The following is a 230,686-nucleotide window of genomic DNA, read 5'->3' on the forward strand; positions in this document are numbered from 1 at the left end:
AGTGATAGAAAAGACTCTAGTAATATGGCAGGAATGGACCATGGAAATATGAAGATGGAAGGTCATGATATGAGTATGTATGATTTATTCACAATCAATGGAAAAAGCGGTGATTTAGTAGCGCCATTAAAAGTGAATAAGGGAGATAAAGTTCGTCTTAGACTCGTCAATGCTGGTTATCTATCACATGATATACATGTTCATGGTCATGATATAAAAGTAATTGCGACAGATGGTCAGCCAATAAACGATCCAAAAGTTATAAAGGATAAAGTAATTTCAATCGCACCGGGTGAACGTTATGATATTGAATTTACTGCTAATAATCCTGGGAAGTGGTATGTTGAAAACCATTCAAAAAATAAAGGTGCAAAAGGAATGAAAGCTGTTATTGAGTATGATGGCAGCAAAGAGATGAAAGATAAAGCAGACGAAAAAGAAAAATTACCGAAAGTAGATATAATGAAATATGGTACTAAAAAATTAGGTAGTTTCACGTTAAATCAAGAGTATACTGCCACATATAATATGGACTTAAATACGCAAATGAATGGAAATGAAATGGTATATACAATTAACGGAAAGGTATTTCCAGATATTGACCCAATTCAAGTGAAAAAGGGTGATTTAGTAAAAGTGAAGTTGGTAAATCGTTCTAAAATGGATGATCACCCAATGCATTTACACGGGCACTTCTTCCAGGTGTTGAGTAAAGATGGAAAACCGATAAAAGGTTCTCCAATTGTAAAAGATACATTGAACTTAAAACCGGGTGAAGAATATGAAGTAGCCTTTGTAGCAGACAATCCGGGTGAGTGGATGTTCCACTGTCACGACCTACATCATGCTTCAGCAGGGATGGTAACGGAAGTGAACTATACAGATTATAAATCTGACTATGTTCCAAACCAAAACATTCCTAATAAGCCAGAATAATAGGAAGCAGTTATCCTATGGATAGCTGCTTATTCATTTTTGTTGCAAGTACTAATGTATATGTTGATTATGCCGAGGTGAAGGTGAGGGAGTATGATCTGGGAATGTCGCGAATACGGCAACGATAATTACTACACTAATTGAAAGTAATAACAAAAAACGCCGTCGGATAAAAGTAGAAAAGTTCTCTGATAACAATTGAATTATACATGACATAGTAATCGTTATAGTAAGTAAGAGACTAATGAACAGTATACTATGAGCTTGTTGAGCATTTAACATTTCTGTAATCATTGCTCCCATCATACTTGCCATTAATCCAGAGAACATTCCTTCTAAAGCAGTATATAGGTGAAAACGTAGACCGATTAAAAAACCGATAAAACCACTAATTAAAATAGCAAGCAAAGTAGAATATAGTAATTCTCCCTTAAAGAGAACGCCTAAATAAAAACCAATACTTAAACCGATACTCATACTAAAAGACATAATAAATACCATATACTCCATTAGGGTACTCTTACGTTTAGAGATATTGGATGCAATAAGAATTGAGGTACAGCAAAGTGTTAAGGTAGTTAACGTATAAGCAAACATTATGATACCTCCTTGTCCTATCGTTCATTTCATCATATGTTTATATGGAGAGTACTTATGCTTATTAATATCTGCATATTATCTGCACAATTTCATAGATGTAAGCAAAGGAACGCTTGATTTTTTAGGGCGTCTTTTTTAATTGTAAGCATGTGAAAGAAATTGTTATATTATGAGTTTCTATTGTGAAGCCATAAAGAATAAGCGTATAATATTATAGGTCTCACATTTGCGAGACAAACCGCGAATGATAAATAAGATTGTTGTTTTATCATCGCTTCTAAACATATATACAATGAAAGTAACACTGGAATACAGATAGGGAGTTATAAAATGAAATTAATTATTGCCGAGAAACCAGATCAAGGTTTGGCTCTTGTTTCACAATTTAAATATCGCCGGAAAGATGGGTATTTAGAAGTAGAAGCGAATGAGTTATTTCCAAATGGAGCGTACTGTACATGGGCAATTGGTCATTTGACGCAGTTATGTAATCCAGAGCATTATCACGCAGAGTGGAAAAAATGGTCACTTAATACGTTACCGATGATTCCAGAGCGTTTTCAATTTGAAGTAACAAAGTCAAAGTATAAGCAATTTAACGTTGTGAAACAGCTGTTACATAATCCACAGGTAACAGAAATTATTCACGCAGGCGATGCTGGGCGTGAAGGGGAACTGATCGTACGAAATATTATTAATCTTTGTAACGTGCAAAAGCCGATGAAGCGTCTATGGATTTCGTCTTTAACGAAGCAAGCTATTTACCAAGGATTTAAAAATCTACTTGATGAATCAGATACAATTAATACGTATTACGAAGCATATACAAGATCTTGCGCTGACTGGGTTGTTGGTATGAATGCATCACGTGTCTTTAGTATTTTGCTAAAGAAAAAAGGAATGAATGATGTATTTTCTGCTGGTCGTGTCCAGACACCAACGTTAGCATTGATTGTAAAGCGAGAGAAAGAAATTGAAAACTTTAAGTCAGAGCCGTTTTGGGAAGTGTTCGCAACCTTTAATATAGAAGGAAAGAAATATGACGGGAAATGGGAAAAGGATAATGAATCCCGCTTAAAAGACCCTGATATGGCGAATAAAATTGCGGCATTTTGCCAAGGGAAACCGGCTGTTGTGAAGGAAATGAAAACGGAGCGTAAAGAGTTTCAGCCGCCGCTTTTATTTAACTTATCAGCACTGCAAGCGACAGCGAATAAAGCCTTTAAATTTTCACCGAAAAAAACGCTTGATATAACGCAAGCACTATATCAAAAAGGGATTGTTTCTTATCCACGTTCAGATTCTAACTATGTTACTCAAGGAGAAGCAGCGACGTTCCCTGATATTTTACAGAAGTTAAGTCAGTTTGATGAATATAAAGGTTTATTACCGGCTCCGGTTGAATCCATTATGAACAATAAGCGTTATGTGAATGAAAAGAAAGTTACAGATCACTACGCGATCATACCGACAGAGCAAGTTACAAATCCAAGCAAACTATCAGGTGATGAAAAGAAAATTTACGATATGATCGTAAGAAGACTAATTGCGGCGCATTATGAAGTAGCGATTTTTGACTATACAACGATTACAACTCTTGTAGATGAACGTGCTGAATTCATTTCAAAAGGAAAACAGCAAATTCAAGAAGGTTGGCGTAAAGTTATTTTCCAAGATGATAAAGATGACGAAACCATTCTTCCAATTGTTGCTGAAGGCGAAGAAGGAAAAGTTGTAAAGGTGAAAGTGAAAGAAGGAAAAACACAGCCGCCGAAGCGTTATACAGAAGGACAACTTATTACGTTAATGAAAACAGCTGGTAAGTATTTAGAGAATGAAGAGCTTGAGAAAGTATTAAAGAAAACAGAAGGTTTAGGTACTGAGGCAACTCGTGCAGGTATTATTACGATGCTGAAAGACCGTAAATATATAGATGTGCAGAAAAACCAAGTGTATGCGACTGATAAAGGAAAAGTATTAATTACAGCAATCGGTGATAAAATACTCGCTTCACCAGAAATGACTGCAAAATGGGAGCAACGCCTTGCGGAAATCGGGGAAGGTACAGCTTCACCAGCTACATTTATGGAACAGACGAAAAAGCTATCAGCCAAAATTATTGAAGACGCAGTTGAAATGTCTGAGAAATGGGATTTCACTGGATTACATGTTGAATCGATTGAACGAAAAGGATCGAAATTTACAACAGGTAAAAAGGTTGGTAACTGTAAAAAATGTGATGGCGATGTAATTGATAAGTCAACGTTTTATGGTTGTTCTAACTATAATACAACGCAATGTGATTTCACCATTTCAAAGAAGATATTAAGTAAAACAATTTCGCAAAAGAATATGACAAAGCTCTTAAAAGATGAAAAGACTGATTTAATTAAAGGCTTTAAAAAGGGCGAGAAAACGTTTGATGCGAAATTAGAGTGGAAAGATAATAAGATTAATTTTGTATTTGAGAATTAATTTGTTAAAAGAGCATGACATAAAACTGTCATGCTCTTTTGTTTTTCTTTTATATAAGATTTAACGATAAAAAAAATCCTTTAAAAAATAATTTTTTATTGTAAAACGATAAATTTTGTATTAAAATCAAAATCATAATAAATGAGTGAGGTGCTTTTGTTAAAAGGTAACAACCTTATTTTTAAAATTAGAGGAGGTATAACTATGAACATTAACAATTTGATTGTTAAAAATATGGATAACTCCCATGAGTTGGAGAAGATGTATAGAAAAGATCCGAAAGCTTTTAAAAAAGCATTCTCACAAGCATGGGACCAAAACCCTGATTCTCAAGTTCTAGGTGCTTGGTATGAAAGGTTGCATTTCAAGGAGAAAGTAAATAAAGAAAAAACATCTTTGTTTCAAAAAGGTTTCTTATTCATGGGCCTTTTAGCTATTCTGGCCGGCATAAGCACCAGGATCATTTTCCACTTTGTTGAGCAGGAAGCAATTGCTCCAATTAATTTGGCTTTTGGTGTAATTCCCTTTATTGCTGCTTATTTTGTTTACAATAATACTCCGAAAAAAAGTATTATTTATTCCCTTGCAGCGTTGTTCCTAATTTCCGGGATGTATCTTAATACGTTGCCATTAAATTATAAAGACAGTACCATTCTTGCTTATTTGCATCTTCCTATATTTTTATGGGTCTTAGTAGGGCTTGCGTTTACAGGAAATGAATATTCAAAAGGCAGTACAAGATTAGCCTATATAAAATTTAATTTAGAATATTGTCTTCTCTACGCCAGCATGGCAGTGAGCGGAATGATACTAGCAGTATTCACCATGCGTTTATTTAGCTTTGTTGACTTAGATATAGGAGAATTCTATTTTAGTAATGTTGTTTTATTTGGAGCAGCGGCTCTCGCTATTGTGGCTGCATACTTAGTATCAATGAATCTTAAGCTTGCTAAAAATATTACACCATACATATCTAAAATTTTTAGTCCTCTCGTCCTGATCACGTTGCTTATCTATCTTATAACGGTAATTTGGGTCGGGAAAAATCCGTTCTTGGATCGCAATTTCCTAATGGCTTTCAACGGAATACTCCTTGGTGTATTGGCTGTTACCATATTTTCTATCGTTGAAAGTGACTCGGACGAGAAAAAGAACATTTCAGATTATATAAATTTTTCCTTAATTGTTCTGGCGCTTATTATTGACACTGTCGCATTGTCAGCCATAGTATTTAGACTTTCTTCTTACGGGATTACGCCTAATAGACTTGCTGTTTTAGGAGTAAACGTACTGATTTGGGCAAATCTCATTTGGATTATGTTTTCCTATATGCATTTCTTGCAAAACAAATCAGGACCGACAGCTATCCAAGATGCCGTTACGAAGTATTTGCCAATATACGGACTTTGGGCAGCTTTCGTTATATTTACGTTCCCTATCATTTTTAATTAGAAAGGATTTGTTAATGTAACGAAAAGTAAATTTTCTATAGCATATAAAATTTTTAGTGCCGATCGATTTATAATTGGTATTATTACGTTTGTAGTTTCGGTAATTTCATTTGTATCGATAAATAAGAAATAAGTGTTGTATGTAATCTTTCCATAATAAAAAACGTCCCAAAATGGGACGTTTTTTATTATGCGTATTGCCGTTTTCTCTTAATAAGCAACAAAACTTGTGACACACAAGCTAGTACCGGTAACTCAATCAACGGTCCAATAACGAGTGCAAGTGCGATAAGAGGCTCGTCTGGAAAAGCTGTTACAGCGATAGCGAGTGCAACAGGTGAGTTTCTTGCTAACGTTGTTAAGCTTAGACTTACTGTATCTTTGTAAGATAAATGCATGATGCGTCCGATAAATTGTCCTAGTAAAAAATTAATGATGAAGAACAATAGAACAGGAACGAGTAATAATAAAACGACATTCATATTTTGCAGCAAATATTTACCTTGTGATGCAAACATCGCTACTATTGCTAAACTTAAAAATACAATTTGAGCAGAGCTGAAAAACGGAATGAGTTTATTCTCGAGAGTTTCAGCTTTTTTCATTTTATTCATAATGAATTTTGTAGCGTGTGCAAGTATAAATGGTAAGACGATTACGATAACAATACTTTCTACTAAAACAGAAACCGCTACAGTTTTCATGACACCAGCAAATAAAAATAAATAAATTGGAAGGAGTAGTACTTGCAAAATTAAATTTACCGGTAAAATTGCAGTAGAAAGTGCTACATTTCCTTTCGCTATTTCAGTAAAGATTAAGTACCAATCTGTGCATGGAGTAACCATTAACATTATAAATCCAACCCAAAGTGCTGGATGATCTGAAAGAAATAGTGCTCCTAATCCCCAAGCGAGTAAAGGTGTCCATAAGAAGTTAATAGTAAGACTTGTTCCAGCAAATTTTAAATTGCGAAATCCGTTTTTTATTTCTTTTAATGGGATGCTGAGGAATAATCCATATAGCATGAAAAATAAGAAGGGGACAATAAACTTGTCTGAATACGTATGTATCATATTTAATTGTCCGAGTACGATGCCGCATGTAACAGCAAAAAGAATAATAAAAGTTTGAATCTTTTCTATAGTGCTCATGAATAAATCCTTTCTATATATGAATTTTCCTCTCTAAGTTTATTATACAAGTAATAAAGATGTATTTGGTGCTCAATTGTATTTTAGTTAATATTTTTAAATTGAGATTTTGTTTTTTATTAAAAGTTACTTGACTAAAGTAAGTGACTATATTACAATCACTTACATAAGGTAATTAAATAACAAAAAGTTTCGGAGGCTTAACTTAAGGTATCTATTGGAACTTTTTCTTAGAATAAGAATTTTTATGATGATGAATAATGAATATGAAAAGAAAGATTAGGTGAAGAAAATGGGACTATTTAGTTCATTATTTGGTAAAAAAGAAGAAAATACGAATGTAGAGGGGAATAAAAAAATGTCAAAAGTATTATTTGTAAAAGCAAACGATCGTCCAGCGGAGCAAGCAGTTAGTTCAAAAATGTATGAAACATTTGTAAGTACTTATAAAGAAGCAAATCCAAATACAAAAATTACGGAATTAGATTTATTTGCATTAGATCTTCCTTATTACGGAAATATCGCGATTTCAGGTGGATATAAACGTAGCCAAGGCATGGAGTTAACAGCTGAAGAAGAGAAGGCGGTTGCTACAGTAGATCAATATTTAAATCAGTTTTTAGAAGCTGATAAGGTTGTATTTGCATTCCCATTATGGAACTTTACAGTACCAGCACCATTAATCACATATATTTCATACTTATCTCAAGCTGGAAAAACGTTTAAATATACAGCAAATGGTCCAGAAGGTTTAGTTGGTGGTAAGAAAGTAGTTGTGTTAGGTGCTCGTGGTTCAGATTACTCTTCAGAGCAAATGGCTCCTATGGAAATGGCAGTTAATTACGTAACAACTGTACTTGGATTCTGGGGAATTACAAATCCAGAGACAGTTGTAATTGAAGGACACAATCAATATCCAGATCGTTCACAACAAATTGTTGAAGAAGGTCTAGAAAACGTTAAAAAAGTAGCAGCGAAATTTTAATTTATGATAGTAAATGGAAAAACCAACATGGATGACCGTGTTGGTTTTTTAGTCTATTTTTCATGTTAAAAAATGTATATTTATAAAATAAAAGAAAAGTTCGAAAATAGTATTGCAAAATATTATATAGCAAACTATAATGAGTTCAAGAATAGTTGATACTTAAATTAAATATTCAGAAAATTCAATTAGTTAAAATTGGAAAATGAGATAAGGAAATTTGAATGGGGGTTATATTATGGCGAATAAAGTACCGTTTTCGTTCATAGTAGTTATTGGATTAATGTTATTTGCACTATTTTTTGGAGCAGGAAATTTAATTTTCCCAGCGATGCTTGGTCAATCAGCAGGAGAGAATGTATGGATTGCTAACGCTGGATTTTTAGTAACTGGTGTTGGATTACCATTACTAGGTGTACTAGCATTTGGTTTTTCAGGTAAAGATGATTTACAGTCATTAGCAAGTCGTGCTCACCCAGTGTTCGGGATTGTATTTACAACAGTCTTATACTTAGCGATCGGTCCGTTATTTGCAATACCGAGAACAGGAAATGTATCTTATGAAATTGGTCTTAAGCCGTTTATGCCAGAGGGAGTAGGTTCTACACCTTTAATTCTTTTCACAATTATATTCTTTAGCATCACTTGTTTTTTTTCGCTAAATCCCGCGAAAATTGTCGATATTGTTGGAAAAATTTTAACGCCAATTAAGTTGACTTTCATCGGTATTTTAGTAATCGTTGCTTTTATACATCCGATTGGAGATATGCAAGCACCAGTGGAAGCTTATACATCACATGCATTCTTTAAAGGATTCCAAGAAGGATACTTAACGATGGATACGCTTGCATCATTTGTATTCGGGATTATCATCATCAATGCTATTAAAGAAAAAGGTGCGAAAACGAAAACACAAATTATGGTCGTTTGTGCAAAAGCGACAATAATTGCAGCATCTATTTTAGCAATTATCTATACAGCTCTTTCTTATATGGGTGCTTCAAGTGTTGCAAAGCTTGGACATTTAGAGAACGGCGGAGAAGTATTAGCGAAAGTTTCTAACTACTATTTCGGATCATATGGCGGAGTATTATTAGGATTAATGATTACAGTAGCTTGTTTAACAACTAGTGTGGGACTTGTATCAGCATGTTCTTCATTCTTCCATAAGTTATTCCCAAATGTTCCTTACAAAGCAATTGCAATCACACTATGTGTATTTAGTGCAATTGTTGCAAACGTAGGATTAACACAGTTAATCGCAGTTTCTGTTCCAGTATTAACAGCAATTTATCCACTAGCAATCGTATTGATTTTCTTAACATTCTTCCATTCATTATTCAAAGGAAGAGCTGAAGTTTATCAAGTGAGCTTAATCGTAACATTTATCATCAGCTTATTCGATGGATTAAGTGCAGCTGGAGTTAACATTGAAGTAGTAAGCCAAGTGTTCACTAAATTCCTTCCGATGCAGGAAGTAGGATTAGGCTGGATCTTCCCAGCGATTATCGGTGGATTTATCGGATATGGCATTAGCGTTGTAAAAATGAAAAATCAAGTTCAACCAGCAACTAGAGCGGATAAGAAAATAGGTTAAATAAAAAAGTTATAGAACTTGTTTCTATAACTTTTTTTGTTACTATTAATAATGAGAAAAAATAAAGTAGTAGGGGAAATAAAATGAAAAAAACAATTGATCATATCGGAATCGCAGTTCGTGATATAGATAGTACTATACGTTTTTATGAACAGGTTCTATCAGGAGAATTAATAGATCGTTACGTAAGTGAGGCACCAGGTGTAGAAAGCGAAGTAGCCATTCTTGAAGTGGATGGAGATAGAATTGAATTACTTGCGCCGACAAATAACACCACTTCACCAATTGCCCGATTTATAAAACAAAAAGGTAAAGGTGTACATCACGTTGCGTATCGAGTAGATGATTTAGATGTAGCTTTAGAGGAATTGAAAGAACAAGGAATTCGAACGTTAGAGCATACACTGCGCATTAATAAGCACGGTAGAAGGTTAATTTATCTTAACCCAGCGGATACAGAAGGAACGATTATCGAGTATTGTGATTATCCGGAAGAGAAATAGAAGAAGGGTATTTTTAAAAAGGTGTTACGTAATAACGTAACACCTTTTTATTTATGTATTTCACATTTTCTTCACAAATGATTCACGATAACTTTTCTTCTTTAATAACTTACATAAATATATTTTATGATATAATAACAATCGGCTTTAAAAATGTAAGTTGTATCTATCATAATAGTTACTATTATATTGGAAGTTTAGAGGTGGAAGAGAAATAAAGAGTTATACTTTATAGAAATTTATATTTAATCAGGTTAATATTTCTACGGAGAATCAAACTTTGGAAGTTAAAGTAATGAAAATAGAGCAATGAGGAAGAGAGAAGTGAAATGAGTGTGAAAGTAATGAGAAGATTAGGGATATGGCTATTACTTGTGTGTGTGCTTATCATATTGATACCGCAAAGTGCATTTGCTCATGCGTACGTTGTGAAATCAAACCCTACTGAAAATGAAACATTGAAGAAAGCACCATCTGTTGTAAAAATCGAATTCGATGAGGACATACAAGTTTCAAGTTTTAATACATTGTACGTGAGAGATACATCAGGTAAAAGAGTCGATTTAAAAGATGCTCATATTGATAAAAAAAATAAAAAGCTATTAGAAGCTGGATTAAAAGACAATCTCAAAAAGGGTCTTTACTCCATTCAGTGGAAAGCTATTTCAGCTGATGGACATCCAATTCAAGGGGTTATTCCATTCCGTATTGGATTAGCGGAAGCGGGAGCAGACGATGTACAAGTGGAAGAGATGGGGTATGTCCCGCAAATCGATATGATTATGGAACGGGGGATTCTATATACGAGTTTCTCGCTATTTTTAGGAGTTCTCTTCTTTAATCTTATTATGTATAAAGGGAATGCAACCTCGGTTCGATCAAGGAGTAAGAACATAATATGGATCTCCTTATTTGGGATATTTATTAGCTTGTTATTCAACCTACCATTGCAAGCAAAAATAAATGCTGATGTTTTGTGGCTAGAAGCATTCAACCCTTTACTATTAAAAGAAACATTACAGCTTTCTGTTTTTGGTTATATATGGATCACTCAAATGGTTCTCATTAGTACGCTTATAATTGTTACGTATTTTGCGGTGAAGTATGAGAAGTTTTCGTCGTTTAAAGTATGGAGTATTCCAATACTATTATTTATAGGGTTACTTGTTATGAAAGCATTTAATAGTCACGCATATGGTTTAAAGTTTAAAGAGATTGCTGTCGTTATGGATTTTCTACATTTATTCGCAGCTTCATTATGGGTTGGTGGTTTATCATCTATTATTCTTCTTTTACGTAAAGAGGATAACAAGTGGCATATGTATTGGGATATGATTAAGCGTTTTTCACCGTGGGCAACAGGTGCTGTCATCGTGATTTTAATAACAGGCCTTTTTAACAGTACATTTTTTATTCCAACAATCCACTCGTTATTTGATACGAAGTATGGATTGGCTTTATTAACAAAGATACTTTTATTCATTTTCATGGGGATATTGGGAATTATTCATTATGTGAAAGGGAGAATGCGAGCGCAGCAAGGATTAGGAGCTACGGTGAAAGTAGAGTTTGTCATTGGAAGTATCATTTTCGTAATCGTAGCTTTTATGACAAACGTACAAACACCACCGATGCCTCCTACTGGACCTTTTACAGAGAGTAAGCAATTAGATAATGGATATGAACTTACGCTAAATGTAAGTCCGAATAAGGTAGGACAAAATAAATTCCATATTACACTAAAGGATGAAAAGGGACAGCCTATTACTGATATGGAACAAATGATATTGACGACTCAATCATTAGATATGAACATGGGAAAAGGTTCATTTAAAGTTTCGGTAGTTTCACCGGGAGAATATGAAGCAGAAGGTATGTATATTAACATGACAGGAAACTGGAATATACATGTTCATGGATTAACAAAATCTCTTGATAGTTTCGATACAGATTTTAAATTTATTGTCGGTGGCAGATAAAAAGAAGCTATGTATGAAAAGGAGCTAATAGAAAATGAAACGTATAAAAAAATTAGGAACAACAATGATCGCAACAATTATTGCAATGGGAATTTTTTCGTTACCTGTTAGTGCGCACGTCACTGTAAAACCAGCAACTTCTGACATTGGTTCTTGGGAGACTTATACGATAAAAGTACCAGTTGAAAAAAATGTAGCAACGACAAAAGTTACACTGAAAATACCGTCTGGAGTAGAGTTCCAGCAGTATGAACCAGTGCCAGGATGGAAAATTGAGGAGCAAAAAGATACAGCCGGAAAAGTTAAAACTGTAGTATGGGAAGCGACAGGAGAAGGGATTTTAACTGGCCAGTTCCAGCGATTTACTTTCGTCGCTAAAAATCCGGATAAAGAGCAAAAAATAGCTTGGGACGCATATCAACAATATAAAGACGGAGAAATTGTTGAATGGACAGGTGATGAAAAAGCTGAAAAACCGCATTCACTTACTACAATTGCAAAAGGTACGTCATTAACAGGAGAACATGGTGAAGTGTCTAGTGTAGAAAAGAATGAAGGTGCTAGTAATATGCAATTGATAGCAATTATTTTATCTATTTTGGCGATTGTATCGTCGGTAAGTGCGTATGTTTTTGTAGTACGTCGTAAAAAGTAAGACGTAAGAAAGAGCCTACAAACAGTAGGCTCTTTCTTACGTTTATTTCACTTCAACCCGCTGCCTTACAGCAAATGCTTTCGGTTTTATATTTACAAAACAAATGCTCACAACAATAAATAATAGCCCAATAAATAAGCTCATTGTAATGGCCTCATGTAAGAAAATTGAACTTACAATAATAGCAATTAGTGGAATGAGGAATGTATAAGCCCCAACTTTACTTGCTTCACCAGCTCCAACAAGTGTGAAGTATGCAAGCCACCCCATTGCAATAACAAAGAATGAAATAAAGAGAAGTACGCTAACAAATGGTATACTCCAAGCGATACTAGACCAGCTTTCAAACTCTGAACCAAATCCGATTAAGCAAAGGCCACCAATAATAAGCTGAAGTGTTACCATCCAAATGGCATTAACACGGTGACCAGTCTTCTTAATAAATACTGTGCCAAGTGCCCAGCCAATAGCGCATCCTAACGCGAGAAGGGTTCCAATAATAGAAATATGTCCTGTTAAACTGCTAGAGCTAATAACACCTACACCAATAAATCCGAGAACAAGCCCGAAAATTTTCAAGCCGTACATTGATTCTTCAAGCCATATCCACGAGAAAATACCGAGTAAAACTGGTTGTAGAAATACAATGGCGGAAAATAACCCAGCAGGCATATATTGAAGGCCGACAGTTTGTAACCCGTAAAATATAATGATGTTAAGTAAAGAAGAAATAACGTATAAATGCCACGTTTCTTTTAAATGTAACTCTTTGTATTTCGGTAATGCGAACAGGAGTAAAATGAATCCTCCAATTAAAGTTCGAACGCCTGCAAATAAAACAGGTGGTGTATAATGCAGGGCAAACTTTGATAAAGGCCAATTGATTCCCCACATGAAAACGAGAAAGGTAAGGATTATGGCCGTCTTAGTTCGAGAAAGCTGTGTCACTGAAAGACCTCCTTGTTGTTATTCATTTCACTATGATATGATATCGACTGTAATAAATAAAATGAATCTTTTTTATAAGGAGTATAAGTGATTAGTTATGACCATTACACAACTGCAAGTATTAATAAAAACTGTTGAGTTAGGTAGTTTTACGAAGGCCGCCAGGGTATTAAATATGACGCAGCCAGCTGTTAGTCATGCGATTTCAAGTATTGAGTCAGAGTTAGGCGTTACTATTCTTATACGTGATAAACGAAAAGGGCTCCTCATTACGGATGTAGGAAACAGGATTCTTGTACATATTAGAGAGATTTTGAACGGTGTAGAGAAGATTGAACAAGAAGTTGCGATGGAGAAAGGACACGAAGTTGGGACGATTCGAATTGGTAGTTTTCCGAGTGCCTCTGCACATTTCTTACCCAAAATGATAAACCTTTTTAAGGAGAAGTATCCGAACTTAGAAGTAGTTCTTTGTGAAGGAACGATTAAAGAAGTTGAAGATTGGTTAGTATCGAGGGTTATTGATATAGGAATTGTTATTTTGCCTAATAAAGATATGGAGATTGTTCCATTAACGAAGGGGAAAATGGTTGCTATCTTAAGAGAGGATCATCCTCTCTGTAAGAAGGACTCTATTACCATTAGTGATTTAGAGAATGAACCAATCATATTATGTAAGGGCGGATACGAACCACCTATTATTGACATGTTTAAACAAGCAAACGTACCACTTCGGGCTGAGTATGTAATTTCGACAGTTACTACAGCTTTAAATATGATTCAAGAAGGATTAGGCATTGCAATATTAGCTGAATTATCTTTAACAAATTTACCAAAAAATGTGCAAACGAGAGAATTGGAACCACAAGTATGGAGAGAAATTGCTTTAGCTGTTCCTTCATTAAAGGATTCTTCAATCGCTGTGCAGCTATTTATTGAAGAATTTCAAGCGCTATTTGCAGAATAAAAAGGGGTGTCTCATATATTATAATGGGACACTTTTTAATTTACTTATAAAAAAATCTATGAAAAGGATTGACTTATCTTTTTGTTGTAACTATAATGATTACATCAAGGTGGTGATTACGATGAAAATTAGTAGCCGCTTTTCTATAGCTGTTCATATTTTATCTATTTTAAAAAACAATCCATCTTCACTATGCACTTCAGACTATATGGCTGAGAGTGTGAATACAAATCCAGTAGTCATTCGTAAAATTATGTCGTATTTGAAACAAGCTGGCTTTGTTTATGTAAATCGTGGACCAGGTGGCGCGGGATTACTAAAAGATTTACATGAAATCACATTGTTAGATGTGTATCATGCAGTGAATGTAGTAGAAGAAGACAAGCTATTTCACATTCACGAGCAACCAAATCCAGATTGTCCAATTGGGGCGAATATTCAAGCGGTGTTAGAAATTATTTTAATTCAAGCGCAATCCGCGATGGAAGAAGTTTTGAGAACTATTACGATGGGGCAATTGTTTGAAACTTTGCAAGAAAAAATGAATGCTTAAATAATATTTATATTTTTTTACCATTAATGTAACCGATTCAATTACAACGATGAAGGTAAGGTGTAAAAATTATGACTGTAAAAATGAAAGTATACTCAGATTTTATATGTCCGTTTTGTTTTTTAGCAAAAGGTCCACTAGATGAGGTAGCGAAAGAGAAAGATGTAGAGATTGAATGGATGCCATTTGAATTACGTCCAAGTCCATATTCAAAAATTGATCCATGGAATGAGCCAGAAAAATTAGGTTCATGGGATGCTTTCATTCTTCCGACAGCGAAGAAATTAGGAATTGATATGCGCTTGCCACGTGTTTCACCACATCCATATACGCATTTAGCTTTCGAAGGATGTCAATTTGCGAAAGAACGTGGACTAGGTAATGAGTATCATCACCGCGTATTCACAGCATTTTTCCAAGAAGAGCAAAACATTGAAGATATTGATGTGTTAACAACATTAGCGGTAGAAGTAGGACTTCCTGAAGCAGAATTTAAAGATGCTTTAGTAACTCGTAAATATAAAGAAAAACATCAAGAAGCAATTCAGCACGCATATGATGAAGCGAATATTATGGCTGTTCCAACTGTCATGATTGGAGATGAAGTCATTCAAGGGCTTGCTAGTAAAGAAACACTAGAAAGGGTCATTGATAAAGAAATTGAAAAGGATAAAACAAATTCATTTGAAGGTATGCAATGTAATACCGATGGATATTGCTAATTCGCTTGTTATGAAATAACAAAATAAATTATAAAACAAACATTTGGAGGAATTAAAATGTCAGCAACTACAACAAACTTAAAAGAAGCAATTGTGAACCGCCGTTCAATTCGTAAAGTAACAAAAAACGATGCAATTACGAAAGAAAGAATTGAAGAAGTGTTAAAAACAGCTTTACACGCACCAACATCTTTCAATATGCAAAGTGGTCGTATGGTTGTATTAATGGATGGAGAGCATGAAAAGTTTTGGGATATTGTTAAAGAAACACTAAGAGCTCGCGTACCAGCAGAAAACTTTGAAGCGACTGTAGAAAGACTAAAAGGCTTCCATGCAGGTGTAGGAACAGTTCTATTCTTTGAAGATCAAGCAACTGTAGAAAAAATGCAAGAAAATGCACCATTATATAAAGATCAGTTCCCATTCTGGTCTCATCAAGGAAATGCGATGTTACAACACACTGTGTGGATGCTATTATCTGCTGAAGGAATTGGGGCGTCATTACAACATTACAATCCAATCGTAGATGCTGAAGTGAAAGAAACTTGGAACATTCCGGCAGAGTGGAGCTTAGTAGGTCAAATGCCATTTGGTGAACCAAACGAACAACCAGCAGAAAGAACGTTCTTGCCTACTGAAGATGTAGTGAAATTTTATTAAGAAATACAATATGTAACGAGAAGGAAGCTGTGCTTAAAAACAGCTTCCTTTTTTGTAGTGGTGTTAATTTATACGCATTTAGGGAAGAAATATAAGAAATAATCCGGTGAGAAGGGAATTAGAAAAATGAATGATGAGAAAAAATATACAGTGGTAGGTACTGATGTTGAGGAAGTAAAGCGTTTAAATGAAAATTCAGGGTTAACGTATAATCAAGTGAAAGAAATGTTAGCGAAGCAAATGCAAAAAAAGAAGTAATTAGATTGAAATCTTTCATTTTTTCATTTAGCATTTTGATTGGAGAGAGTTAAGTAAAAGGTAACTCTCTTTTTCGTATAAAGAAGCACCTTATAGAGTGGAGGAAACAACATGAAGAAATGGGTAAAGGTAACGCTGTCTATCGCTGGAGGCATTGTCTTATTAGCATGTGCCGGCGGATATTACGTGTATAAAAATTATTTTCCAAAGGAACCAGAGCATATTGTATATGAAAAAGAAAGAGTGCTACAACCGATACATAATCAGCTTAAAGGAATCAATATAGAAAATGTAAAGATAAAAGAAAAAGAAGTCGTAAATGCGACTGTAGATGAGCTTCAAAAAATGATTGATGATGGAAAGTTGTCATATGAAGAATTAACGAGTATTTATCTCTTTAGAATACAAGAACATGATCAAAATGGAATAACATTAAATTCTGTTACAGAGATAAATCCTAATGCGATGGAAGAAGCAAGAAAGTTAGATCAAGAGCGGGGTAGAAACAAAAATTCGAATTTATATGGTATTCCTGTCGTTGTAAAAGATAATGTACAGACGGAAAAAGTGATGCCGACTAGTGCAGGAACTTATGTATTAAAAGATTGGATTGCAGATCAAGACGCAACAATTGTGAAGCAGTTGAAAGAAGAAGGAGCATTTGTTTTAGGAAAAGCGAATATGTCTGAGTGGGCGAACTATTTATCTTTTACAATGCCAAGTGGATATAGTGGGAAGAAAGGACAAAATTTAAATCCGTACGGTCCGATTACATTCGATACTTCAGGATCAAGTTCAGGATCTGCTACAGTAGTTGCGGCAGATTTTGCACCGCTTGCAATCGGAACAGAAACGACGGGATCGATTGTTGCACCTGCAACGCAGCAATCAGTAGTTGGGTTACGTCCATCTTTAGGTATGGTAAGTAGAACAGGAATTATTCCATTAGCTGAAACTCTTGATACAGCAGGACCTATGGCAAGAACAGTAAAAGATGCAGCAACGTTATTTAATGCAATGATAGGTTATGACGAAAAAGATGTTATGACAGAAAAAATGAAAGATAAAGAAAGGATTGATTATACAAAGGATTTATCAATAGATGGATTAAAAGGGAAAAAGATAGGGCTTCTTTTTTCTATAGACCAACAAGATGAAAATAGAAAAGCAGTAGCAGAAAAAATTAGAAAAGACCTTCAAGATGCAGGTGCGATATTAACTGATAATATCCAGTTAAGTGCTGAGGGTGTAGATAATTTGCAAACATTAGAATATGAGTTCAAGCATAATGTAAACGACTATTTTTCACAGCAAAAAAATGTACCGGTAAAATCGTTAGAAGAGATTATAGCGTTTAATAAAAAGGATAGTAAAAGACGAATAAAATACGGACAAACATTAATTGAGGGGTCTGAAAAATCTGCTATAACGAAAGAAGAGTTCGAAAACGTAGTGCAAACGAGTCAAGAAAATGCAAAAAAAGAGCTAGATAGGTATTTAGTAGAAAAAGGTTTGGATGCTCTAGTTATGATTAATAACGATGAAGTTCTTCTATCAGCTGTAGCTGGTTATCCGGAATTAGCGGTTCCTGCTGGATATGATAAAAATAGAGAACCAATCGGTGTAGTGTTTGTAGGGAAACAGTTTGGTGAAAAAGAGCTTTTCAATATTGGATATGCGTATGAACAGCAGTCTAAAAATAGAAAATCACCTAGTTTATAAAAAGATTATATGAAAAATAACTGAGATCCACCGAAATATGTTGGTGGATCTCAGTTAAACGAATCTAACAATATGAAAAGAAAAAAAGGATTCTTCTCAATTAGTAAGAAAGATTGTCTATAGGAGTTCATAAAATGTAATATATTCAATTTCCATCCATTGAAGGGGGAGGTTAATTCTTAATGAATGAAGTAAAGAGTTTTTTTCGAAGTAGAGGGTTTCAACGGTTTCTCGTTTTAATAATAGTAGCGCTTGTATTATATGCATTAAAAAGTATGATCAATTTAATATTAATTACGTTTATACTGACGTTTTTAATGGATCGATTTCAACGTTTTATTTCAAGAAAATTGAAAGTAAACCGGAAAATTGTTATTGCATGTTTGTATATAATACTAGTTTCCTTTATAGGCACAACATTATATAAATATTTACCTGTGCTGACGATACAAATTTCACAATTAATTTATCAATTTAAACTGTTTTTTCAAAATCCACCTGATAATGAAATCGTTAAATATGCACTTTCGACAATTAATGGGATGGAAGTATCAAAATATATAGAACAAGGTGTAGATGTCATATATCAATCAATAGCAAATATAGGGAAGGTAAGTTTACAAATATTATTATCTCTAATTTTAAGCTTATTTTTCTTATTAGAAAAAGAGCGTATTATTACATTTACATCTAAGTTTAAAGACAGTAAGCTAAAGATCTTTTATGAGGAAATTGCATATTTTGGTGAAAGATTTGCAAGATCGTTCGGTAAAGTAATTGAAGCTCAGTTTTTAATTGCCGTTGTAAATTGTATTCTTACTGTCATTGCATTAATCGTTTTAGGATTTCCACAGCTACTCGTATTAGCTGTTATGATTTTCTTACTAGGGTTGATTCCTGTTGCAGGTGTGATTATTTCTTTGTTTCCACTTTGTATCATTGCTTACAACGTAGGCGGGGTTATGTACGTAGTATACATAATCGTGTTCATAACAGTCATCCATGCTCTTGAAAGTTATTTTTTAAATCCGAAGTTTATGTCTGCAAAAACAAATTTACCAATCTTTTATACATTTATGATTCTCATCTTCTCAGAGCATTTCCTCGGAATATGGGGGCTTATTATCGGCATACCAATCTTTATTTTTTTATTAGATGTGTTTGATATAAATAATGAGGATACGACTGGAAAATAAGAAATGATAGAAAATCATTAAAAAGTCATAGGGGATAATGAAAATAAAAAAAGCAATCCAAAATAAATTGGATTGCTTTTTTATCTTAATTAAAGAACTGGAGCCATTGTTTCTTTCAATACTTGAACAGAGTGATCGAATTTTAATTCTTCTTCTTCACTTAGTTCAACTTCTAAAATTTCACGAACACCGCCGCGATTTAAAACAGCAGGTACCCCGATGTAAACATCTTTTTGACCATATTGACCTTCTAAGTAAGCTGATACAGTTAATACACTATTTTCATCGTTTAAAATTGCTTTTGTAACACGTAGAAGTGACATACCGATACCATAATAAGTTGCGCCTTTACGCTCAATAATATGGTAAGCTGCATCACGGACGTTTATGAAAATTTTGTCTAAATCTTCTTGATTATACGTGTTGTCTTTTTCAAGCAGTGTTTGTAGTTTTTGGATACCAACGGAAACATGACTCCAAACTGGAAGTTCAGTATCGCCGTGTTCTCCGATAATATAAGCGTGAATGTTGTGTGGGCCAATATTGAAGTACTCACCTAACATATAGCGGAAACGAGCAGAATCAAGTGTTGTACCAGAACCAATTACACGTTCTTTCGGTAAACCAGATTCTTTCCAAGTTACGTAAGTTAAAATATCTACAGGGTTTGTTGCGATTAAGAAGATGCCATCAAATCCGCTATCCATAATACTGCGAACGATTTGTTTAAAGATTTTAGCGTTTTTCTCAACTAAATCTAAACGTGTTTCGCCTGGCTTTTGTGGTAATCCAGCTGTAATAACTACAAGGTCAGCATCTTTACAATCTTCGTAGCTGCCTTTCCATACTCTAGTTGGAGCTGGTGCGAATGGAACAGCATGACTTAAATCCATTGCTTCCCCTTCAGCTTTTGCCTCATTTACATCGACTAAAACAAATTCTTCAGCTACGGCTTGGTTAATCATGCAGTAAGCATAACTACATCCAACTGCTCCTGTTCCTACTAATACAACACGGTTAATACCTTTTTTCATTTCAAAATTCCTCGCAATTTCATTGATTTTATTATGTAAGATAATACGTCTTACTTCTATAGAGTCATATCTAGTTTATTACATTTTATAAAAGATATTCAAGTATTTGAAAATGTATCCGTGTAATTCCTTGCCCAAAACATAGGAATGAAGGTAACCGAATATAATTCAGTAAAATCCTTTATAAAAGGGGAAAAGGACATGGAGCAGCCATTAACGATGGAAAGAATGCTTCATATTATTAATGTGGGGCTCGTTAAAACGAACAATCCAAAGCAGATTATTATTGTTGGTGCAGGAATTTCAGGGTTAGTTGCAGCATCGTTATTAAAAGAAGCAGGTCATAAAGTAACGATTTTAGAAGCGAATAACCGAATAGGCGGGAGAATATATACGATTCGTGAATCGTTTAGCGATGGTTTATATTTTAATGCAGGACCAATGAGGATTCCTGAAACTCATAAGTTAACTTTAGCTTACATTCGTAAATTTAAACTACCGTTAAATCTTTTTATTAATAAAACTCCTTTAGATATCATTTATACGAATAATATTAGAACGAGACTGAGTGTGTTTGAAAACGATCCGAGTGTACTTAAATATCCAGTTTTAGAGAATGAAAAAGGAAAAACGGCAGAAGAATTAATGTTAGTGGTATTAGAACCCATACTTAATTTTATTAAAAAAGATCCTAATACAAACTGGATTATCGTAGAAAAAAAATATAAAACATACTCGCTTGGGTCATTTTTAACAGAGTATTATTCAGATGGTGCAATAGATATGATCGGGGTACTTCTTGATATGGAAGCTTATATGGGAATGTCCTTAATTGAAGTATTACGTGAAATGATTTTCTTTACTTCAACAACGAAATATTATGAAATAACTGGTGGAATGGATAAGTTATCGAATGCATTCTTACCACAATTAAGGGAACATATTTTAATGCCATATAAGGTTGATAAAATCATACAAGAAGATAATAAAGTAATGATGCAAGTAAACAACGGAGAAACGTTAAAGCGGTTTATAATTACAGGTGACAGTGCGATTGTCACCATTCCATTTTCCGCATTACGATTCGTAGAAATCCAGCCGTATCACTTATTTTCTTATTTTAAAAGACGCGCAATCCGCGAATTAAATTATATCGCTGCGACTAAAATTGCAATACAATTTCGAAGTAGATTTTGGGAAAGAGAAGGGCAGTGCGGAGGTAAGTCTATTACTGATTTGCCTATAAGATTTACATATTATCCGAGTTATGGCATTCATACGCCGGGACCGGCTGTTATGTTGGCTAGTTATACGTGGGCGGATGAGGCTTTAACTTGGGATAGTTTACCTAATGGGGAACGTGTGCGGTATGCATTAAATAATCTAGCACAAATATATGGAAATGTAGTTTATAGTGAATTTGTTACTGGTACATCATTTAGTTGGAGTAAGAATCCGTATTCTTGTGGAGCATTTACAGCTTTTGAACCAGGGCAAGAGCTAGAGTTATTCCCATATATGACATCACCGGCAGGGAAAGTCCATTTTGCTGGTGAGCATACGACATTAACACATGGATGGATGCAAGGAGCAATTGAGTCTGGAGTTAGAGTTGCATATGAAGTAAATGAACAGTGAATCTCTTATATTTACAAATGGTCATTCTTTTAATAAAATGATAAATATAAATCGTAATTATTACGCTTTGAATACATTTGAAGTAAAGAAATGGATGGTCGGTTGAATGAATAAAGTGGAGATTCATATATTAGGTGGTTTTTTAGGTAGTGGAAAATCAACATTATTACAAAATTTATTGTTAGCAGAGAAAAAGAAGAATAGAAAAGTTGCAGTATTAATGAATGAAATTGGTGAATACTCGGTAGATACAGATATTATTGGAAAAGAGAATGTTTTAAGAGAACTTCTTAAAGGCTGTATTTGTTGTACGTTAAAAGAAGAGCTTGAAATACAATTACATTCGTTATACCAACAAGAAAGACCAGATGTAATTTATATAGAAACGACAGGTGTTGCGCATCCAATTGAAGTGTTAGACGCGTGTGTCTCACCAATTTTAGCTCCTTTCCTGGAAGTGAAATCAATTGTAGTCGTTTTAGATGCAGTAAGGTGGTTAAACCGAAGTATATTAAGTGCAAATGTACAACAGCTATTGCATGAGCAACTGAAATTTGGTAGTCATATTCTTGTTAATAAAGCAGATTTACTAACAGATGAAGATAAGAACACAGTACTTGAAGAAGTAAAGGCAATAAATGATCATGCGAAAATATATGAGACGAAGTATTGTAATATATCTTTACAAGATATAGAAGAAGCAGAATTTACAAATGATGAGGAACATGAGACACTACATGTCAAACAGCATTTACATATACAAACGATGACGTATCAATTTACGAAACCGATCGATCAAGACAAATTATATGAATGGCTTTCGAATTTACCAGATAGTATTTATCGAGTGAAAGGTTTTGTGAAATTCCATGGAGATAAATACCCTCACCTATTCCAATATTCTTTCGGAGTACCGACTTTACTAGAACAAGACTTCGGTTTCCCGACAAACTTAGTAGTAATAGGAGAAGGACTAGATAAGAAACAATTGGCTGAAGGGTTAGAGAAAGTAGAACTTAACTCTAATTAAGGGGAAAAGACTAACTTAAAAATAAGTTAGTCTTTTTGTATGGTCATTACTGAAATGAAACAGTATTTTCAATTGGATTGCAGAATATATATTGATTGTATGTCCGTTTCCATTACATAGGAAGGTGATTATATATTTGTGCCGAATGTAGAGGGTACTACAAGAGTTTTCCATTATCTATCGAATTAGTTAGTCATGATTACGGACAGGGGATTTTGGCGTGTTTGATTCTATCAGAAAGTAAAGTATGGGGAGGATCACAATGTCGATGAAAAAACGTAAGTGGCTAAAGACGATGTTTACTGGTTGTGTTCTAGGTTCATTATTAATAACGGCAGCTTGTTCAGGAAAGAAAACAAGTACAGAGGATGAAAAAACGATTAAAGTAGGGGTTCTTGCCTCATTAACAGGTCCATTAGAATCGTATGGAAAACAAACAGTGAACGGATTTGAATTAGGGTTAGACTATGCAACTGGTGGAACTGGGAAAGTAGATGGGAAAAAGATTAAGTTTGTTGTAGAAGATACAGAAACGAAAGCGGATGTAGCAGTTAAAAAAGCTACGAAGTTATTAGAAGAAGAGAAAGTTGATTTTTTAGTTGGATCGTCTAGTTCAAGTGATACGTTAGCGGTTTTACCACTGGCTGAAGAATATGAAAAGATTATGGTTGTAGAACCGGCAGTTGCGGATAGTATTACCGGGAAGAACTGGAATAAATATATTTTTAGAACTGGAAGAAGTTCCTCACAAGATGCGATTGCAGGAGCAGCAGCAATTGCGAAAAAAGATGTAAAGATTGCGACATTTGCCCCAGATAACGCTTTTGGTCGTGAAGGGATTGCTGCATTTAAAGCGGGTGCGAAAAAATTAGGTGCGAACATTGTAAATGAGCAATACGCGGATACAAATTCAACAGATTTTACAGCGAATATTCAAAATATCATTAGTTCAAAACCAGATTATTTATTTATCGTTTGGGCAGGGGCAAATTCACCTTGGAAACAGTTGAAAGATATGAATGTGGAAGCGCAAGGTATTAAAATTTCTACAGGTGCGCCAGATATACCAGCATTAAAAACAATGGATGCATTAGTAGGTATGCAAGGTTTTTCTGTATATTATCACACACTTCCAAAAAATAAAGTGAATGATTGGCTAGTTGAAGAGCATAAAAAACGTTTTAATGGTGCAGTGCCAGATTTGTTTACAGCGGGAGGAATGTCAGCAGCAATTTCTATTGTAGAAGCCTTAAAGAAAACAAAAGGTGATACAGATGTAGATACCTTGATTAAGAAAATGGAAGGAATGGAATTTGATACACCGAAAGGAAAGATGAAGTTTAGAGAGAAGGACCACCAAGCGATGCAGACGCTGTATTCTATCACATTGAAAAAGCAAGATGGTGTTGATTATCCGGTGCCGGTGTTAGAGCGAGAATTAACGATGAAAGAAACAGAACCACCAGTTCAAAATAAATAGACTGAATTTTCTGTTGTTTCATTGTATAAAGAGGGGGGACCCTCTTTATATGTATTTCTTTCAAACTCACGGCTTTAAAGGGAGGGATTTCGTGACACATTTGCTAGAGACGAAAAATCTTAGCGTATCTTTTGGTGAACATCATGTTATTAAAGATGTGAATTTAACTGTCCAAAAAGGAAAGCTCATTTCTATTATCGGGCCAAACGGTGCAGGGAAGACAACATTGTTTAATTTACTAAGTGGCCAGATTTCACCCACAACAGGTGAAGTGTATTTTAAAGGGCAAGATATTACAAAACTATCGATTTCAGATCGAACACGCTTAGGAATCGGTCGCTCTTTTCAACTTACAAACATATTCCCAGAATTAACGGTACTTGAAAATGTCCGTTTAAGTGTTCAATCATTCGTACAAGATTACTATAGTTTTTTCCCGAGTCCAGCAAAATTAAAGCAACAAGTTGGAGAGGCGAGACGTTTCTTAAAAACAGTATTACTTCACGAGAAAGAGAACGTATTAGCGAAAGATTTGGCACATGGAGAGAAAAGAAAGCTAGAACTTGCGATGTTATTAGCTTTAAAAACGGATGTGTTATTACTTGATGAGCCGACGGCAGGTATTTCGGTTGAGGAAGTACCTGCTATATTACAAGTGATTGAAAATATTAAGAAACATCCAGAGAGCACAATTGTACTTATTGAACACAAAATGGATATGATATTAGGTTTGTCAGATCATCTTATCGTTTTATTTCATGGAGAGTTATTAGCTGAAGGATTGCCAGAAGAAATTATGAAAGATGAGCGTGTGCAAAGTGCTTATTTAGGGGGATTATATAGTGGCACTATTACAAGTGAATAATATAGAGACGTATTTAGATCAGTTTCATATTTTGCAAGGAGTATCTCTTGCTGTTGAGAAAGGGACGATTACTGTACTGTTTGGTAGAAACGGGGCAGGGAAAACAACGACATTACGTTCAGTTATGGGGTTTCACCGGATTGCAGATGGTGAAATTTATTATGATAGTGCAAAAGTAAGTGGATTAGCTACACATTTAATTTCAAGGAAAGGAATAGGGTATGTACCAGAAAATCAAGGTATTTTTCATGATTTGACAGTAGAAGAAACATTCGCTCTTGCTAGGGGAAAAGGTGAAGAAGTAGAAGGGAAAATAGAGTGGATGCTGGAACTATTTCCGGATTTAAAGCAGTTTTGGAATAAGAAAAGTGGGCTCTTGAGCGGAGGGCAAAAGCAAATGTTGGCTATTTCAAGAGCGTTTATTAATAGTGATGGATTATTACTTATTGATGAGCCGAGCAAAGGGCTATCCCCGATAATGGTGGAGAAATTAATGGTAGCTATTTTGAAGATGAAAGAGAAAACAACAGTTTTACTTGTTGAGCAAAATTTTATAATGGCTAGTCAAATTGGCGATTATTTTTACATTATGGATAACGGACGAATTGTTCATAACGGTTTTATGAATGAATTAAAAAAGGATAAGGAAATGTGTCATAAATATTTAGGAATCTCTTAACATGAACCCGAGGTGAAAAGGATGGATGTGTTAATAAATTTATTTGTAAATGGGATTTCAACAGGGATGCTCATTTTTTTGTTAGCATCAGGTCTTTCACTTATTTTCGGTCTAATGAGCGTTTTAAACTTTGCACACGGTGGTTTATTTGCGTGGGGAGCATTTACAGGTGTTTGGTTATTTAATATGACAGGAAGTTATATATTAGCTTTAGTTGGAGCAGTAGCTATGGGAATGTTCCTAGGATTTATTTTAGAGAGGTTTCTTATTAGACCAGTATATGGAAATCATGTTCGACAGCTGCTCGTTACGCTTGGAGGAATGCTCGTTCTTAGTGAGTGTATTAAAATATTTTGGGGGCCAAACCCTATTAGTGCAAAATTACCGTTATGGTTACAAGGAAGTTTTACATCCGGAGGTATTATATTAATTAAATATCGTCTATTTGTTATTTTGATTGGGATAATTATTTACATTGCACTACTATTATTACTCAAAAAGACGAAGATAGGTCTTATGATCCGTGCAGGTGTAATGGATAAAGAAATGGTTCAAGCGCTTGGTATTAATGTAAAAGCGATATTTTCTTTCGTCTTTTTATTAGGAGCAGGGATGGCAGCTTTGGGAGGTTTCTTATTAGCACCGTATTCGGGCGTTATTTTCGCCGAGATGGGCATGCAGTATGCAATTTTAGCTTTTATAGTAGTAATTATCGGAGGATTAGGAAGCGTACAAGGTTCAGCTATTGCTTCTTTAATTGTCGGATTAGCTGGTGCTTTTACAGCGTATTTTATACCAGATTTATCACTTGCAATTAATATGTTAATGTTACTATTTTTCTTAATAGTAAAGCCAACTGGGCTTGTTGGTGAAAAGGGGTGAAATGGTGAACAACACATCGGACCGAATTAAAGTATACTTCGGAGTATGTATGCTAATTTGTTTAAGTGTATTTCCGTTCGTAAATGATTCACGGAGCCTGTTAATTTTGTTCACTCAAATCTTCATCTTTGCTATTTTTGCAATGAGTTTTGATGTATTGCTTGGATATACAGGAATTGTATCGTTCGGTCATTGTATGTTCTTTGGGATAGGAGCATATGGGGTAGCGCTTTTATTTGATCGGCAAGGCGTATCAATAACGAATTTTTTAATAGGGATAGTAGCTGCAATTATTGTTTCAGCAATCGTTAGTTATATAATTGGTTTGCTTTCTTTACGGTTGAAAAGTCATTTTTATGCAATGTTAACACTTGCTATTTCACAGTTGTTTTTCGTACTTGCTGAAAAATGGCGTGGGCTTACTCACGGAGGAGATGGTTTTACATTTGGGGTACCAGAAATATTCCGTGATCGTTTTACTTTTTATTATGTATCACTTATATGTTTACTCTTCATTTTTATTCTATTACGTCTTTTTACAAAGTCTTCTATTGGGAAAGTATTAAAGGCGATTTCACAAAATGAACAACGTGTTGAAGCACTTGGATATAAAGTCCTCCATTATAAAATAATCGCAAGTGTAGTGGCAGGAATAGTAGCTGCAATTAGCGGTGGTTTATTTGTTATTACATTACGCTTTGTCAATACGACTGTATTTTCAATTGAAATGACATTAAATGCATTATTGATGACGATGATTGGAGGGGTCGGAACGTTAATTGGAGCTATTGCTGGATCTGGGATTATTGAATCACTAAAATATTATTTATCAGAACTAGCGACGGAATATCCGATTTTTGAAAGATGGACGATTATTCTAGGTTTATTGTATATTATCGTGCTACTTGTTTTTCCGAAAGGATTGGTTGGGACGGTTAAGAAATTGAAGGGTTTTAAAAGGAATAAGAAGGAGAAAAGTACAGAAGTGGAGCAAAACGTGTGAAAAATCAATTGTATTCAAAATAAAAATCCCTCTTTTAGATTCGTTAAAGAGGGATTTTTATTTTGAAAAAAGTTTGTCAACGAAGTCATTTTATTAATCAAATAGTTCATCAGGGATATGCTTTATAAAGGTTTGATTCGTAAAAAAATGAACAGCGAAATTCTCAATGGGAACATCTGCAATTATTACTAATGTATCATTTTTAATCGGTAAAAAAGCTATTCCTTTTCCATCATTAATAAACTCTTCCATAAGCGAATAAGAATCCAACTGTTGAAGTTGGCGCTGAGATAAATTGTTTTCTTTTAGGAATTGTATTGTCTTATTCCTAAAAGGGCACTTTTTGTCATTGCTAACGAAGAAAATTTCTTTTGAATAATCAATGGTACATTTTTCTTTCGCTTTTAATAAGCCTACAGAAATTGAGGTCGTGAACACTTTTTTAAACGATGCGTCAGGATAATCCTCATAAGTTATGACCATATCAACTTTTTGTTGCTGCAGTAATTTTTGCAAATGACTACTACTTTCTACATATATTTGATAATTTCTGAAGTTTTCTTCAATACGCTTACTTAAATAATTTGTCAAAATAGATTGTGACGTCGCTATTATATAAGAAGAACCACTCATTTTAATTTCATCTTTTACTTCTTCTAATAGAGTTAATATTTTATTTGTGTAATCTAATAAAATGTCACCAGCAGGTAATAAGGAAACGCCTTTGTTATCTCTATGTAGTAAAGGTGTTTCTAACTCTTGTTCTAATTTTTTAATTCGCTCAGTTACGTTCGGTTGAACATATCCTAACTCTTTAGCAGCTTTACTAATAGAACCCTCACTGGCTACAGTTTTGAATATAATAAGATCATTTATTTCCAAGTATCTCAGCCCCTTATGCACTATCATTATAAATGATACCAAACATAATTTATACCTATTTTACGTTAGCCACTTATCGATTTATCATAATGTATATAAGATTGAAAGTGAGTGATAAACATGATTGGAATGCAATATAAGGTCATTCTTCCAAAGGATTATGACATGGAGATTATTAAGAAAAGGGTAAAGGATAATGGCTATAAAACTGATGGTTTCCAAGAACTAAATTTTAAAGCTTATTTAATTACGGAAACGGAGAAAAACGGGAATTTTTATAACTGCTATGCACCTTTATATATTTGGAATGGTCATGAAGGGATGAATAAATTTATCTTTGAAGGGTATTACGATAATATTTTACAATCGTTTGGGTGGCAACAAATAAATATAGGTGTTCCGTTAGTTGTTAATCTAAGTGATGGATTTAAGAAAAGTAGATATGTTGTGGAATATGCAGGAAGTATTTCTCAAAGTAAAACGTTGATTGGGACTGAATTAAACAAGATGAATGAAAATGTACAAAACAATGAAAAGTGTTTAGGGAATGTAATCGTTTATAATCCGGATAAATGGGGATACAGTAGGTTTGAGTTTTATGAAGAGAAGCCTGATATTGTAGTGAATAAGGGTGTTACAGTATATGAGATTTTACACATTTCACGATGAAATTTTGTTGTATATTAAAATTAAGAAAAGGAATGAAAATCTATGCCTTTTGTGAAGGTTTATTATCCTGAAAACATATTAAATGAGGAAAAGTTGGGGGGAATAGGTAAATGTATCCATCTTTCATTAATTGAACATTTTAACATCCCTGAAAATGATTATTTTCAAATGTTCTTACCTTATCAACAAAACAAATTTTTATATAATCCATATTATTTGTTGGAAAGAGGAGAAAAGAGAACAGAGAATATGATATATGTTTCTATTACATGTGGACCGGGAAGAACGGTGCAACAGAAAAAAGATTTGTATCAATCTGTATCCTTAAAAATCCCGCAATATTCCGACGTTAAAGTTTCGGATATTTTTATTACACTAAATGAGACAGCTGCTGAAAACTGGTCATTTGGTCAAGGAATAGCACAAATGGTGAAAATAAAGGGAGAAAAAAATGAAGAATGAACTTATTGAAGTACAGATTAAAAAGAAAATGAGAGAAATGGCACCTGCATTTGCTCATTATAGTGAAAAGATATTGTTTGAGGAAGTGTGGCGGGATGCCACTTTAACATTAAGAGAAAGAAGTTTGTGTACTGTGTCAGCACTAATCAGTCTCGGTAATACAGAACAATTACCATTTCATCTGAAGCTAGCTAAACAAAATGGGGTTATGGAGAATGAATTGGTTGCATTAATAACACATATGGCTTTTTACGTTGGTTGGCCAAAAGCTATGGCAGCTTTAAATATAGTAATGAAATGAAAAGTTAAGAATAATGATAAGTAAGAATTCATGTTTACATGAATTCTTACTTATCATTATTTATGCAATACTCTATCGCTATATTTATTACATTTTCTCTTGCTTTTTTATCACTTGCGTAGTAAAGTGATAGTAAGATGAACGCTAGGAAGTGATGAAACATGCGTGATAATACGATAGGATCATTAATATGGTTACGTTTAATACGATTTACGAACCAAAGTAATCAAATGTCAAATGAGTTTTTAAAACGTTTTGATTTAACGACAGCTCAATTTGATGTGCTTTTGCAAATACGTACGTATCAACCACTAACACAAATGGAGTTAGCTGAAAAGGTAACTGTTACACAAGGTGGCATTTCTCGAATGTTAACTCGTCTTGAAAAAGAAGGATATATTGTACGAAAACAAGATTGGAAAACGAAAACAATTAGTCTTACAGAGCAAGGAGAAGCAGCTTTAGAGAGAGCCTTGCCAGAGCAACTTGCATTTCAATCTTCGTTTTTTGATGATGTATTAAATGAAGAAGAGCAGAAAATATTATACGAGCTGATGACGAAAGTTCATAAACATAGTGAAAAAAAAGAATTACCGCAAGAGTAATTTTTTTTACCTCATCAATTGACTAATCAAGTGATGAGGTAGGTAATACGGAGATATACTTGACTTACCAACGTTTTTAGAAGAAAAACTAATACTACATTATTAAAGGGGAGAGTAACTATGGAAAAATACCGTATAGATACAAGAAAAGGAATTGAGTTTGGGTTATATTCAATTGGCGATCATGTTTTAAATCCACATAATGGGGAGAAAATTACGCCAGAAAAAAGAATTCACGAACTAATTGAAACAGCTAAGTTAGCAGATGAGGCAGGGCTTGATGTGTTTGCTGTAGGCGAAAGTCATCAAACGCATTTTACAACGCAAGCTCATACAGTTATTTTAGGTGCGGTCGCGCAAGTTACGAAAAATATAAAAATTGCAAGTTCCGCAACGATATTAAGTACATCTGACCCAGTTCGAGTATATGAGGATTTCGCTACCATTGACTTGATTTCTAATGGTCGTGCTGAAATCGTAGCTGGTCGTGGATCTCGTATTGGAGGATATAGTTTACTTGGTTACGATGTAAATGATTATGAAGAGTTATTTGAAGAGAAGATGGATCTTTTATTAAAAATTAATAAAGAGGAACATGTAACATGGAATGGGCAGTTCAGAGCACCACTTGAGTATGCTTCAGTTATCCCTAGAGCTAAAAATAATAACCTGCCAATTTGGCGTGCGGTTGGTGGACCGCCAGCTAGTGCAATTAAAGCAGGACGTGCAGGTGTGCCAATGATGATAACAACACTTGGTGGCCCAGCAATTAACTTTAAAGTGTCAGTAGATGCTTATCGCGAGGCTGCTCAGCAAAGTGGATTTGATCCAGCTAGTTTACCAGTTGCGACAACGAGTTTATTTTATACGGCAAAAAATTCACAAGATGCACTTAGTGAATATTACCCTCACATTAATGCTGGTATGCTTACACTGCGCGGTGGTGGGTATCCGAAACAGCAATTTACAAATGCAATAGATTACCGTGATGCTTTAATGGTTGGTAGCCCACAACAAATCATTGAGAAAATGCTTTACCAATATGAATTGTTTGGCCAACAACGCTTTATGGCACAAATTGATTTTGGCGGTGTACCATTTGATAAAATTGAGAAAAATATTGAATTAATTGCTACTGAAATTTTACCAGCCGTTAGAAAACATACAGCAAAATAAATAAAAAAACTGGGAGTCTAATTGACTCTCAGTTTTTTATTTGTTATGGAAAAATGACAAAAAAATGAACTTTTAATCGAGGAAGAGGGAAGTTATTTTCTATTTTTGAATAACATTATTTCGAGTTTGAATTTTGGAAATACATTTTTCTCTTGACAAAAAACAAGCATTTATCGAGGGTGGATGCGAGGACATTTTTTCGGTTAAAAGTCAAGTGTATGAAGAAAAACACGATTGTTTTATAGATATAAAAGTAAGCCGTATATTGAAAAAACACATTTTACTAATGAGGAAAATCTGATTCAAAAAAATGACAAAAGACATATTTCAGACAAAATGATGTCAATAATACGTCAAAAATAACCTGAATTTACTATGTAGGTATATTATACAATTCGATTAACGAATAAAACACTACAGAAATAGTGAAAAGGTAAAAATTAGCATTGCAATAGTTTGAAAAACTGAAACTTCATATTTTTCGACAATACATACAAAATGTTTTTGTCTTTTCGTATTTCTTAATAATTGAGTTTGATAAGATTGCTCAATTAACTTTTATTATAAAAACTATGAAGGAAGTGATTTTAGTATGGAAACGCTCGAATTGGCACGAATACAGTTCGCATCAACAACGATTTTCCATTACTTTTTTGTTCCGCTGTCAATTGGTTTAGCTTTTATTATTGCGATAATGCAAACGTTGTATGTGGTAAAAGGACAAGAAGTATATAAGAAGATGGCAAAGTTTTGGACGCAATTATTCCTTATTAACTTTGCAGTAGGTGTAGTAACAGGTATTTTACAAGAATTTCAGTTTGGTATGAACTGGTCAACGTATTCACGTTTTGTAGGTGATGTATTTGGTCCCTCGCTTGCAATTGAAGGATTACTGGCATTTTTCATTGAGTCTACATTCCTAGGTTTATGGGTATTCGGTGAGGATAAATTACCGAAGCGAATTCACTTAATGTGTATTTGGCTCCTTTCAATTGGAACGATGTTATCAGCATTTTGGATTTTAACTGCAAGTGCATTTATGCAGTCACCTGTCGGGTATGAAATGGCAGCTGATGGTCGTGCACAAATGAATGATTTCTTAGCCATTATTCAAAACCCACAACTATGGGTACAATTCCCGCATACAATTACAGCAGCAATTGCAACAGGTGCATTCTTTATTGCAGGTGTGAGTGCATGGAAAATAACGAAAGCGCAAGAAACTGAGGTATTTAAAAAATCGTTCCGCATTTCTATCATTGTTGGAACACTTACAACTGCGTTTGTATTATTCTTCGGTCATGCACAAGCGCAACAATTAATTAAGACACATCCAATGAAGATGGCGGCAGCTGAAGCACTATGGAATACAAGTGAGGATCCAGCGCCATTTACAGTATTTTCGAAAATTGATACAGAGAAGAAAGAAAATTCGTTTGAAATTCAAATCCCTTATATGCTAAGTCTATTATCGTATGATAAGTTTAGCGGTCAAGTTGAAGGGATGAATCAAATTCAAAAACAATATGAAGAAAAATATGGACCTGGGGATTATATTCCTCCAGTGCATACAATGTTTTGGAGTTTTAGAGCGATGGTAATGAGTGGAACATTCATGCTTCTTCTAGGAGCTTACGGATGGTTCTTATCAAGAAAAGATCGTTTAGCTGAAAAAACGTGGTATTTAAAATTAATGGTGTATGCAATTTCTCTTCCATTCATCGGTAATACAGTAGGATGGATTATGACTGAAATGGGTCGTCAACCTTGGGTTGTATTTGGTGTAATGAAAACAGAAGATGCTGTATCACCAAATGTAACATTCGGTGAAGTATTATTCTCACTTATTTCATTCACATCAATGTATTTAATTATGGGTGGAATTTGTGTGTACTTATTTGTTCGTACCATTAAGGGCCACACAAATAAGAAAACGAAAAAGGATTATCAAAGCCATGATCCATTTGATAAGGAGGAAGAGTATGTTATCTCTTAATGAGTTATGGTTTTTAGTTATTGCAATCTTATTTGTTGGATTCTTCGTACTGGAAGGTTTCGACTTTGGGGTAGGAATGGTTTCGAGGTTTTTAGGAAAGAATGATTTTGAAAAACGAGTTTACTTAAATACAATAGGACCGTTCTGGCACGCGAATGAAGTATGGCTTGTTTGTGCTGGTGGAGCCATGTTTGCGGCATTTCCGCACTGGTATGCAACTTTATTTAGTGGTTTTTATATTCCGTTTGTATTTATGCTTCTTGCTTTAATTTTAAGAGGTGTTTCCTTTAAATTTCGTGCGAAAATAGATAATCATAAATGGAAGAGTGCGTGGGATTGGGGGATGTTTATTGGAAGTATGTTACCTCCTATCCTTTGGGGAGTTGCGATTGCAAACTTTATGGTAGGTGTACCTATTGATGAGAGCAAAAATGTTGTAGGTGGATTCCTGCAATTACTTCATCCATTTGCGTTACTTGGGGGAGTAATGTTTCTCCTACTATGTATTGTTCACGGATTACAATTTCTTACGATACGTACAACTGGTAAATTGAGAGAACGTGCACGAATTGCTGCAATAAAAATTGCACCATTTTCATTAATTACACTTCTTGTTTTTGCTGGTGTGGGGTTATGGAAAACCGACATTTTCACTGCTCATGGAACAGAATGGATTATGGTACCAATCGGAGCTTTTGTAGCACTATTAGTGTCCACGTTATTAAATAAAAGAAGAAGAGATGGTTGGGCTTTCTTTATGACGAGTTTAACAATCATTTTACTAAGTGCGAGTGTATTTATCGGTATGTTCCCACGTGTTATGATTAGCTCTTTAGGAGCAATGAATGATTTGACAATTTACAACGCAGCATCAGGAGCTTATGCATTAAAACTTATGACTTACTTTGCGATTGCTATTTTGCCTTTCGTTATCGGAAGTCAAATATGGAGTTATTATGTATTTAGACAACCTGTTAAGTCAGACAACGATTTGGAGTACTAATGAAAAGAAAAAGAGGACTTCCGTCTTATCCCGGTAGCCGTATTTTATATGTAGCGTTAACGATTATTAGTATTTTAGAAGCTTTTAGTATTATTGCGCAAACAATCTTTTTAGCACGAGCTATTACGTTTTTATTTCATGGAGAGACAGTACAAACAATATTAAGTGAAATTGTTTATTTTGGTATCGCGTTTGCAGCGCGTAACATAGTAGTTCGAACATCACAAATATTAGTGGAACGTTTTGCCGAAAAAACAGGGTCGTTACTAAGAAAACAATTGATAGAGGCATATTTCACATTAGGTCCAAGATATGTTCAAACGGTTGGAACGGGTCATCTGGTTACCTTATCAATTGAGGGGATTGAGAAATTTAAAACATATATTGAATTAACGATTCCTAAAATGATTAGAAGTAGTATCGTTCCAGGTCTAATTGTACTATATGTTTTTACGCTAGATATTGAGTCTGGAATCATTTTAGTTGTAACGATTCCTATCGTGATCATATTTATGATTCTTCTCGGATTAGCAGCGCAAAAAATGGCAGATAGTCAGTATGAGATATATCGTGTACTTTCGAACCATTTTGTAGATACGTTAAAAGGTTTAGAAACATTAAAGTATTTAGGGAAAAGTGAACAGCACGAAGGAAAGATTGAAAAAGTAAGTAAAAGATATAGAAAAGCAACGATGCGTACTTTGCGAGTTGCTTTTCTTTCTTCTTTTGCATTAGATTTCTTTACGAGTTTATCAATCGCGTTTGTGGCAGTTGGATTAGGGATACGCTTAATAGATGGAACGATTATACTATTACCAGCCCTTACAATTTTGATTTTAGCTCCGGAATATTTTCTGCCGATTAAACAAGTGGGAGCAAATTATCATGCGACATTAGATGGACAAATTGCGATGGAGCAAATAGAAGAGATTTTGCAACAACAAAAAGGAATAGAAAAGAAAGATTTAAATGAAGATATAGTATGGAATGCCTCTAGTAGCTTGAAATTACAAGATATCAAAGTTAATAATACTGAATCTGAAAAGGCTATATTAGAAGGAATTAATTTTACTTGGGAAGGTAACGGTGCTATTGGTGTTATTGGTGAAAGTGGTGCGGGGAAATCGACGTTAATCGACGTATTAGCCGGGTTTTTATCTCCTTCGAGTGGAAAGATGTTAGTAAATGGTCTAGAAGTTGATGGATCTACTCGTGAAGATTGGCAAAAAAATATTGCTTACATTCCGCAGCAACCTTATATTTTTCCGCTTTCATTAAAGGATAACATTCGTTTTTATGAAACAAAAGCAACAGATGAAGAAGTTGAAAGAGTTATTAATGAAGTCGGCCTTCGTTCACTCGTTACATCACTTCCAAATGGGATGCACGAAAGAATAGGAGAAGGTGGACGTATGCTAAGTGGCGGACAAGAACAGCGTGTTGCTATGGCGCGTGCACTTTTAAGTAAAAAACCAATCATTTTATTAGATGAGCCTACGGCACATCTTGATATTCAAACCGAATTTGAAATAAAGCAAGCGATGTTACGTCTATTTAATGGAAAGTTAGTATTTTTAGCAACTCACCGTCTACATTGGATGAAACAAATGGACCATATCCTTATTTTAAATAAAGGGGAAATGATAGAAAGTGGGACGTATGAAGAACTTTTAGAGAGTGAGACATTACATTTTCATAGGGAAGAGAGGGGAGAGAAATGAGTAACTGGGTTAAACCTTATATAAAACAAAATAAAGGTAGAATGACTTTAACTATTTTCCTTGGTCTTCTTGGAGTTAGTTCAGGAGCGATGTTACTTTTTATTTCAGGTTATTTAATCTCAAAATCTGCCCTTAGACCAGAAAATGTAATGGCTGTATATGTTCCTATTGTTGCAACAAGAGCGTTTAGTATAGGGCAAGCTGTGTTTCATTATATAGAGCGCTTAGTCGGACATGATGTCGTACTACGTATATTAGAAAAAATGAGAACGAAGCTATATAGAATAGTAGAACCACAGGCGTTATTTTTCCGTTCTCGATTTCAAACGGGTGATATGTTAGGAGTGTTATCCGAAGATATAGAGCATTTGCAAAACCTATATTTACGTACAATATTTCCTAGTATATTAGCGCTAGTTGTTTATAGTATCTTCGTACTTGTTATCGGTGCATTTGACCTTGTGTTTGCATTTATTGTAGGTTGTATGTTAGCTATTATCGTGTTTCTTCTTCCATTTGTATCATTACTTTTGATGAAGAAACACCATGTTACTTTAAAGCAAGGCAGAAGCCGTTTGTATCAACAACTGACGGATGCTGTTTTTGGATTATCTGATTGGCAGGCAAGTGGTCGTAAAGGTGAATTTATTAATGAGTATGTAAAACAAAATGATCAGTTGTTAAAAATCGAAAAGAGAGTGAAACGCTGGTATCATATTCGGGACAGTATCATTCAATTAGTAGTAGGTATTGTAGTTATTTCGATGATTATATGGACTGGAAATGAAGCGGCAAGTGAGCAAATTGCTCCTACAGTTATCGCAGCTTTCGTATTAATGACTTTATCTGTAACGAATGCGCTTATTCCTATTGCAGATGCCATCGATCGAATCCCGTCGTATGTAGAATCTACCCATCGTCTTAATGGCGTAGAAAGTGATAGTGTTTTACATGATAAAATGGATTTGTATGGAGATAATGATTACGTTGAACCAAGACATGTAGATATTGAACTGAATCACGTATCGTATAGTTATCCAGATAGTAATGAGATTGTATTAAAAGACGTATCATTACAAATAAAAGCAGGGAAGAAAATTGCTATTTTAGGCAGAAGTGGGACAGGGAAATCTACTTTACTAAAATTGTTAGCAGGGGCGTTAAGCCCAGTAAACGGCCAAGTTGTATTGAATGGTGAACGAGCTCATACGAATCTTTTATCTAAATATATTTCTGTATTAAATCAAAAGCCCCATTTGTTTGATACGACAATTGGAAATAATGTACGAATTGGCAAACCAGAGGCGACGGATGAAGAGATATGGAAAGCTTTAGAGAAAGCACAATTAGCTTCACATATTACTTCTCTTCCGGACGGATTACAAACAAAAATGCATGAAATGGGAAAGCGGTTTTCTGGTGGTGAAAGACAAAGGGTTGCTTTTGCTAGAACTCTTATGCAAGAAACACCCATCATTGTACTTGATGAACCGACTATCGGTTTAGATCCGAAAACAGAATTGTCTTTAATTGAAACAATGTTTTCTGCAACGGAAGAAAAGACGGTTATTTGGATTACGCACCATCTTGTAGGAATAGAACATGTAGACGAAGTTATATTCCTTGATCGTGGCCAAATTGTCATGCAAGGTAGTCATAAACAACTTTTGAAAGAAAATGAAAAGTATCGTAAACTTTATGAGTTAGATAAAGGAATATGATTTGAATAAGCAATAATTGTAAAAATAGCTACGCCTAATGGTGGAGCTATTTTTTTGTTAGATTGCAGGTGTATATGATTGTTACGAATTAAAAATGAATTTCATATTATACATATAATGGAGGGGATGCACATGAAGGAGCAGTATAAAATCATTGTTTTAAGTGATGAATTATCCGGGGAGAGGATTCGAAATACATTAGACAAAAATAAATGTAAAACAATAGTTCATGTTGTAGACGTTTCAGATGTTGTTCGAATAGAAAATTCTTTTCAATATATAGTCATTTGGAGAGTGGACGCAGAAAAACTTACAAATGACTTGATAAATAGGGGCGTGCAAAGTTCAAAAATTATTAATTTAACAAAATACATGTATGAATGGAAGGATAAATTAATTTCTATCTATCAAATAAATCCAGAGCTTATGTCTTTATACATTTCTATGAAAAAAGCAAAGAGTGATCCGACGTATGAATTGTTTGCTACCGGTTTGTCTTATCCGCATTGTGGCATAAGTACGGAGCTCCTCTCAAAAAAGTCAATAAAATTAACACTTCCATCGCAAGATCTATACTATGATTATTTAATAGCGTCACAACTTCTATCAAACACTCATTCATTTCAATATTGTTTAATAGGAATAGCCTATTTCTCGTTTTTCTTTGATATGTCGTTATCATCTGAATCATATAGAATTCACAAAGTATATTATCCATTGTTTCAAGATGGTCATCATACTGTAGTTCATTCTCCTCTACCCACTGATGGATTCTCACATCTAAATACTCCGAAACCACTTCTTTCTATTTTTAATTTGCATTTTGAATATATTTTATTAGATGAACTAAAAGATGAATCATTGGTACTGCCTTGGATAAATGCTGAATGGAATACTACTCCTCTTTACATTCCTTTTGAAGAACACGGGAAAATAAGAGCAGCTTCACACGCTAAATTGGCGTATCCTCATACTTTAGTTGAAAATAAAATGATTTTTAAGAAATATTTAGAATTACTATTAAAAAACGATATAAAGCCATTAATTGTTGTATTCCCTGTTACTTCACATTATTTCAATTGTAGTAGTAAGAAATTAAAAGAAGATTTTTATAAAGTTATAAATGAGTTTCAAACTCAATATTCTTTTCAAATCATAGATCTATTTGATTCGCCATTATTTTGTGAGGATGATTTTTATGATAGTGATCATATGAATAAAAAAGGTGCAAATAAAATGTCCGCGTTATTAAATATGTTTATTCAGGAACGAAAAGTATGATATTTTGTTTCATGTTTGCATAAAAGTATATAGGCTCCATACAGTTAAAGTAATGTGATTTTTGTGTCGCGTATATAAATAATATGCGAAGAGGTGAGAGAGTTAAAATGAGAACTCGTATTGAAAGAATTGAAGAGGTCGTAGAGCAACTTCCGTTGGTAAGTGTGTTAATTCCTACGTATAATCGTCCTCGCTACTTTGAAAAGGCGTTATGTAGTGTGTTAGAACAAACGTACCCTAATATAGAAATTATAGTTGGAGATGACAGCACGAATGACGAAACAGAAAAGGTGTTACAAAAATATTTATGTGATCATTTAAATATTATTTATATAAAAAACAGATCAACTCTCGGACAATTTGAAAATGCGCTAATGTTATTTCATGAAGCGAACGGTGAGTATATAAATTTTTTAATGGATGATGATATATTTCATGTGAATAAAATTGAAAAGATGATGAAGTATTTTTTCAATGATCTAGATAATGAAATTAAGCTAGTAACATCTCATCGTCAAGTAATTGATGATAAAGGGAAAGAACTACGACATATTTATTCAACTGTCCGTTTATTTGAAGAGGATACGATTATAGAGGGAATAGAATTAGGAAATAAGGTAATTGTGGATCAAAAAAATTATATTGGAGAACCAACAACAGTTTTATTTCGTAAAAATGAGTTACAAGAACCGTATGGGATTTTTGATAAGAGGCGGTATTTATGTAATGTAGATATAGCTTCATGGTTATCTTTATTAAGTGAAGGAAAAGCAGTATATATAGCAGAGACACTTAGTTACTTTCGATTACATCCAGATCAACAGTTAAATGAATCTAATAAAATGATGGATGGGTTAGAAGATTTTTCACACAGTATTATAGCGGGAGAAAAATATGGTTTCTTATCCAACGAAAAAGATTTAGACAAAGCGATAACTAATTTTCTAGATTATGCAAGAAGGATAGTTCCATCATCGATATTATATACATTAGACTATTACCAAAAAATTAGAGGAAAGAAAATAAATATAGAAAAGAAAAAACAGCATATAAATAATAATTCTTCTTTACCGAAAGTAAGTATACTTATTCCTGCATACAATAGACCTTATTACTTGGAATTAGCGCTCAACAGTGCTCTGAATCAAACATATGAAAATATAGAAATTATTATTTCTGACGACAGTACAAATAATGAAGTCAATGTTATGATTCAACCGTACTTACGTGAATATGAGTGTATTACATATGTTAAAAATGAAACGCCATTAGTTGCCGAAAACTTTAATAAGTGTATAGAACTTGCGAATGGGGATTATATAAATTTTTTATTAGATGATGACTTATTTCATCATGAAAAGATCGAGAGAATGATGAAATACTTTTTGGCATTAGAAAACATTTCATTTGTGACGTCATATCGTGAACTGATTGATGAGAATGGAGAGATATTACCACCGTCAACATTGAATATGAAAATCGCGAAAGAAACAACACTTTTTGAAGGAAAAGAATTAGGGAATTATATGTTAAAAAACTTAAAAAATATAGTTGGTGAGCCGACAACTGTTTTGTTTAATCGGGATTTGTTTGAAGGTAAGTTTGGGTATTTTAAAGGAAAGGCTTATTCTGCTATTAATGATATTGCAACTTGGATAGATATGATGAGAAAAGGAAAAGTAGTTTATATACAAGAACCTCTTAGTTATTTTAGACAACATAGTGGACAAAATCAAAAACAAATGCATTTTATGTTAATGACAATTGAAGAGTGGATTGAATTAATTATAGATGCATATAATAGTGGATTTTTAAGTTCTGAAAGTGAGTATAAAGAGAGTTTATCTTATTGTTTAGAAAATGCGGGATTTATAGTTAAGGATGCAGTAAGAAATGGCGAAATAGATCAAATTTATAATGAAAAGATAAAAAAAGGGTTACACAAATTAGTTGCTCACATGTTTGAGAAAGAATTTTGTTATTGTCAATATTGCAATCAACAATTTGAAAAATTTTCACCTTGGCCAGCACATTATGATTTTCCGAAATATAAATTTGAGATGTGGAATAAAGATACAGGGATATGTCCAGTTTGTAATTCGATGGATCGTGAAAGATTGTATCGTACATACATTGAAACGGAAACAGACTTGTTAAATAGAAACTATACTATGCTTCATATTGCACCTGAAGCGAAGTTAAGAGATTGGTTTAACGAGTATAAAAATATTACGTATGTATGTGGTGACTTAGAACCAAAGGATCCATTAATGAAGGAAATTGATGTTACAAGGATTACATATGATAGTAATACTTTTGATGTAATATTATGTAGCCATGTGTTAGAACACGTTCCTGATGATGACAAAGCAATGCGAGAGTTATATAGAGTGTTAAAGCCAAATGGATGGGGAATTATTCAAGTACCAATCGTAATGAATGTAGATTTTATTGTAGAGAATGAATTAATTGTAACACCACAATTGAGGAAATTAGCTTTTGGTCAAGAAGATCATGTGAGAATTTATAATCAATCGGGATTTATTCAACGATTAATGAATGCAGGATTTAAGGTGGAATTATATAACATAGCGGAAAAACAAGGAATGAAAAGTGCTAGGAAATTTGGATTATCTGAAACAGATATGCTCTATATTGTCCGAAAATGATAGAAAGGAATAGATAGATATGGAGAATATTCCTTTTTTACGTGCTTCAACTGTACCTGTAATTGAGTATTTGGACGAATTGAAGGAAATTGATACATCTCACATATATACGAATTATGGACCTATAAATCAACGTTTTGAGGAAACAATTATGTCGGCATTTTTTCAAAACAGGGGAGCTGTTACAACAGTAGCAAATGCAACGTTAGGGTTAATGGCGGCTATTCAACTAAAGAAAAGAAGAAAGGGAAAGTATGCTCTTATGCCTAGTTTTACATTCCCTGCGACTGTCTTAGCGGCTATTTGGTGTGGATTGGAACCTTATTTTATTGATATTTCAATCGATGATTGGTATATGGATAAAACCGTACTTTTGGATAAGATAGAAGAATTAAAAGAAGAGGTTGCGATTGTTGTCCCGTACGCAACTTTTGGATCATGGATGGACTTAGAAGAATATGAAGAATTAGAGAAAATCGGGGTTCCGGTTGTCGTAGATGCGGCACCGGGATTTGGATTAATGAATAGTGGTATGCATTACGGTCAGGATTTTAGTGGAATGATCGTATATAGCTTTCATGCAACAAAGCCTTTCGGAATTGGTGAAGGAGGGCTCATATATAGTAAAAACGAAGAAGATATACAACGTATTAAAAGAATGGGGAATTTCGGATTTGATAAAAATCGTGAATGCACGATGATGGGGTTTAATTGTAAAATGTCTGAATACGCAGCAGCTATTGGGATAGCGACTATAAAAAGATGGGATCAAAAATTAAAAGAACGCACCCGTATTTCTGAATGGTATAAACAGTTATTGCAAAGTACTGGGTTAATGAAAAAAGGGTGGGAAGTCCAAAAGACAGAAGCGGTTATTCATCAATTTATGCCTATCATTTGTCCAGAAGAAGTTCACAACATACAAGTAATAGAAGAACTGAAAAAACAGAAAATAGAAGCTAGATTATACTTTTCACCATCTTGCCACCAACAAGTTCTTTTTAGAAAATATAAGTCTACAGATTTAACAAAAACGAATAAAATAGCAAACCGAATTGTAAGTTTACCTTTATGGGAAGGAATGACGAAAGAACTAGTAGAGCAAATTGTAATCTGTTTAGAGCAGAAGGTGGTGTTGGTAGATGAATAGTTTTTATAGTCAAGAAGAACTAAAGAAAATTGGATTTTTATCTGTTGGGAAAAATGTATTGGTTAGTAAAAAAGCAAGTATATATAATCCGGGTGCTATATCAGTTGGCAATAATGTAAGAATTGATGACTTTTGCATTTTAAGTGGCAAAATCACAATTGGAAGTTATTCGCACATCTCGGCGTATACAGCGTTATATGGAGGGGGAATTGGGATTGAAATGCATGACTTTGCAAACATTTCAGCTAAAACAATCGTATATGCAGTACTTGATGATTTCAGTGGAAATACATTAATGGGGCCAACCGTCCCGAATCAATATAGGAATGTGAAAGTAGGAAAAGTTATTTTAAAAAAACATGTGATTATTGGTGCTAATTCTATTATTTTTCCAAATGTAACTGTAGGAGAAGGTACGGCAGTCGGCGCGATGAGTATGGTAAAAGAGAGTTTAGATGATTGGTATATTTACGCTGGAGTTCCCGTAAGGAAAGTAAAACCTCGTCAAAAAAAGATGCTAGAGTTGGAAATTGATTTTTTAAAAAGCATTCATTCTTAATAAAAAAGAATGAATGCTTTTTATTTTTATCCCGCTATTTGCCGGGCAGTAAGACTTCACCTCAAAATTCAGCGAAAGCAAAGAAATTAGGTGGGAGCTGATTAAAGTTTCACTTTATGATAGAGCAGAGTGTATCTTAACTTATTATGTTTTAAATTTTGCTGACCAAGGCAATACTGAGCCATAGTGAATGTAAAGTTGGAGGGCGAGCGTATATGTTTGATGAGGATGGGATTGTTTTAATTATGGAACCAGCTGATGAAAGAAACTTGAGGAGATTTATTTTTTCAGTGCCACAGTCAGTGTATGAAAAGAAGGGGATTACATTACACTATGGAGCAGCTATAGGACAAGGATATATGGATATAATTGAAGATATTATAAGCGTACATATAGAAATAGATGTTGTAACAATAATAGGGCATGTAAGAGTATAAATAGCTATTTGAAAAAAGGTTGTAAGCAATTTAGCTAGAAGTTATGATAGAGAAAATTATAGACAATTATAAAGACGAAGGGAGTCTGAAATGAAAATAAAATCAATTTTATTAGTATTTATAGTTTCAATTGGTTTAATGGGATGTTCAATAGTGGAGGAAGGAAAGAACTCCATAGATTATGCTCAAAAGGCGACAGACTATGTAAATGAAATAAGCGCATTTGCAAATGAAGCACCGGCACTAGCAGAGAAAGCTATTAACGATGGGACAGCTCGAAAAGAATTAGAAACGAAGCTGAATGAAATTAAACAAGATATACCAGCTTTCAATGAATTAACGCCACCAGATGTAGCGAAGGATCTTCATCAACAAATCGTTGGATATAATGAAAAGCTAAATTCGTTAATTGATACGTCTATGAAAAAGATAGAGGAAGGAAAAATGGACGTAGAGCAATTTAAAAACTCAGAGCTCATGCAGACGATAGATCAAGTTCGTGATTTGAAAGATAGGGTGCAAAATTTAGGTCAATAACAAAAAGCTCCGTTTGTAACAAACGGAGCTTTTTGTTATTGGATACAATAAACGATTACACCAACGATAATAATCATGTTGCCGATGAGTTTACGTTTCGTTATTTTTTCCCCTAGGAAATACCAACCGAAAATTAATATGATGATATAACTTAAGGATTCTAATGCTGATGCTTGTTTTAATTCCATGCCCTTCATGGCGATTACATTTAATCCAGCATTAAGTACAAATAAAGAGTAACCGATAATAACATAAGGATTCACATATTCTTTTATTCTAGAATCGTATTGTTGTAAAGTAGCTTTTTTTAATAATATTTGTGAGTAATTTGCTAAAATTATCCCGAAAATAAACAATAGCATATAACTATTCATCTTTTGTCACCACCACAATTCCGACGATAATAATAGCTGCACCAAGTAAATGATTCCACTGAATTGTATCTCCAAATAGAAATACTGACCAAAGCATTGACCATAGTATAATAATCCCTCGATGTGAATATGCTTTTGAAATTTCGAAATGTTTAATTACTTGTTGCCATAAAATTGCATATCCGAATAAAAGTATAACTAGTCCGAAATAAGCAACAAAAAATGAGATTGAAGCAATTGGAAATTGAGCTGCCCATTTCATGTAAACCATAATGATAGAATATATCAAAAAAGCTACATGTAAAAATACATAATTTTTAATAGTTGGTTTCATTTATTCACTCTCTTTTACATATAAATATCTATTTATATCTGTTTTTTTTAATGATAGATATAGAAATATATTTTGTTTAATCTTTCACATTCCAAATTATATAGTATCATGGCTTTTATTGTAAAACAATAGAAGCCATGCATTCATTTTTTCCAAGATTCTACAATATGTATCGTTTTATTTGTTGCATCCAACTCTACTTGAACACCGAAAGGTATAGTAATCATTGGATGTGTATGACAACAATCGAAGTCAGCTAGAAAAGGAATTCTTTGATTTTGAAGTACTTCCAACAGTATTTCAAAAGGTTTTCGATTTGTACCACAATCATCAAATTGCTCATGTTTTCCAAGAATGATACCTGAAATTTTATCAAATACACCGTTAATTTTAAGGAATGAAAAGCTTCTTTCGATAGTAGCTGCATCTTTTGAACTGTCCTCAATAAAGAGAATATCGCCTTCTTGAATATGTGGCATATAGGGGCTAGCCCAAATTCCTTGTATCGTGTTTAAATTCCCGCCAATAATACGCCCAGTAGCTTTTCCGTCAATTACTGAAATCCAATTGTTTGGTCGAAGTTCTTTCTCCTTCGTCTTTTCTTCCCAATTAATAAATTCATCTGACCAAAATAATGGTTGTTTTATATGATAAGGAAGAGATTGATCATGTAGTAAAGTTTCTGCAAAATATTTGTATGTGCAGTTAACAAAAGGTTCAAATTCGCCAAAGGAAGGGACGAGAGCGGGCCCATAAAATGTAGGGATTCCTGTTTTAGCATAAATTCCTAGTAATAAAGCAGTTGCATCTGAATATCCAATCATTATTTTAGGGTTATTTAGAAAAGCATCATAATCAATATAAGGTAATATTGAATTTGAATTCATCCCACCAATTGTTGACATAATACAAGAAATATTAGGGTTTCTTATCAAGGCATTTAGTTCATCAGCACGCTCTTGTATACTACCAGAACGATAAAAATCATATCGACCTGTTAATGAACCTTCTAATATACGAAACCCTTTCTGTTGTAAGTAAGATTTTGCTCGTTCAAATCTTTTTGGAGAAGTGTAGGTTACTGGTGAAGAAGGGGAGTAGATCCCAATTGTGTCTCCATATTTTAATGATTTTGGAAGTAGCATTTGTATGAATCCCTTCTATTAAATAGTTTATTTACAAGATTTTATTGTTGAATATTCTTATATTTCAGTATTATAAGTGTAACATAAACAAATTAAAATAATAATTACTGTATATGAATAAATATACTTTTTACCTTGACTGTATAAAGGAATTGTTGTTAAGGTTAAATGTGAGTGTATAAAAGGTTTGCTAAAGGAGTTTTGAAATGAATCGGTTAAAATGGGGAAGGATGACAGTCCTATTAGTCATTATTTTAGGGATATGTTGGTTCTTATTCCAAGGAAATCAAAAGAGCGTAGCGAATGTAGAAGGACAACCTTTGCAAGTGGCAGAACTACCTAAAGCAGGATTTACTGAAAAAGTAGTCCCGCCAAAGTACATCCCACCAGAAATTAACGCAAAAGCGGCTATGATTATCGATGCGAGTGATGGAGATATTATTTATCAATATAATGAAAATGAAGCTTTTGCACCGGCTAGTATGTCTAAGATGATGACAGCGTATCTCCTACTAGAGAGTATACATAACGGGAAAGTTCGCTGGGAAGATCCAGTTAAAATGAGTGCGAAGGCGGCACAAACAGAGGGAGCGAGAATCCCAGTACAAGTTAATGACACATTAACTGTTAAAGATTTATATCATGCATTAATGATTGAGTCAGCTAATAATTCAGCTGTGGCTTTAGCAGAACATATGGCAAAATCGGAGAAAGATTTCGTTCAGCTTATGGATGCAAAAGCGAAACAGTTAAAAATGTCGGAACATGCTAAATTTGCAAATGCTTCTGGATTACAAGAGCCAGATGGAAGTGAAACAAAAATGACGGCTGCTGATGTAGCACAATTGGCGTATCATCTTATAAAAGATTATCCGGAAATATTAGAAGTGACTCACTTGCGTCAAAGTCAGCTAGCATTTAATAATATTAATGTTATAAGCACAAACGACATGTTAAACAAAAATAATAAAAGTTTATATATAGAAGGAATGGACGGACTAAAAACAGGATTTACAGATAGTGCAGGATATTGTTTTACTGGGACTGCCAAGCAAGGTGATAACAGAATTATTACAGTAGTCATGGGGACCTCAAGTAAAACAAAACGTTTTACAGAGACGAATAAGTTAATGTCGTATGCATTTGGATTAGTTAATTAAGTAAGTAAAATACCAATCTAGATCGCTACATAAGTAAGGCTGTTTGTTGTTACTAATTTTAGATAACAATAAACAGTCTTTTTATTTTAACTTTAAAAAGGAAAAAGATTCTAAATACAAGTGTTATCATTTGAGTTTATTTGTTGCTGTGATATTATAAAGTTATAAGCTTATTAATAATAAGTTTGAGGGGCGTAATATGATGTATACATATGAAATAGCCTCAATTGAAAATTGGAGGGAATTATGATGGCAAAAGATTTTTACTCAGCAATTGAAGACAGAAGATCTATTTATGCAATTAGTAAAGAGCAAGTAGTTTCTGATGAGAAAATTCAAGAAGTGATTTATCATGCTGTAAAACATACACCTTCAGCTTTTAATTCTCAAAGTGCTCGTGTTGTTGTTTTATTAGGAGAACAACATGATAAATTATGGGATATTACGAAAGAAACGTTAAGAAAAATTGTACCTAAAAATAACTTTGCACCTACTGAAGAAAAAATGAATGCATTTAAAAGTGGTTATGGAACGGTTTTATATTTTGAAGACAGTGAAGTAGTGGAAGGCCTTCAAGCAAACTTTGCATTATATAAAGATAATTTCCCAACTTGGTCTCAGCAATCATCAGGAATGTTACAATTTGCAATTTGGACAGCTTTAGAAATTGAAGGGTTTGGTGCTACGTTACAGCATTACAATCCGCTAATTGATGAAAAAGTGAGAAAAGAGTGGGATATCCCAGGGAATTGGAAACTAACTGCGCAAATGCCATTTGGTAAACCGGTAGTACAGGCTGGTGAAAAAGAATTCCAACCGTTAGAAAACCGTGTGAAAATTTATAAATAATTTGATAAAAGGTGAACAGGAATATAACCTGTTCACCTTTTATAAGTAGTAAGGGTTTTTTTGTTCGGCATTTTTCATCTGATTCTTTAATTCATTTTTACGTGTTACAATCGCTGATACTTTTTGTAATGTTATCATTGAAACGAATTGAATAAAAGCATAGTATAGCTCTATATTTTTTTGTATTGGATCATCTATTATATTTCTCATAAATATGCCTCCTCTTTTTATTCAAATAAAACTCCGCATTAATGGGCAACCCGAGTGGTGAGGGTTAATAATCAGTTCGCTAAAATTCTTTTTTATTAAGATATGTATATAATACTATAAACATCCTATAAATTCCATTATCGGAAAAAGAGAACAGTTGATATAGTGTGTGTTTTCTTTAAAGGAGAAATGACTTTTGTGAAATAAATCTTACAATTCGTCAAATTATTTCAAAATTGTAGATAGTATAGAAAATTAGTTTTCTAAAAATATTATACTATTGATAAATAGAGTGATTTTTGTCATGATGAAAGTATACTTCATGTAAGGAGCTTTATAAGGAAATACATACTTTAGTTTGTATTAGGTTAATAGAATTTTTTGTAATAGATAGAAAAGGGATATTTTATATTAAAATATTAAATAGAATGTCGAATTTTCATGCGATATATAAGAAATTTGAAAAAACCATTGCAAAAACACTATATTTAATGATAAAGTTCACATGAAGTTCACACGGATTTCACTTTGTTCATTTAAAATGAACTCTGTGTGAAAAATAAAACTCTTGCTAAAAAATGGAACTGGATGAATATTTTACTTTGATAATATTGTAAAGTATTAAAGTTTTAAGTTTTTTTTAAGAGGATAGTAGGGAAAGGAAGTAAAGACAACTTATGAAAAAAGTAATTGCAGGTTTAGCAGCAGCTTCTGTAGCTGGCGTTGCAGTTCCAGGAATGGATTCTGCTCATGCACAAGTTTCAAATGAAGCGCTAAAAGAAATTAATGGACAAACTCAAACTCAAACTCAAACGACTGTAACTGAAACAAAAACTGTAGAAACAACTTCTGAATTAAAATACACAGTAACTGCTGATGTATTAAATGTTCGTTCAGGTGCTGGTACAGGACATAACGTTATTTCTAAAGTGAAATCAGGTCAAGTGCTACAAGTAGTTGGACAAGAAAATGGTTGGTTCAAAGTAAACGTAAATGGTCAAACAGGTTATGTAAGTGGTGACTTCGTAACGACTGGTGGCAAAACAGGAACGACTGTTCAACAAGGAACAGGTACTTACACAGTAAACGTTTCTTCACTTAACGTACGTACAGGCCCAAGTACATCTCATACAGTATTAGGTTCTGTAAACAAAGGTAAAACAGTACAAGTTGTAGGTGAAGTACAAGATTGGTTTAAAATCAACTTCAATGGTGGAACTGGATACGTAAGCAAAGACTTCGTAACAAAAGGTGGTTCTGCTGTATCTAACGAAACACAACAACCAACTACAAACAACAATACTACAACAGTTCAAACTGGTGGTTCTTATGTTGTTAACACTGGTGCTTTAAAAGTACGTACAGGCCCAGCTACATACAACGCTGTAATCGGTGGAGTAACAAATGGTAAAGTATTAAACGTTACTGGTGCTGAAAATGGTTGGTACAAAATTAACCATAACGGCCGCACGGGTTACGTAAGTGCAGACTTCGTTAAGTTTGTAAAAGGTGGAGTAAACAACGTTACAAATAACAATAACAATAACGTTACAAATAACGTTCAACAACCAGGTAAAGATGTACAAAAACCAACAACAGGTGGAGATACATCTTCAATCGCTGGATTCGCTAGATCTTTAAATGGTTCACCATACAGAACTGCTGGTACAACACCTGCTGGTTTTGACTGCAGTGGATTCATTCACTACGTATTAAATCAAACTGGTCATAAAGGCGCTCGTCAAACAGTTGCTGGATACTGGAGCTCTAAAACAAAAACTAGCAATCCACAACCAGGTGATTTAGTATACTTCCAAAATACTTATAAATCAGGTCCTTCTCACATGGGTGTTTACTTAGGAAACGGTCAGTTCATTAGTGCAGAAACAGATGCAACTGGTGTACGTATTAGTTCTGTAAGTAACTCTTACTGGAGCAAGCACATTTTAGGTTACACAAAAGCATACTAAGAAAAAGTAGTTTATATACTTTTCGTATAGAGAAAAGGCTTTCCAAGGAAACTTGGGAAGCCTTTTTATGGTTGAATGAATTGGAAGTTTAATAGTTTTTATTTTAGCTTTCCATTTAAAAATCGATCATATAAGTCGTGGAAATAGTTAGGACGAAATAAGTTAGCTGCATGTCCTGCTAAAGGTATTTCCTTGTATAGAACGTTAGGTAAAATAGATTTCAAATCAAATAGACAAGATTTATAGAGATGATCATGCTCTCCCATTACCCATAGTATAGGGTGAGGAAGTGATTTTAATTTAGACTTTAAATCGAATTCTAACCGATGTCGTAATGACTGGGCAATAATGGATGAATGTAATTGTAATCCGAAACGGTAGTAAATATTTCTTGAAATGACTGCAAACGGATTTGATTTTAGTATACCACTTGGAAAAATAGTATTTGCGTATTGAGAGAGCCATTTAGAGTATTCATCTCCTCGTTTCTCCCAAAATTTTTGGAATACGTTATATAAGCGAGAAGGATTATTGTAATGTCCTCCAATATGACAAATACTTAATACTTTTTCTGGATGCATTTGTGCAAAAATTGTAGAGATGTAACAGCCGTAACTTAGCGCACAAATATGAGCTTTTTTAATACCTTCTTGTTCATATAAGTTTAATAATTGATCTACGAGGCGCTGTAATGAAAAGTCGATTGCTTCTCCTTTATCATCACCGTGACCTAATAAGTCATAAGTTATAATGTTGTAGGAGGCAGAAAATCGTTTTTGCTCCTTTTTGAAGGCGCGACGATTGCCAACTAATCCATGAATAAAAATAATTGTTTCCTTTTCAGAATGTATATTTGTTTGCAAAAAGGATACTCCTTTCACTAACTGGAGATTTATATCGTGTTGTAAATTATTTATCTATAATTTACATAGAATAATATTAAGTACCAGGTAATAATATCAGATGTTTATATCTGTTGTAAAGATGAGTTTTTATGTATATTTTGTAAAAATAGAAAAAGTGTGTTTACATTCAGTTTACATTTGTATCGTATTCTAATTTTAGAAAGAACAGTTTGGTTTAACACGAGGAGATGAACAGGAATGGAAGTTAGAAATGAAATGAAGAAAAAAGGGAGCTGGAGGCAGTTTTTACGCCTTATTCAAGATACAAATCCTCCGAAAGGAATTTTAATTTTTGCGTTATTAATGAGTTTGCTTTCTACGGGAGCGAGTTTATTTATTCCTATGCTGACAAAAGGATTAGTAGATAATTTTTCGCTTTCTTCAATTAGTGCAGGACAAATTGTTGGGTTAGTTGCTTTCTTTGTAATGCAAACTATTGCGGCAGGGTTGTCTATATATTTACTAAATTATATTGGGCAGAAGATTGTAGCGGGACTAAGAGAACGTTTGTGGAAAAAGGTACTTATCTTGCCGGTATCTTATTACGATCAAAATAGAACAGGTGATACCATTAGCCGTATGACGAATGATACAGGTGTTGTGAAAACGTTAATTTCTGAGCATTTGTCAAACTTATTAACAGGTGGTATTTCAATTGTTGGATCGTTAATTGTATTATTTGTGTTAGATTGGAAAATGACTGCGTTACTTTTAACGGTTATTCCGTTGTCTGTATTAATTTTAGTTCCACTTGGACGAAAAATGTATAAGATTTCAAAAGCGCTTCAAGATGAAACGGCATCTTTTACAAGCGTGTTAACGCAAGTGTTATCAGAAATTCGTTTAGTGAAATCTTCAAATACAGAAAAAAGAGAATATGAAACGGGTAATACAGGTATACAAAAGTTATTACAATTTGGTTTGAAAGAAGGAAAAGTGCAAGCATTAATTTCGCCAGTTATGTCGTTTGTTTTAATGGCACTACTTGTTATTATCGTAGGATATGGCGGGATGAGAGTTTCTAGCGGTGCATTAACAACTGGTGAACTTGTAGCGTTTATTTTGTATTTAGTTCAAATTATAATGCCGATGAGTCAATTATCTATGTTCTTTACACAATTTCAAAAGGCAATTGGTGCAACGGAAAGAATTAGTACGATTTTAGAATATAAAGTAGAAGATCATGAAACTGGTGTGAAAGTGACAAATGCTAAGCAGCCGATCGTTCTTGAAAATGTACATTTTGAGTATAACGAAGAAGAGCAAGTTTTGAAAAATATTGATTTCACAATTGAATCAGGAAAAGTGACAGCGATTGTAGGACCAAGTGGTAGTGGGAAAACAACGTTATTCTCATTACTGGAACGTTTTTATGAGCCAACTAGCGGTGCCATTAAATTAGGAAAAGAATCAATTACGAGTTATTCATTACAGTCATGGCGACGTCAAATCGGTTACGTATCACAAGATAGTCCGTTAATCGATGGAACGATTCGTGATAATATTTGTTACGGCGTTGAAGGCGAAGTAACGGATGAAGAAATTGAAAAAGTAGCAGCAATGGCATATGTTGATGCATTTATTCATGACTTACCAAACGGTTATGCAACAGAAGTTGGAGAACGCGGTGTGAAGCTTTCTGGTGGACAAAGACAGCGAATTGCCATTGCCCGGGCGTTACTTCGAAATCCGCAAATTCTTATGCTCGATGAGGCAACTTCAAGCTTAGATAGTAAATCTGAGTCTGTCGTTCAAAAAGCGTTAAATAACTTAATGAAAGGCAGAACAACGTTAGTGATCGCGCATAGACTTTCTACTGTTGTAGATGCAGATAAAATTATCTTTATTGAAAAAGGGAATCTTACAGGTAGTGGTACGCATGATGAATTATTACAGACGCATGATATGTATCGCGAGTTTGCAACGCAACAATTGAAAATTAAAGAGGGTGCATTATAAAATGAATCATCAGTGGGATTTTACTCCACTGATGATTCATTTTAAAAAAATATATTAGATGCTAAGTAGAAAGGAAATGGTTCCTTTGATACCTAAAATTTTAATAGTAGACGACGATCCACACATTAGGGAACTCGTTTCTGTATTTTTAGAACGAGAAGGTTTTCAAACATATGAGGCAATTGATGGAGTAGATGCACTTCGGAAAATGGATGACGTAAAAGTCGATATGGTTATTCTTGATATCATGATGCCAAATATGGATGGATTTGATGTATGTTTTGAATTAAGAAAATACTATGATATCCCGGTTCTGATGCTAACTGCCAAAGGAGAAACATCACAAAAAGTAAAAGGATTTCACCTTGGGACAGATGATTATCTTGTAAAGCCATTTGATCCTATAGAACTAGTAGTGAGAGTAAAGGCATTATTGAAACGTTACCAAATTACAGTTTCACAATCGATTCAAGTTGGAAATGTATTATTAAATCGTAAAACATTCGAAGTTACATCTGGAGAACAAACGGTTACGTTACCGTTAAAAGAATTTGAGCTGCTCTTTACTTTAGGGTCTAAATCGGGAAGAACTTGTTCGAGAGAGCAATTAATTGAAGAAATATGGGGATATGATTTTGAAGGGAATGAACGTACACTAGACGTTCATATTAATCGGTTACGTGAGAAGTTTCAAGAAGAGCAGTCGAAATTTAGTATTAAAACAATAAGAGGATTAGGGTATCGCTTAGAGGTAAGTAAATGAGAAAAGGAAAACGAATGAGTAAGTTGAAGATGCTGAAAGTATTTGGAGCGGTATTAGCGCTCTTTTCTTTTCTTACTATCATTTGGTCTATCGCATTTTATGTAGCAACTAGTATATTGAATGCTTTTGACGTAAACGTATCGCCATTTGTTGCCTTTCTAATTAGTGATATGGTCGGTTTTGTATTTATTATTCTTATTTGGACATTAATTGGAATATTAATGAGGCCAAAACGAGAGGCAATGATTTGGACTATTATTGAACCGATACAAAAAATTGCAAAAGGAGATTTCTCCGTAAAAATACGAAATGAAGAAAAGTATGATGGAGAAATTGGCGTGCTCGTAAAAAGTATAAATGATATGACAGATGAACTGAATACGATGGAGAAAATGAGACAAGAATTTGTATCGAATGTTTCTCATGAAATACAGTCACCATTAACTTCTATAAAAGGATTTGCTAGAGCACTACAAGACGATAATCTTTCTGAGAAAAAAAGAAAGCATTATCTTACCATTATTGAAACTGAAACAACGAGATTATCTAAACTAAGTCAAAACTTATTAAAGCTAACTCTTTTAGAATCAGAAGAGTATATACCAGAAAGAGTGAGTTATCGATTAGATCAGCAGTTAAAGCAAATTGTGTTAAATAGTGAACCACTCTGGACTGAAAAAGAAATTGAGTTAGAACTAGATTTAGAAAAAGTACATGTTATTGCTGATCAAGAAAGTATGAGTCAAGTGTGGATTAATTTAATTCATAATAGTATTAAATTTACTCCAAGCGGTGGTACGATTATTATTCAGTTAAAGGAACATGAAACAGTAGTGGAAGTGCGTATCCGTGATTCAGGAATTGGTATATCTGAAGAACAGAAACAACATATTTTTGAGCGTTTTTATAAAGCGGATTCTTCACGAAATCGTGCTTATGGAGGAAGTGGCTTAGGTTTAGCTATTGTAAAAAAAGTACTCGATCTTCATCATGGGGAAATAAAAGTTGAGAGTGAGGAAGGGAATGGTACTGAATTTATTGTGTGTATTCCTAAATATAAAGAGAAATAGTGTTAGGGTGATATCTTCTAACACTATTTCTCTTTATAAATACATTTACCATTGTTGCAGCTATATTGATAAGCTCTTCCTTCGCTATTCATACGGTATGAGTAATCTGATTCTTTATCTTTCTTAAAGTCAACGTACGCTTCTGCACCGTTTTTATCATCATCTATATCAATGAATTGAACGGATCGTATAGAATAATCTTCCTTTTCACTTAATCCCTTTTCTTGCAAATTTTTATGTATACTGTCTACTAACTCGTCAAACAATGACCAGTTTAAATTAAGATTTTCAAATGACTCAGTATGTCTTCCTAAAATGCCTTCGTCTTGTATTATTTTATTATTATCGTATGTATAAGAGTATGTAAAATAGGGTTCGTCTTTATATACTACTGTTGCATAATAGCCGATATTATAAAGGGGAGTATATTTTCCGGTTATGCTTTGTATTTCTTTTTGCTTATATCCTTTTATAGTATGGAGATAGTCGCTAGTATCTTTTTCTATTACTTTATAATGTAGTGGATTACCAAATATAAAATACATAGCCAAAAATATGATACATAGTCCGACTGCAGTTAGTGATAAGAACCATTTTTTTCTTTTCATACACATACACGCTCCTATGCTGAATTTATTTTTATTTTATATGAATAATGGAAAAAACATGATACTTATAAATAAAAACTTTTTATAGTTACCTACAAGTAACCTACGCACATGAAAGTGCATCATTGCCTTTTTACATAAACATAGATACAATTTTAATATAATACATAACTGAGATGATTAAGGAGTGTTATACTTGGCAGAATTATTACAAGGCAAAAATGCTTTAATTACAGGAGCAGGTAGAGGGATTGGTCGCGCTGTCGCAATCGCATTAGCGAAAGAAGGCGTAAATGTAGGACTATTAGCTCGTTCAGAAGAAAACTTAAAAGCAGTAGCGAAAGAAGTAGAAGCAGAAGGTGTAAAAGCTGTTATTGCAACTGCTGATGTTTCTTCATACGAAGAAGTGACTACTGCGATTGAAACGTTAAAAAATGGTTTAGGATCTATCGATATTTTAATTAATAACGCTGGTATTTCTAAGTTCGGTAAGTTTTTAGAATTAGATGTTGCTGATTGGGAAAAAATCATTCAAGTAAACTTAATGGGTGTATATTATGCAACTCGTGCTGCTTTACCAAGCATGATTGAACAACAATCTGGTGATATCATTAACATTTCATCTACAGCAGGACAAAAAGGTGCACCTGTAACAAGTGCATATAGTGCTTCTAAATTTGGTGTTCTTGGTTTAACAGAATCGTTAGCGATGGAAGTTCGTAAGCATAACATTCGTGTAACGGCTTTAACACCAAGTACAGTAGCAACTGATATGGCTGTTGATTTAGGATTAACTGACGGAAATCCTGATAAAGTTATGCAAGCTGAAGATATTGCAGAATTTATCGTAGCACAGCTGAAATTAAATAAACGTACATTTATTAAATCAGCTGGACTTTGGTCTACTAATCCATAAGAATTACATTTATTAATAAAAGAAGGGATATCTATTCTGTAATGGGATAGATGTCCCTTCTTTATTTTTTTTGTTTAAGACAGAATTTTCTGTATAATCAAAAGGGAATGGTAGAAAGCATTGGAAAATTGAAAGGGGTGGTATTTGCATGATTGGAATTGAGAAATGGACGGCTGTTGATCAATATATGAGTGATGTATTAATACCGAAAGATTCTACATTAGAAGGGGTTCTTCAAACTAATGCTGCAGCTAATTTGCCAGCACATGATGTATCACCAACGCAAGGTAAGTTTTTACAACTATTAGTACAAATTCAAGGGGCCCGTAATGTTTTAGAAATTGGTACGCTAGGCGGATATAGCACGATATGGATTGCTAGAGCATTGCCATCTGGAGGCCGAGTTGTTACATTGGAAGCAAGTGAAAAACATGCAGAAATTGCACGTAGCAATATTGAGCGTGCTAATTTGACTGATAAAATTGAAATACGAACAGGATTAGCGTTAGATTCTTTACAACAAATAGAAAACGAGAAGTATGAACCGTTTGATTTTATTTTTATAGATGCTGATAAACAAAATAACCCTGCTTATTTTGAATGGGCACTAAAACTATCACGACCGGGTACTGTAATTATTGGGGATAACGTAGTACGTGAAGGAGAAGTTATTGACAATACTAGTACCGATCCTCGTGTACAAGGGATACGTCGTTTCTATGAATTAATAGCTGATGAGCCACGTGTTAGTGCTACAGCGCTTCAAACTGTCGGAAGTAAAGGATACGATGGGTTTGTAATGGCAGTAGTAAAAGAGTGATACCGTTCGAAAGTCTATTATATTTATAGTAGACTTTAGGGGAGTGAGAGATAATGAATGAAGCAGCACAACAATACTGGGCGGAGTATTGGAAAGATGCTGAGATACCAAAAACGGTGAGTGCTTGGAAATTTGGTGATACCGCAAATCGTCTTGCTAAGCAAGTAGTTGACGGAACGAAAACGGCAACTTGTTCTGCATATCTCTTCTATGAATTAAAGAATGTACCGTTACCAACTACAGAGGACTACTCTGTTATTTTGGATTACGATGAAAATCCGGTAGCAATTGTAAAAACAATTGAAGTAACAATAGTACCTATGAATGAAATTACAGAAGAGTTTGCAATTGCTGAAGGGGATGAAAGATATAAAAAAATAGGAGGAGAGAAAATGAAAAAGAAATTTCAAAAATTATAAAATGTATCTTGTACAACGCAGCTACCTCGTGGACCTCCAACATACTTGGAAATATAAGTTTATATAAAAATTGGAGGTTAGGAATAGATGAGAACTGAAAAAGAAATGTTAGACTTAATTATAAATACAGCAAAAGAGGATGAAAGAATCCGAGCAGTTATCATGAATGGATCACGTGTAAATTCAAATGTGAAGAGAGATTGTTTTCAAGACTACGATATTATGTATGTTGTACATGATATACAATCTTTTACGTCTAATCATAATTGGATTCATAGATTTGGAGAAATAATGATTGTACAAATGCCAGAAGAAATGTCATTAATTCCAGCGGACGAAGACGGGAAATTTCCGTATTTAATGCAGTTTATGGATGGAAATCGAATTGATTTAACGCTCGTTCCATTTGATTTGATAAATAAGTTCGTTGGACAAGATAGTTTAAGTAAGCTGCTTCTTGATAAAGATAATTGTATTGTTGAATTTCCACCAGCAAGCGATAAAGACTACTTAATAAAGAAGCCTACAGAAAAAGAGTTTTTAGATTGCTGTAATGAATTTTGGTGGTGTAGTACGAATGTAGGGAAAGGACTATGGAGAGAGGAACTTTCTTATGCGAAAGGGATGCTTGATGGTCCAGTACGAGATATGTTCATCGTAATGCTAGAATGGCATGTTGGTATGAAAACAGATTTTACAGTTAATGCAGGTAAGTTTGGAAAGCATTTCGAGCAATATGTTGAAGAAGATATGTGGAAGCAATTTAAAAAGACATTTTCTAATGCAGAATACGAAAACATATGGGGCTCATTCTTTGTCATGGGTGATTTATTTAGAGAAGTGGCGAATGAAATTGCTAACACATATGGATATCAATATCCGCAAGATGATGATGATAAAGTGACGAACTATTTAAAACATGTGAAAGCTTTGCCAAAAGATAGTACATCGATTTATTAATAATATAAAGCAGTAAGACTGTCCTGTTAACGGACAGTCTTATTTTTGCTTATGAATAACAATTTCTCTAACAAAGTGCAGATGAATCACATATGAAAATTTAGGGAGGTTTTTATCATGTATTATTTTTATTCGCCAGAAATGTTCGTTCCATATCAATGGGGACTAGAACGAGATGTTTCGTATGCTTATATGCCATATAACTCATTTTATTATGGAGACTATAAAAGCTCATTACCTTACGTATATACCCCTCAAAATTATGAAGTACCAATGAAAGCATATGAGCGTGGATCATGGACACCATTTTCGTGGGTCGAAAAATATGCGTATGCATTTTCAGGTTCTTACAATAAAGCGGAAGTAGCCCTTACATTTGATGATGGGCCAGATTTAGTCTTTACGCCAAAAATATTAGATAAGTTAAAACAACATAATGTGAAAGCGACTTTCTTCCTGCTTGGTGAAAACGCAGAAAAGTATCCAAACGTAGTAAAGCGTATTGCAAATGAAGGGCATGTAATTGGTAATCATACGTATAGTCATCCGAATTTAGCAAAAGTAAATGACGTTGAGTACCATAATCAAATAATAAAAACGGAAGAAATATTAAATCGTTTAGCTGGTTACGCACCAAAGTTTATACGTCCGCCATACGGTGAAATACTTGAAAATCAATTAAAATGGGCAACAGAGCAAAATTTTATGATTGTACAGTGGAGTGTTGATACGGTTGATTGGAAAGGTGTAAGCGCTGATACGATTACAAATAATGTGTTAGGGAATTCATTTCCTGGAAGTGTCATCCTCCAGCATTCAACACCAGGTGGACATTTACAAGGATCTGTAGATGCACTAGACAAAATCATTCCGCAGTTAAAAACGAAAGGGGCACGTTTTGTAACACTTCCAAGTATGTTTCAGACATCAAAAGAAAGAAAGTGAATGTGTTATAAATTGGAAAAAATAGGGTTATGCCGTATAATGAAAGTGTAAGTTTAGGAGGGATATAATTGATTTATGCACTAGTAAACATAGGAATAAGCATATTGATTGGAATTATATTTATACTTGCGGCACTTATCCTTCAAAAAAATCCACCGACAGATATTAATGCGGCATATGGTTATCGTACGAAACGATCTATGAAAAATAAGGAATTATGGGATGCGGGTAATAGGTATAGTGCAGCAGTGATGAAGCAAAATGGATTCATCATGATGTTAATTGGGAGTGTTATTAGTATACTGTTTAGATATCCACATACAATGATAGCGATTATGGTGGTTATGCTGTTATTAATTATGCGTTTATTTATACAAGTAGAGAGTAGATTAAAAGTACTTGAGCAATAATGAAAAATAGGACTCCACGCAATATGATGCTGAGAGTCCTATTTTATTTATAAACTATTATTTTTTAATACTTCTTTTCCTTGCTCTATAACAAATTCATAGTATGCAAGATCATACGGATAAATATCTTCAAATGTTATCGTAATCGGTGTATTGTTTAAGACTGAAATAGTCTTTAAAGATGAAATTTCTCTTTTTAATAGTTGTAGAAAAGAAGTTGCATGTACTTTCATCACATCGTCTACTTCTTCACCTGGTGCGAATGGAAGTGGATTGATAACATTGTGAAAATACATATGACAAAATTCACGATCAGTAAGATTTGAAATTTCATAATCTATTTTAAAGATGCCTTTGTATATTAAATCAGTAGTTTGAAAGGAAAGCCCCAATTCTTCTTCGATTTCACGAAGGCCACCAATTTGTACATCTTCATCATGCATAATATGTCCAGCTGAAGTAATATCCCATATACATGGAGCTTCTTTTTTATTTTTAGAGCGTAATTGGAAATATAAGAACATATCTTCAGCATCTTTTTCTACAAACCAACAATGAAATGTTTCGTGCCAATCACCGTCACGATGCACTTCATCACGTAATTTCTTCCCAAGTGTATTTCTTTCAGGATCAAATATTGTTAACCACTCTGTCATTTTAATTCCCCTTTCTGCAAATTTCATTATACAATATTTGTATTGAATTTTGGGAAAATAAAGAAAAAGGAGTGGTTATAAGTGGGGATAGAGCGTGCGGAAATAAAATCGATTATTTCAACAGAGGAAGAGCTACGGAAAATATTGGGGCAACCAAGTGAGCGAGCGTTAAAGAAAGTTATTTCATCATTAGACCACCATTGCGTAGATTTTCTGTCTAAATCTCCTTTTCTAGTATTATCTACTGCAAATAAATTAGGAGAGTGTGATGCTTCGCCGAGAGGAGATGCACCTGGATTTGTATACGTATTAAATAATAATAAAATTATCATTCCAGAAAGACCGGGCAATCGTCGTATAGACTCCATTTTGAATATTATTTCAAATCCACGTGTAGGACTAATCTTTTTTATTCCAGGTCTTGGGGAGACGCTCCGGATAAATGGCCGAGCGTATATTACAAACGACGAAGAAGTTTTGAAAGAAATGCAGGCGAATGGACGTAATCCGTTGCTTGGAATTGTTGTTGAAATAGAAGAGTGTTATATTCATTGTGCAAAAGCTTTTATTCGTTCTAAGATGTGGGATTCAGAATCTTGGTTAAATAAAAAAGAGTTACCTTCAGCAGCAAAAATGTTGCTGGAGCATGCGAAAGTGAATACTTCAGAAGAAGATGTTGCTCGTTCTTTAGAGGAAAGTTATACAAAAAGATTGTATTGAAAATTTTATTGATATAGTTTTGTAAGGTGGATATGTACGGGTTTTAGAATGGGGAACTTATCCCGCATTAACGGGCAGTAAGACCCCTACCTTAAAATTCAGCGTAAGTAAAGAAGTTAGGTGGGTATCAACTGCCCGTAAAAGCCCGATTGGTTCGACTAATAATCAGTGGGGATGAACAAAATCCCCACTGATTAAAGTTTCACTTTATATATGAACCGTTGATTTATAAACTGGAGAAGTAACAAAATAGGTAAATTGAGTGGCGGTTGCATAATGCTATTGTAAAATATAATAAAAAAATTCTTGAAAATAGTTAGTAAAAATAGGCTTGCTTTTTAAAAAGTTGATAACTATAATAAGTTAACAAATAGACATGAACGAAAAAGTAACGATAAGGACAAGAAATCATTTTTACGGTTTACAGAGAGGGAAGTCTAGGGTGTGAGCTTCCTAACACGAGAAATGATTTTACCACCTTTGAACTTCAATAGTGAACGAGTAATCTAGTAATTATTGACGGTATCAGCCGTTATCTGAACTTGAGCAATCTAGAAGGAGATACGTCTAGATTGGAACAAGGGTGGAACCACGAAAACACATTCGTCCCTTTCCTAGGGGTGAGTGTGTTTTTTTACGACCTTAGAGATTGAAAATTTAAAATGATTAAAAAATAGTATTGATTTTGTTTTTTATGCGAGTATAATGAGTTAACAAATAAACATGAACGAAAAAGTAACGATAAGGACAAGAAATCATTTTTACGGTTTACAGAGAGGGAAGTCTAGGGTGTGAGCTTCCTAACACGAGAAATGATTTTACCACCTTTGAACTTCAATAGTGAACGAGTAATCTAGTAATTATTGACGGTATCAGCCGTTATCTGAACTTGAGCAATCTAGAAGGAGATACGTCTAGGTTGGAACAAGGGTGGAACCACGAAAACACATTCGTCCCTTTCCTAGGGATGAGTGTGTTTTTTTATTACTTTGAAAGGAGGTGCTTGTAACATGAAACAATTTGTACGTACGGAAATAACCACCACCTGCATGGCCAAAGAGCAGGATAAGGTGATTTATAGGTGTAACAATTAAACTTTTAGGAGGAGATTAGAAGATGAATAACGTTATAAATGTTGGGGTATTAGGTTTAGGTACGGTCGGAAGTGGTGTTGTTCATATTTTGAAAGAACATTATAAAAAAATCGCTCTTGATACAGGATACGAAGTGAAAGTGAAAACAGTCGTTGTACGTGATTTGGAAAAAGAACGCGATGTTTGTATTGATGGAATTGCAGTAACAAGTCATGCAGATGAAGTTCTAAATGATTCAAATATTGATATTGTAGTAGAGGTAATGGGCGGAATTGAAGAAGCAAAACAGCATATTGTTAAGGCTTTACGAAATAAAAAACATGTCGTAACAGCAAATAAAGATTTAATGGCTGTATATGGTGCGGAGCTTCTTCAACTGGCGAACGATAATGATTGTGATTTATGTTATGAAGCGAGCGTAGCAGGCGGTATTCCAGTGTTAAGAGGACTAACTGACGGGCTAGCATCAGATCAAATTGAAAAAATAATGGGAATTGTAAATGGTACAACAAATTATATGTTAACAAAAATGAGTCAAAATGGGTGGTCTTATGAAGAGGCTTTACAGGAAGCTCAAAAATTAGGTTTTGCAGAATCGGATCCGACAGCAGATGTAGATGGACTAGATGCGGCGCGAAAGGTAGCAATTCTTGCAAACTTAGGTTTTTCGATGAATGTTTCATTAGATGATGTGCAAGTAAGAGGGATTCGAAAGGTTGAAAAAGAAGATTTACAAATGGCTGAAAAGTTAGGATTTACTATGAAGTTAATTGGGAAAGCAGAAAAACAAGGATCAGCCATTCATTTAAGTGTAGAACCGACACTTTTACCAAGTCGTCATCCATTATCGAATGTAAATAATGAATTTAATGCAGTATATGTTCACGGTCAAGCGGTAGGAGAAGTAATGTTTTACGGACCTGGAGCTGGAAAGTTGCCAACTGGTTCTGCTGTAGTAAGTGATATTATTTCCATCGTTAAAAATATGAATCAAGTGCCGAAAAATAAAAGTGCGTTAAAAGAACCAGTTCCTTATGAATTACAAGGTGATGAAGAAGTAGTTTCGAAATATTTCTTGCGTATTTCATTACGAGATGAGCCTGGGATGTTACAAAAAATAACAGAATGTTTCGTTAATTACTCTGTAAGTTTAAAAGAAGTTATTCAATTACCTTTAAACCGTGAACTGGCAGAAGTTGTTGTTGTGACACATCGAACTTCAAAGTATCAATTCGAACGAGTTTTAGGAGCGATAGAAGATGTCGCAAGTGAAATAAACAGTTACTACATTATCGAGGAGGAAAAACAATATGTATAAAGGACTATTAAAACAGTATGCTTCTTATTTACCGGTGAATGAAAACACACCTAATGTCAGCTTAATGGAAGGAAACACACCTCTTATTCCGTTATTAAATATATCAAAGCAATTAGGGATTCAGCTATATGGTAAGTACGAAGGAGCGAATCCGACAGGTTCTTTTAAAGATCGTGGTATGGTGATGGCAGTTGCTAAGGCGAAAGAAGAAGGTTCAGAAGCAATCATTTGTGCATCAACAGGTAATACATCAGCATCAGCTGCAGCATATGCGGCACGCCTTGGGATGAAATGTATAATCGTCATCCCTGAAGGAAAGATTGCGCATGGAAAATTAGCGCAAGCGGTCGCTTATGGAGCTGAAATTATTTCAATAGAAGGGAATTTCGATGATGCACTTAAGGCTGTAAGAAATATTGCTGCAGAAGAGCCGATTACATTAGTAAATTCAGTGAATCCTTATCGAATTGAAGGACAAAAAACAGCAGCATTTGAAATTTGTGACCAATTGCAAAATGCACCAAATGTTCTAGCTATCCCTGTTGGGAACGCAGGGAATATTACAGCATATTGGAAAGGCTTCTGTGAATATGAGAAAGAAAAAGGTTATAAGAAGCCAAGAATTCATGGCTTTGAAGCAGAAGGAGCAGCGGCAATTGTAAAAGGGCATGTAATTGAAGAGCCTGAAACAATTGCAACAGCAATTCGCATTGGTAACCCAGCAAGTTGGTCGTATGCAGTAGAGGCTGCCGAGCAGTCTTGTGGTGAAATAGATATGGTATCAGATGAAGAAATTTTACATGCGTATAGGTTATTGGCAAAAACTGAAGGAGTTTTCGCTGAACCGGGATCAAATGCTTCATTAGCCGGCGTAATTAAACATGTTAAATCTGGAAAAATCAAAAAGGGAGAAACAGTTGTTGCAGTATTAACTGGAAATGGTTTGAAGGATCCTGATATCGCTATTTCTTCAAATCAACTAGACATCGCAAGTTTGTCAAATGATATAGAACAAATTAAAGATCATATTAAAGGGGTGATTATGTCGTGATACCATTAAGCGTTCGTGTCCCTGCTAGTACGGCAAATGTTGGTCCTGGATTTGATTCAGTTGGAATAGCTTTGTCATTGTATTTGGATGTGGTGGTCAAAGAAAAAGCTGATAAATGGCAAGTAATCCATTCCTTTGAAGAATCAATTCCGACAGACGATAAAAATTTAATCGTTAGCACGGCATGTAAAGTATGTCCTTCTATATCACCCCATATAATAGAAGTTACTAGTAATATTCCATTAACAAGAGGGCTAGGAAGTAGTGCATCAGCGATTGTAGCTGGGATAGAGGTTGCGAATCAACTAGGAAATTTGAACTTAACTGCTGATCAAAAAGTTCAAATTGCTACAAATTTTGAAGGACATCCTGATAATGTTGCTGCCTCCATTCTAGGAGGAACTGTAATCGGAGCGCTTGATGGAAAGAATGTTTCGGTTGTAAGAATTGAAAGTAAGGAATTAGGTGTAATTTCTCTTATTCCGAATGAAGAGTTAAATACAGAGGAAAGCCGATCTGTATTACCAGATGTGTTTCCGTTTCATGAAGCAGTTAAGGCTAGTGCAATCAGCAACGTATTAGTAGCTGCGTTTTGTCAAAAGAAGTGGGAAGTTGTAGGTGAAATGATGGAAAGAGATCATTTTCACGAGCCGTATCGTTTAGAACTCGTACCGTTATTACCATCTATTCGTAAATGTGCAAAAGAATTTGGTGCATACGGCACAGCACTTAGCGGTGCGGGACCATCTATTTTTATTTTAACGCCGTATGAGAAACGTCAAGAAATCGCTGAGCAATTAGCGAGAGTATTTACAGATATGAAAGTATGTGAGCTTGAAATCGACCATAAAGGTATTATTGTAAATAAGGAAGAGCATATTGGATTATAAAGAAAGCTGGCATGGCTAGCTTTCTTTACGTTGCAAACCTATTTTAAATTAGGTTTTTTCGGAAAAAATATAAAACAAATGTTAATTTTGAATAATGTAGCAAAGAGTGCATTCATTTTGGGGGTGATTAAATGAATAAAGATTCACCAGAAGAAAAAAGAGAGCGTATGAGACAAAGTGAATTAAAAAGTAATCCTACTGGTTCTTTACATGACGGACTCAATAGAGCGGAAACAGGTAGTCCAGTTGATATAGCAGGCGGTATGAATTGGAAAAGTACAGGGATAATCATTTTAGTACTACTTTTAGGATACATTGTATACACTTATTTTTTCAGTTAAAGAATGCTTGTTAAAATTTTGATTTGTTTAGTTTCATAATTGTTGAGAAAAAAATGCAGTTACTGTATTACATATCTTTTAAGCGAATTATAGTTGTTCATATCAATTTTTAATACTCCAAATAGAGCTAGCAAAATGCTAGCTCTATTATTTTTTGCCACATTCCTGTAACAAACCACCTGTATATTCATTGGTGGAGGTGCAGAGGATGAAAAAAATGATAGCGATATGTCTTCTTACAACTATGTCATTTTCGACTTTAGTCGGTTGTGACGTAAAAGGTAGTAATGCTGTACAAGAGTCTAAAATAAAGAAAGCGACGTATAAAGATTTTACTTATGATGTAAATCCAGAAACATTCACATTAACTGTAGAACATGAGGGTGTAAAGGAACAGGCATCACAACCCCTACCGAAAATGAAGGTATCGAATGTAAAAAAAGAAAAGGATCGTACATCGTGGGAATATCCAGATCAAAAAGTAAAAATAAAATTAGAAAAGAAAAAAGACCACTTAAACATTGAAGTGGAATCGACTGGTGCAGAAAGCTTTACATGGCCGAAAGTAGAAGCTGAAAATTATACACTTCCGTTATGGGAGGGTAAGCAAATTCCGAGCAATGATGAGAATTGGAAGAAGTTTTTAAAGGATGATGCATATTCATTTGCTGAATCATTTTCTATGAAGTTTTTCGCATTAAATGGTTCGAAATATTCAATTGTATATATTGCAAACAATATGTTTAATAATGAATTGAAATTTCATTCGGATCCGAAAATAGGATTTGATTTTACACATGAATTTCCGAGCATAAATCAAAATAAAACATATGGATTTCAATTATATGTGACAAATAATGATGCGGTAAGTATTGCTAAACTGTATAAGGATGATATTGTTCGAAAAGGTGAATTTAAAACATTACAAGAAAAGGCTAGAAAAAATAAAGAAATCGAAAAGTTATATGGAGCGGCGCATTTTTATTTTTGGAATCAAAATGGTTTATCAGAAAATAATATAAATTGGCCAAAACTAAGGGAGCAAATAAATAGCCCGCTGTTTAGTCATATAAAAGAACTTATTCAAAAGAATAGTTCAGAGCCTGGGGAACTGAATGTATTAGATCAAGTAAGTAAACAAGATTTCATTGATAAGTATCAAAAAAATGTTATTTTACGTTATATAAACGAAGTATTATCCATGAAGGAATTTTATAAAGAGGATATTTTTCAAAACGTTGACCAGGAAGCTAGTGTGCTATTAAAGAAAGGTGTAGGTCACTTAACGAATACAGAATTGTATAGCTTAAATAAGCATTTATTAAAGTCGCTACTTGGCGATGCGGTTGAAGAGGTAAGTAAATGGGGTAATGCAGATGGAACGGACATACTAAAGGAAATGACAGAGGCCGGAATAGAAAAAGCGTGGATTGGTCTGCCGAACTGGGAACAAGGATTTATGCAACCGAATTTCGTGGCAAAAGCTAAGGAAATGGGGTATTTAGTTGGTCCGTATGATTCATATCATTCCATTCACGAAAAAAGTGATAAAAATTGGAACACAGCATCCTTTAATGACCCATCATTATACGAAGAGGCTACTGTAACGAAGAAAAACGGAGAAAAGGTGCAAGGCTTTTTAGGCAGAGGTCGCAAGTTAAACCCGACTTTATCGCTGCCTAGTGTAAAGGAACGCATGAATGATATATTACAAAATGGTCCTAAATATAATTCGTGGTTTATTGATTGTGATGCGACAGGTGAAATTTACGATGACTATTCAGCGAAACATATAACGACACAAGAGCAAGATTTAAAAGCACGTTTAAAACGAATGGACTACATTGCGCAAGAAAAGGGTATGGTCGTTGGTTCTGAAGGTGGAAATGATTTTGCTAGTAGTACGATTGCATTTGCACACGGAATTGAAACACCTGTTATTAAATGGGACGATGAAGATATGCGAAAAAATAAAACAAGCCCGTATTATGTCGGTGGATATTGGTCACCAAATCAAAATGTTCCCGAAAAATATGCAAAACAAGTACCATTGAAAGAAGAATATAAACAAGTATATTTAAACCCAGTATATTCGGTACCATTATATAAATTAGTATACAATGATTCCGTTATTACAACGCACCATTGGGAATGGGGAAGTTTAAAGGTAAAAGATGAAGTTGGAAATCGAATGCTGTCTGAATTATTGTATAATGTTCCTCCGTTGTACCATTTAGATGAAGTAGAGTGGAATAAACATAAAAAAGAAATTACAGAGCATCTAAAAGTTTGGAATGAAGTTCATGAAAAAGCAGTAAAAGAAGAGATGACGAATTTTGAGTATTTGTCAGAAGATAAGCTAGTACAATCTGTTTCTTATGGAAAAGATATTAAAATCATTGTGAACTTCTCAAATGAAGACATGGAAGTAGAAAAAACGAAAATAAAAGCAAAGTCGGCTTTTATTGATAATCAGGGGAAGAAAAGCATGTATACGCCGTTTGAGAAATAATAACGTGAAATATATTGTATTCATAGAGGTTTTATCATTAGCTGGACTCTTTATTCATATCGTTTATCTGGAAAAAGATATCCTAATTTAAAATGAAAGAGTTAATGAATTTATAAATTTGCATGTTGCGAAGTGCTAAATTTTTGAAATTGGTAAATAGTGACTTGCCAAAAATAAGTACGAGAGTATAATGTGAAATGGAATACATATTGGGTTTAAGTAGTAACCTTACAAAATTGTAAGGTTAATGAAAGGAAATTCAATATGAAGATAAATAGACTTACATTATACTTGGTAAAGAGAAAGAGAGGCGAATGGGTATGAGCTCTGAATTAGAACAAAATACGAGAAGTAATAAAAAGCGTTCTAAAAGAAAGTCAATAAAATGGTTCATATTAATTCCATTTTTCCTACTTATTTTTGGAGGAGTAGGATATGGTTCGTTTATATATAATAAAGCAAAAGCTGTTGTAAATGATGCGTATGCAAAAATTGAAAAGTCATCAAAGCGTGATAAAGAAGTTGAACCTTTAAAGGATAATATTTCAATATTAATCATGGGTGTAGATGGAAGTGAAATGAGAAAAAGCCAATATGGCGAAGCAGTTCGAACAGATGCACTTTTATTAGCAACAATTAATAAAGATGATAAATCTGTTAAGCTAGTAAGTATTCCACGTGATTCACGTGTTTATATTCCAACTAGAAAAAAATTAGATAAAATTACTCATGCTCACGTATTTGGTGGCGTAGAAAGCACACGCGATACGGTGGAACGATTTTTAAATGTACCTGTTGATTATTATGTGAAGTTTAACTTTGAATCATTCGTACAAATTGTCGATTCAATTGGTGGTATTGATATTGATGTACCAGTTACTTTCACTGAACAAGATAGTAAAGACCAAGCTGGTATGATCCATTTAGAAAAAGGTTACCAACATTTAAATGGAGAACAAGCACTTGCACTTGCAAGAACGCGTAAAATTGATAGTGACGCAATGCGTGGACAGAGACAGCAACTTGTAATAGAAGCAATTGCCAAAAAAGCGATGTCTGTTCAATCAATTAGCAAAATGGGCTCTTTACTAGATGCGGTTGATAAAAACATGAAAACGAACTTAACATTTGACGATATGCTTGCCATTACAAAAAATATGGCAGGATCTAATTTGGAAATGGAAAAAATGCAAATAGAAGGTACAGATAAACGTATCGGTGGTATTTATTATTACATTCCAAATGAAAAAAATGTAAAAGATATTTCAAAAAAATTAAATGATCATTTAGGTGTAACGCCAAAACCAGTTCGAAACGAATAATAAAAAAAGATTGGCTTTTGCCAATCTTTTTTTTGAAGTGGATTAGCAACTTTTTAATAACGGTTTTTTGTTGCGGAAAAATTATACTAAAATCATTTTAATTTATATAAACAAAAGGTGTAATTATACGATATACTAGAGGGGACTATTTGGAAATTAGCTCCTAAAGTTGAAGGGAAGGAAATTCAATTTATTACTATTTATAGAACAATTGAATTGGTGGAAATTGAAACAGGTTAAAGAAAGACTGTTCAAAATGCAATTACATATTTATACACAATGAAGCGATTAAGGTGAAAGACGAAGAGATAGTAATTGCGAAAGATCATGTATCATATATTGACCAGCTATTTTACCAGATTAATAATCATACAATAGGTGCTTAGCTATCGTCAAAAAAATGGTGGACCTTCATGGAGATACGTTTAGTCGTATAAACACATGGAACAATACTTTTGATAAAACTCCCATTATAATACAAAAAAATCTGTTTACATGGTGAAATAAAAATAAATAGATGTATAATTATATTGGGCGATTTATATATAAGATTAATAGGGAGAGGAATTCGATAGAATGGAAAAAGCTTTAAAAATTAAACAAATAGTAGTCGTTTTAATAGCGATTGCCGCAGTAGCTATTGGGTATTACATGTTCCAATCAATTACTTCACCAGCAAAAGCTGTCGCGAAACAAGAAAATGTAGTGCAGCTTGCAAGTGAACAGCCGAAAGTTGAAATGAATAAAACGGCACCAAGTCGTTTTAATGGAAAAGAAAGAAAAGTTGCTTATCTTACATTTGACGATGGGCCAGGGAAATATACGGCTGAATTATTAAATACGCTAAAACAACATGATGCGAAGGCAACGTTCTTTTTAATTGGAGCGAATGTCAAAGAATTTCCTGATTTAGTGAAACGTGAAAATGCTGAGGGTCATTATGTAGGCATGCATAGTATGACACATAATTTCGCAAAGTTATATAAAAATGGCGAGTATGTAAATGAGATGAAAGAAGATCAAGGTTTAATCGCTAATATTATTGGGAAATCACCTAAATTAACACGTCCTCCATATGGTTCGATGCCTGGATTGAATGAAGGTCTTCGAAATAAAGTGGTAGAAGGCGGATTTAAAGTATGGGATTGGACAATTGATTCATTAGATTGGAAATACAATAAAATGCCAGTTGATGCAGCTGCAGCACAAATTGCTCAAAACGTATTAACTAACGCAACAAAACCACAAGAAGTAATTTTAATGCATGATATTCACCCACAATCAGTTGCTGCTGTGCCAGCAATTTTAAAAGGGCTAAAAGAAAAGGGTTATGAGTTTGAAGCTTATCATGAAGAGAGTCACTTTCCAGTGAACTTCTGGCATGATAACCGTATGTAATGGAGGAATGAACGTTGAAGTATGGAAAAGTAGCAGTAGTTGGAGCATTATCAGTAGGACTTTTAACAGGTTGTTTCGGTGAAAAACCAGAAGAAAATTTATATACAGCTTTTGAAACAGCAGCAACACAAGAAAAATCTTTAGTGGATGAAGCAAAAAAATTAGAGCAGTTAGAGAAACAAGGTCAAGAACTATATGCTCAAATTTTGCAAGAAGGTAAAGATCATAATGAAGCAGTTGTGAAGAAAATAGAGCAAGCTACTGCAAATGTAGATGATCGTGAAAAAGTATTGAAAAGTGAGAAAGAAATGCTAGAAAAAGCACAGAAGGAAACGAAATCTGTTCAAAGTAATATAGAGAAGATTGAAGATAAGAAGTTACAAAAACAAGCAAAAGCAGTAGAAGAGTCGTATAAGAATCGTTATGATGCATTCAAAAAGATGAATGAAAATTACACGAAAGTGTTAGTGACTGAAAAAGAACTGTATGAAAAATTAAAAGTAAAAGAAACGAAATTAAAAGAAATCGGTGAAAAAGTTAAAACTGTTAATGAATTAAATGTGGAAGCACAAAAGTCGAAAGAGCAGTTTAACAAATTTACAAAAGAGTATAATGACAGTAAATTAGCATTCTACAAAGATGCAGAAATTAAGATTAAAGATCAGAAATAAAGAAGAATCTAAAGTGTAATAAAAAGCCGGAGAAACATCGTAATAAATGTTTTTTCGGTTTTTTACGTTAAATGAATAGAAAAGACTGGAATTGATATCATAAAAGAGTTATAGTGAGTTATTCTAAGGGAAACATTGTAAAGTAAGGAGAATGGAAATATGTCATATGAATTTTTACTCAAATTAGGTTTAGCACTCTTTTTAGGATTATTCATCGGGATAGATAGGCAGCTAAAGAATAAACCACTTGGTGTGAAAACAAGTATGGTTATTTCTGTAGCAAGTTGTTTAATTACGATGGTTTCAATTGAATCTGTGCATGTATATTCTGTTCCAGGACATACAAATATGGATCCGATGCGACTGGCTGCTCAAATTGTTAGTGGAATTGGTTTTCTTGGCGCAGGTGTCATTTTACGAAGAAGTAATGACGTTATTTCTGGATTAACGACAGCTTCTATGGTGTGGGCTGCTTCAGCTTTAGGGATTGCAATTGGTGCGGGATTTTATTTACAAGCGACAGTTGCTATGGTTTTAATTATTTTAGCGATTAATGTACTTCCGCAACTTGTGAAAATTGCAGGACCGTATTCATTAAGACAAAAGGATTTATCTATAAAAATTACTGTTAAAGAGCATCATGAGTTAGATGGTATATTTAAGCAAATTAAAAATTTAGGCATGCATGTGAAACGCGTGAAAATTAAAGATATAGATAGTGGAGCATTTCAGCAACTGGAGATGGTTATTTTAGCTCCAGAAGATTTATATACAACAGAGTTATATAGTTCCCTGAAAGAGATTGATCGAGTAGTTTCAGTTGAAGTGGAAAGTAGATAATTGTGATAAAAAAGAGTGAAGTGAAGTGAACTGCACCCCAATTGTTAGACACAGTCTAACAATTGGGGGTGCAGTTTTTCTATGGCTAAATTTACAGCTGATGAAAAAATACAAATCGTTCTACGTTATTTGAACGGAAATGAAAGTTATCGAGAAATAGGTAGATCGCTCGGTATAAATGACACAATCATCTTGAATTGGGTAAACCAATATAAACAGAATGGTCTGGAAGCTTTTCTAAAACGATGTACAAATTACACACAACAATTTAAACTAGACGTACTAAACTTTATGATTGAAAACGGTATGTCCTTATTTGAGACGGCAGCTATCTTTAATATTCCTGCCCCTTCAACGATTTCTGTTTGGAAAAAACAGCTCGAAACACAAGGAATTGATGCTCTTCAATCTAAGAAAAAGGGGCGTCCATCCATGAAAAAAGATTCAAATAAACAATTAAAACAACCTTTAGCTGAAGGGTCAGTCGAAGCACTTGAAGCACGCATTAAACAGCTTGAGATGGAAAATGAGTACTTAAAAAAGTTAAATGCCTTAGTTCAAAACAAGGAAAAATCACAAAACAAGACAAAGCGCAAGTAGTCTACGAATTAAGGCATAAATATTCGGTGAAGGCACTCGTGGAGCTAGTTACTATTCCTCGAAGCACGTATTATGATTTAGTAAAGAAAATGAATCGTCCAGATGTAGATGCCGATTTGAAAGCTGAGATTAAAGCGATTTATGAGGAAAATGAAGGTCGTTATGGTTACCGTCGCATTCGTGATGAATTAACGAATCGTGGCCAGAAAGTGAACCACAAGAAGGTTCAGCGCATTATGAAAGAGCTTGGGTTAAAGTGTGTTGTGCGTATGAAGAAATATAAATCCTATAAAGGAAAAGTCGGTAGAATTGCACCTAATATTTTAGAGCGTAATTTTTATACAGATGCACCGAATCAAAAGTGGGTAACAGACATCACGGAGTTTAAATTGTTTGGAGAAAAACTGTATGTATCACCTGTATTAGATTTGTATAATGGTGAAATTATTACCTATACAATTGGTTCTAGACCGACGTATTCGCTTGTTTCAGACATGTTAGAGAAAGCATTGGAACGTCTACCTGAAACCCACCAGCTACTGATGCATTCGGATCAAGGATGGCATTATCAAATGAGACAGTACGTCCGTACACTTGAATCAAGAGCTATCGTCCAGAGTATGTCTCGAAAAGGCAACTGTTACGACAACGCAGTAATAGAAAATTTCTTTGGGATTATGAAGTCGGAGTTCCTCTACATAAAAGAATTTGAAAATGTAGAGCACTTTAAAATAGAATTAGAAAAATATATAGATTATTATAATACGAAACGGATTAAGGCAAAATTAAAAATGAGCCCGGTACAATACCGGACTCACTTTTATCAAGCTGCCTAATGAAATAACCGTGTCTAACTTTTAGGGGTCACTTCAAATTCACTCTTTTTTATTTGGATTTTTAAGGAATGAAATTGATATAATGATGAGTAACGAGGGGGAGAAATGATGGGAATACATATTAGAAGAGCAATAAAGGATGATATACCAGGTATAGCAAAGGTGCATGTTGATAGTTGGAAAACAACGTATAAAGGGATATTTGCTGACGAAATTTTAGATAATATAGCATATGAGAAACGAGAAAAACAATGGGAAGATATTTTTCAAAAAGAAGGTAATCATCAATTTAGATTTGTAGCAGAGAATTCAAATAGAGAAATAGTCGGATTTATCGATGGGGGAGTAGAAAGAACTGGTACATATAATTGTGACGGAGAATTATATGCAATCTACCTTTTACAAGAGTATCAAGGAATGAAAATAGGACAAAAGTTATTTCAAGCTTTATTATCGGATTGTATAAACAATGATATGCAATCACTTTTAGTTTGGGTTGTTACGAATAATCCTTCTACAAAGTTTTATGAAAAATTTAACCCTGAAAAAATTGATATGAAATTTTTAGAGAGAGTAAAGATAGAAGAAACAGCGTATTGTTGGAGAGATTTGAATTTGTTATACAAACAGTTATATAGATTTGCTTAAATAATATTATTATGTAAACTTTATGTTTGAAAGAGGTATACCAATTAAGGTATACCTCTTTTGTTTAACCATTTTGGATAGATTACTAATGAAAAATAGTAAGTATGTACTTTGAAACTGAGTATTTCTTTCGCGTATTTTTAACTAGATTAAAGAAAAGCGAGAAAACAAGGAAAATTAAATCAGATAAAAAAATTCTGAAATATACTATTGAATTGAATATCATTATCAATTAGAATCATAATTGATAACGACATTCAATTATCGTTTATTATATAAAATTTCGATAGCTTTAATATAAAGAGGAGGACCAACATGCAGCATGCGAAACAAATCGCAGAACATGCAACATTACAAAGCTTTTTAAACTGTTATTTAAGAGAAACAGGGAGTGGAGAATGGATTACAGAGGATGAAAGAATGAAAAGTATCTTCAGTAATACGTTGAATAGAGATACAGTCCCCACATATTTATGTTGTCGGCTATCGGCACAGAACGTTACTTTGTATGGAGAAGTTATATATAAATCATCAACAGATCGTCATTTGTTTGGAGAACAATTTTATTATCAAATTGGAGATAGTAATTCTGTTATTAAAGCAGATTACGTTACAGTTATTACATTTTTAATAAAAGAGATGTCTATCAACTACGGAGAAGGGACGAATCCTGCGGAACTTATGCTTCGAGTTATCCGTAGTTGTCAAAATATTGAGGGATTTACAAAAGAGAGAATAAAAGATACGTCCGCATTATACGGTTTCCATACAACTTTTATAGAAGCGGAGCAGTCTTTATTATTTGGGCATTTAACTCATCCTACACCAAAGAGTAGACAGGGGATAGTGGATTGGAAAAATGCAATGTATTCTCCAGAATTAAAAGGAGAATGTCAGCTTCATTATTTTCGGGCCCATAAAAGTATAGTAAATGAAAAATCATTATTATCAGATTCTACAACAACGATTATAAAAGAAGAATTAAGTAATGATGAGATGGTTAGTAAGGAATTTATAGCGAAGTACTGTAAGGAAGATCAATATGCATTAATTCCAATTCATCCGCTTCAGGCAGAATGGCTCTTGCATCAAGCTTACGTACAAGATTGGATAGTTCAAGAATTGCTTGAGTATATTGGTCCTGTAGGTAAGTATTATATGGCAACATCATCACTAAGGACGCTATATCATCCCGATTCGAAGTATATGCTTAAGTTTTCATTTCCGGTGAAAGTAACGAATTCAATGCGTATTAATAAACTGAAAGAACTTGAGAGTGGTCTTGAAGGGAAGGAAATGTTAAATACGGCTATTGGTGAAGTACGAGAAAGATTTCCAGGCTTTGATTTTATTTGTGATCCAGCCTATATTACATTAAATTATGGAACACAAGAATCTGGATTTGAAGTGATTATTCGCGAGAACCCTTTTTATAGTGAACATGCGAACGACGCAACATTAATTGCTGGGCTAGTTCAAGATGCTATACCTGGGGAGCGTACGCGGTTATCAAATATTATTCATCGCCTAGCAGATTTAGAAGGTAAAAGCTGTGAAGAAGTAAGTTTAGAGTGGTTTAGACGATATATGAATATTTCTTTAAAGCCGATGGTATGGATGTATTTACAGTACGGTGTTGCACTAGAAGCTCATCAGCAAAATAGCGTTGTGCAGCTAAAGGATGGTTATCCGGTCAAATATTATTTCCGTGATAATCAAGGATTTTATTTCTGTAATTCAATGAAAGAGATGCTTAATAATGAATTAGTTGGTATTGGAGAACGTACTGGAAATTTATATGACGACTATATTGTGGATGAGAGATTTCGTTACTACTTAATTTTCAATCATATGTTTGGCCTCATTAATGGTTTTGGCACAGCAGGATTAATTAAGGAGGAAATTCTTCTCTCGGAATTAAGGTCTGTACTTGAATCATTCCTTCCGTATAACCGGGAACCTTCAACATTTTTAAGAGAATTATTGGACGAAGATAAGTTAGCGTGTAAAGCAAATTTACTAACGAGATTTTTCGATGTCGATGAGTTAAGTAATCCATTAGAGCAAGCAATTTATGTGCAAGTACATAATCCGCTCGTTAGAGAAGTGGCTGTTCGTTCATAAATAGCGTTAAAATTTCACGTAATACAAATAATGGTATTTTGTCATAAGGTGGAGGGTTTTATGAGAGTGGACATGTATCATACGAAAGTATTGAAGGCGCTCGAATCAGAAGATTACATTTCAGTACGAAGAAGAGTGCTACGTCAATTAGTAGAATCGTTAATTTATGAGGGGATTATTACACCGGTTCGCATAGAAAAAGAAGAACAATTTCTTTTTATAATACAAGGACTTGATGAAGAAGACAAAAGTGTCACGTACAAATGCTATGGCAGGGAACGGATGACATTTGGACGTATTTCTTTAGACTCATTAATAGTAAGAGTCCAAGATGAACAGCAAGAAATACAATCTGTCTCGCAATTTCTAGAAGAAGTTTTTCGGGTTGCTAGTGTAGAACAAGCTAAATTAGATTCTTTTATGCACGAATTAGAACAAACAATATTTAAAGACACGATTGCACAATATGAAAGAAATAATAAGAAAGAATATACTCAAAAATCTTACGATGAGTTTGAAAGCCATTTAATAGACGGCCATCCATATCACCCTAGTTATAAAGCACGTGTTGGATTTCAATATCGTGACAATTTTCAATATGGATATGAATTTATGCAGCCAATAAAACTCATATGGATTGCAGCGCATAAGAATTATGCGACTGTAGGTTATGAGAATGAAGTGATGTATAACGACCTTTTAAAAGAGGAGATTGGCGATCGTAAATTAGAAGAGTTTATGGAACGAATTCGTAATAGGGGATGTTATCCAAAACAGTACGTGTTTATACCTGTTCACCCATGGCAGTGGGAGAATTTCATCATTTCAAATTATGGGGATCATATACAGGGTAATTTTATTATTTATTTAGGAACATCAGAGGACGATTATTGCGCGCAACAGTCAATGAGAACGTTAAGAAATATTACGAGTCCAAAGAAACCGTACGTTAAATTATCGATGAATTTACTCAACACTTCAACACTCCGTACACTGAAACCATACTCTGTTGTGAGTGCACCAGTAATATCAAATTGGTTAAATGATGTTGTAAGTAATGACGCCTATTTAATGGATGAAGCACGTTTAATCTTGTTAAGCGAGTTTTCAAGTGTAACGTATGACACGAATAAGAAAGCTATATATGGTTCATTAGGATGTATTTGGCGCGAAAGCATTCATAAGTATTTAGATGCACAAGAGGATGCAATTCCTTTTAATGGTTTATACGCTAAAGAGAAAGATGGTACACCAATTATTGATGCGTGGTTGAACAAATATGGAATGAAGGATTGGCTACAATTACTTATTCAAAAAGCGATAATACCAGTTATACATCTTGTTGTAGAGCATGGTATCGCACTGGAATCACATGGACAAAATATGATTCTAGTCCATAAAGAAGGGGTGCCTGTTCGTATTGCGTTAAAGGATTTTCATGAAGGGCTTGAGTTTTATCGTCCATATTTGAAAGAAGTTGACAAATGTCCCGACTTTACTAAAATGCATAAAACATATGCGAATGGAAAAATGAATGATTTCTTTGAAATGGATCGCATCGAATGTTTGCAAGAGATGGTGTTAGATGCACTTTTCCTGTTTAATTTAGGAGAATTAGCATTCGTACTTGCGGATGAATATGGATTGAAAGAAGAACATTTTTGGATGATGGTTGTTGAAGAAATTGAAGATCATTTAAGAATATATCCACATTTGAAAGGTAGATTTGAAAATATTCAATTATATGCACCTACATTCTATGCTGAACAATTAACGAAACGTCGATTATATATGGATGTGGAATCGCTTGTTCATGAAGTTCCAAATCCATTGTATAGAGTAAGACAACTTATGAAACAAAAATCAGTTGTTACAGGGGGAAATTATGCTAATCGTTAATAAACAAGAGTATAGCAAAAGTGATTTTGATTTGAGATTACAAGTTTATGAGGAAATGGAACAATTTCAAGAAGCAGAAGGAAATAGATTTGCACTTTGTCTGAAAGATCCATTCGATATTATTACGCTTGTGTTTTTCTTAAAAGAAAAGAAATCATCAGTATTACTTATACATGAAGATACGCCAAAAGAAACGGCTATTGAAATGGCAAAGCGTGCAAATTGTGTAGGAGTTTTATATGGAGAATATGGCGATTTTACAAAATTAGAAGTAGGGAACTTTTTACTAGAAGAACCTTCTTTATTGCAATATAGTTCGGGAACTACGGGAGAACCGAAACTGATTCGTAGAGCATGGACGGAAGTTGATACAGAAATTACTGCCTATAATGAAGCTTTAAACTGTGAAGTAGATGAAGTGCCAATCGTTATGGCTCCTGTTTCACATTCATACGGACTAATATGTGGTACGTTATCAGCAATTACGAGGGGGAGCAAGCCTGTAATCATTACGAACAAAAATCCTAAATTCGCATTAAATATAGTTCGTAATACAGAAAAACATATCATATATGCAGTACCACTTATGTTACACATTATGGGGAGTTTTCCATTAGGAACGTTCCAGTTTCATAAAATTATGACATCAGGATCGCCTTTGCCAGAAGCACTATTTTATAAACTAAAAGAAATGACAACATATATGATGCAGCAATACGGTTGTTCTGAAGCAGGTTGTATTAGTATATGCCATGATATGAAAAGCCATTTAGATTTAGGAAACCCTCTACCTCATGCGAGTATAAGCATAGGTTCAGAGGAAAATGCACCGGAAGAAATCGTCGTGAAAATGAACGGTAAGGAAATTTTCACGAAAGATTTAGGGTATAAATCTGAGCGTGGCATTCATTTTATGGGGCGTATGGACGATGTAATTAACGTTTCAGGATTAAAAGTCTTTCCTATAGAGGTAGAAGAAACGATGCTTCGATTGGAAGGTGTGCAAGAGGCAATTGTATATCGAGGGAAACATCCTGTGATGGGAGAAATAGTTAAAGCGAAAGTGATCTCTCATATTGATCCGGTGCAAATAAGAGAATGGTGTATTCAGCACTTACCTTCTTATAAAGTTCCTCATGAAATTGAAAGTGTAACTGAAATTCCGAAAAATAAAACTGGAAAAGTAAGTAGAAAGTTACTAGAGATGGGAGAGGTTACAACATGAGACGAGAAGCGTTAAAGAATGCAGTGTTAAAAATTATGGTAGAAAAAATGGAACTGAAAAATGTAACGTATTTAGAAGAAAAGATGCGCTTAAATCAAGATTTATATATAGATTCGGTAATGATGTTGCAGCTTATTGTATACATAGAAATGGATGTAAAGCTATGCGTTCCAGAGGATGAGGTAGATCCAAAGGCATTTCTTACTGTAGGATCTTTGCTTGATTTTATGGAGGAGTTACAGCCGTTGCATGAAGTAAATGTAAATAACTAACCTTTAAGAAAGTGGATGAGAGTATGACTTCAATTAAAGTGCACTGTTTAGTGAGTTGTTTTTGTGAAATTATAAAAAGGCGTAGCGACATTGATTTTCGTCCATTTTATTTTGGACTATGGGATGGAGATTTTGATATAACAGAAGGCGGAATTATTTCGTATCACTCTGAAAACATTAACCATGATCATTATTTACTTTGGTTTGAAAAATTGTACGGTATTAAAGTAAACGAATGGTATGATCATGCAAAAGATAAAGATAGCAATGTAGAAATGTTTTTAGAATTAGTAGAAAACAAGTCGGAAAATCGTTATGTCATTGTAATGGTTGATATGTCTCTATTACCAGAGAGGGAAAATAAATTTCATCAAAAACCGTTTCCACATTATTTAATGATATCAAAAACAGAGAAAGAAGAAGAGTGGTTCATGCTAGATCCTGATTTTCGTTGGGAAGGGAATATGGAAAGAGAAAAAGTGCTTCACTCTATTCAAGATAACCCATTTGGTGGAGGATATTTCATTGATATAGAAGGAATTGGGGAGCCAACACAAGAAACAGTAGCTAGTTATTTCACAGAAACATTCAAAAAGAACGACAATGAACTGACTATGGAACTGAAAAATTTAATTGTAAAAATGGCAAATGAGGAAGAAGGATATGCGCTTTCTGGACTTGTAGCAGCAGTAAAACAAATACCAGTACTTGCAATTCGTAAATATAGTTATGAGCATGCCTTTGCATACTTCCGTGAAACGTTGCAATATTCGGAGGAAGAATTTGATTATTGGTGTGATCGGGTAGAGGATATTGTACAAGGATTTACAAATGTACAGTATCGTGCAATTAAAATGGCGATGACGAACAATAAAGATATGCTAGTAGCGATTATTAAAAAACTGGATGAAATGAATGCAATTGAGCTGCAAATTAAGAAGGAATTAGAGAGACAGTTTCTATCATGGAAAGGCATGAAAACAAATCAGTCTGTCGTAACTTTTTAAGAAGCTAACTGAATTTAAGATAGGGGAGTTTAAAGCTATGAAATATTCGCTATGTACCATTTCATTTCGTCATCAATTAATTTCATTTACTGATATTGTTCAATTTGCATATGAAAACAGTTTTGAAGGAATTGAATTATGGGGGACTCATGCACAAAATTTGTATATGCAAGAGCGTGAAACGACAGAACGAGAATTGAATTTTCTAAAGGATAAAAACTTAGAAATTACGATGATAAGTGATTACTTAGATATATCATTATCAGCAGATTTTGAAAAAACGATAGAGAAAAGTGAACAACTTGTAGTACTAGCTAATTGGTTTAATACGAATAAAATTCGCACGTTTGCTGGGCAAAAAGGGAGCAAGGACTTCTCGGAACAAGAGAGAAAAGAGTATGTGAAGCGAATACGTAAGATTTGTGATGTGTTTGCTCAGCACAATATGTATGTGCTGTTAGAAACACATCCTAATACACTAACAGACACATTGCCTTCTACTATAGAACTATTAGAAGAAGTAAATCATCCGAATTTAAAAATAAATCTTGATTTTCTTCATATATGGGAGTCTGGCGCAGATCCAATAGACAGTTTCCATCGATTAAAGCCGTGGACACTACATTACCATTTTAAGAATATATCTTCAGCGGATTATTTGCATGTGTTTGAACCTAATAATGTATATGCTGCAGCAGGAAGCCGTATTGGTATGGTTCCGTTATTTGAAGGTATTGTAAATTATGATGAGATTATTCAGGAAGTGAGAGACACGGATCTTTTTGCTTCGTTAGAATGGTTTGGACATAACTCAAAAGAGATATTAAAAGAAGAAATGAAAGTATTAATAAATAGAAATTTAGAAGTAGTAACTTCGTAATGTGAAATGATGTGAGAGTCTCGTTTAGAGGCTCTTTTTTTACGGTAAAAAAATAACCAAAAATTTCCATGTATTTTAATTTGAATTTAACACAATTTATATATAAATAAGGAGGTGATTGGTAATGGCTAGAAATCGTAATTCTAATCAATTAGCATCACATGGAGCACAAGCAGCTTTAGATCAAATGAAGTATGAAATTGCACAAGAGTTCGGTGTACAACTTGGAGCTGATACTTCTTCACGTGCAAACGGTTCTGTAGGCGGTGAAATCACAAAGCGCCTAGTAGCGATGGCAGAACAACAGCTTGGTGGCGGATATACTCGCTAAATGTAGAAGGTTATAGGAGAAAGGAAGGATTCTTCCTTTCTTTTTTTTTCAATTAATTGGTATGGATATATAGCGAACAGAATTCAAAGAATAGAAGTAATACTATATTTTACCCAATTTCTTTTGTTGTGAATGGGAAGTATTAAAGGTGTAATAGCCCTGGTGGAATGAAAATTATGTTCCAGCAGGGCTATTATATGGTAAGAAATATATGATGAAAGGTTCCGAAATCAACATGTTAAAAAAAGAAAACTGTTGTTTAATTGCGCTTGCATCAGTTCCACTTGTCATGACATTAGGGAATTCAATGCTCATTCCAATCTTGCCGACAATTGAAAAGAAATTACATATTTCATCGTTTCAAGTATCCATGATTATTACAATTTACTCTATCGTAGCCATTTTACTTATACCGATTGCTGGTTATTTATCAGATAGATGGGGACGAAAGATGGTAATGGTTCCGAGTTTGCTGATTGCGGCTATAGGAGGAGCGATAACTGGTTGGGTATCATGGAAAGTTGATAATCCCTACATTTGGATACTAATCGGTAGAGCGATTCAAGGTATTGGTGCTGCTGGTGCAATGCCGGTTGTTATACCGTGTGTTGGTGATTTATACAAAGATGAAAAACAAGTTAGTACAGGTTTGGGAATCATTGAGACATCCAATACATTTGGAAAAGTGTTGAGCCCTATTTTAGGATCTGCTCTTGCTGCCATTGTATGGTTCTTACCATTTTGGGCGATTCCAGTTTTATGTGTCGTATCAATTGTTTTATTGCTGGTATTAGTAAAGGCAAAAAAACAAGAAGGGGAAGTACCGCCATTAAAAGAGTTTATTCGATCTATTATCTCTACGTTTCGAGAAAAGGGAAGATGGTTAATTGCCATTTTTGCATTAGGTGCAATTATTATGCTTATTTTATTCGGAATTCTCTTTTATTTGTCGACTATACTGGAATCAAAGTATGACATTCATGGTATATGGAAAGGGTGTGTGCTTGCTATCCCGTTACTTGTATTGTCACTTAGTTCCTATATGGCCGGTAAAAAAATTGGAGATAATCAAAATGTTATGAAGAAGTGTATTTATATTGGTTTTTTAATGGCAGCTGCATCAGTCATCATTCCTTTATTTATAAAAGGGATTTACTTACTACTTCTTTGTCTCGTTATTATGGGGATAGGAATTGGTATGGCACTCCCATGTTTAGATGCCCTCATTACACAAGGAATTGAAAAGGAGCAAAGGGGAACGGTTACGTCCTTTTATAGTTCAATGCGATTTATCGGTGTAGCAGCTGGACCACCTTTATATTCTTTTTTTATGAAAGGGGCGGACCATGAAGTGTTTTATTTGACAAGTATTTTCGCTGCCATTGGTGCTGTTATAGCAATCATTTGGATTAAACCAGCAAAAGATGCAAAGACGGTAAAACAGAAACCGGAACCTACTTCATAATTTGTAAGAGAATTGCATGATGTTTTCAGTAACATGCAATTCTCTTTCGTTCATTAAGAATAAATAACTTGTTTTAACATGTAAAGCGCGACACCCCATATGATGAGACCAGAAAATTTATTTAATAATAAGATTGTCTTTCCGGTTGAGTCTAGTCTTTTTAGAAATTTCCCCGCCAAAGCTAAGCTTATAAACCAAATCCAAGAAACGATAATAGTTGCAAGTGTAAAAGCCCATTTTTCACTTCCTATGTATTGAATAGAATTTGTTCCAATTACACCGATTGTGTCTAAAATTGCATGTGGATTTAATAACGAAACTGATGCTGCGAAAAGGATTTGCTTTTTTAAGGGCATACTTTTTTCTTGTTTTACATCGTTGGAAGGGTTACTTCTCCAAATAACAAAGCCCATATATAGGAGAAAGAAAAATCCAATTATATATAACGAGTTAGTTAACCAAGAAAAAGTAAGGAGTACAAGGGAGACACCTTGCACCGCAATCAATATGAGTAACGTATCACATATAGAGGCAGTTAATACTACAGGGGCTGCCCTCCAAATGTTTGGTTGGCTAGCACCTTGGTTAAAGACAAAAACATTTTGTACACCTAATGGAATGATAAGTCCAAATGCAAGAATGATACCATGAATAATTGCTTCACTCATCATATTACCTCCTATTTTAATTCATTATGATAGTGTATATTGTATAGAAGAAATGAAAATTTGTATCCATCCATATGGTTGGGGAGGTTACCAACCAAAAAGAATATAAGGTGATATGATGGAAAGATTCGTTTGGAAACCGAATATGTCTCTAGCGACGCCGCTGTATAAACAAATAGAAACGTATATAAAAGAAAGGATCGTTAATGGAGAATGGACTGTTGGAACAAAATTACCTTCACAAAGAGATTTGGCCCATACATTTGGTGTGAATCGAAGCACAATTGTAATGGCTTTCGATGAACTAGTTGCGAAGGGATATATTGAAGGGAATGGCAGGAAAGGAACAATTGTTGTAAATAATAATGAGAATGCTTCAACATACGCACCCCCGCCTAATTGGCAGTCTTATGTAGAAACAGGAGTTCATTATCCGAATCTCCCAGCTATTCAAGAGATTAATCAAGCTGAATTTTATCCACATGTAATTCGATTAGGAACGGGTGAGCTCGCGCCGAGTCTCTTACCTGAGAAAAAGATGAAAGAAATTATGAATAAGCTTTTAAAGTCAAATGTGACGCTTGGGTATGAAGAGCCGAAAGGAAATCTTTATTTAAGGGAAAAGATTTCCGAATACTTAAAGGAGCATGGCGTATATGTATCTCCTGCCTCTATATTAATTGTTTCAGGAGCAATTCAAGCGCTGCAACTTATTTCTATGGGGCTTCTTTCGAAAGGGGCATCAATCTTATTAGAGAAACCATCCTATTTGTATTCGCTTAATGTTTTTCAATCAGCAGGGGTACGTTTAATTGGAATCCCAATGGATGAGAGCGGGTTACATACATCATATATTAAGAAATATAAGAAGCAATTCAATGCCTCTATTTTATATACAATCCCGTCTTTTCATAATCCGACGAATTTTAGTATGAATACTAAGAAGCGAAAAGAAATAATGGAAGTATGTAATGAAATTGGATTACCTATTATAGAGGACGCAGTGTATCAAGACTTATGGTTTGATGCACCTAGTTCGAAACCTTTAAAAGCCTATGATAAAAATGGAATTGTACTACATATTGGAAGCATGTCCAAAGTAATTAGTCCAGGTTTAAGAATTGGATGGATTGTTGGACCCGAGCCAGTAATTCAAAGATTGTCAGACATAAAAATGCAAACAGATTATGGTTCAAGCACTATATCCCAGCAAATTGCAGCAGAGTGGTTTACAAATGGTCTATATGATGAGCATTTGCGATTTGTAAGAAGTGAATTGAAAAAACGAAGAGACTTTATGTTACTAATGTTAGATAAATATCTTCATGAAATAGCAACTTGGCATGAACCAACAGGCGGGTTTTATATATGGGTACATATAAAAGTACCCATTTCATATCGCAGTTTATTTGATAAAGCTCTGCAAGAAAAGGTTTTATTAAACCCAGGTACTTTATATGATAGAAGTGCAAATCAATTTTTGCGCCTATCGTATTCATACGCAACGTTAGAAGAAATTGAAATAGGTATAAAAAAACTCGCACAACTAATGAAAAAGTAAGAGGAGAAAGTAATGAAACAATATGTAATTTGCCAAATGATCAATGGAGAAAAATATTTAGCTGCTTATGCGGAGACGAAGCAAGAGGCGATTGAAAAAGCAGAACTGTTAGGATTAAGAACGGGAAATCGTTACATAGTTGTTACTGCAGAGGAAGCCGAAGGGTTAACGTACCCTTAAACAATGTACGAGATTATATAAGAAGTAAATAAGCCTAGTAATATAAGAAATTACTAGGCTTATTTACTATTAAGTTGTTAAACGTTCTCGTATTTATATGCAAAGTAATAATATTATGAGTCAAGTTGACGGAAAAATCGATTTGTCTTTCGGTCTTGATTTCCTTTTCTATACTCATCGATATATTGCCTAAAGTTCCAAGCTTGTAAAAATTTATTAGCAGAGTTATAACCAGAATTGTAAAGCCATTCTTTTTCTTCCTTTGTCAGTTCAAAATTAGTACTTGTAATCGTTCCTGTTGGAATTGTAATGGTTCTTGCTTTTGATTCCTTATCTAAATGACGTAAATCATGAGCTTGCATCATTGTTTTAAATAGTCCTTTGAACATGGAAATAGGCTCGTTATAGTGAGCAGGGTCAGCTTGAATCTCATCTTTTACAAAATGAAATCCGAAAGTCGGCCAGCGAGGAGCGGTAGGTGAATCGAAGATCCAAATTGGATAATTACTTAGAATTCCTCCATCAACCATATAACAAGGCTGCTTCCATTTTGGAGTTCTCCATTTTACGGGTTCAAAGAAGAAGGGGATTGTACTACTCATTCTTACCGCTTTAGCGATAGAGAAGCGATAATTTAAAAATCCGTAGTTTGGTAAGTCGTCAGGAAAGACAACCATTTTACCATTACTAATGTCAGAGGCAATGATTTTGAGTTTGTTTAGATCTGGTAAATCAGTAAATAAATGAACACCTTTTTTTCGAAGTAATTCTTCAATCCATTCTTCTATAAATACATTAGAGTATATACCTAGAGTAGTCCATGCACTTAGTCCCTTACCGATAAAAGGAATTCTATCAATAAAAGTTCTTTTCGTAAATTTATTATAATCAATATCAGTAATAATCGTTTTTAACTCTGAACAAGAATATCCTGCTGCTAGGAGCGCTGCAATAATCGAACCAGCCGATGTACCAGCTACACGTTCCCATTCATAACCTTTTTCGGCTAACGCACAAATTGCCCCGACATGCGCAATACCGCGCACACCGCCTCCTTCAAAAACACCATCAATCTTCATTAAACATACTTCCTTTCGAATGAAAGATTTGGAAATGGCAAAAAAGCACGTATGGTACGTGCTTTTTTACAATAGTTTTTAAGTTTACTAGCAGCCTACAAAGCCGCCCCAACAGCTAGCTCCGATGATGATTAGAAGGATAAATAAAACGATTAATAAAGCGAAACCTCCGTAACCACAACCACCACAGCTACCGCCGTAACCGTAACCGCCGCAACTATATCCGTAACCCATGTGGAATTCCTCCTTATATTAAAAATGAAAATGAACGAGGGGAAAATGTACTGGAAGAACTAAAGAATTATCGTGTTTGTAGGAACAATGTATAGTATGCTTTTTTAAACTTGTTCGCGTACGAAGGATAAGCCCGTTTTTTGGAGGCTTGTTGATTTTGTAAAGAATGAAGTATAATCTTTGTACTATGATATAATTAAGTATGTAAATGTAAGGAGAATTTATGAATAAAAAAATTGAAGTATTAATTGATAAATATGAACTAACACACTTGAAAGAGGAACTTATTAATACTGTATTTCCTTGTATAAAAGTTGTGCCAAAGCAACAGGAAACTGTTGCGATAGGTAGTTCGAAAATGGGGGGAGTTCCTGATTTACCAGCTTTGTTTGAATATCCAAAGCATAAAGGAAAGCCACTACAATTTATCGCGCAATTTAACTTAAGTGATTTACAAAACGTTGGTATGGATCACAATCTTCCTAAGACGGGGATGCTGTATTTCTTTTGCATTGAAAATTATTTTGAAGAAAATGTGAATCTAACAGAAGCTGGGCGTGTACTTTATTATGATGTTCCTGTAGAGCAATTACGAAGAGAAAATGAAATACAAACGAAATATAACCAGTGTGCAATTACTTTTGAACTGACATACAAATTACCAGAGCTTTTCATTGAAGATGAGGCTGATTCAGATCGTTTCTTACAATTACTTGAAGAGCTAATTCCGGATAACTACGATAACCATCAAATGTTTGGTGAACCATTCTCTGTACAAGAAGAAGTGTTATATGAGACAGGAGAATATATGGGAGTAAACCCGCAGCAAATGACTCTTTTATTCCAAATTGATTCAGATCATAAAAATTGTAATATGGTTTGGGGAGAACTAGGGATGCTATATTTCTGTATTAGTAATGAAGATTTGAAAAATCAACGTTTTGAAAATACATGCTGCGTATTACAAACTTGCTAATGAAAAAAGGTTGTTCTTTTAAAAAGAACAACCTTTTTATGTGAATTAGTTAATATGCATAATCTCATATGACCTATACGAAAAAGTATTGTATACTCTGAAACTATACGATACTTTTTCGTATAGTTATAGAATGTAAGGAGTGACAAGATGGGAAAGACAAGCAAGTATGTGACAGCTGCCGCACTTTGTTCAACTATAGTAATGGGAGGCTTACAAGCGTCATCTGTATCTTATGCAGCTACAAATCCGACTGCAGTGACAGCACAATCAGATGTAAAGTTATTAGATGATTTCAGAAAAGAATTAAAAAAACAGATTGATAATCGAGAAGAAAATATTACAATCACATATAAAACAAAAGATAGAAATGCTAGAAATATTATGGATCAATTGTATGGTGAGTTTAATAAAATTGTAGATGCTGATGAGTATGTAAAGTATAATGTAGCGTCTACTAGATATTCTATTAAAGGAATGCCAGGGAACTATACGTTTACACTACAAGTGAAATACCGTGAGTCAAAAGAACAAACTCAATATGTAAAAGCGCAGGCGAAAGCAATTGTTGGATCAATTGTAAAACCAGGGATGGATGAGCATGAGAAAGTAAAAGCTATTCACGATTACGTTGTGAAGCATGTGTCTTATGATACGTCTTATCAAGCGTATACAGCATATGAAGCGTTAGCGAATCGTTCTGCCGTTTGCCAAGGATATACTTTATTAACGTATGAGTTGTTAAAAGAGGCAGGTATTCAAAACCATATTGTAACAGGCACAGGAAATGGACAAGCTCACGCGTGGAATTTAGTGAACATCGAAAACAAATGGTATCACCTAGATACTACATTTGATGATCCAGTACCAGATAAAGCAGGGCGTATAACTTACTCATATTTTAATATGTCTGACGAACAGTTAAGTAAAGATCACGAATGGGATCGTAGCAAATATCCAGCGGCTACTACAAGTTATTTTGGTGAATTAACAAATAAAATAAAAGCTGGTAGCTCAAAAACTATCATATATGAGCAAATGTTAAAAGAAACAAATTTACAATACTTATCTGCAGAATACGGAGCAGAAAATTATAATGAATTTAAGCAAAAGTTGCAGCAAAAGTTTGCAGCAAAACCAGAAAAAGTAGAAGTACGGTATAAGCAATCCATGGATGGAACGATGCAAGATATAAAGAAAGTATTAAATGAAATAAATTGGCCAAAAGGTGCAAAGCGTGTGTCTTATCAAGTAGCACCTTATAGTGCACTGGCGGGTTATTCATTGGCGACAATTTCATTTACGTATTAAGAAATGAGAAAGAGCATCTGTAAAAGATGCTCTTTTTATATTTGTTGATCACTTTAAAATATTGGGAATTATGTGATAAAATAAAAAGGAGAGGATGTGAATGCTGAATGAACTTGTTCGAAAGTAATATTTTTACATTGATATATACTTGTTTAGTAATCGGACTTATCGTTTTGTTTTTCATATCATTTACTTTGTTTATTAGAAGAGTATTACAAAGCAGTGCTGCAAAGAAACACCACGTGATTAATATGAACCAGAAGCTAGATCGAATTATTGAATTGCTTGAAAAAGATAAGAAATAGCGATAGAAGAAGTATGAAAAGGGGAAAGAGAATGGCCAATTATATAAAAGAATTACGTGAAAAAGTAGGGCATGATTATGTTTTCTTAAACTTTGCCGGTGGTTGTGTATTTAATAAAGAAGGAGAAGTATTACTGCAAAAAAGAGGAGACTTTAACGCTTGGGGCTTTCCAGGTGGCGCAATGGAGATAGGAGAATCGGCTGCGGAAACTGCAATCCGAGAAATAAAAGAAGAAACAGGGTATGATGTAGAAATAAATGAGCTTATTGGAGTGTATACAAAATATTTTCAATCATATCCAAATGGAGACAAGGCACAGTCAATTGTGATGTGTTTTTCATGCTCAATAGTTGGGGGCGACAAAAAAGTAGATGGTGATGAAACGTTGGATTTGAAGTTTTTCCCGTTAGACGACATGCCACCGTTATTTTGTAAACAGCATGAAGATTGCCTGCAAGATTTATTGGAGAAAAGAGTAGGGGTATATCGTTAACATATAAAAAAGAAGCTAAATGAGATTAGCTTCTTTTTTATGTTTTATTTATTTCCACCAATCATCAAACATTGACGCTGGTACTTGTCTTTTATGCTCACTCACTGTGTAACGTTTTTCAATTTTCTCTGCAACGTCAGCTGGAACTGCTTTACCTTCTAAATAATCATCTAATTGATCATAAGTAATACCTAACTCTGTTTCGTCAGCTTGACCTGGTTTTTCATCTAATAAATCAGCTGTTGGCATTTTTAAGTAAAGTCGCTCGTCTGCACCTAACTCTTGTAATAATGCACGTCCTTGGCGCTTCGTTAATCCCGTTAATGGTAATAAATCTGCACCACCATCTCCGAATTTTGTAAAGAACCCTGTTACAGCTTCTGCAGCGTGATCTGTTCCGATAACAAGTAGCCCTTTTTGTCCACCAATTGCATATTGAGTAACCATACGGATACGTGCTTTCACGTTACCTTTATTGAAATCTGTTAATGATTCACCCAATAAGTTTTCATATTGATTTGAAAAAGCATCAACAGTTGAAGCAATATCAAATGCAACAGATTGATCTGCTTGAATGAATTGTAATGCTAATTGTGCATCATCTTCATCTTTTTGTACTTTATAAGGAAGACGTACGGCGATAAACGTTACATTACCACCTTCGTTACGAATTTCTTCAACTGCAAGTTGTGCTAAGCGTCCTGCTAATGTAGAGTCTTGGCCGCCGCTAATACCAAGTACAAATCCTTTTGCGCCTGTTTTTTTTACATAATCTTTTAAGAAATCAACTCGTTTACGAATTTCAACTTTTGGATCAATTACAGGCTGAACATGTAATGCTTTCATAATCTGTTCTTGTAATGTCATTATGTTTTCCTCCTATTCATATTAAAGCGGTAAATAAGTTTATATGTATAATGGTACATACTTCTATCCTTTATTATTTCGCAAAACTAACGAATATACAATAGGATGTGTGTATGAATATGAATGTAGTCATTATAAATAAAGTACTACGTATAAGCAATTTTTTTAAACCTTTCAAAACTGTAAGGTTTTTGTCATTTGAATCGATGGAAGGTATTTCCGTACTTTACTAATATAAAAACATAGTTAGTAGAAAGAAGGGCGGAGAAGTAATATGAACATTAGAGAACTCGCATATCGGAATGTAACGCGAAATAGACGGACATACTCAGCCTATTTTTTGAGTAGTGCATTTGCTATTATGGCCTTTTTTGTGTATTCATTTTTTGCGTTTCATCCGGCATTAAGTGCAGGAGAATTGGGTCAGTACGTATTCGTAAGTATGTCTTTTGCACAGTCTATTATTTACTTATTTACATTCTTCTTTATTTTATATTCGATGGGAATGTTTTTAAAAACGAGAAAGCGTGAGCTAGGAATTTTAATGATGCTAGGTATGATGAAATATCAATTAAAGCGTCTTATCTTTTTTGAAAATATTATGATTGGAATAGGGGCAATTATTTTTGGTATTCTTTCAGGTATGTTATTTTCAGGGGTATTAATATTTGTCGCCCCGATGATATTAAAACTAGATATCTCCTTATCCTATTACATACCGATGAAAGCAATTGTTGTAACGAGTATTATGTTTTTCATATTATTTATGATCATATCATTGTTTAGTGCAGGAATGATTCGTAAAAATAAAATTATGAAGTTGTTTAGAGGTTCAGCAGAGGCAAAACCGGAACCGAAAGCATCAATCATTTCTTCAATATTAGCAGTAGTATTGCTTAGTGCTGGCTATGTAGGAGCTCTTCTATCGCATGGCGCAATGGTATTTATTATGATGATTCCTGTTACAACGGTAGTTATTATTGGGACGTATTTGTTGTATAAGCAGCTGAGTGTCTTTATTATTCGATTATGTAAAAAAAGTAAACGTTTCTATTGGACACAGACTAATATTATTACGTTATCAGATTTAGCGTATCGCATGAGAGATAACGCAAGAATGTTCTTTATTGTAACCATTATTTCTACTGTAGCATTTTCAGCAATAGGGACATTAGTTGGCTTCGCATCCATGACGAAAGGGATAATGGAGAGACCAATTGCGTTTCATTACCATTCTAAGCAAGGGAATAGTAACGAATCACAACATATACAAATGATTGACAAAGGATTAAAGAAACATAATATAGCAGCTTCAAAAACTAATATTTCGACAAAGAAAACGGAGGAACAGTCGTTAAGAAGCGCCACTTTTATAAAAGAATCAGACTATAAGGAATATGCAAAGTTAACAGGAGAACCATTTAATACTGTAGCAAATAAAGAGGTTGTATTTTTGTCAGCTGATATACCAGGGCCAGCGATGAAAGAAAGAAAAGAAATTACTTTACCCAATATGAATGAAAGTTTAAAGGTGAAAAAAGTTACTTCATCTTCATTGGGGAAAATATTAAGAGGAAATGTTTATGTAATCTCTAATAATCAATATGATTCATTACATGATGGATTTATAGAGACAAAAGATTATATGTATAAAACTGAAAGAACGAAAGATGAGATTGAAATTGGTAAAGAGCTTACTCATCAAATTAAACCGTATCAAGAACAGTCAACGTTTAGTGCGGAAGAGTACGAACAAAACCAAAGTTTACAAATTGCAGGACCGATTTTATTTGTAGGTTTCTTTATTGGTATAGTATTTTTCGTTTGTGCAGGAAGTTTCCTTTACTTCCGTTTATTCGCCGATTTGGAGGATGATGTTCGCTTGTTCGAAATGATTCGAAAAGTTGGATTGACGAGTGGGGAATTATCGAAGGTAGTTACAATTCGATTGGCGCTTTTATTCTTCGTTCCAATTGGTGTTGCAACATTACATGGGGCAGTAGCCTTAACTGCGTTAGGGCAAATGTTTGAGTACTCATTGTTTAAAGAAAATACAGTTGTATTAAGTATTTTCATAGGTATTCAAGTTGTATACTTCTTACTTATAAGATCCCGTTATGTAAAACAATTGAAAGAGAGATTACGTATGCATTAAATGTGTTTTTTTAACTCGAGTACAAAATTTTCTAAAAAGAGGCAAGTATTGCCAAAAAGTGATAAAATGGAAAAAGCGAGGTGAAAAAAATTAATATAGAGTAAGGGGGGAGAAATATGAAAGCAACAGGAGTTATTCGAAAAGTAGACGAATTAGGACGAATTGTTATCCCTAAAGAATTACGCGATGTATTGGGAATACAAATCAAATCACCGCTTGAAATTTTTGTAGAAGCAGATAAAATCATTTTACAAAAATATCAACCTTACAATGCTTGCCAAATCACAGGTGATGTTTCAGAACAGAACATATCATTAGCTAATGGAAATATTACTGTTGGGATAGAGGGAGCGGAATATTTAGTAAAAGAAATAGAAAAGTTTTTAAACAAGAGTGAGGTTTAGTCTTAATTTATATTATTTTTCAAATTACATATCATTCTTTTAAAAGAATGTAAGAGGACCATTAATTGGTCCTCTTATTTTGGTTATTAGTTGAACGACATGGGGTGTTACTTCCTACAAATCATAGGGAAAATAAAAAAGTAGTATAGAGTTAGTAAATGATGTTGAGAAATATTTGAAAAGAAGGAAAACAAAAAGAATAAAACGAATGTTACATTTACACGTATTCAAAAGTGGTCTGAAATGAAAATAATACATTTTCAGGAGGGATTACGATGAGTAGTACAGTGAATAAACAAAAAGGTATACAATTGATTCCGTTTACCGTAAATAAGGTGGTAGAACAAGTAAATGAAATTCCACCAGGTGTACAAATGATTCACGCTCCGCAAGTATGGGAAAAAAGTGTGAAGGGGCAAGATGTAGTCGTTGCCGTATTAGATACAGGGTGTGATACTAATCATATAGATTTAAAGGATCGTATTATCGGCGGAAGAAATTTCACAAAAGATTATGAAGCTGATCCAAATGTGTATCTTGATAATAACGGACATGGTACTCATGTAGCGGGGACGATTGCCGCAACTGAAAATGGTGTCGGTGTATTAGGAGTTGCACCACTTGCTAAAATGTTAGTATTAAAAGTTTTAGCGGGAGATGGTTCTGGAAGTTATGAGCAAATTATTGAGGCAATTCATTATGCTGTAAATTGGAGAGGGCCGAATCAAGAGAAAGTGAGCATTATTTCAATGTCACTTGGTGGTCCGCAAGATGTTCCAGAATTACATGAAGCAATTCAAAATGCGGTAAAGCAGGATGTTCTCGTTGTATGTGCTGCTGGAAATAATGGAGATTGCGATGATGAAACAGAGGAACTAGATTTCCCAGGTGCTTACTCTGAGGTAATTGAAGTTGGTGCTGTTAATTTAGAGCGGAAGATTGCATGTTTTAGTAATTCAAATCAAGAAATTGATCTAGTAGCGCCAGGTGATGAAATATTATCTACGTATCCAGATGGGAAATATGCTGTGTTAAGTGGAACTTCCATGGCGACGCCGCATGTTGCTGGGGCGCTCGCCTTGCTCATTAAACAGTGTGAGAAAGAATACGGTCGAAAGTTATCAGAGCCGGAAATATATGCACAACTCATTAAAAGAACTGTACCTTTAGGGTACGAACGTACATCTGAAGGGAATGGATTAATAGATTTATTAAAAGAATAGCCATATTAAAAAACATCTCATATTCATATGAGATGTTTTTTAATATGGCTCTGTCGCATGTAATACAACTTGTAACAAACCTGGGAATCTAGCATTTAAATCTTCTTCACGAATTGAAATGAAACGTTGTGTTCCTTCAAGGCGTGTGTACATAACACCTGACTCACGTAAAACTTTGAAATGGTGAGATAAAGTTGATTTCGCAATAGGAATGTTTAAAGCACCACAAGATTGTTCATTTTTCTCTAGTAACATATTTACAATTTGTAAACGAATTTGATCGCTAAGTGCATATAAGACAGAAGAAAATTGAATTTCTTCTCGATTTGGATGATAGAGTGTACGCATATTTCACCTACTTGTATAAGTTAAGATATTTGCACTATAACATATAAAGTGATATATTTCTATTGTTCGAATATATTCGAACAATAGAAATATAGGGGGAGAAAAAATGAAGTATACAAAATTGCAAAAGGCAGGATTAAATATTTCAAAGTTGGGTTTAGGTACAAATGCAGTAGGGGGACATAATTTATATGCTAATGTGAATGAAGAAGAAGGAAAGCAATTAATAGAAGAAGCTATTCAGCAAGGGATTACATTTTTTGATACAGCAGATTCATATGGTGTCGGTAGATCTGAGGAATTGGTAGGAGAAGTATTAAAGGGAAAACGCCATAAGTTTATACTTGCTACAAAAGGTGGAATTCAACCGTTATTAAATGGAGAAACGTATATTAACAATGAACCAAGTTATTTAAGAAATGCTGTGGAGAATAGCTTAAGAAGATTACAGACTGATTATATTGATTTATATTATTTACATTTTACAAATCCTGAAACAAGTTACATAGATTCAATCGGAGAGCTTACTCGTTTAAAAGAAGAAGGGAAAATTCGTTCAATTGGAATATCGAACGTAAATATAGAACAATTAAAAGAAGCGAACCAACATGGTCATATAGATGTTGTACAATCTCCGTACAATATGTTAGAACGTACGGCTGAGGAAGAACTGTTGCCGTATTGTATAGAAGCGGGTATCTCATTTATTCCATATGGGCCTCTTGCTTTTGGAATATTAGGCGGGAAATATACAGAAGGTTTTAAATTAAACAAAGTCGATTGGCGCCAAAATGTAAATCTATTTGAAGAAAATACATATAAGAGTAACTTTAAGAAAGTGGAAAAGTTAAAAGGGCTAGCTAAAGAAAATGATATTGAAGTGTCTCATTTAGCGTTAGCATGGTTATTAAATAAAGAAGGAATTGATACTGTTATACCTGGTGGAAAGCGGGCAGAGCAAATAAGAGAAAGTGTGAAAGCGGTACACGTTTCATTGAATGAAAGAGTCATGAAAGAAATCCAATCTATTTTAGAAGATTAGTGAAACAGAGGGATAGTACCCTCTGTTTATATAAGGAGAAGGTCTAAATGAACAGAGTACTAGCTGTATTTTTCACGATAATGTTTATGATCGGTACAGATACTTTCTTAATTTCACCACTGCTGCCGATATTACAACAGGTGTATCATGTTTCAACTGAGCTGTCAGGATGGATGGTGAGTTCGTATGCTCTAGGGTATGCTGGATTTGCGCTTATCGCTGGTCCTATATCAGATGGATTAAACAGAAAAAAAGTGATGGTACTAGGTATGAGTTTTTTTGCAATAAGTACGTTTTTGTGTGGAATTGCACCGAGTTTTTTATGGATGCTAACATTTAGATTTTTAGCAGGTGTAAGTGCAGCTTTTGTATCTCCACAAGTGTGGGCATCCATTCCGCTCCTTATAGAGAAAAAGCAAATTGTGAAAGCAATTGGGGTTGCAACAGCAGGGTTATCAATCTCTCAAATTTTAGGGCTGCCACTAGGAGCTTATTTAGCAACGATACATTATACAATCCCATTCTATTTCATTGGTATATTATCAGCACTACTTGTCATTCTTATTTATGTTGTATTACCAGAAATACAGTCGGTTCATATAGGTGGAAATAAAAAAGTTATTTTACAGCGTTATAAACAATTACTTACAGATTCAAAGGTTTCACTTTCTTATTTTGCATACTTTGTTTTTCAAACCGGAAATTTTGCTGCATTTTCATTCTTTGGTGTATGGCTTTCCATGCAATTTGGCTTACAGGTTCATGAAGTAGGTACGGCTATGCTTGTACTAGGATTAGGAAATTTAGCTGGTAATATTTTTGGCCCTAGACTTGTAAATAAAATTGGATACAATCTTTCTTTCTATGGTGGAATTGTATTTACGGCAGTGTTATATGTAATACTTCCCTATTTAAAGAATCTTATTTTTGTTGAATTCTTTTTCTTTGTTTTATTTTTTGTGACAGGAATTTTGTTTGTATTAATGATGGGACATTTACAAAACATGTCTACTATAGCACGGGGAACAGGTGCTGCCCTTGCTAACGCCTCGATGTACATTGGTCAAATGATTGGTGCGGTAATAGCAGGAATGTTATTTGCAACATCTCACAATTTTATACTAGTAGGTAGCTTTACTGCGTTATTATATGTTGTAGCTTTATTTCTGTTTAGAAAAAGTGAAAATATTAGTAAAGATAATGAAAAAGGAATTGCATCATAAAGTTTTAGCAAATCAAAAAACAATTTTTTAGGATAAGTCTAAAAGTTGCTTTTTGATTGCTTAGTTGCTGTATTTTTAATAATTCGTCGTTGAGCTGTATGATTGAAAAGGATTTGTAATAAAATTATGGGAAAATAAAAAACCCCTAAATAGATAGGGGTTTATATATCGGCATATAGCTCCTCGGAAAAGGATATACCTAGTTTAACATATAGGAGTACTTATAATTGTGAAATAGATGTGAAAGTAATGTGAAAAATGTTGTAATAAAAAGCACTGTTTTAGCTAATGTAGCTAAAACAGTGCTTTTCTCTTTGATTGAACAGTTGCAGCATTTTCATCATGTATACCTGCATCTTTAATAATTCGTTGTTTTGCTTTATTTAATAGATGGTTTACTGCTTCACCAAAATAGTTAGCTTCGCTTTTTGTGCGGGCTTCTCGTAAACATTTATAGTTTTCTAGCAGTTCCTCTTTTTCGGAGTTTGTTAAGAAATCTTCTATTTTCTTTTTTGTCATACGAAACACCCTTTCTCCTGACAAACGACGCAATAGAAAATATTTATTTCTCATTATAACAATAATTTTAAAAGAAAGTATACACTAACGTCGCAATAATTTGTCAATTTCTTGAATCTTCTCATCAGCTTTCCCAATTTGCGTATTTTTAGCCTGTTCGCCACCAAGAGCTTGATGTAGTAAGAAAGTTTGACCGGAAATAGCAGTTACAATGGATACTTTTATAATTTCTTTTATTGCGGTGACATCGAATAAAACGAGTCCAAGAAGTGCAGCTAGGCTACCGGTAAAAACATCAGTTAAAAATCCAAAGTGAAAAAAAGTTTTCAAACGGCGTGGAAGCAATAACTTACCTTGGTTATTGATTAGATGGGAAACGAAGCCAGTAATGCCACCAACGAGAACAGCGGTTAGCCATTGATACATTTCCATCGAATCCACTCCTTTTAGTGAATAAGATTCGATTATTTTATATTGATTCCTTTTAATATTTCATATAAGCATATTGAGAAAGTTTGTTTGGGTATATTTTGTATTCAATTTAATTATAACAGAAAATTTCGATAGATTTTAGTCTATTATATGAATCATGTTTACAATAATATGAATGCAGAAAGGGGTGCGTCATATGAATATAGATTATCGAATAAGAAGTGTAGATGGTTATACAAAAAAAATAGGGGAATTAGTAAGCATGCTTGAGCATACGAGAGCTGTAACATTAGGCGAAGTAAAAAATTTATCAGTTGAGCAATTAGATTTAATTATGCAGAGCAATGGAAATTCAATTGGCGCCTTATTAAAGCATATAGCAGCTATTGAAAAAGTTCATCAGCTTATTTCATTTCAAGATCGTGACTTTACAAAAGAAGAATTAGAAATATGGGAAGATGCATTGTATTTAGGGGAAGCAGGTAGAGCGATCTGTGGTCATGAAATACAGTATTATGTACAACTTCTACAAAGTGTTCGAGAAGAATCTCTGAAGTATTTAAGTGAACAAGGTAATGAGTGGCTCATGTCAGAAAGAAAGTGGCCTAACGGTGTAGTATATAACCAGCACTATCTTTGGTTTCATGTGCTAGAAGATGAAATTAGTCACCGAGGACAAATTAGAATGCTCAAAAACGAGTTATTTGAAAATTACGTTAAATGATGTAGCTTTTTATAGGAGAATTCCATATAATGAGAGTAATTAAAATAAGAACGGGGTGATGTATTATGGCGAAAATAACTTATATGAATAATAAACCAAATACAAAGGTGGATGGAAAGGGCGAAACGATATAAGTGAGCGCACTATCCTTCCACTTAGCTTAAACTAGGGAGGATATCAATTTGAATCAAAATATTTTAGAATCGTATGGCTGGGATTCTTTTTTTGAGGAACAAGCTGTAGAGAACTTTGAAGTAGGGCGTATTTTACTTGAGCATAAGCATATATATCGAATTATTTGTAATGACGGTGAATATATGGCAGAACTGTCTGGAAAGTTTCGGCATGAAGCAGTAACGAAGGGAGATTATCCAGCTGTTGGTGATTGGGTGTATATAAAGAAAATAGAGAATGAAAAGAAAGCTATCATTCATCGTATTTTTCCGAGAAGAAGCTCTTTTTCTAGACAAGAGGCTGGTACTCGAACGGAAGAACAAGTAATAGCAGCAAATGTAGATTATTTATTTTTAGTAAATGCACTTAATCATGATTTTAATGTTAGAAGGATGGAACGTTATTTATTATTAGCGTATGAAAGTGGCGCTATGCCAGTTATTGTTTTAACAAAGAGTAGTATATGTAATGATGTAGAACAGAAAATTGTAGAAACGGAAGCTATAGCAATTGGTGTTCCTATTTTCGTTGTTGATAGTTTAGAGCATACAGGTATTGATTCGTTGAAACAATTCGTTTCTTCAGGGAAAACAATTGCTTTAGTTGGGTCATCAGGGGTAGGAAAGTCAACTTTGTTAAATGCGCTAATAGGAATTGAGGTAGCAAAAACGGGAGATATACGTGAAGAGGATAGTAGGGGGAGGCATACTACAACGCATCGAGAGTTATTTCAATTGCCAAGTGGCGCTCTCGTAATTGATACTCCCGGCATGAGAGAATTGCAACTTTGGGAAGGAAGCGAAGCGATTCAAACAACATTCTCTGATATTGAAAAACTTGCGACAACATGCCGTTTCCGTGATTGTAAGCATGAGAATGAACCAGGATGCGCGGTGCATAGTGCAATTGATAACGGACTTATTACGATAGATCGTTTGAAAAGCTATAAAAAATTACAAAGAGAACTGGCGTATTTTATGAGAAAACAAGATGCAATCCTTGCCAGAGCAGAGCGTGATAAGTGGAAAAAGCTTTCTAAACAACATAAAAAAATGTAAAAATCAAAGGGTGCCCCTTTGGTTTTTTCTATTTGTAAATTTTATAATAATATTATTTATATATATAGACAAAGGGAAATTAATTGTTTAAACTTTACAAAGTATTCATCATAATAGGTTATGAAAATAATAATTAGGGATTGGGAAATATTCATAATTAACTCAATTTAACTTTTAAATTTGAAAATTAGGAGGTTCATAATGGGTAAACTATTAAATTTGTTTCGTGATATGAAAGTAGCAAAAAAGCTATTAATTTCATTCTTTGTAATTTTAATTGCGGCTGTGTCTATTATCGGAGGCATGTCTTATCAAACAGCCAAAAAGAATTTTGAATCGCAAATTAAGAGTAGTGCCAACGACAATATAAAAATACTGGATAATTTAATCAATCAAATGATTGATGCAAAATTTAATGATGTGAATAATTTTGCACGGGTGATTCAGGGGAATATGTATCAAGGAGATAATCAGGATGAATTAAGAAAAATGTTATCTCAATATATAAATTTAAATAAAGATGTTGAACAAGTATATGTTGCCGGAAATGATAAAAAATTTGTACAAGAACCAAATATACAAATGGCAGCAGACTATGATCCAACAGAGCGTTCTTGGTATAAAGATGCGGTTGCAAAACAAGGTGGTATTGTTGTTACTGAGCCATATAAGGCAAAAGGAAATGGACATATTGTCGTAACAATCGCAAAACAAACAGAAGATAAAAATGGGGTTGTTGCGCTAGATTTAAGTTTAGATAATTTATTAAAAACATCAAAGTTAATTAATATTGGTAAAAAAGGATATGCCTTCATTTTAGATGGAAAGCAAAAAATAATTGCTCATCCACAAGAAAAATCAGGGGAAAAAGCGGCTGATTCTTGGGCAAAGAAAATTTATGAAGATAATCACGGTGCTTTTTCATATTCTTATGGCGGTAGTGAAAAGAATATGGTATTTGCTACAAATGTAAAAACAGGTTGGAAAATTGGTGGGACTATGTACTCAAGTGAAGTAATTGAAGCTGCTCAACCTGTATTTTATAATATGTTAATTGTTATGCTTATCTCATTAGTAATAGGTGGAGCACTTATTTATTTTGTAACACTTTCAATTACGAAGCCTTTAAAGAGATTAGTTGTTACCTCTAAAGAAATAAGTGAGGGGGATTTAACGCAAACAATTGAAATTCATTCTAATGATGAAATCGGCCAACTTGCTAAAGGCTTTAATGAGATGACGAATTCGTTACGGACGTTAATCGGAAGAATTAACGATTCAGCTGGGCATGTTGCAGCGGCATCAGAAGAGCTAACTGCAAGTGTAAGGCAAGCAAGTGAAGCGACTGAGCAAATCACAATCGCAATGGATGAAATATCAAGTGGGGCAACGACGCAAACAACAAGCGTAGAAAATGGCGCTATGTTACTGTTTAATGTAACGGAAGGAATTCAACATGTAGCAAATAGTTCATCATCTATTAATACGGCTTCTGCACATACTCGTGAAAAAGCAGAAGATGGTGGGAAATTAGTAGGAAGAACAGTAAACCAGATGCAGTCTATTACAGAATCTGTGTCACAATCAGATGCAGTTATACAATTACTAAATAATAAATCAAAACAAATTGGTGATATTTTAGAAGTAATTCAAAATATTGCAGATCAAACAAACCTTCTAGCTCTAAATGCGGCGATTGAAGCCGCAAGAGCCGGTGAGCATGGAAGAGGTTTCGCAATTGTTGCAGATGAAGTGCGTAAATTGGCAGAGCAGTCTAGCGTATCTTCTAGTGAAATTAGTAAATTAATATGTGAAATACAAGATGATATGGGTAAGACAGTCAAATCTATGAATCATGTAAATGAGGAAGTTCAATCTGGACTTGTTATCGCAAATGAAACGAAGCAAAACTTTGCTGAAATTTTACAATCTACAAATGAAATAGCTAATCAAATTAAGACGATGGTTGAAACGGCTAATGGAATGTCAAAAGGGGCAAATGAAGTATCTATCTCGGTAGGACAAATTGCAATGACAGCGCAAAATAATGCGACAAGCACACAAAATGTTGCGGCTTCAGCTGAAGAACAGCTAGCTTCGATGGAGGAAATTGGATCCGCAGCGGGCACGTTATCTCAAATGGCTGAAGAGTTACAAGGACTAATTGACAGATTTAAAGTTTAATAGAGAACAGACTATCCCCTAGTAGCATTATGCCACTAGAGGGTAGTCTGTTTTATTGTGTAAAATCAAATAGGGATGTAGACTTCCTTTATGACGTTTAAAATGGCATTTTGCATAATGTTTGTCGAAAAATAGAGGTATTTGTTAGCTTTGTGTATAATTATTAACGTATAGAATACAAATAAAAGGAGAGTATTATGGGAGTGTATTGGGGGACAAAAAGACATTCTTGGCTTAGTTACGTCTCATTTTGGCTAAGTATTTCATTTTTTATTGTTTTTCTAATTGAAGTGTTTATATTAAAAACACTTTCGAATAGCTCGGTACAAATTGTTAAATATTTTTATTTTATACTTGTACCAGTAAATATTTTTCTTAGTTTAAAGTTACTATTTAAGAAGAATGAAAAGAAAGCGTTACCTATTTTTAGTTTCATTGTCTCATTATTATTTGCAATTTTAATAATCGTATTAGTTTTAGCAGCTATAGGGAAGTTCTTTTAAGGGGAGTGGTATAAGTCACGCTCCTTTTTTATTTGTGTTAGTCTTACTATATATAAGTGTGAATGCTGTGAGCTAATAAAAGAAGAGAGTAGACAATATTTGTATGGATTAAAGTCTGACGTTATTTGAACTTGTAAGAGTGTATGGAGTAATGAGGTAATATACATAATAATGGAGATAGAGTTAGTTATTTTATAAGTATTTATAAAGCAAATGAATACGGTAAGAACGGTGATATATGGTACAATAGCTATGGATAGTGATAGAGATAAAGGGTATATAAAATACTCATCGTTTTTTAGTAAGAGAGGGGTTATCTTATGCTATACGAGGATTTGGAGACATTATTTCAAACAGCTCCGAAAGAAGATAGAGGCGGATGGAAATATATAATCCAAGAACAAAATGATACATATAAAATTGTTGATGAAATACTGAAAAATCAAATGAGTGTCGAATTGTATTTTAATGAATACGATGAGGTGAAAATCACTTTATATAAAGATGGAATTCCCATTACGACTATACAAAGAATTGTGATTTCAAAAGTTGAATTAGACGAAGATGAAGAAGGTATTCAATTTGTTTTAGAGCGCATGCCTAGTCGAATGATTCGGTTGCAATTAAAGCCATATTTAGCATTAGAAATGGGGCCGTACTGGGAAGTATGTGATGATTGTGAATGAACATAAAAAAGCATCCAATAACATGGATGCTTTTTTATGTTTTTTGAAGTTGTTTAAACGCAATGATTGGAAGTATAACAATACTTACCCATCCGATGATAGGATATAGAATGTGAAGTAAGTCACTGTAACCGATGTAACTAAAGCAATAACTAATTAGTAAAATGAAGAAAATAATATTGTTATTTTTCCACCCGGTAATAGATTGCATCTGTTTTGTCATTCCGAACACATTACCAACTAAAGTTGTGAAAACTTCACCGAAAATAATGAGAACGAAGAAGAAGTGAAAAGTTGCATTAAATCTTCTTATGACTTCAGCCATTGGGATGTTATATTGATAAAATTGATCAACTGATAAGATTGCTAAATGGCTGCATAATAAAATTAAAGAAAGTCCAGCACCACCTAAAATCCCACCCCAAAAAATGGCTTTTCGATCCTTTACTTCACTGGCTAATGGGACGAGAACACTTTGGGCGAGAGAAAGATTTAAGGCGACATATGTAATAGGGCTAGTAATCCATTTCATATTCCAACTCTCTGCAGGAATAGTGTTATTAATGGAAGGTGTACCGTGAAAAAAGGTTGTAATAGCAAGTCCGATAATAAAAATCATCATAATAGGTACGACAAGTGTATTTACTTCAAAAACACCTTGTAATCCGCGGCTACTTATAATGAGACAAGCGATAACTGTAATGAGAATACCGAGTTGTCTTGGTAAGCGAAGTTGCTCTTCAAATACTGCACCAGCCCCTGATAACATAACGCTCGTTACGCCGAATAAAACGAGTAATAATAATGTGTTTACAACATTCCCAAATACATCCCCAAATAAATATTTGTTAAATTCTTGCGCTGAAAATGCCCCGATTTGTGATGAAAGTAACATCATCTTTGTGCCGAGCCAAATAAAAAAAAATCCACTTACACATATGCCAATTGTCCCGTATAATCCATTCACTGTGAAAAATTCAACAATTTCTCGTCCAGTAGCAAATCCAGCTCCAACGACAGTTCCGATATAAGTAGCAGCTACTTTCTTTGCTACTTGCCATTGTTGATTGTCCATGTTATCCCTCTTTCTACTATGATGAGCTTGATGTACTATTATGCATATGTATGAGCTTGGACAATTAGACGTATGAAGTGTTTGAAAAAATACATGAATTAAATGATATTAGGGAAGTATTAAAGGTGTTAAAACTTTGTTACATATAAGCCGATTGTTCGAAAGGAAAGGGAATGTATGGTAAAATGTAATTAGGTTATTAAAAGATAAACATTACAAAATGATAAGAGGAGTGGATTGTATGAGTACGAAAACAAATGTTGTTGAAGTATTAAACAAGCAGGTAGCAAACTGGAATGTGTTATATGTGAAACTACATAATTATCACTGGTATGTGACAGGGCCACACTTCTTTACATTACATGAGAAATTTGAAGAGTTTTATAATGAAGCTGGAACGTATATTGATGAGTTAGCAGAACGTATTTTAGCTTTAGAAGGTAAACCGTTAGCGACAATGAAAGAATATCTTGCAACATCTAGTGTCAGCGAAGGGACAAGCAAAGAATCTGCAGAAGAAATGGTGCAAACATTAGTGAATGATTATTCTGCACTTATTCAAGAATTAAAAGAAGGTATGGAAGTTGCGGGTGAAGCTGGCGATGAAACATCAGCTGACATGCTGTTAGCAATTCATACAACATTAGAACAACATGTATGGATGCTAAGTGCATTCTTAAAATAACGATAAAAAATATAAAACCCATTGAAAAATTATTTCAATGGGTTTTTTTATGATTTTTCAGTTTTCTTTTATGCTATAATATAGTAAAAAGGAGGCGATGCGATGTTTCGCTTTTTCAGAACTGGAAAAGAAGAGCGGGAAATTACGAAAGATGAATTAGAACAAGCGATGGCTCAGTTTTTAGAAACGAATGCTAATATCGTTTATACAGTATTAGTAAATGAAGACTATACAGTAAATTATGATTTGTTAAAACCGTATTTACCTGCATTTCCAACAAATGATTTTCTCATAACGAAGGAAACGCTTGAGGTATTTGAACATACAGCAGAAAATTTAAACCTAGTGAAAGAAATTGATGTCGTACAAAAGGCAGTAGATCAATACGTAACAGAAAAAGAAATGTTCCCAATTGTTGAAGGTAGCGAAGATCGCCTCATATGCGGAATGAAACTAGGACCTTACTTAAATCGTAGCTTAAAAAGAGACTTATATATTTCAGAAAAACATTATTTAGTTTCAAGTAAACCAGATAGAAAAAAACAAAAGAGCGGGTAGACGTAATGAAAACAACAATACATATATTGTTGTCTTTTTTTGTTTGTTAAAATATTGATTTTTCAGTTTATTCTTATTTATACTAAATATATTGGAAAGGGAAGAGTAACTATTAAGCAACATTCTGAGAATAAGGTATTGTTAGCGTGGGCTATACAAAATGGTATAAAGATTTGAAAAATAAATATTATAATAGGTTTCGGGGGAATTGGTATATGAAAAATAGTATGACTTACATTCAATTATTAAATGAAACGTTACGCTGTTATGCAAATAAAGGAAGTTTTGAAGCGTACAATTATATAATGGAAAATGCTACAGGTGTAATAGGGAATGAGGCGCAAATATATAATTTTAAGTATGCGCTCGCAAGTGCATCGGGACTTGAAAAAGAAGCATTACATTTAATGAGAGAGGCCATTATAGAAAAGGGGTTCTGGTATGGAAATGAGTATTTAATTTCGGACGATGATTTAAAATCACTACATAAATTTGAAGAATTTCATACAATGGTTCAATTATGTAAAGAAAGAGAAGAATTAGCACATAAATCGGAAAGACCAGACGTGAAATATATATACAGCAAGAAAGAGGGAAATCTACTACTTACATTACACGGTGACCAAGAAAATATTCAAATAGCAGAGCCATATTGGAAATCAGTTTTGACACAAGATTACACGTTAGCTTTACCACAGTCTTCACAAATTCAGTTTTCAGATGGATTTGTTTGGGATGATCTTGAGAGAGGGAAAGGGGAATTAAAAGAGCATTACAATAAGTTTATAGAAAATCATACAGTAGAAAATGTAATCATTGGTGGTTTTTCTGCAGGGGCAAGAGTAGCTTTATATACGATTTTACAAAAAGATATAGATGTGGATGGTTTTATTTTTATGGCACCATGGCTTCCTGAGATTGAAGAATGGGATGAGTTGCTAAGAGTGCTGCAGGATAAACATATAAAAGGATATATAGTATGCGGGGATCAAGATGAAGATTGTTTCGAGTCCACGCAGCAATTTGTACAATTATTAAGAGATAAGAATATAAAACATAAGTATAAAGTTGTGCCTAACTTAGATCATGATTATCCTATTAACTTTGATGAACTATTAAAAGAAGCTATTGAATATATAGGAAATAAAAACAATAAGTAGTAAGAAAAAGAGATGCATCATATGTGATGCATCTCTTTTTAGAGTTATAAATTAAAAGCATTTGCAAGTAGGCGATAAGACTTTAATTTATGTTCAAATTGATGGGTAATCGTGACAATCATAAATTCGTCAGTATTGTATGCTTTGCTTAAGTTTATTATTTTTTCTTTTACAGAATACGGATCACCAACAATCATACGTTGACGATTTTCTTTTATACGGAATAAATCATAAGCACTGTATGAATAATTTTGAGCAGTTTCGATAGAAGGTGTACCAGTAGTTCGTTTTCCTTGCTCTAATAATAAGATTGATAAATCTAAACTAGAAGCAATTTTTTCCGCTTCTTCATTTGTTTCTCCGCATATAACAAAAATAGAAACGATTGACTTTGGTTTATCTCCTAAAAATGAAGGCTGATATTGTTCTTGGTAAGCCTTCATAACTTCAGGACCTCCGAATCCATTAATAAATTGCGCAAATGCGAAAGAAGCTCCGTTGTTTGCGGCAATTTTAGCGCTCTCTCCGCTAGAACCGAGCATCCACATTTCAGGAGATGTTGGGATAACTGGAGTGGCTTTTAAGTTTGCATAGTGATGGTTTTCTGGTACTTGATCATGTATGTACATTGCAACGTCTGCAATTTGTTCTGGATATTGATCAAGTGATACCATTTTCCCTTCTTGAAGTGCGCGAGTTGCTATTGGCATACCACCAGGAGCTCTACCAACACCGAGATCGATACGATTTGGATACAGTGCTTCTAAAACGCGGAAATTCTCAGCGACTTTATATGGGCTATAATGCGGTAACATAACACCACCTGAACCGACTCTAATACGGTCCGTTTTCGCGGCAATATGAGAAATAAGTATTTCTGGACTTGAACCAGCTAAGCTTACGGAATTATGATGTTCGGATACCCAAAAACGTGTGAATCCGAGTTTTTCAACTTCTTGTGCAAGCGTAACTGTATGTGAAAAAGCTTGGGCTGCTGTGCTACCATCTGAAATAGGTGATTGGTCTAATACACTTAACTTGATCATAGAATATACCTCTCAATCTTAATGTACATCCTATTATATATTTACTTATGAAAAATGCGTAGTGAAATGCTCAAAATGAAAAGTGGATAATCCTATTTCCGCTTTTAACGAGAAAATCCGCGTTCATAATGATTCATTTCGACCAGATTTAAAATATATTCATAGTTGTCAATTTCACATTTTAGCTGTTCACGTTCTTTTTCAGATAGTGTCATATTGCTAAGTTTTTTACATAAGTTTTGTTTCTTTAATTCTAAATGCTTTTTTGTAGCGTGGTAATCATAAGTATGTTTCATTTTTTAGTTACTCCTTCGTTGCGGTTGTTATATTATACGAGGCATAAAGAAATATGAAATCTGTCTCTTATGTACTTTTAGTGAATATTCAAATTTCAATAGTGTTATGTTTATGGGGATCTATGAATAAAATGCACTAAACCACTAACGTCTATTTGATGAAGTAAGGGGTGGAATTGTGCAGAAAGATATAATGTATAACACTGAAATGGATGAAGCGTTAAAAGTTATAGATAAAGGATTGAAGAAGACGATAAGTCCAAAACAAATTATTGTAGTGGGAGCTGGTATGGCTGGATTAGTTTCAGCATCTTTATTAAAGGCTGCAGGACATGATGTGAAAATTTTTGAAGCAAACAACCGGGTAGGTGGCCGTATAGAGACAGTTAGAATGGAAGATACCGGATTATATTTAGATGTCGGAGCAATGAGAATTCCGTATACACATACATTAACGATGGCATATATAAGAAAGTTTGGGCTACAGGTGAGTCCTTTTATTAATAGGAATGAGACGGATATTATCTATGTAAATGGACGGAAAACGACGTTGAAACAATATGAAAAGGATCCGAGTATTTTAAGGTATCCTGTGGAAATGAACGAAGTGGGAAAAACGTCTGAAGAACTATTGTTACTAGCAGTACAGCCGATAATAAATTTTATTAAAAGAAATCCAGAGAAAAATTGGGATGTTGTAGTGAAGGATTTTGGGAGATATTCCACAGGACAATTTTTGAAGTATCATCCTTATCAGTATAATACTTACTTTTCGCCAGTAACAATTGAGATGATCGGTGTTCTATTAGATCTAGAAGGTTTTTTAGAACGGTCGTTTGTAGAGACTTTACGCTTTCTATACATTATGCAAGAGGAGAGCGGATTTTGTGAAATTGTGGGCGGGAATGATAGATTACCAAAGTCATTTTTACCGCAATTAGAAGAAAATATTATATATAATCAAAAATTAATGAAGTTACATCAACACGATAATGGTGTGACAGCTTTCTATCGGAACGAGGAAACTTTTGAATATAGTAGTATTACAGGAGATTTAGTTATTGTTACTATCCCGTTTTCGACAATGCGTTTTGTAGAAGTAGATCCGTTTGATTCTATATCTCATGAAAAATGGAAAGCAATTCGTGAATTGCATTACATGCCTGCGACGAAAATAGGAATTCAATTTAAAAGCCGATTTTGGGAAGAACAAGGACAATTAGGTGGCAGAATTATAACAGATTTGCCAATTCGTTATGCCTATTATCCAAGTTATGGAATTGGAGAAAAAGGACCTGCTATGATGTTAGGTAGCTATACATGGTCTTATGACGCATTGTTATGGGATGGTTTATCAAAAGGCGATCGTATTTATTACGCCTTACACAACTTAGCAACAATATTAGGTGGTCAAGTGTATGATGAGTTCATATCTGGAATATCAAAAAGCTGGACATTGGATCCGTATGCGCTTGGAGGATTTGCGCTTTTTCAAGCAGGTCAAGAATCTGAGCTACAACCAGTGATTGTCAAACCAGAGGGGAGAATATTCTTCGCTGGAGATCATACAACGCTATATCACGGATGGATTCAAGGTGCGATTGAATCTGGAATTCGTGTAGCGATGGAAGTGAATGAGTAAAATGTGTTTAATTCAGAAAATTCTTTACTATATAACTTGAGATGGATATTATTATATATAAAAGAATTATAGGGAGTGTTTACAGTGAATCCGTTATTATTCGATTTTCCTTCTGAATTTTATACTGACAGGCTTTTTATTCGAATGCCGAAACCAAGAGATGGTAAAGTTGTATATGATGCAATTCAAGCTTCAATACAAGAACTAAAACCTTGGATGGTTTTTGCACAAAAAGAGCAAACAGAGGAAGAAATAGAAGAGAGTATTAGAAAATCGCATATTCAATTTTTGCAACGTGAGGATTTAAGATTACTAGTATTTTCGAAAGAAACAGGTGAATTTATTGCTTCAGCCGGATTACATCGTATTAATTGGGATATACCTCAATTTGAAATCGGATATTGGATTGATACAAGGTTTAGCGGAAAAGGCTATATGGTAGAGGCTGCGAAAGGTATAACGGATTACGCTTTTTCTGAATTGAAAGCAAACCGTGTAGAAATTCGTTGTGATTCTTTAAATAAGAAGAGTAGAGCGATACCTGAGAAATTAGGCTTTAAGTTAGAAGGTACGTTAGAAAGTGCGAGTGTTGCGGTAGATGGAAATGGATTAAGGGATATGTGTGTATTTGCAATGACGAGAAATACATATAAAAAAGAAGAGCTGTAAAGAAATGAACTGCACCCCAATTGTTAGACACAGTCTAACAATTGGAGGTGCAGTTTTTCTATGGCTAAATTTACAGCTGATGAAAAAATACAAATCGTTCTACGTTATTTGAACGGAAATGAAAGTTATCGAGAACTGGGTAGATCGCTCGGTATAAGTGACACAATCATTTTGAATTGGGTAAACCAATATAAACAGAATGGTCTGGAAGCTTTTCTAAAACGATGTACAAATTACACACAACAATTTAAACTAGACGTACTAAACTTTATGATTGAAAACGGTATGTCCTTATTTGAGACGGCAGCTATCTTTAATATTCCTGCCCCTTCAACGATTTCTGTTTGGAAAAAACAGCTCGAAACACAAGGAATTGATGCCCTTCAATCTAAGAAAAAGGGGCGTCCATCCATGAAAAAAGATTCAAATAAACAATTGAAACAACCTTTAGCTGAAGGATCAGTCGAAGCACTTGAAGCACGCATTAAACAGCTTGAGATGGAAAATGAGTACTTAAAAAAGTTAAATGCCTTAGTTCAAAACAAGGAAAAATCACAAAACAAGACAAAGCGCAAGTAGTCTATGAATTAAGGCATAAATATTCGGTCAAGGCACTCGTGGAGCTAGCTACTATTCCTCGAAGCACGTATTATGATTTAGTAAAGAAAATGAATCGTCCAGATGTAGATGCCGATTTGAAAGCTGAGATTAAAGCGATTTATGAGGAAAATGAAGGTCGTTATGGTTACCGTCGCATTCGTGATGAATTAACGAATCGTGGCCAGAAAGTGAACCACAAGAAGGTTCAGCGCATTATGAAAGAGCTTGGGTTAAAGTGTGTTGTGCGTATGAAGAAATATAAATCCTATAAAGGAAAAGTCGGTAGAATTGCACCTAATATTTTAGAGCGTAATTTTCATACAGATGCACCGAATCAAAAGTGGATAACAGACATCACAGAGTTTAAATTGTTTGGAGAAAAACTGTATGTATCACCTGTATTAGATTTGTATAATGGTGAAATTATTACCTATACAATTGGTTCTAGACCGACGTATTCGCTTGTTTCAGACATGTTAGAGAAAGCATTGGAACGTTTACCCGAAACCCACCAGCTACTGATGCATTCGGATCAAGGATGGCATTATCAAATGAGACAGTACGTCCGGACACTTGAATCAAGAGCTATCGTCCAGAGTATGTCTCGAAAAGGAAACTGTTACGACAACGCAGTAATAGAAAATTTCTTTGGGATTATGAAGTCGGAGTTCCTCTACATAAAAGAATTTGAAAATGTAGAGCACTTTAAAATAGAATTAGAAAAATATATAGATTATTATAATACGAAACGGATTAAGGCAAAATTAAAAATGAGCCCGGTACAATACCGGACTCACTTTTATCAAGCTGCCTAATGAAATAACCGTGTCTAACTTTTAGGGGTCACTTCAGAAACAGCTCTTCTTTTTGTGTATTATGGTACAGGATGTCCATTAGAGCTTTCGAAAATTGTAAACCATTGTTGACGATCTAAGTTAACGTTTGTAGCAAGAGCGGCCGTTTTTACGCGATCTAATTTACCAGAGCCAACGATTGGCATCATATTAGCTGGATGAGCAAGTAACCAAGCATACATAACCGTATCGATACTAGAAACACCTAGCTCAGTAGCAACTTTTTGCATAGTTTCGCGTACACGTACGGCACGTTCGGATTGACCAGTAAAAATTTCCCCACCAGCAAGAGGTGACCAAATCATTGGATTGATTCGTTTTTCTTGGCATAAATCAATTGTCCCTTTTTCAAAATGCTCAAGCTGCAATGCAGAAACTTCAATTTGGTTCGTAATAAGCGGGAAATCTAAGTACGAACTTAACATATTAAATTGTGAAGGTAAGAAGTTAGATACACCGAAGTGACGAACTTTTCCTTCTTGTTTTAATTGTGAAAATGCCTTTGCCACTTCATTTGGATCCATAAAAGGATCGGGACGATGAATAAGTAATACGTCAATATAATCTGTATGTAAATTTTTTAGTGATGCTTCTGCACTTTGAATAATGTGCTCTGCACTAGTATTGTAGTGAGCAACATATCGCTCTGGAAATTTCGGTGATGGGGGAGCGATTCCACACTTTGTAATAATTTGCATGTTGTCTCGTAAGGAAGGCTTTAATTGTAAAGCTTCTCCAAACAATCCTTCACACGTATATCCGCCGTAAATGTCAGCGTGATCAAAAGTAGTAATTCCCATATCCATACAATCTTCAATGAAAGAAAGTAATTCTTGTTTCGTCATATTCCATTCTGCTAAACGCCAAAATCCTTGAATAATACGAGAGAATTCTAGCGTTTCATTCATTTGAACTCGTTCCATTATAAGTACCCCCTTGATGAATAATTATTATTTTGAAAAGGCTTTCTTACTACGTATTATTATATAGTTTTGGGGGTGTACATACAATAAATATGTTTTGCTATAAAAACGATTTTTTCTATCATGCCTTTCGAGAGGACTCCCACCTCTAAACGTAAATGAAGGTGGTGAGGTGAATCGAAAGAAATATTTTATTTTCAAGCAAAAACAGAAACGTATGTTCCGTTTTTGCTATAATATCCTTAACAGGAGGTGAATAAAATGACAAAGGAAAATCCATCAAACTATAAAACTCTTCAAATCTGGATTAAAAAAGGGCATCGTATGTATTCTTATTTTCAAGAATGTTGTCATAACGCTAAGAACATGTACAACACCACAAACTTTTATATACGCCAGGTGTACACTGGATTAACGCAAGAAAAAGAGTTGCAGCCTTTGCAAAAAGAAGTTCTGGATCATATTCATAAAAATATTGGTAAGATGAATGACACACAACGTCTTGCCTATCAGAAGAAATTGGAAAAAGAGAAATTAAAGCCTAAAGAAGAACAGAAAGAGATTACATGTAATTTGTTTTCAAAACCTAATTTTGAAAAACCTTATGTAGATTACAACTTTCTAGATGCACTATTTAAGGCTATGATTCAAAATGATTATCGAGCTTTGCCTACGCAATGTAGCCAGTCAATCATGAAAGGTTTGTTCCAAAATTGGAAATCTTTTTTTGCTAGTTTAAAAGACTATAAAAAGAATCCAAACAAATATGCTGGACCGCCTAGAATTCCAAAGTATATTCGTTCTTCTGAAAAAGAGATTCTGTATACAAACCAAGATTGCATCATTAAAAACGATAGATTTTTAAAGTTTCCAAAGACGAAATTGCAATTAAATATTGGGAAACTAGGTTTCACTGAGGGTAAACTGAAACAAGTTCGTGTGATTCCAAAATACAATGAATATGTAGTGGAATTGGTAATTGATGTTCCTTCTGAACAACAAATGATTGAAGAGAATGCTCGTTATATGAGTATTGATTTAGGGATTGATAACCTTGCAATCATCGTAACAAACACAGGTATGAAACCTGTCCTTGTTAAGGGCAAACATGTCAAAAGCATAAATCAATATTACAACAAAATGAAGAGTCATTTTACAAGCGTTCTTAGAAATGGAAAACAAACGAATGAAGGGCCTTTTACTTCTAAAAGGATAGAAAAACTTCATCAAAAACGTTACTTGAAAATAAAAGACGTCTTCCATAAAGTTAGTCACCATATCGTAAAACTAGCTCAAGAAGAAGTTTGTAAAATTGTTATTGGTCAAAACAAAAGTTGGAAACAAGAAACGAATATGGGAAAAAGAAATAACCAAACGTTTTGTCATATCCCACATAGTTTATTGATTCAAATGATTACATACAAAGCAAATGCTGTAGGCATTCAAGTTGTTGTAACTGAAGAATCATATACATCGAAAGCAAGTTTTCTGGATAAAGACTTCATTCCAACGTATGGAGAAAATGACCAAAATACAACTTTTTCAGGAAAACGAATAGAGCGCGGCATATATCGTTCAGCAAATAAAACTTTAATTAATGCAGATGTAAATGCTGCGGCTAACATTTTACGAAAGGTAATCCCAAATGCATGGACAAATGGGATAGAGGGGTTAGGCGTGAAACAGCTCGCTAATGTGTTAACTCCCCTGACGTTAATCGTCCGTTAGGTCGAAACGTTAGAAACCCCCACTTCAAGATTTGCTAAGTGGGGGAGTGTTCATATGCTATAATGTAGAAACATATAGCTAGAAGGAGATGTACGAAATGATTCCAGTAACAATATTAACTGGTTTTCTTGGATCAGGGAAAACGACTTTATTAAATCGTATTTTATCAGAAAATCACGGTAAGAAATTAGCGGTGATTGTAAATGAAATAGGGCAAATTGGCATTGATAATCAGTTGATTATGAATGTAGAAGAAGAAATTATGGAAATGACAAATGGCTGTTTATGCTGTACTGTACGTGAAGATTTACTCGTTGCTTTAAAACAGTTACTGGACGTAAAAGCGGAAGGGAAAATGGATTTTGATGGTTTAGTAATTGAAACGACTGGCCTTGCAAATCCAGGGCCGATTATTCAAACATTCTTTTTAGATCCAGTCATTCAATCTGCATACCAAATTAATGGTGTTGTAACGGTGGTAGATAGTTATCATATACATAAACATTTTGAAAAAGGATTAGAAGCAAAAGAGCAAATTGCGTTTGCTGATGTCGTTTTAGTAAATAAATTAGACTTAATTGAAGAGAGTGAGAAAGAAAATCTCTTGCATGAAATTCAAGGAATTAACCCGACTGTAAAGTTAATTGAGGCGACTAACTGTGAGGTAGATATACCATCTTTATTACAAATCCAAACGTTTAAAACGAAAGATACGTTGCAAATTTACCCTCATAAAGAACATAACCACTTAGAAGGTGTGAAATCATTTGTATTACGTGAAGAACGTCCGCTGGATTTACAAAAGCTTAATGAGTGGATGTCAGCTGTCGTTCAAGAGCTAGGAGAATATTTATATCGTTACAAAGGAATTTTATCGATAGACGGAGTAGATAAACGTATCGTTTTCCAAGGTGTACATACGTTATTTGCCGCTTCGTACGATAGAGAGTGGCAAGAGGGCGAAAAGCGTATAAGTGAAGTAGTTTTCATCGGAAGAGATATTAATAAAGAGTGGTTCCAAGAACATTTTGAAGAGTGTGTGAAATAAGTCTGCGTAAATTGCAGGCTTATTTTTTATGAGCATTCTATTAGATTACAAAACAGAATTAAATAAGGGAAAGAAACTAAAAATTGATACATGTATAATAAAAAGCCTGTTTTCACAGGCTTGTATTTTCGTCTATTAGTAACTCCATTACAACACCTACAACTGGACCTTCATCATCAATATCACCATTTAATCGGAAACCAAATGATTCATAAAGTCCCATTGCAAGTTTGTTGGCTGGATGTAAACTTAAGTAAATTATTTTGCATTCAAATTTTTCTTGTAAGAATTGAATGAGTAAGCGAAGGAAACGTTTTGCGTATCCTTTTCCTTGATATTGTTGGTCAATCATAAAGCGATCGAGCCATACACTTTTATGTTTTACTGAATACCATCCATACATTGCATAACCTACAAGTGTTTCTCCATCATATAAACCTACTGACGTTCCGTTTCCTTCATATAATGATTCTGCTAAAGAAAACGCGTTACTTTCAATAAATTGTTGCTGATCTTTTGCGACGTCTAAAGCAACTACTGAACGCCAATTTTTTGCTGTTACTTCACAAATGTGAAGATTCATAATTCCAACTCGCCTTCTAAATTAATATAGCTTTAAAGCTAATATGGATAATTTTACTTGTTATTTTGGTCAAGTCAAGGATAAATACATAAAAAGGCAGCTGAATACTAGATTCAGCTGCCTAGAAAATATAATGTATTAGTTTGTTGCTTCTTTCAATGTGTTTACGTTTTCTTCCATTAAAGTGAAGTAATCTTTATTATTTTTTGCATCATCTTCAGAAACAGTAGCTAAGTGATTTAAGCGTAAAACTTTTGTACCAGTTTCTTTTTGAATAACAGATGCTACTTTTGGAGTAGAGAAAGTTTCGAATAAAATATATTTTAGATTATGTTCTTTTACTGTTTTTGTAATATCAGCAAGCTGTTTTTGAGATGGTTCATCAGAAGCTGAAATTCCAGCGATAGGAATTTGTTTTAGGCCGTATCGTTGTTCCCAGTAACCATAGGCAGCATGAGAAACTAAAATTTCTTTCGTTTTTGCGTTCGCTACAGCTGCCTTAAATTGATCGTCTAAATCAGTAAATTTAGTTTGAAGTGCTGCGAAGTTTTTTTCGAATTCTTGTTTATGTTCAGGTTGTAATTCTACAAGTGCATTTTTAATTTTTTCTGCCTGTTTCATTGCTAGAGTAGGGTCTAACCAAATATGCGGGTCTTTATCGTGATGGTGTTCATCTTCTTTATGGCCATCTCCATGATCATGATGCTCTTCTTCAGTAGAAGCACGAAGCTCAATACCTTTAGATGCATTTACAATTTTAACATTTTCTTTTTGTAATGTTTTTTCCATTTTTTCAGCAAATGGTTCTAATTCAGCGCCGTTATAAACGAATAAATCGGCTTTTGCAACTTGTACTGTTTGTTTTTGACTTGGTTCAAATGTATGTGAATCTGCACCAGGTGGGTAAATTGCTTCAACATTTACATAGGCGCCACCGATTTTCTTTGCGAAATCAGCAAGTGGGAAAATTGTTGTATAAACTGTTAGCTTTCCATCTTTCTTGGCATTACTTTCTTTTTTATTTGAGCAGCCAGCGAAAATTAAGGTAAAAATAAGTAAGAATGAAAATATAGTCAATCTTTTAGGCATGAAGTTCTCCTCTTTTCTTTTTTACGGATATATTTTCCCCAATTATAGAAGAAAAATATCATTTTAATACAAAACGGAATAATTACGTTTTAGTTTGCGAACTTAGTATAATACATCTTTAATAAAGTTGCAATAAATAATAATCATTCCGATTTGTTTTTGTTATAAAGTTGTCAAATATAAGTGTATTATTTTTGCAAATGCATGCATATGTGACAACGCTGTTTTCATATATTGAAAAGGAGGTTAAAGAGGGGGATGAGCGCTTGGGTTACTTAATGGAAGCTATTTTATTAATATTAGCGGTAGTATTGCCATTATCTTTCGTATTAATTTTTTTAAGAAGATTAATAAGTAATTTAGGGGACGCTACAACAATAACGAAATTACAAGAGAGAGATGAGAAAAAAGAGTGAGTAAAACACTATGCGTACGCATAGTGTTTTACTTGTGGTAAAATAAGAGCAGGAAACTCCTAAAGGTTGTATTTTACTGAAGGAGAGAAAAGTAAAATAAGAGGTATATGCATATATGAATAAGCGAACAGCGTTAATACTTGGTGCAAGTGGTTTAGTTGGACAAGAGATAACGCGTCTATTACTTGAATCAGATTACTACGATTCGGTTACTATTTTTGTAAGAGAGCCAATGCAATTGCAACATGAGAAGTTACAGCAGAAACAAGTTGATTTTTCGGTATTAGAGGAATATAAAGAGTTCTTTGCTGTGGATGATGTTTTTAGTTGCTTAGGAACAACAATAAAAAAAGCAAAAACAAAAGCAAATTTTAAAAAAGTAGATTATGAATATACGTTACGAGCTGCTTGTTTAGCTGAAAAACAAGGGGTGCAAAATTTCCTTGTTGTGTCTTCTATGGGAGCGAATCCTAAATCATTTTTCTTTTATTCACAAGTGAAAGGAAAAATGGAAGAAGAATTGCAAAAGTTAGTGATCGGTGGTATTCACATTTTTAGACCATCATTATTAGTAGGAAACCGACAAGAATTTCGTTTCGGCGAACGAATGGCTGAAAAGTTATCTCGTATTATTCCTTTTATTTTTAAAGGGGCTTTCAAAAAGTATAAACCAATTTCAGCTAAAGATGTGGCGAAAGGGATGTATATAACCGCGCTGCGAGAAGAATCGGGTATCCATACTTATAATTCAAATGAAATTACAACGATAGAATAAATAAAACCGAGAAGAATGACTTCTCGGTTTTATTTATTCGTATGAATTTTTCCTGGTGCTCGCTTATATTGGTGAGGTTCTTGCAATTCAAAGCCAAGTTCATTGGCCGCTATTCTTGGGAAGTACGGATTGCGAAGTAATTCACGTCCGATGAAAATTAAATCTGCTTCGTTATTATTTAAAATTTGCTCTGCTTGTGACCCAGTCGTAATCAATCCGACTGCACCAGTTGCAATCTTAGTATGCTCTTTAATATGTTTGGCGTATTGTACTTGGTAACCAGGATACACATCAATATGTGCTGGTACAACTGCACCAGAACTACAATCGATTAAATCTATTCCCTGTTCTTTCATCCACTTTGTATACTGAACATAATCTTGAACTGTAAGCCCGTCAGGATGATAATCATTTGCTGAAATACGAACGAATATTGGTCCGTCCCAAACTTCATTTACAGAGTCGATGATTTCGCGTAAGAAACGATATCGGTTTTCAGGTGAGCCGCCGTATTCATCCGTTCGTTTATTAGTAAGTGGTGATAGGAATTCATTAATAAGGTAACCGTGAGCACCATGTAGTTCGATAACATCAAATCCGGCTTGTTTTGAACGTAACGCGGCCTTCTGAAAAGCTAATATAGTCTCTTTGATTTGCTGTATATTCATTTCTACTGGTATTTTCATCGTATCATTAAAAGGAATTGCAGAAGGAGCGAAAGCATTCGTATCTAATTCAGCTTTTCTTCCGGCGTGAGCGAGTTGAATGGCAACTTTCGCACCGTTATCATGTATAAAAGTAGTCGTTTTATGTAAGCCTTCAATTAGGTTGTCATCCCAAATGCCTAAGTCTTTGTTAGAAATTCGTCCTTCAGCTAACACCGCAGTTGCTTCAACCATAACTAAACCTACTTGGCCAGCAGCGCGAGTTCCATAATGAATGAGATGAAAATTCGTAACGCTACCATCCTCATTCCCCGATGAATACATACACATAGGTGACATAACGATACGATTTTTTAGTGTAACGTTCTTAATTGTATAAGGTGAAAAAAGCTTGGAATTCATCAAATAGCCTCCTTGATTGAATTTTCTTATATTTTACCATTCTCTTTTTTGTTTCTCTAATAAAACGCTTATACGAAAAATTTTGTTTATTCGTGTTACAATGACTAATATGAACCGAATTGGAGGATGACATATGTACCAGGCTTATTATGAAAGCGAAGTAGGTTTGCTTGAAATTACAGCGAATCAAGAAGGAATTACGTCTGTTATATTTGTTGATGAACGACAAGAAGAAAATAAAAATGAAATGATAGAACAATGTATAAATGAGTTAGATGAATATTTTAAAGGGAAAAGAAAAGAGTTTACGGTTTCGCTGTCTGCTGAGGGGACAGCATTTCAAAAAAATGTATGGGATGCACTTTATACTATTCCATACGGCGTAAGTGCTTCATATTTGGATATTGCAGAGAAGGTTGGAAATACAAAAGCTGTACGGGCAATAGGAGGGGCAAATAGTCGGAATCCAATTTCAATAATCGTTCCATGTCATCGTGTAATAGGAAAGAGTGGAAAGCTTGTTGGATATGCCGGTGGTTTATGGAGGAAAGAGTGGTTATTAAAACACGAAGGTATTTTGAAATGACGTATGGATGGGAAGAGGGATTGTTTTGAAATGTATAAATTGTGGGCAACCTTGCGAGGAGGAACAGTTAAATTGTGCAAGTTGTCAGCGAAACTTGGATAATGAACAAGATGAAGGTAGCTCGTTAATAGATAAAGAACTAGAAGTATATGTAGGGAGACAATATCCGTATTACAAAAGGAAATGGGAGCTTGAGAATAAGCGGATTGCTAGGTGGAGCTGGAATGGTTGGGCTACTATTTTCAATATAGGCTGGCTAGGATATCGTAAGTATTATGTACCAGCTGCTTTATTTATGTTGTTATTAATAGCGTGTGATGCATTTTCGTATTATATGGGATTTAATGTAGCATTGCCAATCGTTAATATGGTGCCTCTTACGTTTTTATTACTCATTTTTATTCTGTTTGGAATGGGGATTTTTTCAAATGGATTATACTATCAATTTGCGGAAAGACGTATATACCGAATAAAAGCAAGAGAAATAAAAGATAAATCAGTTGAAAACTATCTCATTCATGATAGTGGCGGAACGAGCAAAATGGGAGCGACAATTGTTACTATTTTAGCAGTTGCTAGCATATTTTTTAGTCATTTCTTTTTTCCGACTGATCGAGACGTTATTCAAAAGGTTCGTACAAGCTCGCTTTATGAATATCCTTTCTTTTCAATAGGTGAATCTTTCGAAAATTATTTTCAAAATTCAGGTTGGATATATTATCGTGGAACGGAAGGGTTAGAATTAGTAGAATTCCAAGGATATAACGCCGAGGTGCCAGGGCAAAAGGTGGCGATTCAATTTGTTGTCGATTATAAATTGGGTGAAGTGGAACCATACTCACTTACGGTTAATGGTGAATCTAAAACTGAAGAAGAGTTTTTGAAGATGATGGACGAAATATTTAAGGTTCAAAATCCATTTGATATAGAGGATGGATTACAAGTAAATGCTATTCAAAAAAGCGGTTGGAAGGAAATTTCTAACCGCTTTTTTTATGTTTGTCAAAATAAATATTTAAAATAATCAGAATCTTTTGTATAATAAAATATATTATATAGGATTTAACTTATACATATAGATTGGGGGAAGGAAGAATGAAGAGAAAGACAACAACAATTGCTGCACTTGCATTAACGACGAGTGTATTGGTTGCAGGATGTGGGAATGGTGAGAAGGCTTCGACAACGAAGAAAGAATCGAATAAGGGAATGGCAGATAAACAAGTTTTAAATTTACTAGAAACAGCTGAAATTCCTTCAATGGATACATCTAAATCAACGGATTCTGTATCTTTCCGTGTATTTGTAAATGCAATGGAAGGTTTATATCGTCTAGATAAAGATAATAAACCAACACCAGGCATGGCAAAAGATGTGAAGATTAGTGAAGATAAAAAGACATATACATTTGAATTGCGTGATGCGAAATGGTCAAATGGTGATCCAGTTCGAGCACAAGATTTTGTATATGCATGGCAACGTACATTAGATAAAGCAACAGCGGCAGAATATGCATTCATTTTATTTGATGTGAAAAATGCACAGAAAGTAAATAAAGGAGAATTACCATCAGATCAATTGGGTGTTAAAGCGAAGGATGATAAAACGTTGGTAGTAGAATTAGAGCAACCAGCACCTTATTTTCTTGAGCTTACATCATTCCCTACATTTTTCCCATTAAATGAAAAATATGTGAAAGAGCAAGGAGATAAATACGGATTAGAAGCAGATAAATTAGTATATAATGGGCCATTTACAATGAGTCAATGGAAACATGAACAAAATTATCAATTGAAGAAAAACCCTAATTATTGGGATAAAGATACTGTAAAGTTAGACGAAATTAATGTAAGTATTGTGAAGGAAACAAGCACGGGAGTAAATTTATATGATAGTGATCAAGCAGATCGAGTTATTTTAACTTCTGAATTTGTTGATAAATATAAAAAGAATAAGCCAGATGAATTTAAAACGAAGTTAGATCCACGTATGTATTTCTTGCGTTTTAACCAAAAAAATGCAACATTTAAAAACCAAAAAGTACGTGAAGCAATTGATCTAGCATATGATAAAAAAGGAATTGCTGATGTTATTTTAAATGATGGTTCATTGCCAGCATATTTCTTAGTACCTGAAAAATTCACGACAGGTCCGGATGGAAAAGATTTCCGTACTGTAAATAAAAATTTCCGTGATAGTAAAGATAATGCAGAGAAAGCAAAAAAATTATGGGAAGAAGCTAAGAAAGAGCTTGGTCAAGATACAATTACGGTTGAATTACTAAACGATGATAACGGTAGCCGTAAAAAAGTGGGCGACTTTATTAAGGAAGAACTAGAGAAAAACTTGCCTGGTATTAAAGTGAATTTGAAACAGCAACCATACAAGCAGAAGCTAGATTTAGAAAAGAAATTCCAATATGAATTCTCATTATCTGCATGGAGCCCTGATTATCCGGATCCAATGACTTATATTGATATGTTTGTTACTGGAAGCTCATTTAATGAAATGGATTATTCTAATCCGAAGTATGATGATTTAGTAGCGAAATCAAAAGGAGAGCTATTAAAAGATGATAAAGCACGCTGGAATGCACTTGCGGAAGCTGAAAAAATCTTAATTGGTCAAGACGCAGCAATTTCTCCTACGTACCAACAAAGTACAGCTTATTTAGAGAAGCCATTTGTAAAAGGTATTGCTAATCATACGTTTGGTGGGGACTTCAGTTATAAATGGGCATATATTACAAAAAAATAGTATAATAAAAGATGAGTGAATTTTCGCTCATCTTTTATTTGTATAAGGAGGAATTATAGTTGTTAAGGGGAATCAATCATATTTGTTTTTCGGTATCTAATTTAGAAAACTCTATTATGTTTTATGAAAAAGTATTAGAAGGAGAATTATTAGTTAAAGGAAGCAAATTAGCTTATTTTAACATATGTGGAGTATGGATAGCGCTTAATGAAGAGGCGCATATTCCGAGAAATGAGATTCATCAATCCTATACGCACATAGCATTTTCTATTGAACGAGAAGACTTTGAATGTTTAATACAGCGATTAGAAGAAAATGATGTTCATATTTTACAAGGAAGAGAACGTGATATCAGAGATTGTGAATCTATATACTTTGTTGATCCTGACGGTCATAAATTTGAGTTTCACTCAGGGACACTGCAAGACCGTTTAAATTATTATAGAGATGAGAAACCTCATATGACATTTTATTCCGCATTAACGGGCAGTAAGCCCCCGATTGGTGAGGGCTAATAATCAGTGGGGGATGAACAACCCCCCCCCCGCTGATTAAAGTTTCATTTTACTAGGGAGGGATAGTATTTGCATGCACTTGTAATTGGTGGAACAGGAATGCTAAAGAAAGTTTCTATGTGGCTTTGTGAGAAAGGATTTTATGTTTCTATTATCGGGCGAGATGAAGTGAAATTAGAAAATGTTAAGCGAATGAGTTCTGCACCAGAAAATATTACATGCCTTTCGTTAGATTATCATAATGATGAAGATGTAAAGCTAGCTATTAAAAGTACAATTGAGAAAAATGGTCCGATCACATTAGTTGTTGCATGGGTACACACAAGTGCAAAGCATGCACTATCAAATATTTGTAAAGAAGTAGATTTGTCGTCTAAAACATATAGTTTATTTCATATTTTAGGTAGTAAAGCATCACGTATGCCTGCACAAAAAATAGGGAGTACGCGATGTAGTTATCGTAGAATTATTCTAGGTTTTATTTTAGAAGATACATATGGAAGATGGCTTACTCATGAAGAGATAGCTGATGGAGTTATAAAAGGGATTGAAAGTAAACGAGCGGAGTGGATTGTAGGGAGAATTGAACCGTGGGAATTACGACCAAAATGGTGAGGGGGAGTAAGAAATGAAAACAACTATATATGTAACAAGGCATGGTGAAACAGAGTGGAATGTAGCGAAACGAATGCAAGGACGGAAAAATTCTGCTTTAACTGAAAATGGTATAGTTCAGGCGAAACAATTAGGGAATCGAATGAAAGATTTACCAATCCATGCGATCTATAGTAGTCCGAGCGAAAGAACACTTCATACGGCAGAGTTAATAAAGGGGGAACGTGATATACCCATTATAGCGGATGAGCATTTCTATGAAATCAACATGGGTATATGGGAAGGACAAACAATCGCGGATATAGAAAAGCAATTTCCAGAAGAAGTACATCTATTTTGGAATGAGCCACATCTTTTTCAGTCAACATCAGGAGAAAATTTTGAGGCGGTTTATGAAAGAGTAATTGCAGGGATAAGGCTTCTTTTAGAAAAGCATAAAGGACAAAATATATTGATTGTTTCTCATGCGGCAGCAGCAAAATTACTTGTAGGGTATTTTGCGGGAATTGAAATAGAAAATGTATGGAATGATCCATTTATGCATAGTGCCAGTTTGAGCATAATAGAATTTGAAGATGGTAAAGGTAAAGTGAAACAATTTGCAGACATAAGTCACTTTCAATGAATGTAAAAAAGGCCGCTTGGCGGCCTTTTTTGGTGGCATAAAAACTAGCAGTTACGTTTTTTATACCAGAAGTGATCGAATTTCTTATTTTTGCAAGATGGGAATTTGTGTCCGCCATCGTGACAGTCTTTACCATGATCCCATGAATCATCGCAAGAGTGACCGTGTCTGTTAGGGAAGAATTCGCATTTTTTACAGAAACTTCGTTTTGTCCAGAAAAATTTCTTTTCAAAGCGTATGCATTTTGTAACGAAAGTGCAATGTTTTCTGCGAGTACGTTTTGTAACTAAAACGCATTCTTTTCTACGTGTCACTTTCGTAACAAACGTCCATTTTTGAACACGTACACGAGTACATTTCGTAACAAATGTCCATTTTTTTACATGCGTACATTTTGTAACGAAAGTACAATGTTTCACGCGAGTACATCTTGTTCTTGGACATTTACGCCCTGTAGTACATTTACAGTCTGTAGTACATTTATGATGAGAGAATTTATCATCATCGCATTCAAAAGTACTTGGATCTTGGTGTAAGAAATCCTCCATCCCAGCACTTTTGATTTCTTCAACAGCTTTTCTAATATCACGTTTCATAGAAATCCTCCTTATCATGTATTAAGTTGAAAAGGTATTCTTTTTCCTTAACATGATATGAGAGATGAAGTCTTTCTGAACAGGACAAGAGTGTAATTTTCTATAAATAGATGATAGCGGATGTATGGACAAGACAAGGCGCATACATTGAAGGAAGAGAACTGAGAAGGGATGAGAAAACATGCTGCCTTCATATGATTTTTTTGTTCATCCAATGTACTTAGTGGAATTGAAAAAAGACATTTGGTCAGATAGTCCAGTGCCAGCAAAATTAACTTATGGAAAAAAGAAGTATGACATTGATATCGTATACCGTGGGGCTCATATTCGTGAATTTGAGAAAAAGTCTTATCATGTTATGTTTTATAAACCAAAAAAATTTCAAGGCGCGAAAGAGTTTCATTTGAATTCTGAGTTTATGGATCCGTCTCTCATACGAAATAAATTATCGCTAGACTTTTTTCATGACATTGGTGTACTTTCACCAAAGTCACAACATGTATTTATAAAAATTAATGGTCAAATTCAAGGTGTATATTTACAGTTGGAATCGGTTGATGAAAACTTTTTGAAAAATAGAGGATTACCGAGTGGTTCTATTTATTATGCGATAGATGATGATGCAAATTTTTCATTAATGAGTGAGCGAGATAAAGATGTTAAGACAGAGCTCTTTGCGGGTTATGAATTTAAATATTCGAATAAAAATAGTGAAGAACAACTGAGTGAATTTGTATTTCAAGCGAATACTTTGACGAGGGAAGCCTATGAAAAAGAGATTGGGAAGTTTCTACATGTCGATAAATATTTACGATGGTTAGCAGGAGTTATTTTTACGCAAAACTTTGATGGTTTCGTTCATAACTATGCACTATATCATAATGATGAAACAAATTTATTTGAAGTTATACCGTGGGATTATGATGCGACTTGGGGGCGAGATGTACAAGGGAGACCACTTAATCATGAATATATTCGTATTCAAGGGTATAACACGTTAAGTGCAAGATTGTTAGACATACCTGTATTTAGAAAGCAGTATCGAAGTATTTTAGAAGAAATATTAGAAGACCAATTTACAGTTTCGTTTATGAGACCGAAAGTAGAAGGGTTGTGTGAATTGATTCGTCCATATTTACTACAAGATCCATATATGAAAGAAAAATTAGAAACATTTGATCAAGAGGCTGATATGATTTATGAATATATAAATAAAAGAAGAAAGTATATACAAGACCACTTACATGAATTGGATTAATTTTGAAAGAGATTGAAACGTTATCAATCTCTTTTTTTTGTATAATAAAGATGTATCAATAAAAATGAAATAATATCTTTGATAGAGAATGGGGATGCGGATATATGACGATTAAATGGATTGATTGGGTAAAACAAATACAATCTATAGCTCAAGCGGGTTTAACGTATTCTAAGGATGTGTATGATATTGAGCGTTTCCAGCAATTACGAGATATTTCTATTTCAATGATGTCACATTACACGAAAACAGATTGGGAAGTCGTAGAGAAATTATTTGCAAGTGAGACAGGCTATCAAACACCTAAAGTTGATATAAGAGCAGTTGTTTTTCAAAATGAAAAGCTATTATTCGTGAAAGAAAAAAGTGATGGGAAATGGGCATTGCCAGGTGGATGGGCTGATGTCGGTTATACGCCAACCGAAGTTGCAGCGAAAGAAGTTTTAGAAGAGACAGGATATGAAGTAGATCGTTTTAAGTTATTATCTATATTTGATAAAGAAAAACATCAACCATCTCCATCGGCGACGCATGTATATAAGATTTTCATTGGATGCGAGATTATTGGTGGAGAAAAGAAAACTAGCATCGAAACAGAAGAGGTGGAGTTTTTTTGTGAAAATGAATTGCCTAATTTATCAATTGCTAGAAATACAGAAGACCAAATTAAAGAGATGTTTGCCTACATGAAAGACCCGCAGAAAGAGAAATTAATAGATTGATCCTGCTTGAATTGTACATATTGTTAAAATGAAGATATTGGCAGATTGCAGCCTTTATGTAATAATGGGATGGTATGTGAAGAAAAAAGGAGATAAAAAAGAACATGTTAGCAAACATAATAGATCAGTTATTGCAATTTTTTGCAAGCTTAGGGTACTTTGGAGTAGCTCTTGCTTTAATGATTGAAGTAATCCCAAGTGAAATTGTACTTTCTTATGCTGGGTTTTTAGTAGCGGATGGTAAAATTAGTTTTGTTGGTGCAGTTATCGCCGGAACTATTGGTGGTACTTTAGCGCAAATCTTTTTATACTGGCTTGGATACTACGGAGGGCGTCCGGTTGTAGAGAAATATGGGAAATATCTACTTATTAATAAACACCATTTAGACATAGCGGAAGGTTGGTTTAAGCGTTATGGAGCAGGCGTAATATTTTCTGCGCGCTTTATCCCAGTAGTACGTCATGCGATCTCTATTCCAGCAGGACTAGCTAAGATGCCATTAAAACTATTTACACTTTATACGGTTGTAGCGATCATTCCATGGTCAATTCTATTTATATACTTAGGTGAAAAACTTGGTGGGAATTGGCGACAAATTAAAGAGTATGCATCTGATTACACACATTACATAATTATAGGAGCGGTTCTTTTTATTGCTCTATACTTCGGTTTAAAATATTTGAAAAAGAAAAAAACAACACGCTAAAGTCAATGATAGTTCATTGGCTTTTTTTGTTTGTTTCGGTTCTAAAGAAAAGGAGTTGTCCATAATGTGTAATAATAAAGCGTAGCGGAGGAATGTGATGAAAGGGTCACCGTTTATACGTGGAACGATATTTTTAACGATGGCAACGATGATATCAAAAATGTTAGGGTTTATATATGTTATACCATTTACAGCGATGGTCGGTACGAGTGGTTACGTTCTATACACATATGCATATCGCCCTTATACCATCATGCTCAGCATAGCAACGATGGGATTACCGCTAGCTGTTTCAAAGATGGTATCAAAATATGATCAACTGAATGACTATCATACGGTTAAGAGAGTATTGAAAAGTGGAATTGTGTTTATGTTTATAATGGGAGTAATTTCGTGTTTTGCTTTATATATGCTAGCTCCACATTTAGCTAAACTTGTAATCGATGGAAATGATCAAACGGGAAATAGTGTAGTAGCGGTCACAAATAATATTCAAATTGTAAGTTTTGCGTTGATACTTGTACCGGTAATGAGTTTATTAAGGGGCTTCTTTCAAGGGTTCCAGTCGATGGGACCTTCTGCATTAAGTGTCGTTGTAGAGCAATTTTTTCGAGTCTTAACTATTCTAATAGGAAGCTTTGTCGTTTTATATGTTTTAAAAGCTTCTGTCTCGCTAGCGGTTGGTATTTCAACGTTTGGGGCATTTATGGGTGCTATAGGTGGATTAACCGTTCTAAGTGCGTATTATATAAGAAGGAGAAGGCACTTAAAGAAAAAAGAGATCGAAAGTATACCACAAACAACAAAATCTTTTTTCTCATTGTATAAGGAGCTCTTTACATATTCTATTCCCTTTGTTGTGGTGGGCTTAGCAATTCCGTTGTATCAGACGATTGATACATTTACAATTAATAAGCTACTTATACAAATAGGGTATATGCAAGGAGAAGCGGAAAAAATTAATGCGATAATTGGTCTTGTTCAAATGGTTGTGCTCATCCCGGTATCCGTTGCGACAGCTTTTAGTATGTCTCTTGTACCAGAGATGACGAAAGCTTACACAGCAGGAAATACGAAACTATTGTACAAACATTTTACGAGAACAAATGTATTAGTAGTAGCGATTACGGTACCGGCGGCAATTGGAATGATGGTGTTAGCCAAGCCTGTATATACTCTTTTATTCGGTGCTGGAAATGATCCAGAGATGGGGAGAATCATTTTACAGTATTATGCTCCTGCTTGCATACTATTTTCTCTTTTTACAGTAACGGCTGCTATGCTACAAGGAATCAATCAACAGCAGAAGACGGTACTAGGATTAGTGATTGGAATTATTGTGAAGATAGTTTTAAATATTGTATTGCTTCCGTATTTCGATTATGTAAGTTTTATCATTTCAACATACGCGGGCTATACGATTTCAGTCGGGTTTAACTTGTGGATGCTTTCTAAATATGTTATAAAGGCAACATAAGCTTTTAAGGCAGAGAGCACTCTGTCTTTTTCTATGTTTATCTCGCTATTTTCCGCGCAGTAAGATCCCGACTTCAAAATTCAGCGAAAGCAAATAAGTTAGGTCGGGGTCGGGCAGCCCGTAAAAGCCCGATTGATGAGGGCTGATAATCAGTGGGGGATGAAGCCCCCACTGATTAAAGTTTCATTTTATAATTTTTTTCTTATAAAAACGTTTTCAAAATAATTTTTCTATTGAAATTTAAACGTATGTTTCATATGCTGAGAATGGCGGTTTAAAAACTGTTATTTAAGAGAGGTAGATTCCTACATGTAAAAAGAATCGGGGTGATAGTATGTTAAATATATATTTAACAGACCGAAACGGAAAACTACAAGAGATTGAGGAAATGCAAAAGGGGTGCTGGATTAATGTACTTCATCCAACAGAAGAAGAAATTCAATATCTAGTACAAACTTTAAATGTAGACTTAGATTTCATTAAAGACCCTTTGGATGATGAAGAACGCTCTCGTATTGAAAAGGAAGACAATAATACTTTAATTATCGTGGATATTCCGACAGTTAGACATGACGAAGAAGGAAATTCGATTTATGACACGATCCCAATAGGTATGATTGTGATGCCGGATTGTTTTGTTACAATCTGCTTAGAAGAAAATCCAATTTTTGAACGTTTTATTAATCAACGTATTAAAGAATTTTATACGTTTAAGAAGACACGCTTTGCACTTCAGCTCTTATATACGATTTCTACTTATTATTTAAGATACTTAAAGCAAATAAATCGAAAAACAATTGATTTAGAGCATCAATTAAATCAGTCAATGAAAAATAAAGAGATTTTCACATTATTGGGCCTTGAGAAAAGTTTAGTATACTTTACAACGTCATTAAAGGCTAATAAAATTGTAATTCAAAAGTTAATGCGTAATAGTACATTTTTAAAAATGTATGAAGACGATCAAGATTTATTAGAAGATGTATTAATTGAAAATAAACAGGCTATTGAAATGGCGGAAATATATAGTCACATTTTAAGCGGAATGATGAATACTTTTAGCTCCGTTATATCAAATAATTTAAATAGTGTTATGAAATTGTTAACGTCAATTACGATCATTTTATCTTTACCGACGATGGTTTCTAGTTTCTTTGGAATGAACGTAAAGGTTCCGTTTGAAGGGGAAGCCCATGGTTTTGTAATTGTACTCATCATATGTGTAACACTATCTTTCACGTTAGCTTTTGTTTTTTGGAAGAAACGTTACTTTTAACGATAAGAAAGCTGCTCTAGCATAGTTATATAACTACGCTAGAGCAGCTTTTTTGCTATGAAATCTCAAATTTTGAATAGAATATAACTTGTACAATGTAATGTATATAAAGGGTATGTATGCCATATAATCCTTGTCCAATTAATGAAATGGGGTTAAAATTACATATTGTTAATGAAAAGTTGGAGGAAATACATCATGGAATTGTTTCAATTACCGAAAGCATTCCTGCAAATGAATACAATTTTTATCTCCATATTGATCGAAGCACTTCCGTTTGTGCTAATTGGTGTATTTATTTCAGGATTCATTCAAATGTTCGTGACAGAAGATATGGTGGCTAAATGGATGCCGAAGAACCGATTTCTGTCTGTTTTATTAGCTACTTTTTTAGGCATGTTGTTTCCAGGTTGTGAATGTGGAATTGTTCCGATTGTAAGACGATTAATCGGAAAAGGGGTTCCGCCATATGCGGGTATTGCATTTATGTTAACTGGGCCAATCATTAATCCAGTTGTTTTATTTGCAACATACGTTGCCTTTGGGAGTAGTATGCACATGGTATGGTATCGTTCTATTGTAGCGATTATCGTAGCAATTATCGTTGGAATTATATTATCCTTTATGTTTAAAGAACATCAATTAAGAGATAATCACTTCCCAGAAGTGAATAATAAGCGTCCGTTACGTAAAAAAATGTGGGATGTATGTACACACGCTGTTGAGGAATTTTTCTCGATGGGAAAATATTTAGTACTAGGTGCGTTAATTGCAGCAGCGGTACAAACGTTTGTACAAACTTCAACACTTCTTGCTATTGGACAAGGTCCGTTTTCTTCATCAGCTGTTATGATGGGACTTGCTTACATTTTATCACTTTGTTCAGAGGCAGATGCATTTATCGCTTCTTCGTTCCAAAGTACGTTTTCAACAGCTTCACTTGTCGCGTTCCTCGTTTACGGACCGATGGTGGATATTAAAAATATGTTTATGATGCTTGCGACATTTAAAACGAAATTTGTAATTGTTGTTACAGTTACAGTTACTCTTGTTGTTTATGCAAGCTCACTACTCATTTATGCGATGGGGTGGTAGGTTATGTTTCGAGCATATATATTATTAGGTTTTACAATATTAATTGCGCAGCTTCATATTTCCGGGAACATTACGAAGTATATCAATATGAAGTATGCCTATTTATCAACAACAGCAGCAATTATTTTAGGTTTCTTGACGATTGTACAAATTATCGTCGTTTTCCAAAAAGAGCATCAAAAGGAAAAAGAGAAAAATGATTGTAGTTGTGACCATAGCCATTGTGGGCATGATCATTCAAAAGATGAGAATACATGGTGGAAAAAAGCATTTTCGTACTCATTGTTTTGTTTTCCAATTATCTCAGGGTTATTTTTCCCAATTGCGACGTTAGATTCGGATATTGTTAAAGCGAAAGGATTTCACTTTCCTGTTGCACAAGCAGAAAGTAAGGATCCATTTATGACAAGACAATTCCTAAGACCTGATACGAGCATTTATTACGGGAAAGAAGGATACCGCGGTGTAATGGAAAAAGGGAAGAAAGAGTTTGTTACGAAGGATAATATTAATTTGAAAGACGAAGACTTCCTAAAGGGTATGGAAACAATTTATAATTATCCTGGCGAGTTTACTGGGAAAAAATTATCTTTTAAAGGGTTTGTTTTTAGAGATGATTCTTCTAAAAAAGAACAATACTTCTTATTCCGTTTCGGTATTATACATTGCGTAGCAGATTCTGGTGTGTATGGTATGTTAGTGAAAAAACCAGAAGGTGTAGAGTGGAATAATGATGACTGGATTCAAGTAGAAGGAGAGATAACTACTGAGTTTTATCAGCCGTTTCATGCGAATATTCCTGTATTAGAAGTAACAAAATGGAATAAAGTTGAACAGCCGAAAGAACAATATGTATTTAGAGGAGCCGATTGATAAAATCGGTTCTTTTTTGTGGACTAAAAGTTCTGAATGTTGTTAATATTAAACGTGTAGTTCATTTAGTATAGTGATTATTGAAGTATTAGGGATAAATCATTAAAGGGGTGATAACAATGACAGAAGTAAAGGGGAAAACAGCCAATGAGTCAAGGGTGTTCAAAACGAGCCGAGTCTTCCCAACAGATTTAAATGATCATAACACGCTATTTGGTGGGAAGATATTAGCGGAGATGGATATGGTTGCTTCTATTTCAGCATCCAGACATTCGAGAAAGGAATGTGTCACAGCATCTATGGACTGGGTCGATTTCTTACATCCTGTTCGTTCTTCAGATTGTGTAAGTTATGAATCTTTCGTAATTTGGACGGGAAGAACTTCGATGGAAGTGTTTGTGAAGGTAGTGGCTGAAGATTTAATTTCAGGTGAGAAGCGTATAGCGGCAACGTCATTCGTTACTTTTGTGGCACTTAGTAAGGAAAATAATCCAGTTCCTGTACCGCGTGTTATCCCTGAAACAGAAGAAGAGAAAGAATTACATCGTATTGCTGTGTTACGTGCAGAACAGCGTCATATACGTAAGGCAGAGAGTAAGAAAGTAGCTACATTGTTAACCTTTTGAGATGAATGTTTAGCCATTTAAGTTACAATAGCAGGCGGAAATGGTTTTAAAATGAAAAGCGGACACCTAAAAATAGGTGTCCGCTTTTATAGTTTTTTCATCCACATATCATATGACAGTAGCTACTTAGCAGAAGCAAGCAGCACCGACGATGATTAAGAGGATAAATAATACGACTAATAGCGCAAATCCATTACCATGTGCGAAGCCCATTGTTATTTCCTCCTTTTATTTTAAGATACAACATACAATATGCAAATGAGCTATTGTTTGATATGGACATATATCATGCAATGACATATTTTCTTGAATGATAATGTAATAAAAAAGGGAAGATATAGAAATAACAGTAAGTGGAGAAAGGAATTTATCCATGAAGCACTTTTTCGCTATAATTCTTTGTTTAATAGGTGTATTCATTTGGATGAACATCGATGTGGAAATGGGGAAGGAAATGGCTAGTGAATATGAATTAGGACAAGTTCGATTAGGTGAATTTCAACTATATACGAACGGTGAAGAGTTATATAGAAAATTATTTGAGGATATAAACGAAGCAGAAAAGTATATATATATCCATTTTTATATTGTAGGAAAAGATGAAATAAGCCAAGAGTTTTTACAGTTATTAGAGAAAAAAGCATCTAGTGGAGTAGAAGTGAAATTGTCAGTCGATCGGATAGGTGGATATAAGCTGAAGAAAAAGGTAATTAGTCGATTAAAGGAAAACGGTGTGAAGTTTACATTTAGTAAAAAACCGAAACTGAAAAATGTTTTCTATTCTTTGCATCAACGAAATCATAGACGTATTGTTACGATAGATGGAAAGGTATCATACGTCGGTGGTTTTAATATCGGGAAGGAGTACCTTGGACAAGATCCGAAGTTTGGGCCATGGCGTGATTATCACGTGCGCATCCATGGTGAGGGTGCAGCGGATATGGAAAGAAAGTTCGCCGAAGATTGGAAAGAAGATACAGGAGAAAAAATGCCTATACATGAAAGTATACCGACATTAGGGAATGTAAAATATCAATATTTATTTTCAAATGGAAAAGGCTTATGGGAAAAGTATGGGGCACTTTTAAAAAAGGCTAAAAAGTCTTTAATTATTGCTACACCATATTTTGTACCAAGTAAAGAAATGGTGAAAGAGTTAAAAGCTGCATTAAATCGTGGTGTTAATGTGAAAATTCTCGTGCCATTTAAAAGTGATGCCATATTGTTAAAACAAGCTGCCTATCCATATTTGAAAGATATGTTACATGCTGGAGCGGAGATTTATCAATATCGAAATGGATTTTTTCATGGGAAAGTAACAATCATTGATGGAGAAATTGTTGATATTGGGACAGCGAATTTTGATAATAGAAGTTTTTATTTAAATTGTGAGTCTAACTGTATCATATATGATAAAACAGTTGTTGATGAAGTATGGAGTCGATTAAAGGTAGACTTTCATAAATCAAAACGATTTTCTGAAGAAGATTTTGAGAAAATTAGTAGATGGGATTGGTTTTTAGCAAGAATAGCGAATGTTTTAGCATCATATTTATAACATATAGACCCTAGAGAAGGGAGGCACTTTCATGGATTGTATGAAAGAATTAATGAGATATAGTTATATGCTAATATACAAGGTTGGAGAGTATGCTGGAAAGGTCAGAGACGAAGAATTAAAAAATCTATTACAGCACCATTTACCATATATGTTACAAGCATATAATGAACAAGTAAATTTTCAAGAAGGAGAGAATGTGCAGCATATAACCTGTGAAACAACGGAGTTTGGTTTGCGTGAAATGGAAAAGGAAACAGTTAGTAAATATACAGGGGATATTCATATTGCAACATGTTATATTGCGCACTTAAAACGATTAGCTCTAAAGTTTGCTCAAGTTGCAGTGGAAGTTGCTAATCCGGAGTTCCGCTCATTTTTGGAAAATTGTTTCCTGAAAATGAACCGTTACGCTTATAGTGTGTGGCAATATGTTATGAAGAAGGAATATAAGATTACACATCTATATGAAAATGAAAAGTTTGCATGAGAAACTAAGGCGGAATGGTATGCGCCTTAGTTTTTTTATGTCCATTTAGAGAAAAAAACTAGTTTTATTGTGTATCGATTGGAAATGAAATATATAAATTTAAATTAGGTTTTGTTATCAGAAAATTTACAAAAATTTACCGTATATTTACTGTTTTTCAATCTCTCCTTTAAAAATAGAGAGTAATATGAGGTTGTACATATTCTATCACAGGGAGGAAACGCAAATGAACAAATGGGTTAAATCATTAACTGCTATGGCACTTGCAAGTTCTTTATTAATGGTAGGTTGTAGTAAAGGTGAGGACAAGAAGAAAGAAGACGACACAACAACACAACAAGAGGACAAAAAGGATAAAGAAACAAGCGGAACCGAGAAGTCTACTGATTCTAAAGAGAAGAAATAAAGTAATAATAAAGCTTCCTCTCATATATGAGGAAGCTTTTTTGTTGTAAATTGATTGATAATATTGAAAAATAGAAAGAGAATGAAAGAGGGGGAAAACAAATGAAAGTATGTATATTGGGAGCAACAGGACGAGTAGGTTCAAACATAATTAATTTAGCATTAAAGGATTCAGCTGAAGTGACTGCATTAGCGCGTGATTTAAATAGAATAGAAATACAACATGAAAGGTTACGAGTGATAGAAGGTAATGTACTGAACGAAAATGATATAAAAAAAGCGATAGAAGGAAGCGATATAGTAATTAGTGCACTTGGAACGGATCAAAATGGAACATTAGCGAAGAGTATGCCACAAATTATTAACCAAATGGAAGAAGAAGGGATTCATAAGATCATAACAATAGGAACAGCTGGTATTTTACAAGCAAGAACGGATCTAAATTTATATCGTTTTCAATCAACGGAATCAAAAAGGAAAACGACAACAGCAGCAGAAGATCATTTGGCTGCATATAAGGTACTAAGTAATAGTAATAATTTATGTTGGACAGTTGTTTGTCCGACACATTTAATAGACGGTGAGGCGACAGAGGTATATCGAACTGAAAAAGATATATTGCCAGAAGGTGGATCAAAAATTACAGTGGGTGATACAGCACACTTTGCATGGGATCTATGTAAGAAAAACATATATGAAAATAGTCGAGTAGGTATTGCATATTAAAAAACCATCCCGAAGTCGGGATGGTTAAAAGATGATATAACACAAGAAGATGACAATCATAATGATTTGGAGAATTGCTTTCGCTACTGTACTGCTTAAAAAACCAACTACAGTAGCGACTCCAACTAGAAAGGCATCTTTTGGCGCTTTTTTATGCACTAGTTCTGTTATAAATACTGACAAGAACGGTATGATAATAAGTCCGAATGGTGGGAAGAAGAACGATCCGACAATGATAGAAATCATTCCGACACGTTCGCCCCATTTAGAACTACCGTATTTTTTTAAGAAATATCCATTTGCAATAAAATCAGCAACGAAAATGAAAAGAGTGAAAATGACTTGAATAATCCAAAAAGAAGTTGTTAATTCTCCTCCATTTATACCGAAATGGTAAATTAAATATCCAGCCCAGACAGCAAGTATGCCAGGGATAATGGGATAAATAAAGGCGAGAAATGAAACAAGGAAACAGGCAATGATACAAATTGTTAATAAAACAGTCACTTTATAGCTCCTTTTTAATATCTAGTTTATGTACAGCAACTTTTTTGACTTGATGTCCATCAAGTTCTAATACTTTAAATTGAAAACCAGCATATTCAATGGAATAACCAGCTTCAATATTTAAGTCAACTGCTTGAGAGAGAAGCCATCCTCCAATTGTATCTAAATCACTATCATCAATATGTAGGCCAAACATATCATTTACTTCAGAAATGAGCACCTTTCCATCTAAAACAGTAAGCTTAGGTGTACGCTTTTCAATCATAGGTGATTCATCCGCATCGAATTCATCTTGAATTTCTCCAATGATTTCTTCAAGAATATCTTCCATCGTTAAAAGTCCGGCAGTGCCACCATATTCATCCATAACGATTGCCATCTGAACGCGATTTTTTTGAAGATGGACTAACGTTTTACGAATTGGAACTGTTTCAAATACTGTTAAAACAGGATGTATATAAGATTCAAGTGGTTTATAAATACCTTTCGTTTGATCATGGAATACTTCTTTCGTATTGATCATCCCGATGATATCATCTTTATCTTTTTCAATGATTGGATAGCGTGTATATTTTTCAGTTGCGACGATATCCATATTTTCTTCTAACGTATTTTCAGTAGATAAGCAAATCATTTCGGTACGAGGAACCATAATTTCTTTCGCAACTCGATCATCAAATTCAAAAATGTTATTTACATATTTATATTCGGTTTGGTTTATTTCACCGCTTTTAAAACTTTCACCTAAAATGAGTCGCAATTCCTCTTCAGAATGAGCAAGTTCATTTTCTTTGGCAGGTTCTAATCCGAGTAGTTTTGTGAAAAATATAGCTGCACTATTGAGTAACCAAATAAATGGATACATAATTTTATCAAATAAAATAAGTGGTTTTGCAAATTTGAGTGTGATTGCTTCTGCTTTTTGAATTGCGAAAGACTTTGGAACTAACTCACCTAATACAACGTGGAAAAATGTAATAACACTAAAAGCAATAACAAAAGATAAAGTGTTAGCCATTGTTCCAGTAATATTAATTTTTTCAAAGAGCGGTCGTAGTATATGTTCCACAGTCGGTTCACCAAGCCAACCAAGCCCTAAAGAAGTAATCGTAATTCCGAGCTGACAAGCTGATAAATAAACATCTAAATTAGATAGGACACTTCTTGCAGCTAAAGCTTGTTTATTACCTTCATTTGCAAGTTGGTCAATTCGACTTTTTCGTACTTTTACAACAGCGAATTCTGATGCAACGAAAAAGCCAGAAATAAGAATAAGTACAAAGATGAGAAAAATATTTAATATGTCCAAGTGTGTTCTCCATTCCAAGGTTTGGAATAAAGATGTCACCTCCTGCAATTATGTTATACTTTTATAATAAATCCAAATGAAAAGAATAGTCAAAGGAAAAGGGTAAATATTGGTATGTTTCTGTAATAGTTTTTGAATTTGCTGTTATTTTGTCCGCTATACAAAAGGAATAACCCCCTACTTTTAGATTATAGAGGGTTATTTCAATTAAGGTTTTGGAACACTTCTCGTTAAAGTGTATGACTGTTGCTTGGAGTAGTTTGTGGTCCATAGTGTTTGAAGGAAAGAAAGTATGCTATATGGGATATAGAGTAGTAATAAGCCGATTGTAACAATTATGGGTGAATTTTCGCCAAATTGAACGATAAATTGTAACAGTCCACTTGCATGAAAAACGCATTCCATAAAAACGAATGAAAGAATAATGGAACCTAAAATTGATTTATGATTCGAAGTAAGCGCCAAAAACAATGTATCCACAAGAAAAGAATCATGTTTTATTTCATATTCATTTGTGTTTTTCAAGAAAGGAATCCATTTTTTTACTGCTTGCATAACGATAATCATGGAAGTACTACATACGATGATAAAAGATGAGTAGTAAGGAAGGTTTATAAATTGTGCGACGTATAGAAGTAGTAATAAGACTGAACATTGTAATACTACAGTGCAAAAAGAGTAAGGTATCCAATTCAATACAGTAGTAAACTTTTTAAACGAGTTAGGTACTTTGAAAAATAAATGGCCGATACCCAAACTTATGAAAAATCCGATCGCAAGGGTAAAAGTAAAACGAACAATCGATATAAAATATATTTCCCATATGTAAGGGAATAATGGTGTTGAATGATTAGAAGTATGTATCATTTGATTTGCTGAGAAAAAGATAGATTCAAGCATCCAATCAACCTTTGGAATTGATATAGAAGAAAGCTGTGCGAAGTTTTGAAAAATGCTAATAAATCCATTTTGATAAGAGTAATTGTGTGTAATAAAAAGAGCTGGAATAGGACTTATGGCAAAAATAACAATAACACCAATTATAAATTTACATATATGTGAGCGTAATAAGGACATATAAACCACCTACTCTTGGAATATTCAGAAAATTCTTATTCTTATTTTAGCCGTTTTTGGAGCAAGTTACAATATATTTTTCTTCATGTATTGGCATATGGATAATTTTAAATTGTATTTAGAAATCTATTTTATGTGTGGAATATAAAGCAGAAACTGGTATGTAACAGTACAAATACAAAAAGCGTGAACAGTTTTGCATTTTCAAGCTTTTTGTATGGAATGAAGAGAATGTAGGGAAATGTCGAAAGGATTAAATAGATTTTTAAAATTGGAAAGTGATACCATAAAATTAAACGATGTTTAAATCGTTGTTTAACTGATAAATTCTAGAGGGGGAGATAAATTGGGGGGGAATGAAAACGTATCAACGAAAGAAAAGATTTTAAATACAACATTGGAATTAATTAAAAAAGAAGGTTTTGAAAAGATAACGATAAGAAAAATTGCAGCATTGTCAGATGTAAATATAGCGCTAGTAAATTACCATTTTGGTTCAAAAGAAAAGTTAATTAGTGAGGCGATTAGAGTTTTATTAATTAGCTTTCAAGGCACTTTTTCTATTTTAGATAATATTACAGTGCCAGCAAAAGAAAGATTAAAAATATTTTTATTGGATTATGTACTAGTAATTCGGCAATATCCGGAGTTAGTTAGGAAGATTATTGCAATGGGAACTACGGTATTTATATCTCAATACGAATATGGGGATTTTTTGAAGAGGCTAGGGTTCAGTAAAGTGAAGAATATTTTGAGCGAGATAACAAATGAAACGGATCAGGAAATTTTAATGATGATGACGGTGCAAATATTTGGATCCGTTTTTCTTCCTACATTAATGATGCCAATTCTCGAATCAGGGGCAGATATAAAAGTACCATCTGTAGAAAAACAGATTGATTTCCTATTTGAACGCTATTTTTATAAAAATTGAGATAGTGGGTGATAGAGGTGGCTAGTTTCTTTAGAAAGCATTGGTGTGATATAGGGTTAGTTGTTGCTATTGTTGTCGTTGTTTGTTTAGTCGCGAATTTGGGAGAAATGAGTGAAATAAAAGTACTGTTAGGGTTAAGTTTTGTGGCCATTTTAGTGCATCAATTTGAAGAGTATCGTTGGCCAGGTTATTTTGCTGGTCTGTTTAATGTAGTTATATTTAAAAGTGATATACCAGATCGCTATCCATTAAATACGCAATCTGCTATGGTAATAAATATTTTGATTGCGTATGTTTTTTATTTACTCCCGGTTTTCTTTCAAAATATAATATGGCTTGGGTTGGCACCTATTTTAATGGGATTTTTTCAATTCATATGGCATGGTATTTTTGCGAATATAAAAGCTAAAACAATATATAATCCGGGATTAGGTGCGGTTGTATTACTACATGTTCCAATTGGTTATGTATATATGAGATATATTCTTTTACACAATCTGGCTACAAATTTGGATTGGTTATTTGGGGGGATCTACTTTCTAATAGCTACCTATTTTTTAATTATAAAAGGAAATATGTTAATGAAAAGTAAGGAGACAAATCATTACTTTTCTAAAAAACAATTAGGTCCGTACAATGATACATTGAAGTGATTCAGAATTCAAAAGGAGGGTTTTGGATGCTGAAGAAAGTGCAAGTGAAGGATTCATGAATAAATTATGACAAGAAAATGAATAATTTTCAGAAAAATAAAATAAATCATTTATTTTTTTCTGAAAATATAATATAGTTATGGCACAGAAAGTATTTTAACATAAGGAGGCTTTTTATGAGGATTAAAGGGAATTACGTGCCGAAAAGGGAAGTTTTACTGTGCTCAAGTTCGATTACGATAGGGGAAGCGTTAGAGCATTTAAATAAAACGGGGTATCGTTGTGTACCAGTTTTAGATGAAAAAAAAGAGAAATTTTTAGGAAATATATATAAAGTAGATATTTTAGAATATAAAGGATCACTTGACGAGAGTGTAATGCAATTATTAAACGATAAAGAAGGGTTTGTGAGAGAAGATTCTTCTTTCTTTAAAGTATTTTTTACAATAAAAAAACTGCCTTATTTATCAGTAGTTGACGAAAAAGGGGTTTTCCTTGGAATTTTAACGCATAAAAAAGTTTTTGAGTTATTAGAGGATGCATGGGGCGTTCACTCTAGTAAATACTCTGTCATGATTGGAACGCAAGACTATAATGGAGCAATCCAAAAGTTATCGACAGTTTTAAAGAAATACACTGGTATTCAAAGTTTGATGACTTTTGATAATGATGCCTTATTAGTTCGTAGAATTATGTTTACATTAGGAGAAGAGTTTAACGACGGTGAATTAGAGACATTATTGAAAGATTTAGAAGATCACGGATTTAGAGTTGTATATGTGGAAGAGATGAAAAATCCACGTGAAGTTGAAACGATAGAGTAACATACAAAAGCCATCTAATTATCTTGGATGGCTTTTGTTATGTTACGTGTGTAAAGTTATTTTAAAATAACGACAAGATAATAGGTGAGATTATAACAATATTTGTGTAAGAGAATAAAAAATGTAGATAATTTCGATTTTCAAAAAAATCAATTTGAAAATATGTTTTTATTTTGCAACTAAATATGTTACTATATGTGTGATAAAAACAAAGAGGTCTGACAACTATACTCCACGTAATAACACTCTAATGATTTAAAAATTCAAAAAACTCAAAATTCAAAAATAACAATTGTATTAATGATTAGAGTAAAAATAAGGGGAATGGAGAAATTATGGAGAAAGACACTGCTTTGTAAGGGGCATATTTTATCATCTTGAGCAGAGAGGAGGATGCATAGCATATTGTAAAATATAGAGATAAACAATGAAAAAGTGCTATGCAAATGAAGAGCATGAAGGGACGTTTAAGGCCAGGTGATACGGTAGCAATTGGTTTAATGCTATTTGCATTATTTTTAGGAGCAGGAAATTTAATTTTCCCGCCAGTTTTAGGTCAACAAGCAGGAGAGAATGTTTGGATTGCTACAATAGGATTCCTTGTAACGGGAGTCGGATTACCCCTACTAGCTGTAACAGCTGTCGCGTTTGTAGAGGGGGACTTGAAAGCGCTATCTTCTAGAGTCCACCCTATATTTGCGTTTATTTTCCCATTGATTAGTTATTTAGCAATTGGACCATTTTTCGCGATTCCGCGTACTGGAGCTGTTTCGTTTGAAATGGGTATGAAGCCGTTTTTATCAGACGCAATGGTTTCAGAGTGGTACATGCTATTTCTTTTCACGATAGTTTTCTTCGGAATAACGTGGTATTTATCATTAAATCCATCTAAATTAGTGGATTGGTTTGGGAAGTTTCTTACTCCATTATTAGTATTAATTGTTGCTGTTATTGTCGGAAAGGCAATTATTGATCCAATTGGAGAGCCGGCTGCGCCGTTAGCTGCTTACCAAGAGAATGCTTTCTTTGGTGGATTTATTCAAGGGTATTTAACGATGGATGCAATTAGTGCTCTCGTATTTGGAATTGTCGTTGTACAAGTTATTCGCTCTAAAGGGATAAAAGAGAGTAGCCAAATTGCAAAAATAACAGTAGTATCAGGTATTATTGCTGTACTTGGTTTAACGTTAATCTATTTATCACTTGCTTATCTTGGTTCAACAAGTACATCACTTGGTGTCTCAGAAAACGGTGGTCTTATTTTAACGAATGTTGTAAATGAGCTATATGGGACGAGTGGTAAAATTTTATTAGGGCTTGTTATTATACTCGCTTGTTTAACCACTTCTGTTGGGTTAACATCTGCGTGTGCGGGTTTCTTTACAAACTTATTCCCAAAACTTTCGCATAAAACGATTGTAACAATGGTATGTGTATTTAGTTTAATTGTATCTAACCTAGGTTTAACACAATTAATCGCAGTAACATTACCTGTGTTAATGATCATTTATCCAGTTGCAATTGTATTAATTGTACTTTCGTATTTCCATAAGTGGATTGGGAAGCGTAATACAATTTATATTGGAGCTATTTTAGGTGCATTGTTAATTAGTTTCTTTAACGGTTTAGAAAGTGCGAAAATTAAAATTGACGCGATTTCTAATGTACTACAAATGTTACCGTTATATAACGAAGGAATTGGATGGTTAATTCCATCATGTATTGGTGGGATTCTCGGTTTCTTCTTCTATAAATCAAATGAATCAAGTGAATTACAAAAGAAAGGTGCTTAGGCGCCTTTCTTTTTTTGAAGGGGATTTTTGTATTTTGTCTAAGTAATAATTGGGAGGAATGATAAAATGGCTAATTTTGAAGATTTTTTAAACTTGGATTTGCGAATTGGAACTGTAATACATGCAGAGGAATTTAAAGAAGCGAGAGTTCCAGCGATTAAACTAGCAATTGATTTTGGGGAAATTGGAATAAAGCAGTCAAGTGCTCAAATTACGAAAAGGTATAGTCTAGAAGATATAGTCGGTCAACAAATTGTTGCTGTTGTAAACTTTCCACCGAAGCGTGTAGCTGGATTCAAATCAGAAGTGCTTGTGCTTGGCGGCGTTCCTGAAGCTGGTGATGTTGTGTTACTTCAGCCTGATATGGAATTGCCAAATGGAACAAAAATTAGCTAGGGTGAAGGTAGGGGCTAATATGGATATCGGACGAGAATATTTACAATGTGCGATTTCGAACTTTAAAGCAACAAAGAAGCAAGGGGAACGGGCACTTTCTCAATTATCATATGAACAAATACAATGGTCTTCTCATGAAGAAACAAATAGTATAGCGATTATTATAAAGCATCTGCACGGTAATATGCGTTCTAGATGGACGGATTTTTTAACGTCTGATGGTGAAAAAACCGATCGTAATCGAGATGGTGAATTTGAGGGATGCTATCATTCAAAAGAAGAAGCCCTTATAGCTTGGCAAGAAGGATGGAAATGTGTTTTTAATACGATGAATACTTTAGCGCCGGAGCACTTAATGAAGACGGTATACATTCGCGGTGAAGCACATACTGTCATGCAATCAATTGAAAGGCAAATTTCTCATTATGCATTGCATATTGGTCAGATTATTTACATTGGGAAGATGTTAAAAGAAAATGAGTGGGAATGTTTAAGTATTCCGAGAGGTCAGTCTGCACGATATGTAGAGAAAAAACGTTCAATATAATAATAAGAAAGAAACCGATAAAAAATGGGAAATAAGAAAATCAGCCAAATAATAGATGGTTCTGTAATCATAAGAATGCTGCCAAAAATAAGTCCATACATAATAAGAAAGAAATTGAAAAGTGTATTCACAGGGATAAATCGTGAGATGAACACTTGCTGTCGTTTAAAACAATCACTGTGAAATAAATAAAAGCGGAAGTACCATGTGGCGGTAATAAGATCTTTCTTTCTCACAATTCTTTTTTTGCATGTATGACAGATAAATGGTGGTTGCATTTCATTACGCTCCATTTTTTATTTTTATAATAATGTGAGACATAAGTAGGTACAACGTGTATGTTCCTATATACGCTCCTGCAATAAGGAAAAGTGGATTCAGTAAAATCCCATGAATGCTCGTCATGAAAACTAAATCTTGTATTAAAACATCGTATATATTAATGGAAATAATTGTACCGAGTACATACAGTGCCAAGTACGCAGAAATATGTAGCACAATAGAGACTTTTGGATGCTTAGCGGACAAATAAAAAATGAATGATAGAGCGATTGGTAATATTCCTATTAATAGCTTCAATTCATTTCACCTCATTAACAATATAGCCGAAATTTTAACGGTCTATTCTCTAGGGCTTGTACATAACTTGAAATAGAGAGGTGATAGTATGAATCGGGGCTTTTTTTTTATGAAGTTTACAAGTATGCGTAAGTTAGTTTTATTTGTTATTACTACAGTGCTAGCGACTTTTTTTCTTATTAGTATGATGGTAACCTCTATGAAAGAGACGAAGTCAACGTATTTATATAATTGGTTAAATGAGTTATCGATGAATGGTTACATGTACGTACTTGGAAAAGAGAATCATTATTTTACACAGGAGTATCGAAATTTGAATCAAGATTTTTCAATTTCTTCTTTTCTCTTTTCTATGGCTACAAATATTCGCTTTAATGATGTACGCAGTTTTGTCGGGAAAGAGCTTCCCGGGTTTGGTAAGTACGATACAGAAATTGTTATTGCGGGTGAGGGGACAAACTATTCTAACTTACCGATAGAATCGAGTGTACCTCTTGAAGAAGTAGTGAAAGAACGGACTAGTGGAACTGGACAAGCACCTAAACAAGATACGAATAAAGAGAAAAAACAGCCGTCCCAAACGACCGGGAAAAGACAAGTTGCGTTTATTTATCATACACATAGCTGGGAATCTTATTTACCTTTACTTAACTTAACGAATGACCCAGATCCGAATAAAGCAACAAGTTCTGTATCGAATATTTCTATATTAGGAGATCGTTTCCGTGAACAACTAGAAGGTGAAGGAATTGGAGCTACTAACGATAAGAGTGATGTTGGTCAAAAGTTAATAAGTAAAGGTTTAAACAGTAATAGTTCGTATAAGATGTCTCGAGAAATTGTGCAGCAAGCTATGGCTGGCAATAAAGATCTTCAATACTTTTTTGATTTGCATCGTGATAGTGCTCGGAAGAATGTCACGACAAAAACAATTGGAGATAAATCATATGCGAAGCTTGCATTTGTAGTAGGGAAAGGCAACAAAAACTATGAAAAAAACTTACAATTAGCAACCGCCTTACATGAGGCGATTAATAAGAAATATCCAGGAGTAAGTCGTGGTGTCATTCAAAAAGGGTTCCAAACAGGAAATGGAATATATAATCAAGATTTATCAGGACAAGCGATATTAATTGAAGCTGGCGGTGTAGATAATACAGAGGAAGAACTAAATCGATCAATTGATGCACTTGCTAAAGCATTTGGTGAATATTTTTGGCAGGCAGAAAAAGTGAATGGATAAAGTGAAACTTGAATTAGCCAGGGTATCTATCGATAATTATTAGCTCACTTCAATCTTGGAAAAGCGTAAGTGTAATACTTACGTTTTTTGTGTTGGTTTGAAATGTGGATAGCAAGATGTCACAAAATGGACATGATTAATAATTATTATAGCAATATCGAAATTTGTCTAATTATAATAGGAGAATTAGAAAGGGATTTTTGAAATGGCAGAGAAAATCTTTTTACAAGGAAAATTTTTATAATATGAAATTGATAGGGTGATTTAGGTGATTAGGGAGATCAAAGTAGAAGATGCAGCATCATTTTTGCAATTAAGTAAGCAATTAGATGAAGAAACGAAGTTTATGTTATATGAACCAGGAGAAAGGAAAACTACAGCTGAGCAACAAGAAAAAATGATCCAGCGATTTATAGAAAATGAATATGCAACAATATTTGTAGCAGTTGAAGATGAGAGGATAGTAGGTTTTATATTAGTGAATGGAAATAACATTCAAAGAAAGAGGCATGTGGCAACCATTGTAATTGGTATTTTGCAAGAGTATAACGGGCGAGGTATTGGGACGAGATTGTTTAAAGAGGTTGAGAAGTGGGCAAAATTACATGATGTATGGCGTTTAGAATTAACAGTAATGGCCCACAATACAAGAGCTCAGGCACTATATAAAAAAGCTGGATTTGAGAAAGAAGGTGTCAAAAAAGCTGCTCTTATTATCGATGGAAAGGGCATCGATGAGTATGAAATGGCCAAATTATTAAAATAAGAGGTCGTTATATGAAAAAAAGATGGGCACTACTTGGTATCGTAGCGGTGATACTTATTGTTGGAGTAGCAGGAATTAATTATAAAATGTATAAGGATAAGCAGGCGCGAGAAGTAAGTGTAAATAACATATTTCCGAAAGCGAAAGAAACGATTGCTAATATGGATGGGGATATTGCGGTAATTAATAATCCGAATTCAATGCTTGTACTTGTGAATAAAAGTAGGCGTTTACCAGATGGGTATAGACCGCCAGATTTAGTTATTCCGAAAGTGCGCTACTCTAGTGAAGGTGATCAAGAAAAGAAAAAGATGAGAAAAGAGGCAGCGAGGGCGCTTGAGGATATGTTTCAGCAGGCTGACAACGAGCGTATTTTCCTTTTTGCAGTTTCTGGATTTAGATCTTTTGATCGACAAAAAGCATTAAATACGATGTATAAAAAACAAGACGGGGAAGCAAAAACAGCAATGTCTAGTGCGGTTCCTGGCACAAGTGAGCATCAAACTGGACTAGCTATGGATATTACGTCTCAATCTGCTAAATTTCAGTTAGAGACGGTTTTTGGGGAGATGAAAGAAGGTCAGTGGCTTTCTGAAAATGCCCATAAATTTGGTTTTGTGATTCGATACACAAAAGCGAAAGAAACGATTACGGGCTATCGGTATGAACCGTGGCACGTAAGGTATGTGGGAAATCCACAAGCTACATATTTGTATGATAATCAACTGACGCTTGAAGAAGTAACAGATTGAACAATTGAGGGGAGAGACGTACAATGACGATGTTATATAAGAAAAAAGTATATGCATATATTACAAGAGAAAAAGAGGGGGTTATGCAATTACTTGTTTTTAAACATCGTGATATACATGAAGCTGGTATTCAAGTGCCAGGGGGAACGGTTGATGAAGGTGAAACGCTAGAAGCTGCTATATTGCGTGAAGTACAGGAAGAATCCGGATTGCGCCATTTATGCATAGAGCGTTTCCTAGCAGATTACATTATACATGTGAAGGAAAAACAGGAATATGAAAAACGTCACTTTTTTCATGTAACTTTACTAACTGATGTAAAAGATACATGGGAGCATATAGTAAGTGCTGGTGAGAAAGATCAAGGTTTAGCGTTTAGCTACGAATGGGTTAATATTGCAAAATGCCCTGAATTAGCAGGGAAACAAGGAGAGTTTTTACACTTATTAGATGAGATATATGTAAAGTAATAAAAGAGTCTGAAGCGAAAGTTCACTCGTTTCAGACTCTTTTTATTTTTCGGGAAATTAAAGGCTTTTTGAATAGATAAATTGAATTTCTTTAAAGGAATATTAGTTTGGAATAGTTGGGGGTGAAAAGATGAAAAAGTAAGGGGTATACGCAAAAAAGTTGCTATAAGGGAGAATATAAATGGAGATTCAGTTTAATCCAGTATTAAAAAAAGAATTAACAATTCATGATATACAAACCGAAATGGAATCTGGGCAGTTAACTTCAAAGGAATTAGTGATGTATTATCTTCATAGAATCGCAAAGTATGACCAAGACGGACCGGAAATTAATTCTATTTTAGAAATCAATCCAGATGCTATTTTTATTGCAGAAGCGTTAGATTATGAAAGAAAGACAAAAGGTATAAGGGGTCCATTACATGGTATACCTGTTTTGCTTAAAGACAATATTGAAACGAATGACTCCATGCATACAAGTGCAGGTACGATTGCTCTAGAACAAAATATAAGTAGTGAAGATGCATTTCTCGTTACAAAATTACGAGAAGCCGGAGCAGTAATAATAGGAAAAACAAATATGACAGAATTAGCAAATGCAATGTCTTTTGAAATGTGGGCTGGATATAGTGCAAGAGGTGGTCAAACAATCAATCCATACGGAACAGGTAAGGATGACATGTTTGTTGGTGGCTCAAGCACAGGCTCTGCGATAGCAGTTGCTGCTAACTTTACAGTAGTATCTATTGGGACAGAAACAGACGCTTCTATTTTGAGTCCGGCTGTTCAAAACTCTGTAGTTGGCATTAAACCGACTGTCGGTTTAATTAGTCGTAGAGGAATTATTCCATTCACTTATTCGCAAGATACAGCTGGACCATTTGCTAGAACAGTAACAGATGCCACTATTTTACTAGGGAGCTTAACTGGAGTGGATGAGAAAGATGTAGCAACTCATAAAAGTGAAGGTAGGGCATATCAGGATTATACATCTTACCTGGCTGCTAATGGTTTAAATGGAGCGAAAATTGGTGTGTTTAACGATGCACCAAAAGATTATTACGAAAATGGTGAGTACGATGAAAAATTATTTAAAGAAACGATCCAAGTATTACGTAATGAAGGAGCGACAGTAGTAGAAAATATTGATATTCCTTCTTTTCATAGAGAATGGAGTTGGGGAGTTCCGCTTTATGAACTGAAGCATAGTTTAGATAACTATCTTTCTAAATTACGTTCTATTATTCCGGTACATTCTATTTCGGAGTTAATGGAGTTTAATAAAAACATGGCAGAAAGAGCTTTAAAATATGGACAAACTAAGTTAGAGGGAAGAAAAGATTTTCCTAATACGTTACGAAATCCAGAATATTTAAATGCGAGATTAGAAGATATATATTTTTCTCAAGAACAAGGCATTGATTTTGCATTGGAAAAATATAATCTTGATGCGATACTGTTTCCTTCCTATATAGGTTCTACTATATGTGCGAAAGCGGGTTATCCGTCTATAGCAATACCAGCTGGGTATATGGAAAGCGGGAGACCTTTTGGAATTACGATTACAAGTACTGCCTTTAGTGAAGGGATATTAATTAAGCTAGCTTACGCTTTTGAACAGGCGACAAAACATAGAAAAATCCCAAACTTGTCATGAATAGAATAAACAAAAAGGACAGGGAATGCCTGTCCTTTTTGTTTTAGTGATTAAAGTGAAATATCGTTCTGCTCTGTTTTATGATATTTTAATAAACTAAAAGATAAACAAGCGGAACATAAAATAAGAATAGAAGCGATGATATAAATTGTACGAACACCGAACATATCAGTAATAATGCCAACGCTAAGCATAGAAAGACCAGAAGCTGTTGAAAGAAGGGCACCATGTGCTGTATACATTTTTGATAATAAAGAAGGGGCGACACTTGATTGTAAAACTGTCGTTTGAGAAATATCTCTAATTTGATAACATGGTCCCATTAGAACACATAGGAAAAGCGCAATAAATCCGCTGCTCGTCATACCATATAAAAATGTAAGAATGCTAAACATAAGAGAGCCTATCGACATGGAGCGTATTAAATTGTTTTGAATATAGGAACTCATTTTCCATGCCAATAGACCACCGATTAACGTGCCAACATAATAACTTGTATTAATATATCCCCACCATTCCTCGCCTTTATGAAGGATAGTCGTAACATATGCCATCGTAATAGCACCAATCCATATTGTCCCTGCGAAAGTTTCAATTAAGTCCATATATGTAACGGTACGGAGAGAAGGATTTTGAAATAAGAGTTTCCAACCTTCCAATAAAATAGTACTTTTGGAAGAGGGGGGATCTGCTATTCGTTCAGTATGTATGGTACGTAATGAAAAATGTAATGCAATGCATCCGAAAATCATCAAAATGTTATTAATCATGAGTGTAGAAGTAGCGCCAATGAGAAGAACGATAACACTCGTAAATGAATAAGCAACGGTTTGCACAATTTGTGTTGAAAAGGAAAAGATACTATTTACTTTTACTAATTTTTCTTTCGGTGTAAGGCGCGGAAGAATGCCGTATAATAATGGAGCACTCCACCCACTACATAATGAAATGAAAAAAATAAAAGTTAATAGAGCTATAATGTTTGTGGATAAGACCGGGAACAAAATCATTAATAATAGTAAAAAGACTGTTTTTAGCCATTGTAGCGTATATAACAACGTATAAGGTGGAAAACGATTTATCATAAGCGGTGCAGAGATGTTAGCAATTAGATTTGTGATAACTTGTAATAATGGAAAAAGAGCAGTAATAGTAGCTGATTTAGTTGCTATATAAATATGAGTTGTAATAATCATTACATATACGATGTCAGCGAGAGTAATGCATATTTTGCAACCTAAATAGTAGGTTAGTGACAGGTTTTTCAATAAGAATACCACCTCTATAAAAAAATAGTATTTAGTAATTAGAATAATTGTAATTTAAAAATTAAAATTTTAAAAGAATTTAATTTTTTGTCACTTTTTGAAAGGAATTTTCATGTATAATGAAGAATATATTGATATAGTATTATATTAATAATCATTGTAACAGTGAATATGTACAATAGCTTGTAGCAAACGCCCAAGTGTAAGAAAGGGCGGATAAACCATTCTTTTCTTCATATACATATAGAAAATGAGAAAGAAAGTGAGGGTTGCATATGGCTGCTTGGGTAATTTGGTTTATAATAGCTGGTATTTTATTTATTGCAGAAATGTTGTCGATTACATTTTACATGCTTTGGCTTGGAATTGGAGCTGTTGTCGGAGGTCTTATTGCTTTGTTTGCTCCTGATGCACTACTGTTACAAGTTACTGTTGGGGCAATTGTAAGTTTAACTTTGACATTCTTTACGAAAAGAATTTCAAAAAACTTTCGAGAAGCAAAAGGTTTTACTGATACAGTAGATATGCTTGTTGGTAAAAAAGGGATTGTTATGCAAGCGATTACAAATGAAGCGAATGGTATTGTGAAGGTGGATGGAGATACTTGGACAGCTATTGCAGATTCTTCAATTGATGCTGGAGAAAGAGTCGTTGTTATAAAGAGGCATAGTACTATATTACAAGTGAAAAAGGAGAGTGAATAAATATGGTAGCATTAACGTTAACGATTATATTCGCGCTAATTGTAGTTACATTTATCGCATTAACAATTAAAATTATTCCTCAGCAAAAAGTTGGGGTTGTTGAAAGATTTGGTAAGTTTCAACGTATAATGCACCCAGGATTAAATATTTTAATCCCGATTGTGGATCGCGTTCGTGTATATCACGATTTACGTATTCAACAAACGAATGTACCACCGCAAAAGGTAATTACGAAAGATAATGTTCAAGTAGAAATAGATACAATTATTTTCTATCAAATTGTTGAACCAGAACTTGCGACATATGGTATTTCAAACTATGAATATGGTGTGCGTAATATTACTTCAGCAACGATGCGTCAAATCATCGGTAAAATGGAACTGGATGAAACGTTATCTGGTCGTGAAAAAATTTCAACAGAAATCCGCTTAGCGCTTGATGAAGCAACAGAAAAATGGGGCGTACGTATTGAACGTGTCGAAGTTGTTGATATTAACCCGCCAAAAGATGTGCAAGCATCAATGGAAAAACAAATGAAGGCTGAGCGTAATAAACGTGCAATTATTTTAGAAGCTGAAGCAGCAAAACAAGATAAAGTTCTTCGTGCTGAAGGGGAAAAGCAAAGTAAAATCTTGATGGCTGAAGGGGATAAAGAAGCGCGTATTCGCGAAGCCGAAGGTATAAGAGAAGCAAAAGAATTAGAGGCACAAGGGGAAGCTCGAGCAATTGAAGAAATCGCAAAAGCAGAACAAAACCGTATTGAATTGCTTCGTGAAGCGAATTTGGATGAGCGCATACTTGCTTACAAATCATTCGAATCATTAGCTGAAGTTGCAAAAGGACCAGCAAATAAAGTCTTTATTCCGTCTAATGCAATTGAAACACTTGGTACTCTTGGGGCAATTGGAGAAATATTTAAAGAAAAACAAGCGAAGAAACTACCTTCAAATGATACAGAAAAAGAACAATAAAAGTGAGGAAGAGAAATGGGATACCATTTCTCTTTTTTGTGCGTATATTCCGAAAAGCTTGTACATATCCATGTATAAAGAAGGTGATGCAGTGAAAAAGTATGCAACTCGAATACATGGGAAGAAACTAATTTCGTTACTCCTTTTATATGCGCTAATAGTAATTATAATAGCGTCGATTTTGACGTCACTTTTACATACAATGAAATCGAATTATGCAAATCAATGGTTTGGAAAAGTATCGATGCAAGGTTTTGTTCAAATGATAGAAAGTGAGAATCGCTATTACGGATTTGATTATTTTAAGCAGAATAAAAGAGAGTCAGTTGGGAATTTAATGTTCTCTATTGCGACAGATTTGAAAATTAAAGATTTAAGAACATTCGTCGGTAAAGAAGTACCTGGTATGTCAAAGTATTATTCTAATATTATCGTAGCTGGGGAAGGGACAAACTTGACGAATATCCCAAATGAATCTAGTGTACCGATTGAAGAAGTAACGAAAGAACGGGAAGTAGCAAAAGATAAAGTTACAGAAGCGGAAAAGAATAATCCGGTTCAGAAAAAGAACGGAGCGAAAAAAGGTGAAAGTGCAGTATATATTTATCATACACATAGCTGGGAATCCTTCTTTCCATTATTACCAGGGGCAACTGATCCATCTAGCCCAGATGTAAATGTGTCCTTACTAGGAAAACGTATGAAGGAACAACTTGAGGGGCAAGGAATTCCAGTAATTCACGATAAAACGAATATGGGTGATTTATTAGCGAGTAAAAAGTGGGTATGGTATCAGTCATATAAAGCATCTCATGAATATGTAAAAGGAGCATTAGCACAAAATAATAAAATTGCGTTTCCGATTGATATACATCGTGATGATCAGCGTAAGAAGGTAACAACAAAAGTAATTAACGGGAAATCGTATGCAAGATTATATTTTATTATTGGGATGGAAAATGAAGGCCGTGCTGAAAATGAAAAAATTGCAAGAGCCATCAATAGTTATTTAGATGAAAACTATTACGGTTTAAGTAGAGGGATTTTTCCAAAGTATAAAAAAGATGGAAATGGCGTTTATAACCAAGATTTATCGAAAAATGCGATGTTAATTGAAGTTGGTGGTGTTGATAATACGTTAGATGAATTATATAACACAATTGATGTGTTAACAGAAGCGTTTAGTAAATATTATTGGAATGATGCGGAAAAAGTGAATGGATGAGGGACGGGAGACCGTTCCTTTTTTATTTTGAAATCTTAAAATGTGATATAATGGAATTTTATGAATGTTAAATAAAGGGAGAGAGAAACATGCAAATACTACTAATACGCCACGGAGAATCAGAAGCTGATATTTTACATGTACATGAAGGCCGTGCTGATTTTGAGTTGACTGACAAAGGGAGACAACAAGTACAAAGACTTGTACAGAAAGTGAAAAAAGATTTTTCACCAGATTTCATTTGGGCAAGTACATTAAAACGCGCTCGTGAAACGGGTGAAACATTAGCAGAAGCAATTGGTTGTCCAATTCAATTAGAAGAGGAATTAATGGAGTTTAATAATGGAATACAAGCTGGCTTATCATTTGAAGAAGCAAAGAAATATCCAGAGCCAAAATTTCTTCATGACCGTTTTGAAAACGGAGAGTCATTTATTGAGTTTCGAATGAGAATAGAAGGGATTTTTTCTAAAATTGTGACAGAGAATACATATAATCGAATTGCGATTGTTGCCCATGGAGGCGTAATTAATAGTCTATTACGTGCATTTTTCAATATGCCAATTTCAATGGACTACTATTTCAAAATGGGAGATACGGGAATAAGTTTAATTGAAATTGAGGGTGAACAAAAAACGGTACATTTCATTAATGATACGAATCATTTGGACGGGATGTAAAGACTTATGTACAAAGTTGCATTTTTTGATGTTGACGGTACGCTTTTAAGCGAGATTGATAGAAGTATGCACGAAAGTACAAAAGAAGCGGTACAAAGATTAATAGATAAGGGGATTCACGTAGTTGTTACAACTGGAAGACCATATAGTTTATGCTCACAATTTAAGGAACTAGGCATAAATACGTTTATTTCAGCAAATGGTGCACATATAAAATGTAGGGAAGAAGTTATACATAAATCAGTACTTTCAAGCGGAATCGTTCATGATATTTCAAATTTTGCTGAATTACATGGTCACAGTGTTTCTTATTTTACAGAAGAATTTGCAATGAATAATATTGCCTCCAAAGATGAACGTGTCATACAAGCGTTAAATGAAACTTTAAATTTAGAGCGGTATCCTGACAAAGTTAGAAACTTGTCAGATGAGAAGTATTGCATATGTCTGTATGCTGATGAAACAGAAGCTCAAAAATTCATTGAAAGGTATCCAGCACTTACGTTTGACCGTTTTCATGGTTACGTTATGAATGTATTGGAAGATAGTAAAGTATCGAAGCTAACTGCAATTCAAAAAGTATTGGAACATTTAAATATTAGTAAATCAGAAGCCATTGCTTTTGGTGATGGTGGAAATGATATTGAGATGTTGCAGTATGTAGGATTAGGAGTTGCGATGGGAAATGGTGGAGAGGAGCTGAAGAGAAGGGCTGATCTCGTTACAACGAAGGCGAGTGAAGGCGGAATTTCTTATGCCTTAAAGAAGTTGCACATTATTTAAAACTAATAGCTAGTCAGTGTGAAAAATCCTGTTTTAATAATAGGATTTTTTTGTTCAACAATGTGCTTGCAATAAAAGGAAAAATATGAGTATAATGAGAAAGTAATTAGGTAAGCTAATTATTTAATGAGAAAGGAGAGTGAAGATGAATGGATTCAAGAAAAGATTCTCTTCCTTTAGGGATTGAGCCGTACGCAGAGTTAATCAAAAAGACAGCATCAGCGGAAACGGATCCAATCGCAGCAAAACTTGGTTTGTTAATGTTATGGACGTCTGATAATGTTCTTGATGCGGTTGACGTAGATTTAGCTCCGCTTGGTATTTCAGAGAGTAAATTAGATTTTTTACTATTATTTATTTTGCGTGAAATGGAAGCGAATGGGGAAGAGGTGAACATGAGTCCTTCGGATATTGCGAGTCGATTAGGGATTACACGTGCTTCTGTCACTGGCTTATTAGATTGGATGGAGAAACGAGAGTTAATCGTAAGATTCCACCATTCTGAAGATCGAAGAAGATTAAAGGTGAAAATTACTCCGAAAGGAAAAGAACTAGTTACACATTCTTTACCAACTTTTTGGTTATCTTGCGCTTCGTTAGTTGATGGCTTTAATCAAGAAGAGCGTCAAGTTTTAGAAAAGCTATTAAATAAAATGCAAACAACTATGCAGGTGAAATTAGGAGAAGGTAGGTAAATAAGTTGATTATGAAGATCAACTTATTTATTTGGATATATAATTAGCTTACCTTATTATATGCTTAACTAACTTTATGAACGGTGATAATTTTTGCTATGTAATTAAAATAAATAAGAGTTAAAGGAATGCTATTTTAGTAATTTAGAGAGTTTAAACTAATAAAAACAAATCGTAATAAGGGAGAGAGTTTATGATGGAAATAGGAAAGGAAGTAAATAGTGAAAAGAATTATACAATAATGACAGCAGTATTATGTTGGTCGGGTATGGTAGTTATGTCTAGCCTATATGTAACAATACCTTTAATCTCTCTATTTTCAAACATTTTTAATACGTCATTAGCACAATCGGCAGCTACAGGAAGTATATTTTCTGTTGGCTTTGCTATAGGGTGTTTGTTATTTGGGGCAATTTCTGATAAATATGGACGAAAAAAAGTGATTTTTATTGGATTGCTTGCACTGTCGATTGTTTCTTTTTGCTTAGGGTTTGTAGATAGTTTATTTTGGCTTGTTATTTTTAGAGGTATACAAGGGATAGCAGCGGCTACATTTTCTCCAGTAGCGCTAGCCTACGTTGTAGAAATGTTCCCAGTAGAAAGAAGGGTTACAACAATAGGATTTGTTAGTACTGGTTTTTTAGTAGCTGGAATTGTAGGGCAGGTAATAAGTACTGCTGTTAGTCAGCATTTTGGATGGCATATGGTTTTCTTTCTTCTTAGCATTGTCTATATAAGTACTGCTATATGGGTTTATTATTCTCTTCCGAAAGGAGAGACGTCTCAATCCTATACTGATATTTTGGGGCCAATTAAACAGATGGGTAAAGTTTTTACAAATAAAAGCTTAGTATTAAGCTATATAATTGCATTTGTTTTATTAATGGCTTTTGTTAATATGTATACTGTTTTAGGGAATTATTTGAGCTCTCCTACTTACAATTTAACTGCAGAACAAATTCTTTATTTTCGCTTAGCGGGGCTATTTGGTATGTTGCTGTCACCGCTTGCAGGTCGTTTAACAAAGAGGTTTGAAGTAAGAAAAGTTCTTCAGGGAGGATTGTTGATCGCTATTTTCAGTCTAAGTTCAATGGGCTTTGTTTCGTATCTATCTCTACTTGTAATGATGAGTGTCTGTTTTGTAATAGGTATTGCTATATCCGTTCCGTCTTTAGTTTCTCTTGTAGGTCAATTAGGAGGGAAAGCGAGGGGAATAGCAGTATCTATTTATACTTTTATTTTATTTTTAGGTACTAGTATAGGACCTATCATTTCTATTTATCTTATGAAAATAGGAGGGTATGCTCAAACATTTATTTTATTAGGAATGCTACTTTTTATTGGTTTTGTAGCTTCTCTATTTATAATTAATGAATGAGTGGAAAATCACTCAAATAAAGGAATGCGAGGATCTTTCATATGCTCACATAATAAAAGATGAATTTGTCCACGATGATGATAAAAGTGTGCAACGATTTCAAGTAACCATTCAAAGCGCGAATAAGAAATACCCCAATAGGCAGTCATAACTTCTGCTAATTCTATTTGGGAGTAGGAAAGAAATGTTTTAGAGAGAAGGTTGTATCCTTCAATCATCGTTTGTTGCATGTGAGCAACTGTTACGGGCGTATGTTCTATATAAAAGGTATGTAATTCTTTTTCTGGAATACCATTTAAAATGAGCAAATCAGCATGACAAATAAGAGAAAGATGTATACACATTTCAAATAATGATCGTTTTGAGTGAATCGGTTGTATTTTTAAATCGTTTTCACTATATTGGTTAAGCATATAAATAGAAGTATCAATAGCAACTTTTAGTTGATGTAATGCAGATTGAACAAACATTGTAATTCTCCTCGTCTCCGTATATAATAGTTTATTGAGGATATTATATCATACTCAAAATTCCGAAAATTCTAGTAGTTTGACTAGCATAATGAAAAGTATTATATTGTAAAAGGTCATATGAAACGTGAAATAGAATGGAATGCAATTATTGAGTTAGGAGTTAGACCAATGAGTTTGAAATATGGAAGAGATACAATTGTAGAAATTGACTTAAATGCTGTAAAACATAATGTAAAAGAATTTAAAAAACATGTAAATGATGAAGAAATTAAGATGATGGCTGCTGTAAAAGCGAATGGGTATGGCCATGGGGCAGTTGAAGTTGCCAAAGCTGCAATTGAAGCTGGAATAAATCAACTTGCAGTTGCATTTGTAGATGAAGCAATAGAATTAAGAGAAGCAGGAATTACTGTGCCGATTTTAATTTTAGGATACACACCAGTAGCGGCTGTAGAAGATGTAATTCAATATGACGTTATGATGACTGTTTATAGAGTAGAAGATTTACATGGTATAAATGAAATTGCAAACCGTCTTCAAAAGAAAGTACAAATTCAAGTGAAAATTGATACAGGAATGAGTCGTATCGGTTTACAAGAAGAAGAAGTTAAACCATTTTTAGAAGAATTAAACCGTATGGAGTATATAGAAGTAGTAGGGATATTTACGCATTACTCTACGGCAGATGAAATCGATAAATCATATACGAATATGCAAACAAGTTTATTTGAAAAAGCTGTTAATACAGCGAAAGAATTAGGAATTCAAATACCATATATTCATAGTTCAAATAGTGCAGGATCAATGGAATTAAGTAACACATTTCAAAATATGGTACGCGTTGGTATAGGAGTGTACGGTATGTATCCATCAAAAGAAGTGGATCATTCAGTCGTTTCTTTACAGCCTGCGTTGTCGTTAAAGTCAAAAGTAGCTCATATTAAACATGCGAAGAAAAATCGTGGTGTAAGTTATGGGAATACGTATGTAACAACTGGTGAAGAATGGATTGCGACTGTACCAATTGGTTATGCTGATGGTTATAATCGTCAATTATCTAATAAAGGCTATGCGTTAATTAACGGGGTTCGAGTACCTGTAATTGGCCGTGTTTGTATGGATCAGTTAATGTTGGATGTTTCAAAAGCGATGCCAGTACAAGTAGGAGATGAAGTAGTATTCTACGGTAAACAAGGTGAAGAAAATATCGCAGTAGAAGAAATAGCGGATATGTTAAGTACAATAAACTATGAAGTTACATGTATGCTAGATAGAAGAATTCCGCGTGTCTATAAAGAAAATGACGAAACAACTGCAGTTGTAAATATATTAAGAAAAAACTGAATCATTTTGATTCAGTTTTTTTATTTTTGGCAAGTGAAAAATGCTCTATTTGTACCGTGGAATTGAATGTTCTTAAAACCTATGGATTCCAATGAAGAAATTATTTCTTCATTGGAATAACAAGCTTCTTCAAAAGAAAAGTCACTTCTTGTCCAATTATTATCTATGTCATGTTGAAATAGTATAAAGTTCATTTCTGCTTTTTTATTTTCATTATTATATGTAGAATCAATCGTACAAACATATTCTTTCTCTGAAATATGAAACGAAGCACTCCAGTTTTCAAGAAATCCTTTTTCCATATTCATATCAAATGCGAATATACCCTCGTTATGTAATACGGAGTAAACGTTGTGAAACACACTTTTTAGTTCATCTAAATTCATAATATGGTTTAAACTATCACTGGCAGAGATGACGTAGTGGAATTGCTCATTTATATTGAAATAGCGAGCGTCATCGACGATAAAGGTTGCATCTGGCGCATTTTTACGTGCATACTCAATCATTTGAGTAGAACCATCTATACCAGTTACTACAAAATTATTATCAAGTAGTTTCCTAGTAAGATGACCAGTCCCACAACAAAGGTCTAAAATATGAGAACGTGGTTGTGCATATTGTAAAACGAGTTTTTCAAAAGCAAGATAGGAGTGTTCGGCAAAATGTCCCCAATGTTTATTATAAATAGATGCGAAAATATCATAATCAGAATAAATAAGTTTTTTAGACATAAATATTCTCAGTGCTATTCATTAAATTATAATAGTCATGCTTCGTTTTAATTTTAAAACCACATTGTGTATATAGTTTTAAAGCATGGTTATTTTTCGTTTCGACGTCTAATTCAATTGTTGAAGCTCCTTCTGTAATAAGGGTATGTACCATATAACTAAGAATATCTTTTCCATATCCTTTACCTTGATAGGAAGGGTGGACAGCGAATCCTGATAATATAGTAGAATGATCTTGCTCAGTAACTGTAATTGTTCCAATAGCTTTTTCGTTAATAAGAGCACTGTAAACTTTATGAGAAGGTGAAGTCATCATTTTTTGTAACCATGTAGCCGTATTTTCTACTGAATCACCAAAAGCTTTACTAGAAATTTCAATAAGATCAAGAAGTGATTCTGAAGTTGCAAGAGTAAGCTGTATATTATTATCTGTTGTTTTTTGAATTTCGTTTGTTTTGAACTCCATACTATATTCACTATATAAATATGGTAACTTCATATGTTTTACAAATTCATTCCCAGAAATAGAATCCCCATTAATAATAAGAAGAGCTTCATCTGTCTCTCTATTTTGTATTTCTTTCATTGCAGTTTGTAAAAGGATAGTTCCGAAACGTTGTTTTCTAAAATGAGGATGTACAAAGCCTATTAGTTCAAGCTTTGTTGGTCTTTCGAAATCATACATATTTAAAGCGCCAATTAATTGAGTGCCGTTATAAAGAAGAAAATCGTTTATATAATCTTCATTTCGATTTTTTAAAAAGTTGATATGTAAATCTGAGGAGTAATCAAGGTTGTCTTGTTGTCCGCAAATATAAGCTAAATCCTTCATTTGCTGTATTTCACTTTCTGTTACAGAACGCTTTTTCTGAATATCCATTGTATACTCCCTCTCATTTGTATTTAAAAATAGGATGGGTGACTTAACCATTCCTTTAATTCCACACTACCTTGCACAGATAACAGTCGGTATAAATAACGATATGGTTGTCTACATTCTTCAAGATGAGGAATAGGCATAATTGTTTCGTAACCACTTTTAAAGGCATGTGCTTCTTTTTCGGTAAGTACATATTCTAGTCCGATAAAATCAAACTCTCGCGGGGCAACCGCGTAAGCTTCAGTATCTACTAAACCCGTAATAGTTGTACCGTCATATAAAAATTGGGTAGGGTCCATATCAAGTAAGACGAGTGTAGCTTCTTTTGGTACGGACAGGGAAGAAAGCTGTGATTCAAAGGTAGGAAATGCATTTTGTATGCTTTCATCATCGGAATAAAACATATTCATAAGCTCTTTACTCACGTTTAAAATATGTGATTGGAATTCATCTAGTGGAATTTGGAACGTGCCTGACGGATTTCCTATGAAATCGGCTTTAAACTTATGTATTTCTGCAAGTCCTTTTCCTAGGCTGAATAAAATAGAATCTGGTTGCTCGATAAAAGATTGAACTGTGTTACCTACTAATTTTTCGGCAACAACGAATTCTCGGTCATTTAAAATATGTTTTTCTAATATTGTTGGGATAGGAAGATTCGTATGTTCTTGTAGCAATGTATGTACCGTTTCTAAATGATGTACATTCCTCGGATCAATTCCAAATAGATTTTTACATCCCCACCAAAAATCATTATTTGGTTCTTCATACATTTTAGAAGCACGAACGATAACTTCTTTATCTTCTGTTCGGACGAGAAAAACATCGCTTGCATGATCTTCATAACCTGGGTGCAAGGCTTGAACGGATAGAATAAGGGAATTGAATAGTTGTTGTAACATGAAAAGACTCCTTTTTCTGTAAATTCTATAAATTTATTATATAACAGATGATGTGTTATGGGGATAAAGATAAAAGGATTGAAATCATAGTTATATTTATAGTCAAAACTCATTAAAAATATTATATTTCTCCATTTTTGTATGAATTGTCAAAAAATAAGAGTGATAATATTTGAATGTAAAGCTTGTATCTTTAAAGCTATGAAGAGTAAAAGTAGAATTAAGCATTCATTTATCGCGCTATTCGCTGTGCAGTAAGACCCCCACCTCAAAATTCAGTGAAAGCAAAGAAGTTAGGGGGAGCGGGATGTCCGTAAAATCTCGATTGGTGAGGGCTGATAATCAGTGAGGGATGAACAAAACCCCTATTGATTAAAGTTTTACTTTATAAAATTGTGAATCACAATAATGTAGACTATAGAAAATATTTCTCAATAATAAAATGAAGAGAAAAGCATGAAGAAGTAGAATGCATTCATTTATAATAGACTTAAATTAATTAATGTAATTAATTGTTAACTTTATTATATTAACTGGATAGGAGAGAATATTATGGCAAATGTACTCGTAATAAATTTCCCTGGGGAAGGTCATATTAATCCGACTTTAGCTATTGTAAGTGAGTTAATCCAGCGAGGAGAAACAGTTGTTTCGTATTGTATTGAAGATTATAGAAAGAAGATTGAAGCAACAGGTGCGGAATTCCGAGTGTTTGAGAATTTTCTCTCTCAAATTAATATTATGGAACGAGTAAATGAAGGCGGGAGCCCTTTGACGATGCTATCTCATATGATTGAAGCATCAGAGCGTATTGTTACTCAAATTGTAGAAGAAACAAAAGAGGAAAAATACGATTATTTAATATATGATAATCATTTTCCAGTAGGACGTATTATAGCGAATATTTTACAATTACCAAGCGTTTCATCTTGTACAACGTTTGCTGTTAATCAGTACATTAATTTTCATGATGGGCAGGAATCGAGACAAGTAGATGAAATGAATCCATTATATCAATCTTGTTTAGCGGGAATGGAAAGATGGAATAAGCAGTATGGAATGAAATGTAATAGTATGTATGATATTATGAACCATCCTGGTGATATTACGATTGTATATACTTCAAAAGAATATCAGCCGCGTTCAGATGTATTTGATGAATCGTATAAATTTGTCGGTCCATCAATTACTACTCGAAAAGAAGTGGGGAGTTTTCCTACTGAAGATTTAAAAAATGAAAAAGTAATTTTCATTTCTATGGGAACAGTTTTTAATGAACAACCTGCTTTGTATGAAAAATGTTTTGAAGCGTTTAAAGATGTAGATGCGACAGTCGTATTAGTCGTTGGTAAGAAGATAAATATAAGTCAATTTGAAAATATCCCGAAAAACTTTAAGTTGTATAATTATGTCCCGCAATTAGAAGTTTTACAGCATGCTGATGTATTCGTGACACATGGTGGTATGAATAGTTCGAGTGAAGCGTTATATTACGGTGTTCCATTAGTTGTAATTCCGGTAACAGGAGATCAGCCATTCGTTGCAAAACGATTGACTGAAGTAGGGGCAGGCATAAGACTTAATCGTAACGAGTTAACTTCTGAATTGTTACGTGAGACTGTAAAGAAAGTAATGGATGATGTGACGTTTAAGGGAAATAGTCGTAAAGTGGGAGAGTCGCTTAGAAATGCTGGTGGATATCAAAGGGCAGTTGAGGAAATACTTGAATTAAAAATGAAGCCGTACGTAAAGATTAAATAGATGTTAAAAACACACTTACTTTTAATTTGTAAGTGTGTTTCTAGTATTACGCGTTACATGTGTTACATAAAAATAGCGATAAAGGTGAAACTTTTGTGTATATAAATCGATACCTTTGAATTAGTAGTAAAATTACGTTAAAATAATACTAAGAAAATATATAAGTTTTGGGGGTAATGAATGAAGAAAGTATTTGAATACGTATTATTAACAATTGGCTCAATTATAGTAGCAGGTTCATTAGAGCTTATTTTAGCACCTAATGGATTAGTAGATGGCGGGGTAACGGCTATTGCTATTATGGCAAATAAAGTCGCAGGATTGCCACTTTATGGCGTTTTCTTAGGAATTAATATCCCAATTTTATTATTTACTGCAAAAGTAATGGGAAAGAAATTTTTTATCCGTACATCTTATGCGAATGTAGTTACAACACTCGGATTAATTTATTTAAAACCATTTCCAGCAATTACGACTTCTGAGTTATTAATTGTACTTTATGGTGGAGTGCTGTTCGGAATTGGTGTTGGGATTGTTGTTAAAATGGGTGGAGCAATTGACGGTTCGGAAATGTTAGCAGTTTGGATGAACAAACACTTTAATGTGCCGATTAGTACATTTTTACTTGCAGTAAATGCAGTTATTTTCATCTTTGTTGCCATTTTATTTTCAATCGAACAAGCGATGTTCTCATTAGCAATTTTCTATATTGTTACGAAGATGATTGATTTTATATTAGATGGTATTAATCAAGGTAAGAGCGTTATGATTATTTCTGGTAAGAATAAAGAAATAGGCGATTTACTTATGAAAGAATTGCAACTATCTGTTACGTATCTACATGGAGAAGGTGGTTTTTTAGGGGAGCATAAGAGAATCATTTATTGTATTACAAACCGATTCATTTATCCGAAAATGAAAGATCTCGTTCTCTCTGTAGATCCAACCGCTATAATTGAAGCTTCCTATTCAACAGAAACGACTGGTGTGAAACGTCCGGGAAGGAAAGCTAGGTCGGGTGAATAACTAGAAGAAGGCTGTCCAAAAAGTTATTTTGGAACAGCCTTCTTTTTTATTTTGTTGAATTGTTAGTATGTTACAAGTTAAACCCACTGTTAACAAATTTCCTTGCAACTAGGGAACCAAGCGTTTTTCAATAATATAGTCAACGTTTCAATTTTATTTTCTGGAATGCTACCAAATCCGAGTAATACGTATGATTCCTTACGTAAATCATTCATGAAATCATATGGAGAAAGCGGGTATAATTTAACGCTTTGTTTTTTAGCGGATTCAATCAGTTCGTTTTCATTCATACTGTTATGGACACATAAAACAATATGAAGTCCAGACTGTTCGCCAAGAATTTGAACATTAGCCCCCATTTCTTTCATAATGGATTTTACTAACGCATGATGTTTTCTTTTATATAGTGTACGACTCCGGTTAAGATGACGTTCCCAATTCCCGCTTTGTATAAAGTTAGCAAAAGCAAGTTGTTGTATTGTAGCGACTGTTTGTTTAAAAATTCCATGCAGTTCTTGATATGTTTTTAAAAGATGTGGTGGTAAAACAACATATCCCATTCGTAAAGAAGGTAAAAAAGATTTTGAGAAAGTCCCCATATAAATAACGCGTTCATTTGAATCAAGACTTTGTAAAGAAGGAATCGGCTTACCAGCGTAGCGAAACTCTCCGTCATAGTCATCTTCAATAATATATCCATTGCAATCATTAGCCCACTTTAACAATTCTAATCTTCTAGATAAAGGCATAATAATCCCGAGTGGAAATTGGTGTGATGGTGTAACGTATGCGACATTGGAATTTGTATTGTATAAGCTAGAAATATCAATCCCTTTTTCATCCAATGGTATGGGATGAATTTGTCTATCACAGCTTTTAATGATTGCGTGTATACGGTGAAATCCAGGGTTTTCAATGCCGTATTCTTTTGTAGGGCCAAGCAGTTGAAGTAGTAGCCAGAGAAGTGGCTGCGTTCCGGCACCAATAATAATTTGATCAGGTGAAGAATGTACACCGCGAGAGTGATATAAATATGTTGATATATGCTCTCGAAGAGCGAATTCACCTTGAGGATCTTCTTTGGAAAATAGTGCATTTTCGTATTTAAGTATGGATTCTTGTAATGCTCGTTTCCAATTTGTAATCGGAAAAGCAGTTTGATCAATAAGCCCTTGGCTACAATCATATTCGAATTTTTCGTCTATTAAATTGCTCGTCTTCATTGCTGCATTTCGTTTTTTATTTGGGATAACGTCAATATCGAAATTTGCTACAAAAATACCACGTTTCGGTTTACTTTCTACATAACCTTCAGCTAACAATTGTTGATAAGCTGATTCAACAGTAATGCGGCTAATATTAAGTTGTGATGCTAAATTTCTGTGTGAGGGTAGACGTGTGCCAACAGAAATACGCCCTTGTATAATTTCAGCTTTTATATATTCGTAAATTTGCAAGTAAATAGGTGTGTTACTTTGTAATTGCAATGGGATAGTAAAATCCATATAAAACTCTCCTTTAAAGCTGACCTTATAAAAAATTCTTAAACTGCCACTTAAGTAAAGGGCAGTTGCTTTCTATAATAATGATATAACATTTAGAAAATTATATAAATAGTTAGGGGAGAGTTAAAAATGAATGTTAAAGAAGTAGTAACAGAAGAGCAATTACATGAAGTATTACCTGTTTTACAGCAATTAAGAACGAAACTTTCAAAAGAGGAAACAAGCTCTTTATTTCGAAATATGAAAGAAGAAAATTATAAACTATTTTCGCTGCGTAATGAGGAGGATGAAGTTGTTAGCCTTGCAGGTGTAGCGATTTGTACGAACTTTTATAATAAGAAGCACGTTTTCGTATATGACCTTGTAACAGCAGACGCACATCGTTCAAAAGGACATGGAAATGTATTACTTTCGTATATAGAGAACTGGGGAAAGGAAAACGGATGTGAATCTATCGTCCTCACATCAGCATTTCCAAGAATTGATGCTCATCGTTTTTATGAAAGAGAAGGGTATGATAAAGTGAGTTATTCTTTTCATAAAGAATTATAAATAATAGGAAGAAGCTGTCCCGCAAAAGTTGGGAACAGCTTCTTCTTATTTATTAAGTTATTATTGAACGGTAAATAGGTTGTAAGTTATGGTATATGTATTTGAAAAGGTTATATAGTGTATTTTGTCGAATTGTTTTAATTTAATAAAGAGAATGATTGGAGCGCTTATACTTGAAGAAAATAAAGAAACTATCAATCCCTAATGATGCTAGAGTTATCGTCATATCTGATATTCATGGAGAATTAAATCTTTTAAAAGAAGCACTACATAAAGTTAACTTTAAAGATGAAGATTATTTAATTATTAATGGAGATCTTTGCGAGAAAGGACGAGATAGCGTAGGCGTAGTAAACTACGTTATGAATCTTGTAAAGAACAATTCAAATGTTCACGTTGTTGAAGGGAATTGTGAAGTTTTAGTTGATGCTCTTCTAAATGAAAATCCTCGTCTTATTAATTATTTATGTACGAGAAAGCATTCGATTTTTAATGAATGGCTAGAGCAATTGGATTTTTCAGCTCATAAAGGCACTTCAATTCGTGAAGTGAGAGAAGCATTGCTAAGTGAATTTTCACAAGAAATACATTGGCTAACGGAGTTGCCGACAGCGATTGAAACAGAAGATTATATTTTTGTGCATGCCGGTCTAGAAGATAGAGTAGATTGGAAAGAAACAGAGCGCAAAAATGCGATAGCAATGCCACAGTTTTTTAATAAATCACATAAAGCAAATAAGTATGTAATAGTTGGTCATTGGCCTGTCGTGAACTATTCTGAAGAAGCACCGTCTAACAATCCAGTTATTGATAAGGAGAAAAAAATTATTGCAATTGATGGAGGAAATGCAATTAAAGAAGCAGGGCAATTAAACGTATTTATTATTCAGAGGAAACAAACCGGCGATACGTTTTCTTATACATATGTAGACTATTTTCCAGAGTACGAAGTAATAGCGGATTTTAATGCGAATTCAGAAATGCAGGGCGGAGTGACATATCCGTATTATTACATAGAGCCTATCGAGAAGATGCAAGATTACACAATATGTAAGCAAAAGGAAACAAATAAATTACTCACTGTAAAAAATGAATATATGAAACAACTTGAGTCAGGTGAATATACAGTGAAAACCGATATTTCTTGTGCGCAAATAAGCGTTAGGAAGGGAGATATCGTTTCTCTCATTGATGATAGCTGTTCAGGATATGATTTAATTAAAAAAGATGGCGTAGAGGGTTGGATAGAGAAAGGGATTTTAGTTGAGATAGAAAAAGTGAAAAATAAAACATTAAGCTGAAATAGGAGGGATATAACCTCCTATTTTTTTAAAGGGGTAGATTGCTTGCTGTCTTTAATAAGTAAATAAATCGTACTCGGCAGAATGATAAGCGTCATTCCTAAAAGAATTGCTAGTATAGCATAACCTCTATAGGGAGCAGAAAAGATAAAAGGAAGTATCGCTAAAAAAATACCTGCTATCATCATTGAAATACTACTAATATTTGAAGCTCTTTTTTCAAGGTGCTTATCATTCCATTCTAATGAAACGGTTGATTTAGTCGTATCAATTTTGGAACTGAAATAACCTATTAATATAAATAAAAGCCCTAATGCTAAAAATATGAAATGATCAAGAGGAAGTGAAAAGCCAAGAGCGATGAGGGCGATGACAATATCGACAAAAAATAAGAATAGTAACATTGTGTTGCCGATCCAATGGAGAAATTTCTGGTTACTCGCTGCTTTAGATAAAGCTAAAAATACAAAGAATAAGAAGGAACATATAATTATATTTACGATTACAAAAGTGCTTTTATCCATTGTTGATGTAGGCGTTCCATTAAAGTCCCATTTCGTAACGATACTTAATGGTAAGAAGAAATAGAGAATAATATTTGTCATAATAATAGTAAGAAATAAAGCAATACTAAATCGATTATTCACTGAATCACCAGCTTTCTAAATCAATAATTGGTATCTAATAACAAAATTATACAATATAATATATGATATTAGTTTTGATTTTTCTGAAAAAATATTATAATTATATATGAAATAAAGAGGAATGCAGGAGGGAATTATGCAAAACGTTGTATTAAAGGGGAAGAAAGTTACAATTCGTACAATAGAAGAATCAGATATAAAAACATTATGGAATATCATATTTAAAGAAGAAAGTCCAGAATGGAAGAAATGGGATGCGCCATATTTCCCGTTCTCAATGCAAGAATACTCTTCCTATAAAGAGAAGGTGCAAACTCGTTTGCAAGAAGAACCACTGTCAAATTTAATTATAGAAAATAACGGTCAAATTATAGGGACGGTCGGATTTTATTGGGAGCATAAACCGACGCGTTGGTTGGAGATGGGAATTGTTATTTATAATCCAACTTACTGGAATGGTGGATACGGTACAGAAGCGTTAACGTTATATCGAGATTTATTATTTGAAAAGATGGAAATTGGTAGAGTAGGGCTCACGACTTGGTCTGGTAATGAACGAATGATGAAAGTAGCGGAGAAAATAGGAATGAGCTTAGAAGGTAGAATGCGAAAGTGTCGTTATTATAACGGAACATACTATGATTCTATTCGAATGGGCATGATTCGTGAAGAATGGGAAGCGCTATGTGTAACGAAGGGGTGAGAAAGATTGTACGCTATTATTGCTACATTTGATCGTGTGTTTACTAATAAAATTACAGAACTGCAAAATGAATTAACAAATGTAATTGGAACAAATCAACTAGCTGGAGTAGAACCTCATATTATGTTAGCTGATTATAATGAGGTAGCTGTTCATTTGTATACGGAGAAACTAGGGGAGTTTGTAGCTATTCAAGAAAATATGGATGTAGTAACTTTTCCTTCTGTTGGAATTTTTCCTACTAATGGAACGGTCTTTCTAGCGCCGACTGTTACCAATGAATTGTTAAAACTTCATCATTCTTATCATGATTATTTTAAAACTTTTCATGACAACCCAAATTCATATTACGTACCGGGAAAATGGGTACCGCATTGTACAATTGCAAATAGATTACAGACAAAGCAGTTTTTAAGTGTAATGGAATATATTTATGAGAAATTTGATTTTGTAACAGCTTCAATTGAGAAATTAAAATTAATTAAGGTGAATTATGAAAATGGTTCTGCCATTTCTTCTAGTATATTAGCAGAATATAATTTAAAGAGAATGGAGACATCGAGATGACATATATAATTAGAGAAATGAAGCAAGAAGATATTCATGCTGTACAATCAGTAGCAAAAATAGCTTGGCATGATACATATGAAGGCATTATTCCAAGAGAAATTCAAGACAGTTTTTTAGACGAGGCATATTCTGATGAAAAAATGAAATATCGTCTTAAAAATACGCATTTATTCGTTGCGGAAGAAGAAGGAGAAGTAATAGGGTTTGCGAACTTTTCACCTGTTAGACTACAAAATGAAGCGGAATTAGGTGCGATTTATTTGTTACCAGATCAGCAAGGAAAAGGGATCGGAAGTGCTTTATTACAAAAAGGAATTAAAGCATTAAATGGGATACGGAAATTGTACATACATGTAGAAGCAGCAAATGAAAAAGGAAAACGCTTTTATGAAGCGAAAGGTTTTGCTGAATTAGAGCAATTTGAAGAAGACTTTGAAGGACATATGATGCAGACAGTAAGGATGGTTTTATACGTATAAGGAGAACTAGTAATGAAAATTTTTGATTTTAGTGAAAAAGTAGGAAAGCACCTATCAGTATTTCAATCTAATTTCATCATGTCGAAAATATTAAACCATCGAGGAAATATACATATCGGTGCTATGCATTTACACGAGAATGGAATCATCGGTAATCATGAAGCAGTTGTATCTCAACTGCTTCTTATTGTGGAAGGAGCTGGATATGTATGTGGGGTAAATAAAGAAAAGATAAAGATAGAGGCGGGACAAGCTGTGTTTTGGGAAAAGGGAGAGCTCCATGAAACAAGTACAGAACACGGATTAACAGCAATTGTTATGGAAGCGGAGAATCTTGAACAAGCGATAGTAATGCCTATTATTCAAGGGGAGTTGTAAAAATGATAATTAAGGCGAATCAAGAAGATACCAATGAAATATTAAAATGTGCGGCTCAATCGCTTTTTGAAGGGACGAGAGGCAATTGTCAATTAAGTACCGAGAAAGCGATTGAAATTACAAAGCCGATTGTAGAAAAAGGAGCATACTATTTAATTATTAAAGAAGAAAATAAAGTAATGGGATGGATATTAATAGGGGAAAATACAGACTATTTTTCTCGTGAAAAACTTGGGTTTATATATGAATTGTACGTTTTCACAAAATATCGCGGGAGAGGATTATCGCGAGAACTGATGGAAGCTGGTATTAAGGAATTAAAGGAGAAGTATTCAGAAATTCGGTTGAATGTATTTGCTGGGAATTTTGCAAAAGAGATGTACGAAGAGTTTGGGTTTGTTGAAAGGCAGGTAATTATGACTTTGAAGTGAGTATAATAGTCTGAATGAGGGAAGCGCGAAAGCATGAGAAAAGAAAATGAGTATGTAGCGTATTTACAAAGTGTGTATCCTGAACTACAAATAAAATCGGCACATGTAAATGAAATTGGCCAAAATAATGATGTTTTAATTATAAATGATAATATAGTATTTCGTTTTCCGAAATATGAAAAAGGTATTCAAAAACTTCGAGTAGAAACAAAGTTACTGGAGAAAATACGACCATTTATTACGATCCAAATTCCTGATCCAAGTTATCAAAGATTGCAAGATGAAGTGCCAGGAAAAGTATTTGCAGGATATGAAATGATTGAAGGGGAACCGTTTTGGAAAAATACTTTTACGGGAATAAATGATGAAAAGCAATTACAGAAACTTGCGTGCACATTGGCGGGATTTTTAAAAGAATTGCATGAAATTCCGTTATCCACATTTGAAGGTATTATGCAAAATGATAGTGCTGATATATATGCAGAAACAAATAGTTTATATAGTCAATTAAAAGATTATGTTTATCCATACATGAGAGAAGAGGCAAAAAAAGAAGTTTCATTATCTTTTGAAACGTATTTAAATGAAGAGAGCCATTTTAATTTTACATCGAGTCTTGTTCATGGGGATTTTGGCATGACAAACATCTTATATAGTGCAACAAAAAAGGATATTTCAGGGGTCATAGATTTTGGTGGTGCGAGCATTGGAGATCCTGCTTATGATTTTGCAGGTATATTAGCTAGTTATGGAGGAGAGTTTTTACAACTATTTGCAGCACATTATCCTAATTTAGAAGCAGTAAGGGAACGAATGTATTTTTACAAAAGTACATTTGCTCTTCAAGAAGCATTATTTGGTGTTCTAAATAATGATAAAAAAGCTTTTGAAGCTGGAATAGAACAGTATGTATAAAAAGCCGATTTCAAATCGGCTTTTTATTATCGATACATCGTCCACATCCCAATATCTTTAAACCCTAATCGTTTATAAATTCGCCCAGCAGCTGGATTGTTATAAAACAAACAAAGCGTTCGGCCTTCATTTATAAAGTCTTGAATCATTTTTTGTAATATGAGCGAAGCGTATCCGCTTCCGCGATAATTCGGATGTGTACATACGCCAACTACCATAGCGGATAATGAATTTTCAGCGGAAGTAGAGGCGGATGCAATAATAGCACCGTCTTTTTCAATATAATATGTGCGTCCTGTATTTGTTTTGAGAGCTTGTCTTAATATTTTCTCTGATTCATTAGCAACTGGAAATTCAGCAATGTTACCTCGCAATTGCATAATTCGCTCTACATCATCTAGTGTGGCAAGTTTAATTGTTTCTTGGATAGGCGTGCTAGGTAAGTTGTTGTCATTTAGACATTCGCAAAAATACATTTCATTTTTGGCGCCTAATTGTAGACTTGGAGAAGTTTCAAACCTTTCTACAATAGTTGACTTGCCAGAGAGTTTAAGCGGTTTATATGCGGAAAGAAGTGCCTCATAATCAAGGGTAACAAAGTCTTCTTTACTATATGGTATAAATGAATCGTGGAATCGGAGTAGAATTGATTTTAATGTCCCATTCTCTTTAAATACTCCCCATAATTCTTGAAAATCTGTGTCATAACCGAAAGCTTCAATATCTCCAATAATAAACAAGTTAATGGCTGCTTCTTCTTTTAGGTAAGCGAATACTTGTTCATGATCTTTCTTTGTTAATTTTCGCATCATAACGAATCGACCTCTTTTTTTATTTTTCTAAATATTACAACTTAAGTTTTTTGAAATCAATATAAAATTTTATGTTTAGTTCACAAACTTTCGGAAAAACTAGGAAAGATATGACAAAGGAGGTTATGAACGGTGGATCATCCAATTCAAGGGTTAATGAAAGCAGCAATGGAAAATTTAAAAGAAATGGTTGATGTAAATACGATTGTTGGAGAGCCTGTTCAAACGGCTGACGGTGGTGTGGTGTTAACGGTTTCTAAAGTAGCGTTCGGTTTTGGAGCAGGAGGTTCTGATTTCCAAACGAATGATGGACAAAGAGCGAACGGTAACCCTGCATTTGGTGGCGGTAGCGCGGGTGGTGTTTCGATTACACCAGTAGCATTTCTTGTGGTGAATAAAGATGGAGTAAATATTCTTCATTTACAAAATGCGACACATTTAGCAGAAAAAATGATTGAATTAGCTCCACAAACAATTGATAAAATTCAATCGATGTTCCAAAAAGAAGAAAAGAAAGAGGGAAATCATCATCCTCAAAACCCTGATGAAATCCTTTAAAAACGCCTGCTTATGAGCAGGCGTTTTTTCTTGTAATCACTATGTAATAAAACACATGAAATTGTAAATAGTTTTTGAAGTTTTTTCTATGTTTCTAAAATTTTTCATGTTAAAATATGCTATAGAATTGAAACATATAAAACGAAGGTGGCTAGGTGCTTTGTCTGGAGGATCTGACCAAGTAAAGAATATGATATATATTAATGGTAATCGTCGAGGTCATTGTTTTATTACATCAGGAATTACGTTTAAAGAGTTTGCGAGTAACATCCCTTCACCGCTTCATCAAGTGTTGCTTTTGAAGCATAACTTTGAATGGACGGATTTTCATTATCATACTTTATTTGAATATGTTGAGGAAGAAAATATACATAAGTTAATTCAAGCAGAGATTGATGAATTTGATGAATTTTGTTGGGTAGATTTTGATGATGCAAGCGATTTAGATGAATTAGAGCCGAAGGAAATTGCAGAATTATTATATTTGGCTCACAAAAAAGAACCACTTGCAAGAACATTCTTTCCGTTACTGAAAAATAGATTTGTTTATTTTTCACATGATGACGGCTGGTACAACAAAGTGTATTATCGTAGAATTGCTGACTTTGTAGGAATGTTAAGTAAAGTCATTCCGTATAAACTCGGTGCTTTCGGTAAGAAACGTTTTTCTTTCTTCCAAAAATCAAAAATTTTCCCAGCAATTTCAAAAGAATTGATCATGGGACTTATTCCACTAATGGAAGATGGTCTTTACATTGATCTAGCAGGAAAAATTGAGTCAAGAAGAGGTCTTGAAATTCCGGTATATGTAGTTGGTTCGTATGAAAGTACGGATGAGGTACTAGATAACATTGATGAATTGAAAGAACAAGCAACAGAAACAGGTTGGCTCATTTTTGATAAGAAAGAACAAGAGTGGCAATGGGTTGTTGACTAAGAAAACTTGGCGCATGAAGTCAAGTTTTCTTGTCATTTGAAAGGAGTACAAATGAAGAAATATTATACAATTGTGGGTATTGTAAGTATTATTCTCGTGGCAATATTACTTATAACTTGTCCGAAAGAATCAGATTTTAAAGTGTATGTAGAGGATAAGTATGCGTTGAATTGTAATGAGAGTAGTTTTGAATGCACGCAAAATGTAGATGGTAAAAAAGAAAAACTACAATTTGAAAGTACAGATGCACGAAATGGTGTATTCTTTATGACTGTAAAGCAAACATTTAAAACAGAAGCTGGCGTTTCAAAAGAATATAGCGGAGTAGGAATGTTTGGTACATTTCTTTTTGTTTCAGAGAAGACTTTCTAGTAATAGAAGGTCTTTTTTTTATGCTTATGTTCATATAGATGAAGTAAGACAAGCATAGGAGGGATAGCGATGAAGAACACATGTATCGTTTGCGGTGGTGAGGAGTTTTTTTCCTCAACGTTATATGCACGTACGAAACAAGATTGGGCATATGCACCAAACATGTATCGATTTGAAAAAGTATTTATTGAGCATCGAGATGAAGAAAATTATCCCGTTTTTCAAGAAATTACAGCGAAACATTGTTGTGGATGCGGTCATATTATGTTGTATCATGAATGAACACACCAAGTATAACTTGGTGTGTTTTTTTAAAACGCTGACAAAGCAAGCGGATAAAGTAAAGTAAATAAAACAGAAAAACTACCAAAACCAATTGCTGTATATCCAAGTGTTCTTGCTCCGAAATTGACAGCTAATAAGCCAACTAAAATTGCTAGGGAGCCGAGCGTAACTGGATAAAAAGCAATGGAGAATAACGAAAGAAATAAAGCGACATAGCCTACCATTGCGCCGGTATTTGTACCTTCTATCTCATTTGCAATTTCTTTACGCTTATGTCTAATTGGAATGCCAGCTGGTGATATTTCAGCGGCATACTCTTCGTTTTTTTCACCACTTTTAAAATGATGATTTCTCTTTCTTCGCATGTACATCCCTCTCTTTCAATTGGGTGTATCTATAGTATCTTTCAAAATGAGAAGAGCATGAGTATGAGTTAAACCCAAGTAAAGCAAAAATTGGAGAATACGCATTCCATCGTTAACATATCCATCTCCTATTGAAGATAAAGTGTGGGTTTTTTACATCACGACTGATTATCAGCCAACAACAATTGGATTTTTATGAGCAGTTCTCTCCCATTAACTGGTCCGCATCCATTGAATTTTGAGGTAGGTGTCTTACTGAAAGCGGGATAAAACAGGAATTTTGGAAAATGATGTAGAATGAAATGAATGATAATACGTGAAGGTAGGGGAATGTATGACAACATTTAATTGGCATGAATCAGCAGAGAAGAAATGGGATAGTAGTGCGGAGTTTTGGAATCAAAATAGTCAGGAAATGTGGGACAGCGGGAGTAGGAGTACAATTATTCCGTTTTTTGAACAGTATGTGAAGAAGGAAGCTCAAGTGCTCGATGTTGGTTGTGGTGATGGATACGGTACATATAAATTAAGTCGAGCGGGCTATAAAGCAGTGGGAGTAGATTTATCGGAAGTAATGATTCAAAAAGGGAAGGAGCGCGGAGAAGGACCAAATTTATCTTTTATAAAAGGAGATCTTTCTGCATTACCATTTGAAAATGAGCAATTTGAATCAATTATGGCAATTAATTCTTTAGAATGGACGGAAGAGCCATTACGAGCGTTAAATGAAATAAAGCGTGTGTTAAAGAAAGATGGATATGCATGTATTGCAATTTTAGGACCGACAGCAAAGCCACGAGAGAACAGTTATCCTCGCTTGTATGGAAAAGACGTTGTTTGTAATACGATGATGCCTTGGGAATTTGAACAGTTAGCGAAAGAACAAGGTTTTAAAGTTATAGATGGCATCGGCGTATATAAGCGCGGAGTAAATGAGAAGATGTTAGGTCAACTACCTACAGAGTTACAACAATCGTTAACATTCTTATGGGTATTTATGTTAAAAAACGTATAAAGAAATGAAAGAATTTTTAGGAGGTAAATAAGTGCAGAAAATACAAAAAACTGATACAATATCATCAGAACCAATTAAAGGGGGACTAGGGTATATGACAACTACTACAACAGTAAAATCCGATATTGAAATCGCACAAGAAGCGAGTATGAAGAAGATTCAAGAAATTGCAGCTGATTTAAATATTTTAGAAGATGAATTAGAGCCATACGGGCATTATAAAGGTAAGTTATCTCTTGATATTTTTAAGCGCTTACAAGATGAGAAAGACGGTAAAGTTGTTTTAGTAACAGCAATTAACCCAACTCCAGCTGGAGAAGGTAAATCAACAGTAACTGTTGGTTTAGGTCAAGCTTTTAACAAAATTGGTAAGAAAACAGTAATTGCACTTCGTGAACCATCTCTTGGACCGACGATGGGATTAAAAGGTGGAGCAGCAGGTGGCGGTTTTTCACAAGTCGTACCAATGGAAGACATTAACCTTCACTTTACTGGAGATATCCATGCAATCACAACTGCCAATAACGCATTAGCAGCGTTTATTGATAATCATATCCAACAAGGAAACACACTTGGAATTGATACGCGTAAAATTGTTTGGAAACGCTGTGTTGACTTAAATGATCGTGCCCTTCGTAACGTAGTAATTGGTCTTGGTGGACCTGTACAAGGTGTACCACGTGAAGACGGTTTTGACATTACAGTAGCATCTGAAATTATGGCCGTATTCTGCCTTGCAACAGATATTCAAGACTTAAAAGCGCGTCTATCTCGCATCGTAGTTGCTTATAACTTTGCAAATCAACCTGTAACGGTTAAAGATTTAGGTGTAGAAGGTGCGTTAACGCTATTATTAAAAGACGCATTAAAACCAAACTTAGTACAAACATTAGAAAATACACCAGCTATTATTCATGGCGGACCATTTGCGAATATTGCTCACGGTTGTAACAGTGTTATCGCTACGACAATGGCAGCAAAATTAGGTGATTATGTTATTACAGAAGCTGGATTCGGTGCTGATTTAGGCGCTGAGAAGTTTTTAGATATTAAAGCTCGTGCAGCTGGCATTAAACCAGAAGCAGTTGTTATTGTTGCGACGATTCGTGCGCTTAAAATGCATGGCGGCGTAGCAAAAGATCAATTAAAAGAAGAAAATGTAGATGCATTAGCAAAAGGTATGGAAAACTTACAGAAGCATGTTGAAACAATTCAAAGCTTTGGTGTGCCTTTCGTAATTGCAATTAATAAATTCATTACAGATACAGATGCAGAAGTTACATACTTACAAGAGTGGTGTAATGAGCGTGGCTATGCAGTATCCTTAACAGAAGTTTGGGAGAAGGGTGGCCAAGGCGGAGTTGACCTTGCTGAAAAAGTACTAAAAGAAATCGAAAAAGGTGAAAACAACTACGCACCACTTTATGAATTAGAATTACCATTAGAAGAAAAAATTCGTACAATTGCTCAAAAAGTGTATGGCGCAAAAGATATTGAATTTGCTCCGAAAGCACGTAAGCAATTAGCTCAATATGAAGGAGAAGGTTGGAGTAACCTACCAGTTTGTATGGCGAAAACACAATACTCTCTTTCTGACGATGCAACAAAATTAGGTCGTCCATCTGACTTTATCGTTACAATTCGTGAGTTAAAACCATCTATCGGTGCAGGCTTTATCGTTGCGTTAACAGGTACAATGTTAACAATGCCAGGTCTTCCAAAACAACCAGCAGCACTTCAAATGGATGTAAATGAAGATGGAAAAGCAGTAGGTTTATTCTAAAAGGTTGTAATTCATCTCGTTTATCTGTAAACTATATATACATCAAGTGGCGCCTTTCCATCGAAAGGCGCCTGTTTTTTGGAGGAAATTATGTTTGATCCAACTGCTTTTGACAATTTAAAAGTAATCGTAGAAGGTGCTGTGTATGATTTTGATCTACATGGAGATATTCTTGTAACAGATCGAAAAGATATGATGGACCTTGCCTCATTAAGTCGTATATATCATATCTCATTTCAATTAACAGAACCGTTCGAACCATTAGTAGAAGCAACATTTTCATTATCTGTGGATGCAAAGAACTTGTCTGGTGAAATACTAGAAGTGCCTCAGTTTACACCAGGTTGTGAAATGAAGCTAGCATTTTCATTCCCGTTAGAACAACCAGAAGTAGGATGCGAAGAAATTGAAACTTTAATGCGTTCTATATGGGGAAAAGAAAGAATGATTATGCAGAAAGTTTCATACGAATATAATAAGCAAGCGATTTCATATCATAATAAGGTAGAGGTTCTATTTCAAAAAGCGATTACAGAAGACCATGTTGATGATTTAATAGCTGTTATTTCACACATGATAGAAACGGTGCGAACAATACAGCATTTTCTTCAAAAATAGAGATAAAGGAGAAAAACAAATGATAAAAGATATGCAACCATTTTTACAAGAAGCTTGGGAGAAGGCTGGTTTTAAAGAATTAACTGAAATTCAAAAACAAGCGATTCCAACTATTTTAGAAGGACAAGACGTTATAGCTGAATCTCCAACTGGAACAGGAAAAACATTAGCGTACTTATTCCCCCTTTTACATAAAATTAATCCTGAAGTAAAACAGCCACAAGTTGTTATTTTAGCTCCAACGCGTGAACTTGTAATGCAAATTCATGAAGAGGTTCAAAAATTTACAGCAGGAACTGAAATTTCAGGTGCATCTTTAATTGGTGGTGCAGATATTAAGCGCCAAGTTGAAAAATTAAAGAAACACCCAAGAGTAATTGTCGGTTCACCAGGCCGTATCTTAGAATTAATTCGTATGAAAAAGCTAAAAATGCATGAAGTAAAAACAATTGTATTTGATGAGTTTGATCAAATTGTAAAGCAAAAAATGATGGGTGCAGTGCAAGATGTAATTAAATCAACGATGCGCGATCGTCAATTAGTATTCTTCTCGGCGACAATGACAAAAGCGGCAGAAGATGCGGCACGTGATTTAGCAGTTGAACCACAATTAGTACGTGTAACACGTGCAGAATCAAAAAGCTTAGTTGAGCATACGTATATCATTTGTGAGCGACGCGAAAAAAATGATTACGTAAGAAGAATTATGCATATGGGCGATGTAAAAGCAGTTGCTTTCTTAAACGATCCATTCCGTTTAGATGAAATTACTCAGAAATTGAAATTCCGTAAAATGAAAGCAGCGGCTCTTCATGCAGAAGCAAGTAAACAAGAGCGTGAAGCAACGATGCGTGCTTTCCGCGGTGGAAAATTAGAAATCCTACTTGCTACTGATATTGCAGCACGCGGTATTGATATTGATGATTTAACACATGTAATTCACTTAGAATTACCAGACACAGTAGACCAATACATTCACCGCTCAGGACGTACTGGACGTATGGGTAAAGAAGGAACTGTCGTATCTCTTGTAACTCCACAAGAAGAGCGCAAATTACTACAATTTGCGAAAAAACTAGGCATCGTATTTACGAAGCAAGAAATGTTCAAAGGAACATTTGTAGAATCGAAGCCACCAGCACCAAAGAAAAAGAAACCAGCATTTACTGGGAAGAAAAAGCCTAGATAAATGATGGAGAAGGCGTAACTATTTGTAGTTACGTCTTTTTTATTTGCAATTGAATAATACAAGGAGTTTTATTAATGATTATTGAAATGTATCTATTATCACTTTTTTAATCAACATATGTTCAAGGAAGTAATATAAAAAAAGTCGAATATTAAACTGATGCGAAATGATAAAAAGAAGGTTCATATATGGATAGGAAATTAGGAATGTTTTTGAATACGAAACATATTGAAGTAAACGAAGGAATACAAAAAGCAAGGGAATGGGATTTAGAATATATTCAATTATATGCTATGAATAAAAACTTCAACTTAGCTAATATTCCAGTGGTAGAATGGACTGCTTTAAAGAAAAGCTTATCTTTTAATGGAATAAAGATTCCATCATTAGCAATTAGTTTTGGAGAAAATGGAATTACAGGAACAGAAGTTGACAGTACAATAAATCAGATTAAATATATTACTGACAGAGGTTTGGAGCTGGGAGCAAAGATCATAACAGCTCATATTGGGAAAGTTCCAGATGATGAAAAAAGTGAGTGCTATGATAAAATGATACGGGTTTGTTATGAGATAGGAGAATTAGCATTCAAATTTGGGGGAGTCTTTGCTATTGAGACAGGATCTGAAAAAGCAATAGTATTAAAACGATTTTTAGAAAATGCAAACTCGAAAGGACTAGCTGTTAACTTTGACCCAGCAAATTTAATAAGTGATGTAAATGAAAATCCGTTAGAAGGTTTATTACTATTAAAAGATTATATAGTACAAACTCATATTAAAGATTGTAAAGAAGTGAAAAGTAATAGTTCAAGTAAGTATATAGAAGTAGCAGTAGGAAATGGTGAAGTGGATTTCGATATATTCTTCAAAGTATTAGATGAAATTGGATTCGACGGATATAACATGATTGAAAGAAACAATTATTTTGACGAACTGGATGGGATGAGTCAGTCGATAAATTTTGCAAAGAAGTACATATCAACTCAAAAGGAATAACGATACCAGCTGTAGAAAGCTACATAGAATGTAAAAAAACAATAGGAGGAATACAAATGATTCATAAAGTAGGACAAATTATGTTATATGTAAATAATCAAGATGAGGCAGTAAATTTTTGGACGGAAAAGGTAGGGTTTCATGTAGTAGCAGAGGAAGATAACAAGCAAGGAATGAGATGGATTGAAATTGCTCCAACTAACGGTGCTGAAACGAGCATTATATTACATAATAAAGAAGTTATTTCGAAAATGAGCCCAGAATTAAATCTTGGTACACCGTCCTTAATGTTCTTCTCAGAAAATCTGGATCAATTATATGCAGGTTTAAAAAATAAAAATGTTACTGTTGGAGAAATGGTAACTATGCCTTCTGGTAAAGTGTTTAACTTTGCTGATAGTGAAGGGAATTATTTTGCGGTTATGGAGAAGAACCAATAATAATATTGCTATGTGAAAATCCCCCTCAAATATATTGAGGGGGATTAAATCTTTGAAGTGGATTTTTCATGAGAGAGTTGTGTAATAAAAAATGCACCTTTTTCAATAGCAGTTTCAATGTAACCGACAATTTGATTAAACGTAAACACCTGTAAGGCTTCATGCAAATGTTGCTCGGGATACAACATATCTTCAAAAAGATACTTTCGAAAAGCTAAAACGTTTTCTTTAGAAACCTCTTCAATATCCACAATGTGAGCCTCTTGATTGAGAATAGAGAAGAGCTGTTGTTCTTGATCGTAATGATGAAGCAACTTTGCATTTAACAGTTTAAAATCGTTATAGTACAGGGGTGCGATGGTTTCGTCATTCTCTATTCTATTTTTTAGCCATGGTAGAAAAAAGCCACTTAGCCAATTATCATCGGCAATGAGATGGGTGTAATAACCTAAGAGAAAAGGGGAATCCATATGAACTTTATATTTTTGAAAAAAAGAATTGAAATCTATCCTTCTCGTATAGTTTTTCGTCGTACCAGCGTAAAAGTGTGAAGTTCCTTTTTCTTCTGCTGAATGAACCGCATCAGGGGCTACCCCTCCAAGTAAGAAAGAAGTTTTATCTTGAATAGATAGTTTCTCAGCAATACCGTTAGCGATAATAACATGCATAATTCGTGATCCCATGAATGCCACCTCTGTTTCAAGTATTCATTTCAGGAAGAAGACTGAACAGTTAGTATTACTTTCCCTGTACTTTTTCTACTTTCGACCCATTCATGTGCTTTCCCTGCATCTTGAAGTGGAAAAGATTTCGTAGCCTTAATTTGTAAACGTCCGTCATGTAAATAACGGAAAACTTCATTTGCAGTTTCTTGGAGCAGTTCAGGACGCTTTTTTCGAGTGGTCCCAAAGCTAAAACCGAGTATAGAGCGGCAACTTGCATGTAAATCTTTCGTTTGAAAGTTACCAATTTCACCACTAGCATTACCGAAATGAACGAGGCGACCGTAATAAGCAAGGCAGTTTAAACTTCTTTCAGAGACAGTTCCAGAAATAGAATCTAAAATTACATCGACCCCTTCACCGTTTGTCAGCTCATTGACTTTCTCTACAAAATTTTCATCTTGATGACAAATAACATAATCAGCTCCAGCATCTAAAGCAATTTCTTTTTTTGCTACACTTCCTACAGTCCCGATTACTTTTTTAGCCCCTAATAATTTTGCGAGTTGAATCGCAGTAGTACCAATTCCTCCAGCGGCTGCATGAATTAGAACAGATTCACCTTGTTGAAGTCTTGCTACATTGGCAAGTAAATTATAGCTTGTGAAAGATACGATCGGACAAGCAGCTGCAGTTTGAAAGTCGACTTCATGGGGTAAAACGAAAGTGAGATTTTCATTTGAAACAACGTACTCTGCGTAGGATCCATTTTGAGGAAAAGCAATGACACGTTGTCCAGGGTGAATATTTTTAACTTGAGAACCGACACGTTCTACAATACCAGTGGCATCTATACCTGGAATAAAAGGTAGTGCTTTATTTCCTTTTTTGCCATAACGTGATTTAATATCAGCGAAATTTACACTAGTAGCAACAACACGAATTAAAACTTGCTCTTCTGAAATAGTCGGCATATCCACATCTGTATATTTCATCACTTCAGGACCACCGAACGACGTTACAACGATAGCTTTCATCATATATCCTCCTAAATTTGACTATATAAATCATTTTAAATCTTTATCAGAAATTGGAAAATTATATAATAGTTATGCGTGGTTATAAGTGAAGCTTATGAACTCATTGGATCATTATATTAATTTATATAAAAAAATTTCGGAAAAATCGAACGAAATATGAATTACTTGCCAATATATAGTGTAAGACAAAGGAGGGCTGGAATATGAAGGGTGAAATAGATTACGCACATTTAATTCGATTAACTTTATCAGGAAATAAAGAAGCATATAGCGAATTGTATGATGTAACGATTCAAGAAGTATATAAAACAGCACATTTTTTAATAGAAGATAAAACAGATGTAGATGATGTCGTTCAAGAAGTATACATACAGCTATATGAATCGCTTCGTAAATATGACAGTGAGAAGCCATTTCGCCCTTGGCTAATTGGGCTTGCGATTAAACAAATTCACTCTTATAGAAGAAAGAGGTGGATGCGACTACGAATTATGAAAAAAGCAGAAGAGCAAAGAAAACCAGTACAAATTGATTTTTCTAACGATGTTGTAAGTAAAATATCAAACCAAAAACTAATCGAACTCATTCATAAATTACCGTATAAATTAAAACAAGTTATTATCTTAAGATATTTACACGATTATTCACAAGAAGAAGTAGCACAAATATTACATATTCCAATTGGTACTGTGAAATCTAGAATTCATGCGGCATTAAAGAAACTACGTCAAAAAGAGCAAGTAGAAGAAATCTTTTTAGGAGAGGTAGGGAATGTGAAATGAGTTTAGATTGTAGAGTTAGAGAATCTATACGAGAAGAAGCGAAGGGGATTGTTGCCCCGCCGGGGTTAAAAGAAAAAGTAATTGTTCAAATCAAAATGAATCGCGGGGGAAGTAAGGTGAAGAAACGTCTTATCGCCGGAGTGCTTGCAGCAGCATTTTTAATCCCTACGACCGGTTTTGCATATCAATCTATTATGGCGGATGGTATATACGGATCTTTTGAGAATTTAAAAAAACACGCCGGAGCGATGACGTTAGAAGCGTATATGCGTTTTAATGCAAAGTTATCAGAAGCGAAAGATGAAATGGGCACGAAGGAATATGAGGAGTTTACAAAAGAACTAAAAAAATTAACAAATGCAAAGCTTGCGTACGGAGATTCGAACGGTAATATAGATTATGATGGATTATCACCAGCAAAAAGAGAAGAAATGAAAAAGATAAGTATGGGCCTTCAACCATACTTTGATAAATTAAATGGTCATAAATCTAGTAAAGAAGTATTAACGCAAGAAGAGTTTGATCGCTATATGGAAGCTTTAATGACACATGAAATAGTACGAGTGAAGACAAAATCAACTGGTGCAATAAAAATAGAAGAAGTACCTGAGGCGTACAAAGAAAGATTTATTAAAGCGGAGCAGTTTATGGAATATGTAGATGAAAAGGTGAGATAAGTAAAAAAGCTCAAAGCTTTAGCTTTGAGCTTTCTTTATTAAAAGAAAATAGAGCATTCAATTATATTTTTTCATCGTTGCATTGTCCTTTTGTATAAAACAATCTAAAAGTGAATAACCAGCTATTAAACTAATTATCGTAACAAAAGTTGTATTTATAAGAATAACATTAGCTAAATAAGGTAGGTATTCGCCAAGTGGTGAAAAGAGTAGTGCAGGGGAAAAGGAAATGAATAGTGTAGGCACTGTAATAGCGATAAACTTATCCGGTTGAAAGCTCCAGTTTTGTTTACTCGTTTCGCGATTAACAGATTGAAGGAATCGTAATAAAATACCAACTATAAGAGGGAAGAGTGTAAAGTAGAATAATCTTGGATAAACGTTAAAGTTCACTTGAGCGTCTGTATCTAAATAAAATTGAATTTTCACTCCGACAAATAATAATAAGACGATAAATAATGTGAAGCAGAGGTATAGCATCAATTTTTGCATTATATTCCACCATCCTTTACTCAAAATATATTCAAAAAAGAAGAGATATACAATAACTACTGTTGTATATCTCTTCTTTTACTGTTAGTTAATAGTGGAGTTTGCTTTTTCTTGCTTCGTGAAATAATCAATAATGCCCATTGCGCTAATTTCTATATCTAGATGTAAAATATTATAAACGGAATGATCTGATGGAACGTTTAACTTTGTAAGATGAGAAGAGATTTTATCCATTAACAAAGTTTGTAAAGCTTTAGTTGCTTCATCGAAATCATTATACTTTTCAAAGACTTCCTTACCAGTATGAACGAAAATAGGTAGCCAATATTCCAGTTGACTATATACTTCTGTAACATGAGAGGATGCGCCGTAATGACCGAAATAAATAGTATCTATATTCATACTTTGAATGTGATTTTTAGAAGTAATCATCGCATCTGGTTGGAATTGTGAAGGGGACGTTGATGGTAGATATAACTCTACATCAACGTCTGCGAGTTCTCTATAATAAATTCCAATCGTATCGCCAGTAAAAATCCCGTTTGTTAATGAATCGTGAATGCTAATATGGTGCTTCGCATGTCCTGGTGTATCATAAAATGTAAGGGTGCGGTCTTTTGCAATTTTTAACGTATCACCATGTTGTACAATATGAACACGTTCTTCTTCAATTGGAAGAATTGGATCAAAGAGTTTATCGAAATCTTCTTTGTAGACAGCTTTTGCACCTAAAATAAGTTTTGTTGGATCAATCATATGACGAGCACCACGAGAATGCACATATAACGTAGCATTTGGGCACTTTTCCATCATTAAACCAGCTGCTCCAGCGTGATCTAAATGCACATGTGTAACGATAATGTTTTTAACATCGTTTAAATCAATATGTAATTGTTGTAAGCCGTCTAAAATATACGGAAGAGAAGGGGCTGCACAAGTTTCAATTAAAGTAATATCGTCACCTAATAAAACGTACGTACCTGTTCGTTCATTATGCTGTAAATCGAAATCATCAATAAGATATAGGTGAGAAGATAATTGCTCTACTTTTTTCATAGTTACCACTCCTTATATACTGCATGTTTTTATTATACGCTAAAATAGAAAAAAGGCAGAAAACGAAGCTCGTCTTCTGCCTTTTTGTAATATTATTATTTCGTTTGTTGTTTATTAATAGACATAATGAACAGTCCAACAATCCCGCCTACTAATGGAAGCATAATCTCTCCTGCTAAATTAAAGTAGGAGCTTAAGAATAAACCATTTACATCGATTACCCAGCCAGTAACATACAATAACATCATATATAGTACGAAATAAAACTCGCGATTTGAAATCGTTTCATGTTGTGCAGTTTTCATAATGAACACCATCCTTTTCTTTTATAATGGAATATAAACTGTCACATTTTGTTCACATTTCAATTGTAAAACTTTCCATCATAAAAGTCTAGTAGTTTGTGTCGAATTTTCGAACAGAAATAAAGCGTTATCATTACAACTTATAAGTACGTAATAAGAGCTGTATATTCACGAATGTAGTATAGTATAAACATAGAATGATAGTGAAGAGAGGGGCAAAGACAATGACAGTTTATGATTTTTCAGCTAAAACAATTACAGGTGAAGAAAAATCGTTAAAAGATTACGAAGGAAAAGCACTTCTTATTGTCAATGTAGCTAGCAAATGTGGTTTCACACCACAATATAAAGGATTACAAGAGGTATATGATAAATATAAAGACCAAGGACTCGAAATACTCGGATTTCCTTGTAACCAATTCGGGGGACAAGAACCAGGTACAGAAGCGGACATTACTAGTTTTTGTGAATTAAACTACGGTGTAAACTTCCCGATGTTTGCAAAGGTTGATGTGAAAGGTGATAAGGCTCATCCTCTATATACATACATGACAGAACAAGTACCAGGTTTACTCGGTATGAAAGCAGTGAAATGGAATTTTACGAAGTTTCTAATTGGAAAAGACGGGAAAGTAGTAGGGCGTTTTGCACCGCAAACGAAGCCGGTAGATTTAGAGGTTGAGATTGAGAAGGTGCTTGGGGAATAAGTAGGAGTTTCACTTTATTAAAAAACGTCTCAAAGAACAATGTAGTTCTTTGAGACGTTTTCTTTAAATTCAAATTTTCAAGATTAAATAACTGTATCAAAGCCATCTGATTTAGGTGGAGAAGCTGCTTTTTTCATAAGCACTTCCCATAAATGTACGGATTTCTTCCATTCTGCTGCAGCCTGCCCCTGTTGATACATAGCGTTCTCATAACTGGCAGTAAGTTGTTGCATATCGGCCGAGTTGTAAAGTGTATCGATATGGAGAGCGTATTCTCGGAATGTTTGACTTTCACCCCGTGGTATGCCAATTCTCGCAAATTGTTTTAAAAGTGCACCGTAAGCTTTTTGATAAACAGCATCATCTTTTCGGTATTTATAGAAATGAATAATAAGAAATGTTATCCATTTCATTCTAGTGGTGAAGAGAATGTATCCCATAATACTAATTAGTATCGTAGAGAGGAATACGTACCACCAAGAAAAATTAGTTTTAGAATTTGTGACCTTTTTAGTAGAAGCTTCTTCTGTATTTTCTATTAAACTTTTAAGTTTTGCTTCATTATTTCGTTGATGCGTTTGCTCGTTATTAGAATTATTTGCTTCGCTATTTTGTGAAATAGGAGCAGGCGTATTATTTATAAAATTATAGGGATTGGTAAATCCTTTTGTTGGTTCGAATGGAATCCATCCGTATCCTGGGAAATATACTTCGACCCAAGAGTGTGCGTTATCGTTCGTGATTGTATAAACATCCTCACCTTTTGCAGAGGCAAGTGTATTGTCAAGAGTTCCTTCTGTATAGCCTTTTACCCAGCGAGCAGGAATCCCGGCAGAACGAAGTAGTACAATCATAGACGTCGAAAAATTATTACAGTAGCCGCTTTTTGTATCGAAAAGGAATTGATCTACATAATCTTGGCTTTTGGCAGGGAATGAGACATTCGTTGATTCGTATGTAAAAGAGTTGTCTGTGAAGTAATTTTCAATAGCTAATACTTTATCATACCGGTTGTCTTTATCATTTGTAAGATTAACAGCCAAGTCTTTTACGCGCTGTGGTAATGACTCGGGAAGTTGTGTGTATTTTGTCATAAAATAAGGATTTGTTTCTTGACCTGCATTTGCTTTTACAGCTTTCAAGTTTTCTATGGAAAACTCAGGGATCTCATATGTTACTTTATACGAATTTAAAGTAGTAGAAGAGTCTCCATTCATCGTATAAATTTTTTCTGAAAAAGGGTCAACACTGTATGATACATCAGAAGAAGCCTCAACTGATACTAATCCTGCTGGATAGGTAAGGTGAGGGTAACTTTTTTGCATGGTAATTGTTGCCTCAGTAGTTTCCGTTTTTGTATTTTGTTCATACCAGCTTACGACGTCGTTTTTATTTTTAAAAGAAACCTTTTTCGGATTTTCAGAAATTTCCCAGCCTTTTCCTGTATAAAAATCTTTTGTTTCTACTCTCCAATATTGTTTGTTTTGCGCTTGTGCTGTGAAAACAATTGTAGGATCCGCCTTAAAAGGACCACCTAATCGCGAGTCATCTAAACCATACCCAATTGTAGAAACTTTTTGTTCTTTACTTGCTTCAGATGTGTTGAATTTTAAAAAATCCATTGAGTTTGGCCATTGAGGGCCAAATTTTGGAGCAAAGTATGCGATGGTTGCTAATAATACAATAAATATTGTAAGTGGTCTAAGTAATTTTGAGATTTCCCTAGCATAATTTTGTAAGTGTTCGCGCTCTTTTATTCGTTCTACTTGAAGAAGACTAAGCATAAAAGAGCCGATGACAACAGTACGAATAATAGCGTAGTTTGCATTGTATAAATGTAAGTTATGAAAAGTTGCGATATAAATAATAGTCAATACAAGAAATAGAAACCCACGTTTTTTATAAATAATCCAAAATGAAGTGAAAGAACTCAAAAACCAAAATGAGAGAAAAAATAAAACTGTCGGAAAAACTGGAGAAATATCTAGTAAATTCCCTTGGAAAAACAGGGAGGAATTTCGAAACATATCAGAAAAGAATGTTGTTAGCCAAGATGGATTTATAAAAGCATTTTTATAATATAGGGAATGAATGATAAATAAGACTGTGACAATTTTTATTGGAATCTGCCACCTCGTTTGAAAAAAAGAGAGAGCGAAGCAAATTCCTATAAATGTTACGAAAATATCTAATCTACCTACATTTGTAATACCTATAAGAGGTCTTAGCCATTCTAGTAAAAGAAGAAATACACATGTATGCATGAAGAATCTATTCGTATCCCACTTGTATTTTGCTTGTAATGTTATCATTTGCTCACCTCAAAAAACACGTTTGTATACCGTTTTTCATAAACCGTGTTTACAAATATTTGTCGTTTTTTTAGAGTTTCTAGTATACTGAGTTCTCGGTGTGAAAGTTGATTCGCTTTTTCTTTCACGACAAAAATCATACATTTTCTATTTCTTATAGCAGCACAATCAGCCGCCTTTTGAATATCGGGAGAAAGATTACTGGTCACGAGTATAATCGTGACGGGCTCATAAATTTTTCTTAGTTCCATGTCTACACTCTGAGAGAGCGGGAATACACTGTCTGCTTGTACTTTTGCTAAATGACAAAGGATTTGTTGTAACTGCGTATCTCCATTGTCTAAAGGGAAAATAGTTTGTTCTTTTCCAATAGACACGAATGATGCTGGTGAATTTTGTTTCAAGACAGCCCTTACGATAGAGGCAGTAAATGTGACGACTGATTCGAATAGAGGAGACTTGGTTCTGTCTATGAATATCATGATATTATGGCTGCGCTGTTGTTCAAACTCTTTTGTCATAATATTGTTTGTTCGTGCAGTTGCTTTCCAATCAATCCATGAAAAGCGATCACCAGGTTTATAGTCTCTGACACCGACAGAGATTGTAGAGTCTTTTGCTGAATTTATATTTGCTGAAAGCGCTCCTTGTTCGAAATGATTTTCCAATTGTCGATACGTTATATCTACATAGTGGGGATAGACTAAAAATGTATCTGGAACTGAAAAAGTTACTTCTTTCTCCATCATGCCGAATAAATCGCCAGTTTTGACACGAACGCTTGAAAAAGTGTGCTCGCCTCTAGAGATTGTATCAATAACATATTGAAACGAAATATGTCGTTTCAATCCTGGGAAGAGTACTACCTTATTCATCTTTGTTTGTTTACAACTTATAAATTGTGGTGGCAGTTCATCTTCTATAACTAAATAAAGTAAGGGAAAAGGAAATTTTCTTTTTATTGTAATCGTGCTTACAAATTGTTCTCCTACTACATATCCATTTTTGTTTGTTATTCGCTTTACTTCAGCGTCCCGTAAAGCGTAGAAGGGTAGTAGTAGTGAATAAAGAGCAATGGGAATTGTGCTGTAAAATAAAAACCAACTTACAAACCCTCCTTGAAACATAGCGTACACAAATGTTAAGACTAGACATAAAGAGAGTAGCAATAACTTCGTAACGTGATATAGTGCTCGCAGTATTCGTTTCATCAAGGGTTCATCGTCCTTTGAGTCGGGACGGTAGTTCGTGCAACGATTTTTGCGATAACTTGTTCGCCAGTTATTCCTTCAAATTTTGCTTCCATTTTTAAAATGAGTCTATGCGCTAAAACGTAAGGGGCTAAAAATTTAACATCGTCTGGAATAACATAATTTCTGCCATGGATAAATGCATAAGCTTGTGAAGCTTTCATTAAAGCAATTGAGCCACGTGGACTTGCACCTAGCTGTATAGAACTGTATGTACGAGTCTGATTAACAAGCTTTACAATGTAATGCTTAATTGCTTTGTCCATACTTACTACCCGTACGCTTTGTTGTAAATAAAGTAATTCTTCTATTGTAGTAATGGCCTGTAATTGAGAGAGTGGATTTATTTTTTCCATTCGGTTTAAAATTTCAAATTCTTCTTCTGGTGTAGGATATCCCATTTTTAGTTTCAATAAGAAACGATCGAGCTGAGCTTCTGGTAGAGAATATGTTCCTTCATATTCGACCGGATTTTGTGTAGCCATGACAAAGAATGGTTTTGGTAAAGGCCTTGTAATGCCATCTATTGTAATATTGCCTTCTTCCATACATTCAAGTAAAGCAGATTGTGTCTTTGGCGATGTACGATTAATTTCATCAGCAAGTACTAAATTCCCCATAATTGGTCCAGGCTTGAACTCAAATTGGAGCTCTTTCGGATTATAAATAGAAACTCCTGTTACATCTGAAGGCAATAAATCAGGTGTAAATTGAATTCGCTTATAATTAGCATCAATGGATTTAGAAAGAGCACGTACTAGCATTGTTTTCCCGACACCAGGAACATCTTCTAATAGCACATGACCTTCAGCTAAGAGAGCTGTCAAAGCTAAGATTGTTTCTTTTCGTTTTCCGACCATTAGTTTTTCAATATTATTGATTATTTTTTCTACAGTGGGATGTAATGAATCAAGCTGGGGCATCGTAATCCTCCTAATGTTATTATCGTTTTCTAATCAATTTAGTGGACATATTTCTAATTCTATATGTAGATAGCAAAAGGTCTACCTTAAATTCTAAGAATATTCAGATTATTTATTTCGATTACATCTAGTATAATTGTTTCCGTAACTAAGGGCAATACAGTAAATAATGATTTGTAGTTTTATGTAAAATCAGACTCAATATAAAATAATAACATTGGGAAAAAATTTCTTACATACAATTTATACTCTTTTCCTTATGGCAGTTTTGAAATAATATCAAAACTCTTTTTCATATATTTATAAAGAAAAAACGTAGGAACTTCTCCTACGTTTTTTCTATTGCAAAATAGTCGATACCTCAAAATACCATTCTCCTAATAATTACGATTAACCATAATCTTCACAACGGAACAAAAGATTTTCTCACAACCTTATTTTCTACTGAATTTTTGACAATCTCTTGAACTGTGCGAAATGTCACATCTGTATTTTACAACCTCTCTTATAGTAAGGGTATGTAAGAGAGACGTATTAAAGGAGTGAACAGTATGAAGAAGAAACCTTCAGCACTAATGAGACGTTTAAAATATTTTTCACCAATAGATCGTTATAACGATAATCATACACAAGAAACATATGAAGATCGCGAATGGGAGAATGTGTACAGAAAGCGTTGGCAGCATGATAAAGTAATCCGTTCTACACATGGTGTGAACTGTACTGGTTCATGTAGCTGGAATATATATGTGAAAGATGGAATTGTAACTTGGGAAGGGCAGGAGCTTAACTATCCGACTACAGGTCCTGATATGCCAGATTTTGAACCACGAGGATGCCCGCGTGGAGCAAGTTTTTCTTGGTACATTTATAGTCCACTTCGTGTGAAATATCCGTATGTACGTGGTGTTCTTTGGAGTATGTGGCAAGAGGAACTACAAAATAACGAGTCACCACTAGATGCTTGGAAAAGTATTGTGGAAAACCCTGAAAAAGCACGTACGTATAAGCAGGCGCGTGGTAAAGGTGGATTTATTCGTGCGAATTGGGATGAAGTGTTACAACTCGTTTCAGCTTCTCTACTTTATACAGTAATTAAATACGGTCCAGACCGAAATGTTGGCTTTTCACCAATTCCAGCTATGTCGATGTTAAGTCATGCTGCTGGTAGTCGTTTTATGCAACTTATGGGTGGGCCGATGCTTAGTTTCTATGATTGGTACGCAGATTTACCACCAGCTTCTCCGCAAATTTGGGGCGATCAAACAGATGTACCAGAAAGTAGTGACTGGTATAACTCTGGTTACATTATGACATGGGGTTCAAATGTACCGATGACGAGAACACCAGATGCTCACTTTTTAGCAGAGGTTCGATATAAAGGAACGAAAGTCGTTTCTGTCAGTCCTGACTTCGCTGAATCTACAAAGTTTGCGGATGATTGGATTAGTGTGAAACAAGGTACAGATGGTGCACTTGCGATGGCAATGGGGCATGTGATCTTACAAGAGTTTTACGTAGATAATCAAGTGGAATATTTCACAAAGTATGCGAAGCAATATACTGATTTTCCTTTCTTTGTCACATTGAAACAAAAAGGAGATCAATTCGTTGCTGATCGTTTCTTAAACGCTGCTGATATTGGACGCGAAACGAAGTTAGGAGAATGGAAACCTGTTCTTTGGAACGAGAACACGAATGATTTTGCAACACCTCAAGGCACAATGGGCTCACGTTGGGATAACGAAAAGAAATGGAACTTGCGTTTAGAAGATGAAGAAACAGGTAAAAAGATTGATCCACGTCTTTCTTTACTTGGAATGGAAGAATCGATTGGAACGGTACAAATTCCGTACTTCTCTGATGATGGAAACAAAGTATTAGAACGTACAATTCCAGTGAAAAAGGTTATGACAGAAGAAGGCGAAGTGTTCGTTACAACTGTATACGACTTAACGTTAGCAAATTACGGCGTGAACCGAGGGCTTGGCGGACAAGAGCCGAAAGACTTCAATGATGATGTACCGTTTACACCTGCATGGCAAGAGAAAATGACAGGAGTGAAACGAGAACTAATTATTCAAATCGCTCGTGAGTTCGCACAAAATGCCGTTGATACAAATGGTCGCTCGATGATTATTGTTGGAGCTGGTATTAACCATTGGTTTAATTCTGATACGATTTATCGCGCAGTTTTAAATCTTGTTCTTCTAGTTGGAGCACAAGGAGTAAACGGCGGGGGATGGGCGCATTATGTTGGTCAAGAAAAGTTACGACCTGCAGAAGGATGGCAAACAATCGCGATGGCAAAAGATTGGCAAGGGCCACCAAAATTACAAAATGGTACATCTTTCTTCTATTTCGTAACAGATCAATGGCGCTATGAAGATACACCTGTTGGACATTTAGCATCACCAATTGAAGGTAACTCACGTTATCAACATCACGGTGATTACAACGTATTAGCAGCACGACTCGGCTGGTTACCTTCTTATCCGACATTCGAGAAAAATGGAATTGAATTATATAAAGAAGCTGTTGCTGCTGGCGCAACAACGCAAGAAGAAATCGGAAAATATGTTGCACAAAAATTAAAAGAAAAAGAACTGAAATTTGCGATTGAAGATCCAGATAATAAAAACAACTTCCCGCGCAACTTATTCGTATGGCGTGCGAATTTAATTTCAAGTTCTGGTAAAGGGCATGAATATTTCTTAAAACATTTATTAGGTACAACAAACGGATTAATGAATGACGATAGTGATTCATTACGACCAGAAGAAATTAAGTGGCATGAAGAAGCACCAGAAGGGAAGCTTGATTTACTCATTAATTTAGATTTCCGTATGGCTGGAACAGCACTGTATTCTGATATCGTCTTACCTGCTTCAACTTGGTACGAAAAACATGATTTAAGTAGTACAGATATGCATCCATTTGTACATCCATTTAATCCAGCAATCGGTTCACCTTGGGAAGCACGCTCTGACTGGGATATTTTCACTTCACTTTCTAAAGCTGTTTCAGATTTAGCGAAGAAGATTGATCTTGAACCAATGAAAGAAGTTGTTGCAACACCACTTCTTCACGATACACCGCAAGAATTAGCGCAACCACTTGGCAAGATTAAAGATTGGAGCAAAGGTGAGTGTGAACCAATCCCGGGTAAAACGATGCCGCAAATTCATGTTGTTGAAAGGGATTATAAAACGATTTATGACAAAATGACAGCACTTGGACCAAATGCCGGAAAACAACCGATTGGTACGAAAGGGATCTCTTGGTCAGCAGAAAAAGAGTATGAGCAATTAAAGAGCAAATTAGGAGTTGTTCGAACGGATACTATTGCGAAAGGTTGCCCAGACATAAAAGAAGCAATCAATGCTGCTGAAGCGGTATTAACGCTTTCTTCTACAACAAACGGTCATATGGCAGTAAAAGCATGGGAAGCACTTGAAAAACAAACAGATCTAAAATTACGTGATTTAGCAGAAGAACGTGAAGAAGAATGCTTTACATTCGAACAAATTACAGCACAACCGAAAACAGTAATTACTTCTCCGGCCTTTACAGGTTCAGAAAAAGGTGGACGACGTTACTCACCGTTTACAACAAATGTGGAACGTCTTATTCCTTGGAGAACGATAACTGGTCGACAATCTTTCTACTTAGACCATGACATGATGAAAGAATTTGGTGAAACGATGGCAACATTTAAACCAATTCTGCAACATAAACCGTTCCGTAAGTCACGCCCTGAAGTAGAAGGGAAAGAGATTACACTAAACTATTTAACACCGCATAATAAGTGGTCGATTCATAGTATGTACTTCGATTCATTACCGATGTTAACGCTATTTAGAGGTGGTCCAACTGTTTGGATGAATAAAGATGATGCGAATGAAGCTGGCGTCGCAGATAATGATTGGATCGAGTGCTTTAACCGTAACGGTGTTGTTGTAGCACGTGCTGTCGTAACGCACCGTATACCGAGAGGAATGGCATTTATGCACCATGCACAAGATCGCCACATTAACGTGCCTGGTACGAAATTAACAAGCACCCGCGGGGGAACGCATAATAGTCCAACCCGTATTCATGTTAAACCAACACATATGATTGGTGGATATGGCCAATTAAGCTATGGATTTAACTACTATGGTCCGACTGGGAATCAGCGTGACTTAAATGTTGTCATCCGTAAACTGAAGGAGGTAGATTGGCTTGAAGATTAAAGCACAAGTCGGAATGGTAATGAACCTAGATAAATGCATCGGCTGCCATACTTGTAGCGTAACATGCAAAAACACCTGGACAAATCGTCCAGGTGCGGAATATATGTACTTTAATAACGTAGAAACGAAACCTGGAATTGGTTATCCGAAACAATGGGAAGATCAAGAGAAATATAAAGGCGGCTGGGAATTGAAAAATGGTGAAATTCAGCTGAAATCAGGTTCGAAAATGAAACGTCTTATGAACATTTTCCACAATCCAGATCAACCAACAATTGATGATTACTTTGAACCTTGGAATTATGATTATGAAACATTAACAAATAGCCCGCAGCGTAAGCATCAACCAGTTGCTCGTCCGAAATCAGCAATTACAGGCGAATTTATAGACAAAATTGAATGGGGTCCGAACTGGGAAGATGATTTAGCTGGTGGACATATAACAGGATTACAAGATCCGAACGTAAAGAAAATGGAAGAAGAAATTAAAACAGATTTTGAAAACGTCTTTATGATGTATTTACCACGCATATGTGAACATTGTATGAATCCGTCTTGCGTATCATCTTGTCCATCTGGTGCGATGTATAAACGTGAAGAAGACGGCATTGTTCTTGTAGATCAAAATGCATGTCGTGCTTGGAGGTTCTGCGTATCATCTTGTCCATATAAAAAAGTGTATTTTAACTGGCAAACGAATAAAGCTGAAAAATGTACAATGTGTTTCCCACGTATTGAGGCTGGTATGCCAACAATTTGTTCAGAAACATGTGTGGGACGTATCAGGTATATTGGGGTAATGCTATATAACGCTGACAAAGTAAAAGAAGCGGCTTCTGTTGAAGACGAAAAAGATTTATATGAATCTCAGCTTACTGTTTTCCTAGATCCAAATGATCCAGAAGTGGCAGCTGAAGCGAAAAAACAAGGCATTCCTGAAGAATGGATTAAAGCAGCACAACAGTCACCAATCTATAAAATGATTATCGATTGGAAAATTGCTCTGCCTCTTCATCCAGAGTACCGTACAATGCCGATGGTTTGGTATATTCCGCCGCTTAGCCCAATTATGAATATGGTGGAAGGGAAAGGCAGTAACTGGCAAGCAGAAGAGATTTTCCCTGCTATCGATAATATGCGTATTCCAATTCAATATTTAGCGAATCTACTCACTGCAGGGGATGAAGCGCATATTCGTCTTACATTGAAGAAAATGGCTGTTATGCGAACGCATATGAGAGCGCTACAAATTAATAAAGAGCCAAATGAAGCGGTATTAAAAGAACTTGGTTTAACGAAACAGGATGTAGAAGATATGTATCGTCTTCTTGCTATTGCGAAATATAAAGATCGCTTCGTCATTCCGGGCACTCACCGTGAACAAGTGGCAGATTTATATAGCGAACAAGGAAGCTGTGGTTTAGCATTCGCAGGTGGTCCAGGCTCTTGTATGACAATTTCTTAAATAAAGGGGGCAGAAAATGATGAAACAAAGTTTACAAACTGCTTTTTCTTGTTCTTCTTTTCTTCTCTCCTATCCTGAACTAGGGTGGAGAGAAGCTGTAACTGAATTGCAAGAAGAGATTGAAACGATAGAAAAAGAAGAAGTTAAAGCATTACTTACAGCCTTTATAAAGCAAGCGCTAGATAAAACGAATGATCAACTCATTGATAGTTACGTATATACATTCGATTTTGGTAAGAAAACAAATATGTATCTTACTTATATGAACACTGGTGAACAAAGAGAAAGAGGTATTGAATTATTAGAGTTAAAGCAGCATTATAAAAAATCTGGTTTTGAAGTAACGGATAAAGAACTACCTGATTATTTACCACTTTTTCTTGAGTTTTTTGCAAATGCAAATGAGCAAGACAGTGAACCAATTATGAATAAATACACGGAGAATATACAAGCATTACACGTTCAATTAAAAGAAGCAGGTAGTATGTATGAACCAATTCTTGCGACTGTGCTACTCGCTATCGAAGCATGGGGTGTACAGACAAATTAGAAAGGAGGGTTGTTAAAATGATGGATCAATTTCTATGGGTATTGTTTCCCTATATCATTTTTGCAATCTTTATCGGTGGACATATTTTTAGATACAATTATGATCAATTTGGATGGACATCAAAATCTAGTGAACTATTAGAAAAGAAAATGCTTCGGGTCGGAAGTCTATTATTCCACTTTGGGATCATGTTCGTAATTGGCGGTCATGTTATGGGGATTTTAATTCCAGAAGCTGTATACCGCTCAATAGGTATTTCTGAGCATATATATCATGTAGTAGCAATTAGTTTTGGGCTTCCGGCAGGTGTTGCTTCTATTATCGGTTTAATTATATTAACGTACCGCCGCGTAACAGTAAAACGTATCATTGCAACGAGTACAAAGGGAGATTATATTGCGCTTATTTTATTACTTATCGTAATGCTAGCAGGACTTTCTTCAACATTTTTAAATATCGATTCAAAAGGATTTGATTATCGTACAACGATTGGTCCTTGGTTCCGAAGTCTCTTTATTTTCCAACCGAAAGTTGAATATATGATGGAAGTACCAGTTTGGTTTAAAATTCACATTCTTGCAGGGATGGGTCTATTCGCAGTATGGCCATTTACAAGACTTGTACATGTATTTAGTGCCCCAATTAAATATGTAAGCCGTAGTTATGTAATTTACAGAAGACGTATTCCTAATGAGTTGAAAAAATAATACTGCTGTAAACGGATAGGAGCTAATGGTTAAAACGAAACGAGGTCTAATATGGAAGGCCTCGTTTTTGTTTATATAGGGAATAACCGTTAATAAGTAGCTTAAATTGAAAAAAGATTAGCATCTAAATAAGATGCTAATCAATGCTGCAAACAGAAGCAGAGCAATCTTCACAGGCAATTTCACATTTTAAAAATTGTAAATCGTGGATCGTAATCTTTCCTTTATGAATCGAAATTGTACCTTGCTTTTTTAATTCATTTAACATTCGATTTACACTTTCACGTGAAGTTGCACAGAAATTAGCAAGTTCTTGATTCGTTAATGGTAAATCGATGAGAATCCCATTTTCTTTTAATACACCGTAACTATTTGTCATTCGTATAAGAGTAGAATACAGGGCACCTTTTTTGCCGTGTAATACTAAATCTCGGAACTTCGTTTGCATTCTTCTTAAATGTTCACTAATCCATTTCATAAATTCAAATACAAGTGCGGGTTTTTGGAGTAATGCTTTTTCTAAGGTTTCACGCTTTATAACTCCTACTTCAACATCTTCAAGGCATTTTGAATTTAATAAATACTTCGCATTGTCCGTGAATAATGTTAATTCTCCAATAATGTCGTATGCCGAACAAATACGGAGTGTTAATTCTTGCCCGTCAGCACTTAATTTACTAATTTGTACTTTTCCTGAGTGGATGATATAGAGCTCTGTTGCCTCCATACCCTCTTGAAAAATAAAACTACCTTTTTTAATTTGCATTTTATATTCAACAGATGCAAGTAATTCTTTTAAATCTTGAGATAATGTCATACTGTTTGCCACAGTGATCACCTTTCTTCTTATAAGCAATACATTTCCTATTTTGAGTGTAAGTATGATGAAAATGCAAGAGCTATTTTAAAAATAAATTGAAATTTCAATGACCGTAAAGGGAAGAGATTTTCAGTTTTTAGTTTGAAAAATGCAATAGACAAAGCGGATGAGAGTAAAGATGTGAACAAAATTCGAACGGATTTGTGAAGAATTTTTGAATGGGGAAAGTAATGTGAGAAAAGTCACATTGAATATGTAACTTCTTTTTTATAATGAAGGCAAATAAAAAACGAAAGCTTACTAAGGATTGCAGCAGAAAAGAAGGGATATAGATGCATGAGAACATGAAAGATTCTTTAGAACGGCCACTTCAAGATTTACGTATTTCAGTTATTGATCGTTGTAATTTTAGGTGTACATACTGTATGCCTGCTGAAGTGTTCGGACCTGATTACGCTTTTTTACAGGAAGAGCTTTTACTAACGTTCGATGAAATAGAAAGATTAGCGAGATTATTTATAAGTATGGGAGTCAATAAAATTAGGCTTACTGGCGGTGAACCGTTATTGCGTAAAGACTTACCGACGTTAATTGTAAGACTTGCAAAGCTAGAAGGCTTAAAAGATATTGGACTCACAACAAATGGTATTCATTTAGCAAAACAAGCAAAGGCGTTAAAAGAAGCGGGATTAAAACGTGTAAATATTAGTTTAGATGCGATAGAGGATTATGTCTTCAAAAAAATTAATGGACGAAATGTAAGCACAAAACCTGTATTAAAAGGAATTGAAGAAGCAAAGAACGCAGGGTTAGAAGTAAAGGTAAATATGGTCTTAAAAAAAGGAATGAATGATAGTCAAATTCTTCATATGGCTCGTTACTTTAAAGAACAAGAAATTCAGCTCCGTTTTATAGAGTTTATGGATGTGGGCAGTACAAACGGCTGGAACTTTGAACAAGTCATTACGAAGGAACAATTAATAGAGAAGATTAATCGTGTATATCCGATTGAGCCTGTTAAACCTCGTTACTTTGGAGAAGTTGCGAAATTGTATCGATATGTAGGGAGTGATGCAGAAGTTGGATTTATTACTTCAGTATCTGAGTCATTTTGTTCTTCTTGTACGAGAGCTCGTATTTCGGCAGACGGCAAGTTTTTTACGTGCTTATTTGGAGAAAAAGGAACGGACTTACGAACGCTTCTTAGAGAAAATATTTCGGATGCATCACTACTAAAAATTCTCAAACATACATGGGAGTTTAGAACAGATCGATATTCAGATGAAAGAACTGCTGAAAGTACAAATAAACGTCCAAAAGTTGAAATGTCTTACATTGGTGGATAACGAAAGGAGGATTCCATATGAAGGAGCGTTATTCAAGGCAAGTATTGTTTTCTAGAATTGGTGAAATGGGACAAAGAAAAATAAGAGAAAAGCATGTGCTTCTAATCGGTGCGGGTGCACTAGGAGCTGCAAATGCAGAAGCGCTCGTTAGGATGGGAATTGGGAAATTGACAATTGCTGACCGTGACTACGTCGAATGTAGTAATTTACAACGGCAACAGTTATATACAGAAGAAGATGCACAGCAGTGCAAACCGAAAGCAATTGCAGCGGCAGAGCATTTAAGAAAGATTAATTCTGAAGTGGAAATTGTACCAGTTGTAACGGATGTCACACTGCAAGAAATAAAAGAGTTAACAAAAGAAGTGGATCTCATAATAGATGCGACTGACAATTTTGATACGCGCCTACTTATAAATGATATTTCACAAAAAGAAAATATACCTTGGATATACGGTGGATGTATTGGAAGTTACGGTGTAACGTATACAATTCTTCCAGGGAAAACACCATGTTTTCGCTGCTTAATGGATCATCCTATGGGCGGTGCAACATGCGATACAGCAGGAATTATTCAACCAGCTGTACAAATGGTCGTTGCACATCAAGTAACAGAGGCTATGAAAATATTGGTGGATGATTTCGAGGCGCTAAGAGGGACAATGTTATCATTTGATATTTGGAACAATCAGCATCTCTCATTAAAAGTAAATAGACAGAAGAAAAATACATGTCCATCTTGTGGAAATACACGCACGTATCCAAGTTTAACATTTGAAGCACAGATGAAAACGGAAGTGCTATGTGGACGGAATACGGTTCAAATCCGTCCAGGGATAAAACGTGTTCTTCATTTAGAGGAAGTTCAAAAACGATTACAAAAAAGTGTACATGTCCAAAAAACGCCTTACTTACTATCATTTCTAATTGATGAATATCGTTTCGTTTTATTTACAGACGGTAGGGCATTTATTCATGGAACAAATGATGTGAAAATAGCAAAACGATTATACGCTAAATATATAGGCTGACTAGAAAGTAAGTTTCACGTTCCAAAAACGAGGTGAAAAAAGAATGTTAGAAAAACGTACACCAATCTCAGTGGCAGAAGCAGTTGCACGAGTAATGGAATATGCTTACCAAGGTGAAATAGAAAAGGTTTCTCTTATAGAAAGCTACGGTAGAACGCTTGGAGAAGATGTTATTGCAGATCATGATGTCCCGCATTTTGATCGCTCTCCGTACGACGGGTTTGCGATTCGAGCAGAAGATACGAAAGAAGCCAGTAGCAGTAACCCGATTATGTTTGAAGTAATTGGTGAAATTGGAGCAGGTTTTGTTTTTACAGAAGAAGTGAAAGCATTTCAAGCTGTCCGTATTATGACAGGAGCCGCAATTCCAGCAGGGTGTAATGCGGTTGTTATGTTAGAGCTAACGGAAGCATTTGCAGAAAACGAAAAGACTTATATGGCATTAAAACGCTCTTTCGCTGCTGGTGATAACATTTCTTGTAAAGGAGAAGATGTAAAACAAAATAGCATCCTTGTGAAAAAAGGGACTGTTATTAATCCAGGAGTAGCAGCGCTTCTTGCTACGTTTGGTTATAGTACGGTATATGTTGTAAAACAGCCAGTCATTGGAATTGTAACGACAGGAAGTGAACTGCTCGAAGTACATGAACAATTAAAGCCAGGAAAGATTCGAAATAGTAACTCTTATATGGTAGCTGCTCAAATTGAACGAGCAGGCGGAATTGTACAGTATTATGGGCAATTCGCTGACGATTTTGAGACGTGTTATAACATTGTAAAAAAAGCGATAAAAGAAGTTGATATATTAATTACAACTGGTGGCGTTTCAGTAGGAGACTATGATTATTTACCGGCTATTTATGAGGAATTACAAGCAAATGTACTTTTCAACAAAATAGCGATGCGACCAGGAAGTGTGACAACTGTAGCTGAGCTAGAAGGAAAACTATTATTTGGTCTATCTGGTAATCCATCTGCTTGTTATGTCGGTTGTGAATTATATGTTCGACCAGTCATTGAAACATACTTGCATAAGAAAAATCCCCACTTATATCGTGTAGAAGCAATTTTACAGAAAGACTTTCCAAAAGCAAATCCGTTTACTCGTTTTGTAAGAGGGAGAGTGGAAATTGTAGATGGCCAATTGCAGGTTACACCAGTTGGTTTAGATAAATCTAGCGCAATTTCTTCACTTGCAGAAGCGAATGCATTTATCGTTTTGCCAGGGGGAACGAGAGGATTTGAAGCAGGAATAACTGTTTCGGTACTGTTATTAGAATTAAACGTCGGAAGTGAGTGGCCATGGAAAGAACCACTTCAATCATACAAGTAATAGGAAAATAGGTTGCTAATTTATACAAAGATAAGAGGTGCAAGATGACACAAACGTATTATGAAGTAATTGATACACCTATTTCAATTAAAAGTGTTACTAGCAAAGTAATTCGGCGCGAGTGTGGTGCGGTTACTACTTTTATTGGTACTGTCAGAGAATTTACGAAAGGACGTCGCACGTTATATTTAGAGTATGTTGCTTATAAAACAATGGCGGAAAAACAACTTGAGAAGATTGGTACCGAGGTCGAGGAGAAGTGGCCTGGGACATATGTGGCAATTACACATCGCATTGGTACGTTACAAATTTCGGATCTTGCTGTTGTCATCGCTGTTTCTACACCACACCGGAAAGCTGCATATGAGGCGAACGAATATATTATGGAGCGTATAAAGCAAATGGTGCCGATTTGGAAGAAAGAGTTTTGGGAAGATGGAGAGTCGTGGATAGGCGATCAGTTAGAGAAAACAGCATATAGTAATGGCGAGCCTGGAAAGGAGATGAGAATATGATTAAAGTACTATTATTTGCACATTTGCAAGAAGAAGTAAGTAAGCCAGCATTACACATAGATTGTGAAAATATTACGGTTGCGGAACTCAAGGAAGTCCTCAATAAGAAATACAACGTAGCAATTTCAAGTGAGATAATGGTCGCTATAAATGAAGAGTATGCAAATGAGGATGACATCATTCAAGTTGGCGATGTCGTAGCCATGATTCCGCCAGTAAGTGGTGGTTGATTCTTTTCAGCCTAATCATGTTAGGACGTGATTAGGCTGGAGAGAATGAATATAACTATGCATACATAGGAGGGAACAGGATGAAAAGTCCTAATTTTCAATTAAGTTTACAAACTTCTAATCTAGTTATCGGTTTTATGGTATGGGTCATTTTATCATCATTAATGCCTTATATTAAAGCGGATATTCCATTAACTGCGGGACAAATTTCTATAGTAACAGCAGTACCGGTTATTTTAGGTTCTGTTCTTCGCATTCCAATTGGTTATTGGACAAATCGTTTCGGAGCAAGAAAATTATTCTTTATTAGTTTTATTTTATTATTATTTCCTGTCTTTTATATTAGTGTTGCCAATTCTATGATGGATTTAATTATTGGTGGATTATTTGTCGGAATCGGTGGTGCTGTATTCTCTGTAGGGGTAACTTCTTTACCAAAATACTTTCCGAAAGAGAGTCACGGTTTTGTAAATGGTATTTACGGTGTAGGTAATGCTGGAACAGCAATTACTTCATTTTTAGCGCCTGTTATCGCAACTTCAGTTGGCTGGAGAGCGACAGTACAGTGTTATTTAGTTTTACTTGCAGCATTTGCACTTATGAACTTTTTATTAGGCGATCGTAAAGAGAAAAAGGTGAATACACCATTAATGGAACAAATAAAAGGTGTATATAAAAATGAAAAACTTTGGTTTTTATGTATCTTTTACTTTTTAACATTCGGATCATTTGTCGCATTTACCGTATACTTACCAAACTTTTTAGTATCTCACTTCGGATTAGAGAAAGTAGATGCAGGTATGCGGACAGCTGGATTCATCGTACTCGCAACAATTATGCGCCCAATTGGTGGTTGGCTCGGTGATAAGTTTAATCCATTTAAAATATTAATCTTCGTATTTATCGGTTTAACACTTTCAGGTATTATTTTATCATTTATGCCAAGTATGAACGTGTATACATTTGGTTGCCTACTAGTCGCATTTTGTGCAGGAATCGGAAATGGTACAATCTTCAAACTCGTTCCAATGTACTTCTCTGAACAAGCGGGAATTGTAAATGGACTCGTATCAGCTTTAGGTGGACTAGGAGGATTCTTCCCACCGCTAATTTTAACATTACTATTCCAATTAACAGGTCATTATGCAATTGGATTTATGGCGTTATCAGAAGTCGCACTTGCTTGTTTAATCATTACAGTATGGATGTATAGCCAAGAGAAATTGTTAGTGATGTTAAAGAATCATTAATAAGGAAAAAGAACTGTCCCAAAGTATTTTGGGACAGTTCTTTTTGTAATAGGCTTCAACATGTTTTTATTGCTATCTCAACAAACGCTCGTTTTCTAAAAGAATGTGCTTTTAAAATGAAAAACAGAAGGTTTATGGAATTTTATTTTAAAATATAGAAGTCAAAAGTTATTCAATTAAAGGGTAGATTAGTGAAGGAAATCTTAAATCTATTCTAAAGATCGAACTCATTTTTAGAATGCAAATATTTAATTGAATCGGGATGTTTAGATGCAAAAAAATATAAGTCCACTCAAGATAAACAAGTATCAGGTGTGTGAGGTGGTTTAAGCGACAAGTATGGAATTGATGTAAGTATTCTTCGCATAGTAACTGCAGTATCAGATTTTTTTAGGGCCAAATTTTTTGGTAAGGCTAACGGATATTGTGAAAAAAGTACTCTTAAACTAAAGAATACAGTTTAGTTCGATAAGATAAAGTTATGAATTTGTATAAATAATCCATAATTTTCTTTATGAGTTATATTTGATATGTTAAAGAAAAGAGAGGGGAGGGAAATGAAATAAGAATTTTTGATGAGCATTTTCATATTATTGATTTCAGTTTTCTAATTATTGAGAACTAAGGGTGTTTTCCGCGAATTAAATGTGGTCCATATTTAGTAAAGCGTTTAATCCAACTAAAATATATTTAGGATGAGGTTTTAAATGTTTGTATTTATTATATTAGACGTAATATTACCGATATTAATATTGATGCTAATTGGTGCAATCTTACAAACAAAGTTCCAATTTAACTTAAAGCAGCTATCTACACTTATTACTTATTGCTTGATGCCAGCGGCTGTATTTGTGAATATATATGATATTCGTATAGAAACAGGTTTGTTGCTCCAGATAATATACTATTTAATGCTTTATAGTCTGAGTCTGATCATAGTAAGTCATTTCATTTCAAAAATATTAAAGTTAGAAAAAGGAGAAAGTGCAGCTCTAAAAAATAGCATTTCGTTAATGAATTCCGGTAATTATGGGTTACCAGTAAGTCAATTGATTTTCAGTCACAATCCAGTGGGGGTTTCCATTCAGATTTTCATTGTGATTTTCCAGAATCTTTTAACTTATTCATATGGGATATATAACTTACTATCAGCAACAAAAACAATCGGAAGTATTATTCAATCATTTCTAAGACTGCCTGTATTTCATGCGCTCATATTAGGGCTTTTCTTTCAATCTTTTACAATTCAAATACCTAATTCTATCTTTATTCCTCTTAATCAGCTTGCAAATGGTTTTGTTGCAATAGCACTCATATTGCTAGGGGCACAATTATCCAACATTAAACTTAATTTTTTCCATCGAGTCATAACATGGGCTTTAATTGGAAGGTTACTGATGGGACCATTATTAGCACTTGTCATGATATACCTACTAAACATCGATGGTATTGTTGCACAATCGTTATTTATTGCAAGTTCTTTTCCTACTTCAAGAAATACATCAACCATTGCCATGGAGTATCAAATAGAACCTGAATTACATGCACAAATCGTTTTATTTTCAACACTTTTCAGCATTATTACAGTAACTGTCGTTATTTATTTGTCATATATTTTGTTTTGAATATACGTGCAAAAACGAATAGATTTGAGGCGGTAAATGATGGACGGAAATCCCATCGATATGAGAAGAAAACAGTCTTAAATATATTGAGTGTCGTTTACAATTGTACCATGTCTGATAATCAAGTGGCTTAATTTAAAAAAAGGAAACTCATTAGGGGTTATTTCGTATGTAAATCTTTAAAGCATCTACATATAGATTTGCGAAAAAAGACACAATCTCGCTTATAATTGACGTTACATGAGCTTAGGTTGATAGTGATGGGGGGAGCGTCAAGTAAGAATTTTATCTTTATTGATTTTATGCGGTTTTTCCTCATAATTGTAATTAAGGGAGATGATTTTAATTTGAGTGAACAGAATATTAGCACAACGGTTTCGGGAGATTTGATTGTTACCCATCTAATTGGCCAGATTAAAACAGAGGATGTGTATGAATGGTTTAATGGTTTCGAGCAGGTTTGTCAGCAATTCATTTCCGAAGGGTGGAAATACAAATTGTTGGTGGATAGAAAAGGATACACGCCAAATCATTTTTCTGTTCAAAAAGTATGGAAAGAGAAGTTCTTCAATGAAACTATTTTGAATCATAGTAAGGCAATTGCATTTCTTCTTGAAGAAGGAGAGATACTGAATTATTTACAGCAAGCTAATACGAAAGAATCTGTAAAATTTTTTGATGATTATGAACAAGCGTTAATTTGGTTGGATGAATATCAAATGTAAAAACTGAATTGAACCAGTTGCTCATAATATTGTATTTGTCATACAATTCATTAGTTTACAAGTTGCCAGCACCATTCATTTTCTTCGTAACTTGCTTGTGAAACTTTAAAAAACAATATCAAAACAAAAAGGACAAACGTTTCTAAAAAACGTTTGTTCAAAGTTAATTACTATTTTAGCTGAGTGATAGATTACAATTTGTGAGTACGAGAAAGCTTTTTTATAAGTTTAGGAAGTATAGATGTTAATTCCTTTTTCATACGCTTCGTAAACGATGGATCCCTACCTGAAGTTGAAATCGTTACAACATATTCATCATTTCGGATGACACCAGGCGTGTGAAATGATGATTCTGTACCATCACTTACAACGTTAACCCATTGAAAATCATGGGCGGCCTGTTTGACCATCATATTTACAGTATGTTGATTTGTAGCTGCATAAATAAGGTGGGCATCTTTAATATCATCATTAGAAAAAGTTTTTTTCTTCCAAGTAATATAAGGAAGCTCCTTCATTTCCTCGCAAATTTCTGGGCTGACAACGGTGACAAAAGCGCCTGTATCTTTTAATCCAGACGCTTTTCGATATGCGATTTTACCTCCACCAATGATAACAACCACCTTTTTATTTAGATTAAGCATAAGAGGGTACATGTTATACATACACACATTCCTCCATTCGTTCTAATAATGTTAACTTCATGTATGTATCAAACTGAAGACAGTTACAAGTCGTAACGTGATCATATTTTTTTGCATGTAATTTAATTTTTTGAAGTAATAATCCGGTAAAGAGAAGGTACGGCATGACATATACGTGGGACGCCGTCGATGTTATAGCCTTGAGCTCAGCAGTAAAAGAGGGAGTTCCTTTCGTTAAAAAAGAACAGGATACTGGCATACCGAGTTTTCGCTCGATGGCTGCTCCGATTTGTTGTAATTCATGTATCGGTTGTGGATCACTGCTGCCTCGTCCTACGAGTAAAATACTACTATTTTGCATTGGCATAGCTTCACGTATTCTTTTCACTACAAGTTCCACCATATGTGGATGTGTACTAAAAGGAGGTACAACTGAAAATGTGATATATGGATATTTCTTTTGTAGTTGCTCTATTTCAAAAGGAATATCACGTTTATAGTGAGCTGCTGCAAATAATAAAACAGGTACAATCATTATTTCAGTTACTCCCTCTAGTATCGTTTCTGTAACTGCATCCGAAATAGTAGGTGTCGTTAGTTCTAGAAAAGCTATTTTTTGAATTCTTTCGTTTCGCTCTTTCATAACAGATTGAATAAATTGAATGAATTGTTCATTACCTTCTTGTAGCCGGCTCCCATGTCCAACATATACAATTCCTTTCATTGTCTCACCATGTCTTTCTCCACAAGAGTTTCTTGTAATTGATGATCTACGTTATGAAACCCAACTTTATTTGCATAGTGTAAAGTTGGAACGTCGGTATACGAGAATGGGAGAGTAAGAATATTGATAAAGCCAAGGCGTTTTATTTCTGCTAGAAACGTATCAATAGAAGCACGACCTTCATATACAATGCTATCCCATGAGAATTCAGAAAGCATACGTGAATGAATTTCATCGAAGCGATGATCAATTGTGTACTCATGAGTCATCATATAGGAACCAGCACCAATTTTTTCTTGAATAACAGCAATTCGGTTAATGTTTCGTCCTAAATAAATCGTTGAATTCGAAGAAAATTGCGCAGGTTTACTTAACAATCCATATTGCATGAGCTTTTCTTGAATAGAAAGGTTCATATACTGAAGTTCTGCCTGTAAGGAACGAATATCTTTATGGTATTTACTGCATGATTGCATTAAGATGTCTACACTCTCAGCAGAACAAAATACAAGACGATCAACGCTGAAAATCTTATTGATTTGTTCAGAGGTTAATGTATATTCTTTCTTTTTGAAAGTTGGAATTTGATATATTTCTGCACCGGACTCTTGTAACATTTGCTTTATTGCGCTTTTTTTATTTGTTGCAGATGCAAATAAAACTTTCTTGCCGTGCAATGCCTTGCGTTCTTTCCAAGCGATTTGATTACGTAAGGAAACGACATCACCAACAATTGTCATAGAAGGATTAGAAATATTTTCGTTTTTGACAATAGAAACAATGGTAGACAGTGTTCCTGTGACAACGCGCTGTTTACCAGTTGTACCCCATTCAATGACTGCTACTGGCGTATCTTCTTTTTTTCCTGCTTGTAGTAAGTTTTCACAAATTGTAGGTAAGTTTTTTATACCCATGTAGTAGGCAATCGTGTCGCTATTGTGAGATGAATTATATTTTCCATGATCGGTTAAAGGACCTTTTGCATGTCCGGTTAATAAAGTGACACTATTACTGTAGTCACGGTGGGTGAGGGGAATACCTGCGTAGCTACTAGCGGCGATGCTAGATGTAATACCTGGTATAATTTCATATGGAATATTTGCTGCTGCTAAAGTTTCTGCTTCTTCACCAACACGGCCAAAAATAGATGGATCTCCGCCTTTTAAGCGGACTACGATTTTTCCTTCTTTCGCAAATTGAAGGAGGTGTGCGTTAATCATTTCTTGCCGCATAGTATGATTCTTTGGCATTTTTCCGCAATAAATAAGTTCACATGTTTCTTTTGTATAATTAAGAAAGGAAGGGTTTAATAAGCGGTCATATAAGACGATATCTGCACGATTTAAGCACTCTATCGCTTTTTTTGTAATAAGCCCTTCATCACCTGGTCCTGCACCAACTAAATATACATATCCGTTCATATTCGCACCTCGTCTATTTTTATTTAAAAGGAAGCCAGAGAAGGCTTCCTTTTGTAAATTACATGTATATATAAATATCCCCGTCAATAACTTCTACTTCATACGTTTGAATACAACCGTCATCAGGTTTTTGAACTTCACCTGTTAGTAGTGAAATTTTCCAATCATGTAGTGGACAAAAGACGAATTCTCCAGATACAATACCTTCCGCTAATGGCCCGTTTTTATGAGGACAACGATTTTCTACAGCTCGAATATCGCCATTTGAAAGGCGGAATAGGGCGAAAGACATACCTTTCATTTGCACCTCTTTACCGATTTGAATAGGAAGGTCTTCTGCACGCATAACTTTTATTTTTTCTTTCGTTTGTATCATATAGGTCACAGCTCCTTATTTCACAGTTTCTACTTCATACATCGCTTTTAATGATTTCGTTTCTAGTGCTTGTCCCCATGCTTCTTTATATGTGCCACGAGCTTTTTGGAAACGTTCATTTAACTTAGTGACCATATTTGCATCTTGCAGTATTTCTTTTATGCGATCGAAGCCTAAACGTTCTGTCCAGTAGGCAGTTCGCTCTCCGTAAATACCAGTTTCACGATAATATTGCATGTAAGCTGTAGCGATGCGAAGGACATCATCTTCAGTAGGGACAATCATTACAAAATCAGCTTCACGTACTTCTGTACCACCATTTCCGCCAATATAAAGTTGATATCCATTTTCGACACAAACAACGCCAAAATCTTTCGTCAGTACTTCCGCACAGTTACGCGGACAACCGGTTACACCCATTTTCATTTTATGAGGTGTATCTACCATTTCTAATGATTGTTCAAGCAACATACCAAGTCTTAATGAATCTTTCGTACCGAAACGGCAAAAACGAGAGCCAACACATGATTTTACATTACGAAGAGATTTTGAATACGCATATCCAGAAGTCATATTTAAGTCAGCCCATACGTTAGGTAAATCTTGTTTCTTGACACCGTATAAGCCAATTCGGCTTGCACCGGTAATTTTCACAAGTGGAACATCATACTTCTTCGCAACTTCAGCAATTTTCATTAAATCATCTGCTGTTGTAACGCCTCCGTACATACGTGGAATAACAGAGAATGTACCATCGTGCTGGATGTTACCATTCATTCTTTCATTAACGAAACGGGACGATTTATCATCTTCATATTCTTCTGGAATCGCCATACGTAAATAGTAGTTTAAAGCAGGGCGGCATTTCGAACAGCCGTCTTCATGTGCAAAACCAAGAACATTTCGTACTTCTTTTGGAGATTTTAAGCCTTTCTCGTGAATGGCCGCTACGACTTCATCACGGGATAAAGGTGTACATCCACACATACCGGCAGATTGCGCTGAGGCATCAAAAGCATCTCCAAGTGTATGAGATAAAACTTGTTCCACAAGCGGACGACATTTGCCACAAGACCCTGCGGCTTTCGTACAGCCTTTAACTTCTTCAAAAGTCGTTAACTCTTGTTCTAAAATGGCGTGAACGATTGTACCTTTCGTAACACCATTACATCCACAAATCGTGTCATCCGCACTCATTGTAGCAACGTCAAGTTCACTCTCTTCACCAGCTTTGTGAAGAATGGAAACTGGTGTATATTCTTGTATATCTTCTTCTTTCTTTAACATGCTAAAGAGGCGTGTACCGTCAGCTGTGTCACCATATAAAACGATACCGACGACTTTATTATCACGAATTAATACTTTTTTATAGGAACGTTTACATTCATCAAAGATGGATATTGCTTTCGTTTGATCATCTTCATAAATTTGACCAGCAGAGAATAAATCACAACCAGCAACTTTTAATTGCGTACCGACGATACTGCCCGAATATCCATCAGTTTGTAAATTCGTTATATGTTTTGCTAATATCGCACCTTGTTCATAAAGAGGAGCAACAAGTCCATATGCGATACCGTCATGTTCCGCACATTCTCCAACTGCATAAATGGACTCATCATTTGTTAGCATATAGTCATTGACTACAATACCGCGATTTACAATTAAACCAGCATCTTTTGCTATTTGCGTATTTGGGCGTATTCCGACAGCCATTACGATTAAATCACAATCTACAACTTCACCATCTTCAAATTGAATGCCCTCAACATGGTCTGTACCAAGAATCTTTACAGTTTTCTTTTCCGTTAGAAACTTCATGCCTTGCGCTTCTAAATCTTCGCGTAATAGAGAAGCTGCTTTCGTATCTAGTTGCTGCTCCATTAAGTTTGGCATTAAATGAACAACATGTACGTCCATCCCTAAGTCAATAAGACCTCTTGCGGCTTCTAAACCAAGTAACCCACCACCAATAACAACGGCCTTTTTCTTTTCTTTAGCGGTGTCTATCATAAATTGTGTATCTTCAATTGTTCGAAATCCTGTTACACCAGGAAGAGTAGAACCTTCAACAGGTAAAATAAAAGCACTAGAACCTGTTGCGATAATAAGTTTGTCATATGTAAGAGTACGATTTTTTTCTGTGACAATGACTTTTTCTTCTCGGTCAATACTTTGAACTCTTTCGTTTGTATATAAAGTTATCTCATTCTCTTCGTACCAACTATATTCATTCATAATGATATCTTGCATATTTGTTTTGCCTTGTAAAACGTGAGAGAGCATAATGCGATTGTAGTTTGGATGCGGTTCATCTCCAAAAATAGTAATCTCATATGAATCACTATTATGTTTTAATATTTCTTCCATACAGCGTATGCCAGCCATACCATTTCCGATCATAATTAAACGTTTTTTCATTTTCGTTTCCCCTTTTTCTGTGAAATGTTGAACAAAGGATTATATTTCTATTATAGAAAATCAAAAAAAGGGGAGATGTGATATTTATCACATTTTTATAATGATTCACAAATTGTTAAAATTCGGATTTATTCGAGAGGGATGTGTATATTCTTTACCAAATGAAAAAACAGGACATAAGTATGTATACTCATGTCCTGCACTTGATTTATACTCTCGTAATTGCACGTGGAAATAAAATGTTATTTTCTAAATGAATATGTTCAAATAAATCAGACTCTAGTGCTTCAAGGCGTTGGTAAACAAGTCGATAAGTGCCGCAAGCTCCTTCTGGAGGAGTAAAGTCATTTGTAACTTTACGAAGCTCTTTAATAATGTTGCCTGCGTGGTTATGTTCATTTTCCAACTCATCTACTACTTTACGTAATTTCACATAGTTTTCTTCAATTGGATTTTGTTCAAATTCTAAAATTAATGGGAAATCTTCTGTTTCTTCTTTAATTAAATGTTGTTCTAATTCCATCTTTAATTCGTGAAATAGCTTATGAATTTGAGCTAAGTGAGGCTGACTTGCTCCGTGGACGCGTAATACTTTTGTCACATACGGACTTAACTGTGGTAATTCTTCATTTAAATAGCGATGATGCTTATTTATAACATAATCAATCAATTCACGATAAGAAGCATTTTTCCAATCAATTTCAGATTCATTTAATCGTTTCGTATTATTATAAAGTGTATTTAATTCTGTAAGTACTTCTGTTGCTGATAAATTTCTTTCATGAATTGCATCAATAAGTGGTTTATTGCCACCACAACAAAAGTCTATTCTATATGATTTAAAAAGATCACTAGCTTTCGGGAATTGTGTAACGATCTCACCGACAATAGAAGTTTCAGTAAATGCATGTTTCATATGAACGCCTCCATAAAGTTTGAATGTAATAACTAAATTAAGAATAGCGATAAATTAAAATCTATGTAGTGATTGAAATCACTTATTCTGTGTCGTTTTTGAGAATAATAAGAAGAATGTTATTAAAATAAGGGGGAAAGTAATAAGTGGTAATATTTTGCGTTAATAAAAAAGAAGCTTAGTAGAAGCTTCTTTTTTATTGCTATTTTTCACATGCAATTCCATCGCCATCACGATCAAGATGAGAGCTATAACCTGGTTGCCCTTTATGTAAAGGGGCTTTCCCAGCTGCTCTAACTGCAGCACAATTTTTGTAGTATGCACTACTAGTATTTCCTGAAGTGGGTTGTGTTTGAGTTTGCTGTGCTTTTTGCTCTTCTTGTTGTTTACGAGCTTGTTCATCAGCCTGACGTTTTTGTTCTTCTTGTTGTTTACGAGCTTGTTCATCAGCTTGTCGTTTTTGTTCTTCTTGTTGCTTACGAGCCTGTTCATCAGCTAGACGTTTCTGTTCTTCTTGTTGTTTACGAGCTTGTTCATCAGCCTGACGTTTTTCATCTTGTTGCTTACGAGCTTGTTCCTCGGCTAGACGTTTTTCATCTTCTTGTTTACGAGCTTGTTCCTCGGCTTGACGCTTCTCATCTTCTTGCTTTTGAGTTTTTTCATCCGCCTCTTTCTTTTCTAGTTCTTTTTTCTGTTCGCTATTTTTTTGTTCTTCATTGTTAGAGGCAACTTTTGTACTAGTTGCTGTCGTTTTTTCAGAAGAAGGAGCTGAAATACCTAATAGCGCAACAAAAATGACAAATAATACGGCTGTAATAATAAATTGTTTTTTCGCTACACCTGTCTTCTTAATAACAGATAATATTGCAAGTACAAGGAAGAATATAAATAGAATGAAACTTAAAATAGCAAAAAATTCGATGACTGGGTGTTCAGATGTTGTTGTACCGGTCACTATTAATATAATTGAAATCATAAAAAGAATAACGGTAGGACGACCATATTGTTTTGCTTTTCCATTTTTCTTAAAGAATGAAATGATACATAAGATTAAAAGAATAAAAGCAATAAAAAATAAAGCTGCACCAATATTACTCAAAACCTCCATTTTCATACCTCCATTTGTAAGATTTTCTTTATTGATTATATAGGAACTTATTGGATATTACACGTATTATATAAATTTAGAAAATTAATATTTTTACTAGACCTATAAACATTTATTTTATATATAAGGAAAAATAGATATATTTCCTATTACTTTTTGAAAGAGATTTCATAAATTATAGTATATCGATTGAAAGGAGGAGATTTGAATGGAATTTCAATTGTTGGTAACTTGTATATTACAAGAAGGTAATGCTTACTTTTTAGTAACGAAGGTAGACGATGTTATTACGTTAAAAGTACCGATTACTGCGGGAGTAGCAGGTTTATTTTTAGCTTTAGGTGTACCAAGATGTTCTTAATTTAAATCTCTATAGTAGAAGAGGAAGGGACATGCCTTTCTTTTCTACTATTACATAATGTAATTATGTAAACTTAAATATCATATTTGTGATAGCACGTTTGAAATGGACATGCATATACTATAATGTTTCATTGGATGTTAGCGGTGAAAGGTAGTTTTAATAAGTGCATCCAGTGATGTTTTTAAGTTATGAAAATAAAAGAGGTGCTATTATATATGAAAAGAAAAACATTGGATATTCCAGTTACATTGCGAAGAGAGTGGTTTTTAATAGAGTTAGCTCATTTAACGAAAAAATATGGAATTGAAATTGCAACTAGCAAAATGGATGCTGCACCGTTTTTAAGAGATCAAGTTACGGAGTCAAAGATAGGGGAAGGGCTACAATACGATAAATATGATGATGAGTATATAATTGAAAATTAAAGGGTAACAACAAAATTAAATTAATTTATAACAAAATATAAAATAAAGCAGATTCTAAATATAGAATCTGCTTTATTATGAAATACTTGTAGTCAACTAGCCTCTTTCTAGTGTTTTTCCTACATATTTCTCTTGCGTTATTCCAAAAGAGTCACGAAGAATGCGAGCATAATCTTTAGATTCTATTGGTCGTTTATTTTTGGTGCCTTTAAAGGTTTCTGTATAATTTTTATTTGTTAATGATATGTGACCATAAGTAGTTAATTTACAAGTGATAGCTCCTTTATTAAAAGGAGATTCTTTATGCTCTACAATCACTTTTTGAATGTTATTCACTTTTTTCTCATCTATTGGATCTAAAGTGAAAGCATAGCCTATTTTCCATGCATTTGAAGGTTCAGATTGTAAGAAACTTGTAGATTCTCCGTTAGCTCCTTTTCTCATTTCTAAAATATGCGTACCTTTTCGAGTATTTCGCTTACGAATTCGATATTCTCCTGTTTGAGAGGAGATGACTTCTCCGTTAAAAGGGACTGGATGTAAAGGGAGATGAGATGCAAAACCTGCATCCACAACATAATCTTTATCCTCATGACTTAATATGATAATGACATGACCATCATCGGGTTTCCATATATTATCGTACAGATTATAAACAGTACCGGCTACTTTGTATACTTGAAACCCACAATCAATTAAAAAATAATACAATAAGGAGTTTAATTCATAACACAGTCCACCTCGTTTTTGAATAAGTAACTTTTCTATTAAGTTATCTTTTGAAATATTTTTAATAGTACCAGCCATAATATCAAGATTTTCATAGGGGAGAATCATTCCCATTTTTAATAAGATTTCATCTAAATCATCAAATGTTATTACTTTTGCAGGAATTTTTAATCGTTTAAAAAACTCCTTTTGTAAATTGGTCATCATAAAGCATTCTCCTTTCTTTTTACAGAATTTTCTTCTGCTCACCGATAGGTTAGTACTTCTAAAAAGTTAATTCAAGTGCGCGAAAATTATCATAATATATGTTTCTGGAAATGTGATTTTCTATTCGGAAATTTCAGTTTAATTTTTAATCGTAGGAAAGTCTTATAATATAAGCTCCTTTAAAATTAGTTTGTATTTAATGAAAAGAAAATACATATCTTTATTATATTTTTAAATAACTAACTAGTAATAAAGTGTTTTTTCACTAAAATTTTTTCAAGATTTGTATGCTTTATATAAACAATAATGATTTAAAAAATATCTGGATGTAACGAAGTTAACAATTATTGAGAAACTTTTTTGTCGTATTCTATCAAAAGGAAGAGGTAGAAACAAAGAGAATAACGAGAGTTAAGGAAGAGGGTATACAACTAGTAACCTTCTAAAAATAGGGCTAACATCTTTTTAAAATAAAAGATTAGCTATTATTAAGGAAGGGAAAATATAAAATATTATAAAGAACACCTTCTTTCAAAAAAATAGGGGGAGTAATATGCGACTGATGAGAAGATTTGTGGCCTTACTAATTGTATTTTTTATCATGGCTCCAACGATTAGCACAAATGTACAGGCAGAAGTTGTAAAAGAGCTTGGAAAGGGGTTTCCTGATACAGAAGTATTCACACCTGGAGAATGGTTTTTAGGCCAAACACCTGCTAATTATGATGAGAATAAACCACCAATTCTCTTTGTACAAGGAAGAAATGGTAATGCTGATAGTTGGTATGGAAAGACAGTATATCATGATATAAATGATATGTATGATTATGCTTTGAAAGCAGGCTATCAAACAGTGTTTATACAATTATATGATGCTGCTGGGAAAGGTTCGGCTAGTCAGTGGGATAACGGAAAATTGTTAGCACAAAAACTTGAAGAAATATATAATCATTTCGGTAAAAAAGTTAATATTGTAGCACATAGTAAAGGTGGTATTGATACACAAGCCGCATTAGTTGAATATGGTGCGAATCGATTTGTTGGAAATGTTATTACACTTGCTACACCGCATCACGGCTCAAATTTAGCAGATTTATCATATAGTTGGTGGGCAGGGTGGCTTGCTTCTATATTAGGTCAAAAAGATGATGGTACGTATTCGTTACAAATAGGTGAAATGGCAAAGTTTCGTTCAACAATAGATAACAACCCAGCAGCTAAATTAAACCGTTACTATACGGCTACTGGGACTAGCTGGGGGCCAACATTTTCTGCATTATCTATGGGCGGGTTATATTTATCATCGTACGGTTCAAATGATGGACTAGTAAATGAATGGAGTGCGAAGCTATCGTACGGTACACATTTATTTACAGATTCAAGATTTGATCATGACAATATAAGAAAAGGATCAGCTGTTTTTGCACGAATTGAACCATATTTACGTACGACAAATGTGGGGTTACCAGATTTAGTAGCATCCAGCACTAGTTCAAATGAAAATCTAGAACAATTAAATACAACTTCAAATCAAAATATTTTAGGAGGCGAATTACCACAAAATCAGTGGATAGAGCAAAGTATTTCTGTTGATAAAAAGGCTGAAGGAATAGTTTCTGTACTAACAGCTTCTTCTGATGTAGAAGTACAAATGGTATCTCCAAAAGGAAAAATCTATGCAAACAAAGATAGCGCTATAACTACTGGTGAAGGCGAATCTTTCTTTAATGGGGCGACAATTAGAACATTTAAGTTTGATAAATTGGAAGTAGGCGAATGGAAAATCAAAATGATGGCGAAGCAGTCGAAAGATGCATATTTAGTTGTAAGCGATTACAAGAATGGCGCGCCATTTGTTCTTCAAATGCCTACAAAAGTTAAAGTAAATAAACCTGAGTATAAACTGAAAAAATCACCAGTGGCACCTGAAATGAAAGGGGATCTTTCCATAACCGTAAGAGTCGTTAATAAAGATGGTAACTTAGTCTCTGAATTTAATGAATTACAAAATGTTAATACGAATACATTTACAGGTGCTTTGAAAGATATAAAACAACCGGGAGTATATAACGTTACGATGGATATAAAAGGGATGAATAAAGAAGGGAAACCATATAATCGTACGATTGTTAAGTCGGTTTATGTAGAGAAATAAGGAAGAATAAATAAGCATAATATAAAAGTGCAGAAATCTTGTGTTAGAAAGAATTCTGCACTTTTTTTGCGTGATGAGAGATAATAAAAGTCGAAGAAAACTGTTATTCAATAAAAAAAGATGCTGAAATAGCATCTGAATGTGAAGAAATAATATTAACTTAGTTTTGTAACTGTTAATTCAACTGAATTTATACCATTGTCACAAGTTACAATACCTTGACGATTAAAGCCACTATTATTTCTAAGTTGAAGAGTTGAATTAGCTGGCACTGTAACAATCGTTTCGCCAACGAGTTGAAGACATTCGTTATTTGATGAAGTATTCATTTGAATAGCGAAGTCACCTTGACTATTAGCAAGTGGATTGTTATTTAAAAATATAGTTATGACTGGGATATGTGGAAATACAGGATTTAAAGTAGTATTAATACTGGAAATGAACGAAACTCTATAATCACCAGCTTGTCTAAATTGTATAGTAGTAGGGTTTAGTAAGGAAACGCCTCCTGCTAAAGGTCCAACGTGATTAAATGGAAAAGGGTTGCCAAAAGGAACAGTTATAAATTCAGTTTGCCAAAAAGTTCCGTATGCAGGACAGCTTCGTTTATGTGAATGGTCACATGAACATTTTTTATTTGAACTGGAAGAAGATTTGCATGAGCATTTTTTATACGAGTTTGAAGAATGATAGTATGAACCCAATATATTACCTCCTATTCTTAATAAATGTAAAACACATAATAGTTTATGAAAATGAATCACAATTGGCGTGTATGCTTGTACTATAAAAGGAGATAGATTTGAAATATAAAGTGCTCAAGTGATGAAATATAGTATTGGGGTATTACCTGTAACACTTTTTGAAGATGATAAGGTTCATAATTTGATAGAAAAATGAATGGGATTTCTAAATGGATTGAAGTAACGAGGAAACGTTTATCCCGCTATTTTCCGGGCAGTAAGACCCTCATCTCAAAGTTTAGCGAAAGCAAAGAAGTTAGGTGGGGGATGAACAAAACCCCACTCATTAAAGTTTCACTTTACTATATTAATTTCGTCTGACAAACAGTAATAGTATCTTTTGCTGAATGGATGTTATCGTTTGGTGAAGTTATGATATTTAATCGTATGTATATTAGATTATTTAGTTTATTTTTTTATTTTATTTGTGTAGCTGGGCAGGAAGAAGTCAGAAAATATAGAATAAATGTACATATGAAGCATCGTTTGTTTTTGGTGTGAATAGTAATTAAAGATACGCTAAAATATTTAAAATTGTAACGAAAGAGAGATTAAATAATAGAGGGAGCAACTTACATGGAAAATATATTAAAGGTATCTTCAAAATCAAGCCCAAATTCAGTCGCGGGTGCAATAGCGGGTGTACTAAGAACAAGTGGTAATGTGGAAATTCAAGCGATTGGGGCTGGAGCTATAAATCAAGCGATTAAAGCAATTGCGATTGCAAGAGGGTTCGTCGCTCCAAGTGGTATTGACTTAGCTTTTGTTCCAGCGTTTCAAGAGATTTCTATCAATAATGAAGAAAGAACAGCGATTAAATTAATTGTAGGCCCTAGAAAGAAAAGGTCTTAGTAGAAGAGAGTGTTACTATAAGGGGAAAAGACCAATAGACTTCCCATGTTAGATACGTTATTTTATGTAACCGATCCTTGGGTGTGGACATGGCATTATGCCGGACGCATGTCTGTTAAGTTCTCCTTAAACTTAGCGAGTGTTCTAGATACTTAAAAATGCCAAATCCTTTGTGATATAAGGGATTTGGCATTTTTGATGTTTTAAAAATAAACACCCCTAAAACTGCTCATTCTTCTCCCAAGATTCTACGATATAATGAGCAATCGTCGGATTGAAGCCTTTACCAACTAAAAACATAATCGCAGCAACTTCTGTTAATGCGTGTTCGTGTGATGTATGTTTTGCTTCATTTAAACCGTAATCTACCCATGGTTTTACGAAATCTAGTACGGGTTTCTTGAAAGGTAAAAACTGTGTACCGACAACTTGTTGAATTTGTTGTTGTGTTGGTTCAGTAATTGGTCCAGGTGGTAAGATTTGTGGTTGTGTAATGTCTAATGTTGGTCCAGGCGGTAAAATTTGTGGCTGCGTTGGATCTATTGTTGGTGGTTTAGGTGGTGAGACACGTGCGTCGTAGTTTGGTTGATACATTTGTTGTTGGTATTGCGGTTGTTGTGGTTGAGTTGTGTATGGGTTTTGTGGTGCTGCATATGGATTTTGTTGATATGGTTGTTCTTGGTTTTGTGGTGCTGCATATGGATTTTGTTGATATGGTTGTTCTTGGCTTTGTGGTGCTGCATATGGATTTTGCTGATATGGTTGTTCTTGGTTTTGTGGTACCGCATATGGATTTTGAGGATATTCATAATTTGGACGTGTTTCATATGGATTTTCGTCATATTGTTGTTCTTGCTGTTGTAACTCTTGTTCTTCGTATTGTTCTGTGTATCTTTGTTCTTGTTGTTGAGGGTAAAATGGTTGCCTTGGATAAGGCGGTTGATTATTATAGAACATATTTATTCCTCCTTCATGATGATGCTTACCACTCAGTGTATGGGCGGACAAGAAAATATGTGATGAAAAAATGCGGGCGTGTTACAATAAGTAACTGGGTGAAGATAAAATGACAAAACAAGAAAAGATTCAAAAAACAATTACTTTTGTAAAACATATTTTAGAAAAAGATGCGAGTGGGCATGATTGGTATCATATTGAACGCGTACATAAACTGGCGATTTCTTTATCCGAGCAAGAAGGTGGAAATCGTTTTATAATTGAAATGGCAGCATTACTTCACGATGTGGCAGATGAGAAGTTAAATGAAAGTGAAGAAGAAGGAATGAAAAAAGTTTCTGATTGGTTAGAAGAGTTACATGTGGAAGAAAAGGAAAGTAAACATGTTCTTCATATCATCGCCAATATGTCTTATAAAGGTGGTCATGGCGGTAAAGTGGATTCACTTGAAGGGAAGCTTGTTCAAGATGCGGATCGCTTAGACGCCCTTGGAGCAATTGGAATAGCTCGCACATTTGCGTATGGTGGAGCGAAAGGGAGATTAATGTATGATCCAACTATTCCTCCGCGTGAAGTGATGACGAAAGATGAATATAGAAAAAATAACGATCCATCTTTAAATCATTTTTATGAAAAACTTTTGAAATTAAAAGATTTAATGAATACGAATGCAGCAAAACAAGAGGCTGAAATTCGTCATCGTTATATGGAACAGTTTATTGAACAATTTATGAAAGAGTGGAATGCACAAATATGAAAATGTTAACTGTGGAGAACTTATCAAAATCATATGGAGAAAAGCCGTTATTTAATGGATTATCATGTAGTATTACAGAAGGACAACGTGTTGGAATTATCGGTGTAAACGGAACGGGTAAATCGACATTATTAAAAATAATTGCAGGATTAGAAACCCCTGATACAGGTGATATGACGCATTCACGTGGGTATACAATTAGTTATTTATCACAGCAACCAGAGTTTGATGAAAAACTAACAGTATTAGAGCAAGTGTTCCATGGTGATACACCTTTAATTCGTCTTCTTCGTGATTATGAAAAAGCACTATTACATATCGAAAAAGATCCAAGTAATGAAAAAGTACAGGAACAATTATTTGCAGTGCAGCAACGTATGGATGCAATGAGTGCGTGGGAAGCAAATGCAAGTGCGAAATCTCTTTTAACGAAATTAGGAATTACAGATTTCACTGCAATTGTTGGGAATTTATCTGGTGGACAGAAAAAACGTATCGCAATGGCACAATGTTTTATTGAAACACCTGATTTATTAATTTTAGACGAGCCTACGAACCATCTTGACCATGAGACAGTTGAATGGTTAGAAGAATATTTAGCAAGATATACAGGTGCGGTATTACTTGTAACCCATGATCGTTATTTCTTAGATCGTGTGACGAACCGTATTTTTGAATTAGATAATGGTAAACTATATAGCTACGAAGGAAACTATAGTACATTTTTAGAAGCGAAAGCACTTCGTGAAGAACAAGAATTGGCACAAGAATCGAAACGCCAAAATTTATATCGTCGTGAACTTGCTTGGATTCGTCGTGGTGCAAAAGCCCGTTCTACGAAACAAAAGGCGCGTATTCAGCGTTTTGATGAGCTAAAGGAACAAGAAGGACCAGCTGCAAAACAGTCAGTTGATATTGCACTAAGTGGAAGCCGTCTAGGAAAGAAAGTACTTGAGTTAAAAGATGTAACGAAAAAATTTGGCGATAAGACGGTATTACATAATTTTAATCATATTGTGAAACCGGGTGATCGTATTGGAATTATTGGAGCGAATGGAAGCGGGAAATCTTCCCTATTGAATATGCTTGCAGGTAAGTTATCTCCTGATAGTGGTGAAGTTGAAGTAGGACAAACTGTAAAAGTTGCTTATTATACGCAAGAAAATGAAGAGATGAATTTAAATCAGCGTATGATTGAATACATTAAAGAGATTGCAGAAGTTATTCATACAACAGATGGAAAAGTAATTGGTGCATCTCAAATGTTAGAACGTTTCTTATTCCCGACTCATTCACATGGTACACCGCTTGGTAAACTATCTGGTGGTGAAAGAAGACGTTTATATTTATTACGTATTTTAATGGGAGAACCAAACGTACTTTTACTTGATGAACCTACGAATGATCTAGATACACAAACATTAACAGTACTAGAAGATTATTTAGAAGATTTCCCAGGTGTCGTTTTAACTGTATCGCATGACCGTTACTTCTTAGATAAAGTAGTAGATGAACTGTTCATCTTTACTGGCGGAGGCGAAGTGCGTGAGTTCCTAGGTAGTTATACAGATTATTTAGAAATGGAAAAAACGAGAGAACTTATGGAGAAAGCGGAAGTTCAAAAAGAGAAAAAAGTAGTAGAAGAAGCTCCAAAACAACAACGTAAACGTAAACTTTCATACAATGAGCAGCGTGAATGGGAAACGATTGAAGATACAATTGCCGAACTTGAAGAAAAAATTGAGTCAATTGGAGAAGAACTTGCGAAAGTTGGATCTGACTTCACAAAGGCACAAGAATTATCTGAAGCACAGCAGAAAACAGAAGAAGAGCTAGAAAAAAAGATGGAAAGATGGAGTGAACTATCAGACATCGTTGAAGGATTAAAATAAAAACAAGCTGCATATATTGAAAAGTAAAGAGAAAAACTTTACACTATTGGTAGAACCTATTTTAGGAGGGAAAAAATGAGAACATCTAATCCAATGTTGAAAAAAGAGGCATTCCGTAAAGAGGGAGCAAGCGCTTCTGCGATGACGATTGGCGGAACAGTAGGCAAAACGTTCATTATGCTTATCTTGCTACTTGCAACGTCTGTCTATTCATACATACAGATGATGCAGGGGACGATGAAGATGCCAGTATTAATTGGTGCTTTAATCGTTGCGGCAATCATCGCATTTGCGTCTATGTTCTTCCCACGTATTTCACCTTTTGGTGCACCAATCTATGCAGCGGTAGAAGGGGTTGTGTTAGGAAGTATTTCAGCAGTTTATACAATGAAATTTGGCGATTCTATCGTTTTAAATGCTGTATTACTAACAATCTCAATTCTATTTGCAATGTTAGTGTTATATGCAACACGCGTAGTAAAAGTAACGGATAAATTCCGTACAGGCGTTATGGCAGCAACACTCGGAATTATGGTTATGTATTTAGTCGTATTCCTACTAAATATGTTTGGTGTAACTGTTCCATACATTCACCAAGGTGGTACAATCGGTATTATTATTAGTGCAGTTGTTATTGTAGTTGCTGCATTAAACTTATTACTAGATTTCGATTTAATCGAAAATGGTGTACGTAGTCAAGCTCCGAAATATATGGAGTGGTACACTGCAATGGGACTAATGCTTACATTAGTTTGGTTATACTTAGAAATTCTTCGTTTCGTTTCTTACTTTACGAAAAATGACTAATAAAAAAACCTGCATGAAAAATGCAGGTTTTTTTTATTTTCAAAGATATATTGAACGTATTGTATAATATGTATGTTATCAACTTGAATTGAAGGAGATGGAATATGATGAAAGAGAAGAAGGGGATTATGAAAAAACTATTTTCTAAAAGTTTTTTCATAGAACTAGATGAAGCTTTAACGTATCCATCATCAGAAGTTATTACTTCAGCGATTGAAGGATATGCAACTGAATGCAATGAAAGACTAAAATTTGAGAGTAAAGTTAAACCGATTACTTTCTATTTAGAAAATGTAATGTACCGTGCTGAAATAAAGATGGCTCGCGGAGGATATTACCTATCTTGTACTGAAGTGTAATAAATTTTGAAACCATACATGTTTGAACTATGTATGGTTTCTTTTTTTGTTTTGTAAGGTCTAAAATAATACTTTCTACTTACGGATATATCATTTTGTACTTTTTACCATTCAAACATTTCTCATTACAATGAAGAAAAATATGTGGGGTGGTATAACTTATGATGAATCGAGTTGTATTAATCGGTAGATTGACAAAGGAGCCAGAATTATACTACACAAAACAAGGTGTCGCTTATGCAAGAATATGTATTGCGGTGAATAGAGGATTTCGAAATAGTTTAGGTGAACAACAAGTCGATTTTATTAATTGTGTCGTTTGGCGAAAATCGGCTGAGAATGTAACTGAATATTGTAAGAAGGGATCACTTGTTGGGATTACAGGGCGTATTCAGACGAGTAATTACGATGATGAACAAGGCAAGAGAATATATAGAACTGAAGTTGTGATTGAGAGTATTACCTTTTTGGAGAGAAGGCGGGAGGGGGCATCATGATAAGAAGTAAAGAGTATCAAAAATAATAGAGGGGGGTTAATAGCCCTCTATTATTTTTGAGTGATACCTCCCCAAACAACATCCAACTGTTGATAGAGTATATTTTTCGCATTTGTTTCATTAGCATGTAATAGGGAATGGGACATTAGTGTATAAAAATAAGTACTCATAATAGTAGAAGTGATAATATTTACATCCCATTGACTGTTTAATATTCCTGCCTCTTTCGCTTCTGTAATAATTGAAGACAAACCTTCTTGTAGCTGTTGTATACTTTTTAATTCATTTTCTACTAAGGAGTTTGACTTTATAATCTCAAAGACTGCATGCTTCATTAAATCACCATGTCCAGTAAATCGATCCAGTAAATCTCCTAAAACAAGTTTGATTCTTTCTTTAGGATGTTCCATATTTTTATACGTTTTTAAACTTTCATTCCATAGGTCAATTTGAGAATCACCTAAAAATAATAATATGTTTTCTTTTTTCGGAAAGTAGTTGAAGAAAGTTCCTTTTGCAATCCCGCATGCAGTAGTAATATCTTGAACCGTAACGTTTTCATACCCACGTTCTTGGAAGAGCTGTACTGCTTTTAGGAATATAAGTTCTTTTAACTCTTTTTTTCTCGTTTCTCTAAGCATATAATCTACTCCTAACACAAACAATTATATCTGTTTAATAGATAATCTCAAATGAAATCTTACTTCATGATTAAGTTTAATGTAATTGAAAGAAGGGTAGAGAATGCTGTTTCTCATTTTTGTTATAAATGAAAGTTGTATAGTTCATGTGCTTGCCTTTCAGAAATCCATTTCGGAATACGTTTCATTACTTCGTTTCTAACTATAGTTAAAGGTGTACTTTCTATTTGTGCTATTTTTCCAACTTTCCATGCAGTATTTGAGATTTTCTCAATTCTATCTCGTCTTTTTTGTTCGTATTCTATAAATGCTTGACGATAATGAGCATTATTTTTGATACATTCAGCAAGAATAATCGCATCTTCAATTGCCTGACAAGCTCCTTGACCTAAATTAGGAGTAAGTGCATGGGCTGCATCCCCAATAAATACGATGCGTTTGTCAAAAAACTGTTTCATTGGAGTGATGTCTATAATATCACGATGAATCATATCAATGTCCGATGCGTTCTTTAAAATAGATGGAATTGGATTATGGTAAGTTTTGAAATGATTATATAAATCTCCTGTTGTGTAAGTTTTGTATTTTGGATCTCTAGCTTTAGCGTTTATGAGCGCATACCAGTATACTTCGTTGTTGGGAAGAGGAACGATACCAAATCTACCGTTTGTTCCCCAAGTTTCAATAAAATCGTTTGTTAAAGAAAGATTATTAGTAGGAGTTACACCGCGCCAACACGTATATCCTGCATAACGGTAATTATCGCTTTGTGTTACTTGTTTTCGAACGACAGAATGAATACCATTAGCAGCAATGAGTATATTGCCAAATGCTTCACTACCATCTTGAAATAATATTTTTAAGGCGTTTTCTTCATTCTGTTCTATTTTTACGCATTCTTTTCCCCATTCGACAGTATCTTCTTTTAGTTCAGAAAGTAGTAATTGATGTAAATCTTTTCTATGAATGGAGTACATTTTTGGATAACATGCTGGAATGGTCAATTGATTAAAAATAGTTCCTTTTTCGGATACAAGGTTAAATCCGTCACTTTCGTTTCCAATTTTTTTAATTCTCTCAGAAATTCCGTATGGTTCAAGTGCTTGCATCGCATTTGGGGCAATGATAATACCTGCACCAGCAACAGTAGGCTCAGTATTTTTGTCATATACTTTTACATCTAATCCTATTTTTTGTAAGGAAATTGCTGCGCAAAGTCCAGCAATACCGCCACCAATAATTATGACATTATTCATTTGATATCCCTCCGTCTTAGAGTGACTTTGCTCATAAAATGACCATAGTCATTTTGTGAGTTAAGGTTAATGCCTTTTTCTGGTATTGTCAATTAGACTTTTAACTTTAGTTTTGGAACGATTAGGTGAAAATAGAATGAATGAAACTTCTAAGAAATGTAGAAAAGGAATTAGCAAAATTAAGCATCCGAGTAGGAGTATAGAGTGATAACATGTTACAATACAGCTAAGAACATGCAATAAAGGAGAGTTTTTTACGTGAAGATTAAAGCAATTGAACCGACGCCAAGTCCAAATACAATGAAAGTTATTTTGAATGAAGTATTACCATCAGGAGCGCGTAATAATTATACAAATGAAAATAAAGAACAAGCACCAATGCAAGTGCAAGAAATTTTGAAAATTGAAGGTATTAAAGGTGTGTATCATGTAGCTGACTTTTTAGCAGTCGAGCGAAATGCAAAGTATGACTGGAAAGTTTTATTACAACAAGTTCGTGCTGTTTTCGGCGAAGAAGTAGTGGAAGAAAGTGAAGAACAACAACTGTCTCATTTTGGAGAAGTGAAAGTGTTTATTCAAATGTTCTTTACTATTCCGATGCAAGTGAAGCTAACAGATGGAATGACGGAAGAACGTGTTGGTTTACCAGATCGTTTTAAAGAATCAATTATGAAAGTACAGATGT

Annotated in this window: 239 protein-coding genes, 2 pseudogenes and 2 other annotated features (2 of these 243 only partly in view); of the genes and pseudogenes, 178 read left to right on the top strand and 63 right to left on the bottom strand. The window is 34.4% G+C overall.

Annotated elements, in window-relative coordinates:
- Window positions 1-936, top strand: the 3' portion of a protein-coding gene (locus AC241_RS09635) for a multicopper oxidase family protein (RefSeq protein ID WP_050843274.1). Its footprint begins 681 nt before the window's first position; the window shows 936 of its 1,617 coding nt (coding positions 682-1,617); its start codon lies off the left edge, out of view; the stop codon is at window positions 934-936.
- A 51-nt stretch (window positions 937-987) separates the two neighbouring features.
- Here AC241_RS09635 and AC241_RS09640 read toward each other — a convergent pair whose 3' ends face one another.
- Window positions 988-1,533 (bottom strand): hypothetical protein, encoded by a 546-nt coding sequence (locus tag AC241_RS09640; RefSeq protein ID WP_050843276.1) that lies wholly within the window; start codon window positions 1,531-1,533, stop codon window positions 988-990.
- Between the two features lie 333 nt (window positions 1,534-1,866).
- Here AC241_RS09640 and topB point away from each other — a divergent pair, with 333 nt between their 5' ends.
- Together topB and AC241_RS09650 are read left to right on the top strand one after the other, a co-directional pair.
- Window positions 1,867-4,011 (top strand): DNA topoisomerase III, encoded by a 2,145-nt coding sequence (gene topB, locus AC241_RS09645; RefSeq protein ID WP_043935007.1) that lies wholly within the window; start codon window positions 1,867-1,869, stop codon window positions 4,009-4,011.
- A 204-nt stretch (window positions 4,012-4,215) separates the two neighbouring features.
- On the top strand, window positions 4,216-5,463 hold the full coding sequence (locus AC241_RS09650; RefSeq protein WP_043935008.1) for a DUF4153 domain-containing protein: 1,248 nt from the start codon (window positions 4,216-4,218) through the stop codon (window positions 5,461-5,463).
- A 187-nt stretch (window positions 5,464-5,650) separates the two neighbouring features.
- Here AC241_RS09650 and AC241_RS09655 read toward each other — a convergent pair whose 3' ends face one another.
- The gene (locus tag AC241_RS09655; RefSeq protein WP_043935009.1) at window positions 5,651-6,616 is read right to left on the bottom strand and encodes an arsenic resistance protein; all 966 of its coding nucleotides are present in this window, start codon (window positions 6,614-6,616) and stop codon (window positions 5,651-5,653) included.
- A 292-nt stretch (window positions 6,617-6,908) separates the two neighbouring features.
- On the opposite strand from AC241_RS09655, the gene AC241_RS09660 reads away from it, so the two are divergent.
- The 5 genes from AC241_RS09660 to AC241_RS09680 all read left to right on the top strand — a co-directional run bounded on the left by AC241_RS09660 (window position 6,909) and on the right by AC241_RS09680 (window position 12,335).
- The gene (locus tag AC241_RS09660; protein WP_050843278.1) at window positions 6,909-7,601 is read left to right on the top strand and encodes an FMN-dependent NADH-azoreductase; all 693 of its coding nucleotides are present in this window, start codon (window positions 6,909-6,911) and stop codon (window positions 7,599-7,601) included.
- Window positions 7,602-7,839: 238 nt separating this feature from the next.
- Entirely contained in the window at window positions 7,840-9,198 is a 1,359-nt protein-coding gene (brnQ, locus tag AC241_RS09665; protein ID WP_029442011.1) for a branched-chain amino acid transport system II carrier protein, read from the top strand.
- An 83-nt stretch (window positions 9,199-9,281) separates the two neighbouring features.
- Window positions 9,282-9,701, top strand: coding sequence for a VOC family protein (locus tag AC241_RS09670; protein ID WP_000750855.1), 420 nt, complete (start codon window positions 9,282-9,284; stop codon window positions 9,699-9,701).
- 329 nt (window positions 9,702-10,030) lie between these two features.
- Entirely contained in the window at window positions 10,031-11,680 is a 1,650-nt protein-coding gene (locus AC241_RS09675; RefSeq protein ID WP_050843280.1) for a copper resistance CopC/CopD family protein, read from the top strand.
- Window positions 11,681-11,714: 34 nt separating this feature from the next.
- Window positions 11,715-12,335 (top strand): YcnI family copper-binding membrane protein, encoded by a 621-nt coding sequence (locus AC241_RS09680; protein WP_050843282.1) that lies wholly within the window; start codon window positions 11,715-11,717, stop codon window positions 12,333-12,335.
- A gap of 42 nt (window positions 12,336-12,377) precedes the next feature.
- On the opposite strand, the gene AC241_RS09685 is transcribed toward AC241_RS09680, so the two are convergent.
- Window positions 12,378-13,283 (bottom strand): DMT family transporter, encoded by a 906-nt coding sequence (locus AC241_RS09685; RefSeq protein ID WP_050843284.1) that lies wholly within the window; start codon window positions 13,281-13,283, stop codon window positions 12,378-12,380.
- A gap of 97 nt (window positions 13,284-13,380) precedes the next feature.
- Between AC241_RS09685 and AC241_RS09690 the strand changes: the two genes are divergently transcribed.
- From AC241_RS09690 to AC241_RS09720, 7 genes are all read left to right on the top strand, one after another.
- Window positions 13,381-14,250, top strand: coding sequence for a LysR family transcriptional regulator (locus AC241_RS09690; protein ID WP_016082033.1), 870 nt, complete (start codon window positions 13,381-13,383; stop codon window positions 14,248-14,250).
- Between the two features lie 121 nt (window positions 14,251-14,371).
- The gene (locus AC241_RS09695; RefSeq protein ID WP_016082032.1) at window positions 14,372-14,803 is read left to right on the top strand and encodes an Rrf2 family transcriptional regulator; all 432 of its coding nucleotides are present in this window, start codon (window positions 14,372-14,374) and stop codon (window positions 14,801-14,803) included.
- 71 nt (window positions 14,804-14,874) lie between these two features.
- Entirely contained in the window at window positions 14,875-15,525 is a 651-nt protein-coding gene (locus tag AC241_RS09700; protein ID WP_016082031.1) for a DsbA family oxidoreductase, read from the top strand.
- A gap of 57 nt (window positions 15,526-15,582) precedes the next feature.
- Window positions 15,583-16,185, top strand: coding sequence for a nitroreductase family protein (locus AC241_RS09705; protein ID WP_001277021.1), 603 nt, complete (start codon window positions 15,583-15,585; stop codon window positions 16,183-16,185).
- Between the two features lie 126 nt (window positions 16,186-16,311).
- Window positions 16,312-16,443, top strand: coding sequence for a hypothetical protein (locus AC241_RS35685; RefSeq protein WP_050843286.1), 132 nt, complete (start codon window positions 16,312-16,314; stop codon window positions 16,441-16,443).
- A gap of 111 nt (window positions 16,444-16,554) precedes the next feature.
- On the top strand, window positions 16,555-18,165 hold the full coding sequence (locus AC241_RS09715) for an amidase family protein (RefSeq protein ID WP_050843288.1): 1,611 nt from the start codon (window positions 16,555-16,557) through the stop codon (window positions 18,163-18,165).
- A 182-nt stretch (window positions 18,166-18,347) separates the two neighbouring features.
- Window positions 18,348-19,361 carry an AI-2E family transporter gene (locus tag AC241_RS09720; protein WP_016082029.1) on the top strand — a complete coding sequence of 338 codons (1,014 nt, stop codon included), beginning with the start codon at window positions 18,348-18,350 and terminating at the stop codon, window positions 19,359-19,361.
- Between the two features lie 89 nt (window positions 19,362-19,450).
- Here AC241_RS09720 and AC241_RS09725 read toward each other — a convergent pair whose 3' ends face one another.
- On the bottom strand, window positions 19,451-20,395 hold the full coding sequence (locus AC241_RS09725; RefSeq protein ID WP_000715327.1) for an L-lactate dehydrogenase: 945 nt from the start codon (window positions 20,393-20,395) through the stop codon (window positions 19,451-19,453).
- Between the two features lie 201 nt (window positions 20,396-20,596).
- Here AC241_RS09725 and AC241_RS09730 point away from each other — a divergent pair, with 201 nt between their 5' ends.
- The 7 genes from AC241_RS09730 (at window position 20,597) to AC241_RS09760 (ending at window position 27,972) form a co-directional block, all read left to right on the top strand.
- Window positions 20,597-22,033: a flavin monoamine oxidase family protein gene (locus AC241_RS09730; protein WP_016082028.1), complete on the top strand. Its 1,437-nt coding sequence runs from the start codon at window positions 20,597-20,599 to the stop codon at window positions 22,031-22,033.
- 106 nt (window positions 22,034-22,139) lie between these two features.
- Window positions 22,140-23,063 carry a CobW family GTP-binding protein gene (locus AC241_RS09735; protein ID WP_029442016.1) on the top strand — a complete coding sequence of 308 codons (924 nt, stop codon included), beginning with the start codon at window positions 22,140-22,142 and terminating at the stop codon, window positions 23,061-23,063.
- A gap of 262 nt (window positions 23,064-23,325) precedes the next feature.
- Window positions 23,326-24,543: a substrate-binding domain-containing protein gene (locus tag AC241_RS09740; protein ID WP_000061996.1), complete on the top strand. Its 1,218-nt coding sequence runs from the start codon at window positions 23,326-23,328 to the stop codon at window positions 24,541-24,543.
- Window positions 24,544-24,634: 91 nt separating this feature from the next.
- Entirely contained in the window at window positions 24,635-25,408 is a 774-nt protein-coding gene (locus AC241_RS09745) for an ABC transporter ATP-binding protein (protein ID WP_000149324.1), read from the top strand.
- Window positions 25,386-26,087, top strand: a complete 702-nt coding sequence (locus AC241_RS09750; RefSeq protein ID WP_029442019.1) for an ABC transporter ATP-binding protein — start codon at window positions 25,386-25,388, stop codon at window positions 26,085-26,087. The genes AC241_RS09745 and AC241_RS09750 overlap by 23 nt, the downstream gene beginning before the upstream one ends.
- Before the next feature lie 21 nt (window positions 26,088-26,108).
- Window positions 26,109-26,969: a branched-chain amino acid ABC transporter permease gene (locus AC241_RS09755; protein WP_000382788.1), complete on the top strand. Its 861-nt coding sequence runs from the start codon at window positions 26,109-26,111 to the stop codon at window positions 26,967-26,969.
- 49 nt (window positions 26,970-27,018) lie between these two features.
- Window positions 27,019-27,972 (top strand): branched-chain amino acid ABC transporter permease, encoded by a 954-nt coding sequence (locus AC241_RS09760; RefSeq protein WP_016082023.1) that lies wholly within the window; start codon window positions 27,019-27,021, stop codon window positions 27,970-27,972.
- 93 nt (window positions 27,973-28,065) lie between these two features.
- Here AC241_RS09760 and AC241_RS09765 read toward each other — a convergent pair whose 3' ends face one another.
- Entirely contained in the window at window positions 28,066-28,854 is a 789-nt protein-coding gene (locus AC241_RS09765) for a LysR family transcriptional regulator (RefSeq protein ID WP_016082022.1), read from the bottom strand.
- Window positions 28,855-28,974: 120 nt separating this feature from the next.
- On the opposite strand from AC241_RS09765, the gene AC241_RS09770 reads away from it, so the two are divergent.
- The 15 genes from AC241_RS09770 (at window position 28,975) to AC241_RS09840 (ending at window position 45,141) form a co-directional block, all read left to right on the top strand.
- Window positions 28,975-29,523: a DUF4865 family protein gene (locus AC241_RS09770; protein ID WP_029442021.1), complete on the top strand. Its 549-nt coding sequence runs from the start codon at window positions 28,975-28,977 to the stop codon at window positions 29,521-29,523.
- Between the two features lie 42 nt (window positions 29,524-29,565).
- Complete coding sequence (locus AC241_RS09775; protein WP_029442022.1) at window positions 29,566-29,985, top strand: tautomerase family protein; 420 nt, start codon at window positions 29,566-29,568, stop codon at window positions 29,983-29,985.
- Window positions 29,975-30,286, top strand: a complete 312-nt coding sequence (locus tag AC241_RS09780) for a carboxymuconolactone decarboxylase family protein (RefSeq protein ID WP_048563984.1) — start codon at window positions 29,975-29,977, stop codon at window positions 30,284-30,286. The genes AC241_RS09775 and AC241_RS09780 overlap by 11 nt, the downstream gene beginning before the upstream one ends.
- Window positions 30,287-30,447: 161 nt before the next feature.
- The gene (locus AC241_RS09785) at window positions 30,448-30,891 is read left to right on the top strand and encodes a MarR family winged helix-turn-helix transcriptional regulator (protein WP_001205523.1); all 444 of its coding nucleotides are present in this window, start codon (window positions 30,448-30,450) and stop codon (window positions 30,889-30,891) included.
- Between the two features lie 120 nt (window positions 30,892-31,011).
- On the top strand, window positions 31,012-32,067 hold the full coding sequence (locus tag AC241_RS09790) for an LLM class flavin-dependent oxidoreductase (RefSeq protein ID WP_048563983.1): 1,056 nt from the start codon (window positions 31,012-31,014) through the stop codon (window positions 32,065-32,067).
- Between the two features lie 592 nt (window positions 32,068-32,659).
- Window positions 32,660-34,063: a cytochrome ubiquinol oxidase subunit I gene (gene cydA / locus AC241_RS09795; protein ID WP_050843290.1), complete on the top strand. Its 1,404-nt coding sequence runs from the start codon at window positions 32,660-32,662 to the stop codon at window positions 34,061-34,063.
- The gene (gene cydB, locus AC241_RS09800) at window positions 34,050-35,066 is read left to right on the top strand and encodes a cytochrome d ubiquinol oxidase subunit II (protein WP_000950083.1); all 1,017 of its coding nucleotides are present in this window, start codon (window positions 34,050-34,052) and stop codon (window positions 35,064-35,066) included. The genes cydA and cydB overlap by 14 nt, the downstream gene beginning before the upstream one ends.
- Window positions 35,066-36,787 carry a thiol reductant ABC exporter subunit CydD gene (cydD, locus tag AC241_RS09805; protein WP_050843292.1) on the top strand — a complete coding sequence of 574 codons (1,722 nt, stop codon included), beginning with the start codon at window positions 35,066-35,068 and terminating at the stop codon, window positions 36,785-36,787. The genes cydB and cydD overlap by 1 nt, the downstream gene beginning before the upstream one ends.
- Window positions 36,784-38,508 (top strand): thiol reductant ABC exporter subunit CydC, encoded by a 1,725-nt coding sequence (gene cydC, locus AC241_RS09810; RefSeq protein ID WP_050843294.1) that lies wholly within the window; start codon window positions 36,784-36,786, stop codon window positions 38,506-38,508. The genes cydD and cydC overlap by 4 nt, the downstream gene beginning before the upstream one ends.
- 132 nt (window positions 38,509-38,640) lie before the next feature.
- Window positions 38,641-39,789: a hypothetical protein gene (locus AC241_RS09815; protein ID WP_029442027.1), complete on the top strand. Its 1,149-nt coding sequence runs from the start codon at window positions 38,641-38,643 to the stop codon at window positions 39,787-39,789.
- Window positions 39,790-39,896: 107 nt separating this feature from the next.
- Window positions 39,897-42,458 (top strand): glycosyltransferase, encoded by a 2,562-nt coding sequence (locus AC241_RS09820; RefSeq protein ID WP_016082014.1) that lies wholly within the window; start codon window positions 39,897-39,899, stop codon window positions 42,456-42,458.
- A gap of 19 nt (window positions 42,459-42,477) precedes the next feature.
- Window positions 42,478-43,608 carry a DegT/DnrJ/EryC1/StrS aminotransferase family protein gene (locus AC241_RS09825; RefSeq protein WP_043935027.1) on the top strand — a complete coding sequence of 377 codons (1,131 nt, stop codon included), beginning with the start codon at window positions 42,478-42,480 and terminating at the stop codon, window positions 43,606-43,608.
- Entirely contained in the window at window positions 43,601-44,167 is a 567-nt protein-coding gene (locus AC241_RS09830) for an acyltransferase (RefSeq protein ID WP_050843296.1), read from the top strand. Before AC241_RS09825 ends, AC241_RS09830 begins: the two co-directional genes overlap by 8 nt.
- Before the next feature lie 215 nt (window positions 44,168-44,382).
- Window positions 44,383-44,604 carry a hypothetical protein gene (locus AC241_RS09835; protein WP_000459105.1) on the top strand — a complete coding sequence of 74 codons (222 nt, stop codon included), beginning with the start codon at window positions 44,383-44,385 and terminating at the stop codon, window positions 44,602-44,604.
- Window positions 44,605-44,694: 90 nt separating this feature from the next.
- Entirely contained in the window at window positions 44,695-45,141 is a 447-nt protein-coding gene (locus tag AC241_RS09840; RefSeq protein WP_050843298.1) for a DUF6376 family protein, read from the top strand.
- Window positions 45,142-45,176: 35 nt separating this feature from the next.
- Here AC241_RS09840 and AC241_RS09845 read toward each other — a convergent pair whose 3' ends face one another.
- The 3 genes from AC241_RS09845 to AC241_RS09855 all read right to left on the bottom strand — a co-directional run bounded on the left by AC241_RS09845 (window position 45,177) and on the right by AC241_RS09855 (window position 46,994).
- Window positions 45,177-45,515 carry an EamA family transporter gene (locus AC241_RS09845; protein WP_001089874.1) on the bottom strand — a complete coding sequence of 113 codons (339 nt, stop codon included), beginning with the start codon at window positions 45,513-45,515 and terminating at the stop codon, window positions 45,177-45,179.
- Window positions 45,508-45,849, bottom strand: coding sequence for an EamA family transporter (locus AC241_RS09850; protein ID WP_000805130.1), 342 nt, complete (start codon window positions 45,847-45,849; stop codon window positions 45,508-45,510). Before AC241_RS09850 ends, AC241_RS09845 begins: the two co-directional genes overlap by 8 nt.
- A gap of 143 nt (window positions 45,850-45,992) precedes the next feature.
- The gene (locus AC241_RS09855) at window positions 45,993-46,994 is read right to left on the bottom strand and encodes a S66 family peptidase (RefSeq protein WP_000926326.1); all 1,002 of its coding nucleotides are present in this window, start codon (window positions 46,992-46,994) and stop codon (window positions 45,993-45,995) included.
- Between the two features lie 206 nt (window positions 46,995-47,200).
- On the opposite strand from AC241_RS09855, the gene AC241_RS09860 reads away from it, so the two are divergent.
- Both AC241_RS09860 and AC241_RS09865 read left to right on the top strand, forming a co-directional pair.
- The gene (locus AC241_RS09860) at window positions 47,201-48,154 is read left to right on the top strand and encodes a D-alanyl-D-alanine carboxypeptidase family protein (RefSeq protein WP_001080878.1); all 954 of its coding nucleotides are present in this window, start codon (window positions 47,201-47,203) and stop codon (window positions 48,152-48,154) included.
- Between the two features lie 246 nt (window positions 48,155-48,400).
- Entirely contained in the window at window positions 48,401-49,003 is a 603-nt protein-coding gene (locus tag AC241_RS09865; RefSeq protein ID WP_196303428.1) for a nitroreductase family protein, read from the top strand.
- A gap of 39 nt (window positions 49,004-49,042) precedes the next feature.
- Here the strand turns inward: AC241_RS09865 and AC241_RS09870 are convergent, their stop codons facing one another.
- Window positions 49,043-49,213 (bottom strand): hypothetical protein, encoded by a 171-nt coding sequence (locus tag AC241_RS09870; RefSeq protein WP_001244280.1) that lies wholly within the window; start codon window positions 49,211-49,213, stop codon window positions 49,043-49,045.
- Between the two features lie 677 nt (window positions 49,214-49,890).
- On the opposite strand from AC241_RS09870, the gene entFM reads away from it, so the two are divergent.
- Window positions 49,891-51,183, top strand: a complete 1,293-nt coding sequence (gene entFM, locus AC241_RS09875; RefSeq protein ID WP_050843302.1) for an enterotoxin EntFM — start codon at window positions 49,891-49,893, stop codon at window positions 51,181-51,183.
- Between the two features lie 98 nt (window positions 51,184-51,281).
- Here entFM and AC241_RS09880 read toward each other — a convergent pair whose 3' ends face one another.
- Window positions 51,282-52,046: an alpha/beta fold hydrolase gene (locus AC241_RS09880; protein ID WP_001194305.1), complete on the bottom strand. Its 765-nt coding sequence runs from the start codon at window positions 52,044-52,046 to the stop codon at window positions 51,282-51,284.
- Between the two features lie 240 nt (window positions 52,047-52,286).
- On the opposite strand from AC241_RS09880, the gene AC241_RS09885 reads away from it, so the two are divergent.
- The 3 genes from AC241_RS09885 to hitS all read left to right on the top strand — a co-directional run bounded on the left by AC241_RS09885 (window position 52,287) and on the right by hitS (window position 55,880).
- Window positions 52,287-54,047: an ABC transporter ATP-binding protein gene (locus AC241_RS09885; protein ID WP_016082006.1), complete on the top strand. Its 1,761-nt coding sequence runs from the start codon at window positions 52,287-52,289 to the stop codon at window positions 54,045-54,047.
- Between the two features lie 85 nt (window positions 54,048-54,132).
- Window positions 54,133-54,810: an envelope stress response regulator transcription factor HitR gene (gene hitR / locus AC241_RS09890; RefSeq protein ID WP_000612415.1), complete on the top strand. Its 678-nt coding sequence runs from the start codon at window positions 54,133-54,135 to the stop codon at window positions 54,808-54,810.
- Window positions 54,807-55,880 carry an envelope stress sensor histidine kinase HitS gene (gene hitS, locus AC241_RS09895; protein WP_050843303.1) on the top strand — a complete coding sequence of 358 codons (1,074 nt, stop codon included), beginning with the start codon at window positions 54,807-54,809 and terminating at the stop codon, window positions 55,878-55,880. Before hitR ends, hitS begins: the two co-directional genes overlap by 4 nt.
- Window positions 55,881-55,903: 23 nt before the next feature.
- On the opposite strand, the gene AC241_RS09900 is transcribed toward hitS, so the two are convergent.
- Complete coding sequence (locus AC241_RS09900) at window positions 55,904-56,494, bottom strand: DUF3139 domain-containing protein (protein ID WP_002162839.1); 591 nt, start codon at window positions 56,492-56,494, stop codon at window positions 55,904-55,906.
- A 190-nt stretch (window positions 56,495-56,684) separates the two neighbouring features.
- On the opposite strand from AC241_RS09900, the gene AC241_RS09905 reads away from it, so the two are divergent.
- From AC241_RS09905 to AC241_RS09930, 6 genes are all read left to right on the top strand, one after another.
- Window positions 56,685-57,404 carry a 3-ketoacyl-ACP reductase gene (locus tag AC241_RS09905; RefSeq protein WP_000818985.1) on the top strand — a complete coding sequence of 240 codons (720 nt, stop codon included), beginning with the start codon at window positions 56,685-56,687 and terminating at the stop codon, window positions 57,402-57,404.
- A gap of 148 nt (window positions 57,405-57,552) precedes the next feature.
- Window positions 57,553-58,224: an O-methyltransferase gene (locus AC241_RS09910; protein WP_000579239.1), complete on the top strand. Its 672-nt coding sequence runs from the start codon at window positions 57,553-57,555 to the stop codon at window positions 58,222-58,224.
- Window positions 58,225-58,277: 53 nt separating this feature from the next.
- On the top strand, window positions 58,278-58,643 hold the full coding sequence (locus AC241_RS09915) for an ASCH domain-containing protein (protein ID WP_016082003.1): 366 nt from the start codon (window positions 58,278-58,280) through the stop codon (window positions 58,641-58,643).
- A gap of 87 nt (window positions 58,644-58,730) precedes the next feature.
- Window positions 58,731-59,603 (top strand): aminoglycoside 6-adenylyltransferase, encoded by an 873-nt coding sequence (locus AC241_RS09920; RefSeq protein ID WP_048564711.1) that lies wholly within the window; start codon window positions 58,731-58,733, stop codon window positions 59,601-59,603.
- 117 nt (window positions 59,604-59,720) lie between these two features.
- Complete coding sequence (locus tag AC241_RS09925; protein WP_000291212.1) at window positions 59,721-60,548, top strand: peptidoglycan-N-acetylglucosamine deacetylase; 828 nt, start codon at window positions 59,721-59,723, stop codon at window positions 60,546-60,548.
- 68 nt (window positions 60,549-60,616) lie between these two features.
- Window positions 60,617-60,958, top strand: coding sequence for an SdpI family protein (locus tag AC241_RS09930; RefSeq protein ID WP_000638559.1), 342 nt, complete (start codon window positions 60,617-60,619; stop codon window positions 60,956-60,958).
- Window positions 60,959-61,005: 47 nt separating this feature from the next.
- Here AC241_RS09930 and AC241_RS09935 read toward each other — a convergent pair whose 3' ends face one another.
- Complete coding sequence (locus AC241_RS09935; RefSeq protein WP_016082000.1) at window positions 61,006-61,614, bottom strand: NUDIX hydrolase; 609 nt, start codon at window positions 61,612-61,614, stop codon at window positions 61,006-61,008.
- 81 nt (window positions 61,615-61,695) lie between these two features.
- Between AC241_RS09935 and AC241_RS09940 the strand changes: the two genes are divergently transcribed.
- The 20 genes from AC241_RS09940 (at window position 61,696) to AC241_RS10040 (ending at window position 85,058) form a co-directional block, all read left to right on the top strand.
- Window positions 61,696-62,334, top strand: coding sequence for a pyridoxamine 5'-phosphate oxidase family protein (locus AC241_RS09940; RefSeq protein WP_016081999.1), 639 nt, complete (start codon window positions 61,696-61,698; stop codon window positions 62,332-62,334).
- A 382-nt stretch (window positions 62,335-62,716) separates the two neighbouring features.
- Window positions 62,717-62,948: a binding site (T-box leader), on the top strand.
- 115 nt (window positions 62,949-63,063) lie between these two features.
- Window positions 63,064-63,295, top strand: a binding site (T-box leader).
- 155 nt (window positions 63,296-63,450) lie between these two features.
- Complete coding sequence (locus tag AC241_RS09945; protein WP_016081998.1) at window positions 63,451-64,746, top strand: homoserine dehydrogenase; 1,296 nt, start codon at window positions 63,451-63,453, stop codon at window positions 64,744-64,746.
- Entirely contained in the window at window positions 64,739-65,797 is a 1,059-nt protein-coding gene (thrC, locus tag AC241_RS09950; RefSeq protein WP_050843305.1) for a threonine synthase, read from the top strand. Before AC241_RS09945 ends, thrC begins: the two co-directional genes overlap by 8 nt.
- A complete protein-coding gene (gene thrB, locus AC241_RS09955) occupies window positions 65,794-66,687 on the top strand; it encodes a homoserine kinase (RefSeq protein WP_016081996.1) in 894 nt (297 codons plus the stop codon). Before thrC ends, thrB begins: the two co-directional genes overlap by 4 nt.
- 131 nt (window positions 66,688-66,818) lie before the next feature.
- Entirely contained in the window at window positions 66,819-67,028 is a 210-nt protein-coding gene (locus tag AC241_RS09960; RefSeq protein WP_001030799.1) for a DUF6366 family protein, read from the top strand.
- Window positions 67,029-67,236: 208 nt separating this feature from the next.
- Window positions 67,237-69,540 (top strand): glycoside hydrolase, encoded by a 2,304-nt coding sequence (locus AC241_RS09965; protein ID WP_050843307.1) that lies wholly within the window; start codon window positions 67,237-67,239, stop codon window positions 69,538-69,540.
- Window positions 69,541-69,860: 320 nt separating this feature from the next.
- Window positions 69,861-70,862: an LCP family protein gene (locus tag AC241_RS09970; RefSeq protein ID WP_002093954.1), complete on the top strand. Its 1,002-nt coding sequence runs from the start codon at window positions 69,861-69,863 to the stop codon at window positions 70,860-70,862.
- 576 nt (window positions 70,863-71,438) lie between these two features.
- Window positions 71,439-72,260 (top strand): peptidoglycan-N-acetylglucosamine deacetylase, encoded by an 822-nt coding sequence (locus AC241_RS09975; protein WP_000409482.1) that lies wholly within the window; start codon window positions 71,439-71,441, stop codon window positions 72,258-72,260.
- Between the two features lie 14 nt (window positions 72,261-72,274).
- The gene (locus AC241_RS09980; protein ID WP_016081993.1) at window positions 72,275-72,931 is read left to right on the top strand and encodes a YkyA family protein; all 657 of its coding nucleotides are present in this window, start codon (window positions 72,275-72,277) and stop codon (window positions 72,929-72,931) included.
- 159 nt (window positions 72,932-73,090) lie between these two features.
- A complete protein-coding gene (locus tag AC241_RS09985; RefSeq protein WP_000119510.1) occupies window positions 73,091-73,771 on the top strand; it encodes an MgtC/SapB family protein in 681 nt (226 codons plus the stop codon).
- An 81-nt stretch (window positions 73,772-73,852) separates the two neighbouring features.
- Window positions 73,853-75,207 (top strand): IS3 family transposase gene (locus AC241_RS32810; protein WP_155417050.1). Its coding sequence is split into 2 segments (ribosomal slippage): window positions 73,853-74,306 and window positions 74,306-75,207, totalling 1,356 coding nucleotides; the frame shifts between segments, so codons are not numbered across the junction.
- Window positions 75,208-75,312: 105 nt separating this feature from the next.
- Complete coding sequence (locus AC241_RS10000; protein WP_050843309.1) at window positions 75,313-75,855, top strand: GNAT family N-acetyltransferase; 543 nt, start codon at window positions 75,313-75,315, stop codon at window positions 75,853-75,855.
- A 315-nt stretch (window positions 75,856-76,170) separates the two neighbouring features.
- On the top strand, window positions 76,171-77,979 hold the full coding sequence (locus AC241_RS10005) for an IucA/IucC family protein (RefSeq protein WP_016081991.1): 1,809 nt from the start codon (window positions 76,171-76,173) through the stop codon (window positions 77,977-77,979).
- Between the two features lie 60 nt (window positions 77,980-78,039).
- Window positions 78,040-79,878 (top strand): IucA/IucC family protein, encoded by a 1,839-nt coding sequence (locus AC241_RS10010; RefSeq protein ID WP_050843311.1) that lies wholly within the window; start codon window positions 78,040-78,042, stop codon window positions 79,876-79,878.
- Window positions 79,865-81,103 (top strand): AMP-binding protein, encoded by a 1,239-nt coding sequence (locus AC241_RS10015; protein WP_043935039.1) that lies wholly within the window; start codon window positions 79,865-79,867, stop codon window positions 81,101-81,103. The genes AC241_RS10010 and AC241_RS10015 overlap by 14 nt, the downstream gene beginning before the upstream one ends.
- Window positions 81,100-81,375: a petrobactin biosynthesis protein AsbD gene (asbD, locus tag AC241_RS10020; protein WP_016081988.1), complete on the top strand. Its 276-nt coding sequence runs from the start codon at window positions 81,100-81,102 to the stop codon at window positions 81,373-81,375. The genes AC241_RS10015 and asbD overlap by 4 nt, the downstream gene beginning before the upstream one ends.
- A 23-nt stretch (window positions 81,376-81,398) precedes the next feature.
- Window positions 81,399-82,382 (top strand): DUF6005 family protein, encoded by a 984-nt coding sequence (locus tag AC241_RS10025; protein ID WP_050843313.1) that lies wholly within the window; start codon window positions 81,399-81,401, stop codon window positions 82,380-82,382.
- Between the two features lie 37 nt (window positions 82,383-82,419).
- The gene (locus AC241_RS10030) at window positions 82,420-83,262 is read left to right on the top strand and encodes a sugar phosphate isomerase/epimerase family protein (RefSeq protein WP_050843314.1); all 843 of its coding nucleotides are present in this window, start codon (window positions 82,420-82,422) and stop codon (window positions 83,260-83,262) included.
- Between the two features lie 124 nt (window positions 83,263-83,386).
- Entirely contained in the window at window positions 83,387-83,593 is a 207-nt protein-coding gene (locus tag AC241_RS10035; RefSeq protein ID WP_000113545.1) for an alpha/beta-type small acid-soluble spore protein, read from the top strand.
- A gap of 235 nt (window positions 83,594-83,828) precedes the next feature.
- The gene (locus AC241_RS10040) at window positions 83,829-85,058 is read left to right on the top strand and encodes a bacillibactin exporter BcbE (protein ID WP_016081985.1); all 1,230 of its coding nucleotides are present in this window, start codon (window positions 83,829-83,831) and stop codon (window positions 85,056-85,058) included.
- 53 nt (window positions 85,059-85,111) lie between these two features.
- Here AC241_RS10040 and AC241_RS10045 read toward each other — a convergent pair whose 3' ends face one another.
- The gene (locus AC241_RS10045) at window positions 85,112-85,726 is read right to left on the bottom strand and encodes a LysE/ArgO family amino acid transporter (RefSeq protein ID WP_001287303.1); all 615 of its coding nucleotides are present in this window, start codon (window positions 85,724-85,726) and stop codon (window positions 85,112-85,114) included.
- Window positions 85,727-85,844: 118 nt separating this feature from the next.
- Between AC241_RS10045 and AC241_RS10050 the strand changes: the two genes are divergently transcribed.
- Complete coding sequence (locus AC241_RS10050) at window positions 85,845-87,287, top strand: aminotransferase-like domain-containing protein (RefSeq protein WP_050843316.1); 1,443 nt, start codon at window positions 85,845-85,847, stop codon at window positions 87,285-87,287.
- 12 nt (window positions 87,288-87,299) lie between these two features.
- On the top strand, window positions 87,300-87,467 hold the full coding sequence (locus AC241_RS10055; RefSeq protein ID WP_050843318.1) for a DUF3933 family protein: 168 nt from the start codon (window positions 87,300-87,302) through the stop codon (window positions 87,465-87,467).
- 113 nt (window positions 87,468-87,580) lie between these two features.
- Here the strand turns inward: AC241_RS10055 and AC241_RS10060 are convergent, their stop codons facing one another.
- Complete coding sequence (locus AC241_RS10060) at window positions 87,581-88,546, bottom strand: patatin-like phospholipase family protein (RefSeq protein ID WP_000686807.1); 966 nt, start codon at window positions 88,544-88,546, stop codon at window positions 87,581-87,583.
- A gap of 87 nt (window positions 88,547-88,633) precedes the next feature.
- Complete coding sequence (locus AC241_RS10065) at window positions 88,634-88,780, bottom strand: YjcZ family sporulation protein (RefSeq protein ID WP_000540425.1); 147 nt, start codon at window positions 88,778-88,780, stop codon at window positions 88,634-88,636.
- Window positions 88,781-89,003: 223 nt separating this feature from the next.
- On the opposite strand from AC241_RS10065, the gene AC241_RS10070 reads away from it, so the two are divergent.
- The 4 genes from AC241_RS10070 (at window position 89,004) to AC241_RS10085 (ending at window position 91,865) form a co-directional block, all read left to right on the top strand.
- Window positions 89,004-89,756: a YwqG family protein gene (locus AC241_RS10070; protein ID WP_016081983.1), complete on the top strand. Its 753-nt coding sequence runs from the start codon at window positions 89,004-89,006 to the stop codon at window positions 89,754-89,756.
- Between the two features lie 150 nt (window positions 89,757-89,906).
- Entirely contained in the window at window positions 89,907-91,067 is a 1,161-nt protein-coding gene (locus AC241_RS10075) for a transglutaminase domain-containing protein (RefSeq protein ID WP_048564628.1), read from the top strand.
- 107 nt (window positions 91,068-91,174) lie between these two features.
- Window positions 91,175-91,372 (top strand): DUF4083 domain-containing protein, encoded by a 198-nt coding sequence (locus AC241_RS10080; RefSeq protein ID WP_001048102.1) that lies wholly within the window; start codon window positions 91,175-91,177, stop codon window positions 91,370-91,372.
- Window positions 91,373-91,403: 31 nt separating this feature from the next.
- Window positions 91,404-91,865 carry an NUDIX hydrolase gene (locus AC241_RS10085; RefSeq protein WP_000024996.1) on the top strand — a complete coding sequence of 154 codons (462 nt, stop codon included), beginning with the start codon at window positions 91,404-91,406 and terminating at the stop codon, window positions 91,863-91,865.
- A gap of 48 nt (window positions 91,866-91,913) precedes the next feature.
- Here the strand turns inward: AC241_RS10085 and nadE are convergent, their stop codons facing one another.
- Window positions 91,914-92,732: an NAD(+) synthase gene (gene nadE / locus AC241_RS10090; protein ID WP_000174904.1), complete on the bottom strand. Its 819-nt coding sequence runs from the start codon at window positions 92,730-92,732 to the stop codon at window positions 91,914-91,916.
- Between the two features lie 274 nt (window positions 92,733-93,006).
- On the opposite strand from nadE, the gene AC241_RS10095 reads away from it, so the two are divergent.
- The 3 genes from AC241_RS10095 (at window position 93,007) to AC241_RS10105 (ending at window position 96,514) form a co-directional block, all read left to right on the top strand.
- A complete protein-coding gene (locus AC241_RS10095; RefSeq protein ID WP_048565068.1) occupies window positions 93,007-94,887 on the top strand; it encodes an FtsX-like permease family protein in 1,881 nt (626 codons plus the stop codon).
- Between the two features lie 116 nt (window positions 94,888-95,003).
- Window positions 95,004-95,291 (top strand): AbrB/MazE/SpoVT family DNA-binding domain-containing protein, encoded by a 288-nt coding sequence (locus tag AC241_RS10100; RefSeq protein WP_000648324.1) that lies wholly within the window; start codon window positions 95,004-95,006, stop codon window positions 95,289-95,291.
- Between the two features lie 275 nt (window positions 95,292-95,566).
- Window positions 95,567-96,514, top strand: a complete 948-nt coding sequence (locus AC241_RS10105) for a serine protease (RefSeq protein ID WP_043935044.1) — start codon at window positions 95,567-95,569, stop codon at window positions 96,512-96,514.
- Window positions 96,515-96,553: 39 nt separating this feature from the next.
- Here AC241_RS10105 and AC241_RS10110 read toward each other — a convergent pair whose 3' ends face one another.
- Complete coding sequence (locus AC241_RS10110) at window positions 96,554-96,862, bottom strand: ArsR/SmtB family transcription factor (protein ID WP_001259903.1); 309 nt, start codon at window positions 96,860-96,862, stop codon at window positions 96,554-96,556.
- Window positions 96,863-96,968: 106 nt separating this feature from the next.
- On the opposite strand from AC241_RS10110, the gene AC241_RS10115 reads away from it, so the two are divergent.
- Both AC241_RS10115 and AC241_RS10120 read left to right on the top strand, forming a co-directional pair.
- Window positions 96,969-97,904, top strand: coding sequence for an aldo/keto reductase (locus AC241_RS10115; RefSeq protein ID WP_050843320.1), 936 nt, complete (start codon window positions 96,969-96,971; stop codon window positions 97,902-97,904).
- A 47-nt stretch (window positions 97,905-97,951) separates the two neighbouring features.
- Complete coding sequence (locus AC241_RS10120; protein WP_050843322.1) at window positions 97,952-99,127, top strand: MFS transporter; 1,176 nt, start codon at window positions 97,952-97,954, stop codon at window positions 99,125-99,127.
- Between the two features lie 294 nt (window positions 99,128-99,421).
- Here the strand turns inward: AC241_RS10120 and AC241_RS10125 are convergent, their stop codons facing one another.
- Together AC241_RS10125 and AC241_RS10130 are read right to left on the bottom strand one after the other, a co-directional pair.
- The gene (locus tag AC241_RS10125; RefSeq protein ID WP_000162602.1) at window positions 99,422-99,646 is read right to left on the bottom strand and encodes a hypothetical protein; all 225 of its coding nucleotides are present in this window, start codon (window positions 99,644-99,646) and stop codon (window positions 99,422-99,424) included.
- 84 nt (window positions 99,647-99,730) lie between these two features.
- Entirely contained in the window at window positions 99,731-100,078 is a 348-nt protein-coding gene (locus AC241_RS10130; RefSeq protein WP_000426321.1) for a DUF4257 domain-containing protein, read from the bottom strand.
- Between the two features lie 196 nt (window positions 100,079-100,274).
- Between AC241_RS10130 and AC241_RS10135 the strand changes: the two genes are divergently transcribed.
- The 5 genes from AC241_RS10135 (at window position 100,275) to AC241_RS10160 (ending at window position 105,407) form a co-directional block, all read left to right on the top strand.
- Window positions 100,275-100,802 (top strand): DinB family protein, encoded by a 528-nt coding sequence (locus tag AC241_RS10135; protein WP_043935046.1) that lies wholly within the window; start codon window positions 100,275-100,277, stop codon window positions 100,800-100,802.
- Between the two features lie 182 nt (window positions 100,803-100,984).
- On the top strand, window positions 100,985-102,034 hold the full coding sequence (rsgA, locus tag AC241_RS10140; RefSeq protein WP_043935047.1) for a ribosome small subunit-dependent GTPase A: 1,050 nt from the start codon (window positions 100,985-100,987) through the stop codon (window positions 102,032-102,034).
- A gap of 201 nt (window positions 102,035-102,235) precedes the next feature.
- Window positions 102,236-104,218, top strand: coding sequence for a HAMP domain-containing methyl-accepting chemotaxis protein (locus AC241_RS10145; RefSeq protein ID WP_050843324.1), 1,983 nt, complete (start codon window positions 102,236-102,238; stop codon window positions 104,216-104,218).
- A 197-nt stretch (window positions 104,219-104,415) separates the two neighbouring features.
- Window positions 104,416-104,721 carry a hypothetical protein gene (locus AC241_RS10155; RefSeq protein ID WP_000539571.1) on the top strand — a complete coding sequence of 102 codons (306 nt, stop codon included), beginning with the start codon at window positions 104,416-104,418 and terminating at the stop codon, window positions 104,719-104,721.
- Between the two features lie 320 nt (window positions 104,722-105,041).
- Window positions 105,042-105,407 (top strand): DUF3979 family protein, encoded by a 366-nt coding sequence (locus tag AC241_RS10160; protein ID WP_000965063.1) that lies wholly within the window; start codon window positions 105,042-105,044, stop codon window positions 105,405-105,407.
- Window positions 105,408-105,441: 34 nt separating this feature from the next.
- Here the strand turns inward: AC241_RS10160 and AC241_RS10165 are convergent, their stop codons facing one another.
- Entirely contained in the window at window positions 105,442-106,482 is a 1,041-nt protein-coding gene (locus AC241_RS10165; RefSeq protein ID WP_000370209.1) for a YkvI family membrane protein, read from the bottom strand.
- A gap of 241 nt (window positions 106,483-106,723) precedes the next feature.
- Between AC241_RS10165 and AC241_RS10170 the strand changes: the two genes are divergently transcribed.
- From AC241_RS10170 to AC241_RS10180, 3 genes are all read left to right on the top strand, one after another.
- A complete protein-coding gene (locus AC241_RS10170) occupies window positions 106,724-107,167 on the top strand; it encodes a Dps family protein (RefSeq protein WP_000105199.1) in 444 nt (147 codons plus the stop codon).
- A 102-nt stretch (window positions 107,168-107,269) separates the two neighbouring features.
- A complete protein-coding gene (locus tag AC241_RS10175; RefSeq protein ID WP_000488209.1) occupies window positions 107,270-107,725 on the top strand; it encodes a DUF3939 domain-containing protein in 456 nt (151 codons plus the stop codon).
- Window positions 107,726-107,940: 215 nt separating this feature from the next.
- Window positions 107,941-108,885, top strand: coding sequence for an alpha/beta hydrolase (locus tag AC241_RS10180; RefSeq protein WP_050843326.1), 945 nt, complete (start codon window positions 107,941-107,943; stop codon window positions 108,883-108,885).
- Between the two features lie 44 nt (window positions 108,886-108,929).
- On the opposite strand, the gene AC241_RS10185 is transcribed toward AC241_RS10180, so the two are convergent.
- Both AC241_RS10185 and AC241_RS10190 read right to left on the bottom strand, forming a co-directional pair.
- A complete protein-coding gene (locus tag AC241_RS10185) occupies window positions 108,930-109,931 on the bottom strand; it encodes an LLM class flavin-dependent oxidoreductase (RefSeq protein ID WP_048565063.1) in 1,002 nt (333 codons plus the stop codon).
- 104 nt (window positions 109,932-110,035) lie between these two features.
- Window positions 110,036-110,227, bottom strand: a complete 192-nt coding sequence (locus AC241_RS10190; RefSeq protein ID WP_000683366.1) for a DUF3896 domain-containing protein — start codon at window positions 110,225-110,227, stop codon at window positions 110,036-110,038.
- Between the two features lie 178 nt (window positions 110,228-110,405).
- Between AC241_RS10190 and AC241_RS10195 the strand changes: the two genes are divergently transcribed.
- From AC241_RS10195 to AC241_RS32815, 3 genes are all read left to right on the top strand, one after another.
- On the top strand, window positions 110,406-111,869 hold the full coding sequence (locus tag AC241_RS10195; RefSeq protein ID WP_048565062.1) for a flavin monoamine oxidase family protein: 1,464 nt from the start codon (window positions 110,406-110,408) through the stop codon (window positions 111,867-111,869).
- 84 nt (window positions 111,870-111,953) lie between these two features.
- Window positions 111,954-112,538: a GNAT family N-acetyltransferase gene (locus AC241_RS10200; protein WP_050843327.1), complete on the top strand. Its 585-nt coding sequence runs from the start codon at window positions 111,954-111,956 to the stop codon at window positions 112,536-112,538.
- Between the two features lie 60 nt (window positions 112,539-112,598).
- A protein-coding gene (locus tag AC241_RS32815) for an IS3 family transposase (RefSeq protein ID WP_155417044.1) occupies window positions 112,599-113,953 on the top strand; the annotation gives its coding sequence in 2 pieces (ribosomal slippage) (window positions 112,599-113,052 and window positions 113,052-113,953; 1,356 coding nt in all).
- 59 nt (window positions 113,954-114,012) lie between these two features.
- On the opposite strand, the gene AC241_RS10215 is transcribed toward AC241_RS32815, so the two are convergent.
- Window positions 114,013-114,915, bottom strand: coding sequence for an aldo/keto reductase (locus tag AC241_RS10215; protein WP_016081969.1), 903 nt, complete (start codon window positions 114,913-114,915; stop codon window positions 114,013-114,015).
- Window positions 114,916-115,176: 261 nt separating this feature from the next.
- Between AC241_RS10215 and AC241_RS10220 the strand changes: the two genes are divergently transcribed.
- Both AC241_RS10220 and AC241_RS10225 read left to right on the top strand, forming a co-directional pair.
- The gene (locus AC241_RS10220) at window positions 115,177-116,643 is read left to right on the top strand and encodes an RNA-guided endonuclease InsQ/TnpB family protein (protein WP_050843330.1); all 1,467 of its coding nucleotides are present in this window, start codon (window positions 115,177-115,179) and stop codon (window positions 116,641-116,643) included.
- 97 nt (window positions 116,644-116,740) lie between these two features.
- Complete coding sequence (locus tag AC241_RS10225) at window positions 116,741-117,691, top strand: CobW family GTP-binding protein (protein WP_050843333.1); 951 nt, start codon at window positions 116,741-116,743, stop codon at window positions 117,689-117,691.
- A 112-nt stretch (window positions 117,692-117,803) separates the two neighbouring features.
- Here the strand turns inward: AC241_RS10225 and AC241_RS10230 are convergent, their stop codons facing one another.
- Both AC241_RS10230 and AC241_RS10235 read right to left on the bottom strand, forming a co-directional pair.
- Entirely contained in the window at window positions 117,804-118,274 is a 471-nt protein-coding gene (locus AC241_RS10230) for a GNAT family N-acetyltransferase (protein ID WP_050843336.1), read from the bottom strand.
- A 138-nt stretch (window positions 118,275-118,412) separates the two neighbouring features.
- Window positions 118,413-119,363, bottom strand: coding sequence for a metal ABC transporter substrate-binding protein (locus AC241_RS10235; protein ID WP_050843338.1), 951 nt, complete (start codon window positions 119,361-119,363; stop codon window positions 118,413-118,415).
- 266 nt (window positions 119,364-119,629) lie between these two features.
- On the opposite strand from AC241_RS10235, the gene AC241_RS34750 reads away from it, so the two are divergent.
- Both AC241_RS34750 and AC241_RS10245 read left to right on the top strand, forming a co-directional pair.
- Window positions 119,630-119,779: a hypothetical protein gene (locus AC241_RS34750; RefSeq protein WP_000540932.1), complete on the top strand. Its 150-nt coding sequence runs from the start codon at window positions 119,630-119,632 to the stop codon at window positions 119,777-119,779.
- A gap of 115 nt (window positions 119,780-119,894) precedes the next feature.
- On the top strand, window positions 119,895-120,554 hold the full coding sequence (locus AC241_RS10245; protein ID WP_001042736.1) for an oxidoreductase: 660 nt from the start codon (window positions 119,895-119,897) through the stop codon (window positions 120,552-120,554).
- Between the two features lie 29 nt (window positions 120,555-120,583).
- On the opposite strand, the gene namA is transcribed toward AC241_RS10245, so the two are convergent.
- On the bottom strand, window positions 120,584-121,621 hold the full coding sequence (namA, locus tag AC241_RS10250; protein ID WP_016081965.1) for an NADPH dehydrogenase NamA: 1,038 nt from the start codon (window positions 121,619-121,621) through the stop codon (window positions 120,584-120,586).
- A 133-nt stretch (window positions 121,622-121,754) separates the two neighbouring features.
- On the opposite strand from namA, the gene AC241_RS10255 reads away from it, so the two are divergent.
- From AC241_RS10255 to AC241_RS10280, 6 genes are all read left to right on the top strand, one after another.
- Window positions 121,755-122,207, top strand: a complete 453-nt coding sequence (locus AC241_RS10255) for a methylated-DNA--[protein]-cysteine S-methyltransferase (RefSeq protein WP_016081964.1) — start codon at window positions 121,755-121,757, stop codon at window positions 122,205-122,207.
- Between the two features lie 25 nt (window positions 122,208-122,232).
- Window positions 122,233-123,231 carry a DUF2628 domain-containing protein gene (locus tag AC241_RS10260; protein ID WP_016081963.1) on the top strand — a complete coding sequence of 333 codons (999 nt, stop codon included), beginning with the start codon at window positions 122,233-122,235 and terminating at the stop codon, window positions 123,229-123,231.
- Window positions 123,232-123,302: 71 nt separating this feature from the next.
- Window positions 123,303-124,964: a peptide ABC transporter substrate-binding protein gene (locus AC241_RS10265; protein ID WP_016081962.1), complete on the top strand. Its 1,662-nt coding sequence runs from the start codon at window positions 123,303-123,305 to the stop codon at window positions 124,962-124,964.
- Window positions 124,965-125,023: 59 nt separating this feature from the next.
- Entirely contained in the window at window positions 125,024-125,479 is a 456-nt protein-coding gene (gene fosB, locus AC241_RS10270; protein WP_016081961.1) for a FosBx1 family fosfomycin resistance bacillithiol transferase, read from the top strand.
- A 69-nt stretch (window positions 125,480-125,548) separates the two neighbouring features.
- A complete protein-coding gene (locus AC241_RS10275; protein WP_016081960.1) occupies window positions 125,549-126,094 on the top strand; it encodes a short-chain dehydrogenase in 546 nt (181 codons plus the stop codon).
- A gap of 13 nt (window positions 126,095-126,107) precedes the next feature.
- Window positions 126,108-126,719 (top strand): phosphoserine phosphatase 1, encoded by a 612-nt coding sequence (locus AC241_RS10280; protein ID WP_050843341.1) that lies wholly within the window; start codon window positions 126,108-126,110, stop codon window positions 126,717-126,719.
- Window positions 126,720-126,763: 44 nt separating this feature from the next.
- On the opposite strand, the gene exsB is transcribed toward AC241_RS10280, so the two are convergent.
- Entirely contained in the window at window positions 126,764-127,315 is a 552-nt protein-coding gene (exsB, locus tag AC241_RS10285; protein ID WP_050843343.1) for an exosporium protein ExsB, read from the bottom strand.
- A 181-nt stretch (window positions 127,316-127,496) separates the two neighbouring features.
- Between exsB and cotH the strand changes: the two genes are divergently transcribed.
- From cotH to AC241_RS10325, 8 genes are all read left to right on the top strand, one after another.
- Window positions 127,497-128,573: a spore coat protein CotH gene (gene cotH, locus AC241_RS10290; protein WP_000937999.1), complete on the top strand. Its 1,077-nt coding sequence runs from the start codon at window positions 127,497-127,499 to the stop codon at window positions 128,571-128,573.
- 104 nt (window positions 128,574-128,677) lie between these two features.
- Window positions 128,678-129,295, top strand: coding sequence for an NUDIX hydrolase N-terminal domain-containing protein (locus tag AC241_RS10295; protein WP_016081957.1), 618 nt, complete (start codon window positions 128,678-128,680; stop codon window positions 129,293-129,295).
- Between the two features lie 104 nt (window positions 129,296-129,399).
- Window positions 129,400-130,002: an undecaprenyl phosphate transporter UptA gene (gene uptA, locus AC241_RS10300; RefSeq protein ID WP_000880690.1), complete on the top strand. Its 603-nt coding sequence runs from the start codon at window positions 129,400-129,402 to the stop codon at window positions 130,000-130,002.
- 97 nt (window positions 130,003-130,099) lie between these two features.
- Window positions 130,100-131,479, top strand: coding sequence for a putative polysaccharide biosynthesis protein (locus AC241_RS10305; RefSeq protein WP_043935053.1), 1,380 nt, complete (start codon window positions 130,100-130,102; stop codon window positions 131,477-131,479).
- A gap of 334 nt (window positions 131,480-131,813) precedes the next feature.
- Window positions 131,814-132,755, top strand: coding sequence for a magnesium transporter CorA family protein (locus tag AC241_RS10310; RefSeq protein WP_000932389.1), 942 nt, complete (start codon window positions 131,814-131,816; stop codon window positions 132,753-132,755).
- 198 nt (window positions 132,756-132,953) lie between these two features.
- Window positions 132,954-133,850 (top strand): permease, encoded by an 897-nt coding sequence (locus AC241_RS10315; protein WP_016081955.1) that lies wholly within the window; start codon window positions 132,954-132,956, stop codon window positions 133,848-133,850.
- Between the two features lie 3 nt (window positions 133,851-133,853).
- Window positions 133,854-134,723 (top strand): TIGR03943 family putative permease subunit, encoded by an 870-nt coding sequence (locus tag AC241_RS10320; protein WP_000488059.1) that lies wholly within the window; start codon window positions 133,854-133,856, stop codon window positions 134,721-134,723.
- Window positions 134,724-134,842: 119 nt separating this feature from the next.
- A complete protein-coding gene (locus AC241_RS10325) occupies window positions 134,843-135,349 on the top strand; it encodes an acyl-CoA thioesterase (protein ID WP_000141164.1) in 507 nt (168 codons plus the stop codon).
- A gap of 126 nt (window positions 135,350-135,475) precedes the next feature.
- On the opposite strand, the gene AC241_RS32820 is transcribed toward AC241_RS10325, so the two are convergent.
- Window positions 135,476-135,562: a YjcZ family sporulation protein gene (locus AC241_RS32820; protein ID WP_000505094.1), complete on the bottom strand. Its 87-nt coding sequence runs from the start codon at window positions 135,560-135,562 to the stop codon at window positions 135,476-135,478.
- 160 nt (window positions 135,563-135,722) lie between these two features.
- Here AC241_RS32820 and cls point away from each other — a divergent pair, with 160 nt between their 5' ends.
- From cls to AC241_RS10345, 4 genes are all read left to right on the top strand, one after another.
- Window positions 135,723-136,907, top strand: coding sequence for a cardiolipin synthase (cls, locus tag AC241_RS10330; protein ID WP_043935055.1), 1,185 nt, complete (start codon window positions 135,723-135,725; stop codon window positions 136,905-136,907).
- Window positions 136,908-136,938: 31 nt separating this feature from the next.
- Entirely contained in the window at window positions 136,939-137,397 is a 459-nt protein-coding gene (locus AC241_RS10335; RefSeq protein WP_050843345.1) for a spore coat protein, read from the top strand.
- Window positions 137,398-137,623: 226 nt separating this feature from the next.
- On the top strand, window positions 137,624-137,803 hold the full coding sequence (locus AC241_RS10340) for a hypothetical protein (protein WP_001045960.1): 180 nt from the start codon (window positions 137,624-137,626) through the stop codon (window positions 137,801-137,803).
- A gap of 101 nt (window positions 137,804-137,904) precedes the next feature.
- Window positions 137,905-138,528, top strand: coding sequence for an NAD(P)-dependent oxidoreductase (locus AC241_RS10345; protein WP_016081952.1), 624 nt, complete (start codon window positions 137,905-137,907; stop codon window positions 138,526-138,528).
- Between the two features lie 24 nt (window positions 138,529-138,552).
- Here AC241_RS10345 and AC241_RS10350 read toward each other — a convergent pair whose 3' ends face one another.
- The 3 genes from AC241_RS10350 to AC241_RS10360 form a co-directional block, all read right to left on the bottom strand.
- Complete coding sequence (locus tag AC241_RS10350) at window positions 138,553-139,035, bottom strand: DUF456 domain-containing protein (protein ID WP_000217336.1); 483 nt, start codon at window positions 139,033-139,035, stop codon at window positions 138,553-138,555.
- A gap of 1 nt (window position 139,036) precedes the next feature.
- Entirely contained in the window at window positions 139,037-140,344 is a 1,308-nt protein-coding gene (locus tag AC241_RS10355; protein ID WP_016081950.1) for a hemolysin family protein, read from the bottom strand.
- A gap of 207 nt (window positions 140,345-140,551) precedes the next feature.
- Window positions 140,552-141,421: a hypothetical protein gene (locus AC241_RS10360; protein ID WP_050843347.1), complete on the bottom strand. Its 870-nt coding sequence runs from the start codon at window positions 141,419-141,421 to the stop codon at window positions 140,552-140,554.
- 346 nt (window positions 141,422-141,767) lie between these two features.
- Between AC241_RS10360 and AC241_RS10365 the strand changes: the two genes are divergently transcribed.
- The 6 genes from AC241_RS10365 (at window position 141,768) to AC241_RS10390 (ending at window position 146,568) form a co-directional block, all read left to right on the top strand.
- Window positions 141,768-142,355 carry a TetR/AcrR family transcriptional regulator gene (locus AC241_RS10365; protein ID WP_043935059.1) on the top strand — a complete coding sequence of 196 codons (588 nt, stop codon included), beginning with the start codon at window positions 141,768-141,770 and terminating at the stop codon, window positions 142,353-142,355.
- An 8-nt stretch (window positions 142,356-142,363) separates the two neighbouring features.
- Complete coding sequence (locus tag AC241_RS10370; protein WP_016081948.1) at window positions 142,364-143,008, top strand: HXXEE domain-containing protein; 645 nt, start codon at window positions 142,364-142,366, stop codon at window positions 143,006-143,008.
- 176 nt (window positions 143,009-143,184) lie between these two features.
- Entirely contained in the window at window positions 143,185-143,832 is a 648-nt protein-coding gene (cbpA, locus tag AC241_RS10375; RefSeq protein ID WP_001220528.1) for a cyclic di-AMP binding protein CbpA, read from the top strand.
- 455 nt (window positions 143,833-144,287) lie between these two features.
- Window positions 144,288-145,625 carry a branched-chain amino acid transport system II carrier protein BrnQ4 gene (gene brnQ4 / locus AC241_RS10380; protein WP_413541760.1) on the top strand — a complete coding sequence of 446 codons (1,338 nt, stop codon included), beginning with the start codon at window positions 144,288-144,290 and terminating at the stop codon, window positions 145,623-145,625.
- Window positions 145,626-145,691: 66 nt separating this feature from the next.
- Entirely contained in the window at window positions 145,692-146,021 is a 330-nt protein-coding gene (gene csaA, locus AC241_RS10385; protein WP_043935061.1) for a chaperone CsaA, read from the top strand.
- Window positions 146,002-146,568: a DUF1572 domain-containing protein gene (locus tag AC241_RS10390; RefSeq protein WP_043935062.1), complete on the top strand. Its 567-nt coding sequence runs from the start codon at window positions 146,002-146,004 to the stop codon at window positions 146,566-146,568. Before csaA ends, AC241_RS10390 begins: the two co-directional genes overlap by 20 nt.
- On the opposite strand, the gene AC241_RS10395 is transcribed toward AC241_RS10390, so the two are convergent.
- Together AC241_RS10395 and AC241_RS10400 are read right to left on the bottom strand one after the other, a co-directional pair.
- Window positions 146,529-146,846 (bottom strand): hypothetical protein, encoded by a 318-nt coding sequence (locus AC241_RS10395; RefSeq protein WP_048565052.1) that lies wholly within the window; start codon window positions 146,844-146,846, stop codon window positions 146,529-146,531. The genes AC241_RS10390 and AC241_RS10395 overlap by 40 nt on opposite strands.
- Window positions 146,847-146,850: 4 nt before the next feature.
- Window positions 146,851-147,147 (bottom strand): hypothetical protein, encoded by a 297-nt coding sequence (locus AC241_RS10400; RefSeq protein ID WP_043935063.1) that lies wholly within the window; start codon window positions 147,145-147,147, stop codon window positions 146,851-146,853.
- An 88-nt stretch (window positions 147,148-147,235) separates the two neighbouring features.
- On the opposite strand from AC241_RS10400, the gene spoIIP (AC241_RS10405) reads away from it, so the two are divergent.
- The 5 genes from spoIIP (AC241_RS10405) to AC241_RS10425 all read left to right on the top strand — a co-directional run bounded on the left by spoIIP (AC241_RS10405) (window position 147,236) and on the right by AC241_RS10425 (window position 152,035).
- Window positions 147,236-148,390 (top strand): stage II sporulation protein P, encoded by a 1,155-nt coding sequence (gene spoIIP, locus AC241_RS10405; RefSeq protein ID WP_016081942.1) that lies wholly within the window; start codon window positions 147,236-147,238, stop codon window positions 148,388-148,390.
- A 268-nt stretch (window positions 148,391-148,658) separates the two neighbouring features.
- The gene (locus AC241_RS10410; RefSeq protein ID WP_016081941.1) at window positions 148,659-149,156 is read left to right on the top strand and encodes a GNAT family N-acetyltransferase; all 498 of its coding nucleotides are present in this window, start codon (window positions 148,659-148,661) and stop codon (window positions 149,154-149,156) included.
- 11 nt (window positions 149,157-149,167) lie between these two features.
- A complete protein-coding gene (locus AC241_RS10415) occupies window positions 149,168-149,908 on the top strand; it encodes a M15 family metallopeptidase (RefSeq protein ID WP_043935064.1) in 741 nt (246 codons plus the stop codon).
- A gap of 23 nt (window positions 149,909-149,931) precedes the next feature.
- Complete coding sequence (locus AC241_RS10420; protein ID WP_043935065.1) at window positions 149,932-150,378, top strand: NUDIX hydrolase; 447 nt, start codon at window positions 149,932-149,934, stop codon at window positions 150,376-150,378.
- Window positions 150,379-150,559: 181 nt separating this feature from the next.
- Window positions 150,560-152,035 carry an amidase family protein gene (locus tag AC241_RS10425; RefSeq protein WP_048565050.1) on the top strand — a complete coding sequence of 492 codons (1,476 nt, stop codon included), beginning with the start codon at window positions 150,560-150,562 and terminating at the stop codon, window positions 152,033-152,035.
- Window positions 152,036-152,085: 50 nt separating this feature from the next.
- On the opposite strand, the gene AC241_RS10430 is transcribed toward AC241_RS10425, so the two are convergent.
- On the bottom strand, window positions 152,086-153,303 hold the full coding sequence (locus AC241_RS10430) for an MFS transporter (protein WP_048565049.1): 1,218 nt from the start codon (window positions 153,301-153,303) through the stop codon (window positions 152,086-152,088).
- A 275-nt stretch (window positions 153,304-153,578) separates the two neighbouring features.
- Between AC241_RS10430 and AC241_RS10435 the strand changes: the two genes are divergently transcribed.
- From AC241_RS10435 to AC241_RS10465, 7 genes are all read left to right on the top strand, one after another.
- Window positions 153,579-154,007 carry an NfeD family protein gene (locus tag AC241_RS10435; protein ID WP_016081936.1) on the top strand — a complete coding sequence of 143 codons (429 nt, stop codon included), beginning with the start codon at window positions 153,579-153,581 and terminating at the stop codon, window positions 154,005-154,007.
- Between the two features lie 2 nt (window positions 154,008-154,009).
- Window positions 154,010-154,978: an SPFH domain-containing protein gene (locus tag AC241_RS10440; protein ID WP_016081935.1), complete on the top strand. Its 969-nt coding sequence runs from the start codon at window positions 154,010-154,012 to the stop codon at window positions 154,976-154,978.
- Window positions 154,956-156,203: a stage II sporulation protein P gene (gene spoIIP, locus AC241_RS10445; RefSeq protein WP_016081934.1), complete on the top strand. Its 1,248-nt coding sequence runs from the start codon at window positions 154,956-154,958 to the stop codon at window positions 156,201-156,203. The genes AC241_RS10440 and spoIIP (AC241_RS10445) overlap by 23 nt, the downstream gene beginning before the upstream one ends.
- An 89-nt stretch (window positions 156,204-156,292) precedes the next feature.
- Window positions 156,293-156,883 (top strand): histidine phosphatase family protein, encoded by a 591-nt coding sequence (locus AC241_RS10450; protein WP_016081933.1) that lies wholly within the window; start codon window positions 156,293-156,295, stop codon window positions 156,881-156,883.
- Window positions 156,884-156,889: 6 nt separating this feature from the next.
- A complete protein-coding gene (locus AC241_RS10455; RefSeq protein WP_050843349.1) occupies window positions 156,890-157,666 on the top strand; it encodes a Cof-type HAD-IIB family hydrolase in 777 nt (258 codons plus the stop codon).
- A 149-nt stretch (window positions 157,667-157,815) separates the two neighbouring features.
- Window positions 157,816-158,361: a MarR family winged helix-turn-helix transcriptional regulator gene (locus tag AC241_RS10460; protein ID WP_000378333.1), complete on the top strand. Its 546-nt coding sequence runs from the start codon at window positions 157,816-157,818 to the stop codon at window positions 158,359-158,361.
- A gap of 196 nt (window positions 158,362-158,557) precedes the next feature.
- On the top strand, window positions 158,558-159,739 hold the full coding sequence (locus AC241_RS10465; protein WP_023521758.1) for an MFS transporter: 1,182 nt from the start codon (window positions 158,558-158,560) through the stop codon (window positions 159,737-159,739).
- A gap of 8 nt (window positions 159,740-159,747) precedes the next feature.
- Here the strand turns inward: AC241_RS10465 and AC241_RS10470 are convergent, their stop codons facing one another.
- A complete protein-coding gene (locus AC241_RS10470; protein WP_050843351.1) occupies window positions 159,748-160,209 on the bottom strand; it encodes a DinB family protein in 462 nt (153 codons plus the stop codon).
- A 171-nt stretch (window positions 160,210-160,380) separates the two neighbouring features.
- Between AC241_RS10470 and alr the strand changes: the two genes are divergently transcribed.
- Complete coding sequence (gene alr, locus AC241_RS10475) at window positions 160,381-161,556, top strand: alanine racemase (protein ID WP_050844824.1); 1,176 nt, start codon at window positions 160,381-160,383, stop codon at window positions 161,554-161,556.
- Between the two features lie 20 nt (window positions 161,557-161,576).
- On the opposite strand, the gene AC241_RS10480 is transcribed toward alr, so the two are convergent.
- The 3 genes from AC241_RS10480 to AC241_RS10490 are packed head-to-tail and all read right to left on the bottom strand — an operon-like array spanning window position 161,577 to window position 164,072.
- Window positions 161,577-162,290: a class I SAM-dependent methyltransferase gene (locus AC241_RS10480; RefSeq protein ID WP_048565047.1), complete on the bottom strand. Its 714-nt coding sequence runs from the start codon at window positions 162,288-162,290 to the stop codon at window positions 161,577-161,579.
- Window positions 162,283-163,170 (bottom strand): GNAT family N-acetyltransferase, encoded by an 888-nt coding sequence (locus AC241_RS10485; RefSeq protein ID WP_016081927.1) that lies wholly within the window; start codon window positions 163,168-163,170, stop codon window positions 162,283-162,285. The genes AC241_RS10480 and AC241_RS10485 overlap by 8 nt, the downstream gene beginning before the upstream one ends.
- Window positions 163,171-163,193: 23 nt before the next feature.
- Window positions 163,194-164,072, bottom strand: coding sequence for a protein kinase family protein (locus AC241_RS10490; RefSeq protein WP_050843353.1), 879 nt, complete (start codon window positions 164,070-164,072; stop codon window positions 163,194-163,196).
- 552 nt (window positions 164,073-164,624) lie between these two features.
- Here AC241_RS10490 and AC241_RS10495 point away from each other — a divergent pair.
- Window positions 164,625-165,833 carry a macrolide family glycosyltransferase gene (locus tag AC241_RS10495; protein WP_048565044.1) on the top strand — a complete coding sequence of 403 codons (1,209 nt, stop codon included), beginning with the start codon at window positions 164,625-164,627 and terminating at the stop codon, window positions 165,831-165,833.
- Window positions 165,834-166,013: 180 nt separating this feature from the next.
- Window positions 166,014-166,859, top strand: coding sequence for a YitT family protein (locus AC241_RS10500; protein WP_000755126.1), 846 nt, complete (start codon window positions 166,014-166,016; stop codon window positions 166,857-166,859).
- Between the two features lie 89 nt (window positions 166,860-166,948).
- On the opposite strand, the gene pdxR is transcribed toward AC241_RS10500, so the two are convergent.
- Window positions 166,949-168,364: a MocR-like pyridoxine biosynthesis transcription factor PdxR gene (gene pdxR / locus AC241_RS10505; RefSeq protein ID WP_016081923.1), complete on the bottom strand. Its 1,416-nt coding sequence runs from the start codon at window positions 168,362-168,364 to the stop codon at window positions 166,949-166,951.
- A 129-nt stretch (window positions 168,365-168,493) separates the two neighbouring features.
- Here pdxR and AC241_RS10510 point away from each other — a divergent pair, with 129 nt between their 5' ends.
- Window positions 168,494-168,916 (top strand): GNAT family N-acetyltransferase, encoded by a 423-nt coding sequence (locus AC241_RS10510; protein WP_016081922.1) that lies wholly within the window; start codon window positions 168,494-168,496, stop codon window positions 168,914-168,916.
- A 173-nt stretch (window positions 168,917-169,089) separates the two neighbouring features.
- Window positions 169,090-170,217, top strand: a complete 1,128-nt coding sequence (locus AC241_RS10515) for a metallophosphoesterase (protein ID WP_050843355.1) — start codon at window positions 169,090-169,092, stop codon at window positions 170,215-170,217.
- A gap of 20 nt (window positions 170,218-170,237) precedes the next feature.
- Here AC241_RS10515 and AC241_RS10520 read toward each other — a convergent pair whose 3' ends face one another.
- A complete protein-coding gene (locus AC241_RS10520; protein WP_048565042.1) occupies window positions 170,238-170,864 on the bottom strand; it encodes a DUF1648 domain-containing protein in 627 nt (208 codons plus the stop codon).
- Between the two features lie 136 nt (window positions 170,865-171,000).
- Between AC241_RS10520 and AC241_RS10525 the strand changes: the two genes are divergently transcribed.
- From AC241_RS10525 to AC241_RS10550, 6 genes are read left to right on the top strand one after another with little or no spacing between them, the layout of a single operon-like run.
- On the top strand, window positions 171,001-171,567 hold the full coding sequence (locus tag AC241_RS10525) for a GNAT family N-acetyltransferase (RefSeq protein ID WP_016122367.1): 567 nt from the start codon (window positions 171,001-171,003) through the stop codon (window positions 171,565-171,567).
- Window positions 171,568-171,573: 6 nt separating this feature from the next.
- Window positions 171,574-172,134, top strand: coding sequence for a 2'-5' RNA ligase family protein (locus tag AC241_RS10530; protein WP_048565041.1), 561 nt, complete (start codon window positions 171,574-171,576; stop codon window positions 172,132-172,134).
- The gene (locus AC241_RS10535; protein ID WP_000221048.1) at window positions 172,131-172,616 is read left to right on the top strand and encodes a GNAT family N-acetyltransferase; all 486 of its coding nucleotides are present in this window, start codon (window positions 172,131-172,133) and stop codon (window positions 172,614-172,616) included. The genes AC241_RS10530 and AC241_RS10535 overlap by 4 nt, the downstream gene beginning before the upstream one ends.
- 12 nt (window positions 172,617-172,628) lie before the next feature.
- Window positions 172,629-172,994, top strand: coding sequence for a cupin domain-containing protein (locus AC241_RS10540; RefSeq protein ID WP_000688076.1), 366 nt, complete (start codon window positions 172,629-172,631; stop codon window positions 172,992-172,994).
- A 2-nt stretch (window positions 172,995-172,996) separates the two neighbouring features.
- A complete protein-coding gene (locus AC241_RS10545) occupies window positions 172,997-173,425 on the top strand; it encodes a GNAT family N-acetyltransferase (protein WP_050843357.1) in 429 nt (142 codons plus the stop codon).
- A 33-nt stretch (window positions 173,426-173,458) separates the two neighbouring features.
- Complete coding sequence (locus tag AC241_RS10550; protein ID WP_050843359.1) at window positions 173,459-174,340, top strand: phosphotransferase family protein; 882 nt, start codon at window positions 173,459-173,461, stop codon at window positions 174,338-174,340.
- A 26-nt stretch (window positions 174,341-174,366) separates the two neighbouring features.
- On the opposite strand, the gene AC241_RS10555 is transcribed toward AC241_RS10550, so the two are convergent.
- Window positions 174,367-175,152 carry a GNAT family N-acetyltransferase gene (locus AC241_RS10555; protein WP_050843361.1) on the bottom strand — a complete coding sequence of 262 codons (786 nt, stop codon included), beginning with the start codon at window positions 175,150-175,152 and terminating at the stop codon, window positions 174,367-174,369.
- Between the two features lie 132 nt (window positions 175,153-175,284).
- Here AC241_RS10555 and ytfJ point away from each other — a divergent pair, with 132 nt between their 5' ends.
- The 4 genes from ytfJ (at window position 175,285) to AC241_RS10575 (ending at window position 177,301) form a co-directional block, all read left to right on the top strand.
- On the top strand, window positions 175,285-175,710 hold the full coding sequence (gene ytfJ, locus AC241_RS10560; protein WP_000349991.1) for a GerW family sporulation protein: 426 nt from the start codon (window positions 175,285-175,287) through the stop codon (window positions 175,708-175,710).
- A gap of 160 nt (window positions 175,711-175,870) precedes the next feature.
- Window positions 175,871-176,647, top strand: coding sequence for a hypothetical protein (locus AC241_RS10565; RefSeq protein ID WP_000014088.1), 777 nt, complete (start codon window positions 175,871-175,873; stop codon window positions 176,645-176,647).
- 51 nt (window positions 176,648-176,698) lie between these two features.
- Window positions 176,699-177,019, top strand: coding sequence for a hypothetical protein (locus tag AC241_RS10570; RefSeq protein ID WP_000761184.1), 321 nt, complete (start codon window positions 176,699-176,701; stop codon window positions 177,017-177,019).
- A 69-nt stretch (window positions 177,020-177,088) separates the two neighbouring features.
- The gene (locus AC241_RS10575) at window positions 177,089-177,301 is read left to right on the top strand and encodes a hypothetical protein (RefSeq protein WP_000798747.1); all 213 of its coding nucleotides are present in this window, start codon (window positions 177,089-177,091) and stop codon (window positions 177,299-177,301) included.
- 29 nt (window positions 177,302-177,330) lie between these two features.
- Here AC241_RS10575 and AC241_RS10580 read toward each other — a convergent pair whose 3' ends face one another.
- Window positions 177,331-177,669 carry a hypothetical protein gene (locus AC241_RS10580; RefSeq protein WP_001253201.1) on the bottom strand — a complete coding sequence of 113 codons (339 nt, stop codon included), beginning with the start codon at window positions 177,667-177,669 and terminating at the stop codon, window positions 177,331-177,333.
- Window positions 177,670-178,003: 334 nt separating this feature from the next.
- Between AC241_RS10580 and AC241_RS10585 the strand changes: the two genes are divergently transcribed.
- The 6 genes from AC241_RS10585 (at window position 178,004) to AC241_RS10610 (ending at window position 183,712) form a co-directional block, all read left to right on the top strand.
- A complete protein-coding gene (locus tag AC241_RS10585; RefSeq protein WP_050843363.1) occupies window positions 178,004-178,684 on the top strand; it encodes a class I SAM-dependent methyltransferase in 681 nt (226 codons plus the stop codon).
- 94 nt (window positions 178,685-178,778) lie between these two features.
- Entirely contained in the window at window positions 178,779-180,467 is a 1,689-nt protein-coding gene (locus AC241_RS10590) for a formate--tetrahydrofolate ligase (protein WP_014482011.1), read from the top strand.
- A 90-nt stretch (window positions 180,468-180,557) separates the two neighbouring features.
- Window positions 180,558-181,085 carry a hypothetical protein gene (locus AC241_RS10595; protein ID WP_000460216.1) on the top strand — a complete coding sequence of 176 codons (528 nt, stop codon included), beginning with the start codon at window positions 180,558-180,560 and terminating at the stop codon, window positions 181,083-181,085.
- A gap of 19 nt (window positions 181,086-181,104) precedes the next feature.
- Window positions 181,105-182,274: a DEAD/DEAH box helicase gene (locus AC241_RS10600; protein ID WP_050843365.1), complete on the top strand. Its 1,170-nt coding sequence runs from the start codon at window positions 181,105-181,107 to the stop codon at window positions 182,272-182,274.
- 188 nt (window positions 182,275-182,462) lie between these two features.
- Window positions 182,463-183,272 (top strand): sugar phosphate isomerase/epimerase family protein, encoded by an 810-nt coding sequence (locus AC241_RS10605; RefSeq protein WP_050843367.1) that lies wholly within the window; start codon window positions 182,463-182,465, stop codon window positions 183,270-183,272.
- A gap of 56 nt (window positions 183,273-183,328) precedes the next feature.
- Window positions 183,329-183,712, top strand: coding sequence for a VOC family protein (locus AC241_RS10610; protein ID WP_000581475.1), 384 nt, complete (start codon window positions 183,329-183,331; stop codon window positions 183,710-183,712).
- A gap of 44 nt (window positions 183,713-183,756) precedes the next feature.
- Here AC241_RS10610 and AC241_RS10615 read toward each other — a convergent pair whose 3' ends face one another.
- Together AC241_RS10615 and AC241_RS10620 are read right to left on the bottom strand one after the other, a co-directional pair.
- Entirely contained in the window at window positions 183,757-184,395 is a 639-nt protein-coding gene (locus tag AC241_RS10615) for a zinc dependent phospholipase C family protein (protein WP_050843369.1), read from the bottom strand.
- 29 nt (window positions 184,396-184,424) lie between these two features.
- Window positions 184,425-185,411 carry a quinone oxidoreductase family protein gene (locus AC241_RS10620; protein ID WP_050843371.1) on the bottom strand — a complete coding sequence of 329 codons (987 nt, stop codon included), beginning with the start codon at window positions 185,409-185,411 and terminating at the stop codon, window positions 184,425-184,427.
- A 206-nt stretch (window positions 185,412-185,617) separates the two neighbouring features.
- Here AC241_RS10620 and AC241_RS10625 point away from each other — a divergent pair, with 206 nt between their 5' ends.
- Complete coding sequence (locus AC241_RS10625) at window positions 185,618-186,196, top strand: sigma-70 family RNA polymerase sigma factor (RefSeq protein WP_050843373.1); 579 nt, start codon at window positions 185,618-185,620, stop codon at window positions 186,194-186,196.
- On the top strand, window positions 186,193-186,873 hold the full coding sequence (locus AC241_RS10630) for a DUF3600 domain-containing protein (protein ID WP_050843375.1): 681 nt from the start codon (window positions 186,193-186,195) through the stop codon (window positions 186,871-186,873). Before AC241_RS10625 ends, AC241_RS10630 begins: the two co-directional genes overlap by 4 nt.
- 57 nt (window positions 186,874-186,930) lie before the next feature.
- Here AC241_RS10630 and AC241_RS10635 read toward each other — a convergent pair whose 3' ends face one another.
- From AC241_RS10635 to AC241_RS10645, 3 genes are all read right to left on the bottom strand, one after another.
- A complete protein-coding gene (locus AC241_RS10635; RefSeq protein WP_050843377.1) occupies window positions 186,931-187,365 on the bottom strand; it encodes a hypothetical protein in 435 nt (144 codons plus the stop codon).
- Between the two features lie 84 nt (window positions 187,366-187,449).
- Complete coding sequence (locus AC241_RS10640; RefSeq protein ID WP_050843380.1) at window positions 187,450-188,421, bottom strand: MBL fold metallo-hydrolase; 972 nt, start codon at window positions 188,419-188,421, stop codon at window positions 187,450-187,452.
- Between the two features lie 95 nt (window positions 188,422-188,516).
- Window positions 188,517-188,726: a DUF3925 domain-containing protein gene (locus AC241_RS10645; RefSeq protein ID WP_000844984.1), complete on the bottom strand. Its 210-nt coding sequence runs from the start codon at window positions 188,724-188,726 to the stop codon at window positions 188,517-188,519.
- A 224-nt stretch (window positions 188,727-188,950) separates the two neighbouring features.
- Between AC241_RS10645 and bsaA the strand changes: the two genes are divergently transcribed.
- On the top strand, window positions 188,951-189,433 hold the full coding sequence (gene bsaA / locus AC241_RS10650; protein ID WP_016081889.1) for a glutathione peroxidase: 483 nt from the start codon (window positions 188,951-188,953) through the stop codon (window positions 189,431-189,433).
- 83 nt (window positions 189,434-189,516) lie between these two features.
- Here bsaA and AC241_RS10655 read toward each other — a convergent pair whose 3' ends face one another.
- The 3 genes from AC241_RS10655 to AC241_RS10665 are packed head-to-tail and all read right to left on the bottom strand — an operon-like array spanning window position 189,517 to window position 193,918.
- On the bottom strand, window positions 189,517-191,745 hold the full coding sequence (locus AC241_RS10655) for a transglutaminase TgpA family protein (RefSeq protein ID WP_048564470.1): 2,229 nt from the start codon (window positions 191,743-191,745) through the stop codon (window positions 189,517-189,519).
- A complete protein-coding gene (locus AC241_RS10660; RefSeq protein ID WP_050843381.1) occupies window positions 191,742-192,956 on the bottom strand; it encodes a DUF58 domain-containing protein in 1,215 nt (404 codons plus the stop codon). Before AC241_RS10660 ends, AC241_RS10655 begins: the two co-directional genes overlap by 4 nt.
- Window positions 192,956-193,918, bottom strand: coding sequence for an AAA family ATPase (locus AC241_RS10665; protein WP_048564468.1), 963 nt, complete (start codon window positions 193,916-193,918; stop codon window positions 192,956-192,958). Before AC241_RS10665 ends, AC241_RS10660 begins: the two co-directional genes overlap by 1 nt.
- 551 nt (window positions 193,919-194,469) lie before the next feature.
- Between AC241_RS10665 and AC241_RS10670 the strand changes: the two genes are divergently transcribed.
- The 4 genes from AC241_RS10670 to narI are packed head-to-tail and all read left to right on the top strand — an operon-like array spanning window position 194,470 to window position 200,875.
- Window positions 194,470-198,153 (top strand): nitrate reductase subunit alpha, encoded by a 3,684-nt coding sequence (locus AC241_RS10670; protein WP_050843384.1) that lies wholly within the window; start codon window positions 194,470-194,472, stop codon window positions 198,151-198,153.
- Window positions 198,143-199,618, top strand: coding sequence for a nitrate reductase subunit beta (gene narH, locus AC241_RS10675; RefSeq protein WP_050843386.1), 1,476 nt, complete (start codon window positions 198,143-198,145; stop codon window positions 199,616-199,618). The genes AC241_RS10670 and narH overlap by 11 nt, the downstream gene beginning before the upstream one ends.
- A gap of 19 nt (window positions 199,619-199,637) precedes the next feature.
- On the top strand, window positions 199,638-200,168 hold the full coding sequence (gene narJ, locus AC241_RS10680) for a nitrate reductase molybdenum cofactor assembly chaperone (RefSeq protein WP_050844825.1): 531 nt from the start codon (window positions 199,638-199,640) through the stop codon (window positions 200,166-200,168).
- 17 nt (window positions 200,169-200,185) lie between these two features.
- Entirely contained in the window at window positions 200,186-200,875 is a 690-nt protein-coding gene (narI, locus tag AC241_RS10685; protein ID WP_016081882.1) for a respiratory nitrate reductase subunit gamma, read from the top strand.
- A gap of 136 nt (window positions 200,876-201,011) precedes the next feature.
- Here the strand turns inward: narI and AC241_RS10690 are convergent, their stop codons facing one another.
- Window positions 201,012-201,704 carry a Crp/Fnr family transcriptional regulator gene (locus AC241_RS10690; protein WP_000013863.1) on the bottom strand — a complete coding sequence of 231 codons (693 nt, stop codon included), beginning with the start codon at window positions 201,702-201,704 and terminating at the stop codon, window positions 201,012-201,014.
- A 323-nt stretch (window positions 201,705-202,027) separates the two neighbouring features.
- Here AC241_RS10690 and moaA point away from each other — a divergent pair, with 323 nt between their 5' ends.
- From moaA to AC241_RS10730, 9 genes and pseudogenes are all read left to right on the top strand, one after another.
- Window positions 202,028-203,041: a GTP 3',8-cyclase MoaA gene (gene moaA, locus AC241_RS10695; protein ID WP_050843388.1), complete on the top strand. Its 1,014-nt coding sequence runs from the start codon at window positions 202,028-202,030 to the stop codon at window positions 203,039-203,041.
- A 17-nt stretch (window positions 203,042-203,058) separates the two neighbouring features.
- Window positions 203,059-204,072 (top strand): molybdopterin-synthase adenylyltransferase MoeB, encoded by a 1,014-nt coding sequence (locus AC241_RS10700; protein ID WP_050843390.1) that lies wholly within the window; start codon window positions 203,059-203,061, stop codon window positions 204,070-204,072.
- A gap of 43 nt (window positions 204,073-204,115) precedes the next feature.
- Entirely contained in the window at window positions 204,116-205,405 is a 1,290-nt protein-coding gene (locus tag AC241_RS10705; RefSeq protein ID WP_050843392.1) for a molybdopterin molybdotransferase MoeA, read from the top strand.
- A 44-nt stretch (window positions 205,406-205,449) separates the two neighbouring features.
- Window positions 205,450-205,920 (top strand): molybdenum cofactor biosynthesis protein MoaE, encoded by a 471-nt coding sequence (locus AC241_RS10710; RefSeq protein WP_050843395.1) that lies wholly within the window; start codon window positions 205,450-205,452, stop codon window positions 205,918-205,920.
- On the top strand, window positions 205,917-206,150 hold the full coding sequence (gene moaD, locus AC241_RS10715; RefSeq protein ID WP_048564462.1) for a molybdopterin converting factor subunit 1: 234 nt from the start codon (window positions 205,917-205,919) through the stop codon (window positions 206,148-206,150). The genes AC241_RS10710 and moaD overlap by 4 nt, the downstream gene beginning before the upstream one ends.
- 80 nt (window positions 206,151-206,230) lie before the next feature.
- Entirely contained in the window at window positions 206,231-207,400 is a 1,170-nt protein-coding gene (gene narK, locus AC241_RS10720) for a nitrate transporter NarK (protein ID WP_000841859.1), read from the top strand.
- 251 nt (window positions 207,401-207,651) lie between these two features.
- Window positions 207,652-207,804: pseudogene (locus tag AC241_RS32825) on the top strand (PspC domain-containing protein); the annotation flags it as partial.
- A 303-nt stretch (window positions 207,805-208,107) separates the two neighbouring features.
- Entirely contained in the window at window positions 208,108-209,025 is a 918-nt protein-coding gene (locus AC241_RS10725; protein WP_050843398.1) for an AEC family transporter, read from the top strand.
- 260 nt (window positions 209,026-209,285) lie between these two features.
- A complete protein-coding gene (locus AC241_RS10730) occupies window positions 209,286-209,750 on the top strand; it encodes an STAS/SEC14 domain-containing protein (RefSeq protein WP_155417074.1) in 465 nt (154 codons plus the stop codon).
- 191 nt (window positions 209,751-209,941) lie between these two features.
- Here the strand turns inward: AC241_RS10730 and AC241_RS10735 are convergent, their stop codons facing one another.
- The 7 genes from AC241_RS10735 to AC241_RS10765 all read right to left on the bottom strand — a co-directional run bounded on the left by AC241_RS10735 (window position 209,942) and on the right by AC241_RS10765 (window position 217,360).
- Window positions 209,942-210,415 (bottom strand): precorrin-2 dehydrogenase, encoded by a 474-nt coding sequence (locus tag AC241_RS10735; protein WP_016081874.1) that lies wholly within the window; start codon window positions 210,413-210,415, stop codon window positions 209,942-209,944.
- Window positions 210,408-211,118: a sirohydrochlorin chelatase gene (locus AC241_RS10740; protein WP_016081873.1), complete on the bottom strand. Its 711-nt coding sequence runs from the start codon at window positions 211,116-211,118 to the stop codon at window positions 210,408-210,410. The genes AC241_RS10735 and AC241_RS10740 overlap by 8 nt, the downstream gene beginning before the upstream one ends.
- Entirely contained in the window at window positions 211,115-212,539 is a 1,425-nt protein-coding gene (locus AC241_RS10745; protein ID WP_016081872.1) for a uroporphyrin-III C-methyltransferase, read from the bottom strand. Before AC241_RS10745 ends, AC241_RS10740 begins: the two co-directional genes overlap by 4 nt.
- Window positions 212,540-212,597: 58 nt before the next feature.
- Window positions 212,598-212,915 carry a nitrite reductase small subunit NirD gene (nirD, locus tag AC241_RS10750; RefSeq protein ID WP_000616683.1) on the bottom strand — a complete coding sequence of 106 codons (318 nt, stop codon included), beginning with the start codon at window positions 212,913-212,915 and terminating at the stop codon, window positions 212,598-212,600.
- Between the two features lie 15 nt (window positions 212,916-212,930).
- Window positions 212,931-215,336, bottom strand: coding sequence for an NADPH-nitrite reductase large subunit (gene nirB, locus AC241_RS10755; protein ID WP_016081871.1), 2,406 nt, complete (start codon window positions 215,334-215,336; stop codon window positions 212,931-212,933).
- A 208-nt stretch (window positions 215,337-215,544) separates the two neighbouring features.
- Complete coding sequence (gene ric, locus AC241_RS10760; protein ID WP_016081870.1) at window positions 215,545-216,252, bottom strand: iron-sulfur cluster repair di-iron protein; 708 nt, start codon at window positions 216,250-216,252, stop codon at window positions 215,545-215,547.
- Window positions 216,253-216,454: 202 nt separating this feature from the next.
- Window positions 216,455-217,360, bottom strand: coding sequence for an excalibur calcium-binding domain-containing protein (locus tag AC241_RS10765; protein WP_050843400.1), 906 nt, complete (start codon window positions 217,358-217,360; stop codon window positions 216,455-216,457).
- 208 nt (window positions 217,361-217,568) lie between these two features.
- Here AC241_RS10765 and exsG point away from each other — a divergent pair, with 208 nt between their 5' ends.
- Both exsG and AC241_RS10775 read left to right on the top strand, forming a co-directional pair.
- A complete protein-coding gene (gene exsG / locus AC241_RS10770) occupies window positions 217,569-217,721 on the top strand; it encodes an exosporium protein ExsG (RefSeq protein WP_000395679.1) in 153 nt (50 codons plus the stop codon).
- Window positions 217,722-217,939: 218 nt separating this feature from the next.
- Window positions 217,940-218,149 (top strand): hypothetical protein, encoded by a 210-nt coding sequence (locus tag AC241_RS10775; protein WP_000824206.1) that lies wholly within the window; start codon window positions 217,940-217,942, stop codon window positions 218,147-218,149.
- A gap of 96 nt (window positions 218,150-218,245) precedes the next feature.
- Here the strand turns inward: AC241_RS10775 and AC241_RS10780 are convergent, their stop codons facing one another.
- Window positions 218,246-219,085 (bottom strand): arylamine N-acetyltransferase family protein, encoded by an 840-nt coding sequence (locus tag AC241_RS10780; protein WP_016081868.1) that lies wholly within the window; start codon window positions 219,083-219,085, stop codon window positions 218,246-218,248.
- A 553-nt stretch (window positions 219,086-219,638) separates the two neighbouring features.
- Between AC241_RS10780 and AC241_RS10785 the strand changes: the two genes are divergently transcribed.
- A complete protein-coding gene (locus AC241_RS10785) occupies window positions 219,639-221,240 on the top strand; it encodes an esterase/lipase family protein (RefSeq protein WP_016081867.1) in 1,602 nt (533 codons plus the stop codon).
- A gap of 155 nt (window positions 221,241-221,395) precedes the next feature.
- On the opposite strand, the gene AC241_RS10790 is transcribed toward AC241_RS10785, so the two are convergent.
- Window positions 221,396-221,944 (bottom strand): hypothetical protein, encoded by a 549-nt coding sequence (locus AC241_RS10790; protein ID WP_048564453.1) that lies wholly within the window; start codon window positions 221,942-221,944, stop codon window positions 221,396-221,398.
- Between the two features lie 615 nt (window positions 221,945-222,559).
- On the opposite strand from AC241_RS10790, the gene AC241_RS10795 reads away from it, so the two are divergent.
- The gene (locus tag AC241_RS10795; RefSeq protein WP_000427801.1) at window positions 222,560-222,835 is read left to right on the top strand and encodes a stage V sporulation protein S; all 276 of its coding nucleotides are present in this window, start codon (window positions 222,560-222,562) and stop codon (window positions 222,833-222,835) included.
- 219 nt (window positions 222,836-223,054) lie between these two features.
- Here the strand turns inward: AC241_RS10795 and AC241_RS10800 are convergent, their stop codons facing one another.
- Window positions 223,055-223,792: a hypothetical protein gene (locus tag AC241_RS10800; RefSeq protein ID WP_050843402.1), complete on the bottom strand. Its 738-nt coding sequence runs from the start codon at window positions 223,790-223,792 to the stop codon at window positions 223,055-223,057.
- Between the two features lie 109 nt (window positions 223,793-223,901).
- Here AC241_RS10800 and AC241_RS10805 point away from each other — a divergent pair, with 109 nt between their 5' ends.
- The 5 genes from AC241_RS10805 to AC241_RS10825 all read left to right on the top strand — a co-directional run bounded on the left by AC241_RS10805 (window position 223,902) and on the right by AC241_RS10825 (window position 228,104).
- Window positions 223,902-224,549, top strand: coding sequence for an HD domain-containing protein (locus AC241_RS10805; protein ID WP_016081823.1), 648 nt, complete (start codon window positions 223,902-223,904; stop codon window positions 224,547-224,549).
- Window positions 224,546-226,441, top strand: a complete 1,896-nt coding sequence (locus AC241_RS10810; protein ID WP_016081822.1) for an ABC-F family ATP-binding cassette domain-containing protein — start codon at window positions 224,546-224,548, stop codon at window positions 226,439-226,441. Before AC241_RS10805 ends, AC241_RS10810 begins: the two co-directional genes overlap by 4 nt.
- Window positions 226,442-226,516: 75 nt before the next feature.
- The gene (locus tag AC241_RS10815; RefSeq protein WP_001260655.1) at window positions 226,517-227,248 is read left to right on the top strand and encodes a Bax inhibitor-1/YccA family protein; all 732 of its coding nucleotides are present in this window, start codon (window positions 226,517-226,519) and stop codon (window positions 227,246-227,248) included.
- 104 nt (window positions 227,249-227,352) lie between these two features.
- Window positions 227,353-227,607, top strand: coding sequence for a DUF4318 domain-containing protein (locus AC241_RS10820; protein WP_016081820.1), 255 nt, complete (start codon window positions 227,353-227,355; stop codon window positions 227,605-227,607).
- Between the two features lie 161 nt (window positions 227,608-227,768).
- On the top strand, window positions 227,769-228,104 hold the full coding sequence (locus AC241_RS10825; RefSeq protein WP_000982013.1) for a single-stranded DNA-binding protein: 336 nt from the start codon (window positions 227,769-227,771) through the stop codon (window positions 228,102-228,104).
- A 50-nt stretch (window positions 228,105-228,154) separates the two neighbouring features.
- Here AC241_RS10825 and AC241_RS10830 read toward each other — a convergent pair whose 3' ends face one another.
- On the bottom strand, window positions 228,155-228,745 hold the full coding sequence (locus AC241_RS10830; protein WP_029442188.1) for a TetR/AcrR family transcriptional regulator: 591 nt from the start codon (window positions 228,743-228,745) through the stop codon (window positions 228,155-228,157).
- 122 nt (window positions 228,746-228,867) lie between these two features.
- A pseudogene (locus tag AC241_RS10835) lies at window positions 228,868-230,007 on the bottom strand (FAD-dependent oxidoreductase); the annotation flags it as partial.
- A 252-nt stretch (window positions 230,008-230,259) separates the two neighbouring features.
- Between AC241_RS10835 and AC241_RS10840 the strand changes: the two are divergent.
- Window positions 230,260-230,686, top strand: the 5' end (the start) of a protein-coding gene (locus tag AC241_RS10840) for a conserved virulence factor C family protein (protein ID WP_016081817.1). It continues 701 nt past the right edge of the window; only the first 427 of its 1,128 coding nucleotides appear in the window; the start codon lies at window positions 230,260-230,262; its stop codon lies off the right edge, out of view.

It is taken from the genome of Bacillus thuringiensis (assembly GCF_001182785.1).
Lineage (GTDB): Bacteria > Bacillota > Bacilli > Bacillales > Bacillaceae_G > Bacillus_A > Bacillus_A thuringiensis_S.

Bases quoted from the DNA above. Each gene is read 5' to 3' on its own strand.
- AC241_RS09640 (WP_050843276.1), bottom strand. From the start codon at position 1,533: ATGTTTGCTTATACGTTAACTACCTTAACACTTTGCTGTACCTCAATT.
- topB (WP_043935007.1), top strand. From the start codon at position 1,867: ATGAAATTAATTATTGCCGAGAAACCAGATCAAGGTTTGGCTCTTGTT.
- AC241_RS09650 (WP_043935008.1), top strand. From the start codon at position 4,216: ATGAACATTAACAATTTGATTGTTAAAAATATGGATAACTCCCATGAG.
- AC241_RS09655 (WP_043935009.1), bottom strand. From the start codon at position 6,616: ATGAGCACTATAGAAAAGATTCAAACTTTTATTATTCTTTTTGCTGTT.
- AC241_RS09660 (WP_050843278.1), top strand. From the start codon at position 6,909: ATGGGACTATTTAGTTCATTATTTGGTAAAAAAGAAGAAAATACGAAT.
- brnQ (WP_029442011.1), top strand. From the start codon at position 7,840: ATGGCGAATAAAGTACCGTTTTCGTTCATAGTAGTTATTGGATTAATG.
- AC241_RS09670 (WP_000750855.1), top strand. From the start codon at position 9,282: ATGAAAAAAACAATTGATCATATCGGAATCGCAGTTCGTGATATAGAT.
- AC241_RS09675 (WP_050843280.1), top strand. From the start codon at position 10,031: ATGAGTGTGAAAGTAATGAGAAGATTAGGGATATGGCTATTACTTGTG.
- AC241_RS09680 (WP_050843282.1), top strand. From the start codon at position 11,715: ATGAAACGTATAAAAAAATTAGGAACAACAATGATCGCAACAATTATT.
- AC241_RS09690 (WP_016082033.1), top strand. From the start codon at position 13,381: ATGACCATTACACAACTGCAAGTATTAATAAAAACTGTTGAGTTAGGT.
- AC241_RS09695 (WP_016082032.1), top strand. From the start codon at position 14,372: ATGAAAATTAGTAGCCGCTTTTCTATAGCTGTTCATATTTTATCTATT.
- AC241_RS09700 (WP_016082031.1), top strand. From the start codon at position 14,875: ATGACTGTAAAAATGAAAGTATACTCAGATTTTATATGTCCGTTTTGT.
- AC241_RS09705 (WP_001277021.1), top strand. From the start codon at position 15,583: ATGTCAGCAACTACAACAAACTTAAAAGAAGCAATTGTGAACCGCCGT.
- AC241_RS35685 (WP_050843286.1), top strand. From the start codon at position 16,312: ATGAATGATGAGAAAAAATATACAGTGGTAGGTACTGATGTTGAGGAA.
- AC241_RS09715 (WP_050843288.1), top strand. From the start codon at position 16,555: ATGAAGAAATGGGTAAAGGTAACGCTGTCTATCGCTGGAGGCATTGTC.
- AC241_RS09720 (WP_016082029.1), top strand. From the start codon at position 18,348: ATGAATGAAGTAAAGAGTTTTTTTCGAAGTAGAGGGTTTCAACGGTTT.
- AC241_RS09725 (WP_000715327.1), bottom strand. From the start codon at position 20,395: ATGAAAAAAGGTATTAACCGTGTTGTATTAGTAGGAACAGGAGCAGTT.
- AC241_RS09730 (WP_016082028.1), top strand. From the start codon at position 20,597: ATGGAGCAGCCATTAACGATGGAAAGAATGCTTCATATTATTAATGTG.
- AC241_RS09735 (WP_029442016.1), top strand. From the start codon at position 22,140: ATGAATAAAGTGGAGATTCATATATTAGGTGGTTTTTTAGGTAGTGGA.
- AC241_RS09740 (WP_000061996.1), top strand. From the start codon at position 23,326: ATGTCGATGAAAAAACGTAAGTGGCTAAAGACGATGTTTACTGGTTGT.
- AC241_RS09755 (WP_000382788.1), top strand. From the start codon at position 26,109: ATGGATGTGTTAATAAATTTATTTGTAAATGGGATTTCAACAGGGATG.
- AC241_RS09760 (WP_016082023.1), top strand. From the start codon at position 27,019: ATGCTAATTTGTTTAAGTGTATTTCCGTTCGTAAATGATTCACGGAGC.
- AC241_RS09770 (WP_029442021.1), top strand. From the start codon at position 28,975: ATGATTGGAATGCAATATAAGGTCATTCTTCCAAAGGATTATGACATG.
- AC241_RS09775 (WP_029442022.1), top strand. From the start codon at position 29,566: ATGCCTTTTGTGAAGGTTTATTATCCTGAAAACATATTAAATGAGGAA.
- AC241_RS09780 (WP_048563984.1), top strand. From the start codon at position 29,975: ATGAAGAATGAACTTATTGAAGTACAGATTAAAAAGAAAATGAGAGAA.
- AC241_RS09785 (WP_001205523.1), top strand. From the start codon at position 30,448: ATGCGTGATAATACGATAGGATCATTAATATGGTTACGTTTAATACGA.
- AC241_RS09790 (WP_048563983.1), top strand. From the start codon at position 31,012: ATGGAAAAATACCGTATAGATACAAGAAAAGGAATTGAGTTTGGGTTA.
- cydA (WP_050843290.1), top strand. From the start codon at position 32,660: ATGGAAACGCTCGAATTGGCACGAATACAGTTCGCATCAACAACGATT.
- cydB (WP_000950083.1), top strand. From the start codon at position 34,050: ATGTTATCTCTTAATGAGTTATGGTTTTTAGTTATTGCAATCTTATTT.
- cydD (WP_050843292.1), top strand. From the start codon at position 35,066: ATGAAAAGAAAAAGAGGACTTCCGTCTTATCCCGGTAGCCGTATTTTA.
- cydC (WP_050843294.1), top strand. From the start codon at position 36,784: ATGAGTAACTGGGTTAAACCTTATATAAAACAAAATAAAGGTAGAATG.
- AC241_RS09815 (WP_029442027.1), top strand. From the start codon at position 38,641: ATGAAGGAGCAGTATAAAATCATTGTTTTAAGTGATGAATTATCCGGG.
- AC241_RS09820 (WP_016082014.1), top strand. From the start codon at position 39,897: ATGAGAACTCGTATTGAAAGAATTGAAGAGGTCGTAGAGCAACTTCCG.
- AC241_RS09825 (WP_043935027.1), top strand. From the start codon at position 42,478: ATGGAGAATATTCCTTTTTTACGTGCTTCAACTGTACCTGTAATTGAG.
- AC241_RS09830 (WP_050843296.1), top strand. From the start codon at position 43,601: ATGAATAGTTTTTATAGTCAAGAAGAACTAAAGAAAATTGGATTTTTA.
- AC241_RS09835 (WP_000459105.1), top strand. From the start codon at position 44,383: ATGTTTGATGAGGATGGGATTGTTTTAATTATGGAACCAGCTGATGAA.
- AC241_RS09840 (WP_050843298.1), top strand. From the start codon at position 44,695: ATGAAAATAAAATCAATTTTATTAGTATTTATAGTTTCAATTGGTTTA.
- AC241_RS09845 (WP_001089874.1), bottom strand. From the start codon at position 45,515: ATGAATAGTTATATGCTATTGTTTATTTTCGGGATAATTTTAGCAAAT.
- AC241_RS09850 (WP_000805130.1), bottom strand. From the start codon at position 45,849: ATGAAACCAACTATTAAAAATTATGTATTTTTACATGTAGCTTTTTTG.
- AC241_RS09855 (WP_000926326.1), bottom strand. From the start codon at position 46,994: ATGCTACTTCCAAAATCATTAAAATATGGAGACACAATTGGGATCTAC.
- AC241_RS09860 (WP_001080878.1), top strand. From the start codon at position 47,201: ATGAATCGGTTAAAATGGGGAAGGATGACAGTCCTATTAGTCATTATT.
- AC241_RS09865 (WP_196303428.1), top strand. From the start codon at position 48,401: ATGATGGCAAAAGATTTTTACTCAGCAATTGAAGACAGAAGATCTATT.
- AC241_RS09870 (WP_001244280.1), bottom strand. From the start codon at position 49,213: ATGAGAAATATAATAGATGATCCAATACAAAAAAATATAGAGCTATAC.
- entFM (WP_050843302.1), top strand. From the start codon at position 49,891: ATGAAAAAAGTAATTGCAGGTTTAGCAGCAGCTTCTGTAGCTGGCGTT.
- AC241_RS09885 (WP_016082006.1), top strand. From the start codon at position 52,287: ATGGAAGTTAGAAATGAAATGAAGAAAAAAGGGAGCTGGAGGCAGTTT.
- hitS (WP_050843303.1), top strand. From the start codon at position 54,807: ATGAGAAAAGGAAAACGAATGAGTAAGTTGAAGATGCTGAAAGTATTT.
- AC241_RS09900 (WP_002162839.1), bottom strand. From the start codon at position 56,494: ATGTGTATGAAAAGAAAAAAATGGTTCTTATCACTAACTGCAGTCGGA.
- AC241_RS09910 (WP_000579239.1), top strand. From the start codon at position 57,553: ATGATTGGAATTGAGAAATGGACGGCTGTTGATCAATATATGAGTGAT.
- AC241_RS09915 (WP_016082003.1), top strand. From the start codon at position 58,278: ATGAATGAAGCAGCACAACAATACTGGGCGGAGTATTGGAAAGATGCT.
- AC241_RS09920 (WP_048564711.1), top strand. From the start codon at position 58,731: ATGAGAACTGAAAAAGAAATGTTAGACTTAATTATAAATACAGCAAAA.
- AC241_RS09925 (WP_000291212.1), top strand. From the start codon at position 59,721: ATGTATTATTTTTATTCGCCAGAAATGTTCGTTCCATATCAATGGGGA.
- AC241_RS09935 (WP_016082000.1), bottom strand. From the start codon at position 61,614: ATGACAGAGTGGTTAACAATATTTGATCCTGAAAGAAATACACTTGGG.
- AC241_RS09945 (WP_016081998.1), top strand. From the start codon at position 63,451: ATGAATAACGTTATAAATGTTGGGGTATTAGGTTTAGGTACGGTCGGA.
- thrC (WP_050843305.1), top strand. From the start codon at position 64,739: ATGTATAAAGGACTATTAAAACAGTATGCTTCTTATTTACCGGTGAAT.
- AC241_RS09960 (WP_001030799.1), top strand. From the start codon at position 66,819: ATGAATAAAGATTCACCAGAAGAAAAAAGAGAGCGTATGAGACAAAGT.
- AC241_RS09965 (WP_050843307.1), top strand. From the start codon at position 67,237: ATGAAAAAAATGATAGCGATATGTCTTCTTACAACTATGTCATTTTCG.
- AC241_RS09970 (WP_002093954.1), top strand. From the start codon at position 69,861: ATGAGCTCTGAATTAGAACAAAATACGAGAAGTAATAAAAAGCGTTCT.
- AC241_RS09975 (WP_000409482.1), top strand. From the start codon at position 71,439: ATGGAAAAAGCTTTAAAAATTAAACAAATAGTAGTCGTTTTAATAGCG.
- AC241_RS09985 (WP_000119510.1), top strand. From the start codon at position 73,091: ATGTCATATGAATTTTTACTCAAATTAGGTTTAGCACTCTTTTTAGGA.
- AC241_RS10000 (WP_050843309.1), top strand. From the start codon at position 75,313: ATGATGGGAATACATATTAGAAGAGCAATAAAGGATGATATACCAGGT.
- AC241_RS10005 (WP_016081991.1), top strand. From the start codon at position 76,171: ATGCAGCATGCGAAACAAATCGCAGAACATGCAACATTACAAAGCTTT.
- AC241_RS10010 (WP_050843311.1), top strand. From the start codon at position 78,040: ATGAGAGTGGACATGTATCATACGAAAGTATTGAAGGCGCTCGAATCA.
- AC241_RS10015 (WP_043935039.1), top strand. From the start codon at position 79,865: ATGCTAATCGTTAATAAACAAGAGTATAGCAAAAGTGATTTTGATTTG.
- asbD (WP_016081988.1), top strand. From the start codon at position 81,100: ATGAGACGAGAAGCGTTAAAGAATGCAGTGTTAAAAATTATGGTAGAA.
- AC241_RS10025 (WP_050843313.1), top strand. From the start codon at position 81,399: ATGACTTCAATTAAAGTGCACTGTTTAGTGAGTTGTTTTTGTGAAATT.
- AC241_RS10030 (WP_050843314.1), top strand. From the start codon at position 82,420: ATGAAATATTCGCTATGTACCATTTCATTTCGTCATCAATTAATTTCA.
- AC241_RS10035 (WP_000113545.1), top strand. From the start codon at position 83,387: ATGGCTAGAAATCGTAATTCTAATCAATTAGCATCACATGGAGCACAA.
- AC241_RS10040 (WP_016081985.1), top strand. From the start codon at position 83,829: ATGTTAAAAAAAGAAAACTGTTGTTTAATTGCGCTTGCATCAGTTCCA.
- AC241_RS10045 (WP_001287303.1), bottom strand. From the start codon at position 85,726: ATGAGTGAAGCAATTATTCATGGTATCATTCTTGCATTTGGACTTATC.
- AC241_RS10050 (WP_050843316.1), top strand. From the start codon at position 85,845: ATGGAAAGATTCGTTTGGAAACCGAATATGTCTCTAGCGACGCCGCTG.
- AC241_RS10055 (WP_050843318.1), top strand. From the start codon at position 87,300: ATGAAACAATATGTAATTTGCCAAATGATCAATGGAGAAAAATATTTA.
- AC241_RS10060 (WP_000686807.1), bottom strand. From the start codon at position 88,546: ATGAAGATTGATGGTGTTTTTGAAGGAGGCGGTGTGCGCGGTATTGCG.
- AC241_RS10065 (WP_000540425.1), bottom strand. From the start codon at position 88,780: ATGGGTTACGGATATAGTTGCGGCGGTTACGGTTACGGCGGTAGCTGT.
- AC241_RS10070 (WP_016081983.1), top strand. From the start codon at position 89,004: ATGAATAAAAAAATTGAAGTATTAATTGATAAATATGAACTAACACAC.
- AC241_RS10075 (WP_048564628.1), top strand. From the start codon at position 89,907: ATGGGAAAGACAAGCAAGTATGTGACAGCTGCCGCACTTTGTTCAACT.
- AC241_RS10080 (WP_001048102.1), top strand. From the start codon at position 91,175: ATGAACTTGTTCGAAAGTAATATTTTTACATTGATATATACTTGTTTA.
- AC241_RS10085 (WP_000024996.1), top strand. From the start codon at position 91,404: ATGGCCAATTATATAAAAGAATTACGTGAAAAAGTAGGGCATGATTAT.
- nadE (WP_000174904.1), bottom strand. From the start codon at position 92,732: ATGACATTACAAGAACAGATTATGAAAGCATTACATGTTCAGCCTGTA.
- AC241_RS10095 (WP_048565068.1), top strand. From the start codon at position 93,007: ATGAACATTAGAGAACTCGCATATCGGAATGTAACGCGAAATAGACGG.
- AC241_RS10100 (WP_000648324.1), top strand. From the start codon at position 95,004: ATGAAAGCAACAGGAGTTATTCGAAAAGTAGACGAATTAGGACGAATT.
- AC241_RS10105 (WP_043935044.1), top strand. From the start codon at position 95,567: ATGAGTAGTACAGTGAATAAACAAAAAGGTATACAATTGATTCCGTTT.
- AC241_RS10110 (WP_001259903.1), bottom strand. From the start codon at position 96,862: ATGCGTACACTCTATCATCCAAATCGAGAAGAAATTCAATTTTCTTCT.
- AC241_RS10115 (WP_050843320.1), top strand. From the start codon at position 96,969: ATGAAGTATACAAAATTGCAAAAGGCAGGATTAAATATTTCAAAGTTG.
- AC241_RS10120 (WP_050843322.1), top strand. From the start codon at position 97,952: ATGAACAGAGTACTAGCTGTATTTTTCACGATAATGTTTATGATCGGT.
- AC241_RS10125 (WP_000162602.1), bottom strand. From the start codon at position 99,646: ATGACAAAAAAGAAAATAGAAGATTTCTTAACAAACTCCGAAAAAGAG.
- AC241_RS10130 (WP_000426321.1), bottom strand. From the start codon at position 100,078: ATGGAAATGTATCAATGGCTAACCGCTGTTCTCGTTGGTGGCATTACT.
- AC241_RS10135 (WP_043935046.1), top strand. From the start codon at position 100,275: ATGAATATAGATTATCGAATAAGAAGTGTAGATGGTTATACAAAAAAA.
- AC241_RS10145 (WP_050843324.1), top strand. From the start codon at position 102,236: ATGGGTAAACTATTAAATTTGTTTCGTGATATGAAAGTAGCAAAAAAG.
- AC241_RS10155 (WP_000539571.1), top strand. From the start codon at position 104,416: ATGGGAGTGTATTGGGGGACAAAAAGACATTCTTGGCTTAGTTACGTC.
- AC241_RS10160 (WP_000965063.1), top strand. From the start codon at position 105,042: ATGCTATACGAGGATTTGGAGACATTATTTCAAACAGCTCCGAAAGAA.
- AC241_RS10165 (WP_000370209.1), bottom strand. From the start codon at position 106,482: ATGGACAATCAACAATGGCAAGTAGCAAAGAAAGTAGCTGCTACTTAT.
- AC241_RS10170 (WP_000105199.1), top strand. From the start codon at position 106,724: ATGAGTACGAAAACAAATGTTGTTGAAGTATTAAACAAGCAGGTAGCA.
- AC241_RS10175 (WP_000488209.1), top strand. From the start codon at position 107,270: ATGTTTCGCTTTTTCAGAACTGGAAAAGAAGAGCGGGAAATTACGAAA.
- AC241_RS10180 (WP_050843326.1), top strand. From the start codon at position 107,941: ATGAAAAATAGTATGACTTACATTCAATTATTAAATGAAACGTTACGC.
- AC241_RS10185 (WP_048565063.1), bottom strand. From the start codon at position 109,931: ATGATCAAGTTAAGTGTATTAGACCAATCACCTATTTCAGATGGTAGC.
- AC241_RS10190 (WP_000683366.1), bottom strand. From the start codon at position 110,227: ATGAAACATACTTATGATTACCACGCTACAAAAAAGCATTTAGAATTA.
- AC241_RS10215 (WP_016081969.1), bottom strand. From the start codon at position 114,915: ATGGAACGAGTTCAAATGAATGAAACGCTAGAATTCTCTCGTATTATT.
- AC241_RS10220 (WP_050843330.1), top strand. From the start codon at position 115,177: ATGACAAAGGAAAATCCATCAAACTATAAAACTCTTCAAATCTGGATT.
- AC241_RS10225 (WP_050843333.1), top strand. From the start codon at position 116,741: ATGATTCCAGTAACAATATTAACTGGTTTTCTTGGATCAGGGAAAACG.
- AC241_RS10230 (WP_050843336.1), bottom strand. From the start codon at position 118,274: ATGAATCTTCACATTTGTGAAGTAACAGCAAAAAATTGGCGTTCAGTA.
- AC241_RS10235 (WP_050843338.1), bottom strand. From the start codon at position 119,363: ATGCCTAAAAGATTGACTATATTTTCATTCTTACTTATTTTTACCTTA.
- AC241_RS10245 (WP_001042736.1), top strand. From the start codon at position 119,895: ATGAATAAGCGAACAGCGTTAATACTTGGTGCAAGTGGTTTAGTTGGA.
- namA (WP_016081965.1), bottom strand. From the start codon at position 121,621: ATGAATTCCAAGCTTTTTTCACCTTATACAATTAAGAACGTTACACTA.
- AC241_RS10255 (WP_016081964.1), top strand. From the start codon at position 121,755: ATGTACCAGGCTTATTATGAAAGCGAAGTAGGTTTGCTTGAAATTACA.
- AC241_RS10265 (WP_016081962.1), top strand. From the start codon at position 123,303: ATGAAGAGAAAGACAACAACAATTGCTGCACTTGCATTAACGACGAGT.
- AC241_RS10280 (WP_050843341.1), top strand. From the start codon at position 126,108: ATGAAAACAACTATATATGTAACAAGGCATGGTGAAACAGAGTGGAAT.
- exsB (WP_050843343.1), bottom strand. From the start codon at position 127,315: ATGAAACGTGATATTAGAAAAGCTGTTGAAGAAATCAAAAGTGCTGGG.
- cotH (WP_000937999.1), top strand. From the start codon at position 127,497: ATGCTGCCTTCATATGATTTTTTTGTTCATCCAATGTACTTAGTGGAA.
- AC241_RS10295 (WP_016081957.1), top strand. From the start codon at position 128,678: ATGACGATTAAATGGATTGATTGGGTAAAACAAATACAATCTATAGCT.
- uptA (WP_000880690.1), top strand. From the start codon at position 129,400: ATGTTAGCAAACATAATAGATCAGTTATTGCAATTTTTTGCAAGCTTA.
- AC241_RS10305 (WP_043935053.1), top strand. From the start codon at position 130,100: ATGAAAGGGTCACCGTTTATACGTGGAACGATATTTTTAACGATGGCA.
- AC241_RS10310 (WP_000932389.1), top strand. From the start codon at position 131,814: ATGTTAAATATATATTTAACAGACCGAAACGGAAAACTACAAGAGATT.
- AC241_RS10315 (WP_016081955.1), top strand. From the start codon at position 132,954: ATGGAATTGTTTCAATTACCGAAAGCATTCCTGCAAATGAATACAATT.
- AC241_RS10320 (WP_000488059.1), top strand. From the start codon at position 133,854: ATGTTTCGAGCATATATATTATTAGGTTTTACAATATTAATTGCGCAG.
- AC241_RS10325 (WP_000141164.1), top strand. From the start codon at position 134,843: ATGACAGAAGTAAAGGGGAAAACAGCCAATGAGTCAAGGGTGTTCAAA.
- AC241_RS32820 (WP_000505094.1), bottom strand. From the start codon at position 135,562: ATGGGCTTCGCACATGGTAATGGATTTGCGCTATTAGTCGTATTATTT.
- cls (WP_043935055.1), top strand. From the start codon at position 135,723: ATGAAGCACTTTTTCGCTATAATTCTTTGTTTAATAGGTGTATTCATT.
- AC241_RS10335 (WP_050843345.1), top strand. From the start codon at position 136,939: ATGGATTGTATGAAAGAATTAATGAGATATAGTTATATGCTAATATAC.
- AC241_RS10340 (WP_001045960.1), top strand. From the start codon at position 137,624: ATGAACAAATGGGTTAAATCATTAACTGCTATGGCACTTGCAAGTTCT.
- AC241_RS10345 (WP_016081952.1), top strand. From the start codon at position 137,905: ATGAAAGTATGTATATTGGGAGCAACAGGACGAGTAGGTTCAAACATA.
- AC241_RS10360 (WP_050843347.1), bottom strand. From the start codon at position 141,421: ATGTCCTTATTACGCTCACATATATGTAAATTTATAATTGGTGTTATT.
- cbpA (WP_001220528.1), top strand. From the start codon at position 143,185: ATGAGGATTAAAGGGAATTACGTGCCGAAAAGGGAAGTTTTACTGTGC.
- brnQ4 (WP_413541760.1), top strand. From the start codon at position 144,288: ATGAAGGGACGTTTAAGGCCAGGTGATACGGTAGCAATTGGTTTAATG.
- csaA (WP_043935061.1), top strand. From the start codon at position 145,692: ATGGCTAATTTTGAAGATTTTTTAAACTTGGATTTGCGAATTGGAACT.
- AC241_RS10390 (WP_043935062.1), top strand. From the start codon at position 146,002: ATGGAACAAAAATTAGCTAGGGTGAAGGTAGGGGCTAATATGGATATC.
- AC241_RS10395 (WP_048565052.1), bottom strand. From the start codon at position 146,846: ATGCAACCACCATTTATCTGTCATACATGCAAAAAAAGAATTGTGAGA.
- spoIIP (WP_016081942.1), top strand. From the start codon at position 147,236: ATGAATCGGGGCTTTTTTTTTATGAAGTTTACAAGTATGCGTAAGTTA.
- AC241_RS10415 (WP_043935064.1), top strand. From the start codon at position 149,168: ATGAAAAAAAGATGGGCACTACTTGGTATCGTAGCGGTGATACTTATT.
- AC241_RS10420 (WP_043935065.1), top strand. From the start codon at position 149,932: ATGACGATGTTATATAAGAAAAAAGTATATGCATATATTACAAGAGAA.
- AC241_RS10425 (WP_048565050.1), top strand. From the start codon at position 150,560: ATGGAGATTCAGTTTAATCCAGTATTAAAAAAAGAATTAACAATTCAT.
- AC241_RS10435 (WP_016081936.1), top strand. From the start codon at position 153,579: ATGGCTGCTTGGGTAATTTGGTTTATAATAGCTGGTATTTTATTTATT.
- AC241_RS10440 (WP_016081935.1), top strand. From the start codon at position 154,010: ATGGTAGCATTAACGTTAACGATTATATTCGCGCTAATTGTAGTTACA.
- spoIIP (WP_016081934.1), top strand. From the start codon at position 154,956: ATGATACAGAAAAAGAACAATAAAAGTGAGGAAGAGAAATGGGATACC.
- AC241_RS10450 (WP_016081933.1), top strand. From the start codon at position 156,293: ATGCAAATACTACTAATACGCCACGGAGAATCAGAAGCTGATATTTTA.
- AC241_RS10455 (WP_050843349.1), top strand. From the start codon at position 156,890: ATGTACAAAGTTGCATTTTTTGATGTTGACGGTACGCTTTTAAGCGAG.
- AC241_RS10460 (WP_000378333.1), top strand. From the start codon at position 157,816: ATGGATTCAAGAAAAGATTCTCTTCCTTTAGGGATTGAGCCGTACGCA.
- AC241_RS10465 (WP_023521758.1), top strand. From the start codon at position 158,558: ATGGAAATAGGAAAGGAAGTAAATAGTGAAAAGAATTATACAATAATG.
- AC241_RS10470 (WP_050843351.1), bottom strand. From the start codon at position 160,209: ATGTTTGTTCAATCTGCATTACATCAACTAAAAGTTGCTATTGATACT.
- alr (WP_050844824.1), top strand. From the start codon at position 160,381: ATGAGTTTGAAATATGGAAGAGATACAATTGTAGAAATTGACTTAAAT.
- AC241_RS10480 (WP_048565047.1), bottom strand. From the start codon at position 162,290: ATGTCTAAAAAACTTATTTATTCTGATTATGATATTTTCGCATCTATT.
- AC241_RS10485 (WP_016081927.1), bottom strand. From the start codon at position 163,170: ATGGATATTCAGAAAAAGCGTTCTGTAACAGAAAGTGAAATACAGCAA.
- AC241_RS10490 (WP_050843353.1), bottom strand. From the start codon at position 164,072: ATGTTACAACAACTATTCAATTCCCTTATTCTATCCGTTCAAGCCTTG.
- AC241_RS10495 (WP_048565044.1), top strand. From the start codon at position 164,625: ATGGCAAATGTACTCGTAATAAATTTCCCTGGGGAAGGTCATATTAAT.
- AC241_RS10500 (WP_000755126.1), top strand. From the start codon at position 166,014: ATGAAGAAAGTATTTGAATACGTATTATTAACAATTGGCTCAATTATA.
- pdxR (WP_016081923.1), bottom strand. From the start codon at position 168,364: ATGGATTTTACTATCCCATTGCAATTACAAAGTAACACACCTATTTAC.
- AC241_RS10510 (WP_016081922.1), top strand. From the start codon at position 168,494: ATGAATGTTAAAGAAGTAGTAACAGAAGAGCAATTACATGAAGTATTA.
- AC241_RS10525 (WP_016122367.1), top strand. From the start codon at position 171,001: ATGCAAAACGTTGTATTAAAGGGGAAGAAAGTTACAATTCGTACAATA.
- AC241_RS10535 (WP_000221048.1), top strand. From the start codon at position 172,131: ATGACATATATAATTAGAGAAATGAAGCAAGAAGATATTCATGCTGTA.
- AC241_RS10540 (WP_000688076.1), top strand. From the start codon at position 172,629: ATGAAAATTTTTGATTTTAGTGAAAAAGTAGGAAAGCACCTATCAGTA.
- AC241_RS10545 (WP_050843357.1), top strand. From the start codon at position 172,997: ATGATAATTAAGGCGAATCAAGAAGATACCAATGAAATATTAAAATGT.
- AC241_RS10550 (WP_050843359.1), top strand. From the start codon at position 173,459: ATGAGAAAAGAAAATGAGTATGTAGCGTATTTACAAAGTGTGTATCCT.
- AC241_RS10555 (WP_050843361.1), bottom strand. From the start codon at position 175,152: ATGATGCGAAAATTAACAAAGAAAGATCATGAACAAGTATTCGCTTAC.
- AC241_RS10570 (WP_000761184.1), top strand. From the start codon at position 176,699: ATGAAGAAATATTATACAATTGTGGGTATTGTAAGTATTATTCTCGTG.
- AC241_RS10575 (WP_000798747.1), top strand. From the start codon at position 177,089: ATGAAGAACACATGTATCGTTTGCGGTGGTGAGGAGTTTTTTTCCTCA.
- AC241_RS10580 (WP_001253201.1), bottom strand. From the start codon at position 177,669: ATGCGAAGAAAGAGAAATCATCATTTTAAAAGTGGTGAAAAAAACGAA.
- AC241_RS10585 (WP_050843363.1), top strand. From the start codon at position 178,004: ATGACAACATTTAATTGGCATGAATCAGCAGAGAAGAAATGGGATAGT.
- AC241_RS10590 (WP_014482011.1), top strand. From the start codon at position 178,779: ATGACAACTACTACAACAGTAAAATCCGATATTGAAATCGCACAAGAA.
- AC241_RS10595 (WP_000460216.1), top strand. From the start codon at position 180,558: ATGTTTGATCCAACTGCTTTTGACAATTTAAAAGTAATCGTAGAAGGT.
- AC241_RS10600 (WP_050843365.1), top strand. From the start codon at position 181,105: ATGATAAAAGATATGCAACCATTTTTACAAGAAGCTTGGGAGAAGGCT.
- AC241_RS10605 (WP_050843367.1), top strand. From the start codon at position 182,463: ATGGATAGGAAATTAGGAATGTTTTTGAATACGAAACATATTGAAGTA.
- AC241_RS10610 (WP_000581475.1), top strand. From the start codon at position 183,329: ATGATTCATAAAGTAGGACAAATTATGTTATATGTAAATAATCAAGAT.
- AC241_RS10615 (WP_050843369.1), bottom strand. From the start codon at position 184,395: ATGGGATCACGAATTATGCATGTTATTATCGCTAACGGTATTGCTGAG.
- AC241_RS10620 (WP_050843371.1), bottom strand. From the start codon at position 185,411: ATGAAAGCTATCGTTGTAACGTCGTTCGGTGGTCCTGAAGTGATGAAA.
- AC241_RS10625 (WP_050843373.1), top strand. From the start codon at position 185,618: ATGAAGGGTGAAATAGATTACGCACATTTAATTCGATTAACTTTATCA.
- AC241_RS10630 (WP_050843375.1), top strand. From the start codon at position 186,193: ATGAGTTTAGATTGTAGAGTTAGAGAATCTATACGAGAAGAAGCGAAG.
- AC241_RS10635 (WP_050843377.1), bottom strand. From the start codon at position 187,365: ATGCAAAAATTGATGCTATACCTCTGCTTCACATTATTTATCGTCTTA.
- AC241_RS10640 (WP_050843380.1), bottom strand. From the start codon at position 188,421: ATGAAAAAAGTAGAGCAATTATCTTCTCACCTATATCTTATTGATGAT.
- AC241_RS10645 (WP_000844984.1), bottom strand. From the start codon at position 188,726: ATGAAAACTGCACAACATGAAACGATTTCAAATCGCGAGTTTTATTTC.
- bsaA (WP_016081889.1), top strand. From the start codon at position 188,951: ATGACAGTTTATGATTTTTCAGCTAAAACAATTACAGGTGAAGAAAAA.
- AC241_RS10655 (WP_048564470.1), bottom strand. From the start codon at position 191,745: ATGATAACATTACAAGCAAAATACAAGTGGGATACGAATAGATTCTTC.
- AC241_RS10660 (WP_050843381.1), bottom strand. From the start codon at position 192,956: ATGAAACGAATACTGCGAGCACTATATCACGTTACGAAGTTATTGCTA.
- AC241_RS10665 (WP_048564468.1), bottom strand. From the start codon at position 193,918: ATGCCCCAGCTTGATTCATTACATCCCACTGTAGAAAAAATAATCAAT.
- AC241_RS10670 (WP_050843384.1), top strand. From the start codon at position 194,470: ATGAAGAAGAAACCTTCAGCACTAATGAGACGTTTAAAATATTTTTCA.
- narJ (WP_050844825.1), top strand. From the start codon at position 199,638: ATGAAACAAAGTTTACAAACTGCTTTTTCTTGTTCTTCTTTTCTTCTC.
- narI (WP_016081882.1), top strand. From the start codon at position 200,186: ATGATGGATCAATTTCTATGGGTATTGTTTCCCTATATCATTTTTGCA.
- moaA (WP_050843388.1), top strand. From the start codon at position 202,028: ATGCATGAGAACATGAAAGATTCTTTAGAACGGCCACTTCAAGATTTA.
- AC241_RS10700 (WP_050843390.1), top strand. From the start codon at position 203,059: ATGAAGGAGCGTTATTCAAGGCAAGTATTGTTTTCTAGAATTGGTGAA.
- AC241_RS10705 (WP_050843392.1), top strand. From the start codon at position 204,116: ATGTTAGAAAAACGTACACCAATCTCAGTGGCAGAAGCAGTTGCACGA.
- AC241_RS10710 (WP_050843395.1), top strand. From the start codon at position 205,450: ATGACACAAACGTATTATGAAGTAATTGATACACCTATTTCAATTAAA.
- moaD (WP_048564462.1), top strand. From the start codon at position 205,917: ATGATTAAAGTACTATTATTTGCACATTTGCAAGAAGAAGTAAGTAAG.
- narK (WP_000841859.1), top strand. From the start codon at position 206,231: ATGAAAAGTCCTAATTTTCAATTAAGTTTACAAACTTCTAATCTAGTT.
- AC241_RS10725 (WP_050843398.1), top strand. From the start codon at position 208,108: ATGTTTGTATTTATTATATTAGACGTAATATTACCGATATTAATATTG.
- AC241_RS10730 (WP_155417074.1), top strand. From the start codon at position 209,286: ATGGGGGGAGCGTCAAGTAAGAATTTTATCTTTATTGATTTTATGCGG.
- AC241_RS10735 (WP_016081874.1), bottom strand. From the start codon at position 210,415: ATGTATAACATGTACCCTCTTATGCTTAATCTAAATAAAAAGGTGGTT.
- AC241_RS10740 (WP_016081873.1), bottom strand. From the start codon at position 211,118: ATGAAAGGAATTGTATATGTTGGACATGGGAGCCGGCTACAAGAAGGT.
- AC241_RS10745 (WP_016081872.1), bottom strand. From the start codon at position 212,539: ATGAACGGATATGTATATTTAGTTGGTGCAGGACCAGGTGATGAAGGG.
- nirD (WP_000616683.1), bottom strand. From the start codon at position 212,915: ATGATACAAACGAAAGAAAAAATAAAAGTTATGCGTGCAGAAGACCTT.
- nirB (WP_016081871.1), bottom strand. From the start codon at position 215,336: ATGAAAAAACGTTTAATTATGATCGGAAATGGTATGGCTGGCATACGC.
- ric (WP_016081870.1), bottom strand. From the start codon at position 216,252: ATGAAACATGCATTTACTGAAACTTCTATTGTCGGTGAGATCGTTACA.
- AC241_RS10765 (WP_050843400.1), bottom strand. From the start codon at position 217,360: ATGGAGGTTTTGAGTAATATTGGTGCAGCTTTATTTTTTATTGCTTTT.
- exsG (WP_000395679.1), top strand. From the start codon at position 217,569: ATGGAATTTCAATTGTTGGTAACTTGTATATTACAAGAAGGTAATGCT.
- AC241_RS10775 (WP_000824206.1), top strand. From the start codon at position 217,940: ATGAAAAGAAAAACATTGGATATTCCAGTTACATTGCGAAGAGAGTGG.
- AC241_RS10780 (WP_016081868.1), bottom strand. From the start codon at position 219,085: ATGATGACCAATTTACAAAAGGAGTTTTTTAAACGATTAAAAATTCCT.
- AC241_RS10785 (WP_016081867.1), top strand. From the start codon at position 219,639: ATGCGACTGATGAGAAGATTTGTGGCCTTACTAATTGTATTTTTTATC.
- AC241_RS10795 (WP_000427801.1), top strand. From the start codon at position 222,560: ATGGAAAATATATTAAAGGTATCTTCAAAATCAAGCCCAAATTCAGTC.
- AC241_RS10800 (WP_050843402.1), bottom strand. From the start codon at position 223,792: ATGTTCTATAATAATCAACCGCCTTATCCAAGGCAACCATTTTACCCT.
- AC241_RS10805 (WP_016081823.1), top strand. From the start codon at position 223,902: ATGACAAAACAAGAAAAGATTCAAAAAACAATTACTTTTGTAAAACAT.
- AC241_RS10810 (WP_016081822.1), top strand. From the start codon at position 224,546: ATGAAAATGTTAACTGTGGAGAACTTATCAAAATCATATGGAGAAAAG.
- AC241_RS10815 (WP_001260655.1), top strand. From the start codon at position 226,517: ATGAGAACATCTAATCCAATGTTGAAAAAAGAGGCATTCCGTAAAGAG.
- AC241_RS10820 (WP_016081820.1), top strand. From the start codon at position 227,353: ATGATGAAAGAGAAGAAGGGGATTATGAAAAAACTATTTTCTAAAAGT.
- AC241_RS10825 (WP_000982013.1), top strand. From the start codon at position 227,769: ATGATGAATCGAGTTGTATTAATCGGTAGATTGACAAAGGAGCCAGAA.
- AC241_RS10830 (WP_029442188.1), bottom strand. From the start codon at position 228,745: ATGCTTAGAGAAACGAGAAAAAAAGAGTTAAAAGAACTTATATTCCTA.